This window comes from Sandaracinobacteroides saxicola (assembly GCF_014117445.1).
Classification (GTDB): domain Bacteria; phylum Pseudomonadota; class Alphaproteobacteria; order Sphingomonadales; family Sphingomonadaceae; genus Sandaracinobacteroides_A; species Sandaracinobacteroides_A saxicola.
On sequence record NZ_CP059851.1, the window covers coordinates 1,500,903 to 1,725,739 of the forward strand.

214 protein-coding genes, 4 tRNA genes, 1 other RNA gene, 3 pseudogenes and 1 riboswitch (2 of these 223 cut by a window edge) are annotated in these 224,837 nt (G+C 66.4%); of the genes and pseudogenes, 108 read left to right on the plus strand and 114 right to left on the minus strand.

Features of this window, described 5'->3' with window-relative positions:
- The 3 genes and pseudogenes from ntrX to hflX all read left to right on the plus strand — a co-directional run.
- A protein-coding gene (gene ntrX, locus H3309_RS07505) for a nitrogen assimilation response regulator NtrX (protein ID WP_182298137.1) crosses the window boundary here: on the plus strand, positions 1-868 show its 3' portion. The gene continues 530 nt to the left of window position 1, outside the view; only the last 868 of its 1,398 coding nucleotides appear in the window; its start codon lies beyond the left edge, outside the window; it ends in the stop codon at positions 866-868.
- Between the two features lie 131 nt (positions 869-999).
- Positions 1,000-1,230: pseudogene (gene hfq, locus H3309_RS07510) on the plus strand (RNA chaperone Hfq); the annotation flags it as partial.
- An 80-nt stretch (positions 1,231-1,310) separates the two neighbouring features.
- Positions 1,311-2,558, plus strand: a complete 1,248-nt coding sequence (hflX, locus tag H3309_RS07515) for a GTPase HflX (protein WP_243453877.1) — start codon at positions 1,311-1,313, stop codon at positions 2,556-2,558.
- Between the two features lie 8 nt (positions 2,559-2,566).
- Here the strand turns inward: hflX and H3309_RS07520 are convergent, their stop codons facing one another.
- Together H3309_RS07520 and H3309_RS07525 are read right to left on the minus strand one after the other, a co-directional pair.
- Positions 2,567-3,346 carry a S1/P1 nuclease gene (locus tag H3309_RS07520; RefSeq protein WP_207791574.1) on the minus strand — a complete coding sequence of 260 codons (780 nt, stop codon included), beginning with the start codon at positions 3,344-3,346 and terminating at the stop codon, positions 2,567-2,569.
- Positions 3,347-3,420: 74 nt separating this feature from the next.
- On the minus strand, positions 3,421-4,209 hold the full coding sequence (locus H3309_RS07525) for a LytR/AlgR family response regulator transcription factor (protein ID WP_182298140.1): 789 nt from the start codon (positions 4,207-4,209) through the stop codon (positions 3,421-3,423).
- 126 nt (positions 4,210-4,335) lie between these two features.
- Here H3309_RS07525 and H3309_RS07530 point away from each other — a divergent pair, with 126 nt between their 5' ends.
- Positions 4,336-5,208 carry an acyltransferase family protein gene (locus tag H3309_RS07530; RefSeq protein WP_182298141.1) on the plus strand — a complete coding sequence of 291 codons (873 nt, stop codon included), beginning with the start codon at positions 4,336-4,338 and terminating at the stop codon, positions 5,206-5,208.
- Positions 5,124-5,432, plus strand: a complete 309-nt coding sequence (locus tag H3309_RS07535) for a hypothetical protein (protein ID WP_182298142.1) — start codon at positions 5,124-5,126, stop codon at positions 5,430-5,432. The genes H3309_RS07530 and H3309_RS07535 overlap by 85 nt, the downstream gene beginning before the upstream one ends.
- Here the strand turns inward: H3309_RS07535 and mazG are convergent.
- From mazG to H3309_RS07555, 4 genes are read right to left on the minus strand one after another with little or no spacing between them, the layout of a single operon-like run.
- Positions 5,404-6,189, minus strand: coding sequence for a nucleoside triphosphate pyrophosphohydrolase (gene mazG / locus H3309_RS07540; protein ID WP_182298143.1), 786 nt, complete (start codon positions 6,187-6,189; stop codon positions 5,404-5,406). The two genes, H3309_RS07535 and mazG, sit on opposite strands and share 29 nt — an antisense overlap.
- Positions 6,190-6,235: 46 nt before the next feature.
- Positions 6,236-6,457 (minus strand): hypothetical protein, encoded by a 222-nt coding sequence (locus tag H3309_RS07545; protein ID WP_182298144.1) that lies wholly within the window; start codon positions 6,455-6,457, stop codon positions 6,236-6,238.
- Entirely contained in the window at positions 6,450-7,223 is a 774-nt protein-coding gene (locus tag H3309_RS07550; RefSeq protein ID WP_182298145.1) for an MBL fold metallo-hydrolase, read from the minus strand. The genes H3309_RS07545 and H3309_RS07550 overlap by 8 nt, the downstream gene beginning before the upstream one ends.
- Positions 7,220-7,996, minus strand: coding sequence for a TatD family hydrolase (locus tag H3309_RS07555; protein ID WP_182298146.1), 777 nt, complete (start codon positions 7,994-7,996; stop codon positions 7,220-7,222). Before H3309_RS07555 ends, H3309_RS07550 begins: the two co-directional genes overlap by 4 nt.
- Before the next feature lie 70 nt (positions 7,997-8,066).
- Between H3309_RS07555 and nhaA the strand changes: the two genes are divergently transcribed.
- Positions 8,067-9,296, plus strand: a complete 1,230-nt coding sequence (gene nhaA / locus H3309_RS07560; RefSeq protein ID WP_182298147.1) for a Na+/H+ antiporter NhaA — start codon at positions 8,067-8,069, stop codon at positions 9,294-9,296.
- Between the two features lie 10 nt (positions 9,297-9,306).
- Here nhaA and H3309_RS07565 read toward each other — a convergent pair whose 3' ends face one another.
- Positions 9,307-10,047, minus strand: a complete 741-nt coding sequence (locus H3309_RS07565) for a sporulation protein (RefSeq protein ID WP_182298148.1) — start codon at positions 10,045-10,047, stop codon at positions 9,307-9,309.
- 47 nt (positions 10,048-10,094) lie between these two features.
- A complete protein-coding gene (locus tag H3309_RS07570; RefSeq protein ID WP_182298149.1) occupies positions 10,095-11,363 on the minus strand; it encodes an APC family permease in 1,269 nt (422 codons plus the stop codon).
- Here H3309_RS07570 and H3309_RS07575 point away from each other — a divergent pair.
- Together H3309_RS07575 and H3309_RS07580 are read left to right on the plus strand one after the other, a co-directional pair.
- On the plus strand, positions 11,356-11,502 hold the full coding sequence (locus tag H3309_RS07575) for a hypothetical protein (RefSeq protein ID WP_182298150.1): 147 nt from the start codon (positions 11,356-11,358) through the stop codon (positions 11,500-11,502). The genes H3309_RS07570 and H3309_RS07575 overlap by 8 nt on opposite strands.
- 52 nt (positions 11,503-11,554) lie before the next feature.
- A complete protein-coding gene (locus H3309_RS07580) occupies positions 11,555-14,002 on the plus strand; it encodes a TonB-dependent receptor plug domain-containing protein (RefSeq protein ID WP_182298151.1) in 2,448 nt (815 codons plus the stop codon).
- A gap of 3 nt (positions 14,003-14,005) precedes the next feature.
- Here H3309_RS07580 and metG read toward each other — a convergent pair whose 3' ends face one another.
- Entirely contained in the window at positions 14,006-15,538 is a 1,533-nt protein-coding gene (metG, locus tag H3309_RS07585) for a methionine--tRNA ligase (RefSeq protein WP_182298152.1), read from the minus strand.
- Positions 15,539-15,543: 5 nt separating this feature from the next.
- The gene (locus tag H3309_RS07590; protein WP_182298153.1) at positions 15,544-16,482 is read right to left on the minus strand and encodes an AAA family ATPase; all 939 of its coding nucleotides are present in this window, start codon (positions 16,480-16,482) and stop codon (positions 15,544-15,546) included.
- A 40-nt stretch (positions 16,483-16,522) separates the two neighbouring features.
- A riboswitch (TPP riboswitch) is annotated at positions 16,523-16,633 on the plus strand.
- Between the two features lie 23 nt (positions 16,634-16,656).
- On the opposite strand from H3309_RS07590, the gene thiC reads away from it, so the two are divergent.
- From thiC to H3309_RS07605, 3 genes are all read left to right on the plus strand, one after another.
- On the plus strand, positions 16,657-18,534 hold the full coding sequence (thiC, locus tag H3309_RS07595) for a phosphomethylpyrimidine synthase ThiC (RefSeq protein WP_182298154.1): 1,878 nt from the start codon (positions 16,657-16,659) through the stop codon (positions 18,532-18,534).
- A gap of 7 nt (positions 18,535-18,541) precedes the next feature.
- Positions 18,542-19,690, plus strand: coding sequence for an alpha-L-fucosidase (locus H3309_RS07600; RefSeq protein ID WP_182298155.1), 1,149 nt, complete (start codon positions 18,542-18,544; stop codon positions 19,688-19,690).
- A 63-nt stretch (positions 19,691-19,753) separates the two neighbouring features.
- Entirely contained in the window at positions 19,754-20,086 is a 333-nt protein-coding gene (locus H3309_RS07605; RefSeq protein WP_207791575.1) for a TFIIB-type zinc ribbon-containing protein, read from the plus strand.
- 4 nt (positions 20,087-20,090) lie between these two features.
- Here the strand turns inward: H3309_RS07605 and H3309_RS07610 are convergent, their stop codons facing one another.
- Positions 20,091-20,855: a Coq4 family protein gene (locus H3309_RS07610; RefSeq protein ID WP_182298156.1), complete on the minus strand. Its 765-nt coding sequence runs from the start codon at positions 20,853-20,855 to the stop codon at positions 20,091-20,093.
- 166 nt (positions 20,856-21,021) lie between these two features.
- Between H3309_RS07610 and H3309_RS07615 the strand changes: the two genes are divergently transcribed.
- Positions 21,022-22,980 (plus strand): DUF4394 domain-containing protein, encoded by a 1,959-nt coding sequence (locus H3309_RS07615; protein WP_182298157.1) that lies wholly within the window; start codon positions 21,022-21,024, stop codon positions 22,978-22,980.
- 279 nt (positions 22,981-23,259) lie between these two features.
- Here H3309_RS07615 and H3309_RS07620 read toward each other — a convergent pair whose 3' ends face one another.
- Positions 23,260-24,159, minus strand: a complete 900-nt coding sequence (locus tag H3309_RS07620; RefSeq protein ID WP_182298158.1) for a phytanoyl-CoA dioxygenase family protein — start codon at positions 24,157-24,159, stop codon at positions 23,260-23,262.
- Positions 24,125-24,715 carry a TetR/AcrR family transcriptional regulator gene (locus H3309_RS07625; protein ID WP_182298159.1) on the minus strand — a complete coding sequence of 197 codons (591 nt, stop codon included), beginning with the start codon at positions 24,713-24,715 and terminating at the stop codon, positions 24,125-24,127. The genes H3309_RS07620 and H3309_RS07625 overlap by 35 nt, the downstream gene beginning before the upstream one ends.
- Before the next feature lie 114 nt (positions 24,716-24,829).
- Between H3309_RS07625 and H3309_RS07630 the strand changes: the two genes are divergently transcribed.
- Positions 24,830-25,234 (plus strand): MAPEG family protein, encoded by a 405-nt coding sequence (locus H3309_RS07630; RefSeq protein ID WP_182298160.1) that lies wholly within the window; start codon positions 24,830-24,832, stop codon positions 25,232-25,234.
- On the opposite strand, the gene H3309_RS07635 is transcribed toward H3309_RS07630, so the two are convergent.
- Positions 25,231-26,406, minus strand: coding sequence for a CaiB/BaiF CoA transferase family protein (locus tag H3309_RS07635; protein ID WP_182298161.1), 1,176 nt, complete (start codon positions 26,404-26,406; stop codon positions 25,231-25,233). The genes H3309_RS07630 and H3309_RS07635 overlap by 4 nt on opposite strands.
- Positions 26,407-26,471: 65 nt before the next feature.
- On the opposite strand from H3309_RS07635, the gene H3309_RS07640 reads away from it, so the two are divergent.
- Together H3309_RS07640 and H3309_RS07645 are read left to right on the plus strand one after the other, a co-directional pair.
- On the plus strand, positions 26,472-27,419 hold the full coding sequence (locus tag H3309_RS07640; RefSeq protein ID WP_243453878.1) for a hydroxymethylglutaryl-CoA lyase: 948 nt from the start codon (positions 26,472-26,474) through the stop codon (positions 27,417-27,419).
- A gap of 72 nt (positions 27,420-27,491) precedes the next feature.
- Positions 27,492-27,851: a DUF3597 domain-containing protein gene (locus tag H3309_RS07645; protein ID WP_182298162.1), complete on the plus strand. Its 360-nt coding sequence runs from the start codon at positions 27,492-27,494 to the stop codon at positions 27,849-27,851.
- Between the two features lie 226 nt (positions 27,852-28,077).
- Here H3309_RS07645 and metW read toward each other — a convergent pair whose 3' ends face one another.
- Both metW and metX read right to left on the minus strand, forming a co-directional pair.
- Positions 28,078-28,665, minus strand: coding sequence for a methionine biosynthesis protein MetW (gene metW / locus H3309_RS07650; RefSeq protein ID WP_182298163.1), 588 nt, complete (start codon positions 28,663-28,665; stop codon positions 28,078-28,080).
- On the minus strand, positions 28,659-29,771 hold the full coding sequence (gene metX, locus H3309_RS07655) for a homoserine O-acetyltransferase MetX (RefSeq protein WP_182298164.1): 1,113 nt from the start codon (positions 29,769-29,771) through the stop codon (positions 28,659-28,661). The genes metW and metX overlap by 7 nt, the downstream gene beginning before the upstream one ends.
- A gap of 163 nt (positions 29,772-29,934) precedes the next feature.
- On the opposite strand from metX, the gene hisC reads away from it, so the two are divergent.
- From hisC to H3309_RS07680, 5 genes are all read left to right on the plus strand, one after another.
- Positions 29,935-31,038, plus strand: coding sequence for a histidinol-phosphate transaminase (hisC, locus tag H3309_RS07660; RefSeq protein ID WP_182298165.1), 1,104 nt, complete (start codon positions 29,935-29,937; stop codon positions 31,036-31,038).
- A complete protein-coding gene (locus tag H3309_RS07665; protein ID WP_182298166.1) occupies positions 31,038-31,958 on the plus strand; it encodes a prephenate/arogenate dehydrogenase family protein in 921 nt (306 codons plus the stop codon). Before hisC ends, H3309_RS07665 begins: the two co-directional genes overlap by 1 nt.
- A 50-nt stretch (positions 31,959-32,008) precedes the next feature.
- Complete coding sequence (locus tag H3309_RS07670; RefSeq protein WP_182298167.1) at positions 32,009-32,380, plus strand: hypothetical protein; 372 nt, start codon at positions 32,009-32,011, stop codon at positions 32,378-32,380.
- Between the two features lie 86 nt (positions 32,381-32,466).
- On the plus strand, positions 32,467-34,533 hold the full coding sequence (locus tag H3309_RS07675; protein WP_182298168.1) for a TonB-dependent siderophore receptor: 2,067 nt from the start codon (positions 32,467-32,469) through the stop codon (positions 34,531-34,533).
- Positions 34,533-35,363 carry a DJ-1/PfpI family protein gene (locus H3309_RS07680; RefSeq protein ID WP_182298169.1) on the plus strand — a complete coding sequence of 277 codons (831 nt, stop codon included), beginning with the start codon at positions 34,533-34,535 and terminating at the stop codon, positions 35,361-35,363. Before H3309_RS07675 ends, H3309_RS07680 begins: the two co-directional genes overlap by 1 nt.
- A gap of 59 nt (positions 35,364-35,422) precedes the next feature.
- On the opposite strand, the gene H3309_RS07685 is transcribed toward H3309_RS07680, so the two are convergent.
- The 3 genes from H3309_RS07685 to H3309_RS07695 form a co-directional block, all read right to left on the minus strand.
- Entirely contained in the window at positions 35,423-36,211 is a 789-nt protein-coding gene (locus H3309_RS07685) for a choice-of-anchor W domain-containing protein (RefSeq protein ID WP_182298170.1), read from the minus strand.
- Between the two features lie 116 nt (positions 36,212-36,327).
- Entirely contained in the window at positions 36,328-36,870 is a 543-nt protein-coding gene (locus H3309_RS07690; RefSeq protein ID WP_182298171.1) for a RecX family transcriptional regulator, read from the minus strand.
- Between the two features lie 201 nt (positions 36,871-37,071).
- Positions 37,072-37,587, minus strand: coding sequence for a hypothetical protein (locus H3309_RS07695; protein ID WP_182298172.1), 516 nt, complete (start codon positions 37,585-37,587; stop codon positions 37,072-37,074).
- A 222-nt stretch (positions 37,588-37,809) separates the two neighbouring features.
- Between H3309_RS07695 and H3309_RS07700 the strand changes: the two genes are divergently transcribed.
- The 3 genes from H3309_RS07700 (at position 37,810) to H3309_RS07710 (ending at position 42,036) form a co-directional block, all read left to right on the plus strand.
- Positions 37,810-39,588 (plus strand): fatty acyl-AMP ligase, encoded by a 1,779-nt coding sequence (locus tag H3309_RS07700; RefSeq protein ID WP_182298173.1) that lies wholly within the window; start codon positions 37,810-37,812, stop codon positions 39,586-39,588.
- A gap of 201 nt (positions 39,589-39,789) precedes the next feature.
- The gene (ubiA, locus tag H3309_RS07705) at positions 39,790-40,680 is read left to right on the plus strand and encodes a 4-hydroxybenzoate octaprenyltransferase (RefSeq protein WP_182298174.1); all 891 of its coding nucleotides are present in this window, start codon (positions 39,790-39,792) and stop codon (positions 40,678-40,680) included.
- A 9-nt stretch (positions 40,681-40,689) separates the two neighbouring features.
- The gene (locus H3309_RS07710) at positions 40,690-42,036 is read left to right on the plus strand and encodes a TldD/PmbA family protein (protein ID WP_182298175.1); all 1,347 of its coding nucleotides are present in this window, start codon (positions 40,690-40,692) and stop codon (positions 42,034-42,036) included.
- A 145-nt stretch (positions 42,037-42,181) separates the two neighbouring features.
- On the opposite strand, the gene H3309_RS07715 is transcribed toward H3309_RS07710, so the two are convergent.
- Complete coding sequence (locus tag H3309_RS07715) at positions 42,182-46,591, minus strand: AAA family ATPase (protein WP_182298176.1); 4,410 nt, start codon at positions 46,589-46,591, stop codon at positions 42,182-42,184.
- Between the two features lie 139 nt (positions 46,592-46,730).
- Here H3309_RS07715 and H3309_RS07720 point away from each other — a divergent pair, with 139 nt between their 5' ends.
- Positions 46,731-47,546, plus strand: coding sequence for a 3'(2'),5'-bisphosphate nucleotidase CysQ (locus H3309_RS07720; RefSeq protein ID WP_182298177.1), 816 nt, complete (start codon positions 46,731-46,733; stop codon positions 47,544-47,546).
- Positions 47,547-47,728: 182 nt separating this feature from the next.
- Positions 47,729-48,457 carry an SDR family NAD(P)-dependent oxidoreductase gene (locus H3309_RS07725; protein WP_182298178.1) on the plus strand — a complete coding sequence of 243 codons (729 nt, stop codon included), beginning with the start codon at positions 47,729-47,731 and terminating at the stop codon, positions 48,455-48,457.
- On the opposite strand, the gene H3309_RS07730 is transcribed toward H3309_RS07725, so the two are convergent.
- From H3309_RS07730 to H3309_RS07740, 3 genes are read right to left on the minus strand one after another with little or no spacing between them, the layout of a single operon-like run.
- A complete protein-coding gene (locus tag H3309_RS07730) occupies positions 48,423-49,055 on the minus strand; it encodes a TMEM175 family protein (protein ID WP_182298179.1) in 633 nt (210 codons plus the stop codon). The genes H3309_RS07725 and H3309_RS07730 overlap by 35 nt on opposite strands.
- On the minus strand, positions 49,052-50,698 hold the full coding sequence (locus tag H3309_RS07735; RefSeq protein WP_182298180.1) for an amidohydrolase: 1,647 nt from the start codon (positions 50,696-50,698) through the stop codon (positions 49,052-49,054). The genes H3309_RS07730 and H3309_RS07735 overlap by 4 nt, the downstream gene beginning before the upstream one ends.
- Entirely contained in the window at positions 50,698-51,552 is an 855-nt protein-coding gene (locus tag H3309_RS07740; RefSeq protein WP_182298181.1) for an NAD(P)-dependent oxidoreductase, read from the minus strand. Before H3309_RS07740 ends, H3309_RS07735 begins: the two co-directional genes overlap by 1 nt.
- Before the next feature lie 95 nt (positions 51,553-51,647).
- On the opposite strand from H3309_RS07740, the gene H3309_RS07745 reads away from it, so the two are divergent.
- The 3 genes from H3309_RS07745 to ubiG all read left to right on the plus strand — a co-directional run bounded on the left by H3309_RS07745 (position 51,648) and on the right by ubiG (position 54,595).
- Entirely contained in the window at positions 51,648-52,892 is a 1,245-nt protein-coding gene (locus tag H3309_RS07745; protein ID WP_182298182.1) for a threonine ammonia-lyase, read from the plus strand.
- A 183-nt stretch (positions 52,893-53,075) separates the two neighbouring features.
- A complete protein-coding gene (locus H3309_RS07750; protein ID WP_182298183.1) occupies positions 53,076-53,867 on the plus strand; it encodes an arginyltransferase in 792 nt (263 codons plus the stop codon).
- Positions 53,864-54,595 (plus strand): bifunctional 2-polyprenyl-6-hydroxyphenol methylase/3-demethylubiquinol 3-O-methyltransferase UbiG, encoded by a 732-nt coding sequence (ubiG, locus tag H3309_RS07755; RefSeq protein ID WP_182298184.1) that lies wholly within the window; start codon positions 53,864-53,866, stop codon positions 54,593-54,595. Before H3309_RS07750 ends, ubiG begins: the two co-directional genes overlap by 4 nt.
- On the opposite strand, the gene chrA is transcribed toward ubiG, so the two are convergent.
- Positions 54,565-55,890 carry a chromate efflux transporter gene (gene chrA / locus H3309_RS07760; protein ID WP_182298185.1) on the minus strand — a complete coding sequence of 442 codons (1,326 nt, stop codon included), beginning with the start codon at positions 55,888-55,890 and terminating at the stop codon, positions 54,565-54,567. The two genes, ubiG and chrA, sit on opposite strands and share 31 nt — an antisense overlap.
- A gap of 38 nt (positions 55,891-55,928) precedes the next feature.
- Between chrA and H3309_RS07765 the strand changes: the two genes are divergently transcribed.
- Together H3309_RS07765 and H3309_RS07770 are read left to right on the plus strand one after the other, a co-directional pair.
- On the plus strand, positions 55,929-56,447 hold the full coding sequence (locus H3309_RS07765) for a VOC family protein (RefSeq protein WP_182298186.1): 519 nt from the start codon (positions 55,929-55,931) through the stop codon (positions 56,445-56,447).
- Positions 56,444-57,613 (plus strand): alpha/beta fold hydrolase, encoded by a 1,170-nt coding sequence (locus H3309_RS07770; protein WP_182298187.1) that lies wholly within the window; start codon positions 56,444-56,446, stop codon positions 57,611-57,613. Before H3309_RS07765 ends, H3309_RS07770 begins: the two co-directional genes overlap by 4 nt.
- On the opposite strand, the gene H3309_RS07775 is transcribed toward H3309_RS07770, so the two are convergent.
- From H3309_RS07775 to H3309_RS07790, 4 genes are read right to left on the minus strand one after another with little or no spacing between them, the layout of a single operon-like run.
- Positions 57,585-58,082: an LptA/OstA family protein gene (locus H3309_RS07775; RefSeq protein WP_182298188.1), complete on the minus strand. Its 498-nt coding sequence runs from the start codon at positions 58,080-58,082 to the stop codon at positions 57,585-57,587. The genes H3309_RS07770 and H3309_RS07775 overlap by 29 nt on opposite strands.
- Positions 58,079-58,726, minus strand: coding sequence for an LPS export ABC transporter periplasmic protein LptC (gene lptC / locus H3309_RS07780; protein ID WP_182298189.1), 648 nt, complete (start codon positions 58,724-58,726; stop codon positions 58,079-58,081). The genes H3309_RS07775 and lptC overlap by 4 nt, the downstream gene beginning before the upstream one ends.
- Positions 58,726-59,340 carry a ribonuclease D gene (locus tag H3309_RS07785; RefSeq protein ID WP_182298190.1) on the minus strand — a complete coding sequence of 205 codons (615 nt, stop codon included), beginning with the start codon at positions 59,338-59,340 and terminating at the stop codon, positions 58,726-58,728. The genes lptC and H3309_RS07785 overlap by 1 nt, the downstream gene beginning before the upstream one ends.
- Positions 59,341-59,372: 32 nt before the next feature.
- Positions 59,373-61,376 (minus strand): penicillin acylase family protein, encoded by a 2,004-nt coding sequence (locus tag H3309_RS07790; protein ID WP_243453879.1) that lies wholly within the window; start codon positions 61,374-61,376, stop codon positions 59,373-59,375.
- A gap of 221 nt (positions 61,377-61,597) precedes the next feature.
- Between H3309_RS07790 and H3309_RS07795 the strand changes: the two genes are divergently transcribed.
- Positions 61,598-62,269, plus strand: a complete 672-nt coding sequence (locus H3309_RS07795) for an NUDIX hydrolase (RefSeq protein WP_182298191.1) — start codon at positions 61,598-61,600, stop codon at positions 62,267-62,269.
- A gap of 139 nt (positions 62,270-62,408) precedes the next feature.
- A complete protein-coding gene (locus H3309_RS07800) occupies positions 62,409-62,681 on the plus strand; it encodes a hypothetical protein (protein WP_182298192.1) in 273 nt (90 codons plus the stop codon).
- Positions 62,682-62,740: 59 nt separating this feature from the next.
- Here H3309_RS07800 and metH read toward each other — a convergent pair whose 3' ends face one another.
- The 4 genes from metH to H3309_RS07820 are packed head-to-tail and all read right to left on the minus strand — an operon-like array spanning position 62,741 to position 68,242.
- Positions 62,741-65,344 (minus strand): methionine synthase, encoded by a 2,604-nt coding sequence (gene metH / locus H3309_RS07805; RefSeq protein WP_182298193.1) that lies wholly within the window; start codon positions 65,342-65,344, stop codon positions 62,741-62,743.
- Positions 65,341-66,384: a homocysteine S-methyltransferase family protein gene (locus tag H3309_RS07810; protein ID WP_182298194.1), complete on the minus strand. Its 1,044-nt coding sequence runs from the start codon at positions 66,382-66,384 to the stop codon at positions 65,341-65,343. Before H3309_RS07810 ends, metH begins: the two co-directional genes overlap by 4 nt.
- Complete coding sequence (gene metF, locus H3309_RS07815; RefSeq protein ID WP_182298195.1) at positions 66,381-67,322, minus strand: methylenetetrahydrofolate reductase [NAD(P)H]; 942 nt, start codon at positions 67,320-67,322, stop codon at positions 66,381-66,383. The genes H3309_RS07810 and metF overlap by 4 nt, the downstream gene beginning before the upstream one ends.
- A complete protein-coding gene (locus H3309_RS07820; RefSeq protein ID WP_182298196.1) occupies positions 67,319-68,242 on the minus strand; it encodes an ArsR/SmtB family transcription factor in 924 nt (307 codons plus the stop codon). Before H3309_RS07820 ends, metF begins: the two co-directional genes overlap by 4 nt.
- Positions 68,243-68,376: 134 nt before the next feature.
- Here H3309_RS07820 and H3309_RS17245 point away from each other — a divergent pair.
- Positions 68,377-68,985: pseudogene (locus H3309_RS17245) on the plus strand (MlaA family lipoprotein); the annotation flags it as partial.
- Between the two features lie 106 nt (positions 68,986-69,091).
- On the opposite strand, the gene H3309_RS07825 reads toward H3309_RS17245, so the two are convergent.
- Entirely contained in the window at positions 69,092-70,372 is a 1,281-nt protein-coding gene (locus H3309_RS07825; RefSeq protein ID WP_182298197.1) for an NADH:flavin oxidoreductase/NADH oxidase family protein, read from the minus strand.
- An 81-nt stretch (positions 70,373-70,453) separates the two neighbouring features.
- On the opposite strand from H3309_RS07825, the gene H3309_RS07830 reads away from it, so the two are divergent.
- Positions 70,454-70,609 carry a hypothetical protein gene (locus H3309_RS07830; protein WP_182298198.1) on the plus strand — a complete coding sequence of 52 codons (156 nt, stop codon included), beginning with the start codon at positions 70,454-70,456 and terminating at the stop codon, positions 70,607-70,609.
- Positions 70,610-70,633: 24 nt separating this feature from the next.
- On the opposite strand, the gene H3309_RS07835 is transcribed toward H3309_RS07830, so the two are convergent.
- On the minus strand, positions 70,634-71,347 hold the full coding sequence (locus tag H3309_RS07835) for an SDR family NAD(P)-dependent oxidoreductase (protein WP_182298199.1): 714 nt from the start codon (positions 71,345-71,347) through the stop codon (positions 70,634-70,636).
- Between the two features lie 106 nt (positions 71,348-71,453).
- Here H3309_RS07835 and H3309_RS07840 point away from each other — a divergent pair, with 106 nt between their 5' ends.
- Positions 71,454-71,945: a hypothetical protein gene (locus H3309_RS07840; RefSeq protein WP_182298200.1), complete on the plus strand. Its 492-nt coding sequence runs from the start codon at positions 71,454-71,456 to the stop codon at positions 71,943-71,945.
- Between the two features lie 57 nt (positions 71,946-72,002).
- Positions 72,003-73,184, plus strand: coding sequence for a vWA domain-containing protein (locus H3309_RS07845; protein WP_182298201.1), 1,182 nt, complete (start codon positions 72,003-72,005; stop codon positions 73,182-73,184).
- Positions 73,185-73,187: 3 nt separating this feature from the next.
- On the opposite strand, the gene ypfJ is transcribed toward H3309_RS07845, so the two are convergent.
- Positions 73,188-74,117 carry a KPN_02809 family neutral zinc metallopeptidase gene (gene ypfJ / locus H3309_RS07850; RefSeq protein WP_182298202.1) on the minus strand — a complete coding sequence of 310 codons (930 nt, stop codon included), beginning with the start codon at positions 74,115-74,117 and terminating at the stop codon, positions 73,188-73,190.
- 96 nt (positions 74,118-74,213) lie between these two features.
- Between ypfJ and H3309_RS07855 the strand changes: the two genes are divergently transcribed.
- Together H3309_RS07855 and H3309_RS07860 are read left to right on the plus strand one after the other, a co-directional pair.
- Positions 74,214-75,344: a PQQ-dependent sugar dehydrogenase gene (locus tag H3309_RS07855; protein ID WP_182298203.1), complete on the plus strand. Its 1,131-nt coding sequence runs from the start codon at positions 74,214-74,216 to the stop codon at positions 75,342-75,344.
- 43 nt (positions 75,345-75,387) lie between these two features.
- A tRNA-Val gene (locus tag H3309_RS07860) sits at positions 75,388-75,462 on the plus strand.
- Between the two features lie 25 nt (positions 75,463-75,487).
- On the opposite strand, the gene clpX is transcribed toward H3309_RS07860, so the two are convergent.
- Both clpX and H3309_RS07870 read right to left on the minus strand, forming a co-directional pair.
- Positions 75,488-76,738 carry an ATP-dependent Clp protease ATP-binding subunit ClpX gene (gene clpX / locus H3309_RS07865; RefSeq protein WP_182298204.1) on the minus strand — a complete coding sequence of 417 codons (1,251 nt, stop codon included), beginning with the start codon at positions 76,736-76,738 and terminating at the stop codon, positions 75,488-75,490.
- A 194-nt stretch (positions 76,739-76,932) separates the two neighbouring features.
- The gene (locus tag H3309_RS07870; RefSeq protein WP_182298205.1) at positions 76,933-77,481 is read right to left on the minus strand and encodes a hypothetical protein; all 549 of its coding nucleotides are present in this window, start codon (positions 77,479-77,481) and stop codon (positions 76,933-76,935) included.
- A gap of 277 nt (positions 77,482-77,758) precedes the next feature.
- Here H3309_RS07870 and H3309_RS07875 point away from each other — a divergent pair, with 277 nt between their 5' ends.
- Positions 77,759-79,495, plus strand: a complete 1,737-nt coding sequence (locus tag H3309_RS07875; RefSeq protein WP_182298206.1) for an AAA family ATPase — start codon at positions 77,759-77,761, stop codon at positions 79,493-79,495.
- Here H3309_RS07875 and H3309_RS07880 read toward each other — a convergent pair.
- Together H3309_RS07880 and H3309_RS07885 are read right to left on the minus strand one after the other, a co-directional pair.
- Complete coding sequence (locus tag H3309_RS07880) at positions 79,492-80,541, minus strand: hypothetical protein (RefSeq protein WP_182298207.1); 1,050 nt, start codon at positions 80,539-80,541, stop codon at positions 79,492-79,494. The genes H3309_RS07875 and H3309_RS07880 overlap by 4 nt on opposite strands.
- A 489-nt stretch (positions 80,542-81,030) precedes the next feature.
- Positions 81,031-81,714: an ATP-dependent Clp protease proteolytic subunit gene (locus H3309_RS07885; protein ID WP_182298208.1), complete on the minus strand. Its 684-nt coding sequence runs from the start codon at positions 81,712-81,714 to the stop codon at positions 81,031-81,033.
- A gap of 247 nt (positions 81,715-81,961) precedes the next feature.
- Between H3309_RS07885 and H3309_RS07890 the strand changes: the two genes are divergently transcribed.
- From H3309_RS07890 to H3309_RS07900, 3 genes are all read left to right on the plus strand, one after another.
- Positions 81,962-82,678, plus strand: a complete 717-nt coding sequence (locus H3309_RS07890; protein ID WP_243453881.1) for a sigma-70 family RNA polymerase sigma factor — start codon at positions 81,962-81,964, stop codon at positions 82,676-82,678.
- Positions 82,679-82,899: 221 nt separating this feature from the next.
- Positions 82,900-83,721, plus strand: coding sequence for an ATP-grasp domain-containing protein (locus H3309_RS07895; protein WP_182298210.1), 822 nt, complete (start codon positions 82,900-82,902; stop codon positions 83,719-83,721).
- Positions 83,721-84,383: an RluA family pseudouridine synthase gene (locus H3309_RS07900; RefSeq protein WP_182298211.1), complete on the plus strand. Its 663-nt coding sequence runs from the start codon at positions 83,721-83,723 to the stop codon at positions 84,381-84,383. Before H3309_RS07895 ends, H3309_RS07900 begins: the two co-directional genes overlap by 1 nt.
- Here H3309_RS07900 and flgM read toward each other — a convergent pair.
- Entirely contained in the window at positions 84,343-84,540 is a 198-nt protein-coding gene (gene flgM, locus H3309_RS07905; RefSeq protein WP_182298212.1) for a flagellar biosynthesis anti-sigma factor FlgM, read from the minus strand. The genes H3309_RS07900 and flgM overlap by 41 nt on opposite strands.
- Positions 84,541-84,611: 71 nt before the next feature.
- Here flgM and uvrC point away from each other — a divergent pair, with 71 nt between their 5' ends.
- The 5 genes from uvrC to H3309_RS07930 all read left to right on the plus strand — a co-directional run bounded on the left by uvrC (position 84,612) and on the right by H3309_RS07930 (position 92,066).
- A complete protein-coding gene (gene uvrC, locus H3309_RS07910; protein ID WP_182298214.1) occupies positions 84,612-86,543 on the plus strand; it encodes an excinuclease ABC subunit UvrC in 1,932 nt (643 codons plus the stop codon).
- Positions 86,544-86,662: 119 nt separating this feature from the next.
- Positions 86,663-87,763, plus strand: a complete 1,101-nt coding sequence (locus H3309_RS17250; RefSeq protein ID WP_182298216.1) for a PEPxxWA-CTERM sorting domain-containing protein — start codon at positions 86,663-86,665, stop codon at positions 87,761-87,763.
- Between the two features lie 100 nt (positions 87,764-87,863).
- Complete coding sequence (locus H3309_RS07920; protein ID WP_182298218.1) at positions 87,864-88,565, plus strand: glutathione S-transferase family protein; 702 nt, start codon at positions 87,864-87,866, stop codon at positions 88,563-88,565.
- Between the two features lie 142 nt (positions 88,566-88,707).
- Complete coding sequence (locus tag H3309_RS07925; protein WP_182298220.1) at positions 88,708-91,005, plus strand: TonB-dependent receptor; 2,298 nt, start codon at positions 88,708-88,710, stop codon at positions 91,003-91,005.
- Positions 91,005-92,066, plus strand: a complete 1,062-nt coding sequence (locus H3309_RS07930) for a glycerophosphodiester phosphodiesterase (RefSeq protein ID WP_182298222.1) — start codon at positions 91,005-91,007, stop codon at positions 92,064-92,066. The genes H3309_RS07925 and H3309_RS07930 overlap by 1 nt, the downstream gene beginning before the upstream one ends.
- Here the strand turns inward: H3309_RS07930 and H3309_RS07935 are convergent.
- From H3309_RS07935 to H3309_RS07945, 3 genes are read right to left on the minus strand one after another with little or no spacing between them, the layout of a single operon-like run.
- Entirely contained in the window at positions 92,005-92,406 is a 402-nt protein-coding gene (locus H3309_RS07935; protein WP_243453882.1) for a PaaI family thioesterase, read from the minus strand. The two genes, H3309_RS07930 and H3309_RS07935, sit on opposite strands and share 62 nt — an antisense overlap.
- Positions 92,403-92,825 carry a PaaI family thioesterase gene (locus tag H3309_RS07940; protein WP_182298224.1) on the minus strand — a complete coding sequence of 141 codons (423 nt, stop codon included), beginning with the start codon at positions 92,823-92,825 and terminating at the stop codon, positions 92,403-92,405. The genes H3309_RS07935 and H3309_RS07940 overlap by 4 nt, the downstream gene beginning before the upstream one ends.
- Positions 92,822-93,232 carry a SufE family protein gene (locus H3309_RS07945; protein ID WP_182298226.1) on the minus strand — a complete coding sequence of 137 codons (411 nt, stop codon included), beginning with the start codon at positions 93,230-93,232 and terminating at the stop codon, positions 92,822-92,824. The genes H3309_RS07940 and H3309_RS07945 overlap by 4 nt, the downstream gene beginning before the upstream one ends.
- Before the next feature lie 101 nt (positions 93,233-93,333).
- Between H3309_RS07945 and H3309_RS07950 the strand changes: the two genes are divergently transcribed.
- The 3 genes and pseudogenes from H3309_RS07950 to H3309_RS17790 form a co-directional block, all read left to right on the plus strand.
- A complete protein-coding gene (locus H3309_RS07950) occupies positions 93,334-93,696 on the plus strand; it encodes a hypothetical protein (RefSeq protein WP_182298228.1) in 363 nt (120 codons plus the stop codon).
- Between the two features lie 65 nt (positions 93,697-93,761).
- Positions 93,762-95,453, plus strand: coding sequence for a patatin-like phospholipase family protein (locus tag H3309_RS07955; protein ID WP_182298230.1), 1,692 nt, complete (start codon positions 93,762-93,764; stop codon positions 95,451-95,453).
- A 995-nt stretch (positions 95,454-96,448) separates the two neighbouring features.
- Positions 96,449-96,547: pseudogene (locus H3309_RS17790) on the plus strand (PEPxxWA-CTERM sorting domain-containing protein); the annotation flags it as partial.
- Between the two features lie 147 nt (positions 96,548-96,694).
- Here the strand turns inward: H3309_RS17790 and H3309_RS07965 are convergent.
- The 7 genes from H3309_RS07965 to H3309_RS07995 form a co-directional block, all read right to left on the minus strand.
- The gene (locus tag H3309_RS07965) at positions 96,695-96,961 is read right to left on the minus strand and encodes a hypothetical protein (protein ID WP_182298232.1); all 267 of its coding nucleotides are present in this window, start codon (positions 96,959-96,961) and stop codon (positions 96,695-96,697) included.
- Between the two features lie 30 nt (positions 96,962-96,991).
- Positions 96,992-97,297: a hypothetical protein gene (locus H3309_RS07970; RefSeq protein ID WP_182298234.1), complete on the minus strand. Its 306-nt coding sequence runs from the start codon at positions 97,295-97,297 to the stop codon at positions 96,992-96,994.
- Positions 97,294-97,545 carry a hypothetical protein gene (locus H3309_RS07975; RefSeq protein ID WP_182298236.1) on the minus strand — a complete coding sequence of 84 codons (252 nt, stop codon included), beginning with the start codon at positions 97,543-97,545 and terminating at the stop codon, positions 97,294-97,296. Before H3309_RS07975 ends, H3309_RS07970 begins: the two co-directional genes overlap by 4 nt.
- Positions 97,546-97,582: 37 nt before the next feature.
- On the minus strand, positions 97,583-97,981 hold the full coding sequence (gene pspC, locus H3309_RS07980; protein WP_182298238.1) for an envelope stress response membrane protein PspC: 399 nt from the start codon (positions 97,979-97,981) through the stop codon (positions 97,583-97,585).
- A gap of 1 nt (position 97,982) precedes the next feature.
- Positions 97,983-98,228, minus strand: coding sequence for an envelope stress response membrane protein PspB (gene pspB, locus H3309_RS07985; RefSeq protein WP_182298241.1), 246 nt, complete (start codon positions 98,226-98,228; stop codon positions 97,983-97,985).
- 1 nt (position 98,229) lies between these two features.
- Positions 98,230-98,901, minus strand: a complete 672-nt coding sequence (gene pspA / locus H3309_RS07990; protein ID WP_182298243.1) for a phage shock protein PspA — start codon at positions 98,899-98,901, stop codon at positions 98,230-98,232.
- 114 nt (positions 98,902-99,015) lie between these two features.
- The gene (locus tag H3309_RS07995; protein WP_243453884.1) at positions 99,016-99,381 is read right to left on the minus strand and encodes a UrcA family protein; all 366 of its coding nucleotides are present in this window, start codon (positions 99,379-99,381) and stop codon (positions 99,016-99,018) included.
- Between the two features lie 158 nt (positions 99,382-99,539).
- On the opposite strand from H3309_RS07995, the gene pspF reads away from it, so the two are divergent.
- Positions 99,540-100,562 carry a phage shock protein operon transcriptional activator gene (gene pspF, locus H3309_RS08000; protein WP_182298245.1) on the plus strand — a complete coding sequence of 341 codons (1,023 nt, stop codon included), beginning with the start codon at positions 99,540-99,542 and terminating at the stop codon, positions 100,560-100,562.
- Between the two features lie 125 nt (positions 100,563-100,687).
- Here the strand turns inward: pspF and H3309_RS08005 are convergent, their stop codons facing one another.
- The 16 genes from H3309_RS08005 to H3309_RS08080 form a co-directional block, all read right to left on the minus strand.
- Positions 100,688-101,044 carry a UrcA family protein gene (locus tag H3309_RS08005; RefSeq protein ID WP_182298247.1) on the minus strand — a complete coding sequence of 119 codons (357 nt, stop codon included), beginning with the start codon at positions 101,042-101,044 and terminating at the stop codon, positions 100,688-100,690.
- Positions 101,045-101,227: 183 nt separating this feature from the next.
- Positions 101,228-102,541: an amidohydrolase gene (locus H3309_RS08010; RefSeq protein WP_182298248.1), complete on the minus strand. Its 1,314-nt coding sequence runs from the start codon at positions 102,539-102,541 to the stop codon at positions 101,228-101,230.
- On the minus strand, positions 102,538-103,443 hold the full coding sequence (locus H3309_RS08015) for a hemolysin family protein (protein ID WP_182298250.1): 906 nt from the start codon (positions 103,441-103,443) through the stop codon (positions 102,538-102,540). The genes H3309_RS08010 and H3309_RS08015 overlap by 4 nt, the downstream gene beginning before the upstream one ends.
- Positions 103,436-103,951, minus strand: a complete 516-nt coding sequence (gene ybeY / locus H3309_RS08020; RefSeq protein WP_182298252.1) for an rRNA maturation RNase YbeY — start codon at positions 103,949-103,951, stop codon at positions 103,436-103,438. Before ybeY ends, H3309_RS08015 begins: the two co-directional genes overlap by 8 nt.
- Positions 103,944-104,939, minus strand: a complete 996-nt coding sequence (locus H3309_RS08025; RefSeq protein WP_182298254.1) for a PhoH family protein — start codon at positions 104,937-104,939, stop codon at positions 103,944-103,946. Before H3309_RS08025 ends, ybeY begins: the two co-directional genes overlap by 8 nt.
- Complete coding sequence (gene miaB / locus H3309_RS08030) at positions 104,933-106,234, minus strand: tRNA (N6-isopentenyl adenosine(37)-C2)-methylthiotransferase MiaB (protein WP_256402020.1); 1,302 nt, start codon at positions 106,232-106,234, stop codon at positions 104,933-104,935. The genes H3309_RS08025 and miaB overlap by 7 nt, the downstream gene beginning before the upstream one ends.
- 113 nt (positions 106,235-106,347) lie before the next feature.
- Positions 106,348-107,145, minus strand: a complete 798-nt coding sequence (locus H3309_RS08035; RefSeq protein ID WP_182298257.1) for a lysophospholipid acyltransferase family protein — start codon at positions 107,143-107,145, stop codon at positions 106,348-106,350.
- Between the two features lie 8 nt (positions 107,146-107,153).
- Positions 107,154-107,576 carry a Fur family transcriptional regulator gene (locus H3309_RS08040; RefSeq protein ID WP_182298259.1) on the minus strand — a complete coding sequence of 141 codons (423 nt, stop codon included), beginning with the start codon at positions 107,574-107,576 and terminating at the stop codon, positions 107,154-107,156.
- 104 nt (positions 107,577-107,680) lie between these two features.
- The gene (locus tag H3309_RS08045; RefSeq protein ID WP_182298261.1) at positions 107,681-108,100 is read right to left on the minus strand and encodes a MucR family transcriptional regulator; all 420 of its coding nucleotides are present in this window, start codon (positions 108,098-108,100) and stop codon (positions 107,681-107,683) included.
- 96 nt (positions 108,101-108,196) lie between these two features.
- On the minus strand, positions 108,197-108,679 hold the full coding sequence (locus H3309_RS08050; RefSeq protein ID WP_182298263.1) for a GNAT family N-acetyltransferase: 483 nt from the start codon (positions 108,677-108,679) through the stop codon (positions 108,197-108,199).
- Positions 108,666-109,274, minus strand: a complete 609-nt coding sequence (gene tsaB, locus H3309_RS08055; protein WP_182298265.1) for a tRNA (adenosine(37)-N6)-threonylcarbamoyltransferase complex dimerization subunit type 1 TsaB — start codon at positions 109,272-109,274, stop codon at positions 108,666-108,668. The genes H3309_RS08050 and tsaB overlap by 14 nt, the downstream gene beginning before the upstream one ends.
- Positions 109,259-109,846, minus strand: coding sequence for a malonic semialdehyde reductase (locus H3309_RS08060; RefSeq protein ID WP_182298266.1), 588 nt, complete (start codon positions 109,844-109,846; stop codon positions 109,259-109,261). The genes tsaB and H3309_RS08060 overlap by 16 nt, the downstream gene beginning before the upstream one ends.
- A gap of 21 nt (positions 109,847-109,867) precedes the next feature.
- Positions 109,868-110,422: a NifU family protein gene (locus H3309_RS08065; protein ID WP_182298268.1), complete on the minus strand. Its 555-nt coding sequence runs from the start codon at positions 110,420-110,422 to the stop codon at positions 109,868-109,870.
- A gap of 84 nt (positions 110,423-110,506) precedes the next feature.
- The gene (locus tag H3309_RS08070) at positions 110,507-110,971 is read right to left on the minus strand and encodes a universal stress protein (RefSeq protein ID WP_182298270.1); all 465 of its coding nucleotides are present in this window, start codon (positions 110,969-110,971) and stop codon (positions 110,507-110,509) included.
- Positions 110,968-111,861, minus strand: coding sequence for a hypothetical protein (locus H3309_RS08075; RefSeq protein ID WP_182298272.1), 894 nt, complete (start codon positions 111,859-111,861; stop codon positions 110,968-110,970). Before H3309_RS08075 ends, H3309_RS08070 begins: the two co-directional genes overlap by 4 nt.
- 92 nt (positions 111,862-111,953) lie before the next feature.
- Positions 111,954-112,595, minus strand: a complete 642-nt coding sequence (locus H3309_RS08080) for a DUF4136 domain-containing protein (protein WP_182298274.1) — start codon at positions 112,593-112,595, stop codon at positions 111,954-111,956.
- Between the two features lie 125 nt (positions 112,596-112,720).
- On the opposite strand from H3309_RS08080, the gene H3309_RS08085 reads away from it, so the two are divergent.
- From H3309_RS08085 to H3309_RS08100, 4 genes are all read left to right on the plus strand, one after another.
- Positions 112,721-112,797 (plus strand) — tRNA-Pro (locus tag H3309_RS08085).
- A gap of 42 nt (positions 112,798-112,839) precedes the next feature.
- Positions 112,840-113,274: a type II 3-dehydroquinate dehydratase gene (locus H3309_RS08090; RefSeq protein WP_182298277.1), complete on the plus strand. Its 435-nt coding sequence runs from the start codon at positions 112,840-112,842 to the stop codon at positions 113,272-113,274.
- Between the two features lie 54 nt (positions 113,275-113,328).
- Positions 113,329-113,405 (plus strand) — tRNA-Arg (locus H3309_RS08095).
- A 20-nt stretch (positions 113,406-113,425) separates the two neighbouring features.
- Complete coding sequence (locus H3309_RS08100) at positions 113,426-113,890, plus strand: hypothetical protein (protein ID WP_182298278.1); 465 nt, start codon at positions 113,426-113,428, stop codon at positions 113,888-113,890.
- Here H3309_RS08100 and H3309_RS08105 read toward each other — a convergent pair.
- From H3309_RS08105 to secB, 4 genes are all read right to left on the minus strand, one after another.
- Entirely contained in the window at positions 113,880-114,734 is an 855-nt protein-coding gene (locus H3309_RS08105; protein WP_182298279.1) for a P1 family peptidase, read from the minus strand. The genes H3309_RS08100 and H3309_RS08105 overlap by 11 nt on opposite strands.
- Positions 114,734-115,732, minus strand: a complete 999-nt coding sequence (gene trpS, locus H3309_RS08110; RefSeq protein WP_182298580.1) for a tryptophan--tRNA ligase — start codon at positions 115,730-115,732, stop codon at positions 114,734-114,736. Before trpS ends, H3309_RS08105 begins: the two co-directional genes overlap by 1 nt.
- Positions 115,732-117,288 carry a murein biosynthesis integral membrane protein MurJ gene (gene murJ / locus H3309_RS08115; RefSeq protein WP_182298280.1) on the minus strand — a complete coding sequence of 519 codons (1,557 nt, stop codon included), beginning with the start codon at positions 117,286-117,288 and terminating at the stop codon, positions 115,732-115,734. Before murJ ends, trpS begins: the two co-directional genes overlap by 1 nt.
- A gap of 169 nt (positions 117,289-117,457) precedes the next feature.
- A complete protein-coding gene (gene secB / locus H3309_RS08120) occupies positions 117,458-117,967 on the minus strand; it encodes a protein-export chaperone SecB (protein ID WP_182298281.1) in 510 nt (169 codons plus the stop codon).
- A 159-nt stretch (positions 117,968-118,126) separates the two neighbouring features.
- On the opposite strand from secB, the gene H3309_RS08125 reads away from it, so the two are divergent.
- From H3309_RS08125 to H3309_RS08135, 3 genes are all read left to right on the plus strand, one after another.
- The gene (locus tag H3309_RS08125; RefSeq protein WP_182298282.1) at positions 118,127-118,756 is read left to right on the plus strand and encodes a Tim44/TimA family putative adaptor protein; all 630 of its coding nucleotides are present in this window, start codon (positions 118,127-118,129) and stop codon (positions 118,754-118,756) included.
- A gap of 10 nt (positions 118,757-118,766) precedes the next feature.
- The gene (gene mltA, locus H3309_RS08130; RefSeq protein WP_182298283.1) at positions 118,767-119,969 is read left to right on the plus strand and encodes a murein transglycosylase A; all 1,203 of its coding nucleotides are present in this window, start codon (positions 118,767-118,769) and stop codon (positions 119,967-119,969) included.
- An 88-nt stretch (positions 119,970-120,057) separates the two neighbouring features.
- Positions 120,058-120,492, plus strand: a complete 435-nt coding sequence (locus H3309_RS08135) for a Smr/MutS family protein (protein WP_243453886.1) — start codon at positions 120,058-120,060, stop codon at positions 120,490-120,492.
- On the opposite strand, the gene H3309_RS08140 is transcribed toward H3309_RS08135, so the two are convergent.
- On the minus strand, positions 120,493-122,232 hold the full coding sequence (locus H3309_RS08140; protein ID WP_182298286.1) for an N-acyl-D-amino-acid deacylase family protein: 1,740 nt from the start codon (positions 122,230-122,232) through the stop codon (positions 120,493-120,495).
- 193 nt (positions 122,233-122,425) lie between these two features.
- On the opposite strand from H3309_RS08140, the gene H3309_RS17260 reads away from it, so the two are divergent.
- From H3309_RS17260 to H3309_RS08175, 7 genes are all read left to right on the plus strand, one after another.
- Positions 122,426-123,295: a DUF4394 domain-containing protein gene (locus H3309_RS17260; RefSeq protein ID WP_182298582.1), complete on the plus strand. Its 870-nt coding sequence runs from the start codon at positions 122,426-122,428 to the stop codon at positions 123,293-123,295.
- Between the two features lie 187 nt (positions 123,296-123,482).
- Complete coding sequence (locus H3309_RS08150) at positions 123,483-124,037, plus strand: F0F1 ATP synthase subunit delta (RefSeq protein WP_398400182.1); 555 nt, start codon at positions 123,483-123,485, stop codon at positions 124,035-124,037.
- A 2-nt stretch (positions 124,038-124,039) separates the two neighbouring features.
- Positions 124,040-125,569: a F0F1 ATP synthase subunit alpha gene (gene atpA / locus H3309_RS08155; RefSeq protein WP_182298290.1), complete on the plus strand. Its 1,530-nt coding sequence runs from the start codon at positions 124,040-124,042 to the stop codon at positions 125,567-125,569.
- 7 nt (positions 125,570-125,576) lie between these two features.
- Entirely contained in the window at positions 125,577-126,461 is an 885-nt protein-coding gene (locus H3309_RS08160) for a F0F1 ATP synthase subunit gamma (protein WP_182298292.1), read from the plus strand.
- 18 nt (positions 126,462-126,479) lie between these two features.
- A complete protein-coding gene (gene atpD / locus H3309_RS08165) occupies positions 126,480-127,928 on the plus strand; it encodes a F0F1 ATP synthase subunit beta (protein ID WP_182298294.1) in 1,449 nt (482 codons plus the stop codon).
- Entirely contained in the window at positions 127,928-128,203 is a 276-nt protein-coding gene (locus tag H3309_RS08170; protein WP_182298296.1) for an ATP synthase F1 subunit epsilon, read from the plus strand. Before atpD ends, H3309_RS08170 begins: the two co-directional genes overlap by 1 nt.
- Before the next feature lie 120 nt (positions 128,204-128,323).
- Positions 128,324-128,415: transfer RNA gene (locus tag H3309_RS08175), tRNA-Ser, on the plus strand.
- A gap of 121 nt (positions 128,416-128,536) precedes the next feature.
- Here H3309_RS08175 and H3309_RS08180 read toward each other — a convergent pair.
- On the minus strand, positions 128,537-129,115 hold the full coding sequence (locus tag H3309_RS08180) for a ferric reductase-like transmembrane domain-containing protein (protein WP_182298298.1): 579 nt from the start codon (positions 129,113-129,115) through the stop codon (positions 128,537-128,539).
- 116 nt (positions 129,116-129,231) lie between these two features.
- Between H3309_RS08180 and H3309_RS08185 the strand changes: the two genes are divergently transcribed.
- The 3 genes from H3309_RS08185 to H3309_RS08195 are packed head-to-tail and all read left to right on the plus strand — an operon-like array spanning position 129,232 to position 130,153.
- Entirely contained in the window at positions 129,232-129,570 is a 339-nt protein-coding gene (locus tag H3309_RS08185; protein WP_182298300.1) for a PadR family transcriptional regulator, read from the plus strand.
- Complete coding sequence (locus H3309_RS08190) at positions 129,558-129,947, plus strand: hypothetical protein (protein WP_182298302.1); 390 nt, start codon at positions 129,558-129,560, stop codon at positions 129,945-129,947. Before H3309_RS08185 ends, H3309_RS08190 begins: the two co-directional genes overlap by 13 nt.
- Entirely contained in the window at positions 129,944-130,153 is a 210-nt protein-coding gene (locus H3309_RS08195) for a hypothetical protein (RefSeq protein WP_182298304.1), read from the plus strand. Before H3309_RS08190 ends, H3309_RS08195 begins: the two co-directional genes overlap by 4 nt.
- 37 nt (positions 130,154-130,190) lie before the next feature.
- Here the strand turns inward: H3309_RS08195 and H3309_RS08200 are convergent, their stop codons facing one another.
- The 4 genes from H3309_RS08200 to H3309_RS08215 are packed head-to-tail and all read right to left on the minus strand — an operon-like array spanning position 130,191 to position 132,653.
- Positions 130,191-130,889, minus strand: a complete 699-nt coding sequence (locus H3309_RS08200) for a FadR/GntR family transcriptional regulator (protein ID WP_182298306.1) — start codon at positions 130,887-130,889, stop codon at positions 130,191-130,193.
- Entirely contained in the window at positions 130,886-131,062 is a 177-nt protein-coding gene (locus tag H3309_RS17555) for a 2-dehydro-3-deoxygalactonokinase (RefSeq protein ID WP_256402021.1), read from the minus strand. The genes H3309_RS08200 and H3309_RS17555 overlap by 4 nt, the downstream gene beginning before the upstream one ends.
- Positions 131,063-131,073: 11 nt before the next feature.
- Positions 131,074-131,772 (minus strand): 2-dehydro-3-deoxygalactonokinase, encoded by a 699-nt coding sequence (locus H3309_RS08210; RefSeq protein ID WP_182298310.1) that lies wholly within the window; start codon positions 131,770-131,772, stop codon positions 131,074-131,076.
- Between the two features lie 44 nt (positions 131,773-131,816).
- Positions 131,817-132,653, minus strand: coding sequence for a phytanoyl-CoA dioxygenase family protein (locus H3309_RS08215; protein WP_182298312.1), 837 nt, complete (start codon positions 132,651-132,653; stop codon positions 131,817-131,819).
- 124 nt (positions 132,654-132,777) lie between these two features.
- Here H3309_RS08215 and araD1 point away from each other — a divergent pair, with 124 nt between their 5' ends.
- From araD1 to H3309_RS08245, 6 genes are all read left to right on the plus strand, one after another.
- Positions 132,778-133,785 (plus strand): AraD1 family protein, encoded by a 1,008-nt coding sequence (gene araD1, locus H3309_RS08220; RefSeq protein WP_243453887.1) that lies wholly within the window; start codon positions 132,778-132,780, stop codon positions 133,783-133,785.
- The gene (gene dgoD, locus H3309_RS08225) at positions 133,782-134,921 is read left to right on the plus strand and encodes a galactonate dehydratase (RefSeq protein WP_182298314.1); all 1,140 of its coding nucleotides are present in this window, start codon (positions 133,782-133,784) and stop codon (positions 134,919-134,921) included. Before araD1 ends, dgoD begins: the two co-directional genes overlap by 4 nt.
- Before the next feature lie 94 nt (positions 134,922-135,015).
- A complete protein-coding gene (locus tag H3309_RS08230; RefSeq protein ID WP_182298316.1) occupies positions 135,016-136,488 on the plus strand; it encodes an MFS transporter in 1,473 nt (490 codons plus the stop codon).
- 63 nt (positions 136,489-136,551) lie between these two features.
- The gene (locus H3309_RS08235) at positions 136,552-137,244 is read left to right on the plus strand and encodes a Coq4 family protein (RefSeq protein ID WP_182298318.1); all 693 of its coding nucleotides are present in this window, start codon (positions 136,552-136,554) and stop codon (positions 137,242-137,244) included.
- A gap of 28 nt (positions 137,245-137,272) precedes the next feature.
- Positions 137,273-137,926: a TetR/AcrR family transcriptional regulator gene (locus H3309_RS08240; protein WP_182298320.1), complete on the plus strand. Its 654-nt coding sequence runs from the start codon at positions 137,273-137,275 to the stop codon at positions 137,924-137,926.
- A gap of 154 nt (positions 137,927-138,080) precedes the next feature.
- Complete coding sequence (locus tag H3309_RS08245; protein ID WP_182298322.1) at positions 138,081-140,405, plus strand: TonB-dependent receptor; 2,325 nt, start codon at positions 138,081-138,083, stop codon at positions 140,403-140,405.
- Between the two features lie 12 nt (positions 140,406-140,417).
- Here the strand turns inward: H3309_RS08245 and H3309_RS08250 are convergent, their stop codons facing one another.
- Genes H3309_RS08250 through H3309_RS08265 form a run of 4 tightly spaced genes read right to left on the minus strand, consistent with a single transcriptional unit; the run spans position 140,418 to position 145,356 of the window.
- The gene (locus H3309_RS08250; protein WP_182298586.1) at positions 140,418-142,205 is read right to left on the minus strand and encodes an IlvD/Edd family dehydratase; all 1,788 of its coding nucleotides are present in this window, start codon (positions 142,203-142,205) and stop codon (positions 140,418-140,420) included.
- 35 nt (positions 142,206-142,240) lie between these two features.
- The gene (locus tag H3309_RS08255; RefSeq protein WP_398400272.1) at positions 142,241-143,584 is read right to left on the minus strand and encodes a mannitol dehydrogenase family protein; all 1,344 of its coding nucleotides are present in this window, start codon (positions 143,582-143,584) and stop codon (positions 142,241-142,243) included.
- Entirely contained in the window at positions 143,584-144,585 is a 1,002-nt protein-coding gene (locus tag H3309_RS08260) for a sugar kinase (RefSeq protein ID WP_182298327.1), read from the minus strand. Before H3309_RS08260 ends, H3309_RS08255 begins: the two co-directional genes overlap by 1 nt.
- A gap of 18 nt (positions 144,586-144,603) precedes the next feature.
- Positions 144,604-145,356: a FadR/GntR family transcriptional regulator gene (locus H3309_RS08265; protein ID WP_182298329.1), complete on the minus strand. Its 753-nt coding sequence runs from the start codon at positions 145,354-145,356 to the stop codon at positions 144,604-144,606.
- 95 nt (positions 145,357-145,451) lie between these two features.
- Here H3309_RS08265 and manD point away from each other — a divergent pair, with 95 nt between their 5' ends.
- A complete protein-coding gene (manD, locus tag H3309_RS08270) occupies positions 145,452-146,702 on the plus strand; it encodes a D-mannonate dehydratase ManD (protein WP_450097794.1) in 1,251 nt (416 codons plus the stop codon).
- A gap of 85 nt (positions 146,703-146,787) precedes the next feature.
- Here manD and H3309_RS08275 read toward each other — a convergent pair whose 3' ends face one another.
- The gene (locus H3309_RS08275; RefSeq protein ID WP_182298331.1) at positions 146,788-149,826 is read right to left on the minus strand and encodes a TonB-dependent receptor; all 3,039 of its coding nucleotides are present in this window, start codon (positions 149,824-149,826) and stop codon (positions 146,788-146,790) included.
- A 145-nt stretch (positions 149,827-149,971) separates the two neighbouring features.
- On the opposite strand from H3309_RS08275, the gene H3309_RS08280 reads away from it, so the two are divergent.
- From H3309_RS08280 to H3309_RS17720, 7 genes are all read left to right on the plus strand, one after another.
- The gene (locus H3309_RS08280; protein WP_182298333.1) at positions 149,972-151,090 is read left to right on the plus strand and encodes a fumarylacetoacetate hydrolase family protein; all 1,119 of its coding nucleotides are present in this window, start codon (positions 149,972-149,974) and stop codon (positions 151,088-151,090) included.
- Entirely contained in the window at positions 151,087-152,517 is a 1,431-nt protein-coding gene (locus H3309_RS08285; RefSeq protein ID WP_182298335.1) for an aldehyde dehydrogenase family protein, read from the plus strand. Before H3309_RS08280 ends, H3309_RS08285 begins: the two co-directional genes overlap by 4 nt.
- 12 nt (positions 152,518-152,529) lie before the next feature.
- A complete protein-coding gene (locus H3309_RS08290) occupies positions 152,530-154,107 on the plus strand; it encodes a sodium/sugar symporter (protein WP_182298337.1) in 1,578 nt (525 codons plus the stop codon).
- Positions 154,108-154,308: 201 nt separating this feature from the next.
- The gene (locus H3309_RS08295; protein WP_182298339.1) at positions 154,309-155,607 is read left to right on the plus strand and encodes a family 4 glycosyl hydrolase; all 1,299 of its coding nucleotides are present in this window, start codon (positions 154,309-154,311) and stop codon (positions 155,605-155,607) included.
- A 9-nt stretch (positions 155,608-155,616) separates the two neighbouring features.
- Positions 155,617-156,354 carry a 6-phosphogluconolactonase gene (locus H3309_RS08300; protein WP_182298341.1) on the plus strand — a complete coding sequence of 246 codons (738 nt, stop codon included), beginning with the start codon at positions 155,617-155,619 and terminating at the stop codon, positions 156,352-156,354.
- Positions 156,347-157,342 carry an N-acetylglucosamine kinase gene (locus tag H3309_RS08305; protein ID WP_182298343.1) on the plus strand — a complete coding sequence of 332 codons (996 nt, stop codon included), beginning with the start codon at positions 156,347-156,349 and terminating at the stop codon, positions 157,340-157,342. Before H3309_RS08300 ends, H3309_RS08305 begins: the two co-directional genes overlap by 8 nt.
- Positions 157,343-157,366: 24 nt before the next feature.
- A complete protein-coding gene (locus tag H3309_RS17720) occupies positions 157,367-158,224 on the plus strand; it encodes a GntR family transcriptional regulator (protein ID WP_182298345.1) in 858 nt (285 codons plus the stop codon).
- Here the strand turns inward: H3309_RS17720 and H3309_RS08315 are convergent.
- A complete protein-coding gene (locus H3309_RS08315; protein ID WP_182298347.1) occupies positions 158,145-159,593 on the minus strand; it encodes a GH1 family beta-glucosidase in 1,449 nt (482 codons plus the stop codon). The two genes, H3309_RS17720 and H3309_RS08315, sit on opposite strands and share 80 nt — an antisense overlap.
- Positions 159,594-159,708: 115 nt before the next feature.
- Between H3309_RS08315 and H3309_RS08320 the strand changes: the two genes are divergently transcribed.
- From H3309_RS08320 to H3309_RS08375, 13 genes are read left to right on the plus strand one after another with little or no spacing between them, the layout of a single operon-like run.
- Complete coding sequence (locus H3309_RS08320) at positions 159,709-160,437, plus strand: SDR family NAD(P)-dependent oxidoreductase (protein ID WP_182298350.1); 729 nt, start codon at positions 159,709-159,711, stop codon at positions 160,435-160,437.
- Positions 160,415-161,728, plus strand: a complete 1,314-nt coding sequence (locus tag H3309_RS08325; protein WP_182298352.1) for an ABC transporter substrate-binding protein — start codon at positions 160,415-160,417, stop codon at positions 161,726-161,728. The genes H3309_RS08320 and H3309_RS08325 overlap by 23 nt, the downstream gene beginning before the upstream one ends.
- Complete coding sequence (locus H3309_RS08330) at positions 161,715-162,578, plus strand: carbohydrate ABC transporter permease (RefSeq protein ID WP_182298354.1); 864 nt, start codon at positions 161,715-161,717, stop codon at positions 162,576-162,578. The genes H3309_RS08325 and H3309_RS08330 overlap by 14 nt, the downstream gene beginning before the upstream one ends.
- Positions 162,578-163,411, plus strand: coding sequence for a carbohydrate ABC transporter permease (locus H3309_RS16960; RefSeq protein WP_207791577.1), 834 nt, complete (start codon positions 162,578-162,580; stop codon positions 163,409-163,411). Before H3309_RS08330 ends, H3309_RS16960 begins: the two co-directional genes overlap by 1 nt.
- On the plus strand, positions 163,408-165,414 hold the full coding sequence (locus H3309_RS08335) for a LamG domain-containing protein (RefSeq protein WP_207791578.1): 2,007 nt from the start codon (positions 163,408-163,410) through the stop codon (positions 165,412-165,414). Before H3309_RS16960 ends, H3309_RS08335 begins: the two co-directional genes overlap by 4 nt.
- Positions 165,411-166,406, plus strand: a complete 996-nt coding sequence (locus H3309_RS08340; RefSeq protein WP_182298356.1) for an ABC transporter ATP-binding protein — start codon at positions 165,411-165,413, stop codon at positions 166,404-166,406. The genes H3309_RS08335 and H3309_RS08340 overlap by 4 nt, the downstream gene beginning before the upstream one ends.
- Position 166,407: 1 nt before the next feature.
- Entirely contained in the window at positions 166,408-167,337 is a 930-nt protein-coding gene (locus H3309_RS08345; RefSeq protein WP_182298359.1) for an aldo/keto reductase, read from the plus strand.
- Positions 167,337-168,161: an amidohydrolase family protein gene (locus tag H3309_RS08350; RefSeq protein WP_182298361.1), complete on the plus strand. Its 825-nt coding sequence runs from the start codon at positions 167,337-167,339 to the stop codon at positions 168,159-168,161. Before H3309_RS08345 ends, H3309_RS08350 begins: the two co-directional genes overlap by 1 nt.
- Before the next feature lie 34 nt (positions 168,162-168,195).
- Positions 168,196-169,014 carry a glycoside hydrolase family 11 protein gene (locus tag H3309_RS08355; protein WP_182298363.1) on the plus strand — a complete coding sequence of 273 codons (819 nt, stop codon included), beginning with the start codon at positions 168,196-168,198 and terminating at the stop codon, positions 169,012-169,014.
- On the plus strand, positions 169,011-169,745 hold the full coding sequence (locus H3309_RS08360; RefSeq protein ID WP_182298364.1) for an SDR family NAD(P)-dependent oxidoreductase: 735 nt from the start codon (positions 169,011-169,013) through the stop codon (positions 169,743-169,745). Before H3309_RS08355 ends, H3309_RS08360 begins: the two co-directional genes overlap by 4 nt.
- Positions 169,745-170,593, plus strand: coding sequence for an SMP-30/gluconolactonase/LRE family protein (locus tag H3309_RS08365; RefSeq protein ID WP_182298366.1), 849 nt, complete (start codon positions 169,745-169,747; stop codon positions 170,591-170,593). Before H3309_RS08360 ends, H3309_RS08365 begins: the two co-directional genes overlap by 1 nt.
- On the plus strand, positions 170,590-172,104 hold the full coding sequence (locus tag H3309_RS08370) for a glycoside hydrolase family protein (RefSeq protein ID WP_207791579.1): 1,515 nt from the start codon (positions 170,590-170,592) through the stop codon (positions 172,102-172,104). The genes H3309_RS08365 and H3309_RS08370 overlap by 4 nt, the downstream gene beginning before the upstream one ends.
- Positions 172,101-173,537: an SLC13 family permease gene (locus H3309_RS08375; protein WP_182298368.1), complete on the plus strand. Its 1,437-nt coding sequence runs from the start codon at positions 172,101-172,103 to the stop codon at positions 173,535-173,537. The genes H3309_RS08370 and H3309_RS08375 overlap by 4 nt, the downstream gene beginning before the upstream one ends.
- Positions 173,538-173,619: 82 nt before the next feature.
- Here H3309_RS08375 and H3309_RS08380 read toward each other — a convergent pair whose 3' ends face one another.
- The 5 genes from H3309_RS08380 to H3309_RS08400 all read right to left on the minus strand — a co-directional run bounded on the left by H3309_RS08380 (position 173,620) and on the right by H3309_RS08400 (position 178,860).
- Positions 173,620-173,997, minus strand: coding sequence for a VOC family protein (locus H3309_RS08380; RefSeq protein ID WP_182298370.1), 378 nt, complete (start codon positions 173,995-173,997; stop codon positions 173,620-173,622).
- Positions 173,998-174,102: 105 nt separating this feature from the next.
- Positions 174,103-175,911, minus strand: a complete 1,809-nt coding sequence (locus tag H3309_RS08385; protein ID WP_182298372.1) for an endo-1,4-beta-xylanase — start codon at positions 175,909-175,911, stop codon at positions 174,103-174,105.
- Positions 175,908-176,738 (minus strand): NAD-dependent epimerase/dehydratase family protein, encoded by an 831-nt coding sequence (locus tag H3309_RS08390; RefSeq protein ID WP_182298373.1) that lies wholly within the window; start codon positions 176,736-176,738, stop codon positions 175,908-175,910. The genes H3309_RS08385 and H3309_RS08390 overlap by 4 nt, the downstream gene beginning before the upstream one ends.
- A gap of 2 nt (positions 176,739-176,740) precedes the next feature.
- Positions 176,741-177,484 (minus strand): ribonuclease activity regulator RraA, encoded by a 744-nt coding sequence (locus H3309_RS08395; RefSeq protein ID WP_207791580.1) that lies wholly within the window; start codon positions 177,482-177,484, stop codon positions 176,741-176,743.
- Positions 177,481-178,860 carry an FAD-binding oxidoreductase gene (locus H3309_RS08400; RefSeq protein ID WP_243453888.1) on the minus strand — a complete coding sequence of 460 codons (1,380 nt, stop codon included), beginning with the start codon at positions 178,858-178,860 and terminating at the stop codon, positions 177,481-177,483. The genes H3309_RS08395 and H3309_RS08400 overlap by 4 nt, the downstream gene beginning before the upstream one ends.
- A 153-nt stretch (positions 178,861-179,013) precedes the next feature.
- On the opposite strand from H3309_RS08400, the gene H3309_RS08405 reads away from it, so the two are divergent.
- Positions 179,014-180,690 carry a choice-of-anchor Q domain-containing protein gene (locus H3309_RS08405; RefSeq protein ID WP_182298377.1) on the plus strand — a complete coding sequence of 559 codons (1,677 nt, stop codon included), beginning with the start codon at positions 179,014-179,016 and terminating at the stop codon, positions 180,688-180,690.
- On the plus strand, positions 180,687-181,886 hold the full coding sequence (locus H3309_RS08410; RefSeq protein ID WP_182298378.1) for a mandelate racemase/muconate lactonizing enzyme family protein: 1,200 nt from the start codon (positions 180,687-180,689) through the stop codon (positions 181,884-181,886). The genes H3309_RS08405 and H3309_RS08410 overlap by 4 nt, the downstream gene beginning before the upstream one ends.
- On the opposite strand, the gene H3309_RS08415 is transcribed toward H3309_RS08410, so the two are convergent.
- The 3 genes from H3309_RS08415 to H3309_RS08425 form a co-directional block, all read right to left on the minus strand.
- Positions 181,873-182,739, minus strand: a complete 867-nt coding sequence (locus H3309_RS08415; RefSeq protein ID WP_182294307.1) for an SMP-30/gluconolactonase/LRE family protein — start codon at positions 182,737-182,739, stop codon at positions 181,873-181,875. The two genes, H3309_RS08410 and H3309_RS08415, sit on opposite strands and share 14 nt — an antisense overlap.
- A complete protein-coding gene (locus tag H3309_RS08420) occupies positions 182,736-184,631 on the minus strand; it encodes an NPCBM/NEW2 domain-containing protein (RefSeq protein ID WP_182294308.1) in 1,896 nt (631 codons plus the stop codon). Before H3309_RS08420 ends, H3309_RS08415 begins: the two co-directional genes overlap by 4 nt.
- Positions 184,632-184,738: 107 nt before the next feature.
- Positions 184,739-185,689, minus strand: coding sequence for a carbon-nitrogen hydrolase family protein (locus H3309_RS08425; protein WP_182294309.1), 951 nt, complete (start codon positions 185,687-185,689; stop codon positions 184,739-184,741).
- 209 nt (positions 185,690-185,898) lie between these two features.
- Here H3309_RS08425 and H3309_RS08430 point away from each other — a divergent pair, with 209 nt between their 5' ends.
- Positions 185,899-188,361 carry a TonB-dependent receptor gene (locus H3309_RS08430; RefSeq protein WP_182294310.1) on the plus strand — a complete coding sequence of 821 codons (2,463 nt, stop codon included), beginning with the start codon at positions 185,899-185,901 and terminating at the stop codon, positions 188,359-188,361.
- Here the strand turns inward: H3309_RS08430 and H3309_RS08435 are convergent.
- From H3309_RS08435 to phaR, 8 genes are all read right to left on the minus strand, one after another.
- Positions 188,351-188,986: a glutathione S-transferase family protein gene (locus H3309_RS08435; protein WP_182294311.1), complete on the minus strand. Its 636-nt coding sequence runs from the start codon at positions 188,984-188,986 to the stop codon at positions 188,351-188,353. The two genes, H3309_RS08430 and H3309_RS08435, sit on opposite strands and share 11 nt — an antisense overlap.
- Positions 188,983-190,629 carry a long-chain-fatty-acid--CoA ligase gene (locus H3309_RS08440; RefSeq protein WP_182294312.1) on the minus strand — a complete coding sequence of 549 codons (1,647 nt, stop codon included), beginning with the start codon at positions 190,627-190,629 and terminating at the stop codon, positions 188,983-188,985. The genes H3309_RS08435 and H3309_RS08440 overlap by 4 nt, the downstream gene beginning before the upstream one ends.
- A 10-nt stretch (positions 190,630-190,639) precedes the next feature.
- Positions 190,640-191,191 carry a YceI family protein gene (locus tag H3309_RS08445; RefSeq protein WP_182294313.1) on the minus strand — a complete coding sequence of 184 codons (552 nt, stop codon included), beginning with the start codon at positions 191,189-191,191 and terminating at the stop codon, positions 190,640-190,642.
- On the minus strand, positions 191,188-191,766 hold the full coding sequence (locus H3309_RS08450) for a cytochrome b (RefSeq protein WP_182294314.1): 579 nt from the start codon (positions 191,764-191,766) through the stop codon (positions 191,188-191,190). The genes H3309_RS08445 and H3309_RS08450 overlap by 4 nt, the downstream gene beginning before the upstream one ends.
- Positions 191,763-192,374 carry a YceI family protein gene (locus H3309_RS08455; protein WP_182294315.1) on the minus strand — a complete coding sequence of 204 codons (612 nt, stop codon included), beginning with the start codon at positions 192,372-192,374 and terminating at the stop codon, positions 191,763-191,765. Before H3309_RS08455 ends, H3309_RS08450 begins: the two co-directional genes overlap by 4 nt.
- Positions 192,375-192,450: 76 nt before the next feature.
- Positions 192,451-193,194, minus strand: a complete 744-nt coding sequence (locus tag H3309_RS08460; protein WP_182298596.1) for a SapC family protein — start codon at positions 193,192-193,194, stop codon at positions 192,451-192,453.
- A gap of 83 nt (positions 193,195-193,277) precedes the next feature.
- A complete protein-coding gene (locus H3309_RS17655) occupies positions 193,278-194,660 on the minus strand; it encodes an FAD-binding oxidoreductase (protein WP_182294316.1) in 1,383 nt (460 codons plus the stop codon).
- Positions 194,661-194,662: 2 nt separating this feature from the next.
- The gene (phaR, locus tag H3309_RS08470) at positions 194,663-195,229 is read right to left on the minus strand and encodes a polyhydroxyalkanoate synthesis repressor PhaR (protein WP_182294317.1); all 567 of its coding nucleotides are present in this window, start codon (positions 195,227-195,229) and stop codon (positions 194,663-194,665) included.
- Between the two features lie 129 nt (positions 195,230-195,358).
- Here phaR and H3309_RS08475 point away from each other — a divergent pair, with 129 nt between their 5' ends.
- Genes H3309_RS08475 through H3309_RS08485 form a run of 3 tightly spaced genes read left to right on the plus strand, consistent with a single transcriptional unit; the run spans position 195,359 to position 197,694 of the window.
- The gene (locus H3309_RS08475) at positions 195,359-196,531 is read left to right on the plus strand and encodes an acetyl-CoA C-acetyltransferase (RefSeq protein ID WP_182294318.1); all 1,173 of its coding nucleotides are present in this window, start codon (positions 195,359-195,361) and stop codon (positions 196,529-196,531) included.
- Positions 196,531-197,139 carry a hypothetical protein gene (locus H3309_RS08480; RefSeq protein WP_182294319.1) on the plus strand — a complete coding sequence of 203 codons (609 nt, stop codon included), beginning with the start codon at positions 196,531-196,533 and terminating at the stop codon, positions 197,137-197,139. Before H3309_RS08475 ends, H3309_RS08480 begins: the two co-directional genes overlap by 1 nt.
- A gap of 21 nt (positions 197,140-197,160) precedes the next feature.
- Positions 197,161-197,694, plus strand: a complete 534-nt coding sequence (locus H3309_RS08485; RefSeq protein ID WP_182294320.1) for a hypothetical protein — start codon at positions 197,161-197,163, stop codon at positions 197,692-197,694.
- Here H3309_RS08485 and H3309_RS08490 read toward each other — a convergent pair.
- The 5 genes from H3309_RS08490 to H3309_RS08510 form a co-directional block, all read right to left on the minus strand.
- Entirely contained in the window at positions 197,648-198,562 is a 915-nt protein-coding gene (locus H3309_RS08490) for a glycosyltransferase family 2 protein (RefSeq protein ID WP_182294321.1), read from the minus strand. The two genes, H3309_RS08485 and H3309_RS08490, sit on opposite strands and share 47 nt — an antisense overlap.
- The gene (locus H3309_RS08495) at positions 198,547-199,797 is read right to left on the minus strand and encodes a nitric oxide synthase oxygenase (protein ID WP_182294322.1); all 1,251 of its coding nucleotides are present in this window, start codon (positions 199,795-199,797) and stop codon (positions 198,547-198,549) included. Before H3309_RS08495 ends, H3309_RS08490 begins: the two co-directional genes overlap by 16 nt.
- Positions 199,798-199,800: 3 nt before the next feature.
- On the minus strand, positions 199,801-201,348 hold the full coding sequence (locus H3309_RS08500; protein WP_182294323.1) for a B12-binding domain-containing radical SAM protein: 1,548 nt from the start codon (positions 201,346-201,348) through the stop codon (positions 199,801-199,803).
- 72 nt (positions 201,349-201,420) lie between these two features.
- Positions 201,421-202,371: an NAD-dependent epimerase/dehydratase family protein gene (locus H3309_RS08505; protein WP_182298598.1), complete on the minus strand. Its 951-nt coding sequence runs from the start codon at positions 202,369-202,371 to the stop codon at positions 201,421-201,423.
- Between the two features lie 264 nt (positions 202,372-202,635).
- Entirely contained in the window at positions 202,636-203,268 is a 633-nt protein-coding gene (locus tag H3309_RS08510) for a glutathione S-transferase family protein (RefSeq protein ID WP_182294324.1), read from the minus strand.
- A gap of 254 nt (positions 203,269-203,522) precedes the next feature.
- Between H3309_RS08510 and H3309_RS08515 the strand changes: the two genes are divergently transcribed.
- Genes H3309_RS08515 through H3309_RS08530 form a run of 4 tightly spaced genes read left to right on the plus strand, consistent with a single transcriptional unit; the run spans position 203,523 to position 206,407 of the window.
- Positions 203,523-204,038 (plus strand): GNAT family N-acetyltransferase, encoded by a 516-nt coding sequence (locus tag H3309_RS08515; protein ID WP_182294325.1) that lies wholly within the window; start codon positions 203,523-203,525, stop codon positions 204,036-204,038.
- Positions 204,039-204,079: 41 nt separating this feature from the next.
- Positions 204,080-204,643, plus strand: coding sequence for a DUF1285 domain-containing protein (locus H3309_RS08520; RefSeq protein ID WP_182294326.1), 564 nt, complete (start codon positions 204,080-204,082; stop codon positions 204,641-204,643).
- On the plus strand, positions 204,627-205,229 hold the full coding sequence (locus H3309_RS08525) for a CoA pyrophosphatase (protein WP_182294327.1): 603 nt from the start codon (positions 204,627-204,629) through the stop codon (positions 205,227-205,229). Before H3309_RS08520 ends, H3309_RS08525 begins: the two co-directional genes overlap by 17 nt.
- Positions 205,226-206,407: a CCA tRNA nucleotidyltransferase gene (locus H3309_RS08530; protein WP_182294328.1), complete on the plus strand. Its 1,182-nt coding sequence runs from the start codon at positions 205,226-205,228 to the stop codon at positions 206,405-206,407. Before H3309_RS08525 ends, H3309_RS08530 begins: the two co-directional genes overlap by 4 nt.
- Here the strand turns inward: H3309_RS08530 and gmk are convergent.
- The 8 genes from gmk to rpoB form a co-directional block, all read right to left on the minus strand.
- Positions 206,386-207,054, minus strand: coding sequence for a guanylate kinase (gmk, locus tag H3309_RS08535; RefSeq protein WP_182294329.1), 669 nt, complete (start codon positions 207,052-207,054; stop codon positions 206,386-206,388). The two genes, H3309_RS08530 and gmk, sit on opposite strands and share 22 nt — an antisense overlap.
- Positions 207,051-208,406, minus strand: coding sequence for a class II fumarate hydratase (locus H3309_RS08540; RefSeq protein ID WP_182298600.1), 1,356 nt, complete (start codon positions 208,404-208,406; stop codon positions 207,051-207,053). The genes gmk and H3309_RS08540 overlap by 4 nt, the downstream gene beginning before the upstream one ends.
- A 29-nt stretch (positions 208,407-208,435) precedes the next feature.
- Positions 208,436-208,906, minus strand: a complete 471-nt coding sequence (locus tag H3309_RS08545; RefSeq protein WP_182294330.1) for an SspB family protein — start codon at positions 208,904-208,906, stop codon at positions 208,436-208,438.
- A 98-nt stretch (positions 208,907-209,004) separates the two neighbouring features.
- Positions 209,005-209,346: a transfer-messenger RNA gene (gene ssrA, locus H3309_RS08550) on the minus strand.
- The gene (locus H3309_RS08555) at positions 209,345-210,490 is read right to left on the minus strand and encodes a glycosyltransferase family 4 protein (RefSeq protein ID WP_182294331.1); all 1,146 of its coding nucleotides are present in this window, start codon (positions 210,488-210,490) and stop codon (positions 209,345-209,347) included. The genes ssrA and H3309_RS08555 overlap by 2 nt, the downstream gene beginning before the upstream one ends.
- Before the next feature lie 96 nt (positions 210,491-210,586).
- Positions 210,587-211,279, minus strand: coding sequence for a PEPxxWA-CTERM sorting domain-containing protein (locus H3309_RS08560; RefSeq protein ID WP_207791482.1), 693 nt, complete (start codon positions 211,277-211,279; stop codon positions 210,587-210,589).
- 180 nt (positions 211,280-211,459) lie between these two features.
- Positions 211,460-215,641, minus strand: coding sequence for a DNA-directed RNA polymerase subunit beta' (gene rpoC / locus H3309_RS08565; protein ID WP_182294332.1), 4,182 nt, complete (start codon positions 215,639-215,641; stop codon positions 211,460-211,462).
- A gap of 50 nt (positions 215,642-215,691) precedes the next feature.
- Complete coding sequence (rpoB, locus tag H3309_RS08570; RefSeq protein WP_398400276.1) at positions 215,692-219,771, minus strand: DNA-directed RNA polymerase subunit beta; 4,080 nt, start codon at positions 219,769-219,771, stop codon at positions 215,692-215,694.
- A gap of 335 nt (positions 219,772-220,106) precedes the next feature.
- Between rpoB and H3309_RS08575 the strand changes: the two genes are divergently transcribed.
- The 3 genes from H3309_RS08575 (at position 220,107) to H3309_RS08585 (ending at position 223,080) form a co-directional block, all read left to right on the plus strand.
- Positions 220,107-221,354 (plus strand): cystathionine gamma-synthase family protein, encoded by a 1,248-nt coding sequence (locus H3309_RS08575; protein WP_182294334.1) that lies wholly within the window; start codon positions 220,107-220,109, stop codon positions 221,352-221,354.
- Positions 221,355-221,452: 98 nt separating this feature from the next.
- Complete coding sequence (locus H3309_RS08580) at positions 221,453-222,190, plus strand: DUF5131 family protein (protein WP_182298604.1); 738 nt, start codon at positions 221,453-221,455, stop codon at positions 222,188-222,190.
- On the plus strand, positions 222,190-223,080 hold the full coding sequence (locus tag H3309_RS08585; RefSeq protein ID WP_182294335.1) for a three-Cys-motif partner protein TcmP: 891 nt from the start codon (positions 222,190-222,192) through the stop codon (positions 223,078-223,080). The genes H3309_RS08580 and H3309_RS08585 overlap by 1 nt, the downstream gene beginning before the upstream one ends.
- 68 nt (positions 223,081-223,148) lie before the next feature.
- Here the strand turns inward: H3309_RS08585 and H3309_RS08590 are convergent, their stop codons facing one another.
- The 3 genes from H3309_RS08590 to rplJ form a co-directional block, all read right to left on the minus strand.
- Positions 223,149-223,850 (minus strand): TonB-dependent receptor, encoded by a 702-nt coding sequence (locus tag H3309_RS08590; RefSeq protein WP_182294336.1) that lies wholly within the window; start codon positions 223,848-223,850, stop codon positions 223,149-223,151.
- Positions 223,851-224,275: 425 nt separating this feature from the next.
- A complete protein-coding gene (gene rplL / locus H3309_RS08595; protein ID WP_182294337.1) occupies positions 224,276-224,650 on the minus strand; it encodes a 50S ribosomal protein L7/L12 in 375 nt (124 codons plus the stop codon).
- 20 nt (positions 224,651-224,670) lie between these two features.
- A protein-coding gene (gene rplJ / locus H3309_RS08600; protein WP_182294338.1) for a 50S ribosomal protein L10 crosses the window boundary here: on the minus strand, positions 224,671-224,837 show its 3' end. Its footprint extends 349 nt past the window's final position; only the last 167 of its 516 coding nucleotides appear in the window; its start codon lies beyond the right edge, outside the window; its stop codon occupies positions 224,671-224,673.

Genomic DNA, 224,837 nt, shown 5'->3' on the forward strand with positions numbered 1-224,837 from the left:
GGTGGCGGCCAGACTGCTGCACCAATGGTCGTCGCGGGCGACGCGGCCGTTCGTGGTGGTGGCCGCCGCGCGGATGACGCCGGAGCGGGTGGAGGAGGAACTGTTCGGGCGGGAGGAGGGCAGTGCGCTGCTTCGCGCCGGCCTGTTCGAGCAGGCCGATGGCGGCACGCTGTTCATCGACGAAGTGGCCGACATGCCGCTGACCACCCAGGCGAAAATCCTGCGCGTGCTGACCGACCAGAGTTTCCAGCGGGTGGGCGGCACGCGCAACATCCGGGTGGATGTGCGCGTGGTCAGCGCCTCGGCGCGCGACCTAACGCGGGAGATCGCCGACGGGCGGTTCCGTGAGGACCTGTATTACCGGTTGAACGTGGTGCCGGTGCGTCTGCCGCCGCTGTCCGAACGGCGGGAGGATATCGGCCGGCTGGTGGAATATTTCGTGGCGCGGCTGTCGGCCGAGCGGCGTGTGGCGACTCCGGGGATCAGCGACGACGCGCTGGCGGCGTTGCAGGCCTATGGCTGGCCGGGCAATGTGCGGCAGTTGCGCAATGTGATCGAACGCACGCTGATCCTGGCGCCGACCGCGCGGGTGGAGCGCATCGAGCTGGACATGCTGCCCGCCGAGGTGACGGCGGAGCCGGCGGCGCTGCTGCCGGACAAGGCGGCGAAATCGATCATGGGCACGCCGCTCAGGGAGGCGCGCGAAGCGTTCGAGCGCGAATATCTGAAGGTGCAGATCCGGCGCTTTTCCGGCAACATCAGCCGCACGGCCGCCTTCATCGGCATGGAACGCTCGGCACTGCACCGCAAGCTGAAGGCGCTGGGGCTTTCGGAAGGCGACCGCGACGGCGATGAGTTGGACGCTTGAGAATCCGCCAGCAATCGCTACGTTGATGCCGCATTGCAGCGTGACCCCGGTTGCGTCTGCCATGTGCCGACGTCGGGCAACGGCGCGGGTGCCGGCCCAAGTCGCCGGCCAAGAATGAAAGGCTGACCGCCATGGCTGACAAGGCCAACAATCTTCAGGATGTGTTCCTGAATGCCGTCCGCAAGCAGAAGACGCCGGTGACGATGTTCCTGGTAAACGGCGTGAAGTTGCAGGGTGTGATTACCTGGTTCGACAATTTCTCGGTGCTGCTGCGCCGCGATGGACATTCGCAGTTGGTGTACAAGCACGCGATTTCCACCGTGATGCCGGCCGGACCGTTGCAGCTGTTCGATGCCGAGAAGGATGACGGCGAATAGTCGAGCTGGTTTCAGCGAAGGGGTTCGACCCGGAACGCGGGGTAAGCTTCGGCTCCCCCGCGCTGGTGGTGCATGTCGACCGCGGGGCGCCCGATGCGCGCGATGCGGAGGCGCGCCTGGCCGAGGCGGTGGGGCTGGCCGCAGCGATCCGGCTGGACGTGCGTGACGCCAGCGTCATCAAGCTGAGGAAACCGGTGCCGGCAACGTTGATCGGCCCCGGACAGGTGGAACGGGTGGCGGCGAGCGTGGCGGCGACCGAGGCCGAGGTGGTCGTGGTGGACGCCAGTGTCACGCCCGTGCAGCAGAAGAATCTGGAAAAGGCGCTGGGGGCCAAGGTCATCGACCGGACGGGGCTGATCCTGGAGATTTTCGGCAACCGCGCGGCGACCAACGAGGGCCGCCTTCAGGTGGAGCTTGCGCATCTGGAATATCAGGCCGGGCGGCTGGTGCGCGCCTGGACCCACCTGGAGCGGCAGCGCGGCGGTTTCGGCTTTCTGGGCGGACCGGGCGAATCGCAGATCGAGACCGACCGCCGCCTGCTGCGCGACCGCATTTCAGGATTGAAGCGCGAGCTGGCGGCAGTGACGCGCACCCGCACGCTGCACCGCAAGCGGCGGCAAAAGGCGCCCTGGCCGGTGGTGGCGCTGGTGGGGTACACCAACGCCGGAAAATCCACCCTGTTCAACCGGTTGACCGGCGCGGACGTGATGGCGGAGGACCTGTTGTTCGCGACGCTCGATCCGACGATGCGTGCGATCAGCCTGCCCGGCGTGGACAAGGTCATCCTGTCGGACACGGTGGGCTTTGTCAGCGACCTGCCGACGCAGCTGGTGGCGGCGTTCCGCGCCACGCTGGAGGAAGTGATCGAGGCCGACCTGATCGTGCATGTGCGCGACATCGCCCATCCCGACAGCGATGCGCAGGCGGCGGACGTGATGGGCGTATTGGCGGATTTGGGCGTGACTGGCGGGGCGGCGACGGCACCGCTGTTCGAGGTGCTGAACAAGATCGATCTGCTGGATGCGGAGGCGCGGGCGGCGCTGGACGCCCGGTTGGCGACGCGTGACGATGCGGCGGGCATCAGCGCGGTGACAGGGGAGGGCGTGGACGCGCTGCGGGCGACGCTGGCGCGGGCGCTGGGCGGGCTGGCGCGCATCCGCCACATCGAACTCCATCCCGCGGATGGCCTGCGCCGCGCCTGGCTGCACCGCCACGGCCAGGTGGTGGGGGAGGGTGAGGATGAGGGGATGCTGACGCTGGACGTGCGGTTGAGCGATGCGCTTTACGCCAAGTTCAAGACGATCGCGGCCTGAGGCTGCCTTCAGCGCGCGAAGAGCTGGTTGAGATAGGCGGCTATGCGCACACCGGCCTGGCTGAGACGCAGGTTGACCGTGCCCTGGTGCTGGAAGACATAGTCGAAGCGCAGGTTGGGCACGGTGCCCGGCGCGGCGTTCGGCATCGGCGGCGGGTAGGTGGCGTCGCGCAGTGCCTGGCTTTCGGCGATCCAGACCAGCGGGTCGGCGGTTTGCCATGCCTTCGCCTGCGCCGGCGTGATCTTCTCGCTGAGCCATTTCGCCTTTTCGCTGAAGCTCAGGCCCTCATTCTCCACCAGGTCATCGTCCCACACCGCGTGCAGGTTGGTGGGTTTGCGGAAGAATTCCACGCGCACGTCGTTGCCGCCGCGGTCGCGCCCGTTGCCGACATGCAGCGGCTGGTGCAGGTCTCCCACGATGTGGATGATGAATCGCAGCGCCAGTTGCCGGTCGGCGAGGGGGGCGTTGCGGTCGCGCACGGTGGCGCTGAACCGTTGCAGCGCAGTGACCGAATCGCCTTCGGGAGGGGCACCGACCTCGGCGTAGGTCTTGCCGTCCGGCACGGTGACATAATGCCAGGGGCTGGCGGTCTTCTGCCAGAATTCGGATGGGTCGGAACGCATGAAATCGGCCCAGGTCGAAGCCTCGGCGGCGCTTTCAACGCCCAGGATGGCCTTCACGCCCGCGCGGGCCCGCGAATCCAGATAGCGTTCGGCGATCATGCCCGAAACGCGGTGGCCCATGCCGCTCCAGGCGGCAGCGGGGGAACCGGTGAGCAGCGCGACCATGGCGGCAACCGGGGCGACGAAAGGTGCGGAGCGAAGCATGCAGCACTTTTGCATGCTCACTTTACCGGCATATGTCACCGCGGCAACGGATAGCGGCGGCTGATCAGCAGCATATCGCCATCGTCAAGCGTGGCACGGGTATCGCCGGAGGCCGTGGCGGCAAGCGCACGGATGCGCGACGGGTGGATCAGCACGCCGCGATGCACCCGCCGGAAACCGAACGGCGCAAGCCGGGCCAGCATGGCGCCCAGCGTTGAGCGTACCAGAAGCGTGCGCCCGTCCAGGATCAGCTCACAATAGTTACCGGCGGCCTTCACAAGGCGGATTTCATGCGGCCCGATCAGGTGGGTGACGCCGCCGACGGCAAAGGCCAGCCGCGCCGGCGCTTCCCGCACCGGGGCACGCGCGCGCAGCCAGCCGAGCAGCACGACCAGCGCGGCATAGACGAGTGCATCCTTGCGCCATTCATAGAAGAACACCAGCAGCGCACCGTCCTCAAGGAAGCGATAGTCGCTGTCCATCCAGCTGTGTACCGCCTTCCGGATCAGCACCATGCCGCCACTGTGCAGCAGGCTGAAAGCGATGCTGAGCACGACATGGGCGGCGATGCGGCGAGCCAGGGGCCAGGGCTCGATGCGGCACGCGATGCGCGCCGCCGGCAGCAGCAGCGGCAGCATTGCGATCAGGCTGCTGATCTCCCAGGTGGCATGCATCCAGAGGGGACCGGCCATCTCTCCCCGCGCGATTTCCGTCCACATCGAGCTGATCGAGACAGCGACGAACAGAATCAGCGCCACACCGATCGTCAGCACGGCCTTGTAAGGCCGGTCCCCGTTCGTCACCAGGTCGCCCCCGTTTGTCACGTCGAGTCCCCGCTTGTCCCACCATGGCCGCCTTCAGTGGAATATCATTGGCCACAAAAGTCAAACGCATGATCTGCTGCCTGCACGGAGGATGCCATGCGACACGACCGCCAGCGATATTATGCCATGGATTGGCTGCGAATCGGCGCCTTCGCGCTACTAATTCTTTACCATTGTGGCATGTATTATGTGACGTGGGATTGGCACATCAAAAGCCCTGCTGCCAGCACGGCCGCCGAGCCGCTCATGCTGCTGGTGAACCCTTGGCGTCTGGGCCTGCTGTTCGTCATTTCCGGCATTGCGACCCGGTTCATGGCCGATCGCCTGGCGCCGGCACAACTGATGGTGCGGCGCTTCCACCGCCTGTTCTGGCCCCTGTTCTTCGGCATGCTGGTCGTGGTGCCGCCGCAGACCTATTATCAACTGCTGGACCTCGCCGGCCCAGCGGCCACGCAGGATTTCTGGTGGCGCTATGTCACCGGCAGCGGCGATTGGTGCAGGGCAGGGCAATGCCTCGTCACCCCCACATGGAACCATCTCTGGTTCGTCGCCTATCTGCTGGTCTATACGCTGCTGCTTGCGGCCATGCTTCGGCTGATGCCGACATTTGCCGCCCGCCTTGCCTTTGTCACCCGCCCGGCCTTGTTCCTGTTGCTGCCCCTGCCATGGCTGGTGTTTACCCGTGTCGTACTGAAGCCCGCGTTCGGCGAAACCCATGCGCTGTTCGATGATGTCTATGGTCACGCGGCCTATGGCTGGGCTTTCTGGCCGCGCGCGACACCGCGCTGTTCGACCGGCTGTCACGGTTGTGGGCGTTTCTGCTTACCCTGTCAGTTGCGATCTGGGCGGCGATCTGGGCGTTGCCTGATGATATCGGCGGCGCTGCGCTCGCCATTGCCCGTGCCGGCCGTGCGGTGCAGGAATGGAGTGCGATCACCGGCCTGCTCGGTTTCGCCTGGCGCTTCTGGAACCATGACCATCCTTGGCGTGAACCCCTGACCCGCGCGGTCTTTCCCGCCTACATCGTCCACCAGACCCTGATCATCATCATCGCCTGGCAGCTCCGGCCGGCAGCACTGCCGGTGGCGGCCGAGTTTGCATTGCTGGTGCTGTTGACCGCTGTCGGCGCCGCACTGGCGTGGCGGATGGCGGAAAGGGTGCCGGGCCTCGGCCTCGTGCTCGGGGTGCCGCGGGTCAGCCGGACTTTGACCCACGCCCGCTGAGCCGTGCCTTTGCGGCCTGCCAAAGTGCTTCCTGTGCGTCGAGCGGCAGGGTTGCGAAGCCGGGCGTGGCCTCGATGGCGCGGAAGCGGCGTTCGAATTTCGCCGTGGCATCGCGCAGGGCGGTTTCGGCGTCGATATCCAGCTTGCGCAGATAGTTAACCGCGGCGAACAGCAGGTCGCCGGCTTCCTCGGCGCGCGCGCTGTTTGAAGTTGCAGTCTCAAGCTCTTCGATTTCCTCGTGAACCTTTGCCAATGCGCCTGCGGCATCCGGCCAATCGAAACCCGTTCGCGCGGCGCGGGCGGAAATTTTCTGGGCGCGCATCAGGGCGGGCAGGGCGCTTGCCACGCCATCCAGCACGCTGTCCCGGGGTTTTTCCGCGGCCTTGATGCTTTCCCAGGTTGCCCTGACGGTGTCGGCATCCGGATTGTTGCTGGCGGCGCCGACGATGTGCGGATGGCGGCGTTCCATCTTGGCGCAGATGGCGTCGGCGACGTCGGCGAGGGTGAAGGCGCCTGCCTCCTCGGCCATGCGGGCATGGAACACCACTTGCAGCAGCAAGTCGCCGAGTTCGTCGCACAGCTCGGCCATGTCACCGCGGGTGATGGCGTCGGCCACCTCATAGGCTTCCTCGATCGTATAGGGCGCGATCGAGGCGAAATCCTGTGCCCGATCCCATTCGCAGCCGCCAGGGGAACGCAGGCGTGCCATGATGGCAACCAGGCGTTCGACAGCGACAAGGGCGGAAGCTGTGGTCATCGCTCAGTCAATCTGATAATCTATATTATGTTAAGAGACGATATCGTCACGGCGACAGCCTTGCGCTCTGCGGCGCACGGTCACCCGGTTGCTGCCAGCGTTCCGGCACGCCGATCAATTGCACCAGCAGAACGCCGGCGACAAAGATGCAGCCCCAGATCAGCAGCAGCCGCAGCGTCCCGCCGGCACCCAGGCGCGCGAAGAGCCCCTTGTTCCACCAGAGCATGAGCGCCAGCGCCATCAACAGGAAGATCAGCGATTCAAGCATGCGAAACCTCCCACACGCGACCGTCATAGCCCGGCGTCACGCCGACAGGAAGTTCAGCCAGCAGCGTGTCGTGATCCATCGACTGGTCCATATGCGTCAGCCATGCAGCGTCCGGTTTGGCACGCTCGATCCAGCCGAGCGTTTGTCCGACATGCGCGTGGGTCGGATGCGGCTCGCGGCGCAACGCATCGACAATCCACAGGTCCAGACCTTCAAGCAATGCAAACACGGGCTCATCCAGGCCATTGGTATCCGTTGAATAAGCAACGGCGTGCCCGCGCCAGTCGAAGCGAAACCCGGTGCTGTGGATCGGCCCATGCCGCTGCGGAAACCAGCGGATGCCAAGGTCGCCCAGCATCAGTTCCCCTGGCAGTTCATGCGCCACGCAGGTCGCCGGATAACCCTCCCTCCCCTCGAACACATAGCGGAAGCGGCTGGTGATGCGGCGCGCGGTCGCCGGGTGCATCCAGCAATCGACCGGCCGGCGCATGGCATGGAAGATGGCGCGAAGGTCGTCGATCCCATGGCAATGGTCGGCATGGTCATGCGTGAACAACACGGCATCCAGATGGGTGACACCGGCATCGAGCAGCTGCTCGCGCAGGTCGGGACCGGTATCGACCAGCACGCGCACCCGCGGCGTTTCCACCAGGATCGACACGCGGCGGCGCCGGTTCCTGGGGTTCGCCGGGTCGCAGGCCCCCCAGTCCGGCCCCAGGCGGGGCACGCCGGATGACGTTCCGCTGCCCAGCATGGTGACCTTCACGCGGCCATTTTCCCGAACAGGCGCAGGGTGTTGGCACCGGTTGCCGCGACCAGTTCATCAATGGCCTGGCCGCGCAGATCGGCCAGGAAACGCGCGGTGTGCAGGACATGCGCGGGTTCGCAGACCTTCCCGCGCACGGGGACGGGCGCAAGGAAGGGCGCGTCGGTTTCCACCAGCAACCGGTCCTGCGGCAGGGTCTTCGCAATGCCTTGCAAATCCCTGGCATTCTTGAAAGTCAAGATCCCGGAAAGGGAAATGTAGAAGCCCAGTGCCAGCGCCTTGGCGGCAAAGTCGGCGCTGGCGGTAAAGCAGTGGATCACACCGGTGAAGGTCCCCTGCCCCATTTCGTCGGCCAGGATGGCAGCGGTGTCAGCCTCGGCGTCGCGGGTATGGACGATCAGCGGCAGGCCGGTCGCGCGCGCCGCGGCGATATGGGCGCGAAAGCTCGCCTGCTGCCGCGCCCGGTCGGACTTGTCATAATAATAGTCGAGGCCGGTCTCGCCGATGCCGATCACACGCGGATGTGCCGCCGCCTCCGTCAGGCGGGCGGCGTCGATGTCAGGGTGGCTGTCGGCCTCGTGCGGGTGGATGCCGACCGTGGCATAGACATCGGGGTTGGCATCGGCGCCGGCGATCACCGCCTCCCATTCATGACGCTTGGTCGCGATCGAGATCATCGCCTGCACGCCCGCCTCCCGTGCACGCGCCAGCACGCCGGGCGCGTCCTCGACCAGCCCGGGATAATTGAGGTGGCAATGGGAATCGATCAGCATCCCGCTGCTTTAGCCGCACGGACGGCCACGGGGATAGGCTTTCGCGGCATCGCCCGCTATCGATGGCATCATGCCGCAACGCTTCCTCCGCCTGCCTGCCGAGGCAATCCCCGGCATCGTGCTGCTGCTGTCGGCGGCGGCGGCGATGGTCATCGCCAATTCGCCTTGGGCGGAAGGCTATGCGGCGCTGTTGAAGACCGAGGCGTTTGTCGGTTTCGGCGCCGCCGCGATCCGCATGACGCTGGCGGAATGGGTGAAAAATGCGCTGATGGCCGTGTTTTTCCTGTTCGCGGGGCTGGAGCTGAAGCGGGAGCTGCTGGAAGGGGCGCTGGCGGACCGGCGCGCCGCCGCCCTGCCCTTCGCCGCCGCGGTCGGCGGCATGGCGGTGCCGGCGCTGATTTTCGTGGTTGTCGCCGGCGCGCCCTATGCCCATGGCTGGGCCATCCCGGCCGCCACCGACATCGCCTTCGCGCTCGGTGTGCTGGCGCTTCTCGGCAGCAGGGTGCCGGCGGCGCTGAAGGCCTTTCTTCTCGCGGTGGCGATCATCGATGATCTGGGGGCGATCCTGATCGTCGCCTTCGCCTACAGCGGCGCGCTGCACTGGGATTGGCTGACGGTTGCGGGGGGCGTTTTTGCCCTGATGCTCGGTCTCAACCGGATGCAATCGGGGCGGCTCGGCCTCTACCTGCTGCTCGCCCTGCCGCTGTGGGTGGCGGTGCAGAACAGCGGCGTGAACCCGACAATGGCGGGCGTGCTGACCGCGGTCGCGATTCCCCTGCGGGACCGGGATGGCGGCGCGCCGCTGCATGCCGCCGAGCACGGGTTGCGCGCCTATGTGCTGTTCCTGGTGATGCCGGTGTTCGCGCTGGCCTCGGCGGGCGCTTCGCTGACCGGCGGTTTCGGCGCGGCGCTCGGCCACCCCGTGGCACTGGGCATCGCGGCCGGGCTGGCATTGGGCAAGCCCATCGGCATCACCCTGGTGACCCTGCTGACCGCGCGACTGATCGGGGCGCCGCTGCCCGGAAAACCCATCCACATCATCGGCCTGGGCGCGATGGCGGGCATCGGCTTCACCATGAGCCTGTTCATCGGCAAGCTGGCGTTCGCCGATCCGGCGCTGGCGACGCCGGTGAAGCTCGGCGTCTATATGGGCTCGCTGGCCGCCGCGCTCGCCGGCCTGCTGATCCTGTCCCGTACCCTGCCCCGCCGCAGCGCCCGCCGCGTGGCGGCCGAGCATGACGAGACCCGGCCCTTCATCGCTGAAGAGCCGGGTCGGGAAACCGGCAGGACGCCGTTTTAGGATTTTTCGGTTAGGCGACCGGCACCAGCAGGCCGCGCAGGTCGGCCATCGCCCGGTCACGGCTTTCGGCATTCACGCGGATGCGGTGCCAGCTTTCGTCGGTGCCGCTCATCTCCCGCAGCATGCCACCAAGCCCGCGCGCCGCGCGGTCCAGCTGCACCAGCAGGTCGGCGCGGCCCGGCGCCAGGCCCTCGAACACCAGCTCGATCTCGTCGAAGCGGCCGCCCCATTGCACGGGCTTGAACTCGAATTCCTGCACGAACGGCCGGCCGAACCAGGCCGATCGCGCCTCGACATCGGTTTTCCACAGGCGGAAGCCCAGTGCCTCCATCGCGGCGATCACATTCGCCTGTTCGGGCGAAGGCGTCACTTCCAGCCGGTCGATGTCGCTGGGGTCGAGCGCCATCGGCACGTCCAGTTCGCTTGCCACCCACACGATGCTGCGGCCGCCATAGCTGGTGATCGGGGTATGCGCCGGCACGTCGATGGCGAACGGCAGGCTGTGGTTGCGGTCGAGCGCGATCGGGCCGGGGATGCGCACGCTGGCAATGGTTGCGTTCACCAGATGATCGTCTCGCTCCACCCGCGTCATCAGCTTCACTTCCGCGTGGCTGGCGGACTTGCCGCCCTCCCCTGCCGTGATGTTCAGGGTGCCGGTCAGGCGCTCGCCGGGGCGCACGCTGGCCTGGTTGAGCACGGCGTCCAGCTTGGCGCCGCCGATGCCGATACGGGTCAGGAGGGATTTGAGCATGGGGAAATTCCTTTCATGCCTGTCAAATTGTGTCATTCTCGCAATATTCAAGGCCGCGGTTGTGAAAGTTTCGCGACAGCCAGGAACAGCAGGCCCAGCGACAGCACCCCAAAGCTGATCGTCACGCCTCGGATGCCGACATAAAGCAGGCTGGACAACAGGATGCCTGCGCTGGAACCGGCGAAGAGCAGCGGCAACAGGGGGTAGAGCGGTGTGCGGAACGGCCGCGGCACATCGGGTTGCCGCACACGAAGCACGATATGGGCAACAGCGGACAGCGTCAGGAACAGCCAGAACACCGGCGACAGAAACTCCACCATCTGCGCGAAGCCGCGCCCGTTCAGGCTGCCCCAGCCGATCAGCAGCAGCGCCATTACCGTCTGCACATAGATGGCGGCACGCGGCACGCCCTTCGCCTCGTCCCAGGCGGCGAGCTTCGCCAGCAGCGGCTGGTCGCAGGCGGCGGCATAAAGCGTCCGCCCGCCAACGATGATCAGGGCGTTCATCACGGCCAGCGCCGTGGCGGACACCAGCCCCACCATCGCCAGTTCGCCAACCGGCCCGAAGAACCGTCCCGCGGTTTCCGCCGCCGGCGCGGCGCTGGCGGCGAGCCCTGACACGCCCAGCACCTTCAGATAGCCCCAGTTCGCGAGCAGATAGAGCCCGGTCACCATCGCCATGCCGCCCGCGAGCGCCGGCACCATGCGGCGCGGCCCGCCCTTCAACTCGCTGGACAGGGTAGCGGCGTCATTCCAGCCGCCATAGGCAAGCATGATGAACACCACCGCACCACCCAGCGCCGACAGGCCCGGGGGTGTCGCAATCCCCGGCACTACCGCCGGCGTGCCGGCGGCCACCGTCAGCACCGCCGCCAGGCCCAGCAGCAGCAGGGCCGCGATGTCCAGCACCACCAGTCCCAGCTGCGTGTTCGCCCCCACCCGCACGCCGCGCAGATTCAGGAAGGACAGCAGCAGCACCGCGCCGGCGGCAACAGCCGCCTTCCCCGCGTCCCCCAGCGGCAGCACCGAACCGACATAGTCGGCCAGCACGAACGCCAGCAGCGCGGTGGACGCCGTGAAGATCACGGCGAAGCGCGACCAGGCGAACAGGAAGGCGACGCTGCGGCCATAGGCCTGGCGCAGAAACCAATAGTCACCGCCCTTGTGCGCGAAGGCGGCGGACAGCTCCGCGTAACAGAGCGCCCCGGCAAGCGCCAACAGGCCGCCTACTCCCCACAGCGCGAGGATCCAGCGCTCGTCCGGCACCAGCCCGGCGACATTGGCGCTCGTCTTGAAGATGCCGGCACCGATGACCATCCCGACGGCAACCGCGGCCGCCTGCCAGACACTCAGCGTGCCGCGCGGTTCAGGACCGGACAAGCGAAACTTTGCCGGGCTGCAAAAAAAGCAGGTTCCCACGCCGGAGCGACGGCTTTATGCCGCGCTGCAACAATGACGGTTTTGTGAAGGGGTCTGCCATGTCGAGCGTTCGTGTAGCGGCAATGTTGGTGACTGTCAGCAGCCTTGGCGTGGCGGCGCCGGCGCTGGCGCAAGCCCCGCAGGCGGCGGTCGAGGAGGCCGACACCATCATCGTGACGGGCACCCGCGCCCGCGACCGCACCGTGCTAGACAGCCCTGTGCCGGTTGACGTGCTGAGCAGCGCCGCCCTCACGCAGGCCGGCAGCAGCGGCGAGGTGGCGCAGGCGCTGCAGAACCTGACGCCCAGCTTCAACTTTCCGCGCCAGTCGAACAGCGGCGCCGGCGATACGGTTCGCGCGGCGCAGCTGCGCGGCCTGTCGCCGGACCAGACGCTGGTGCTGGTGAACGGCAAACGCTATCACACCACCGCCACCCCCAACCTGGATACCAAGGTCGGCCGCGGCACCGCACCCGTCGATTTCAACACCCTGCCGCTGAATGCCATCGGACGCATCGAGATCCTGCGCGATGGCGCCGGCGCGCAATATGGCAGCGACGCGATCGCCGGCGTGATCAACATCCAGCTCGACCGGGTGAAGGACGGCGGCAGCATTGGCGTCACCTATGGCCTGAATGTCACCAAGCCCGGCGTCATCGGCGAGCAGATCGAGGACGGCCAGACCGCGCTGGTGGAGGGCAAGTTCGGCACCACGCTGGCCAACGGCGGCTTCATCAGCGTGGGCGGCGACTATCTGTTCCAGCAGGGCACCAACCGCGCCGGTTTCGACCAGGGCGGCAATTTCCTGACCAACGGCAGCTATTCCGATCCGCGCAACTTCCCCTTCTTCGGGCAGCGGCTGTTCAAGGTCGGCGACCCGCGTGTCGAGGGCGGGCACCTGTGGTTCAACAGCGAACTGCCGCTGGGCGACGCCACCTTCTACGCCTTCGGCATCGGCCATACCAGGAAAGCCATCGGCGCCAACTTCTTCCGCTGGCCGGTAATCGTGGATGGCAACGGCAATGACTATCTGCCACCCAACCTGCCGGACGGCCTCAATGGCTTCCGCCCCAAATCCAACATCCGCAACAGCGACCTGTCGCTGACCGCGGGCGTGAAGGGCGAGGCCGGCGGCTGGGCACTGGACGGCAGCCTCAGCTTCGGCAGCAACTGGCTGACCTATCGCCTGACCGACAGCATCAACTATTCGCTGGGGAGCCAAAGCCCCAACGCCTTCCTGCTGTCGAAGGCGCGCTCCAACCAGTTCCTGGTCAACCTGGACGCCAACCGCGAGTTCGATGTCGGCATGGCCGGGCCGATGACCGTGGCGTTCGGCGCGGAATATCGCCGCCACAGCTGGAAATCGACCGCCGGGGACCCGGCCTCCTACGCCGTCGGGCCGCTCGCCGATCCCGCTTCACTCGGCCTGCAACCAGGCGCCCAGGCCGGCCCCGGCCTGACACCCGACGACGCCCGCAGCCTGAACCGCGATGTCGTCGGCGGCTATGTGGACCTATCGCTGGAGCCGGTGCAGACGCTGTTCCTGAACGTCGCCGGCCGCGTCGAACATTACAACGATGCCGGCACCAGCGTCGCCGGCAAGGGCGCCGCGCGATGGGAATTCGCACCGGGCTTCGCGGTGCGTGGCTCCGTCTCGAACAGCTTCAAGGCACCGGCGCTGGCCCAGCTCGGCGCCTCCTCCACCAGCCTGACCTTCGGTGCCGGGGGACAGCTGCGGCGCGTCTCCACCCTGCCGGTGGACAGCGCGGCGGCGCGGGCGCTCGGCGCCAAACCGCTCGACCCGGAAAAAAGCTTCAACCTTTCGGGCGGCCTCACCGCCAACGCCGGCGGTTTCCGCCTGTCGGTCGATGCCTTCCGCATCCTGATCGACAACCGCATCACCCTTTCCGAACGCTTCGACCTCTCCGGTCTCACCCCGGCGCAGCGCACGGCGCTCGGCCTCGGCACCTTCGACGCGATCAACTTCTTTACCAACGCCGTCGACCTCAAGACCGAAGGTTATGAGATCGTCGCCGGCTACGCCTTCGAGTTCGAAGGCAAATGGGACCTGTCCGCCGCCTACAGCTATGCCAAGAACAGCATCCGCCGCGTCGCGCCGCCGCCGCCGCAGCTCGCCGCCAACGGCATCTCCGGCGGCCTGATCGGCCTGGAGGAGCGCAACACGCTGACCACCGCCGCCCCGCGCAACAAGCTGATCCTGGGTGTCAACTGGTCCAACGACCGCTGGAGCAGCAGCTGGCGCGGCACCCGCTACGGCGGCATCACCCGGCAGTTCGATTTCGGCGGCGGCTTCACCCCCCGCCAAGATTTCGGCGCCGAATGGCAGGTCGATGGCGAGGTCGCGGTGAAAATTCTCCCGGCATTGAGCCTGGCGGTCGGCGTCAACAACCTGTTCGACAATTACCCCGCCCCCAGCATCGACGACATCAATGGCGCCGGCAACCTCGCCTACGACATCCTCTCCCCCATCGGCATCAACGGCCGCTACCTCTACGCCAAGGCTCGGTTCGACTTCTGACCTTCAATCCGCCGACGCCACCCACCGCGGAAACACCCCCTCGGGCGGCGGCAGCGGATCGCCGGGGCGCAACGCGCTGTGCGCTGCATCGAACCCCCGCGCGTCCACCGCCACGCCCAACTGATCCAGCAGCTTCGCCGCGCTCGCCGGCATCGCCGGCTGCACGAACAAGGCAATCTGCCGCACCGCCTCCGCCGCGTGATAGAGCACCACATCTGCCCGCGCCGGATCGCTCTTGCGCAACGTCCACGGCACCATCTCGTTCAAATAGGCATTGGTCTCCGCCACCTTCGCCCACACCGCATCCAGCGCCGCATGAATCGCCACCCGCTCCACGGCCGCACGGGTTTCGGCGCGCAGCCCGGCCACACTCGTCAGCAGCGCCCGGTCGGCATCCGTCGCCGGGCCATCCGGCGGCACGCGGCCGTCGCAATTCTTTGCGATCATGCTGAGCGTCCGCTGCGCCAAATTGCCCAGGTCGTTCGCCAGATCGGCATTGATCCGCCGCGCAATGGCCTCATGGCTCCATTCGCCATCCTGCCCGAACGGGATCGCCCGCAGCAGGAAATAGCGCAGCGGATCCACCCCGAACAGCTCCGACAGGCTGAACGGCTCCACCACATTCCCCAATGATTTCGACATCTTCTCGCCGCGGTTGAGCACAAAGCCATGGCCGAAGATCGCCTTCGGCAATGGCAGGCCGGCGGACATCAGGAACGCCGGCCAATAGATGGCATGGAAGCGCACCACGTCCTTTCCCACCACATGCAGGTCGGCGGGCCAGCGCGTCTCCCAGCCCGCCGCCGGCCAGCCGCTCGCGGTCAGATAGTTCACCAGCGCATCCAACCACACATACATGACGTGGCCGGGCGAGTCGGGCACCGGCACGCCCCAGTCGAAGCTCGTCCGGCTGACGCTCAGATCCTGCAGGCCGCGCTCAACAAAGGCGCGCATCTCGTTCATCCGGCTCGCCGGCTGCACCCATTCCGGGTTCGCGGCATAGAGGTCGAGCAACGGCTGCTGATAGGCCGACAGGCGAAAGAACCAGCTTTCCTCCACCGTCCATTCGACCGCGGTGCCCGTCGGCGCCAGCTTGGTCCCGTCGTCGGCCTCGTTCAACTCCTCGGCGTCATAATAGGCTTCGTCGCGGACGCTGTACCAGCCTTCGTAACGACCCAGATAGACATCCCCCTTTGCCGCCATTCGTCGCCAGAATTCCCGCACGCAGGCCTTGTGATCGGCATCCGTGGTGCGGATGAAGCGGTCGGGGGACACGTCCAACCGGTCGATCATTGCCTGAAAATGCCCCACCATGCCATCGACATAGGTCTTGGGCTCCTGCCCGGCGGCGCGCGCCGCCTGCGCGATCTTCAGGCCATGTTCGTCGGTACCGGTCATGAAATAGACCCGCTCGCCGTCCAGCCGGCGAAACCGGGCCAGGAAATCGGTCGCGATCGCCTCATAGGCATGGCCGATGTGCGGCCGTCCATTGGGATAGCTGATCGCTGTGGTGATGAAATAATCTTTTTCACCCATGATGTTCAGGCCACTTTCGCATGTCGTGTCTCAATCTTCCCCAACAACGCCGCCAGCGCGAGCGCCACCTGGCCGCGCTCCATCTGCATCGCCACCGCGCTTCCCGCGAGCGCCGCTGCCTCCTCATACAGCCGCAGGTTGCGCGGGCTGGGCCAGTCGCGCACGGCCGCCGCGATCCGCGCCGGCACCAGCCGGCACAGGGCCTCGAACCGTGCCATCGCGGTCGCCGCCCCAAACCCTCGGGCGAAGGCAACGGCACCGCCCCCCTGCCCCGCCAGCCGTTCGATCGCGGCATTCAGCGCCGCCAGGTCCAATCCCGCCCAGGCCAGCGCCGCCCCCGGCGCGCCCCCCGCCACTGCCACGATCGCCGCGCGCGCGGCATCGTCCAGCGTCGGGTCATGGCGTGCCAGCACCCGCTCGACAGCTGCGTCCGGCAGGGGTGAAAAGCGCACCAGCCGACAGCGCGAGCGCACCGTCGGCAGCAACCGCGCCGGCGAATGGCTCACCAACAGAAACACGGTTGCCTTCGCCGGCTCCTCAAGCACCTTCAGCAAGGCATTGCAGGCATTGGGGTTCAAGTCATCGATGCTGTCGATGATGATGACACGCCAGTCCCCCAGCACCGGCGTCCCCTGCAACACCGGCCCCAGCTCCCGCACCTGATCGATGACGATGCCGGCTTTCCGCTTGCCCTTCTCATCCACCAATCGTTCCAGCACGCGGAAATCCATGTGCGACCCCGCCGCCAGCAGCCGTGCGGCCTGATGCTCGTCGTCCACGGCAAAATCATCGGGCATGCCCGCCAGCAGCCAGCGCGCCGCGGCATCGGCAAAAGTCCGCTTGCCCACCCCCACCGGCCCGGCCAGCAGCCAGGCATGGTGCAGCCGGCCGCCCCGGCCGCCCTCCACGAACGTCTCCACCGCATTTTCATGGCCCACCAGCATGGCGGTTGATTGACAGCGCCACCGCCCGCGCGCAAGGCTTGTGCTGTTCCAGCGGTGTCCCGTGCCTGATGCGGGACCGAGAGGGGTTCGCCCCAACGCTCAGACACCTGATCCGGTTAGAACCGGCGGAGGGAGGAACAGGCCGCTCCCTCCGGCATTTTTGGAGTGAAGCGCATGGCATACAGTCCCAGCCACATCGAACTGCCGGTCACCACCGGCCCGCTGCCTTCCAGCCGCAAGGTGCACCGGCCCGGCGTGCTGCACCCCGAAATCCGCGTCGCCATGCGCGAAATCGACCTGGAGCCGACCTCCGGCGAACCGCCACTTCCCGTCTATGACAGCAGCGGGCCGTACAGCGATCCCGCCGTGCACATCAATATTTCCAGTGGCTTGCAGCGCATCCGTCAAAGCTGGATCGAAGGCCGCGGCGACGTCGAAGCCTATGATGGCCGCCAGATCAAGCCTGAAGATAACGGGCTGACAAGGTTCAGCAAGCGCGAAACCACCCCCTTCCCCACCCCCAACATGCGACCGCTGCGGGCCAAGTCCGATGCCGTCACCCAGATCGCCTACGCCCGCCGCGGCATCATCACGCCCGAAATGGAATATGTCGCCATCCGCGAGAATCTCGGTCGCACGGCCATGCACGAGGCCGCACGTCGCGACGGCGAAAGTTTCGGCGCCAGCATCCCCGATTTCGTCACCCCCGAGTTCGTGCGGGATGAGGTTGCCCGCGGCCGCGCCATCATCCCCGCCAACATCAACCACCCCGAACTGGAACCCATGGCCATCGGCCGCAATTTCCTGGTGAAGATCAACGCCAATATCGGCAACAGCGCCGTCGCCTCTTCCATCGCGGAGGAAGTCGACAAGATGGTCTGGGCCACCCGCTGGGGCGCCGACACCGTCATGGACCTGTCCACCGGCAAGAACATCCACGACACCCGCGAATGGATCATCCGCAATTCGCCCGTTCCCATCGGCACCGTCCCCATTTACCAGGCGCTGGAAAAGGTCGGCGGCATCGCCGAGGATCTCAGCTGGGACATCTTCCGCGACACGCTCATCGAACAGGCCGAACAGGGCGTCGATTATTTCACCATCCACGCCGGCGTCCGCCTGCCCTATATCCCGATGACGGCGAAGCGCGTCACCGGCATCGTCAGCCGCGGCGGCTCCATCATGGCGAAATGGTGCCTCAGCCACCACCGCGAGAGTTTTCTCTACGAACATTTCGACGACATCTGCGACATCATGCGCGCCTATGACGTCAGCTTCTCGCTCGGCGACGGCCTCCGCCCCGGCTCGATCGCCGACGCCAACGACGAGGCACAGTTCGCCGAACTCTACACCTTGGGCGAGCTGACCAAGCGCGCCTGGGCCCGCGACTGCCAGGTGATGATCGAGGGGCCGGGCCATGTCCCCATGCACAAGATCCAGGTCAACATGACGAAGCAGCTGGAGGCCTGCGGCGAGGCGCCCTTCTACACGCTCGGGCCGCTCACCACCGACATCGCCCCCGGCTACGACCATATCACCAGCGGCATCGGCGCCGCCATGATCGGCTGGTTCGGCTGCGCCATGCTCTGCTACGTCACGCCAAAGGAGCACCTCGGCCTCCCCGACCGGGACGATGTGAAGGTCGGCGTCATCACCTACAAGCTCGCCGCCCACGCCGCGGACCTTGCGAAAGGCCACCCCGCCGCCCAACTGCGCGACGACGCCCTCAGCCGCGCCCGCTTCGAGTTCCGCTGGCGCGACCAGTTCCACCTCAGCCTGGACCCCGAAACCGCCCTCAAATACCACGACGCCACGCTGCCTGCGGAGGGCGCCAAGACCGCCCACTTCTGCAGCATGTGCGGCCCCAAATTCTGCAGCATGAAAATCACCCAGGAAGTGCGGAACTTCGCGTCCAAGCAGAATCAGGAGGCGACCGCCTTCATCGCCGCCGCGGTGCCCGATGCCGAAATCGGCATGGCCGACATGTCCGCCCGTTTCCGCGAAGCCGGTGGCGAACTCTACATCCCCGCCCCGCCAGCCAAATCCGGCTAGGCCGCCGATGCCCGCCCACCACGACCTCGCCGCCGGCCACCCGCGCTACCTGCCTGTCCCCGCCAGTCTCAATCATCACCCCCTCCCTGCCTGGTTCCAACAGGCCAAGCTCGGCATCTTCGTCCACTGGGGCCTCTACTCCGTTCCGGCCTTTGCCCCGCGCGGCCCCAATCCCAACCCAGCCGCGCCGGATGCCAACGCCTTCAACCCCTATGCCGAATGGTATGCCAACACGATGCAGTTTCCGGGGTCGGAAACCGCCGCCTACCATCGCACCCATTTTGGCGACGCGCCCTATGCCGACTTCACCCCGGCCTTCGAAACCGCTGCCGCCAATGCAGACTATACCGCCTGGGCGCGCACCTTCGCCGCATCCGGCGCGCGCTATGTCATCCTCGTCACCAAACATCATGACGGATATCCGCTGTGGCCCACGGCAGTGCCCAACCCGCATCGCCCAGGCTGGCACTGCCAGACCGACGTCGTCGGCAAACTCGCCGCCGCCGTCCGCGCCGAAAACATGCGTTTCGGAATCTATTATTCCGGCGGCCTCGATTGGACCTTCAACCCCGCCCGCGTGGACAATGCCCGCGACATGCTGCGATCCATGCCGCACAGCCACGCCTATGACAGTTACGTCGCCGCCCACTATCGCGAACTCATCGCCCATGTCCGCCCCGATTATCTGTGGAACGATGTCGGTTACCCGGTCGAACAATCGTCCTTTGCCCTTATGGCCGATTTCTACAACGGCAACCCCGATGGCCTTGTCAACGACCGCTGGCTGGGTGCGCGTGAGCTGCTGACTGCGCCGCCCGAACAACAGGCGATCCGAATGCGCGAATTCGGTCGCTATCTCGCCCAGCATCGCCCGCCGCCACCGCCCCATTATGACGTCATCACGCCCGAATATGCGGCAGACCTGCAACCCCTCGAAAAGCCATGGGAGGCCACGCGCGGCATCGGCTTTTCCTTCGGCTACAACGCCAACGAGCCGGAAACCGACCTGCTTGCCCCCAACTCCCTCGTCGCCCTTTACCGACGCATCGTCGCCAGCGGCGGCAACCTCCTCTTGAATGTCGGCCCCCGCGGCGACGGCAGCCTCTGCCCCATGCAGGTCGCCCGCCTGCACGCACTCGGCGAAAGCCGGCACTGACGCATCTTGCCAACGCCCGCCCCTGCCCCCATCTCCCATCCACATTTCAACGGAGACATATTCATGCCCGGCCCGATGACCTGCCCCGTCGATGGCGCGACGCTTACCATGAGCGAGCGTCAGGGTATCGAGATCGACTATTGCCCCACCTGCCGCGGCGTCTGGCTCGACCGTGGAGAGCTCGACAAGATCATCGAGCGCGCCAATCCGGGTGCACCATCGCCTGCCGCCCAACCGGCCCCGCAACCCGCGCCGCAAACGCCGCCGCCCGCCGCCCCCTGGGGCGCGCCAGCCTACCCGGCGCAGGGCTATGGCCAGCCCGGCTACAATCAGGGCTATGGCAAACCCTATTACGGCAAGCGCAAGAAGAGCTTCCTCGAAGAACTGTTCGACTGAGGCTTCAGGCCGCCCGCATCCGTTCCTGCACCACCAGTTCCTGCGCCACTAGCGCCGGCGCCTTCGGCATCAGCGGCACGAACGGCGCTTCGCGCTCCAGGCCATATTCGGCCCGCAGCGCCGCCAGCGGTTCATCGATGCGCCGCTCGAAATCGATGAACTGGATCGACCGCGCCCGCCGCCCGAACGCCCAACCATCGGTGATTGCGTCCATCGCCGGCTGGATCAGCGCCGGATCCACCAGCGTCGCATGCCCCATCACCACGGACAGCGTCATCGCCGCATAGGGATAGTCCATCTGCGCCAGCTGGAACGCCTGCAACGCCAGCTCGTGCAGCGGATGCGTGGTATAGCCGGTCAGCACATGGTGCAGGTCGTGCGTCTGATACCCGCGCAGCACCTTGTACCGGATCACCGCCGGCATCCGTGACAGCTTGCCACTGGCGGCAAACTCATCGGTCAGCGCCGCATAACCCACTGCCAGATGCTCGGCCAGGCCGTTCGCCACCATATGCTCCCGCCACGCCGCCCCCAGCGTGCCGACCGCGCAATCCGCCACCAGGCCCAGGCTGAACGGTTCCGCCATGAACCCCGCCCGCGCGAGCGGGCCATGGTCGGGATGGTCCTCGATCGCTGTTACATAGGCATCGATGGCGGCCTGCGGCGCCGTTTCCCACCACTCGTTGAACAGCAGGTGCACGCCATGCGCGTAGAAATCGCCCACGCTCCGCAGGAACTTCTCGCCGAACGCCGGGTCTATCGCCGCCATGCCGTCCTCCCTCGCCAGCCCAATTCTGCGCCCCTGCACCGCCACGGTCAACGTGGGCGTCCTGTGGCCGAATGGCAACAATCGCGGCACCAATCCACACCGTGCCGCGCAACCCCGCCCCGGCCGCCGCGTTCACCCGCCGTCCCAATCACGGATGGAGTGTTTCATGTTGCGTAAATCCCTTGCTTTCGCCGCCCTGCTCGCCGGCTCCGCCCTTCCCTCCAGCCTTCACGCCCAGGCCGTCGCCACCATCGGCGCGGGCAACACGCTGGTCACCGTCCAGGCCGGCACGCCCGGCACCGCGCTGCGCAGCCAGGCGATCACCGGCCTCGCCGCCGGCGACGTGCTGCTCGGCCTCGATGCCCGCCCGGCCGCGCCGCGCACCTTCTATTCCACCGGCGCCAGTGGTCAGCTGTACGCGATCAACGCCAACACCGGCACCGCCGTCCGCATCGGCGCGCCGATCACGCTGCCACCCGGCGCCACCGCCGCCGGCTATGATTTCAATCCTGTGGTGGACCGCCTCCGCGTCGTCACCAACAACGGCGCCAACCTGCGGCTCGATCCCAACACCGGCCTGGTCGCCGGCCTCGACACCAATGTCGCCTATGCGGTGGGTGATGTCGCCGCCGGCGTGCTTCCCCGCGTCACTGGCGCCGCCTACACCAACAATGTCGTGGGCGCGACACAGACCACGCTCTATGTCATCGACAGCGGCCGGGGCTCGCTGGCCATCCAGGGCAGCCTGCTCGGCGCGCCGGTCTCCCCCAACATCGGCACGCTGACCACCGTCGGCGCGCTCGGCGTCAACACCAGCGACCGCGTCGGCTTCGACATCTCCGCGCAGGGTCAGGCCCTAGCGACGCTCACCGATCCCACCACCGGCGTCACCTCGCTTTACAGCGTCAACCTGTCCACCGGGCAGGCAACCCTGGTCGGCGCGCTCGTCGGCAATACCGGCTATACCGGCCTGTCGTTCAGCGCGGCACCGACGGCCTCGTTCGCCGCCTCGGGCAACCAGGTGGCGGTCGCCAACGCCATCGATGGTTTCATCGGCGTGCCGTCCGTGGAAACGACCAATTTCTACAATGCCTTCGATGCCCTGCCCAATGACGCCGAACGCCAGGCCGCGCTCAACCAGTTCACGCCCGGCGGCTACTCCCTGCTGCCCGACCTCAGCATGCGCACGGCGGAGTTCCAGCAGTTCACCACGCTCCGCTACCTGCGGGACTATCGCGCCGGCGGCACCGGCGTCGAAGGCACGGCGGGTGTCGCGGCGCCCGGCGAGCGCAAGTTCGGCAGCTTCCTGGTGGCGCGCGGCGGCACCGGCAAATATCGCGCCGCCGGCGACCGTCCCGGTGTCAGCTATGGCGAAAGCAGCGTGATCGGCGGCATGGACCTGCGCTTCGGCGAAAAATCGCTGATCGGCGTCAGCGGCGGCTACAGCCGCATCGATGCCCGCCTGTCGCCCAATGCCGAAAACAGCCATTTCGACAATTGGTTCGCCGGCGGCTATGGCACCTTCGGCGTCGGGCCGGCCTATGTCGACCTCTACGGCAGCTATGGCGAAGGCACGATCAACCTGAAACGCCGCGTGGGCTTCGGCAATTTCGACACCGCCTACCAGGCGCGCACCCGCAGCCGCACCTGGGTGGCGGGCGGCGCCGTCGGCCTCAGCTTCAACTTCGCCGGCGTCGAAGTCGAACCCTCGGCCGGCCTGCGCTATACCGACACGAAGTTCCGCGGCTTCAGCGAAGGCCAGAATTTCGGCGCCTTCACCTTCGGCGAGGAACGCTACAAGTCGGTGCTGTCGAACGTCGGCCTGCGCCTGGGTGGCGCGTTCGAGGTCGGCACCGCCACCGTCCGCCCGGAAGTGCGCGGTGCCTGGCGGCGGGAATGGAAAGAGGATGGCGCGCGTACCATCAACTATGGTTTCGGCGGCGTCCCCAACGGCAACCTCGCCTATGTTACCACGCCGCTGGACCGCGACTATGGCACCTTCGGCGCCGGCTTCACGGTCAGCGGCCCGACCAGCCCGTTGTCCTTCGTGGTGGACTGGAACGCCGACCTGATCGGTGATCGCCAGCTCCACACGATCACCGGCGGTGCCCGCCTGACCTTCTGAAACGGCGTTTCACGGGTGAACGGGCGGTCGCTTGCGGCCGCCCGTTCTCACGTCGCGCGCTCAGCGGCGCGCAGCGTCACGTCGCGCGCTCAGCGGCGCGCAGCGTCACGTCGCGCGCTCAGCGGCGCGCAGCGTCACGTCGCGCGCTCAGCGGCGCGCAGCGTCACGTCGCGCGCTCAGCGGCGCGCAGCGTCACGTCGCGCGCTCAGCGGCGCGCAGCGTCACGTCGCGCGCTCAGCGGCGCGCAGCGTCACGTCGCGCGCTCAGCGGCGCGCAGCGTCACATCGCACCTTCGGCCGCCCGCGCCGCCACCCGGTCATACAGCCCATCACCCCAGGCCTCCGCGCGTCCGCTGAACAGCCATTCGGGCGGCACCACTTCCGGTCCCTCGCCTGGCGGCAGCGGGGGCGTGAAATAGCCCAGCGCATAGCTGCCCATGGCATAGCCCAGCAGGTCGCGCAGCTCCGGCGCGAAATCCTTGGCCACTTCGGGCGGGCAGGCGAGATACTGGTTCTCCTCCTGCCGCAACCAGCCCAGGCAATAGGTGATGTTCAACCCGCACCGATCCGCGCCGGAGACATTCGCCCCTCCGCCGTGGATCACCGACCCGGAATAGACCAGCACCGATCCCGCGCGCATCTCGGCAAAGCCGATCTCGGACTCATCCGGCACCCGCGTCTCCTCCCAGCGGTTCGACCCCGGCACCACCCGTGTCGCGCCATTGGCTTCGGTAAAGTCCGTCACCGCCCAAATCGTGTTCAGCTGCGGCTCGATATCCGGCCGCAGCCAGCCACCCCAGGCCAACCGATCCCGATGCAGCGGCTGCACCCCCTGCCCGTCCATGATCCTGATCAGCTGCGTCAGATGCAGCTGATAACGATCCGCGAACGGCAACAGGAAGGCCTCGCACGCCCCGGTCAGCCGCGGGTCCAGGATCAGCTCCCGGCAGGCGGCGGAGCGCGCCGCCAGCGCACCGGTGCGCGTCGTCCGCCGGCCGGTGAAATCATCCATCCCCACCGGCGTGGCGCGGACATAGGGCATGATCTCGTCGCGCAGCCGGTGCAGCATCCGCGGCGCCATCGCATCGTCGATGATCAGCGCGCCGTCCGCCCGCAGCACGGCGACGATGTCGGCCGGCGTCGCGTCAGGCGATAGATGTGTCAAACTCGGTCGGGTCATGGATAGCCTTTCCTTCCAGCAGGGGTTTCAGCATCAGCGTCAGCAGCGCCCGTTGGCGCGCCGGCGGCCAAAGCTCGGGCTCCAGCGTGGCGCGGCTGCCGATCCCATCCACCGCCGCCATGATCGCCGCCGCGATGTCCGCTGCATTCTCACCACCGATCTTCGCCGCCAGCGCCGCCTCGATCCGGCGGTAATAGTCCCGGTGCACCCGCGCCAATGCTGGCACGAACGCCGCCCGCCCCCAGAAGGCGATCCACACCCGCCATTCCTTGGCCGACTGTTCATCGACCGGCAGCGCGTCGGCCAGCTGCTCGATCGCCGGCCGTGCATCCACCTCCGCCGCTTTCGCCATCAAGCGCTCGCACACCGCCTCCAGCGCGGCCAGCAGCACGGCGTCCTTGTCCTCGAAATAATGCGTCAATGCGCCCGTGGTCACGCCTGCCCGCCGCGAAATGCGTGCGAGTTTCGTGCCGTCCAGACCATCGGCGGCAATGGATTCAATCGCCGCATCGGCAATGCGGGCACGGCGTTCATCCGGATCGACTCGTTTTGGCATAACCGTTATTATGTATAAATCGATGCGCCCGTCAACCCTCCTCGGTGCGACGGCGCTTGACCGCAGCCGCCTCCACCGTTCAAAGTCAGACTCAAATCACCGGGGGACTGCACAATGACCGATTTTCCGCACACCACGCTCGCCATCGTCTTCGTGCTGCTGGTCTATTTCTGGACCTCGATGCAGGTCGGCAAGGCACGCGCCCAACATGATGTGAAGGCCCCCGCCAGCAGCGGCCACCCCGAATTCGACAAGCGCTACCGCGTCCAGATGAATACGCTCGAAACCCTCGTGCTCCTCCTTCCCCTGCTGTTCCTCGCTGCCCCCGTCCTCGGCGACCTCATCACCGCCCTTCTCGCGCTCACCTACGGCGTCGGCCGCATCATCTACGCCCGCGCCTATTACCGCGACCCCGCCAGCCGCAGCGCCGGCTTCGGCATTTCGATGTTGCCTGTCGTCGTCGCCCTCGTCGCCGCGATCTGGAGCGGCATCAGCGGCATTCTCGCAATGATGGCCTAACCCACCGCCCCCGCCGCAAACAGCGCAGCCACCTCCGCTTCACCGCGCCCCAGCCCGGCCAGCAGCGCCCGTGTGTCCTGCCCCGGCATCGTCAGCGTCTGCGCGCCCGCCGCCCGCACGCCGTCCACTTCCACCGGGATCACCGGCAGCAGCGTCGGCGTGCCATCGGGCAGCTCCACCGCGCGCAACCCGCCGCTTGCCAGCAGGTGCGGGTCCTCGAACAACTCCTCCGGCCGGCCGATCGGCGCGAACGGCAGCCCGCTGCCGTCCAGACGCGCGATCAACTCGGCCTTGGTGAACATCTTCAACCGCGCCCGCACCACCGGCATGATCGCGTCGCGCGCCCGCACCCGCGCGTTGTTCGCCCGCCAGGCGTCGTTCGCCCACAGTTCGGGCAGATCGAACAGCGCGCAGAACTTCTCCCACAGCGCGTCCGTCACCACCCCCACGAACACCGCGTCGTCATCCGCGGTCTCGAACACGTCATAGATCGCCCAGGCGCTCACCCGCGCCGGCATCGGCGCCGCGGCCACCCCCGTCACCGCCTTCTGCGCCATATGCTGGCCCACCAGATAGACGGTGGTCTCGAACAGGCTGCTGGCCACCTTGCCGCCCTTCCCCGTCCGGTGCCGCCGTTCCAGCGCCGCCAGCACGCCGATCACCCCGAACATGCCGCCCGCCACGTCGATCACGCTCGCCCCGGCGCGCAGCGGCCGCCCCGGCGGCCCGGTCATATAGGCAAGGCCCCCCATCATCTGCGCCACCTCGTCCAGCGCGGTACGCTCCTCATAAGGCCCCGGCAAAAAGCCCTTCTCCGTGCAGTAAATCAGCCGCGGATTGAGCGCGGCGAGCGCCTCATACCCCAGCCCCAGCCGGTCCAGCGCCCCCGGCCGGAAATTCTCCACCAGCACATCGGCACCCGCCGCCAGGTCCCGCGCCACCCCCAACCCGTCCGCCGATTTCAGGTTCAGGCAGATGCTCTTCTTCCCCCGGTTGTACATCGGGAAATAGCCGGCGCCGCTCCCCAGCAGCCGCCGTGTCGCGTCGCCGCCCATCGGCTCCACCTTCACCACCTCGGCACCCAGGTCCGCCAGCACCGCCCCCACCGCCGGCCCCATCACCATATGGGTGAACTCCACCACCTTCAGTCCCCTCAGCGGCGCGTCATCCATCGCTTGTCCCTTTCATCGTTCGTCGCCATATGTCCGGACAACTTGTCCCCTGCAAGGCGCGCCCGATGACCGACCGGCTGATGGATGGAATCGATGTCCTGGTGAGCGAGGTCGGCCCGCGCGACGGCCTGCAATCCATCGCCCCCACCCTGCCGCTGGCCGCCAAGAAGGCCTGGATCGACGCCGCCGTCGCCGCCGGCATCCGCGAGATCGAGGTCGGCAGCTTCGTCCCCGCCCACATCCTGCCGCAACTCGCCGACACGGCCGACGTCGTTGCCCACGCCCGCACCCACCCGGCGCTCCATGTCGCCGTCCTCGTCCCCAATGCCAAGGGCGCCGAGGCCGCGCTGGCCGCCGGCGCGCACAAGATCACCCTGCCGCTGTCCGCCAGCGAAACCCACAGCCTGAAGAACCTGCGCCGCACCCACGCCCAGGTGTTCGACGAAGTCGCCCGGATCGTCGACCTGATCCGCGCGCTGCCCGCCGACCGGCGCCCGACCTTCGAGGGCGCCGTCAGCACCGCCTTCGGTTGCACCCTCGAAGGTGAAGTCCCCGAATCGACCGTCGTCGCGCTCGCCGAAAAACTCATGGCCCTCGGCTGCGACGAGGTCGGGCTTTCCGACACGACCGGCTATGCCAATCCCGCGCAGGTGAAACGCCTGGTCCGTGCCGTGCACGCTGCCATCGGTGCCGACCACATGACCGGCCTCCACCTCCACAACACCCGCGGTCTCGGCCTCGCCAACGTCCTCGCCGGGCTGGACGTCGGCATCACCACCTTCGATGCCTCGCTCGGCGGCCTCGGCGGCTGCCCCTTTGCGCCGGGCGCCAGCGGCAACATCGTCACCGAGGATCTGGTGTTCATGCTGGAGGCGATGGGCCTCAGGACCGGCATCGACCTCAACCGGCTGATCGCCTGCCGCGCCATCCTCAGCGCCGCCCTTCCCGGCGAATCCCTCTACGGCTTCACCCCCGACGCCGGCCTGCCGCTGGGCTTCCGCGCCGCCGCCTGAACGCTTGCCGTCACGCGCCTGTCGTGCAAGGCTGTCATGCGCTCGGCGTTCTAACGAGAAAGGAATGGCATCATGGGCCTGTTCACCACGCTCAAAGACAAGATTTTCGGCCACCCCGACGCGAAGCGGGCCCCCGCTCCCGCCGCGCCGCCCGCCGCCCCCGCGGCGCCCATCGTGGCCTCCGCGCCGCAACCGCAACCCGTCGATGTCGAGGCGACGCTCGCCTATCTCGCCGAAAAATCCGGCCAGCCCTCCAACTGGCGCGAATCCATCGTCGACCTGATGAAGCTCGTCGACATGGACAGCTCGCTCGCCGCGCGCAAAGAGCTCGCCGACGACCTCGGCTACACCGGGGACAAGAATGACAGCGCCAGCATGAACATCTGGCTGCACAAACAAGTCATGGCCAAACTCGCCACCGCCAAAGCCTGACCCGAACACACCCCTCCCGCCCCGCGCAGCGGAGAGCGGGGAGTCGAAGACGGCGCAAAGCGCCAGCGGCGACTTGCGCGACAGCGCGGTGGGGGTGGGTATCCACCACCCTCCCCGCCGTCACCCTAACACCGCCGCCCCACCCCACTAAGTCCCTCCCCCGCTTGCGGGGGAGGCGACTCGCGTCAGCGAGCGGGAGGGGGTCTTGCCCCCAACACCCCACCCCCTATCCCCGCCGCAATACGAACAACGCCGTATCCGCCCGCCAGTTGGCCGATGCCGCCGGCACCCGCCGGCCATCCGACAGATGCGCCTCGGCCTCCACGGCCAGGCCCATCGTCCGCACCAGGTCGCGGAAATCATCCACCGTGCAGAAATGGATATTGTCGGTCTCATACCAGCTCACCGGCAGGCTCTTCGTCACCGGCATCCGGCCCTTCAGCAACAGGTGCAACCGCGCCCGCCAATGGCCGAAGTTCGGAAACGCCACCACCGCGCGGGCACCGATCCGCAGCAGCTGTTCCAGCACCCGATGCGGCGCCTGCATCGCCTGCAAGGTTTCCGACAGGATGGCATAGTCGACCGATCCCGCCGGCCAATCCGCCAGCTCCGCCTCGGCATCGGCCTGGATCACGCTCAGCCCGCGCGCCACCGCGCTTGCCACCCGCACGGGATCGATCTCCACCCCCCGCCCATCGACGCCCTTATGGTCACGCAGCCAGGCGAGCAGCGCCCCGTCGCCACAGCCCACGTCCAGCACGCTCGCTCCGTGTGGAATCACCGCAGCAATCGCAGCAAGCCCGGGCTTCAGCATTCGCCCGCCCGCAGGAAGCCGTCGACCACGCGGTTCAGTTCCGGCGCCTCCAGCAGGAAGGCATCATGCCCGAACGGGCTCGACAGCTCCACGAAACTGGCATGGCAACCCGCCGCCACCAGTGCCTGCGCGATCCGCCGGCTCTCGCTGGTCGGATACAGCCAGTCACTGTCGAAACTCACCACGCAGAAGCGCGTGGCGACGCCCCGGAACGCATCCGCCAGCGGCATGCCCAGATCGAAATAATCCATCGCCCGCGTGATGTAGAGATAGCTGTTGGCATCGAACCGTTCGACGAAGCTCATCCCCTGGTGCCGCAGATAGCTTTCCACCTGGAAATCCGCGTCGAAGCCGAAACTCACCGCCTCGCGCGCCTGCAGGCGCCGGCCGAACTTCGCCTGCAACCCCGGCTCCGACAGATAGGTGATGTGCGCCGCCATCCGCGCCACCGCCAGCCCCGCCGCCGGCGTCACGCCCGCCTCGGCATAGCGCCCGCCCCGCCACCGGGGGTCCGCCATGATCGCCTGCCGCCCCACCTCATGGAAGGCGATGTTCTGCGCCGAATGCCGCGCCGCGCTCGCGATCACCACCGCGCTCCGCACCCGCTTTGGGTGCGCCGTCGCCCACACCAGCGCCTGCATCCCCCCCATCGATCCGCCCACCACCGCGCGCAGCACCTCGATCCCCAGCACATCCAGCAGCGCCGCCTGCGTCCGCACCATGTCCGCGATGGTGATCACCGGGAACTCCAGCCCCCACACCCGCCCGGTCGCGGGGTTCAGGCTCGATGGCCCCGTCGTCCCCATGCAGCCGCCCAGGATATTGGCGCAGATCACGAAATGCCGCGCCGGATCGATCGGCTTTCCCGCGCCCACCATCCGCGTCCACCACCCCGGCTTGCCGGTCAGCGGATGCGGGCTCGCCACATGCTGGTCGCCGGTCAGCGCATGGCACACCAGCACCGCATTGTCCCGCGCCGCATTCAGCGTCCCCAGCGCGGTATAGGCGATCTCCACCCCCTCCAGCACCACGCCGCAGTCCAGCCGCAGCGGCCCCGGCAGGGTCACCCGCAGATCGCCCTCCACCCTGATCGCCACGCTCGCCATGCCGCCCGCGTTAACCCCCCCCTCCCCCCCACGCAAGCATTCCCCTCCCCCCACGTGAGCACAGCGAACGGAGAGTGGGGAGGGCCAGGGTGGGGGCGTTGCCACACAGCACCATTCCCCCAACCCTTGCCCCCCCCGCCCGCCCCCTCTATGCCCCCCGGCCATGAACAGCCTCCCCACCGTCAACCCCTGGATCGACCAGCTCGCCCCCTATGTCGCCGGCTCCGCCAAGGCCCCCGGCCACGCCCACCCGGTCAAGCTCTCCAGCAACGAAAACCCCTGGGGGGCCTCGCCCCGCGCGCTCGACGCCATGCGAGAGGCCGCAGCCGCCGCCCACCGCTACCCCGAAGGCAGCGCCACCATTCTGCGCGAAGCCCTCGCCACCCTCCACAACCTCGATCCCGACCGCATCGTCTGCGGCACCGGCTCGGACGAGATCCTGCAACTCATCCCCTCGCTCTACTGCGCGCCGGGTGACAGCGTCGTCTATGTCCGCCACGGCTTCATGGTCTATCCCATCGCCGCCCGTCGCGCCGGCGCCGAGCCCATCGCCGCGCCGGACACGAACTACACCGCGGACGTCGATGCGCTGCTCGCCACCATCCGGCCGGATACGCGCGTCGTTTTCCTCGCCAACCCCAACAACCCCACCGGCACCATGATCCCCGCGTCCGACGTCGCGCGCCTGCACGCGGGGCTGCGTCCTGACATCGTGCTGGTGCTCGACCAGGCCTATGCCGAATATCTCGACGCGCCTGACCCGGACGGCGCGCTGGCGCTCGCCACCACCGCAGCGAACGTCGTCGCCACCCGCACCTTCTCGAAAATCTACGGCCTTGGCGGTGCCCGCGTCGGCTGGGCCACCGGCCCCAAGGCCATCATCGACAATATCGCCAAGGTGCGCGCCCCCTTCAGCGTCAGCAACAGCGCCATTGCCGCCGCCACCGCCGCGCTCGCCGACCAGGCGTTCGTCGCCACCTGCCGCGCCGAGAACAACCGCCTCCGCGCCGAACTGGTCTCCGCCATCGAAGGCCTCGGCAACCATGGCCTCACCGCCATCCCATCGGTCGCCAACTTCGTCCTGATGGCCTGCCCCACACAGGGCCCGCTCGCCGCCCCTGCCATCCACGCCGGGCTGATGGCGCGCGGCTTCATCACCCGCCACCTCCCCGGCCAGGGCCTGCCCCATGCCGTGCGCATCAGCATCGGCACCGAACCCGAAACCCGCGGCGTCATCGCGGCGCTGCGCGACCTCGCGGCCGCCTGATGCTCGCCTTCTCGCGCGTCGCCATCATCGGCATGGGCCTCATCGGCTCCTCGCTTGCCCGCGCCATCCGCGCCCAGCTCCCGACCGTCCGCCTGACGGTCACGGATGCCGACCCCGCCGTCCGCTCGCGCGTCCTCGATCTCGACCTCGCCGACGACGTCGCCGACAACGCTGCCACCGCCGTGATCGACGCCGACCTCGTCATCCTCGCCGTGCCGCTCGGCGCCTTCGCCGCCGTGGGCGTGACAATCGCCGCCGACCTCGCCCCCGGCGCGGTGGTCAGCGACGTCGGCAGCGCCAAGGCCGCCGTTACCGAGGCCCTCGCCTCCCTGATGCCGCCGGGCGTCCACCTCATCCCCGCCCACCCCGTCGCCGGCACCGAAAAATCCGGGCCTGACGCCGGTTTCGCCAGCCTGTTCCACAACCGCTGGTGCATCCTCACCCCGCCCGAGGGTACGGACCCCACCGCGCTCGCCCGGCTCACCGATTTCTGGACCCGCCTCGGCGCCCGCGTCGAGATCATGGACGCGAAACATCATGACCTGGTGCTCGCCGTCACCAGCCACCTCCCCCACCTCATCGCCTATTCGATCGTCGGCACCGCGAGCGACCTCGAGGGCGTGACCCAGTCCGAAGTCATCAAATACAGCGCCGGCGGCTTCCGCGACTTCACCCGCATCGCCGCGTCGGACCCCACCATGTGGCGCGACGTCTTCCTGACCAACAAGGACGCCGTGCTGGAGATCCTGCAACGCTTCACCGAGGACCTCACCGCCCTGCAACGCGCCATCCGCTGGGGCGACGCCGACACGCTGCATCACCGCTTCGCCGCCAGCCGCGCCATCCGCAAGGCGATCATCGACGCCGGGCAGGACGCCGACACCGTCAACTTCGGCCGCGACATCGCGCCTCCCCGCTGACAACCCTGCCTCACATGACAGCGCGCCCGGCGCCCGCTATTGCCCCCCGCATGACCGCCCACCCCCGGCACCAGGCCCTTGCCGCGTTCATCGCCGCCCTGGCGCTGATGGTGGCGGCTTTGGTGCCACAGGGCTGGATGCCCGCCCGCGCCGCCGGCCTCCCCGGCCTCGTCATCTGCACCGCCGACGGCTTCAAGCCGCTGCCCGACGGCGCCGACCACCCCACCCCGGCGAAACCGGCAAACAGCGCCCCCTGCACCTTCGCGCTCACCGCCCACGCCGCCCCGCCGCCCCTGCCGTCGCTCCCGGTCCCCGTCCGCATCGACGCGCCGGCCGATCCCGTCGCCATCGCGACGCCCTCAGCCACGCCAAGCCCCGCCACCCGGCAACCCCCGGCAACAGGCCCTCCCGCGCACGCCTGACCCGGCCTCCCGCCGGTCATGCGCTACCGCCAAATCCCCGGCCCGGCCTCGCCCGGTCGCCGACCCCTGTTGCATCGAGAAAAGCCATGTCCCGTCTTTCCCGTCCCGCCATCGCGGGCCTCTCCGCCCTGCTCATGTCCCCCGCGCACGCCACCGAACCCGACAGCTGGACGCCCGAGATCATCGTCACCGCCCGTCCCGCCCCCGGTTACACCGCCACCGACGCCGCCGTGCTGCGCAGTCCCGTCCCGCTCCTCGACACGCCGCAATCGGTCCAGGTCCTCACCGACCGGCTGCTGCGAGAGCAGGACCGTTCGACCCTCGCGGACGCGCTGCGCAACATCTCCGGCGCCATCCCGGCGCTCCCCTCCGAAGCCGTGCTGGCCAACCCCCTCATCCGCGGGTTCGAGGCGGAGATCTTCACCGACGGCCTCATCGGCTATGGCGACACCGCCGTCATCGACCCCTCCTCGCTCTGGGCGGTCGAGCGCATCGAGGTCGCCAAGGGCCCCACCTCCGTCCTGTTCGGTGGCGGCACCGGCGCGCCCTTGGGCGGCCTCATCAACCTCGTCTCGCGCACGCCAGAGGCCGGCCTGAAGGCCCGCGCCGAGCTGCGCGGCGGCAGCTTCGGCCTGTGGCAGGGCCGCGGCGACCTCAACTGGGGCACGCCCGACGCGGGCTTCCGCCTGCTCGGCGAATACACCCGCAACGGCGACCCCATCGACGCCGTCACCATCGACCGCTACAGCCTCAACCCCTCCGCCCGCGTGGCGATCGGCGACCGCACCGACCTGATCCTCCGCGGCGCCTTCAGCCGCGTCGCGCAGCTCGAATATGCCGGCCTCCCCGCCGAAATCGCCCGCCTGCCCCAGGTCGCCGATTTCCGCTTCTCCGGCGCCACCGATGCCCCCCGCACCACCATCCGCAACATGACGCTCGATGCCGTGCTGAGCCACCGCTTCACCGACGCGCTCAGCGCCACCGTGCAGGCGCGCCGCTACGAAAGCCGCTTCGATGAACAGGCGACCTTCCCCTTCCTCGCCGTCTTCCCCCTCACCGGCACCCGGGCCTTCCTGTTCAAGGGGCGGCTGCCCGTCGCCGTCGACGAAAGCACCGTCGATGCCAGCCTGACCGCGCGCTTCACCACCGGCACCCTCACCCACACCCTGCTCGCCGGCGTCACCCATGACAGCACCCACTATCGCGGCGCCATCGGCTTCGCGCCGCTCGGCAGCATCGATTATGCCGACCCCCGGTCGGACATCGCCTATGGCGCCCCGCCGGCCACACGGCCCGTCACCAACCGCTACCTGACCGACGCGCTCTACCTGCAGAACCAGATCGCGGTCGGCCCGCTGAACCTGCTCGCCGCGCTGCGCACCTCGTCCCTCGGCCTGCGTGAAATCACCGGCGGCGCCGGCACCAACCGCCGCTGGAACCGCTGGGATCCGCGGCTCGGCGCCACCCTCGCGCTCACGCCGGGCGTCAACCTGTTCGCCGGCTGGGCCCAGGGCTCCCGCCTCACCCTCTTCTATGCCGGCAGCACGCCGCCGGTGCCCGAAACCAGCGACAGCGTGGAGGCTGGCGTCAAGCTCGCCCGCCCCGACCTCGGCCTGTCGGGCACTCTCGCCGGATTCCGCATCACCCGCCGCAACGTCCCCACGGCCGACCCGCTCAACCCCTTCACCCAGGTGCAGTCGGGCGAACAGCGCAGCCGCGGGGTCGAGGCCGACCTGATCTGGGAACCCACCCCCGCCGTCTCGCTGCTCGCCAGCTACGCCTTCACCCGCGCCACGGTCAGCCGCGATACCAGCATCCCCGTCGGCAATCGCCTGCCGCGCGTCCCCGAACACAGCGGACGGATCGCCGCGCGCTACCGCCTCCTCGACGGCCCGCTCCAGGGCCTCGGTATCGGCGCCGGCCTCACCGCCGCCTCCGCCGCCGAGATCACGCTGCCCAACCGCCTGCGCGGCGACAGTTGGGCGGTCGTCGATGCCCAGGCCAGCTACCAGGTCGGCCGGGTCCGCCTCGCCGCCTCGGTCGAGAACCTCTTCGACCACCGTTATTTCATCCCCTATCAATATCTCGGCCAGGCGGTGCTCCGCCCCGGCGACCCCCGCACCGCCACCCTCACGATCGGAGTGACCTACTGATGCACAGTCTCGACCGCCGTGCTTTCGCCGGCCTCGCCGCCCTGCTGCCGCTGCTCGCGTCGGCCCGCGCCAGCGCCGCCAACCCGCCCGTCAACCCCACCGAGCATATGGGCGCCGATGCCCACGCCCGGCTGATGGCCATCCCCGGCCTGAAGATGCATGGCAAGGAACAGCTGGCGATGCTGCTCTACCCCGGCTTCACCGCGCTCGACCTCGTCGGCCCGCATTATTTCTTCGCCTGCATGATGGGCGCAAAGGTGCATCTCGTCACCACCGAGCCGACGCTGGCCCCGGTCGTGTCGGACCTCGGCCTCGCCATCCAGCCCACGGTGACGCTCGCGGACGCCCCCGAAGCGCTCGACCTCGCCTTCGTCCCCGGCGGCACCATCGGCACGCTCGCCACCATGAAGAATCCGGCCGCGCTCGCCTGGCTGCAGAAGCTCGCCGCGCGCGGCACGCGGATGACCAGCGTCTGCACCGGCTCGCTGGTGCTGGCGAAGGCCGGCCTGCTGAAGGGGCGCCGCGCCACCTGCCACTGGGCCGGCTTGTCCGAACTCGCCCGCTTCGGCGCCATCCCCGTCGCCGAGCGCGTCGTCCACGATGGCCCGGTCACCACCGGCGCCGGCGTCTCCGCCGGCCTCGATTTCGCCCTGGCCATCGTCGGCGAGCTGCGCGGGCAGGCCTATGCCCAGGCGCTGATGCTGCAAGCCGAATATGCGCCGCAACCGCCCTTCCCCGGCGGCACGCTCGCCACCACCGACCCGGCGCTGCGCGAGGCGATGCAGGCCATGCTGCAACCCTTCGCCACCCAGGTCAGGGCCCTGGCATAGGAAAAGGGCGGCGAGGTCACCCCCGCCGCCCTACAGGCCAACCGGCCCTCCAATCAGGATCACGCCGTCGCGCGCGCGCCCTTGCGCCGCAGCGACACGCCCACCGCGCCAAAGCCGATGATCATCATCGCCCAGGTCGCCGGCTCGGGAATCGCGCTTACCGGCATCTCGATCAGCTTGATCTGCGCCGCGATGTTCGACCCGTTCGGCCGCTGCCCGGTCCAGCTCAGCGTCGCCTTGCCGGCCAGCCGGAAATCGCCGACCACGCCCTCATACAGGTTGATCGCGGTCGCATTGGTGGCGCTCAGGCTCGCCAGCGCCTGGTTGGTCGTCATCAGGTCGCTGTAGCTCAGGTCGCTCAGCGCGATTCCGCCATTCGTCCCGCTGCGCGCCCGCAGCACGAAGGCATTGATGTCGCCATAATAGCCCTTCGTCGAGCTCCAGGTCGTCGCGCCCGGGCCGACGCCCAGCGAGTAGGTCACCGTCGTCCCGGTGCGCACGATGCTGAACTCCACCGGGCTGCCGTTGACCCAGGGCAGGGTCGATCCGCCGCCCAGCGGCGCATAGTTGGTCAGCGCGTTCACCACGCCCGTTCCCACCGGCACCGGCTCGCCGCTGCTGGCGTTCGGCACATGCAGCCCGCGGGTGTAGCTGTTGCCGCCGATCCGCACCTGGCCCACCGCGCGCTCGGTCGGCACCAGCGCATTGTTGTTCACCGTCGGCAACCCGCGCGTCACCGCCAGATAGCCGCCACCCAGCTCGAACGCGGCATCATTGTTGCCGCTATAGCTCAACGTCACCGCCGCCTGCGCCGGCATTGCCGCCACGACCATTGCAACCGGCGCCATCAGAACCGCAAAAGCCCGAATCATCATCGAACAACCCCTGTAGGATTTGTTTACAGTTTTCCCTGTATCGCGCCTGACGTTGGCGTCAACCGATCGGTGCAGGCTTTTTACACTGGTTAACTATCTTCCACTGCCTCCGCCGCCTCGATCGTCTCCGCCCGCAGGATTGCCCGCGACAGCGCCATGCCGTGCCCCGCCCGCAGCATCGCCGCCAGTTGCTTCTCCTGGCCCTTGCGCTCCTGCGGCGCCCCCCACGGCCCCAGCCGCTTGCGCGCCGCAAACCGCATCGCCGCCGCCACCCCGTCCACCTCCGCCAGCGCCTCCTGCGTCGCCTCCTCGCCGATGCCGTCCGCCCGCAACCCCGCGCCCACCCGCCGCGCCCCCAGCCCGCGCGCCGCCATGCCCCGCGCCCGCGCCCCGGCAAAACTCCTGTCACTGACATAGCCCAAATCCGCCAGGCGCGCCGCCAGCGCCGCCAGGTCAGGCTCGCCGTCCCCCGCCCAGCCCCGCAGCCGCAGCTTCGTCCGCAGAAACCGCACCAGCTTCGCCTCACTGGTCGCGTATCGCTCGACATAGCGCAGCGCCAACGCCCGCACCCCCGCCTCGTCCAGCGGCGGCAAGTCCCTGGGGCGGCGATGAGACCGATCGTCAGCAGCCATGCCCCGTCCTAAAACCCTTCCCCCCACGCCGCAACCACCCCGCGCCGGCCGCGCCCAGCCCGAAAAACATCAAGTGGCAGACCACCCGACAGTCAGCGCCCGATTTGTCGGGGGGAGCTCACTGCACACCATCAGTCGTCAGTCGCGTGAAACTGACGAGAATGTCCCAGCTTAGGCTCATGCCACGCCTGGCAACTTAGATTACAATCCACGATTGGTGTTAATCAACTCTGCGTCGTTCCATTTTGCGGCGCGACAGCCGATATCCGAGCATGAAAAATGGGGATCGTCAGTCTGAACCAAAGCAATTAGCAGCTTTGATTCCAGCAGATGGTCGCGAGCAGAACACTCGATGATATCCAGAATGACGCGAGCCAGATTTGGATCGCTGCCGACTAAGTGGTGAAACCCAGTAAACACTAGCGCGGCCCGGCGGGAAGGACCAAAAGGATAATGCTGCAAAGCATCGTTCAAGGCGTTAAGATTGCCACTCCAAGGCTCATACCCAAACTGCTCTAGCCACTTCAAAGCCCGCGAAATTTGTACCTCAAAAGATGGCGGTTGAGAGCCGCATGAAACCTCCGCGACCTCATAACCTAGTGCTACTAAAGCCTGCTGGGCACGAGCGAGGACGACGGGGCTCCAAAATAGGTTTATGGCTCCACCACATAAAAGTGGCCAGTCGGCCCGGATAAAGTCAGCTTCGCTTTCGAACATATTTCGCTATCTTCGTTGAGTATACGTCGGTTTTCAAGCAGATTGGTGGCTCTGTCTAACGTCCGAAACCTCGTTGAAACCCGTCAGCCCCAGATTTCAGCCACCCACCCACCCTCCCCCCTCAACCGTTGCCCTTTTGTTGCCATAGTCGGGCCGTCTTTTGAACGCGGCGCCGGCTCATGCCAAGGGTCCGCCAAACAGAGTCAACCGTTCAGGGACCCCATGGTGTCGCAACCCGATCAACAGCCCACCCCGCTCCTTCCCGGCATCCCGGTGCCCGCCAACCGGTTCGATACGTTGACCGACGCGCTGGACTATGCCGCCACCGCGGCCACCGGCTTCAACTTCTACAATGCCCGCGCCGACTTGGTCCGCGCCTATCCCTTCGCCGAGCTGGTTGCCGACGCCCGCGCCCACGCCCGCCGGCTGCTGCTGCGCGGCATTCCCGTCGATGCCGACGGCAGCCCGATGCGCGTCGCCCTCATCGCCGAGACCGGCCCCGATTTCGTCGCCGCCTTCTTCGGCGCGATCTACGCCGGCGCGCTCCCCGTGCCGCTGCCGCTGCCCACCAGCTTCGGCGGCCGCGACGCCTATGTCGGCCAGCTCCGCATCCAGCTCGAAAGCTCCGGCGCCGCCCTGGTGCTCTGTCCCGAGGGGCTGTTCGACATGGTGGCCGATGCCGCGCCCGCAGGCTGCGAACCCCTCGGCTGGCAGGCCTTCGCCGCCCTCCCCGCGCCCGACATCGCGCTTCCCACCGCCAACGCCGATGCCATCGCCTATCTGCAATACAGCAGCGGCAGCACGCGCTTCCCGCACGGCGTCGCCGTCACCCACCGCGCGCTGATGGCCAACCTCTACGGTCATGCCGTCGGCGTCCGCATCCGTCCCGGCGACCGCGTCATCAGCTGGCTGCCCTGGTATCATGACATGGGCCTCGTCGGCGGTGTCATGTCCCCCATCGCCTCGATCATGTCCGCCGACTATATGGCGACCGACGATTTCGCCCGCCGGCCGCTGTCCTGGCTCACTCTCATCAGCCGCAACCCCGGCACCACGCTCAGCTACTCCCCCACCTTCGGCTACGACATCTGCGCGCGCCGCATCAGCACGCAGACCCAGCCCGCCGGCCGCTTCGACCTCAGCCGCTGGCGCGTCGCCGGCAACGGCGCGGACATGATCCGCCCCGATGTCTGCCAGGCCTTCGTCGATGCCTTCGCCCCCGCCGGCTTCCAGGCCAGTGCCTTCGTCCCAAGCTATGGCCTTGCCGAGGCAACGCTCGCCGTCTCCATGGTCCCGCCCGGCGAGGGCATCGTCTGCGACCTGGTCGACGAACGCCGCCTCGCCGGAACGGGGGTCGCCACCGGCATCGCGGAGGCGCCCACCGATCCCTCCCGCCCCGTCCGCTACCGCGCCATCGTCGATTGCGGCGTCGCGCTCCCCGGCCTCACCATGCAGATCCGCGGCGACAATGGCGAACCCCTGCCCGACCGCGCCATCGGCCGCGTCTTCGTCCACGGCCTCGGCGTCATGGCCGGCTACTTCAGGGACCCCGCCGCCACCGCCGCCTGCCTCTCGCCCGATGGCTGGCTCGACACCGGTGACATGGGCTATCTGGTGAACGGCCGCATCCACATCGTCGGCCGCGCCAAGGACATGATCATCCTCAATGGCAAGAACCACTGGCCGCAGGACATCGAATGGGCGATCGAGCAGCTGGAGGGCTTCAAGGCCGGCGACATCGCCGCCTTCAGCCTCACCACCAGCAGCGGCGAGGAAGCGCCCGCCGTCCTCGTCCAGTGCCGCACCACCGACGACGCCGAGCGCGCCCGCCTCAGGGATTCGATCCGCGCCAAGGTCCGCAGCCTCACTGGCATGAACTGCGTGGTGGAACTTGTGCCGCCCCGCACCCTGCCCCGCACCTCGTCCGGCAAGCTCAGCCGCACCAAGGCCCGCCAACTCTACCTCAGCGGCGAAATCATCCCCCTCAACGTCGCCGCCTGACCCCTCTCCCGCTTGCGGGAGAGGGCGACTCGCGCGACAGCGCGAGCGGGGTGAGGGCCGTCACGCCAGCGCCCCCACGCCCCCGTCACAAACCGCGCCAGTCCCTCCCTCGCCTGCGGGGGAGGTCGCACGAGCGCAGCGAGTGACGGAGGGAGCGCCCCCCCCTTCACAAACCCCCCATCCCCCGCCAAACCCTCCCCCATGACCCCCGACGCCCGCCCCGGCTGGATCGACCACCTTCCCCGCACGGCCCAGAATTACGCCCGCCTCGCCCGCCTCGACCGCCCCGTCGGCATCGCCCTCCTGTTCTGGCCCTGCGCCATGGGCTGGACCCTCGGCGGCAACCCCGCGCTCTGGCTCCTCCTCCCCTGGTTCCTCCTCGGCGCCGCCGCCATGCGCGCCGCCGGCTGCGTCTATAACGACATCATCGACCGACGCCTCGACGCCCGGGTCGCCCGCACTGCCGCCCGCCCCCTCGCCAGCGGCGCCATCTCCGTCACCAGCGCCTGGGCCTTCCTCATCGCGCTCAGCCTGATCGGCCTCCTCGTCCTGCTCCAACTCCCTCGCCCCGCGCAGATCATCGCGCTGGGCAGCCTCGCCCTTGTCGCCGCCTACCCCTTCATGAAGCGCCTTACCTGGTGGCCGCAGGCCTGGCTCGGCCTCACCTTCAACTGGGGCGTCCCCGTCGCCTGGGCCGCCACCAACCCCACCCTCGCCGACCCCCTCCCCATGCTCATGCTCTACGCCGCCACCCTCTTTTGGACCCTGGGGTATGACAGCCTCTACGCCGTGCAGGACCTCGAGGACGACGCGCTCGCCGGCATCAAATCCTCCGCCCGGGCGCTGGGCCCCAACCTCCAGCGCGGCATCGTCCTCTTCTACACCGCCACCATCCTGCTGATGGCCGCCACCCTATACCACCTCCGCCCCGACCCCCTCGTCCTCGCCGCCCTCCTCCCCGCGGCACTCCACCTCGCCTGGCAGGCCCACAAAGCCCGCGCACCGGACAGCCGCACCGCCCTCACCCTCTTCAAATCCAACGCCCGCGCCGGCCTGCTGCTTTTTCTGGCGTTGGCGGTCGCCAGCTTCTAAGCCCACCCCATGCTCTCCCCCGAAAACGCGCAGGACCGCCTCGCCCTCGCCCTCGCCCACGCCCGCCGCCTCGGCGCGGACGCGGCAGATGCCCTCTACGTCGCCGACGCCTCCACCGGCATCGGCGTGCGCATGGGCGCGCTCGAGGACATCGGCCGCTCCGAAGGCGAAGAAGTCGGCCTCAGAATCTTCGTCGGCAACCGCTCCGCCCAGGTCTCCACCTCCGATCTCTCCCCTCGCGCCCTCGAAACCGCCGCCGAACGCGCCCTCGCCACGGCCCGCGAGGCGCCAGAGGACGCCTTCGCCGGCCTCGCCCCCGTCGACCGCCTGGCGCAACCGCCCTTCCCCGACCTCGACACCTTCGACCCCACCCTAATCTCCGCCGACCGCCTGAAGACCCTGGCGCTGGCGTGCGAGGACGCCGCCCGCGCCATCCCCGGCGTCACCAACTCCGAAGGCGCCAGCGCCGCTGCCGGAGAGGCGGTGATGGCGCTGGCCACCAGCCACGGCTTCACCGGCGGCCGGCGCGGCAGCAGCTTCTCGCTCTCCGCCAGCGTCATCGCCGGCGAGGGCGCGGGCATGCAACGCGATTATGACTGGCACAGCACGCGGCATTTCGCGGACCTCGAATCCCCCGAAACCATCGGCACCCGCGCCGGCACCAGGGCCATCGCCCGCCTGGCGCCGATCAAGCTCGACAGCGCCGCCATGCCCGTGGTCTTCGATCCCCGCGTCGCCGGCTCGCTGCTCGGCCACCTGATCGGCGCCATCACCGGCAGCGCCATCGCCCGCAAGACCAGCTTCCTGCTCGATGCGGAGGGCACCCAGGTCTTCGCCACGAACGTTCGCATCCTCGATGACCCGCACTGGCGCCGCGGCCTCGCCAGCCGCGCCTTCGATGGGGAGGGCCTGCCCACCGCCCCCACCACCATCATCGAAAACGGCATCCTCACCAGCTACCTGATCGACAGCGCGTCCGCCCGCCAGCTTGGCCGCGCCCCCACCGGCCACGCCAGCCGCGGCATCAGCGGGCCCCCGTCGGCCGGTGTCACCAACCTCTTCCTGGGCGCCGGCAGCGAAACCCCCGCCAGCCTCATGGCGGACATCAAGCTCGGCCTCTATGTCACGGAACTCATTGGCATGGGCGTCAACGGCCTCACCGGAGACTACAGCCGCGGCGCCGGCGGCTTCCTCATCGAAAACGGCGAACTCACCCGCCCCGTGAACGAGGTCACCATCGCCGGCAACCTCCGCGCCATGTTCCGCGCCCTCACCCCCGCCAACGACCTCACCATCCGCCACGCCATCAACGCCCCCACAACCCGCATCGACGGCATGACCCTGGCGGGCAACTGACGCCCCGTTTGCGCTTTCCAACCACTACTGAACTTCGCAGTTCGAAAATTAGTAAATCATGATTAATGACCTTCAAATTATTAGTCAAAATAGCATGTATATATCTTCATCACATGAAATTATTATAGCTCAGACAATGATAGATTTAATTTCGAATTACTTCCTTTGCAGCTTCTTCTGCTCCATATGCGCCTGCATCCAAGAGCTTTTCATATACGTCCATAGCTCTTGCTCTAAGCGGCCCGTCGTTGCGTTGGAGGGCGATGGAAACCTGCACAAAATCCTTGTCGATAAAGCCGCGATGCTGACCACCCTTTTTGTCGACGATCAGTTCGGCCATCCGCTCCGTAACGTGCATCACCGGCTCATCGAAGCCGGGATACAGCAATAGAGATTGCAGCCCATCGGCGAACCTGCCGGTCAATGATGCTGCCAGTAGCTCTTGGTTTTCAGCTACGGCGTTCACCAACTCACGCGTTAAATCATCAGCGGAAAGCGTGTCTCGTTTGTCTACAGCAGATGAAAGCGCATGGGCCTGCTCACCTGTCGCATTGGGTGCGAATTTCATTAAGACTTGGTGTGCTAATGGCCTAAGCACAGTGTCCCCATCCCGCCAAGCTGACGCGGCGGTGAAGAGCTGACCGGTCAATTTCCAAGATGCTTCTTCGGTCAAATGTGCTCTTAGTTTCAATGCTATCGGGTTATCTGGATGAACTAATACCATCGCCTGCGTATATTCCGCAGCCGCTTGTACGAACGGCTCCTCTCCCGTTTCAAACCACGCCGTGATGATTTCGATCAAAACATGATCAGGGAAAATCGGGCGATTTTTCCAAAGCACTCCTACAAGTTCCACGCTTTGGAAAATGCGTCTGTCCTTGTCCCACAAAGCGCGGATAAGCGCCTGCACGCGGTCACGATCAGCCCAGTAAAGCCAGTCGGATTGCCAACATAACAGGAATGACCAAATGTGGGGGTCTTCATCCTTTTTCGCCTGCTCCTCAAGGATCGAAATCCACTGCTCATAATCTCGTTCTTCGCGCGCGATCAGGCCTTTGAATATGGCATCTAGGATCGAAAAGTTGTCTTGCGGCACGATCCGCATTCCATGCAATCCATGGGCGTGAAACAGGAAGGGCTGAGGCATTTCCCGCTCGCGCTTGTTCCGCTCCTCATTTCGGGCTTCAAGGTCCAGCCGATCCTCTATATCTTTTGCAATTTTTGCCGGATCGTTTTCCAGCCACCCCTTCATCATCGCAATCGAATTGTCGGGTAGACCGGAGATCTTTCCTGCAATTCGTGCGAGTGACCATGAGGCAAATGTCTTCCATGTATCAGACGAAAAGCCACGATCCGAAAGTTCATGGATCAACGCCAGAAGCTCATCAGCGGCGTAATCCTCACCTTCGGTCAGCTTATGAACCAGTTCGGCGGCGGCGTGCTCATGCCGACCCGCAACGAATTTCGTCCTGGCCATAACAATCGCCCGCTGTGGTTGCTCTTTTCCAAACTCGGCAAAAGCGCGTGATAGCTCTACCACACCGCCATCCATCGAGATTGGCCGACGTCGGGAACGGCCTTCGCTGGTATCGTTGATTTCATCCAACATCTTGAAGATGTCGTCATCGCGGGCTTTCAGCATCGCGGTATGTGCCATCGGCGACCCCACAAACGAGGCCATCATTCCACCTCGCTTTCGAGAAACTGGCCATTTACGCGAAGCGCGACGTTCGGCAACTTGCCGCTTCCGTTGTGACGACAGAAACCTGTCCGGCAACCTTTTCAAGAGCTCGATGCGGTTTTCATCAGCCCATTTTAGCCGCTTAAGGCGAAGGGAAGGTTCGTCGCCTTCGTTAAATTCGGGACCGTATAGGCTCCATTGTTCGATCCTATCTCGAATTTTCTCGACATCCCGATCCGGCAGATGAGGTGCAATTACCTCTATTAGCTCTTGTGACGTCAACCCGCTTTCTATTGATGACATCCCCGGCTCCAACTGGACATGTGCATCTCCAAGACAGAGCCTGCGCTCATCGGCCAAAAGGAATTTAGCGGCATCCGCTGCCAGCGCTTCGGCACTAGCGATATAGGCATGGGCAACAATTTCTTGCGCTTGTTCAATCTCAATTTTAGCTAAAGCAGAGAGATAAGGTCGCGCTACATCAGGCTGAATTTGTGCGAAGCCATTGACCGCATCCCGAAACGCCTCAAGAACGTTGTCTCTCTCTCGATCAAAATCCCAATCCCAAGAAAGCGATTGAGATTTCGGATACCGCTTATAACCTTCGTTGAAAGCACCGACATCTTTAGCGGCGTAAACAATAAAAGCGTCCAGTAACTCTTCTGCAAACTCCCTGGGAGCTGCGTCAGCTAGCTTCTGCACGTTATGCAGTGAGGGATTTTGGCGGCGGTCAGTTTCAAGAGCGCTGAACCATAGGGACACAATTCTAGCGGCTTCACGAAATCGGCCATCTCCTCGGAGAGCCGACACAAAGTGCGATATTGCATACTCTTCAATTTTCGTTCGGCCCAATATGGTTTTGACCAAGTTTTCGACCGCATCACTTATGATGCCAGATTGCTCGACAACACGAAAAACTAGACCGTCCTTTTCTGGCTGATCCCAATGCTGTCCGATGAGCTTAACGACGCTATCTGCATCTAGCCGTGCCTCGCCTGCCAGCAGCCGTATCGCGGTCCAATGAAACTCATCGCTTGTCATCAAAATGCCAAGGCACTTGCCAAGCAGGGATCGCCATTCAAGCCAATGATCCGCTAGTTTTCCTAGGGCACGATTAGCAAGGATCGGATCGCTCTGTATCAATGCTTCCACCCACGCGCCTTCTTGCAAGGTCGGGAGACGAACGGTCGCAATGACGTCTACGATCAGATGCTTCACGTGACGCCGAGTTTTGGTTTGCCAAAGAAGGGCAGAAACGGCCCGTCCATAAGATATTTCATCGACGTGCCGGAGGCGCTGCAAAGCCCGAAGCAAAGTGCCGCGAACAAAGAGGCTATCCTGGTTCTGCCATGCATATTTGGCAAGATCGGTCCCTGTTTTGAAACTTTTGGCCTGAAAATCGTCAAGCCATGATTGATGACTGAACCCCACCTTTAGACCGTTGCGGACAAGTAACCCCGCCGCTTCTGCAATTGCGAGTGCATCTTTGTGTTCTGCAACGAAGGCATCCAGCGGTCGCCACAATGTCTCTGTTTGCATCATCTCATTGACGAGCTTTTCCATCAATCGAAGCACGGCTTGGCGGCTCTGGTCATTCCCCAGATCAGCAGTTGCCAGCCACATATTCAGCAACTCACCGCTTGCCACGTCATCTACGCCGATGCCCCGCGACACCAAGTCCACAAACAGCTTGAGAGCAAACGGGCGGCGTAGGGTTTCCCGGAGTTGCACCGTGATTTTGTCGCCGTCGATCCCAAGGAGGGTCAAGAATGTCAGAACATTCTCCACCGATGGAAGACTGAGAATGATTTCTTCAGCCCGTAGTTGCTGAAAACGTGCGTCATGTGACGCTTCAAATGGCCGTGACGAAACAATTACGTGAACCGGAAGGGACCGATCCCGGACATTCCGGACAAGTCGCAGCAGCACCTTCATGCGATCAGACGAGCGATCCATCACATCGCTTACCGCATCGAGCTGGTCGATAATTAACACCACCGGCTGCACGCGGGCCAACGCATGAAGTTCATCCGCCAACGGTCCGACCATTCCCAATGCACGGCCTACGTCGTCGAATGTGGCAACGGTTGGCGGCAACGTGTCAGCCTTGATGCCAAAAACGATGAAGTCGCCAGCTTCCAGCTCGTCGGTAAGTTTCGACAGCAAAGCGGACTTTCCTGATCCAGCTTCGCCAATGAGCAGCGTCGAACCGCTGCGTTCGCTGGCAATCCGGTTTTTCAAACGCTCCAATTCAGGTCTCAGAAGCTCGCGCCCCTTAATGTCTCTCGGCCAACTGCGCAGCTCATCTGACCCGGCTTTCGCGTCTTTTCGTGCATCCTCAACATCGACAGCATCAGCATCGCTTGCCCTTTGTTGCCGGTGCAAAATTTCGATAATTGTGTCCGTGTTTTTGAGCGTATTTTCGATTGCCGAAAAATGACCCACTTCCCGCCAGTGCTTCGATTGGTAGAATTGAGATCGAAGCTCGCGAATCATTGCGGCAAATGCATCTTTAAGCTCGGCCGGCTCCGTTTGAAAAATCTGCTTAAGCGTGTCGTCAGCACTGTCTCCACCGGCAAAGCGCTCAACGAACATTGCAACAAATTCGCTTGCCAATCCATCTGGGTCAGGTAGCTTTGATGGATCAATAATCATGGTTTGCAGAATTGGAACAAATACACCGTTTACAAAACTCACTGACCGCAAATCAGCAGCTAATGCCGGTGCCCTTAAAACACCTGCTTCAATTGATCTTGATCCAATTTCCGCAATTTCTTTTTTGGCACTACCCGATTTGAAAAGATCGACACTCTTTTGGCCGGCGTAGCCCAGCGCAGACTCGCCAATCGCCCCAATAATGATTTCAACCAGCATGGCGCCTTGTATCTCAAAATTTCGTCTTTGGGCAAGGTAATCGCGCCTAGCATCCCGCCCCCTTGACATGCCACCTCACCCACTTCGTGCCACCCACCCCACTTGCCCCCACCCCCCAAATCTGCCTTCTACCCCCGCAATGCCCACCCCCCACAACCTCTTCACCACCGCCCTCCACGCCGTCACCACCGCCGGCGACCTCGCCCTCCGCATGGCAAGCGACGGCTTCGACTCCTGGGACAAATCGCCCGGCAACCCTTGCACCAGCGCCGACCTCGCCGTCGATCACCTTCTCCGCGCCCGCCTCCCCCAACAGGACATCGGCTGGCTCTCCGAGGAATCCGCCGCCTCCCCGAACCGCCTCGCCGCCACCCGCCTCTGGGTCGTCGATCCCATCGACGGCACCCGCGATTACGCCCGCCGCCGCCCCGGATGGGCCATCAGCCTCGCCCTCGTGGAACACGGCGCCCCCACCATGGCCTTCCTCTACGCCCCCGCCCAGCAACGCCTCTACACCGCCCGGGCCGGCCACGGCGCCACGCTGAACGACCAGCCCATCACCGTCTCCGGCCGCAGGAACCCCGCCGCCATGCGCCTCCCCGTCGATCCGCAGCTCATCACCAGCCGCCTCTGGCCCGAACCCTGGGATGCCGTCGCCGTCGCCAAACCCAACAGCATCGCGCTGCGCATCGCCCTCGTCGCCGGCGGAGACGCCGATGCCCTGTTCGACGGCCGCACCACCAACGAATGGGACGTCGCCGCCGCCAGCCTGATATTGCAGGAGGCCGGCGGCACCATCACCGACCGGACGGGTGCGCCCTTCGCCTTCAACCAGGCAACGCCCACCCTCCCCGGCCTCGTCGCCGCCACTCCCGCCCTCCACGCCGAGGCCCTCGACCGGCTGGCCTTCGCCCGCGCCGCCCTGGACCGCGCCGGCATCCGCACCGACCGGTGAAAGATTGTCCTTGCGATCCAACCCGTTTTGTGATAACCATATCGGTATCATTGTTCGATCATGCTGCTTGCGCGCGCCCAACCATCGCCCTAGATGATGGAAAAACGAACGAAAATTGAAAATCTGTCAAGATTTCAATGGTGAAACACGGCCGCAAGCCCATCAAAACAAAGCATAATCCAATGACCTCCCCCGAACAGATGCTCTCCCTCGTCACCGGCGCCTCCCGCGGCATCGGCGCCGCCCTCGCCCAGGCGCTGGCGACTCGGGGCGACCATGTCGTCCTCACCGCCCGTACCGAAGCCGGCCTCATCGAAACCGATGATGCCATCCACGCCGCCGGCGGTCAGGCCACCATCGCGCCCCTTGACCTCACCGACTTCGACGGCATCGACCGTCTCGCCACCGCCGTCGCCGCCCGCTGGCCCAAACTCGACCGTCTCGTCATCAACGCCGCCACGCTCGGCACCCTCACCCCGCTGGCCCACGCCGACCCCAAGGAGTTCGAGCGCGTCTTCGCCCTCAACGTCACCGCCAGCTTCCGCCTGATCCGCGCCTTCGATCCCCTGCTCCGCCGCGCCGCTCCCGCGGGCGGCCACGCCCAGCTCGTCATGGTCAGCAGCAGCGTCGCCACCCGCGCCGCCCCCTATTGGGGCGCCTATGCCGCCTCGAAGGCCGCGCTGGAAAACATGGCCGGGGTCTATGCCGAGGAGATGAAGGCGCTGGGCGTCCACGTCCTTCTGGTCGATCCCGGCGGCACCCGCACCAGCATGCGCGCCCGCGCCTACCCCGGCGAAGACCCGGCCACGCTCAAGACCCCCGAAACCGTCGCCACCGCCATCCTGGACCGTCTGACCCCCGGCCTCCCCCCCGGCCTCAGCCGGCTGGCGTTGCAGACCCGGCCCGGTTGAACAGCCGGCGCAACCCCCACTGGATCAACGGGCTGCCGAGCAGCGGGATCAGGGCATAGAGCGGCCGCCACATCCCCAGCCCCAGCGCCAGTACGCCGATCAGCAGCGGCAGCCACCGCCCCCGCAGCAGGGCCGCGGTCACCGCCGGGTCCGCCTCCGGATCCAGCAACGCTGCCGACTTCAACCCATGTCCGATCAGCAGCACATTCGCCAAACCCGCCAGCATCAGCCAGCCGCAATAGAGCGCCACCGCCGCCCGCGTGATGGTATAGTCGCTGAACACCGCGGTCGGAAACGGCATGAAAGCGATGGTGAACAGCAGCAGCAGGTTCAGCCAGACCAGCCGGCTGTCCAGCGCCACCAGCTGCCCCATCGCCCGATGATGCCCGATCCAGAAGCGGCCGATGACAAAGAAGCTGACGATGAAGCCGACATAGTTCGGCACCAGCCCCAGCAACGCCCGCGCCAGTCCATCAGAAGTCTCGACATGCGGCACCTTGATCTCGATCACCAGCAGCGTGATGGCGATAGCGAACACCGCGTCGCTGAAGAAGGTCATGCGTTCCAGCTGCATGAAGGCCCGATTCCGACCGCTCATTTCACGAACACCCGCCTGCCCGCCACCCAGGTCTCCAGCACCTGCACCCGCCACAGTTCAGCCGGCGGGATCGTCATGGGATCGCGGTCCAGCAGGATGAAATCCGCCCATTTCCCCGCCTCCAGGCTCCCCACCTTGCCCTCCGCCAACCCGGCCCAGGCGGCCCCCAGCGTGAACCCGTGCAGCGCCTGCACCAGCGTCAGCGCCTCCGCCTTGCGCCATCCCTCCGGCGGCTGGCCATCCCGGTCCTGCCGCGTCACCGCGGCGTGCAGTCCGAAGAAGGGGTTCGGCGGCTCCACCGGAAAGTCACTCCCCAGCGCCAGCCTCGCCCCGCTCCGCAGCAGCGATGCCCAGGCATAGGCCCCCGCCAGCCGCCCCTCCCCCACCCGGTCGCCGGCCATCGCCTTGTCGCTGGTGGCATGCGTCGGTTGCACGCTGGCAACCACGCCCAGTTCGGCAAAACGCCGCAGGTCGGCCACATCGACCACCTGCGCATGTTCGATCCGGTTGCGGAACCGCTCGCCATAGACCGGCTTCAACTCGGCATAGGCGTCCAACACCTGGGCATTGGCCGCGTCGCCGATGGCGTGCGTCGCATCCTGATACCCCAGGAAATTGCCCCGGCTCAGCATGTTCTTCAGCCGGGTGTCCGTCAGGAACTGCAACCCCCGGTTCTTCGGATCGTCGCTGTAGGGCGCCTTCAGCCAGGCCCCCCGCGACCCCAGCGCGCCATCGGCATAGAATTTGATCCCCTGCAACCGCAGCCGCTCGTCATAGAGCCAGGGCGTCGGCCGCAGCGGCGCGATCGCCTCCACCGCTTGCAGGCCCGCCGCATAGGCCGTGATCCGCGCCGTCAGCCGACCCTCATCGCCGAAGTTGCGATAGAGGTTCCAGCTCCCCGCATCCACGCCCATGTCATGCACGCCGGTCAGCCCCACCGAGGCGATGATCTTCAGCGCCGCCGCCAGCGCCGCCTCCGCCTCACCGGCCCCCGGCGGCGGCAACTGCTTCTCCACCAGCCCCATCGCCGCATCCACCAGCACACCCGCCGGCACGCCCTTCACACCGCGCTCGATCCGGCCTCCCGGCGGCGCTTTCGTCGCCGCGGTCACGCCCCCCAACCGCAGCGCCGCGCTGTTCGCCCAGCCGGCATGCCCGTCGACCCGCTCCAGCCATACCGGCCGGTCGGCCACCATGGCGTCGGCGTCCGCTGCCGTCGGAAACCGCCCCAGGCCCCAGCTGACCTGGTTCCAGCCGCGCCCGCGAATGACCTTCAACGCCGGATTGGCGGCGGCATAGGCTTTCAGCTTCGCCTGCGCCTCCGCCAGCGATCGCGTGTCCGACAGGTCCAGCTGCAACGCCCCGAACCCCAGCGACATGACATGCCCGTGCGCATCGATCAGCCCCGGCCACAGCGTCCGGCCCTTCGCGTCCAGCCGGAAATCGCCGCGCTCCAGCTTCGGCTCGGACGCACCCTCGGGCAGCGTCGCCAGCACCCTGCCGTCATCCCCCACCAGCATCATGGCAAAGCGCTGCACCCTGCCCTCACCGGTCAGCGTCATGCCGTTGGCATTGACGATCAGCGTCTTCGCCTCCGCTGCGCCCGCCAACAGCGCCACCGCCGCCATCACCATCGCCCGCATCAGAGCCTCCGTATCAGGCTGGAGGTATCATCCCGCCCGCCCCCCATCGCCTGCACATCGGCATAGAATTGATCGACCAGCGCGGTCAGCGGCAGCCTGGCACCGTTGCGCCGTGCCTCCGCCAGCACCAGCCCCAGATCCTTGCGCATCCAGTCCACCGCAAAGCCGAAATCGAACCGCCCCTCGATCATCGTCGCCGCGCGATTGTCCATCTGCCAGCTCTGCGCCGCCCCCTTGCTGATGACATCCACAACGGCTGTCGCATCCAGCCCGGCACGGTCGGCAAAGTGCAGCGCCTCCGCCAGCCCCTGCACCACGCCGGCGATGGCAATCTGGTTCACCATCTTCGCCAGCTGCCCGCTGCCCGCCGGCCCCATATGCCCGATCCGGCGCGCATAGGCCGCCATCACCGGCTCCGCCGCGGCGAAAGCCTCTTGGCTGCCACCGCACATGATGGTCAGCGTCCCGCCCTCGGCCCCCGCCTGCCCGCCCGATACCGGCGCGTCGACCACCAGCAGATCGTTCCGCACCGCCGCCAGTTCGCGCGCCATCTCGGCGCTGACGGTGCTGTGGTCGATGAACAGCGCGCCCGGCTTCATCACGCCAAGGGCACCATCCGCCCCCAGCGTCACCGCCCGTACATCGGAATCATTGCCCACGCAGCACAGCACGACGTCGGCATCCCGCGCCGCTTCCGCCGGCGATGCCGCCACCGCCCCGCCATGCGCCGCTACCCAGGCCTCCGCCTTGCCCCGCGTCCGGTTGAACACCGCCACGCCATGCCCTGCCGTTGCCAGATGCCGCGCCATCGGCGCCCCCATCACCCCCAGCCCGATAAACCCCAGCTTCGCCATGCCGCACGATAGGCATGCCCGCGCCACCGTGCCAAGCATTTGCAGCGACAGGCTGCCTGCGTTATGCACCCTCCCGCAATCGACAGGGAACAGCCATGGCCACCGCACCCGCCGCCAACGATCCGGCGCTTCCGATCAGCTTCGCCGATGTGGAGGCCGCGGCCGCCGCCATCGCCGGCCATGTCATCCGCACCCCCACGCTCGAATCGCGGACGCTCGGCGAGCTGCTGGGCACGCGGGTGTTCCTGAAGTTCGAAAATCTCCAGTTCACCGCCGCCTACAAGGAACGCGGTGCGCTCAACCGCCTGCTGGCCTTGTCGCCGGAGGAGCGCAAGCGCGGCGTTATCGCCATGTCCGCCGGCAACCATGCCCAGGGCCTTGCCTATCACGCCAAACGCCTCGGCATTCCCGCCACCATCGTGATGCCCAGGCACACGCCCACCATCAAGGTGCAGCAGACCGAAGGGCATGACGCCAATGTCGTCCTGCATGGCGAGAAGCTGGAGGAATCACAGGCGCATGCCCATGAGATTGCCGAGAAGCGCAAGCTGGTGTTCGTGCACCCCTATGACGATGCGCTGGTCATGGCCGGCCAGGGCACGGTCGCGCTGGAAATGCTGGCCGATGCGCCAGAGATCGACACCTTGCTGGTGCCGCTGGGCGGCGGCGGGCTGATTTCCGGCTGCGCGACGGTTGCCCATCACCTCAATCCCGAGATCGAGGTGTTCGGCGTGCAGGCCGAACTCTACCCTTCGATGCGCAACACGCTGCGCGGCGAGCCGTTGGTCGCCGACGGCGACACGCTGGCCGAAGGCATCGCCGTCAAATATCCCGGGGTGCTGACCACGCAGGTGGTGCGCGCCCGGGTGAAGGACATACTGCTTGCCAGCGAGCGTGACCTGGAACGCGCGGTCTCGATGCTGCTCCAGATCGAGAAAACGGTGGTGGAGGGTGCGGGGGCCGCCGGTCTTGCCGCCATGCTCGCGGAGCCGCGCCGCTTCCGCAACCGCACCATCGGGTTGGTGTTGTGCGGCGGCAATATCGATACCCGCCTGCTGGCCAATGTGCTGCTGCGCGATCTCGCCCGCTCGGGCCGCCTCGCCCGCCTGCGCATCCGGCTGAAGGACCGCCCCGGCCAGCTGTTCGCGGTTGCCCGCATCTTCGACCAGCAGCAGGTCAACATCCTGGAGGTCTGGCACCAGCGCGTCTTCACCAGCCTGCCGGCGAAGGGCCTGATCACCGACATCGAGTGCGAAACCCGCGGGCCCGATCATCTGGAGCGCCTGATCGAGGCGTTGCGTGGCGCCGGCTATGAAGTCGGGCGCGTCGAGCTGGCGTAAAGGGCGTCGCCATCGAAGCACGCCATCCGGGAAAGCTGCGCCGGAATGACGCCATCAGCATAAATCACCCATTTTCGCCCTAGCCTTTTTTTGCGCATGGCCGATAATCAGGGGCAAGAGGGCGGGAGGTCGCGTGCAACCGGCAGGGAATGAACGGTCGCGGATTGGCGGGGGGGCACGGTTGTGACCATCCAGAACCGCGCGCCGCGCTTTTTCGTCACTTCCGAATCACCCTGCAGCTACTTGCCGGGCCGCACGGAACGGAAGGTGTTCGCCGAACTGCGCGGCCCGGAGGCCAACGGCACCAACGAAGTGCTGGCACGCATCGGCTTCCGTCGCAGCCAGACCGTTGCCTACCGCCCCAGCTGCCTGGGATGCCAGGCGTGCGTTGCGGTGCGGGTGGTGACAGCGGCCTTCAACCCCAGCCGCAGCCAGCAGCGGGTCATGCGCCGCTACGCCTCGCTCAGCGTCAGCGGCTGCGAGCCCTGGGCGACCCAGGAGCAATATGAGCTGATGCAGCGCTATCTGGGGGCGCGTCACCCGGAAGGCGGCATGGCGCGGATGGATGCGCATGATTTCGCCGACATGGTCGAGGCCACGACGGTCGATACGCTGATCGTCGAATATCGGCGCGGCACCGATTCGGATGACCCCGGCGAGCTGGTGGGTGTCAGCCTCACCGACCGGCAGAGCGACGGCCTGTCGATGGTTTACAGCTTCTTCGATCCGGACATGCCGGGCCTGGGCAGCTTCATGATCCTCGACCACATCAGTCGCGCCGCTGCGGCGCGCCTGCCCTATGTCTATCTGGGCTATTGGGTGAAGAACAGCCCGCGGATGGCCTACAAGGCCCGTTTCGCGCCGCTCGAAGCGCTGACGCCAGAGGGCTGGTTTCCGCTCGCGCCCGGCCTGAAAGCCGGCTTTCCCCCCTCGCCTCCCGCCGACAGCGCCATCCGTATCCGCCGCTTCCTATGAGTACGGCTGATAGCTCGAACGTCGCCCTGTTCGGGTCGCTGGCGGCCGACTGGTGGAATCCGCACGGGTCCAGCCGCCTGCTTCACCGGATCAACCCGGTCCGCCTCAGCTATGTGCGCGAAGCGGCCATCCGTCATTTCGGCGGCGGCGCCCGCGCCCGCCGGCCGCTTGCCGGCCTGGCGGCGCTCGATGTCGGCTGCGGCGCCGGGCTGCTCAGCGAGCCGTTGGCGCGCATGGGCGCCGATGTCGTCGGCATCGATGCCGCCCCCGAAAACATCGATGCTGCCCGCGCGCATGCGCAGGACCAGGGGCTCAGCATCGACTATCGCGCGATGGACATCGCCGATCTGGCGGACTCCGTCCCGGCGAGCATGGACCTCATCACCGCGCTCGAAGTCGTCGAGCATGTGACTGATCTTGACCATTTCCTCGGCTCGCTCGGCCGCCTGCTGAAACCGGGCGGGCTGCTGGTCTTCTCGACCCCGAACCGCACGGCCGCCAGCTTTGCCGTGCTGATCGCCGGCGCCGAATATATCACCCGGCTGATCCCGCGTGGCGGCCACAGCTGGCGGCAGTTCCAGACCCCGCCGGAGCTGACCGCGAAACTGGCGACCGCGGGTCTCGTCGTGCGTGAAACCCGCGGCCTGAGCTGGACGCCCGCGCGCGGTTTTGTCCTCAGCGATGATGTCAGCGTCAACTATATCGGCGTTGCCACCCCAAGCGCGTAAAGCCCCCATCCCGCCCCCGCGCCCAGCAGGATGACCACGCCCATCGGTCGTTTGGCGGCACCCAGCAACGCCCAGGCGATGAGTGCGATGCCTGCGGCAGACGGATCGAATTCGCCGGTCGGACGCCATAGCCGCAGCAGCCCCCACTGCTCTGCCTCCACCGTGTGAAACAGCAGGTGCAGCGCGAACCAGAGCGCCAGATTGGCCATCACCCCCACCACCGCCGCGCTGATCCCCGACAGTGCACGCGCCAGCCCGGGCCGTGCCGCCAGACCGTCCAGATGCGGCGCCAGGGCGAAAATCCACAGGAAGCTGGGGACGAACGTGACCCACAGCACCAGCACCATGCCCAGCAGCACGCCCACCCACGCGGCATCCCATGGCCCCGCGATCCGCGCCCCCGCCAATCCGCCGACGAACTGGAACACCAGCACCAGCGGTCCCGGCGTGCTCTCCGCAAGACCCAGGCCGATCAGCATCTCGCGCGCATTCAACCAGCCGTGCGTCTCCACTGCGGCCTGCGTCACCCAGGCCATGGCGGCATAGGCGCCGCCAAAGGTGACCGTCGCCATCTTGGCGAAGAACAGGCCTAGCGTGGTCATGCCATGGGCAGGGCCCAGCCACAGCGCGAGTCCGGCAAGCGGGGCTGCCCACAGGCCCGCCCAGAACAGCGCGGAGCGCGCGGACCGCCCCCAATTGCCGCGGTCCGGAACGGGTTCCGCCGGCAGCCGCGGCCCGAACAGCCAGCCCGCCACGCCTGCCGCCAACACCACGAGAGGAAAGGGAACGGCAAAAAAGAACAGCAACACGAAGGCCATGATCGCCAGCGCCCAAGCCAGCCGGTCGCGGAGCGCCTTGGCCGCCACCCGCGACAGCGCCAGCGCCACCAGCGCCAGCACCACCGCCTGCACCCCGAACAGCGCGGCCCGCACGCCCGCGACATTGCCGACCGAAAGATACAAACCCGTCAACAGCGCAAGGACCAGTGCACCCGGCAGCACGAACAGCAGGCCGGCCGCCAGACCGCCCCGCGTTCCTTTCAACCGCCAGCCACACCAGGTCGCCAGCTGCTGCGCCTCCGGTCCGGGCAGCAACATGCAGAAGTTGAGCGCACGCAGGAAACGCGCGTCGTCCAGCCAGCCGCGCTGCTCCACCAGCTCGCGGTGCATCAGCGCGATCTGGCCGGCCGGACCGCCAAAGCCAAGCGCGCCGATCTTCAGCCACAGCAACAGAAATGGCCGCCACGCCAGACTGGCACTATCGGCGGCTGGCGGCAGCACTGGTGGCGTTGGCATAAGTCTCCTGTCGATGGCGCAGGTTACGGAGAGAAGACATGGGCGACAATCTGAAAGGCATCCACCACAGCGCCTATCGCTGCCGCGATGCCGAGGAAACGCGCGCCTTCTACGAGGACAGGCTGGGCCTGCCGCTCGCCGCGGTGGTGCAGGAGGATCATGAACCGGGAACCGGAACCTACAACCCCTTCGTCCACCTGTTCTTTCGCATGGCGGACGGCAATTTCATCGCTTTCTTCGATGCGCCCAAAAGCGCCGGGGAGTTCAAGCCCGTGCATGGCTTCGACCGCCATGTCGCGTTCGAAGCGGAAGACGAGGCGACGCTGCTCGCCTGGCGCGACCGGCTGAACGCGGAAGGCGTGCCCTGCTTCGGCCCGATCGACCATGGTTTCGTGCAGTCTGTTTATTTCTATGATCCGAACGGCCTGCCCCTGGAAATCACCACGCGCGTGGCGGCGCACGACGCGATCCTCGAGGAGGATGCCAGAAAGGCGCGCGCCATGATCAACGCCTGGACCGCGCGCAAGGCGCGTGAGGCGCTCGGGATTGCTGCATGAGTTTTGCCCGCATCCCGCTGCTCACCGTCTTCCAGGAACCCGTGACCGTCCGCGATACCTATGGCGGCATCGCCGGCCTTGTCGGGCTGCAAGCCCACCATCTCAAGCCCGACTCGCCGTCCGATACCCTCGTCATCTTCATGCACCCGATGGGCATCATGCACTATCTGCCGCTGCCGGGCGCGCTTGCCGCCGCCGGGGTGCATTGCCTGACCGCGGTCTCGCGCTATCCGAACAATGACAATGCCCTGATCATGGAAAAGGTGCTGGTCGATCTGGGACACTGGGTGAGTTATGCCCGCGAGACGCTTGGTTACAGGCGCATCATACTGGGCGGCTGGAGCGGCGGCGGCAGCCTTGCGCTCTTCTATCAGCAGCAGGCAACGGCAGTCGTCCGTCTCACCGGCACGCCGGCGGGTGACCCCGTCGATCTCTCCACGCTGACCCCCGTCGATGGCATGATGCTGCTGGCCGCCCACATCAGCCGCGCGGGCACGCTGACCGAATGGCTGGATCCGTCGATCATCGACGAGGCGAACCCGCTCGTCCGCGATCCGGCCTGGAACCTTTACGCCAGCCCGCCGCCGGCAAGCGCGCCCTACCCTGCCCAATGGGTGACCGAGTTCCGGCAGCGGCAGGTCGCCCGCAACCGGCGCATCACCGCCTGGGCGCAGGCGCAGCTGGCGACGGTGAAGGCCGCCCACGGCGACCATGCCGAGCAGGCCTTCATCGTCCACGGCACGATGGCAGACCCGCGCTGGCTGGACCCCACCATCGACCCGAACGACCGGGTGCCCGGCCAATGCTATCTGGGCGACCCGCGGCTGATCAACGATTCGCCGGGGGGCCTTGGCCGGTACGCCACGCTGCGCTCCTGGCTCAGCCAATGGGGCTATGACACGTCGCGCGCCGACGGGCTGAGCTGTGGTGCCGCCTGCCATATCCCAACACTGGTCGTGGGCAACAGCGCCGACGACGCCTGCACCCCCAGCCACACCCACCGGCTGTTCGACGCGGTTGCCGCCACCGACAAGGTGATGCATGAGATCAAAGGCGCGACGCATTATTATGCCTTCCAGCCGGACAAGCTGGCGGAGGCCGTTACGATCGTGAAAGCCTGGCTGCTGGAAAGGGGCTTCAGTTCGTCTTGCGCGGCGCCACGGTAAAGCGACCGGTCACGCGGCCACCCTGCCCGTCCATCGTCGAACGTCCGGACCGCAGGTCGATCGACAGACGGTTGCCGCGCAGGTTCGACGCCCCCTGCGCCAGCGTGACGTCCCCCACAAGTGTGACCAGCCGATTTTCCACGTCGTAAATCCCAAACCTGCCGGTCGCCTGTTCGCTGGGCGTCACCAGCCGCACCGCACCATCGGCATCGAGCCGGCGGATGACCGGATCGCCGTTCGCGGGCCGGGTATAGCTGACCTTGATGCGGTTGGCGTCCAGCGTCATCTTTGCCTGCCGCACGCGTACCTTGCCGGTGAAGATCGCCTGGTTGGCGGCATCCAGCACCTCGATCCGCTGCGCATCGACATCGATCGGCGCGCTGCTGTCATGACCACGCAACGCCGATGTCCCCTGCGCGGACAGCGGCATCGCCGCCATGGCACACAGCATCATCACCAGTCTCATCATGCCGCTCCCCTGCCGCGCGCCGGGATGATCCGCAAGCGGGCATTGCCCTCCAGCACGACTCGTTTGCCCTGGATGTCGGCGTACAGGCTGTTCGCCGCGAAAGTGCCCATCGGCAGGCGACCGGTGACGGGCTTTTTCGTGGTGACCGTCCGCCCACGCAGATTGACCTGTACCGTGTCGCTGTCGAGCGCGAAACCGCTTGCACTGTCCAGCTTCACCGGGCCGCTGACCTCCACGACATCGCTGTCCATGTCATAGAGCCCCGCCGGCGCCGTCACCGTCGCCGGCCCTTCGTTGTCCTGCACCCGCGCACGCAACGTCTTCAGCATCACCACCGGCGTATCGCTGGTCTTTTGCACCGCGTCGGCCGCGCTGATCTCGAACGGTTTGCCGTCGCTGGTTTCGCCGCGATACATCGCCTGTTCGATCCGCATGCGTTCGTTCGCCTGCCCCGCGCTGTCCTTCGACAGCAGGAAACTGAACTCCTGCGCGTTGAACAGCGGCAGCGCCAGCAGCAGGCCCAAGACGAAGATGGCCGCCAGCGGGAAGCCCAGCTTGGCGACGGCAACCATCCGGTCGCGCGTGCCGCCGGGCATCGCCGCGACGCGGCGCCGGTTCCGTTGCGCGGCCGCAAGCTCCGTCATCAGGCGTGCGCGAACAGGTCGGTATCCGGCCAGCCCATCAGGTCGAGCCTGGCGCGCCAGGGCAGGAAATCGAACATTGCCTGTGCCACCTCGGTACGGCCGTCGCGCGCCAGCCGCTCAACCAGAATGGCGTGCATGCGGTGCAGGTAGCGGACATCGGAGGCGGCGTAGTCCTTCTGCGCTTCGCTCAGCGTTTCTGCTGCCCAATCAGAGCTTTGTTGTGCCTTGCTGATATCAACCGCCAGCAGTTCGCGGACAAGATCCTTCAATCCGTGGCGGTCGGTATAGGTGCGCACCAGCCTGCTCGCCACCTTGGTGCAGAACAGCGGTGCCGCGGTCACATGCAGATAATGGGCGATCACCGCCACATCGAAACGCGCGAAATGATATAGCTTCAACCGCGCTGGATCGGCCAGCACCGCCTGCAGGTTGGGGGCGTCATAGCCTGCCGGAAAGCGCACCAGATGCTCATCCCCGCGCCCATCGGCAATCTGCAACAGGCACAGGCGGTCGCGCAGCGGGTTCAACCCCAATGTTTCGGTATCGACAGCCAGCGCGGCGCCCGGGGCGAAGATATCGGCGGGCAGATCACCCTCATGCAGATGGATCGTCATCCCGTCCTCATAGGCATGGCATGCGTGCGATGCTACCCCGGCCGATAGGGCGTTCCGCCCTGTGCCGCCAGGTCGCGCGCGTCGAACAGCACCGGCTTCCACTTCTCGGCGGCGAAAAGCCGGCTCTGGTCGGCATAATGTACGCTTTTCGGCCGCTCGATGGCGCTGCCGAACGGCTGGACGCTTTGCGACCGCACCCGCCCATCCGGATCCCATTCCACCAGCATGATGAAACTGTCACCATTGAACCCCGCCAGTCGGCCATCGGGCGTGCGCCGCCAGTAATAGGCCCGCAGGGCGTCCGGGCCACCGCTGATCGAAACATCGCTTTTCCCGCGGCGCACGCGCGCCAACTCGGCATAGGGCGGGTCGAGTCGCTGCCAGTTGCTTCTTAGAAAGGCGACAACATCCACCAGGGCGGCCCGCGGTTCGGGCAGGGGATCGCCACGATAGACCTTGCGCACGCCTTCGCCGATCAGCAGCGCCGCCAGCGAATCCGCTGATCCGATGCCGTCCAATGTCCAGTCCCAGGTCCGCAACAGGGCCTGGGCCGCGGCGATGTCGCCATCTCTCGCAGCGTCCACACCCAGCAACTTCGCCATCCAAACGCCAGCCCACCCGCTGCGACTGTAGCCCTTGTCGAACTTGGTGCGAAGCAGCCGATCCCGGTCGATCGGGCCGGGGTCTGCCAGCAATTCGCCGAAGCGCCACGCCCGATTGGTCATATAGGTTTCGATGCCCAGTTCCGGCGCAAAGTCCGCCCGCCGCAGATTGCTGCCGGCGGCGGTCGCCACAAAAGGCGTATTGTTGCTGTTCGCCACCCAGCCCGGCACCGGATCGATCAGGGCCGGCACGGCGGTGAACGGCCGATAGCGCGTCCACAGCGTCTTCGACGTGTCGCCCGGCACGATGCCCCGCCAATCATAGCCAGGCGCACGGTCGGGGAATTTGGCATTGTAAAAAAACGCGATATGCCCGGCGGCATCGGCATAGACGAAATTCGTGGCGACCACCCCCTGCTTCGCCATCGCCGCGCGCCATTCGGCGAAATCGCGGGCCCGGTTGAGCCGGTAATATTGTTCGACATTGCCGCTTTCGCCCTGGCCCGCATAGCGTATCGCAAACTGCCCCTGTGGTGTTTCGAAGGCCGGGCCGTGGATGCTTCGTTTCACGCGGTGCGGCACCGGCAGAACGAACGGTCCGAACCGCACCTTAAGCCAAAGCATTTTCGATTCGAACGCCACCCAACGCCCGTCGAGGCGATAGGCGCTGCCAGCGCCGTTCACCGTCAGGCGATAGACATCGATCAGATCGGGCCGGTTGACGGTATTGGCCCAACCCAGCGTGCGATTATGCCCCAGCAGCGGATAGGGCGCGCCGGGAAACAACGCGCCGGCGAAATCCCAGCCCTCCCCCGAATGCACCACCACCTCCCACCAGGCGACGGGGCCGGTCCAGGGCTGGTGCGAATTGACGATCAGTCGCGTCACGCCATCGCCGCTGCGGCGGCCCGTGACGGCAAAGGCATTGCTGCCTTTCATCTCGACAGGCCGGGTATCGGTGCTGCTCTCGCCCGGCTTCACCGGCTCGGCATCGCGCGGCGGCAATCTTCCTTCGCTGAGGGGCGCCAGCACCCGGTCCAACCCAAAGAAAAAGGGCGACCGCAGCACGAACCCCGCCACCACATCCTCGCCGGTCACGGGAAACAGCTGCCGCAGGCGAACCTCGGCCGGATGCTGCGCTGCATAGTCATTCAGGCCCTGCGCATAGGCCAGGATCAGCGCACGCAGGTCAGCCGGAAGCTTTGGCCAATCACGCGTCGCCACCGCCCGCGCCCGGGTAAGCTCCAGCGCGACATCCAGCTTCGCCCCCTCCGGCCCGAGCAGCGCGCCACTGCGCCCCCGCACGCTGGCAAACACCTCCTGCAGGGTGGTGAAATCATCCTCTGCATGCGCCCAGGCCAGTCCATAGCCGACATCGGCATCGCGACGCCCGACGATGTGCGGTACGCCATAACGATCGCGTGTGATGGTCACATCATAGGATTGGCGCGGCGCGGCCTCCGGTTGGGCAACGCTCAGCGGTTCCCACAGCATTGCCGCCAGCAACAGCCCCGCTACCGCTCCGCCCGCCCATCTCCAGCCCCGCCTGGCCACATCGATCTCCCTTGTGCGGCAGCCTAGCATCACGGCAACAGCGGTCTGCATCGCCATTTCACCAGCTACCGCGCCCGCCCCGCCCTGCGCAGAAGCAGCGCATGATCGACACTGCCCCCATGGCCGGCAACGCCAGCCGCGCCGTTCGCCCGAAAAATGCCGCCACGCTGATCCTCGTGCGCCGCGATGGTGAAAAGCATCGCATCCTGCTGGGCCGCCGCTCCGGCGGGCATGATTTCATGCCGAACAAATGGGTTTTCCCCGGCGGGCGCATCCATCCGTCCGACTATCGCGTTCCATTGGTTGACGATCTTTCGCCACGGACCATCGCCGATCTCGGCGAAACGCCACATTTTGCGCGTGCCCTGGCGCTTACCGCCATCCGCGAGTTGTTCGAGGAAACCGGTCTCGTTCTGGGCACGCCATCGCCGCCATTTCACTCACGCGGCGAATGGCGTCATTTTCTCATGGGGCACCGGCCGCGGCTGGCCGACCTGCGTTTTATCGCCCGAGCGATCACGCCGCCCGCGCGTCACAAACGCTTCGATGCGCGCTTCTTCCTCGCCGATGCCGCGAACCTGACCAGCCTGTCCCCTGTCGGCAACGGTGAATTGGATCAGCTCGCCTGGTTCACACTTTCGGAATGTCGTGCCCTTGACCTGCCTACCGTCACCCGGGCAGTACTCGACACCGTGCAACAGCATCTCCTCGGCACGCCAACGACCATCCCCTTCTGGCGCTGGACTCGCAATAACCCTCTGAGTGCACTATAGTTTTTGTCCATGATCATGCCGTGATCCGGTTGTTTGGACCATCCGCCCCCGCAACAGCACCGTCCATCGCGGAACACTTGCATCCCTGTCATGGCCGGGCGACCACACCGAAGAGCAGGGGGCGTGCAAGGAGTATCTGATGCCTGTTCGCAAAACTTTCACGGTCGTCGGCGCCATGGCTGCCGTCTTCATCGTCGCTTCGCCAGCTTTGGCGGACCCCGGCAAAAAGAAGGACGGCACGTCACCGCCGGCAGAGGCGGCGCAAACCACCGCACCAGCGCCGCCGGCCGATCCGGCCGTGGTTCCGGCGACACCGACGCCGCCGGGCCAGCCGATGGTGACCCCGGCGCCCGACGCGACCGCGCCGACCCCGCCGGCCACCACGACGCCCCCGACCACCCCGCCGCAATAACGCGGCCGATCTTTCGGGAAAGGAACCGGGGCTGCCGCGCAAGCGGCAGCCCCGATTGTTCAGTCCAGATTTGGCCGCAGCCAGGCACGCGCCTGGTCCAGCTCAACCCCGCGGCGTGGGGCATAATCAAGCAATTGGTCTTCACCCACCCGCGCCACGCCGAAATAGGCCGCTTGCGGGTGGGCGAAATAGAAGCCGCTGACCGCCGCGGTGGGCCACATGGCAAAGCTTTCCGTCAGCGAAATGCCCGTCGCCGCTTCGGCCGCCAACAAGTCGAACAGGAGCGGTTTCAAGCTGTGGTCTGGGCATGCCGGATAGCCTGGTGCCGGGCGGATGCCCTGATATTGTTCCCGGATCAGGCCCGCATGGTCGGGCGTTGCGTCCGGCTCATACCCCCATAGCTCGGTCCGCACCCGAAAATGCAATGCCTCGGCAAAGGCCTCTGCCAACCGATCAGCCAGCGCCTTCAACAGGATATCGCTGTAATCGTCGTGATTTGCGGAGAATTCCTGCAACTTGGCGTCAATCCCATGGCCGGTCGTGACCGCGAAACCCCCCAGCCAGTCCGCTTCGGGCGAAAGAAAGTCCGCCAGGCAAAGGTTCGCCCGGCCTTCCCGCTTCGCGACCTGTTGCCGAAGCATCGGCAACCGCGCGACCGGGTCGGCCCGCTTCGCGTCCGCATAGACCAATATGTCATCGCCGTCGCGACGCGCCGGCCAGATCGCCGCGACGCCCTTTGCCACCAGCCACTTTTCCGACACCAGCTTTTCCAGCATCGTCTGCGCATCCGCCCAGAGCGCCCGCGCGGATTCGCCGACAACCGCATCGTCCAGGATCGCCGGATAGGTGCCGTGCAACTCCCACGCCCGGAAAAATGGCGTCCAGTCGATGAACGGCACCAATGCCTGCAGCGGATAGTCCTCGAAAGTGAACCGCCCCGTTTGCAGCGGAGGCACCGGCGGTTGCGCCGCCCAATCGATGCGAAAACCATTCTCCCGGGCGACGGACAGGGGCTGCAGGGCGCTCTCCCCGCCTTTGCGCTTCAAGCGAATGGTTTCATATTCCGCCTTGGTGTCACTCACATAATCGTCACATAACGTATCCGACGTCAGGGTCGACGCCACGCCGACCGCGCGGCTGGCATCAAGCACATGCACCACGGGACCGTCATAGGCGGTATCAATGCGCAGTGCGGTATGGACCTTGCTGGTCGTCGCCCCACCAATCAACAGCGGCATCGTCATGCCCGCCCGCTGCATCTCGCTTGCGACAGTCACCATTTCGTCGAGTGATGGCGTGATCAGGCCCGAAAGGCCGATCATGTCGGCGTTTTCCCGACGCGCCGTGTCCAGGATCGTCGCCCACGGTACCATCACGCCCAGGTCAATGACGTCGAAGTTGTTGCACTGGAGCACGACGCCGACGATATTCTTGCCGATATCGTGCACATCGCCCTTCACGGTGGCCATCACGATGCGCCCCTTGGCCTTGGCCCCCTCCTCCTTCTCCGCTTCGATATAGGGCACCAGATGGGCCACGGCCTTTTTCATCACCCGCGCCGACTTCACCACCTGCGGCAGGAACATCTTGCCCGTCGCGAACAGGTCGCCCACCACATTCATGCCCGCCATCAGCGGGCCTTCGATGACCTCGATCGGCCGGGCGAACATCTGTCGCGCCTCCTCGGCATCCTCGACGGCGAAGGCATCGATTCCCTTGACAAGCGCATGCTCCAGCCTCTTGTCGACGGACCATGACCGCCAGGCATCGGCTTCCTTTTCAATCACCTGTCCTTGGTTGCTGAAACGCCCGGACAAGGCGATCAGCCGGTCCGTAGCATCCGGCCGGCGCGCCAGCACGACATCCTCGCAGGCATCGCGCAGGTCCGGGTCGAGCAGGTCATAGACATCCAGTTGGCCGGCATTCACGATCGCCATGTCCAGTCCCGCAGGGATCGCATGGTACAAAAACACGCTGTGCATGGCGCGCCGCACGGCCTCATTGCCGCGGAACGCAAAGCTCAGGTTCGACAGGCCGCCGGAGATGCGCGCGTGCGGACAGCGCGCCTTGATCGCACGGCACGCCTCGATGAAATCCAGCGCATAGCGGTCATGCTCCTCGATCCCCGTCGCCACCGCGAAGATGTTCGGATCGAAGATGATGTCCGCGGGATTGGTGCCGTCCGCCACCAGCAGGTCATAGGCACGGGCGCAGATTTCCAGTTTCCGCGCGGCCGTATCGGCCTGGCCGGCCTCGTCAAAGGCCATCACCACCATGGCCGCGCCATAGCGCCGACAGGTGCGGGCCTGCACCAGGAAGGCCGCTTCGCCTTCCTTCATGCTGATGCTGTTCACCACCGCCTTGCCGGCCACGCATTTCAGCCCGGCTTCGATGATGGGGAATTTCGAGCTGTCGATCATCAGCGGTACGCGGGCGATGTCAGGCTCGGCAGCCAGCAGCTTCAGAAAGGTGACCATCGCCGCCTCGCTGTCCAGAAGCCCTTCGTCCATGTTGACGTCGATGATCTGCGCGCCGGCCTCCACCTGCTCCCGCGCGACCTCCAGCGCGGTGGTGAAATCGCCGGCCATGATCAGCTTCTTGAACCGGGCCGAACCGGTCACATTGGTCCGTTCGCCGATGTTGATGAACCGTGCAGTGCTCATGCGAATGCAAACGCCTCCAGGCCGGACAGGCGCAACAGCGGCGCCGCCTCGGGTATCTTGCGCGGCGGCAGGTCGCGGACCGCGTGTGCCATGGCGGCGATGTGCGCGGGCGTCGTGCCGCAACATCCGCCGATGGCATTGATCAACCCCTGCTCCGCCCAGTCACGGATCAATGCCGCCGTGGTTTCCGGAAGTTCATCATAGTCGCCGAACGCGTTGGGCAGCCCGGCGTTGGGATAGACCATCAAGGGCGCATCGGCGAGCGCGCTCAAGGCCTGCACATGCGGTCGCAATTCGGTCGCGCCGAACGAGCAGTTCAAGCCGACCGTCACCGGTTTTGCGTGCATGACACTGGTCCAGAATGCTTCCACCGTCTGCCCGCTGAGATTGCGGCCGGCCAGATCGGTCAGTGTCATCGACAGCATCACCGGCACATCCACGCCGCGCGCCTCGCCGGCTTCCGCGGCGGCAAAAGCCGCGGCCTTGGCATTCAGCGTGTCGAACACGGTTTCGATCAGGATGAAATCCACGCCGCCGTCCAGCAGCGCATCGATCTGCTCGCGATAGACGGCCTTGACTCCGTCGAAGTCCACCTCGCGAAAGCCGGGATCCTCCACCTTCGGCGAGAGCGACAACGTCTTGTTCGTTGGCCCCAAGGAACCAGCAACGAAACGATCAACCCCGTCGCGGGCGCGTGCCGCATCCACTTCGCCGCGGATGATGCGCGCCGCCGCCAGATTGATGTCCCGCACCCGGTTTTCCAGGCCATAGTCCGCCTGGCTGATGGCATTGGCGTTGAACGTGTTGGTGGCCAACAGCACCGCGCCCGCCTCAATATAGGCCCGGCAGACCCCGGCCACGTCATCGGGCCGCGTCAGGTTCAGGATGTCGTTGTTGCCCTTCTGGTCATGATTGACCGACAGGTTGCCACGGTAATCGGCCTCTCCCAGCCCCAACCCCTGAATGGCGGTACCATAAGGACCATCCTTTATGACGATGCCGGCCGCCAGCGCAGCCGCGAAACGTGCCCGGACGCTCATGCCGCCACCTGATTTTCAATGCTGTCGGCACGGACGCCCAACAGGTGACAGATCGCGAAAGCCAGCTCCGCCCGATTCAAAGTGTAGAAATGAAAATGCCGCACCCCCCCGGCATAAAGCCGCCGCACCATTTCGGCAGCGATCGTCGCCGCCACCAGTTGGCGCGCTTCGGGATGCGCATCCAGCCCGTCGAACAACCGCCCCAGCCAGGCGGGAATCGAGGTGCCCACCATGCCCGCCATCCGCACCAGAGAGGCATAGTTGACCACCGGCATGATCCCGGGCGTCAGCTCCGCGGTGATGCCGGCCGCGGCCGCGCGGTCACGAAAACGGAAAAATGTCTCGGGTTCAAAAAAGAACTGGGTGATGGCGCGGGTGGCACCGGCATCCAGCTTGCGCTTCAGATGCGCCAGATCGCTTGTCGCGTTGGCGGCTTCGGGATGCACCTCGGGATAGGCGCCGACCGACACCTCGAAGGGATGCCGCGCCACCAGTCCGGCGGTCAGCTCGGCGGCGTCGCGATAACCGTCCTCGGTCGGCGAAAAGCGCGCCTGCCCCCCCGGTGGGTCACCGCGCAGCGCCACCACATGACGCACACCGGCCTCCCAATATTGATCGGCCACCGCATCAATCTCCCCGCGGGTGGCGTTCACGCAGGTCAGGTGCGCCGCAACGGGAATGGCGGTGGTGCGGGCAATCCGCTCCACCGTCCCGTGCGTGCGTTCGCGGGTTGATCCGCCGGCCCCATAGGTCACCGAAACAAAGCGGGGCCGCAGCGGCGCCAATGTTTCCACGCTGGCCCACAGCGTCGCCGCCATGGCCTCCGTCTTGGGCGGGAAGAACTCGAAACTCACGGCGATATCGCCCGGAACATCGGCAAACAGCGGCGCGTTGACCGCGCGCGCCGCCTCTCCCATCGCCGCCAGCGACAAGGTCATGATCTTGTTCCTTCCCACAGTTTCACGGTGAGCGACGGGCCGGCAAAGCTGCCCACCTCCCGGCCCGACAAGCCGGCCGCGGACATCCAGCGCAATATGGACTCGCTTTCGAATCCCAGGCGTATGTGCCGAAAGCGCGTCCGCAGTTCCTCCTGCTCGTGGGAGGCGAAGTCCACCACCAGCAATCGTCCGCCCGCCGCCACGACGCGGGCGGCCTCGGCAATAATGGCCGCGGGATCGTCGGCAAAATGCAGCACGTGGTTCATCAGCAATGTATCAAAGGTGCCGGACTCGAACGGCAGCGCACCCATATCCGCCTGCCGCACGCCCGCCGACGGGCTGCCGGCGGCATCCAGCGTTGCACGCGCCATGCGCAGCATGTCGGGGGAACGGTCGATTCCGATCGAACTGTCCGCCAGCGGCGCGATGCGCTCCAACATGCGGCCGGTGCCGGTGCCGACGTCCAGGAAGCGCCCAACCCTGCCCGCCTTGACCGCCGCCAGGATCGCCGCATCAACCTCGGTATCGGCACCCTGAAGCTGCCGCATATGATCCCATTCAGCGGCATTGTCGGCAAACCACTGGTCCGCCGCCTTCTGGCGCAGCTGGCGCACGGCGCTCAGCCGCTGCAATTCGACCGTGATGGTCTCTTTTCCCACAAGCAGCGCATCGATCAGCGCGTAAAGCGGCTCGAAGGCGACATTGGCGCCCAGGGAAACAAATACCCAGGCCCCTTCCTTCTGCCGCCGCACCAGCCCGGCCTCCGCCAGGATGCGCACATGGCGGGACACGCGCGGCTGCGATTGCCCCAGGATATCCGCCAGCTCGCCCATCGCCAGCTCGATGTCACGAAGCAACAGCATAATCTTCAGGCGCGTGGGATCCGCCAATGCCGACAGGATATCCAGTGCGCGCTGCATGTTTCAAGACTTAAACAAGTCTTTATATCAAGTCAATGCAAGCGGCATGCCTGTCCTTGGCTTGCATCGTCCGGCGCATCGGCTTAGCGGGAGGGAAGAGGTTCGCGATGCGTCTGTTTCTGTTTGTTCCGCTGATGTTGCTGACCGCCTGTGCCAGTACCCCGTCCCAAAGCCCCCGCTTCACCAAAGCCGCCGATCTCACCTATGCCGCTACGGATCCGTGGGAGAACACCAACCGCTCGATCTATCGCTTCAACAGCGAATTCGATCGCATTCTCGGTCGCCCGGTCGTCAAAGTCTATCGCGCCGTCATTCCCGGCGCGGCCCGCCGCGGCATCAGCGGATTCTACAGCAACGCCGGCGAGCCCACCAATGCCGCCAATTCCATCGCACAGGGCAAGATCAAGAGCGCGTTTCGCGCCCTTGACCGGCTGCTGATCAACACTGTCCTTGGCGTTGGCGGTTTGGCGGATCATGCCACCGACATGGGTCTGCCGGAAGAAAAACATGATTTCGGCCAGACGCTCACGGTGTGGGGCGTGGGTTCCGGACCCTATCTGGTCATTCCCTTCCTGGGACCAAGCACCGTGCGTGACGGCTTCGGCTTTGGAGTCGATTTCTTCGCCGATCCGTCTGACCTGGCTGCCAACGCCTTGCTCAGCCGGCAGGAACGCTGGTTCAAACTGGGAATCCGCATCGTCAACATCCGTAACCGGCTGGAGGACAGTGGCGGCGGGAGCCTGCTGCGGGGCAGTGCCGACGAATATGCGACCGTCCGCTCCGCCTGGCTGCAACTGCGGACACGCGAACTCTACGACGGAAGCCCGCCCCAGATCGACGATGAGGAACTCAGCGAACCAGCGCCGTCGCCATCGCCGTCTCCCGTGCCTGATAACGGCCCAGCGCCCGCCACACCGGCAACGAGTGATCCGGCGCCTCCCCCGCCGCCAGCCGCAGCAGCTGCAGACAAAACCACGCCTGCACCCCAAAACCATTGAGCATCTTGATAAGCGGGAATGGCGAACGCGCGGACAGCCAGCCCGGGCCAAGCCGCAGCGTCGACTCCGGGGACGGCAGCATTGCCTGCGGATCGGCCAAAAGGCGGTTGGGGCCGGAAGGATCGACACACAGCGGCCTTGCAACACCCACCAGGTCGCAAGCCTGGTCAGCGAGCGCCGCCGTCATGCCGGCAGCACTGCGGAAACCGCCGGTCACCATCAGAGGGGTGGCAACCGCCGCCCTCAGTCGCGTTGCTTCCTGCAGAAAATATGCCTCCCGTCGCGCCGAACGTGCCTCGCCCGGCGTCAGGCCATCGGAATCCATCATTCGGGGCTGCTCGTAATTCCCACCGCTGACTTCCAGGAAATCGATGCCTTCCACTTCCAGCCAACGGGCGACCTGAGTGGATTCCTCGATGCCGAAACCACCGCGTTGGAAATCCGCGCTGTTCAGCTTCACCGCGACCCCGAAATCCCGTCCGGTCGCGGAGCGTACGGCGCGAACGACCTCCAGCAGGAAACGCGCGCGGTTCTCCAGCGACCCGCCCCACTCGTCGGTGCGGACATTGGCGAGGGGCGACAGAAAACCGGACAGCAGATAGCCATGCGCCGCATGGAGCTGCACGCCGGCAAAGCCCGCTTCGCGCGCCTCGGCTGCCGCGGTTGCGAAGCGCCCGACCAGTTCGGCGATCTCCGCCCCGGTCAGCGCTTCCGGCGTGCCGAACTGCTTGCCCGGCAATGCCACGGGGACCGCACTTGCCGCCTTCGGGCGGGGATTCACCGTGATCGGCGTTTGCCGACCGGCATGGCTGAGCTGCATCCACAAACTGCATCCATTCACGCTGCCGGCTGCCGCCCAGTCCCGCAGCCGTCCGCGTGCCTCCCGATCCTGCGCGCCGGCGATGGCGACATTGCCCGGCCGTTCCAGATGGGCACGGTCGACCTGCACATTCCCGGTGATCGCCAGGCCAAGACCCCCCTCGGCCCAGCGACGATAGAGTCTGGCGTGGTCCGCCGTCGCCCGGTTGGACGCATCGGCCAGGCCCTCTGTCATGGCCGATTTTGCAATGCGATTGGTCAGCACGGTTCCGCAGGCCAGCGACAAGCTGCTCGACAAGACCGTCACCGCCACATCCCCTTTTCGTCGGCTGCGCCGGCATGTAACACCGGCGTCGGGCAACAGGGCAATCGCGACTTGTGAGAGGCATGACAGATGAAGCCGTGGATCATCATGCTGCTGCTGTTGACCGCTTGCGGCGACAGAGAGCGCGGACCGAATGCCGACACGGCCACAACCGAGGCGGGCAACAAGGCCGCCGTGGATGATGTGGAGGCCGCGACGCGCGATGCCTTGGTCAGCACCCGCTGATGAGGAAAATGGTCTCGTTGCGTCTTATCGCAACATCAACCCCCCATCGATGCTGATGCTCTGGCCCGTAATGTAGCTTGCCGCGCTCGAGGCGAGGAACATGACCGGCCCGGCGATTTCTGCGGGCTCGCCCCAGCGCCGCATGGGAACCGCCTTCAGCAGTCGTCCTTCATAACCGGCGTCGACCCGCATGCCGCTGGTCATCCGGGTGCGGATGAAGCCTGGCGCCACCAGATTGACCCGAATGCCGTCCGGCGCCCATTTGTCGGCAAGCGCGCGGGTCAGCCCCAAAAGACCGGCCTTCGACGCGGTGTAGGCCGGCGTTTCCCGCAACGCCAGAAAGCTCGACAGCGACCCCATGTTGACGATGCACCCCCGCTTCGCCTTCAATCCAGGGTGGCAGGCAAGGCTGAGCGCCATCACGGCGTTGAGGTTGACGTCGATGACCGCCCGGAAGCCTGCATCCGAATATTCATCCGCCCGCCCGGTGCCGGCATTGTTCACCAGCACGTCGAGCGGACCGGCGGCCTGGGCCACCCTGTCTCCCGTGCCGCCCTCTGAAAAATCAGCACGGACATAATCAAAGCCGGACAGATCCTCCTCATAATCACCGGCGGAGGCGCGCGTGCCGGTCATGGTGACGCGGGCTCCGGCCGCTGCGAAGGCGCGCGCACAGGCCAGCCCGATGCCCTGGCTGCCGCCGGTCACGAGCACCGACTTGCCTTCAAATTCGCCCATGCCCTGATCCCTTCAACAGACTTGCCGTCCCGGTGCTGACGCGGCATGCTCTTCAAAGCCCTCTGAGGGGATGGGCCGCCACTCCTATCAATGACAGGAACCGTCGATGAAACTGCTCTTCCCCCTCGCTGCCCTCCTGCTGTTTGCCGGTTGCGAAAAGTCGGACACCGGCCATTCCAGCGTCACCGTCGACGCCAAGGACGGACTGCGCATCAATGCCAGCGAGAATGGCAAGACGGTCGCGGTGGCGATCGCGGGCGACACTGCGGAATCAAGCATGAAGGTTGCTGTCGACCTGCCGGCAGTGGCGCCTGCCTATCCTGGCGCCACGGTCACCAAGACGGAGACCGAAGCCAAGGACGGCAAGATGAAGACCGAACTGACGATGATCACCTCCGACCCGCCGGCAAAGGTCGCTGCTTTCTATGACGGTCGTTTCAAGGCGGCCGGCATCACGCCGATGGTCAGTGCGACGACGGATGACGAGATCGCCCGCGTCGTCATCGCCAACAAAGGCAGGACGAGTGTGGCGCTGGGGATCGAAGCCAGGGACGGCAGCACCCGGATCAAGCTGGCACATACGACGAAAGCAGGCTGAGCGCCCTCCCCGCCTTGCCAGTTTTCCCCATGGCCGCTTCAGCCTAGGGTCTGCCTCATGTTTCTTGATTTCTTCGATGCGCTGCGCAGCGCCCGGCTTCCTGTCTCGCTGAAAGAGCATCTGATGCTGCTGGAGGCGTTGAAGGCCGACATCATCGAGCGGCGCATCGATGACTTCTACTACCTCTCACGCAGCGTCTATGTGAAGGACGAAGCGCATCTCGACCGCTTCGATCAGGTGTTCGCCAAGACCTTCAAGGGCATCGAAACCACCCTGGAAACCGGCGCGGCCGAGATTCCGGAAGAGTGGCTGCGGAAGGTCGCCGAACTCTATCTTTCCCAAGAGGAAATGGAAAAGATCAAATCCCTCGGCAGTTGGGAAGAGATCATGGAGACGCTGAAGAAGCGCCTGGAAGAGCAGGAAAAGCGGCATCAGGGCGGCAACAAGTGGATCGGCACCGGCGGCACCAGTCCGTTTGGCGCGCATGGGTACAATCCCGAAGGCATCCGCATTGGCCAGGACGAAGGCCGGCATGGCCGGGCGATCAAGGTGTGGGACAAGCGCGATTTCAAGAATCTGGATTCGGAACGCGAACTGGGCACGCGCAACATCAAGGTCGCGCTGCGGCGGCTGCGGCGCTTCGCCCGCGAAGGCGCGGCGGAAGAGCTGGACCTGGACGCGACGATCAAGGGCACCGCGAAAAAGGCCTATCTCGACATCGTCATGCGCCCGGAACGGCACAACGCCGTGAAGCTGCTGCTGCTGTTCGACGTCGGCGGCAGCATGGACCCCTATATCAAGCTGTGCGAGGAGCTGTTTTCAGCGGCGCGCACCGAATTCAAGCATATGGAGTTCTTTTACTTTCACAATTGCGTTTATGAGGCGATGTGGAAAGACAACAAGCGGCGCTGGTCCGAACGCACCCCGACCAGCGAGATCATGCACAAATTTCCCCACGACTATAAGATCATCTTCGTCGGCGATGCCTCGATGAGCCCCTATGAGATCAACTATCCGGGCGGCAGCGTCGAGCATTGGAATGAGGAATCGGGCGAGGTGTGGATGCGGCGCATCCTGGATGTCTATCACAGCGCCGTCTGGCTGAACCCGATACCGGAACAGCATTGGACGCACGGGCAATCACTGCAGATGATGCGCGGCATCATGAACAACCGCATGTATCCGCTGACACTCGACGGTCTCGACAAGGCGATGCGGGAACTGACCCGCACGCACTGAGCGTTACAGCCTGGCGGCGCTGAAGGTGTCGCAGCTATCCATATTGCCCGACTGGAAGCCGCGCGTCAGCCAGGCGACACGCTGTTCGCTGCTGCCGTGGGTGAAGCTGTCGGGCCGTACGGTGCCGGTCGCCTGGCGTTGCAGCGTGTCGTCACCGATGGCTTCTGCGGCGCGCACGCCTTCGGCGAAATCGCCTTCGTCCAGCAGGCTGCGGTTGCGGCTGGCCCAGACGCCGGCGAGGCAATCCGCCTGCAGCTCCATCTTGACCTGGAGCGCGTTGCCGGCCGTCTCGCTGGCCCGCGCCTGCGCCTTTCGCACCTGCTCGTTGATGCCCAGCACCGTCTGGATATGGTGGCCGACCTCATGCGCAATCACGTAAGCGGCGGCGAAATCGCCGGGCGCGCCGAAGCGCTGGCCCAGCTCATCGAAGAAGCTGGTGTCGAGATAGACCTTGCGGTCACCGGGGCAATAGAAGGGGCCGGTGGCGCTGCTGGCGGAGCCGCAGGCCGAACTGATCCGCCCGGAGAACAGCACCAGTTTCGGCGCGGGATAGCGCTGGCCGCGCTCCTGAAAGATGGTGCTCCAGGTGTCCTCGGTGCTGCCCAGCACCTGCGCCACGAACCGGTCCGTGCCGCTGGTCAGGGACGCCGCCGCCGGTGCCCCCGGCGGCGGCGTGGACTGGACGGGCGATGGCACGCCCTGCCCGCCGCCACCGCCAAGACCGCCCATCACCAGGTAGAGGATGCCGAGCACCACCACCCCGCCGATGCCGAATTTTGACAGGATGAGCGGCAGCAGCATGCCGATCAGTCCGCCACCACCCCCGCGACCGCCGAAACCGCCGAGTTGCTGGTCGCCGCTGCCCAGACCAAACCCCCCCTCGCCGCGGCGGTCTTCGATGTTGCTGCTTTCGCGTTGTCCGTCGAGGCGCATGGCTGATCTCCTGTCCCTACCCTACTGCAACACGCCAGCCGTGCAAATGTGCCGCCCTGGGGTTGACCGGTGCCCCGGCGCAACCACATTGCGGCAATGAAACATCTTATTGCAGCCCTCGCCCTTGTCGTTGCCGCGCCCGCGGCGTGCCGCGATTTCGATCCTGATGACCCGCATGCCGAGGCCGGCGTCCAGCGCAGTGTCTGGGTGCAGGGGCTGGAGCATCCCTGGGCACTGGCCTTCCTGCCCGATGGCCGGGCGCTGGTGACGGAGCGGCCCGGGCGGCTGCGGCTGATCCGTGCCGACGGAACGCTCGATCCGACGCCCATTGCCGGCCTGCCACCCGTTCTGGCGCATGGCCAGGGCGGGCTGATGGATGTGAGCCTGCATCCCGATTTCGCCCGCAACGGGCTCGTTTACCTGACGCTGAGCGCCGGGACGCCGGATGCCAACCAGACGCAACTGGTGCGGGGACGGCTGGATGGCACGCAGTTGCGTAATGTGACGGTGCTGCTGTCCAATGCCGCCAAGCGCGGCGGGCAGCATTTCGGCAGCCGGTTGAGCTGGATGGCGGATGGCACCTTGCTGATGAGCGTGGGCGATGGCGGCAATCCGCCGGTGCGGCTGGGCGATGACTTCATCCGCAAGCAGGCGCAGAATCCCGCGGCCCTGTTCGGGAAGGTGTTGCGCCTGACCGCCGATGGCAAGGCGACGGGCGGCAGCAAGGCCGGCGATGCCCGCGTCTGGACCCTGGGTCACCGCAACATCCAGGGGCTGGTTCGGGACGACAGGACCGGCTTCATCTGGGCCACGGAGCATGGGGCGCGGGGCGGCGATGAGCTGAACCTGCTGAAGGCCGGCAGCAACTATGGCTGGCCGCTGGTGACGCACAGCAAGGAATATTGGGGACCGGAGATCAGCAAGGAACGCAGCCGGCCGGGCATGGCCGACCCGGCGCTGGTGTGGCAGCGGGCGATCGCGCCGTCGGGACTGGCGGTGTATCGGGGTCAGGCGTTCAAGGGGTGGGACGGCAATATCCTTGCCGGCGGCCTGCTGAGCCAGGACGTGCGGCGAATAGTGGTGAATGGCCAGGGCGTTGTCACCGGCCAGACGCGGATCGGGATCAATGCCCGGGTGCGGGATGTGCGGGTCGGGCCGGACGGGTTGATCTATGTGCTGACCGACGAGGCGGCCGGGCGGATCATTCGACTGTCGCCCGCCGGCTGAGGCTTGCATCGCCCGGCATGCTTCGCTAGGGGACGGCTCCCGTGGACGCGTAGCTCAGTGGTAGAGCACTGTGTTGACATCGCAGGGGTCGCAAGTTCAATCCTTGCCGCGTCCACCACTTTCCCAATTCCAGTGTCGTCCCGTCAGGCTGCCTTGTCGATCGGCGCGATGCGGACGGGGGGTTTCTTGCCGTGGACGACGTCGCCGTCGACGATGACGGACTGGATGTCGTCCGTGCCCGGCAGTTCGAACATGGTGTCGAGCAGGATCGCCTCCATGATGGAACGAAGCCCGCGGGCGCCGGTCTTGCGTTCGATGGCGCGCTTGGCGATGGCGGAGAGGGCGTCGCCCTCGAAGGTCAGTTTCACGCCCTCGAGCTGGAACAGGCTGGCATATTGCTTGGCCAGCGCATTCTTCGGCTCGGTAAGGATCTTGATCAGCGCCGGCTCGTCGAGGTCCTCCAGCGTGGCGATGACGGGGAGGCGGCCGATGAATTCGGGGATCAGGCCGAACTTCAGCAGGTCCTCGGGCTCGCACTGGCGCAGCAGGTCACCGACGCGGCGTTCATCGGGCGCGGCGACATGGGCGCCGAAGCCGATGGACTTGCCCTGCAGCCGGTCGCCGATGATGCGGTCGAGGCCGCTGAAGGCGCCGCCGCAGATGAAGAGGATGTTGGTGGTATCGACCTGCAGGAACTCCTGCTGCGGATGCTTGCGGCCACCCTGGGGCGGGACGCTGGCGGTGGTGCCTTCCATGATCTTCAGGAGCGCCTGCTGGACGCCCTCCCCCGAGACATCGCGGGTGATCGAGGGGTTGTCCGCCTTGCGGCTGATCTTGTCGATCTCGTCGATGTAGACGATGCCGCGCTGGGCGCGTTCGACATTGTAGTCGCTGGCCTGCAGCAGTTTCAGGATGATGTTCTCGACGTCTTCGCCGACATAGCCGGCCTCGGTCAGGGTCGTCGCGTCGGCGACGGTGAAGGGGACGTCGAAGGTCTTGGCCAGCGTCTGGGCGAGCAGGGTCTTGCCGCAGCCGGTGGGGCCGACGAGCAGGATGTTGGACTTGGCGAGCTCGACCTCGGCACCCTTGCCGCCGTGGGCGAGGCGCTTGTAATGGTTGTGGACCGCCACCGAGAGCACGCGCTTGGCATGCGACTGGCCGATGACGTAATCGTCGAGCACCTTGCAGATTTCGCGGGGGGTGGGGACGCCGTCCTTGGTCTTGACCAGGGCGCCCTTGGTTTCCTCCCGGATGATGTCGTTGCAGAGGTCGACGCATTCATCGCAGATGAAGACGGTGGGGCCGGCGATGAGCTTTTTGACCTCGTGCTGGCTCTTGCCGCAGAAGCTGCAATACAGGATGTTCTTGCCGTCGGTGCTGCTGACTTTGGTCATTCCGGTCCTCTTGTCCGGTATAACCTAGCGATGCGGCCGGGCAAATGAAAGCCGGGAGGGCGCGTCTTTTCGTCATCGGAGCGTCATGAGCGGAAAATATGGCGTTTTGCCAGTAGGTTATGTGAATGTATCAAGATTGAAATCTTGACGAATTTGCGATTTTTGTTCTTTTTTCCAACAGGCGGGCGGCCTGTTCAGTCGATTGCCGAGGATGGCGGACGCGGGGTGGCGCCGGGACCGGCGGGGTCGTTGGTGTGCCGGATGAGTTTCATGAGCAGGGTGTTGTCGGGTTTGCGCCAGTGGCCGATGATGGTGCCGTTGCGCATGATGGGGCGGTCGGTGCCGTGGACCGCGCGGGTCAGGGCAAGGTCGACCAAGTGGCAATGTTGGAGGGCAACGGCAGCGTCCCACCCTTGCGCGAACCCTTTGGCGCGGGGATCGGCGCGGAGCAGGAAGGCGCTGGCGCGGGACCGGCCGACGGTGGCGCAGGCCTCTGCGACGCTGCCGCAGCCGGCGAGTTTGTGCAGGAAGCGGGCCTGGGTTTTGCGGTCCCAGCCGTTCCGGCGATGGCGCGGCGCCCAATCGATGGCGCGTTCCCATTCGGCGAGGTCGGGATAGATGTCGGTTGCGGCCTCGGGGAGGCCGGGGTCGATTTTTGGGCGGGCCTTTTCCTTTGCGGCGTTGCAGCGGCGCTGTTTGGCGGCGTCCGGGGGGCAGACGGAAGGGCGGTGGTTTGTAGGCATGGTCAGTACATACCATAATGGTTCTGATTTGTCAAGATGGAGAGGATGAGAGATTCGCGCAAAAGTGATAGCCTAGCCGCAAGTTCAAGAGAAAAAAAGAGATACTTTACAATATCTTAGGAATGCGATAGGACGTTGCGAACAGTCGAAGTTTGTTGTCCGCGAAGACCGATCGCTACGCTTGTAGGCCTGCCGGCGGATTACACGAAGCCCATCGTTGAGTTACAATTATAAGCTAGGCGTTTGTTCTTGACCGCCGCGCCGTTAAGATTGCAACATGCTATTCTCGCCAACTACTTCTTACGAACTGCGACCATCTGTGGAATATAATTGTGTAGTTAGAAAAACGCCAAGCGACCCGCAGGCTCTGACCCTAGGCCCACCGCGCCAGCAGGTCAAGGCTCAGATCGGCTCGTCTGTTTTCGCCTTAGAGATCGAGATCGAAAACATAAGCCTCAGACTTCGAGAGACAATGGTTATTGCTGGCCCAAACGGCGTCGGAAAGTCCGCGCTTTTAAGCGAGATTGCCCGCGGCATAGGCAATGGCCAGTCAGAGATAGTGGAGACGTTTTTCGGTAGCCGGCAGATTCAATTCCAAAATGAAGAAGTAGATCAGGTAGGCCAGAATCTGAAGCATTTCCAATTGCAGCTTAACTCGAATGTCACTCGTTACCGCCACCCCTGGGGTGAGCAGCACCTGAAATCGGTCGTCAGGCGCGTGCTGAACCAGGACAGTCAGACGAACAGCGATATGATTGATCAGATGGAGAAGGGCGCCACTCCCCAATCCGTACTCGGAAACAAAATGCGGACGATCAAAGCGATCAACGCAGCTTTTGCGTCGGCGCGCCTACCCGTGCAATTTTGTTTGGAAGATGGAGGTTTACGCGCACGCCGCGGGCAGGCTACTTATAACATCGACCGCTTGTCCGACGGCGAGCGCGCCGCACTGCTGGTGGCAGGCGCTGTCCTCATCCGGCCCAAGGACAGCTTCATCGTCATCGACGAGCCGGAGCGTCACCTTAATCCCGCAATTTCTGGTCCGCTTTTGTCAGCGCTGGTTCGCGTGCGACCCGATCTCGGCTTCATCTTTTCGACGCATGACCTCAATCTGTTGAGCTGGCTTCAGCCTCAAACGATCATCCATCTTCGCAACTCCGACCTGATCACAGAAAATCCTGAGCAACGACGATACGATTATAGCGTTCTTACCCATACAGACGATGTGCCCGACGCACTCAAATTTGCTATATTAGGCACTCGGAAATCGCTATTGCTTGTAGAAGGTACGGCGACCTCCGAAGACCAAGCACTGTACGGCCATCTCTACCCAGATTGGAGTATTGTCGCCAACGGAAGTTGTGAAGCGGTAGTTTCACATGTGAAAGCGATTAGTAAGCATAGGGATTACCATTGGTTGCGGGTCGCCGGGCTTATAGACGGGGACGGCCGCAGCTCTGATGAGACGCAAATGCTAGCGGCGGAAAACATCTACACTCTACCCGTCCCCACAATTGAAAACCTATTCCTACACCCCATCGTGCTCGCCCAGATGACGGATGGAGCGCATGAATGGTTCGGCGGCCCGACCGGTCCTGAGCGGATCGCGGCCATCGAAGCCGCGCTATTCAACATCATAGACCGGGCAAAAGACGACATCATTGCGCGACGAGTAGTTTGGATGGCACAGCATGTTGCTGCTAAAAATATGGTTTCGGTCAGAGATGTGAGAAAAGGCTTGGCGACCCAAGTTCCAGCTGTTGATCTTATAACACTTCGCAAACAAGCTGAAACCGAATTTGGCCACGCAGTTAGCGCGGGACCAATGATTTCTACACTTCAGGTATTGCCTATCAAGGCTACAGCAGTTCCCAGCCATGTCGTCACTAGTCTAGGTTTTAAAAGCTTCAACGACTACAAAACGGCTGTTCTTAGACAAATAGAGACTGAATCACCAAGGGGCAAGGTGATTAAGGCCGCGCTTCAGTCGATTGCCCCTCAAGTCCATTCCTAGTTGGACCGAAAAATGACCAGGTGCTTTGAATTTATTTGAACTGTCCAGGTTCGTCCTGCCTGACTGGCGGTTACGGCAATACCTACGGGGCATGGGCACCAGCCTGTCTGTTGCAGAATGATCGTTGTGCCGGTTTCAACGACATGGCTCATCAATTCAGTCCGGCTGAATTGCTCTCGCGTTCGCGTCAACCCGAATAGCAGGTGTTGAGGTGTCAATTCTGAAACGCTGGCGCTCGTGACATGTTCTGAAAGATCAGAGCGTACCACAGTAACAACCGACCCTTCCGGTTGGCAAGCTTGATCAAATCGCTGAAACTGAATTTGGTTGCCGCGTCGGTGTGCGTCCAACGTCCAAGCGACCAGAAATCCCAAGTCCGTAGTCGGTCTAACTATCAGTTGGTGCGGACGAACGTGCGTGTTGTCGAGGATCGTTGACGGAAGCAGCAACGAGAAGTCTTTGATCGGCGTTAGGTCAGAGGCGAAGCGACGCCCTTCGATGCGGTAGCGCGGTATATGCATGTACCGGTCTGCTTCTCCAGTTGTGACGCGTACGATGTCGCCGTTATCGAGAACCCCTACTCCGGCATCCCAAGCCTCGGCGGTCACGGCTGTGATGTAAGTGCGCGCAACCTTTGGTAGGTGAACAATCAGCTTTTTGGTTAAAGACACGCCTAGCGCACCATCTGCCAGCGGGAATGCCGACACTCCGATGCCCTCGCTGCGCTCAATTGGCCGAAAAGGCGAAAGAGTGCGGTCGTGGTTTAAGACACACGCTTCCACCAACCGTCGACGTGTCCGCACCACTCCGAAATCGCCATTACCGAGTGGCGTAATTGCGATACCGCTTGTACTCATCCCCAAATTCCAGATATCAAACTCCTGATTAGGTCCGAGCATTGCAATCATAAGATCTTGACTACGAGGGCGACTTTCCAACCAGCCAATCACCAGAGTGTCATTGGCATCGCATGCAAGGACAAGGCTTTCGTGACAATACTCGCCTTGGAGGAAAATACTTGCAGTATTTGAAAATAATAGAGACACCTTTTCTCTCCGTAAGGCGTAGCATCATTGGCTAGCGGTTGGCAGCTCTAAAGTGTCCTTATTTTTGTCCGATTGCATCGGAAAAAATATTCGTACAGGGCGGGGTGGTGGGGGCGTTGGCGCGGCGGGTGTCACCCCTCCGGCGCTTCGCGCCACCTCCCCTTGCAGGGGAGGATCGGGTGGGGCCGGACAGATCGTGTCGCTTATTGCGGAAGATGCGTCGCGTGCACATGGGAAGGGGGAGCCGGGCAGCTGGCTTCGCGGTTTGCGCACAGTTGCGCACCCACCCCCGCTCCGCTTTTGCGGAGTCGCCCCTCCCGCTGTCTGCTTCGCAGCGCGGGAGGGGTGTTTTTGAATGTTCCCTCGTCATCCTTGGCTCGGCGATGGGCGGCCCTTACCCCGCTCGAGTCCGCTTTGCGGCTCGAGTCGCCCTGTCCCAAACAACCCCATGAACAAGGTCATGGGGACTCCGGACAGGCGGGAGAGGGGTTAGGCGGCGCGGAGTTCGCTTTCCGTGGGGAAGGGGCGTTTTTCGTAGATTTCGTCGATGAGGCCGAAATCCTTGGCTTCGTCGGGCGACATGAACTTGTCGCGTTCCATGGCGTTTTCGATCACTTCCAGCGGCTTGCCGGTGTATTTGGCGTAAAGGCTGTTCATGTGGGCGCGGATGCGGATGATCTCGCGGGCCTGAATCTCGATGTCGGTGGCCTGGCCCTGGGCGCCGCCGCTGGGCTGGTGCACCATGATGCGGGCGTTGGCGAGGCTGGCGCGCATGCCGGGCTCGCCGGCGGCGAGCAGGAAGCTGCCCATCGAGGCGGCCTGGCCGACGCAGACGGTGCCGACCTTCGGGCGGATGAACTTCATGGTATCATGGATCGCCATGCCGGCGGTGATCACGCCGCCGGGCGAGTTGATGTACATGAAGATGTCCTTCTTGGGGTTCTCGGCCTCCAGGAAGAGCAGCTGGGCGACGATGAGGGAGGCCATGCCGTCCTCCACCTGGCCCGTCACGAAGATCAGGCGTTCGCGCAGCAGGCGGGAGAAGATGTCGAAGCTGCGTTCGCCGCGGGAGCTTTGTTCGATGACGATGGGCACCAGACCGGCGGACGGATCGGTACCGAGGGTGGCGTGGAGGGCGGCGGCCGGGTCGGCGAGGAAATGATCGCGGTTCATGAGAGGAAGGTCGGCCTTTCGTGCGGGTTCGTCAAGAGGTCAGGGTTGCTGACGAAATCGATTGCAGCAACGCAGTAACGTGTGAAGGTTCCGAAACTTTAATACAATATTGAAACCGAAACGGAGCCAGTTTCGCTGGCGCCGTCCAGTAACCTTTTGGCAAGGGGGCGGCGCGCACCGGAAGGGGGTGTGCAGGCCGGGGTCTTGCGACGATCACAGGGGCTATGTGATGGATGCTCGTTTGGGAATGGATCTGGCGCTGTACGGGCCGAAGCGGCTGGCGGTCGTGGAGCCGGAGCGGCTCGTGCGCAACCATATGGGGCTGGTGCGGAAGATCGCCTGGCATGTGCACGGGCGGGTTTCGACCGCGATCGAGGTTGAGGAGCTGGTGCAGATCGGCATGATCGCGCTGATCGAATCCGCGCGGAATTTCGAGGACCGGGGGCATGCGGCCTTCGCCACCTATGCCACCGTGCGGATCCGGGGCGCGATGGTGGACGCTCTGCGCAAGCAGGCGACGCTGAACCGCGGGGCGATGCGCAAGCGGCGCGCGCTGGTGGCGGCACGGGAATCGCTGATGGCGCGGCTGGGGCGGGCGCCGGGCGAGGCGGAGCTGGCGGCGGAGATGGGGCTGGGCGTGGACGCGCTGCGGGCGGTGGAGAGCGCGACCGTGGCGCCGCAGGGGGCGAGCCTGGACGAGGTCTATTCCGACAGCAGCATGCATTTCGCGAGTGACGACCCGGACGCCTTCGCGATGCTGGCGGATGGCGCGATGCGGCGCGACCTGGCGGCGGCGATCGCCGAGCTGCCGGAGCGGGAGGCGATGGTGCTGCAGCTGTATTTCGTGGAGGAAATGAACCTGGAGGAGATCGGCGCGGTGCTGGACGTGGGCGCGGCGCGGGTGTGCCAGATCAAGAAGGCGGCGCTGGACAAGGTGCGCCGGACGCTGGCGGCCTGGGCCTGAGAAACCGTGCGATAAATCGTCCAGGCCGGGCTGCGAACGTCGATTCTCTGTGCTCCGGTGCTCACGTGCCTTGAGCACGCTGTGCTCCGGTGCTCGACAATCAACGTTCTGTCCTTCGTTCGCCTTCGGCCCCGCCACAGCCTGAACAATTTCTCACACGGTTTCTCCGGCCGGACGGCGTTGGGCTTTTGCCGGGGCGGCTACGGCGCTATCGCCGTTGCATGACGGTGATTTTGGTGACGGCGCGGGTGTTGCCGCATGATGATGACGAGGCGGGGCTGTTGCTGGCGGCGCTGCGGGCGCGGGGGGTGGCGTGCCGGGTGGCGGCGTGGGACGATGGCGCCGCGCGGTGGGACGATGCGGCGCTGATCCTGCTGAAATCGCCGTGGAACTATGCCGATGCCCTGACGGACTTCATGGCCTGGGGGCGGGGGTTGCAGGCGCCGGTGCTGAACCCCTGGGCGCTGGTCGAGTGGAATGTGCACAAGCGCTATCTGGCGGGGATGGCGGGCGCGGTGCCGACGCGGGTGGTGGCTCGGGGCGAGGCGGCGGCGCTGCGCGCGGCGGATGGGGATGCCGCGGGGCGGGTGGTGGTGAAGCCGGCGGTGGGCGCGGGGGCGCGCGGGGCGATGCTGGGGCGCTGGGACGACCCCGCGGTGGTGGCGCATCTGGCGGCGCTGTTGCAGCGCGGCGATGCGCTGGTGCAGCCCTTCGTGGCCGACGTGGCGGCGGGCGAGGTGTCGCTCCTCTATTTCGACGGGGTGTTTTCACATGCGGTGCGCAAGGTGCCCGCGGATGGGGATTATCGCGTGCAGGTGCAATATGGCGGGGTGGTGGAGCGGCATGCGCCCTCCCCCGCCGAGCTGGCGCTGGGCGCGGCGGCGCTGGCGGCCTGCCCGCTGGCACCGCTCTATGCGCGGGTGGACATGGTGGGCGCGACGCCGCTGCTGATGGAGCTGGAGGTGATCGAGCCGGAGCTGTTCCTGTTCGAGGATGAGGGGGCGGCGGAGCGGCTGGCGGATGCGATCGTGCGGCGGCTTTGATGCTGCACGTGCTGCATCGCGATGCCAACTGCCTGGTGATCGACAAGCCGGCGGGGCGGGCGGTGCATCCGGGGCCGCGGACGCCGGACAGCCTGGAGGATGATCTGCCCGACCTGGCGGAAGGCGGGCGGTTCGTGCCGGCGCCGGTGCATCGGCTGGACCGCGATACCAGCGGCTGCCTGTTGCTGGCACGGCGGCGGGCGGCGCTGATCGCGTTCAATGCGCTGTGGGCGGCGCGGGGGGTGGAAAAAACCTATTGGGCGGTGGTGACGGGCAAGGTGGGGGGCGAGGCCGGGGTGGTGGATGCGGCGCTGGCGAAGATCTCCAGCGCGGCGCGCGGCTGGCGGATGGTGGTGCGCGGCGACGGCAAGGCGGCGCGCACGGGCTGGCGGGTGCTGGCGCGGGGCGACGGTGCCGCGCTGGTGGAATTCCGGCCGGAGACGGGCCGGACGCACCAGATCCGGGTGCACGCCGGGCTGTTGGGCGAAGGCTGCGCGGTGGCGGGCGATCCCGTCTATGGCGACGGCGTGGGCGGGATGGCGCTGCACGCGCGCGGGTTGGGGGTGCCGGCGCTGCTGGGGGAAGCGGCGTTCATGGTGACGGCGGAACCGCCCGAGGGGTTCAGGGCGCAGATGGCGCGGTTTGCCCTGACCAGCGGATGAGCGCGTCGGCGATGGCATCGGGATCGATGCGGTACTGGCCACTGGCGATGGCGGCCTTGACGCGGGCAACCTTGGCCTCGTCGATGGGCGGGGTGATGGCGAGTTCGCGGGCGAGCTGGGCGATTTCGTCGTTCAATGGTGGTTCTCGTTCGGTCATCCTGCCCCCCTTTGACGGCAGCGCCGCCCCCGCCTTGCCCCGCGACCCGCGCCTGCATAGATGATCTACAAATGGCGAGCCGTCCTGACAACCCGCATGGCCATGACCGTTTCATGGAGGAAGGCGCCACCTTCGCGGTGCGGGGCAAGGAGGTGCCCGACCTGGAGCGCGGGGTGGAGGCGATCCGCAACACGCTGAAGACGCTGGGGCGCGGACCGGGCGTTTATCGCATGGTCGATGCCGGCGACCATGTGCTGTATGTGGGCAAGGCGAAATCGCTGCGGGCGCGGGTGACCAATTACACGCAGGTGAGCCGGCTGCCGCGCCGGTTGCAGCGGATGGTGGCGCAGACGCGCGGCATGACGATCGTGACCACCAACAGCGAGGCGGAGGCGCTGCTGCTGGAGGCGCAGCTGATCAAGCGCTTCCGGCCGCCGTACAATGTGCTGCTGCGCGACGACAAGAGCTTCCCCTTCATCGTGCTGCGGGAGGATCATGACTTCGCCCGGATCGGCAAGCATCGCGGCGCGCGCGCGGCCAAGGCGCTGTATTACGGGCCGTTCGCCAGCGCCGGCAGCGTCAACATGACGCTGAACGCGTTGCAGAAGATTTTCCTGCTGCGGAGTTGCAGCGACAGTTATTTCGCCAACCGCGACCGGCCCTGCCTGCTATACCAGATTAAGCGCTGCTCGGCGCCGTGCGTCGGGCGGGTCACGCCGGAGGGTTATGGCGAGCTGGTGGCCGATGCGAAGGCCTTCCTGAGCGGCCGCAGCGTGGGGGTACAGAAGAAGCTGGGCGCGGCGATGCAGGCGGCGGCGGAGGCGCGGGATTATGAGCTGGCCGCGGTCTACCGTGACCGGCTGAAGGCGCTGACCTTCATCCAGGGCACGCAGGGCATCAATGCCGAGGATGAGCGGCTGGATGCCGACGTGTTCGCGCTGGCGGCCAAGGAAGGCTGCCTGTGCATCCAGGCCTTCTTCATTCGGGGCGGGCAGAATTGGGGGCACCGCGCCTTCTTCCCGGCGCATGTCAGCGACGTGCCGGAGGAGGAGGTGCTGATGAGCTTCCTCGCCCAGCTGTATGAGGAGATGGCGCCGCCGGCGCAGCTGCTGCTCGACCGCGCGCTTCCCGAAGCGGCGCTGCTGGAGGAGGCATTGTCCGCCCGCGCCGGGCATCGGGTGGCGGTGAAGCATCCGCAGCGCGGCAGCCTGACGCGGCTGACGGCGCAGGCCGCGCGCAACGCGGTGGAGGCGCTCGACCGGCGGCTGATGGAGGGCAACACGCAGGCGAAGCATCTGCGCGGGCTGGCCGAGCTGTTCGGGCTGGAGGAGGCGCCGGGCCGGATCGAAATCTATGACAACAGCCATATCATGGGGACCAACGCGCTGGGGGCGATGGTGGTCGCCGGACCGGAGGGCTTCCGCAAGGGCCAGTATCGCAAGTTCAACATGAAGGCGGCGGATGTGACGCCCGGTGATGATTTCGGCATGATGAAGGCGATGCTGCGGCGGCGCTTCGCGCGGCTGGAGGCGGAGGACCCGGGGCGCGAGGCCGGGGAGTGGCCCGACCTGCTGCTGATCGACGGCGGCAAGGGCCAGGTGAGCGCGGTGGTGGCGGCGCTGGCGGAAGCAGGCATCGAGGATGTGCCGATCGTCGGCGTGGCGAAAGGGCCGGACCGCAACGCCGGGCGGGAGACATTCCACCTGCCGGACGGGCGGGAGATCAGCCTGCCCCCCAATGATCCGCTGCTGTTCTTCATCCAGCGGCTGCGCGACGAGGCGCATCGCTTTGCCATCGGGGCGCATCGCGACAAGCGATCGAAGGCGCTGGGGGTGAGCACGCTGGACGAGGTGCCCGGCATCGGGCCTGCAAGGAAGAAGGCGCTGCTGATGCATTTCGGCACGGCGCGGGCGGTGAAGGCGGCGGCGCTGGAGGATCTGTTGAAGGCGCCGGGGATCAACCGGGCGACGGCGGAGGCGGTGTGGGGGCATTTTCACCCCTGAAAAGCGGGGGGCGTGCGACGAAATGTGAACGATGCTTCATGAAACCCCTTGCGGAAAACGCAGCGTTTGAGGCAGGTTGCCGGCGGGCAAAATCCCAAGGGTCACAGGGAGCATTGTGCATGACATATCAGATTTCGAAGGGCCTGGTCGGGGCCGTGCTGTTGGCGGGTGCGTCGACGGCGTCTGCCGGCATTGCCAGCGGTGGCCATTGGCAGGCGGTGAACGACATCGTCGGCCAGACCTCCACGGCGACGGTCGCCGGTGGTGGCAACCCGCTCTACATCCCGCCGAAACCGCAATACAGCGGCTCGGTCGGCATCCTGATGGATTATGGCGCCGATGGCGCGTTCGTCTGCTCCGGCAGCCTGGTGAACAACAATGCCGTGGTGACGGCGGCGCATTGCGTCAGCGACGGCACGGCGGCGCGCCCCCTGTCCACGACGGTGTTCTTCTACGGCGGGCAGGATGATCCGGCGCTCTATGCCAACGGTTCGCCGGCGACCCGTATCGCGGTGAGCAGCATCCGGGTGAACAGCGCCTACACCGGCGAGGTGATCGATGAGAATGACATCGCCATCCTGCGGCTGGCGACCGACGCGCCGGGCTTCGCGCCGCGCATCGGCCTGTCGTCGCTGACCGACCTGACCGGCGTGGAGCATATCATCGCCGGCTATGGCGTCCGTTCGGACACCGGCGGCTCGATCGGCTCCAACCTGGGTACCGGCCGGCTGCGCTATGCCGGCAACCGCTGGGACTTCCGCTTCGGCGATGCCGATTTCAACGGCTACTGGAATGGGGCCTTCGGTTCGGCCTCGGTGGACAATGTCTGGATCTCCGACTTCGACAATGGCACGGCGTTCCGCGACGGCTCGTGCAATGTCGGCATCTTCGAGGGCTTCAGCGATCCGGTGTTCAGCAGCGCCAAATATTGCAACACCGGCATCGGCGCCTTCGAAGGCATCGGCGGCGGCGGTGATTCGGGCGCCGGCTATTTCGTGGACGGCAAGCTGGCGGCGGTTCACAGCTTCGCGCTGTGGTATCGCAGCGACGAATCGCAGAACCGTTTCGGCCAGCTGAAGGGTGCGGTGTCCATCTATAACCATCTGGATTTCATCACCAGCAACATTCCCGAGCCGGCCACCTGGGCGATGATGATCATCGGCTTTGGCATGGTGGGCGGCGCGGCCCGCCGCTCGGCAAGGATGGCGAAGGCGGCCTGAAGCCTTTCGTCAGGACGATGCGAAGGCCGCCCGGTTTCCGATGGGAACCGGGCGGTTTTCCGTTTATGGGCAGGCCGATGGTGCTGGAGGATGCGTGGGAATGATCAGGCTGTACACGGCGGCGACGCCCAACGGGTACAAGGTGTCGGTGGCGCTGGAGGAAATGGCGCTGCCCTATGAGGTGCATCGCATCGACCTTTCCAAAGGCGAGCAGAAGCAGGACTGGTTCCTGAAAATCTGCCCCAACGGGCGCATCCCGGCGATCGAGGATGATGGCTTCGCGGTGTTCGAGAGCGGCGCGATCCTGGTTTACCTGGCGGAGAAGACGGGCCTGTTCCTGCCGACCGATGCAAAGGGGCGCAGCCGGGTGATGCAGTGGCTGATGTTCCAGATGGGCGGCGTGGGGCCGATGATGGGACAGGCGAACGTGTTCTTCCGCTATTTCCCGGAGAAGATCCAGCCGGCGATCGACCGCTATCAGGGCGAGGTGAAGCGGCTGTTCGGCGTGCTCGACCGGCAGCTGGCGGACCATGAGTATCTGGCCGGCGATTATTCCATCGCCGACATGGCGACCTGGTGCTGGACTCGCACGGCGAGCTGGTCGGGCGTGGAATCGGCGCCGTTCGTGCACCTGTCGCGCTGGCATGCGGCGATCGCGGCGCGGCCGGCGGCGCAGCGGGGCATCGAGGTGCCGGATGATGCCGGTGCGATGCGCAAGGCCTTGAGCAACACCGACGAGGAGGCCAACCGGAAATTCGCCGAGGAAGCGCGGAAGATCGTGGAGATGGGCAAGCGGGACTGACCTGCGCTGACAGTGCATATGTCATAAGTTATTGTTATGGCTTGAAAATGTAACATTTCTGGCATCTGATGGTCATCGCGATGTCGCCGATCTTTCATGCTGCATCGCCACAAGACCGCATCAACTTTGATGGGGTGTGGTCATGGTGGCAGGTTTTCGCGCAGCGTTGCTGTTGTCCTCGATGCTGGCGGCGCCGGTGCTGGCGCAGGGGGCGCCCTCCCCCGCGGTGACGGCGGCGGCGGATGCCGAGGAAATCGTGGTCTATGGCCGCGGCGAGGTGCGGCAGCAGGCGGTGGTGACGGCGGCCGACATCGCCGTGCTGACGCCGGGATCGAGCGCGTTCAAGGCGATCGAGAAGCTGCCGGGGGTGAATTTCCAGTCGGCCGACCCGTTCGGCGTTTATGAATGGTCGACACGGATCTCGCTGCGCGGGTTCAACCAGAACCAGCTGGGGTTCACGCTGGACGGCGTGCCGCTGGGCGACATGTCCTATGGCAACACCAACGGGCTGCATATCAGCCGGGCGATCATCAGCGACAATATCGCGACGACGAAGGTGAGCCAGGGGGCCGGTGCGCTGGGGACGGCGAGCACGAGCAACCTGGGCGGCACGATCGAGTTCATCAGCCGCGAACCCGGCGCCGATTTCGGCATGGCGGCGAACGCCACCTATGGCTCGGAAAACACGTTCCGCGGTTTCCTGCGGCTGGACAGCGGCGACCTGGGCGGGTTCCGCGCGTCGCTTTCCTATGCCTATCTGGACGCCGGCAAGTGGAAGGGCAGCGGGCAGCAGCGCAGCCACCAGGTGAACGCCAAGGCGACCTATGGTTTCGGTGACAGCGGCAAGGTAACGGCCTTCGTGAACTTCACCGACCGGAAGGAGAATGACTATCAGGACCTGTCGCTCGATATGATCCGGCGGCTGGGCTATGACTGGGACAATGTCTCCAGCAACTGGCCGCTGGCGGTGCGGGTGGCCTATGTCGGGGCGAACACCGGCTATACCGGGGTGAGCGTGGCGCCGAACGGGTTCGGAACGGTGTATCCGGCGCCGTTCGCCAATGCCGACGATGCCTATTATGACGCCGGCGGGCTGCGGCGGGACTGGCTGACCGGGCTGAAGGTGGAATCGAAGCTGGGCGAGGCGGTGACGGCGAGCGTCCAGGGCTATTATCACAGCAACAAGGGCCAGGGGTCCTGGTTCACGCCCTATGCGGTGTCACCGAGCGGCGGGATTCCGATCGCGTTCCGGACGACCGAATATGACATCTCGCGCTGGGGGGTGATCGGCACGCTGGCGGGCGAGTTCGGGGCGCACCGGCCGGCGCTGACGCTGTGGTACGAGAACAACGACTTCAACCAGGCGCGGCGCTTCTATGACATCGGATCGAGCCTGACGGCGCCGAACACGACGGCGCTGACCTATCAGTCGAACCCGTTCTTCACGCAGTGGTACAATGCCTATACCACCCGCACCTTGCAGTTTTCGGTGCAGGACCAGTGGGATGTGACCGACGACTTCACCCTGTCGGCGGGGTTCAAGGGGCAGTCGGTGAAACTGCGCGCGGACGCGATCGCGCCGTCGCCCGGCCCGCTGGCGCTGGGGCGGATCAAGAATGAGGACCTGTTCCTGCCGCAGGTGGGGGCGCTGTACCGGCTGGGGGGCGGCACCGAGCTGTTCGCCAACTTCACGGCGAACCAGCGGGCGTTCACGGCGGCGGCGACGTCCGGGCCGTTCGCGACGACGCAGCTGCGTTTCGACGCGATCCGCAACCGGCTGCGGCCGGAGAAGTCCAACACGGTGGAAGGCGGCGTGCGCTTTGGCGAGGGCGCGGTGCGTGGCGTGGTCGCGGTCTATTATGTCAATTTCAAGGACCGGCTGCTGATCGCGCCGGTGGGCGCAGGGATCGAAGGCCGGCCGCCGGTGCTGGCGAATGTCGGCAACGTGCGCTCGCTGGGGGTGGAGACCGGGGTGACGTGGCGCATCATGCCGCCGCTGACGCTGACGCTGAGCTATGCCTATAATGAATCGACCTATCGCAACAATGTGGTGGATGATGCCGGCGCGGTGTTGCAGGCGATCCGGGGCAAGCGGGTGGTGGACAGCCCGGACAGCATCGGCAACCTGGACATCGCCTATGACGACGGCGCGTTCCAGGCGCGGGCCGGCGCCAACTGGATGTCGCGGCGTTACTTCACCTATTCCAACGACCAGTCGGTGCCGGGGCGCGTGCTGGTGGATGCCAGCATCGGCTATCGCATCAACGGCACGGGCAGTTTCGCCGACGGCTTCGCGATCCAGGCGAGCGTGACCAATCTGTTCGACAAACGCTATGTGTCCACCATCGGTTCGAACGGCTATGGCTTCAGTGGCGACAACCAGACGCTGATGGCGGGAGCACCGCGGCAGGCGTTCGTGACGGTCAAGAAGGAGTTCTGATGGCACGATGGCTGGTCTTCGCGCTGCTGATGCTGTCAGGTGTCGCCATGGCCGCCCCCCCTGCCCCGCCGATCGTGATCGCGCATCGCGGCGCCTCTGCGGAGCGGCCGGAGCATACGCTGGAGGCCTATGCCGAGGCGATCCGGGAGGGGGCGGATTTCATCGAGCCCGATCTGGTGCCGACGAAGGATGGCGTGCTGGTGGCGCGGCACGAGAATGAGATTTCCGGCACGACCGATGTGGCGGAGCGGCCGGAATTCGCCGGGCGGAAGGCAACGAAGACCATCGACGGCGAGTTGGTGACGGGCTGGTTCACCGAGGATTTCACGCTGGCCGAGCTGAAGACGCTGCGGGCAAAGGAACGGCTGCCGCAGCTGCGGCCGGCGAACCGCGTCTGGGACGGGAAGCTGGAGGTGCCGACCCTGCAGGAGATCATCGATCTGGTGCGGGCCGAGGCGAAACGCAGCGGGCGGGTGGTCGGCATTTATCCGGAGACGAAACACCCGAGCTATTTCCGGAGCATCGGCCTGCCGCTGGAGGCGCGGCTGGTGGAGCAGCTGCACCGCAATGGCTATAAGGGACGCAAGGCCCCGGTGTTCATCCAGAGTTTCGAGGTGGACAATCTGAAGCTGTTGCGGTCGCTGACCGACCTGCCGCTCATCCAACTGGTGGGTGACAGGGGCGCGCCGGCGGACGGGGCGGTGGCGAGCTATGACGCGATGATGGAGCCGGCCGAGCTGAAGGCCATCGCACGCTATGCCGACGGCATCGGGCCGTTCAAGGACCGGGTGATTCCGCGCAAGGCCGATGGGTCGCTGGGCGAGCCGAGCTGCCTGGTGCCGATGGCGCATGCGGAAGGGCTGAAGGTGCATCCCTGGACGATGCGGCCGGAGAATTATTTCCTGCCTTTGCCGTATCGGCGTGGCGACGACCCGACGGCGCGGGGCGATGCGGCGGGCGAGATCGCGGCGTTTCTGAAGGCCGGCGTGGACGGGGTGTTCAGCGATTCGCCGGCGGCGGCGGTGACGGCGGTTCGGCAGGCCGTTCCAGCAGCGCGTTGATGGTGGCGGTGGCGATGGGGCGGTCGCGGCCGTCCTGCCAGGCAGTGGCGCGCAGGTTGGCAACACGGCGGCCGGCGCGGGTGATCTCCACCGCGGCGAAGGTGTCGCGCATCAGCCCGACGCGGAGATAATCGACGGTGACATTGACCGGCTTGATCGCGACGCCGGCGCCGAGGCGTTCACGCAGCGCGACGATGGCGGCGACCTCCAGGAAGCCGGCGATGGAACCGCCATGCAGCCGTTCGGGGGCGCCGATCAGGCCGGGATCGAAGGGCATGACGAAAGTCTCGCCGTCGCGGCGCAGGCCGAGGGTGGCGGCATAGGGCGGCAGCGGGATCACGCGTCGGTCATCATGAAGGTGCCGGTGACATGCGCGACCGGACGCGCGGGATCGCCATCATGCGCGATGCCGCGGACGAAGGCGACGCTGCGGGTGAGTTTGTAGGTTTCGGCGCGACCCACGACCGTCGCGCCGGGGGTGGCCGGGCGGAGATAATCGGCACGCAGGTCCAGCGTGGCGTGCTGCACCCAGCGTTTCAGCGCCATGATGACGCTGATGCCGGAGGCCGAATCCATCAGGCTGAAGATCGCGCCCGAGGCGATGACGCCAGTGTCGGGATAGGCGACCAGGTGGGGGGCATAGGGCAGTTCGAGTTCCGCCCAGCCGTCGCCGGCGGCGAGGAAGCGCAGGCCGAGCGTGCGGTGGTGCGGCACGTAGCGCACGAAACGGTCGACGATGGTGGCGGGATCGAAGCTCATGCGGCGAGGCGGGTCGCGGCTTCGCGCACGCGCGCGATCATGTTGGGCAGGCCCTGCGTGCGGTTGCTGGACAGGTGCTGGCGCAGGCCCAGCCGATCGATGGTGGCGGCGAAATCGGTGGCGAGGACTTCCGCCGGGGTCTTGCCGTCGGCCATGGCGACCACCAGCGCGACGATCCCCTTGGTGATGGCGGCGTCGCTGTCGGCGGCGAAGCGCAGCCGCTCACCCTCCGCCAGCGGATAGACCCAGACATTGGCGGAGCAGCCGGGGACGCGGGTGGCATCGGTCTTGAGCGCGGGGTCCATCGGCGGCAGCGCGCGACCGAGCGCGATGAGCTGGGCGTAACGGTCATCCCAGTCGAGCGCGGCGTCCCATTCGTCCAGGATGTGCGGGAAAGTGGGAAGCATGGGGCAGCGATGGCGGGTGACATGCCGGGGGTCAAGCGGGCTTGATCTGGCCGACGCGGCGCGGCTGTGTTAATTCTTCTCCGTGTTTCAGGGAGGCTGCCATGCGGATGTGGGTGCGGGGTGCCATTGCCATGACGATGATTGCCGGCTCGCCGGGGTGGGCGCAGGAGGCACCGATCGCCACCAGCGGCGGCCCGATGCTGAACTTCAGCGGTTGCCGATACTATGAGCATGCGGGCTTCAAAGGCTGGTCACGCGACCTGCGGCAGGGAGTCAGGCGTGCCTATGTCAGCGATCGTTACAATGATGCGATTTCATCGATCGCGTGCAGCGATGACTGTTCGATCATCGTTTACGAACATCGCGATTTCCAGGGCGCGAACCGCGAATTTGCCGGCAACTACAATTATGTCGGCGATCGCTGGAACGACCGGATCAGTTCCGCCCGCCTGAGCTGTCGCTGAGCGCCTGCTCCTACGCCATTTGTTGTCGCCGTGAATGGCGATAGACTGGTGGCGGGAGGCGCGCGGTGGAGATTCGGGGGGTGCTGGCTGACGTGGGTCTGTTCGCCGGGCTGTCGGCTGACGCGCTGGATGCGCTCGCCGCGGTGGCGGTGCCCATGGGGCTGCCCGGTGGCGCGCGGCTGATCGAGCAGGGCGGGGTCAGCGCCGGCGTCTGGGTGTTGCTGTCGGGCCGGTTGAAGGTGGTGCGGGCAGGCGAGAGCGGGCCGCTGGGGTTCGTCAATCCGGGCGAGAGCGTCGGCGAACTGTCGATGATTTCCGGCGCGCCGCACATGGCGCATGTCAGCGCGGTGCGCGACAGCCTGTTGCTGCACGTGCCGAAGGAGGCGCTGCGGCAGGTGCTGCGCGATTCACCGGAATCGATGTGGCGGATGATGCAGCTGCTGGTGACGCGCACGACCCGGCAGGAGGGGCTGGCGGCGCCGCGGACGCTGGCGGTGATCGCGCTGACGCCGGGGCTGGACGCGTTGGACTTCGCCCGCCGGCTGGTGGCGCCGTTGCAGGCGTTGGGGTTGAAGGTGGCGCTGCTCAGCGATGGTGACGCCCGCGCCGGTCCCGATGCGCTGGCGGCGGTGGAGGCAGCGCATGACGTGACGCTCTATGCCGCCGGCGGGGAGGCCGAGACCTGGCGGGCACGGGCGTTGCGGCAGGCCGACCGGGTGTTGTTGCTGGCGGGGCGGGCGCGGCCGCTGCACCCCGAATTGCGGGCGTTGCTGGCGGCCTCCGCGGCGGCGCCGTTCGACCTGGCACTGCTGGAGGGGGAGGATGCCGCGGGATGGCGGGCCCTGCTGCCGCTGTCCGTGACGCTGCCGGTGGCGGCGGGTGACGGCGCGGCGCTCGGCCGGCTGGCGCGGCTGCTGGTGAATCGCGCGGTGGGCATCGTGCTGTCCGGCGGTGGCGCGCGCGGGCTGGCGCATCTGGGTGTGGTGAAGGCGCTGCGGGCGGCGGGCGTGGTGATCGACCGCTTCGCCGGTGTGTCGATGGGGTCGATCGTGGCCGCGGGCTATGCCGCCGGCTGGAGCCAGGAGGAGGCGGAGGCGCGCTTCCATGCCAGTTTCGTGGTGGCGAACCCGGTCAGCGATTACACGCTGCCGCTGCTGGCGCTGACGGGCGGGCGCAAGGTGAGCGCGCTGCTGCGGGCGGCGTTCGGCGAGCGCCGGATCGAGGCCCTGCCCCACCCCTATTTTTGCGTGTCCACCAACCTTTCGAACGCGAGCGAGCGGCTGCACCGCGAGGGCCTGTTGTGGCAGGCGGTGCGGGCCAGCCTGGCGATCCCCGGGCTGTTGCCGCCGGTGGCGATGGCGGGCGAGGTGCTGGTGGACGGCGCCGTGCTGAACAATTTCCCGGTGCTGCATGCGCGGGGCGAGGGGCGCGGGCCGGTGATCGGGGTGGATGTGGGCAGCCAGCTGGCGCTGGAATGCCGCGCGGAGGAGCTGGATGGCAGCGGTTTTCGCTGGCTGGGGCGGCGGGGCGAGGCGCCGGGCATCGCCTCGGTGCTGGCGCGCTCCGGCACGCTGACCAGCCGGGAAACGCGGGCCAATGCGGCGCGGGCGTGCGACCTGCTGCTGACACCACCAGTGGGCGGATTGCCGATCCTGGACTGGCGGCAGTTCGGCCGCGCGCTGGAGATTGGTTACGCCCATGCCAGCGAGCGGATTGCGGCGGCGCCCGCGGAGGTGCTGGGGCGGCTGGGGTTGTAGGTTTGTATTGAGCGTGACGGTCGTCACGCCGACACCCACACGAATCATGCCAGGTTTCCCCCCAACGGGCGATGCGCCGCGCGTCGGAGGCAAACCAAAGTGCCACGGCACATCACCCGACTACATAGGAGGGACAGATGCACTTCAAGATGACGTCGATGATCGCGGCGCTTGGGCTGGCCGCCACCTTGCCACAGCCGGCGATCGCAATCACCACCGCCGATTTTTACCATGGCACTTCGTCGATCTATCCATTGGACAATAGAAGTCGTTTGGGTGTCCCGGTTGGCGGCGGCGTCGAGTCCATCTACGACTACAGATCGACGCTGCACGATCCTTGGTTGAACGGTGAGCAATTCTATCGCGGTTCGGCGTGGACCTATGCCGGCCCCAATTTCATCAAATCGCTATCGGACACACGGGGCTATACCACTCGGTGGACAGCATCGGGCTTCCGCTTCATCCACGCCGTCGGCACACAATTGAACTATGACGTCGTAGCCCGCTCGGACACGCTTGCAGAAGGCACGCGTATCACCGCAAACGCTGTTGTTATTCTCGGTGTGCCAAAGGTCCTCGCCATCAGTCCGACTCCGCTCGGCATGCCGATCCCGCCGCGCGACGTGCCGCAGAAAATGGACATGTATCCAGAGATTTTCTTTGGCGCACCTGGCGTGAGCTGGTGCCATTCAAATCTTAACCCCTTATGTCGACTTGCTATAACACCAGGATATAGCACGTTTTCGGTGGGAAATGAACAATATCTCAAGTGGAATGTACCAATAGAATTTAATATCGGCGAGCAGCGTGGCTTTTCGCAATATCTTGGTCTTTCCTCAACTCTCACGAACAGCGCCTGGCTCGCAGACGCCAGCGCGTCCCTGCAGATATTCGCCAACAACTCCGCCTATAACTTCTTCACATCAGACGACCCGTCGATCCACTTCGAAAGCTCCACCGGCTTCAATTACGCCCCGCGTCCGATCGGCGCCGTTGTCCCAGAACCTACTGCTTGGGCGATGATGATCGTGGGCTTCGGGCTGGTGGGCGGCGCGATGCGGCGCCGGGTCGGGGTGAGGCGGGTGATGGCCTGACGGGGCGGCTCCTCTCGCTCGCGGGAGGAGCCGTTTGGCCATGCGGACCGTCTCATATTTGACTGCCCCACCCCCGGCCCCTCCCCTGAAGGGGAGGGGAGACGAACGTGTCCACCGCCCTGCCCTTTCCCGCCTGCGGGAGAGGGGTTAGCGGCGCAGCTGGTCGATTTCGTCGGACAGGCGGCGGGCGGGGTCGGTGACCAGTTTTTCGAGCGTCGCCAGCCGCTCGTTGATGCGGGCGAGGTCGGCCTTGGTCACCGCGTCGGGGTTGGAGACGACGCCCTGGCGGACATAGGGGTTGTGTTCCGAGTAGCGTTCCCAGCGCCGGGTCTGGCGGTTCCAGCGGCCGCCGGACATGACCTTGCCGATGGTGACCAGGGCCACGATGATGACGGCTGCTTCCCAGAAACCCATGATGACCTTCTCCTGTTTCGGGCTTGCCGCTCAGTGGCGGAGCGAATCGATTTCGTAGCTGAGGCTGAAGCCGCGATCGGTGACAATGCGCTCGACGACCTGGAGCCGTTCCTTCACCGCGGCAAGTTCGGCGGAGATCCGCGCATTTTCGCCTGTGAGCAGTTTGATGCGTTCGAGCGCCTCGCTGCTCCGGTCGGGCTTGAGCTTCTGGCCCCAGCTGCCTTCGAGCGGATAGCCATGCTTGACGCGGAGCCAGGTGGTGACGACCCAGCCGATGGTGCCGGCGATGGCGATGAGGGCGATGGCGGGACCACCGATGACTTCGAGGAAGTTCATGCCGACCTCCGCAGGTTTTCGATTTCGGACGCCAGATGGACCGATTTGTCGGTCGCGATGCGCTCCAGCACTTCGACGCGGGCCTCGAGGCGGGCGACCTTCGAGGCGAGCTCGCTGTTCATGCTGCCGTAGCCGGCGGCTTCATGCTCGTAGCGCATCAGTTCGGAGCGGCGTTTGTTGCCCATGTAGATGGCATAGAAGGGGATCGCCAATGCCATGATCGGGATCAGAAGTGCCAGTTCGCCCATGTTCGTCTTCCCTATTGATGGTGCCGGGCGGCTGCGCTCACTTGGAGCGCAGCGCCTCGATCTCGTTCGACAGGCGGCTGCTGCCGCTGGTGTAGCCGATCTCGATGTCGCGCAGGCGGCGGTCGATGTCGCGGAAGCTGCTGCGCACCTCGCGGATGCCGCGGCCGGCGGACGCGCGGGTCTTCTGCCAGAACTGCCGGTCCTCGGGATCGATGTCGTCGTTGACATAGGCGCCGTGTGGCTTGTCGCTGGCCATCCAGCCGATCACCAGATAGGCGATGATGGTGAACGGCCCGCCCCCCATGATGGTAACGAGGACAAGGCCGACGCGCACCCACAGGGCGTCGAAACCGGTGTAGTCGGCAATCCCCGAGCAGACGCCCATGAACTTGGCGTTGCGTTTGTCGAGGTAGAAACCAGTGCGGCGGTAGGCCATCTTACTGTCCTTTGCGAATGGGGGTGATCTTGTCTTCGCGGTCGGCGGCGATGATGCGTTCGATGCTGGTCAAACGGTCATCGAGCCGGCGCGCGAGATCGTGGAGTTCGTCGAGCAGATCCTCGTCCTGCACGGTCAACCCTTTGGCCTGCTTCCATTTCGTGATGTAGTGGAAGATCAGCCAGGGCAGGCCGATGAAGAGCAGCAGGATCGCGCTGAGCGGGATGAGCGCCTCGGGGATGCTCATCTCAGGCGTCCGTCTTGCCCATGCGGGCCTTCAGGGCGGCGAGTTCGGCGGCGACGCTGTCGTTTGCCTTCAGCTCGTTGATCTGCTCGTCCAGCGTCTTGGCGCGCGGGGCGAGGTCATAGGCTTCGGCGCGGCCCTCGGCCATGTCGACGCGGCGCTCCATCAGCTCGAAGCGGGCAAAGGCTTCGTCGATGCGCGGGCCCTTGGTCATGGCCCGCATGCGGGCGCGGTTCTGCGCGGTTTCCAGGCGGGCGAGCAGGCCGTTCTGGCGGGCGCGTGCCTCGCGCAGCTTCGCCTCCAGCTTGCCGATGTCCTCCTCGTGCGCGGCCAGCTGCTCGTCGAGCGCGTCGATCTCGGCGACCATCTGCGCGGCGGCGTCGGCGAGCTTCTGCTTTTCCATCAGCGCGGCGGTGGCCAGATCCTCGCGGTCCTTCGACAGCGCCAGTTCGGCCTTCTCGCCCCAGCTCGCCTGCGCCTGGCCGAGTTTGGCGATGGTGCGGCGCATTTCCTTCTGGTCGGCGATGGTGCGGGCGGCGGACGCGCGGACTTCGACCAGCGTCTCCTCCATCTCCATGATGACGAGGCGGATGGTCTTGGCCGGGTCTTCGGCCTTGTCCAACAGGTCGTTGACGTTGGCGTGGATGATGTCTCGCGTGCGGGAGAAGATACCCATTTTTTTGCTCCTTGGTGGGGGATGTTAGACCCCGTTTTGCGACCGGGAAAGGTCAAGATGTCGTCCGGGCGGGCCGAGAGGGGGATGGACCCGCCCGGACGAGGTGCCGACCGCCTAGGACTGGGGTTGGGCGGCGGTCGGGAACTGGTTCGCGAGCTGCGGAAGAGTGGCCCTGGCAGCAAGCGTGATATTGGCGTGGCCGATGGCCTGCGCCATGCAGGCGCGCTGGCGGGAGAGATCGGCGAGATTGCGCGGATCGACACCGCAGACGTTGCGGGCGGCGCCGCGGATGCGGGCATCGAGCGTGGCGCGACCCGCCGACGTGGCCAGGTCGAGATCGGCATAGCGCACCGTCGCCCGAGGCGCTTCGGCCGCCTGCACCGGACCGGCGGCCGCCATCATGCAGGCGCCGCTGGCAACGAGGGCAAGGGTGCCGAGGGTGAGAGTGCGAAGGATCGGCGTGTCGGTCATGTTGGTCATCGGTGCCTCCTGTTGGCTTGATGCCAGAGGTAATGCAGGGGGCGTGCCAAGTCGGTGATAAAGGAATTATTATTGTTTTTCAGTTGCTTATAACTTTCGCCCGGAGGATTAACATATGATGAATTGCCAAGAGTTGGGAAAATGTGCCAGTTTGCGGCATGGCCAGCAAAGCGACCCAGTTGATCGGGCAGTCCGAAGCCTTTCTCGATGCGATCGAGCGGGCGAGCCTGGCGGCGCCGCTGACCCGACCGGTGCTGGTGATCGGTGAACGCGGCACCGGCAAGGAGCTGATCGCCGAGCGGCTGCACCGGCTGTCGAAGCGGTGGGAGGAACCGCTGGTGACGATGAACTGCGCCGCGCTGCCCGAGAGCCTGATCGATGCCGAGCTGTTCGGCTATGAGACGGGTGCCTTCACCGGCGCCACCAAGGCACGTGCCGGCCGGTTCGAGGAAGCCGACGGCGGCACGCTGTTCCTGGACGAGATCGGCACGCTGACCCAGGCCGGGCAGGAGCGGCTGCTGCGGGTGATCGAATATGGCGAGCTGACGCGGCTCGGCAGCACGCGGGTCACCAATGTCGATGTGCGGGTGGTGGCGGCGACCAACGAGGACCTGCCGCGGCTGGCGGAGGCGGGAAAGTTTCGCGCCGACCTGCTCGACCGGCTGAGCTTCGAGGTGATCACCCTGCCCCCACTGCGGGCGCGGCCGGAGGATATCCTGGTGCTGGCGGATCATTTCGGCCGGCGGATGGCCGCCGAGCTGGGCTGGCGGGTGTTTCCGGGCTTCAGTGCCGGTGTAAAGGCCCGGCTGGAAGCCCATGAATGGCCGGGCAATGTACGCGAGCTGAAAAATGTGGCGGAACGGTCGGTCTATCGCTGGGGCGACGAGGACCGGCCGATCGCCGCGGTCGAGCTGGATCCGTTCGACAGCCCCTGGCGGCCGAAGGGCGCCTTCGCCGCGCCCGCGCGGGCGGAGGCGCCACTGGCGGACGCGGCGCTGCCGGTGGCGGCGGCGCCGGCGTTCGCGGTGGATGACATGCGCGCCGCGGTGACGGCGTTCGAGAAGGGCATTGTCGAGGATGCGCTGGCGCGGGCGAAGCATAACCAGCGGCGGGCGGCGCAGCTGCTGAACCTCAGCTATGACCAGTTGCGGCATGCGATGAAGCGGTTGGGGGTGGAGTAGCAGGGACGCGGCGACCGGATGGACGTCCCCACCCCCGGCCCCTCCCCTGAAGGGGAGGGGAGACGAAAAAATCCCGCCGGGCGGAGGGGGCGCCCGGCGGGACCTTTGGGGTGGCGTTGCGTCGGTCAGTTGACCGAGGCGACGGCCACCGGTGCCTTGGCGGCGACGACCGCGGTGACGGCTGCGCGGCTGCCTTCGAGGGCGGCGACCATGCATTCGCGCGCCTTTTCCTTGGCCAGCAGGTCGCGGCTGTCGGCGGACACGCCGCAGACGCTCTTCGCGGCCTGGCGGATGCGGTTTTCCAGGGTGGTGCGGCCGGCAACAGTGCCGAGGTCGAGGTCGGCGTGGCTGACGCGGACGCTATGCACCTCGGCGGCCTGCGCCGGGCCGGCGACGCCGACCAGGGTGGCGGCGCTGACCGCGATGGCGGCGATGCCGAACACCAGATTGTTGATGATGCTGTTTTGGACTTGGGTGGTCATGAGAGCCTCCTGCTTGCTGAGTTGATGCCAAGGGCAATGCAGAGGGCGTGCCAAGTCGATCGGGAAATTTTTGCTGTTTGGTATCAGATATTTAAGATGGAAGCGTCGATCCCCATACTGAATGAGCGCTGAACCGGAAGCCAAGCATTGGGAAACATTCCCAACTGTGGGCGTAAACAACCGTTAAGGCTGTTTGCCCACGACCGTCAGCGCGGCGGTGGTCAGCGCGTCCACCCCGGTCGCCAGTGTCGGCTCGGGATCGGGCGCCCAATAGGCGCTGTGCAGGCCGGGCAGTTTGCGGATGTCGCCGCCGGCGTCGGCCCAGGCTTTGGCGCCGACCCCGCCCACCCAGAAGATGCTGCTCTCGATGCTTTTGTCGGCGTCGTGGAAGCGGCCGAAATCCTCCGCCGCCATCGAGGGCGGCACGGCATAGGCACGCGCGGGGCCGAATCGCGCCACCAGTGCCGCGGCCACCTGCGCCGTCAGCTTCGGTGTGTTGAAGGTCGCATCGCTCGATTCGGCGCGGGCGAAAACCGGCATGCGGTCGGCCGGCACGCCGGCGGCCATCGCCTCCCCATTGGCGATGCGTTCGATGGCGGCGAGCACCCGCGCGCGGACCTCCGGCGCATAGCTGCGCACGGTGAGTTCGAGCTTGACGCTGTCGGAAATGATGTTGCGCTTGGTGCCACCGTGGATGGTGCCGACCGTCACCACCGCCGGGGTCAGCGGATCGGTTTCGCGGGCGACGATGGATTGCAACGTCACCACCGTCCGCGCCGCGATCAGCACCGGATCGATGCCGAAATGCGGCTGCGAGCCGTGGCTGCCGATGCCGCGGACGGTGATGTCCACCGAATCGACGTTGGCCAGCGCGAAGCCATCGGTCCAGCCGACATGACCGGCGGGCAGGCTGGCGCTGTCATGGATGGCAAGGGCATGCGTCGGTTTGGGAAAGCGGCTGAACAATCCGTCCTTCAGCATCGCCTGCGCCCCGACGACGATCTCCTCTGCCGGCTGCGCGACCATCACCAGCGTGCCGGACCAGCGCGAACGGTCGGCCGCCAGTCGGCGCGCGGTGCCGATCCACACCGCCATGTGCACATCGTGGCCACAGGCGTGCATCACCGGCACGGGCGTGCCGTCGGCGCCCTTCCCCGTCGCCTTGCTGGCATAGGGCAGGCCGGTCGCCTCCCTGACCGGCAGGCCGTCGATGTCGGTACGGATCAGCAGCACGGGGCCGGCGCCGTTGCGCAGCACCGCGACCACGCCATGTCCGCCGACCTTCTCCGTCACCTCGAAGCCCGTCTCGCGCATCAGGCCGGCGAGACGCGCCGCAGTCTTTTCTTCCTGCAGCGAGAGTTCGGGCACGGCGTGCAGCGCCTTGTAGAGCGCGACCAGCATCGGCAGGTCGGCCTTCACGCCATTCCCCAGCGCATCGGCGCTGAGCGGCGCGGCGGCCAACAGCAGCGCGGCGAGAAAGGCAGGGCGCGCGGTCATTGGTCATCCTCCTGAAACGGCGGGTGCAGCCGGAAGCGTTCGACGCGCAGGCCGTTGGCCGCGGTCACCTCGAACCGCCAGCCATTGGGATGCTCGATGATCTCGCCCATCGCCGGCACCCGGCCCGCCATCACGAACACCAGCCCGCCCAGCGTGTCGACATCCTCGTCCGGGTCGTCGAACGGCACGCCCAGTGCCGCCTCCAGCTCGGGAATCGGCAGGCGCGCGTCGGCGTTCCAGCAGCCCTCGACACAGGGGCTGAGCAGGGTCTCCAACTCGTCGTCATGCTCGTCCTCGATCTCGCCGACGATTTCCTCGACGATGTCCTCGATGGTCACCAGCCCGTCGGTGCCGCCATATTCATCGACGATCACCGCCATGTGGGTGCGCGACTGGCGCATCTCGGCCAGCAGGTCGAGCACCGGTTTCGAGGGCGGTACATAGAGCACCGGGCGTACCAGCCGGCGGCTGTCGAAATCCAGGAACGGCGCACTGGAGACGGCATCGTCGAAGGTCTCCGCGATGGTCGCGTAAACGTCCTTCACATGGATCATGCCCTTGATGTCGTCCAGGCTCTCCTCGAACACCGGCATGCGGCTGTGGCCGGCGTCGCGGAAGCGCCGCACCAGTGCCGGGAAGGGCTCGCGCAGGTCGAAGGCGATGATGGCGCCGCGCTGCACCGCGATGTCGCCGGCCTTGCGCTCCCCCAGGTGCAGCAGGTTGCGCAGCATCAGCCGCTCGCTGGCGTCCAGGTCGTCGGCATGCGCATCGGCTTCCTGATGCTCCTCGATCGCCTCCTCCAGACTCTCGCGCAGCGAGGCGCCTTCGTTGCGGCCGGTGAGGAACCCGCGCACGGCCTGCCACAACGAAGGGCCGTCGGTGGTGGTGGCGGGATCAGACATCGGGGCTTTCCAGGGCATAGGGGTTGGCGATGTGAAGCGTGGCGAGGATCGCGGTTTCCAGCGCCTCCATCGCCTCTGCCTCGGCGTCGGTCAGATGGTCGTGGCCGAGCAGGTGCAGCGTGCCATGCACCAGCAGGTGGCTGACATGATCGGTCAGCGGGATCGCCTTTGCCACCGCTTCGGCGACGCAGGTCTCGTGCGCCAGCACCAGATCGCCGAGCATGATGGGCGCACCGGGGGCGGCGGCTTCGGCCTCCATGGGGAAGCTGAGGATGTTGGTCGGCCGGTCCTTGCCGCGCCAGGCGGCGTTCAGCGCGCGCAGCTCGGCATCGTCGCTCAGGCGGACGGCGATCTCGGTCGGCCCGCGGACGGCATGGCCGGCGCCCGCCAGGGCGGCACGGATGGCGCGCCGGGCAAGGCCATCCCAATCCTCCGCGCCCCAGTCACCGGCCCCGACGCCGGTGTCGATCTGGAGGGGGTCCGGGTCGGGCGAATCGCGATCAGGCATCCTGCGGGGGCCCTTCATAGGCTTCGACGATGCGGCCGACGATGGGATGGCGGACGACTTCGCGCGCCGAGAAGCGCAGCGTCGCCATGCCGGGAATGCCATCGAGCTTGCGCACCGCATCGGCGAGGCCGGACTTGCTGGCGTCGGGCAGGTCGACCTGGTTCGGGTCACCGCAGATCACCATGCGGCTGCCCTCGCCGAAACGGGTCAGGAACATCTTCATCTGCAGGGGCGTGGTATTCTGCGCCTCATCCAGAATGATGAAGGCGTTGGCGAGCGTGCGACCGCGCATGAAGGCCAAGGGAGCGATCTCGATCTCGCCCGAGGCCAGCCGCCGCTCGACCTGCTCGGCCGGCAGCATGTCGTAGAGCGCGTCGTAAAGCGGACGGAGATAGGGATCGACCTTGTCCTTCATGTCGCCGGGCAGGAAGCCGAGCCGCTCGCCGGCCTCTACCGCCGGGCGGGACAGGATGAGGCGGTCGACCGAGCCCGCGACCAGCTGACTGACCGCCTGCGCGACGGCGAGATAGGTCTTGCCGGTGCCGGCCGGGCCGAGCGCGAAGATGATGTCCGCCTTCGCCAGCGCCTCGACATAGCGGATCTGGGTGGGGCTGCGCGGCACGATGGTCTTGCGGCGCGTGCGGATCATCAGCGCGGGTGCCCTGCCCTCCTCGGCGCGCACCAGCCCCTCCATCGAGGGGGTGCCGGCCATGGCGACGGCGGCCTCGACATCGCCGCTGTCCAGCCGCTGGCCCTGGGCCAGCCGGTTGTAGAGCGAGGTGAGGATATCGCGCGCCTGGGCGATGGCGTGGGCGTCGCCCTCGATGGCGACGCGATTGCCGCGCGCGGCGATATAGACGCCGAGCCGGTTTTCCACCGTTATCAGGTTCTGGTCATATTGGCCGAACAGCGGCCCCAGCAGCTGCGGCTTGTCGAACTCGACTTCCAGCCGGGCACGGTCGGCCTCCGCGGTGGCTTTCTTCACCATGCCTCTGCCATCTGCTGCACCGGCTGTCCCTCCAGGCTCGATTGGGTTGCGTTGACGAGGTCGACCGTCACCAGGTCGCCGATGGCAAGACCGGGTGCCCGCACATGCACCGATTGCAGCCAGGGCGACTTGCCGATGAACTGGCCGGGCAATTTGCCTTCCCGTTCCAGCAGGATGGTGGTGCGCCGGCCGATGCTGGCGCGGTTGAAGGCGGTCTGGTCGGCGGCCAGCTGCGCCTGGAGCGCGGCGAGGCGGGCGTCCTTCACCTCTTCGGGAATCTGGTCGGCGCTGTCCGCGGCAGGCGTGCCGAGGCGCGGCGAATATTTGAAGCTGTAGGCCTGGGCGTAGCCCATTTCGGCTGCGAGCTTCAGCGTGGCCTCGAAATCGGCGTCGGTTTCACCGGGGAAGCCGACGATGAAGTCCGAGGAGAGCGCGATGTCGGGCCGTGCGGCACGCACGCGGTCGATGATGGCGCGGTAGAAATCGGCGCCGTGGCGGCGGTTCATCGCCTTCAGGATGCGGTCGCTGCCGCTCTGCACCGGCAGGTGAAGGTAGGGCATCAGCGCCGGCAGGTCGCGGTGGGCGGCAATCAGCGTCTTGTCCATGTCGCGCGGGTGGCTGGTGGTATAGCGCAGGCGGCGGATGCCGAGGTCGGCGACGGCATGCAGCAGGTCGGCGAAGGTCCGGCCGTCATGGCCCCAGGCATTCACATTCTGGCCCAGCAGCGTGAGTTCCCGGGCACCGCCGTCGATGAGGGCGCGTGCCTCGTCCAGGATGGCGGGCAATGCGCGCGAGGCCTCCGCGCCACGGGTATAGGGGACGACGCAGAAGGCGCAGAATTTGTCGCAGCCTTCCTGCACGGTCAGGAAGGCGGAGGGCGGCACGCGCCGGGCACGCGGCGGCAGCGCGGCGAACTTGGCGAGGCCGGGCATGCCGGTTTCGACGATGGCGCCGTTGCCGGCGCGCGCCACCAGCGACGGCAGGCTGTGATAGGCCTGCGGACCGACGACGATATCGATCGCCGGCATCCGGCGCGCCATTTCGCCGCCTTCCGCCTGGGCAACACAGCCGGCGACCGCGATCACCGGCTTGGCGCGGCCGGCGCGTTCGGCGCGGTGGCGGATGCGGCCGACTTCCGAATAGATTTTCTCGGCGGCCTTTTCCCGGATGTGGCAGCTGTTGAGCACGATGATATCGGCGTCGGCATCTGCCGCCTCGACATGACCGGCAGCGCGCAGCGATTCGGCCATGCGCTCGCTGTCATACACGTTCATCTGGCAGCCGAAGCTTCGCACAGCAAAGCTTCTGCTTTTCTGCTCGCCGCCTGCGACGGAGAAAGGCGGCGCACTGGCGCCGGCGGCCGGTCGGCCTTGCGGCTGCGCCGGGGGCGGTGAACCGTCGGTCGCGGTCATGCGTGCCCCCGGGTCAGCGTGCGATAGCCCTCGGCAACTTTGGCCTGACAATATTTCGCCAGTTCCTTGCGGTTGGCGAAATCGGCGCGGCGGATGGGTTCGTGACAGAGGATTTCGGCACGGAACCGCCCCATGCGCATGAAATCAAGCGCGTGCGGCCCCAGGTCGGTGTCGCCGATCCAGCTGATCTCGATGCGACGGTTGCGCGTCATCGGCAGGCCATTCAGTTCGGTGTAGGCGACGCTGAGGGGCTGGATGCGGAAATCCTCGCTTCCCGGGCCTTCGACCACCGAGAACAGCGTCGATTTGAACGGCAGCAGGTGGACGCCATCGTTGGTGGTGCCTTCGGGAAACAGGAACACATTCTCGCCCGCGCGCAGCCGGTCGGCGATGGCGTTGGACTGCTCACCCGATGCCTGACGGCGCGCCCGTTCGATATAGATGGTGCGTTGCAAGTCCGCCATGAAGCCGACGAAGCCCATCGCGCCGACTTCCGACTTGGCCACGAAACTGCCGTGAAGTTGCGAGCCGAGGACGGGGATGTCCATCCAGCTGAGATGGTTGGAAACGTAAAGCACCGAACCATTTGCAGGCGTACCCTGCAAGCGCACATGAACCCCCAGCGAGGCGTTGAACATGCGGTGGAACAGCAGGGGCAGGCGTTGCGATTTCGGCAGCGAGACCGCGCGGGTGGCGACGATGGCGGGCACGATCACGCCCGTCGCCGCGAGCACGCCCGACACCGACTTCACATGGCCCATGCGCTGGAAGGGGCGCTCGGCGGCGAGGGGCATGGCGTGCGTCAGTTGGCGGCTTTCAGCGGCACGGCGTACAGCTCCATGCGGTGATCGACCAGCCGATAACCCAGCCGTTCGGCGATACGCGCCTGCAACGCTTCCAGTTCGTCGTCATGAAACTCGATCACACGGCCGCTTTCCACATCGATCAGATGGTCATGATGTTCGTCGGACGTGGTTTCATAGCGGCTGCGCCCGTTGCGGAAATCATGCCGCTCCAGGATGCCGGCTTCTTCGAACAGGCGCACGGTGCGATAGACGGTGGCAATCGAGATGCCGCGGTCGATGGCCGCGGCGCGCCGGTGCAGCTCCTCGACATCGGGATGATCGACGGCGTCGGACAGCACGCGGGCGATGACGCGCCGCTGCTCGGTGATCCGCAGCCCCTTCTTTGCGCAAAGCGCCTCGATGTCGATCGAGCCTGGCATTCAACACCTGCGAAACACGGCCCTGCGCCGCGCCAGCACAATAAGCGGTGCGCCGCGCGACGGCAAGGTCGCACGGCGCATTTTGCCGCCTGGGGCGTGCCGCCCTATTTGCGCTTGCGCCCGGCGCGGCCGGTGCCCAGCCCGATTTCCTTCGCCAGCCGGCGCCGCGCCTCGGCATAGTTGGGCGCCACCATCGGATAGTCCGCCGGCAGATTCCACTTTGCCCGATATTGTTCCGGCGTCATGCCGAACGCCGTCATCAGGTGGCGCTTGAGCATTTTCAGCTTCTTGCCGTCTTCCAGGCAGACGATGTAGTCGGGCTTGATCGACGTGCGCACCGGAACCGCCGGTTCCTGCTTCACTTCGACCGGTGCCGCGGTGCCGCCCAGGCCCGCCAGCGTCGCAAAGACATTCTGGATCAGCTGCGGCAGGTCGTTGACCGCCACGCTGTTGTTGGACACATGGCTGGAAACGATGTCCGCTGTCAGCGACAGCAGTTCATTATGCTCCGGATTATCGCTCATTCTCTTGATCCCTTTGTTTGCTCTCGGCTGCGACCCGGGTTTTCCGCCATCTGTTTTGGTGGTTTTTTGGCCGGGTATTTGGACGCTAAATAATCATCAGTCCTTTTGCAACGGGCAATTCAAGGTGATCGCATCCCACAATTCGCCGTCAGAGCCACGATAATAGCCCTTTCGCTGACCGATTTTTACAAAGCCGGCGCCTTGATACAGCCGTTGTGCCGCGTGATTGTTGGCACGCACTTCCAGAAACAGCCGTTGCGCCTGGCGCAGCCGCGCCTGCGCCTTGACATGCGCCATCATCTGTCGCCCCAACCCCTGCCGCTGGCAGTCTCGGGAACAGGCGCACAGCAGCAGCTCGACCTCATCGAGCAGCTGGCGGGAGAGCGCGAACAGCACCAGCCGGTCGCCGACATGCCCCAGATCGAGCCAGGTGCCGGGAAATGCCAGCGAATCGCGAAGCTGCGCCTCGTTCCAGGCTTCGCCAAAGGCCGGATCGAACGCCTGCCGCACCAGGGCGGCCACAGGAGCCACATCGGCGGCGGTTCCGCCGCGCCAGCGCAGCGGTTCAGGCGCCGACATGATCCGCCGGACGGACATAGCGTGCAATCGGATCACCAAGGCAGCCGGTCAGAAAACGCGCGTTCGAGGCGCATGGCGGGTCGCCGGCAAGGCGCGTGGCAACGCCGGGCAGAAGGCCCGTGCCGACCAGCGCGGCATCCGCGGCCACCGCGTGGGGCATGCCGGGGCGAAGCGCGACGGGATCGGCGAGGGACCGGCCGTCGGGCCTGCCGATCGGCTCCAGCCAGACCTGCCCTCGCGGGGCGGCAAGCGCCACCCAGAGCGGCGTATCGGCATCGCGCAGAAAAGGCGCTGCGGTCAGCAGGCTGCTTGACACGCCCGCCACCGGCACACCCCAGGCGAGACCAAGCGCGCGCGCCGCCGCGATCCCGATGCGCAGGCCCGTGAAGCTGCCGGGGCCGGTCTCCACCACGATGCGCGCCGGGCGCTGGCCGCCCAGCATCGCACGCACCGCCGGCAGCAGTGCATCGGCCTGGCCGCGGGGCGCCGGATCGTCGTGCGCCGCGAGCAATTCTGCCCCCGCGATCAACGCGAGCGACAGCGTATGACCGGTGGCGACAACCAAGACAGGCTGCGACGTCAGACGATCCGGCATATCTCGTCGAAATCGAAGCGCGGGCTGCGCGGAAAGACTTTCTCACCGGTGCCGTGGCCGATCGAGCAGATGAAATTGGTTTCCACACGGGTCCCTGACCAGAAAGCGGCATCGACCGCCGCCTTGTCAAACCCCGACATCGGGCCGGCATCCAGGCCCAGCGCACGGGCGGCGAGGATCAGATAGCCGCCCTGAAGCGTGCCGTTGCGGAACGCCGTCTCGCGCGTCAGCTCGGGGGTGGCGGTGAACCAGTTGCTGGCGTCGGTATGCGGGAACAGACGCCGCATGTGGCGGTGAAATTCCAGGTCCATGCCGATGATGACGGTGCAGGGCGCCGCCAGGATCTTCGCCCGGTTCCCCTCCGACGCGCAGGCTGACAGCTTCGCCCGTTCCGCCTCGCTGGTCACGAAGATGAAGCGCGCCGGCGAGCAGTTGGCCGACGTCGGCCCCAGCTTCACCAGGTCATAGAGCCCACGCAGCTGCGCCTCCGGCAGCGGCTCGGGCTGCCAGTCATATTGGGTGCGGGCGGTGACAAACAGCTGGTCGAGGGCATCGGCAGGCAGGGCGGACATGACAACCTTTCATTGGCAACATCAAACGGCGCGGACTTCGGTCACTTCGGGAACATAATATTTCAGCAGGTTTTCGATGCCGCCTTTCAGCGTTGCTGTCGAGGAGGGACAGCCGGCGCAACTGCCCTGCATGTGCAGATAGACGATGCCGCGCTGGAAGCCGCGGTAGACGATGTCGCCGCCGTCATTCGCCACCGCCGGCCGGATGCGCGTGTCGAGCAGGTCGCGGATCTGGTCGACGATGTCGGCGTCGGCGGGGTCGTCGAAGGTTTCGGCCTCGACCGCATCACTGTTCAACAGCGGCGCGCCGCTGGCGAAATGATCGGCGATGATGCCGAGGATGTCCGGACGCAGCGTGGCCCATTCGGCACTGCCCGGCGCCTTTGTGACGGTGATGAAGTCCTGGCCGAAAAACACCCGTTCGACATCGCCCAGCGAGAACAGGGCCCGGGCGAGCGGTGAGCGGTCGGCGGCATCGGCATCGGCGAAATCATGGGTGGCGTCGGGCGACACGCTCCGCCCCGGCAGGAACTTCAGCGTGGCGGGGTTGGGGGTGCGTTCGGTCTCGATCAGCATGGCACATCCTTCGCGCCATCAGGGCGCGTTGATCTTGGTCATCCCCATGTGGCGAGCATTGCCCGCCGCTTCAACAGCCAATTGTCACGCCAGCCGGTCCAGCGCCTCCCGCCCGATGCCGCCGGGCACGATCATCACCAGGCAGGGCATGCTGCCGGCGGCCTCGCCGCTGAAGAAATCGATGAGCGGCCCGGGGCTTCCCTTTGCCGCTGCCGCCAGCACCAGCGCGCGGATGCTATCGTCTTCCTTCACCACCGCTAGCACCGTTTCCGCCGCCTTGCCGCGCCGGATGATCGCCTCGGGCCGCTTGCCGGTCAGCGTGGTGACCTCGTTCTGGATTTCGCCCAGCAGCAGCTCGGCCGCTTCCTCCGCCTCCGCCTCCATCGCGGCCTGCACCCCGCCCCACTGGATGAAGCGCGCCGGTTCGATGACATGCAGCAGCTTGACCTGCGCGCCGACATGGCTGGCGCGCAACGCCGCATAGCGCAGCGCCAACCGGCTTTCGGGGGTCGAATCGATCACCACCAGATAGGTTTCCGCTTCGCTCATGCCGCCGCTTCCCGCAGCGCGCGCGCCGCCTGCAACAGCTGATAGCCGGACTGCACAAGGTCGGCGCGACCGGGAAACAGCGGATCGAGTGCCGCCGCCTCGTCCAGCGCGTCCAGCGCGAGATTCCACCGTGCCGCCCGGCCGGAGCCGCGGATGAGGAGTGCATTGTCGTCCCGCAGGCCGCGCAGCAGCATCGCCGCGGCGAAGGCGGTGCCGCGTGCCCCGGCCAGTTGCGCGCTGATGCTTCCGCCACCGCCACGGATCAGGGCGTCGCCACGGGCGGCTTCCGCCTCCACCAGCGCCGCCAGCGTCGCCGTGGCCGAGGCCAGGTCCGCCGCGCGGCGCGGGGCCGGCGGGCTGGCGGAAAGGCGCGCGTTCAACCGCTCCAGGGCGGCCTGCGCATCGGCATAATGATGCGCCGAGGGGCGGCCGAACGGCGGCCAGCGCAGTTGCAACCACCATTGGTCGGGCACAACGGCGAGTGATTGCGCCGCCGCGGCCAGATCGGGATCACTGCTCGCCGTGCTGGCCACGGTAACCCAGGCGGCAACCACGGCGACGACGGATTTCTGGAACCGCGGCGTCGCACGCAGCAGGGCGGACGGGAAGAACCAGGGATCGTCGGGCGTGAAGGCGCGGTCTTCCGTTTGCGACTGCAACAGCCGCGCCGCCATCGCCACCGTGGCGGAGCCGCCGGCGGGCAGCTGCGCCGTGCCGGGGCGAAGGGCGATGTCGCCGCGACTGTCATGCAGCAACAGGCCGCCGACACCGAACCACAGCAGCAGCGCCGCGACCAACGCCGCGCCCGCCAGCAGCCATCGCGGCAGCGGTTTGCGCGGCGCGTCGGGGTTGCGCGCGCGCCAGAAAACGATCCGGTGATGCCATGCCATCACCGCAGCCTAGAGCATCGCGCCAAGAAGTGGGAACCGGTTTTTGCCGAACGGCGACGAGTCAACCCAAAGGACCGTGGCCCGGATGGCGATCAGCTGCGCTTGGGCGCCTGCGGAATGCTCACCTTCACCACTTCGCCCGAACGACCGGGGAAGTTGGTGAACATGGCATCGACCAGGTTGGGCACCAGCCGGGTCAGGTCATTGCTGCGCGCGGCGGATTCGGCGCGGCCTTCGAACAGGCTCTGGCTGTCGCTGGCGCGATTGATGCGCATCGAGACGTGGCTGGGATAGAGGGTGTAGCTGTACACCTCGTTGTTCCAGCCCGGACCGCCCCAGAAGGGATCATAATAGCCGCCCCAGTAGGGCCGGTAGTAACCGCGGTGCCAGCCGCCGTAGAAGCCGCCGAAGGCCGGGCCGGGACGGGTTTCCACCTTCTCCCGCCCGTCACCCACGCCATAATCGAACTTGACGATCAGCGTGGCGGCCGCAGGATTTTCCGCCGGTGCGAAGCCGGCGGCCTGCAACCGCTGGCTGACCAGCGCTGCGTAGGTGGCGAACTCCAGGCTGCCGGCCTTGGATTTGTCCGCCGCCTCAATGGCGAAGCTCTGGCCGGAGGGCGCCGGCAGCGCCTGGAAGCGCGACACGCGGGCGTCGAACGTGGTGGTGCAGGCCGCCAGCATCGACAGCGCGACCAGCGGCAGGGCAATTTTGACGAGGGGTGAACGCAGCATGATGACCGATCCTTCTGGCGTGAGCATAGGTCATTCTGGCTGAATGGAAAATGACTTTGCGTGAATTGCATGCCATGTGCCCGCATTGACCCGCCGCACGCCAAGGCGCTATGGCCACCCATGTTCGGGGAGTGGCGCAGCCTGGTAGCGCATCTGCTTTGGGAGCAGAGGGTCGCAGGTTCGAATCCTGTCTCCCCGACCATCGCCGGGGCAATCCGACCGCCGGTTGCACCGGATGAGCATCATGGCAAAAACCATTCATGTCCTGAACGGTCCGAACCTGAACCTGCTGGGGGAGCGGGAGCCGGCCGTCTATGGCAGTGCGACGCTCGCCGATGTCGAGGCACTGTGCCGGTTGGAGACTGACCGTGCCGGGTTCGGCCTGCTGTTCGCGCAGACCAATGCCGAGCATCAGATGGTCGACTGGATCCAGGCGGCGCGCAAATCCGCCGGCATCGTCATCAATCCCGCCGCCTTCAGCTATGCCGGCTATGCCGTGCTGGACGCATTGAAGACCTGCGAATGCCCGGTGGTGGAGGTGCACATCAGCAATATCCACCGGCGGGAGGCGGAATGGCGTTCGCGCTCGATCATCACGCAAGTTGCAACGGGCATCATCTCGGGCCTGGGGATCGACGGCTATGTGCTGGCGGTGCGGCACATCACGGGGTTGCGCTGACCGCTTTTCCGGCCTTGCCAAATGCGCCTGCCAGGGTTATGCGCCGTCCTCCACGCACCCGTAGCTCAGCTGGATAGAGCACCAGACTACGAATCTGGGGGTCGGACGTTCGAATCGTTCCGGGTGCGCCACCTCTCTTGCCGCGGGTGCGATGCGCGCTGTTTATCCTGCCCTGCTGCTGACCGCTTTCCTGGGTGGCTGTGCGATTCCCGGCCCCTGGCCCTCGCTGGCCCCCCGCCCCGCCGAGAGCGAACGCACCATCGTGGCCCCGGCCCAACCCGTGAAGGCGGCCCTGGCCCCGGCCGAGGAGGCACGGTTGACTGCCCTGTGGCGCACCGCCGAAGGCCAGTTGCTGACGCGCGACGCGGCGCTGTCGGCGGCACTGCTGTCGGCCAAGGGATCAGCCGCGGGCAGCGAGCGCTGGATCGCGGCGCAACAGGCGCTCAGCGGCTATGAAGGCGCGGTCGCCGGCCTGTCCGAAGTCCGCGAGGCGCTGGAAGCGGCGCTGGACGCCGCCACCAGCCCGGCCATCGAGGCGCTGAAGACGCAACTGGTCGAAAAACAGGACGCCGCGCAGCTGACCGCCGCCAACGCGGCCGCGGAGCTCAGCCGATAGCGTTGAAGACGGCGTTCGCGACACAATCCGCGGCGCGCGTTCCCAGCTCCGTCAGCAGCACCGGATCAACCATCCCGGGCGTGCCGGGCGCGGTCGAGAGCGCGAACAGCGTGTCGCCGTCGAAGGGCGTGTGGATCGGCCGGATCACGCGCGCCAGCCCGTCCTGCGCCATCACCGCCACCCGCCGCGCGGCGCCGCGCGTCAGCGGCACATCGGTTGCGACGAAACCGATGCAGGTGTTCTGCCGCGCCAGCCCGCGCGCCCGCGCCAGTTTCGGCATCGGCACCGGGCCGTCGAGCGCGGGTGATGCGCTGACCTCGCCGAAACTGTTCACCGCCACCGCCGCCATCACCCGGCCGCCATTGTCCAGCAGGGTGTCCGCGAAACCGATCCCCCCTGCCCTGCTGCCCGCCGTCGCGCCGAAGCCTGCCCCCACGCGCCCCCAGACGGGCGTATCCGTCAGCGCTGCGAAAGCCTCGCGCGCCAGCCGGCGATAGGGCGGCTCATCCCAACCCTTGTCACCACCATTGCCCAGGTCGAACAGGATCGCCGCCGGCACCACCGGCACGCGGCAGACCCCCACGTCCAGGCCGATGCCGGCCCGCGAAAGCAACAGCGCCAGTTCGTCCGCCGCCGCCAGCCCGAACACGCTGCCGCCGGCCAGCACCAGGCCGTGCACCCGCTCCACCAGCGTGTCGGGGCTGAGCGCATCGGTCTCCCGCGTCCCCGGCCCGCCGCCGCGCACATCCACCGCCATCACCACCGGCGCATCGGGTACCAGCAGCGTGACGCCGGTCCGGACAGTCGCGCAATGGGCGTGGCCGATGCGCAAGGCCCGCAGCATCAACGCAGGAACCCGACTGCCGCCTGCACCTCCGCCAGCACGGGCGCTGCGATCGCCCGCGCCGCTTCCCCGCCGGCGGCCAGCGCCGCGTCGACAACCTCCGGCTGCGCCAGCAGGGCGCGGAACTTCGCACCGATCGGTGCGATCGTCTCGACCGTCAGTTCGGCGAGCGCCGGCTTGAATGCCCCGAAACCCTGACCGGCGAAGCGCGCGAGCACGGCGTCGGGCGTCTCGCCCGACAGGCTGGCGTAAATGTCCACCAGATTGCGCGCCTCGGGCCGCTCCGCCAGTTCCGCCAGCGTGTCGGGCAAGGGCGCGGGATCGGTCTTGGCCTTGCGGATTTTCGCGGCAATGCTGTCAGCGTCGTCGTTCAGATTGATGCGGCTCATGTCGCTGGGATCCGACTTGGACATTTTCGCGCTGCCGTCCCGCAGCGACCTGATGCGTGGCGCCGCCGCCGGGATGATCGGTTCCGGCAGCGGAAACAGCTCGACCGCGAAATCATTGTTGAACTTGGTCGCGATGTCCCGTGCCAGCTCCAGATGCTGTTTCTGGTCGTCGCCCACCGGCACGTGCGTCGCCTTGTACAGCAGCACGTCGGCCGCCTGCAGCACCGGATAGGTGTAAAGCCCGATGCTCGCGCCTTCGCGATCCTTGCCGGACTTCTCCTTGAACTGCGTCATCCGGTTGAGCCAGCCGATACGCGCCGTGCAAGAGAGTATCCACGCCAGCTGTGCATGTTCGGGCACCCGCGCCTGATTGAACAGGATGGATTTCGCCGGATCGATGCCGCTCGCCATCAATGCCGCGGCCATCTCCCGCGTGCTGGCGGTAAGACTCGCCGGGTCCTGAAACAGGGTGATCGCATGCAGGTCGGCCAGAAAGAACAGGCACTGGCCTGGATGCGCATCCTGCATCGTCACCCAGTTGCGGATGGCGCCCAGATAATTGCCCAGATGCAGATTGCCGGTGGGCTGGATGCCCGATACCACACGCATCATCGTCTCCTGAAAGCCGCGCGCAGATCGGCGGGGCGCGCCGCCCCGGTCAGCGCCGCGACACCGAAATAGACCGCGGCGCCCGCCGCCATCAAGACGGCGAGTGCCAGCCCGCGCTCCAGCCAGGATCCCTGCGTGTGCGTCATCATCACATCGCCGGCGAACCACAGCCCGACCGCCATCGCCACCGCCGCCAGCAACAGTCGCGGCGCCACCCGGGCCAATCGCGCATCGATGCTGAACTGCCTGCGCCGCCGCAGCACCCACCAGAGCGCGCCCGCGTTCACCCAGGCCGCCGCCGCCGTGGACAGCGCGATGCCGACATGCGCCAGCGGCCAGATCAGCGTGAGATTGCCGACCAGATTGACCAACATCGACGCGACCGCGATCCGCACCGGCATTTTCGTGTCACCCCGGGCATGGAAGCCCGGCGTCAGCACCTTGATCAGCACATAGGCCGGCAGGCCCAGCGAAAAGGCCGCCAGTGCCGCCGCGCATTTGACCGTGTCCGCCCGTGTGAATTCGCCATGCTGCAACAGCGCGCTGATGATCGGCTCCGCGCTGACCACCAGCGCTGCCGCCGCCGGCAGCGTCAGCAGCAGCACCAGCTCGATGGCGCGGTTCTGCTGGTGCATCGCGGCGGGCGCGTCGTCCGACGCCAGCAGCCGCGCCATCGCCGGCAGCAGCGCCGTGCCCACACCGATCCCCACCAGCCCGAGCGGCAGCTGGTTCAGCCGGTCGGCATAATAAAGATAGCTGACCGATCCTTCATCCAGGAAGCGCGCGGCGAGCAGTGTGGACACCAGCAGGTTGATCTGCACCGCGCCCGCGCCCAGGGCCGCCGGGCCGATGCGCGCCAGCATGGTGCGGACATCGGGGGTCAGCCGCGGCAGCCGCAGTCGCGGTGCGACGCCGGCACGGTGGCAGGCGTGCAGCAGCCACAGGAACTGCAACAGGCCGGCGACCGCCACTGCCACCGATTGCGTCCGCGCCGTCTCGATGTCGCTGTCGCCGCGAAAAAAGACCAGACCGACGATCAGCGCGATGTTCAGCAGGATCGGCGCCGCCGCGTTCACCCAGAACCGCCCGAGCGCGTTCAGCACCCCGCCCAGAAGCGAGACCAGGCTGATCAGCAGCAGATAAGGGAAGGTCAGCCGCGTGAACTCGACCGTCAGCGCCAGCTTTTCCGGTGTACCATCCTTGAAGCCGCCGGTCATTGCCCAGACGACGGGCGCGGCGAACAGCAACATGATCCCGGTGAAGAGCAGCAGCGCGGGCAATAGCACCGCCAGCGCCTCCTCGGCGAAACGCTGGGCTGCCCCCCTGTCATCCCCCTTGCCCAGCTTGCCGCTGACCATCGGCACGAAGGCCGCGCTGAACGCCCCTTCAGCGAACAGGGCGCGAAACAGGTTGGGCAGACGAAAGGCGATCAGGAAGGCGTCAGAAGCAAAGCCGGCGCCCATGTAGCGCGCCATCAGCATGTCCCGGGCGAACCCGGCGATCCGGCTGACCAGGGTGAGGCCACCGATGGTGGCGGTGGCCTTCAAGAGATTCATCGCAAAGCGGGGCTAGCGGCTTGAGGAAAAATTGCGAAGCGATTTTTCAGAAAGACACAGACTCCCGCGCATGCCGGCCGGCGGCTTTTCGGCAGGCCCGCAGCGCGGGCTTTGCCCGTGACCGGGTCTGTCGAAAAGCCCGTCCGACGTCATGGCAGAGTCACGCAAATCAGGCGTTGCCCGCAACCTCGCCGCTGCCCAGTCCCTCACCGCGGGCTTCCAGCTGGTTCAGATACAGGCTGCCGAAATCGATCGGCTCCAGCATCAGCGGCGGGAAGCCGCCGTCACGGGTGCAATCCGAAATCACCCGGCGCGCGAACGGGAAAAGCACACGCGGCGCTTCCACGATCAGGAACGGCTCCAGCGCCTCCTGCGGAATATCCTTCAACCGGAACAGGCCGGCATAGAGCAACTCGACCGCGAACGCCGTCTTGTCGTCCGGCATCTTGGCGGTCGCGTCGATTTTCAGCTCCACCTCGAACATGTCGTCGCCGCCCGAACGCGCGTTGACATTCACATTGATGTCGATGCGCGGCTGCCCCTGCATCTGCAGCGAACCCGGCGCATTCGGGTTTTCGAAGGACAGGTCCTTCACATATTGCGCCAGGATGGCGACCTGCGGCGCCGCATCGGCTCCGTTGGCAAGCGCTTCGGCGGCTTCGGGGGTAAGCTGGTTCATCGTTGTGCCCTGTCCTGTTTCGGTTATTGTGGCCAGATATGGCGTCGCAGGGTCCGCTACCAGTGGCATCCGCGCTTGTCATCCGCTTTTGCTGCCTTATGTGGCAGGAACGCGTCGTGGCGCTTTGCCATTGCGCCCGTATCTGTGTAAGGCCCGGTGATGGACAATAGCGGTTGGATCGAGATCATTTTCCTGGCGATGCTGGCCGGGTTCATCGGTCTGCGCCTCTATAATGTGCTCGGTCGCCGCACCGGCAATGAAAAGCCCGCGGCCGATGCCTTCCGCCCGACCGGCCCGGAACTCGCCCGGCCCGGTGCCCGCCCGGAACCCGAGGCACCATTGGCGCTGGAGGTGCCCGCAGGCACTGCCGACGACGTTCGCAGCGGACTGGAAGCCATCGCCCGCGCCGACCGCAACTTCAATCCCGATGGTTTCCTGGTGGGCGCGCGCGGCGCCTATTCGCTGATCCTGGAGGCATTCTGGCGCGGCGACATGGACGCGATGGATGGGCTGGTGGCGGACGACGTCGCCGCACAGTTCCGCGCCGCGATCGCAACGCGCGATGATCCGGTCGACAACAAGTTGCTCGCCATCGACAATGCCCGCATCGTCGAAGCGCGGATGAACGGCACCATGGCCGAGGTGACAGTGCAGTTCGATGCCGACATCAGCATGGGCAGCGAGCGCACGAGCGTGCAGGCGCATGACCTGTGGACGTTCAGCCGGCTGACCTCCTCGTCTGACCCCGCCTGGCTGCTGATCGCGACCGACGATACCGTGGGTGAATGAAGGCGGCCGAATGAGGGCCGGCGCCGTTGCGTTGCTGGCAGCGACGCTGACCCTGGCCGGCTGCGCCACCAGGCCACAGCAACCGATCAACCCCGCAGCCACGCCGCCAATCTCCACCGCCGCCCCACCAGCTGCGTTCAGCCGTGCCGGCGCGGTCGCCGACCTTCCCGGTTGGCGGCAGGCGGACCTGGCCGCCGCGCTGGCCGCCTTCAAACGCGGCTGTGCACCACTTGGCAAACGCAAGGACCCCAGCGGGCTGACCGTGCCCGAGGATTGGGCCGCGCCCTGCGCCGCCGCCGCGATCGCCACCGATGCCCGCGGCTTTTTCGAAAGCCAGTTCACCGTCACCCGGCTGGGTGACGGCAAGGGCTTCACCACCGGCTATTTTGAACCGGAAATTGCCGGCTGCCGCGCGCCGACCGCCCGCTGTTCAACGCCGCTCTACCGCAAGCCAGACGATCTGCTCGAAGTCGACCTGACCCCCTTCGCCTCCGACCTGAAAGGTCGCAAGATCCGCGGTCGCTGGGACGGCAAGAGCTTCGGCCCCTATCCTGACCGCGCCGCCATTTACGACGGCGCGCTGAAGGGCCGCGGGCTGGAGCTTGCCTATGCCGAGGACCCCATCGAGCTGTTCATGCTGGAGGTGCAGGGCAGCGGGCGCCTGCGCCTGCCCGACGGCAGCGTGATGCGCGTGGGCTATGCCAGCCAGAACGGCCGGCCCTATGTGGCCATCGGCCGGCTGCTGCGGCAGCGCAACATCCTGCCCGCCGGCGGCGCCGGGCTGGAGGCGATCATCGCCTGGGTGCATGCCAACCCCGGCCCCGGCGACGCGCTGATGCGGGAAAATCCCTCCTATGTCTTTTTCCGGGAGATGACCGGGCCGGATGAAGGCCCGCACGGTGCGTTGGGCGTGTCACTGATCGCCGAGGCGACCGCCGCTGCCGATGCCACCGTGATGCCACTGGGCGCCCCGGTCTGGCTGCGCACCAGGATCGCCGAGCCGGGCGCGGCCGTCACGGACTGGAGCCGCCTGTTGATCGCGCAGGACATCGGCGGTGCCATCCGCGGGCCGAACCGCTTCGACATCTTCTGGGGTGCCGGCCCGCGCGCCCGCGCCATCGCCAGCAATCTCGCCACCTCGGTCGAGGCGCTGATCCTGCTGCCCCACGCCGCCGCCGCCCGATTGCCAGATGGCGCGCAAGCTCGCCGCTGAGGAGCGTGCGCTGTGGGCGCGTGTCGTCCAGAGCGTGCAGCCGCTTCCCGGTCGCAAGCGCCCTGCCCCGCTCGTGGGGGCCGTCATCATGTCCCCCGTCGCTCGCGACGCCGCCGCATCCCCGAAAAAAGCGGCGCCGCGCCGGGTCGTCACCAACAGCGAAACCCTCGACGGCAGCTGGGACCGCAAGCTGTCCTCCGGCCGCGTGGTGCCCGACCTGACCCTCGACCTGCATGGCCTCAGCCGGGAGACCGCCCGCGCGCTGCTGCTGCGCCGCGTCGACAGCGCCGCGCGTAACGGAGCGCGCGTTATCCTGGTGATCACCGGCAAGGGCCAGACGCCCGGCGCCCAACCGGCCGACCTGATGCCGGGCGTCAAACCACCGAAAGGCGCGATCCGCGCCAGCCTGCCCCGCTGGCTGGGGGAGGCTGGCATCAGCGAACGCGTCGCTGCCGTCCGCCGCGCCCACCCTCGCCACGGCGGCGCGGGCGCGGTCTATCTCATCCTGCGCCGCGCTCGATAGCTACTCCGCCGCCATTGCCAGCGGTGCCCGCTGCGGGCCGCGGATCACACCGCCGGGGCGTGCGTCCTGCAACACGCCCTGCTCGAATGTCACCTGGCCCGACTTGATGGTGTAATCATAACCGTCCGCCTTCTGCAGCAGCCGCTTGCCGCCTGCCGGCAGGTCGAACGCCAGCCAGGGCTTGCCCAGCTTCAGCCGGTCAAGATCGATGACATTGATGTCCGCGAGCAGCCCCGGCGCCAGCAGGCCGCGATCCGCCAGGCCATAGAGCAGCGCGGTATCCCGGCACTGGCGCTTGATCGCCGCCTCCAGCGGCTGCCGCATGCCCACCCGGTCCCGCACCCAATGCTGCAACATGAAGGTGGGCGACGCCGCATCGCAGATGGTGCCGCAATGCGCGCCGCCATCGGACAGCGAGTTAACCGTATCGTCCCGACCGATCAGCGGCTCCAGGAATTTCAGGTCGCCATCGGCATAGTTGAGCAGCGGGAAATAGATGAATCCGTCGCCGTCGCCCGCCATCAGCAGGTCATAGGCGACCTCGACCGGATTGCGCCCCTCGGCGGTCGCGATCGCCGCGATCGTCTCCTCCCGCGGCGGTTCGTAATTGAAATCGTCCCCCATGCGATATTGCAGGAACCAGCCGCCGGCCACCAGCATCAGCAGGCCGGCGACATCCGATTCCGGGAAGACGCTCTCCTCGGCGATCATCCGGGCCTTGAAGTCGGGATCGCGCAACCGTTCCAGCTTCGCCTCCCAGGAAAGCGCCGCGATCTCCGCCCACGCCGGTTTGAACAGGAAGGGATGGACCGTTCCCCGCCACGCCATCAGGATGCCGTTGCCGCGCAGCGCGATCTGCGCCACGATGTTGGCGCCCTTCTCATTCTCCGCCGTCATCATGGCAATCTGCTCGGTCAGCGGCAGCTCCTTCGCCGGCGATTCCAGTGCGGCGAAGGTCACGGGCAGGCCGGTCTCGCGGCTCAGTTGTCCCATCCAGGCGAACTCGTTCCATTCGCGCTTCAGGTCGCTTGCCATCTCGAACACGCCGTGCCCCACCCGGCCCATGGCGCGGCCGATGCCCAGCAACTCCTCGACGGTCGCCGTCGTGCCCGGCACCAGCTCGCCATCGACCGACTTGTGCAGGATGGTCCGGCTGGTGCTGAACCCCAGCGCGCCGGCGCGCAGCCCCTCCTCGACAATGCGGGACATGGCGGCGATGTCGGTCTCGGTCGGCGCCTCATTCTTCGCGCCGCGTTCGCCCATCACATAGGCGCGCACCGCGCCGTGCGGCACATGCGTCCCCACATCGATGGTGCGCGGCAGCTTCTCTAGCGCATCCAGATATTCCGGGAAACTCTCCCAGTCCCAGGTCATGCCCTCGGCCAGCGCGGTGCCGGGGATATCCTCCACCCCCTCCATCAATCCGATCAGCCACTGGTGCCGGTCGGGCTTGGCCGGCGCGAACCCCACGCCGCAATTGCCCATCACCACCGTCGTCACCCCATGCCAGGATGATGGCCCCATTTCCGCATCCCAGGTCGCCTGGCCATCATAATGGGTGTGGATGTCCACGAACCCGGGCGTCACGATCCGGCCCGTCGCGTCGATCTCCCGACGGCCGACACCATCGACCACGCCCACCGCCGCGATGCGGTCGCCGCTGATCGCCACATCGCCCACGAACGGCGCGCCGCCGCTGCCGTCCACGATCATGCCGCCGCGAATGATGATGTCGTACATGGCCTTCTCCTCCATCGCCACGCTATCCCATCGACATGTCCATGCAACCGTCGCTTTGCGCAGGGCGTGCGCAACCGGACGGGATCGCAGGGAATGATGGGTAACGGCTGTTAACCAGTGCGTCCGCCGATCATGAACGTCCGTACCCTGGCGCGGGGGCGGATGTGCTGCCCCTGTCCAACAGGAGGTTGCCATGCGTCTTCTTTCGTTCGTCCTGCTTGCTGCCGCCATCGCCACCCCGGCGTCGGCGGAACGCCTTTACGGCCTCACCCTCGACAACCGCATCGTCAATTTCGACAGCGCCGACCCCGAAACCATCACCGGTTCGCGCACCATTACCGGCATCAGCGACACCATCATCGGCCTGGATGTCCGCCCCGCCACCGGCACGCTGCACGCGCTGACCGGTACGGGCAAACTCTACGAGCTGAAGCTGAACGGCATGACCTATCAGGCGACGCTGAAGGGCACGGTTTCGCCGACGCCGTCGGGCGGTGCCTTCGGCGTCGATTTCAACCCCGTGCCGGACCGGCTTCGCGTCGTCGGCAGCACCGGCCAGAATTTGCGCATCAATCCGAACAATGGCGTCACCGTCGTCGACACGCCGGTCACCATCGGCGGCATGACGCCGCAACTTGTCGCCGCCGGCTATACCAACAGCGTCGCCGGCGCCGCATCCACCACGCTATACGCGCTCGACGCTGCCGGTGACCGGCTGCTGCGCTCCACCAATCCGAACGGCGGCATTTACGTCGATACCAACCTGACGGGGCAGACATTCGGCCCGCTCGGCTTTGCCTTCACCACCGACAACAATGTCGGGTTCGACATCAGCCCGAACAGCGGCATCGCCTATGCGAACATCGACAGCCTGTTGTGGCGCGTCGACCTGATGACCGGCGCCGGCACCGCACTGGGCATCGTCGGCGCCGGGCCGCTGCGCTCCATCGCCACGCCGGCCTTCGGCGCCGCGGTGCCCGAACCCGCCACCTGGGCCATGCTGATCCTGGGCTTCGGCCTGGTGGGCACCAGCCTGCGGCAACGGCGCCGCATCGCCGCCTGACCCGGCACGCGGGGTGCGCCAGCGCGGCGCACCCCGCCTCCCCCGCGCCGTCACAAAGCCGCGCTGCCACCTTGCATCATGCTGCACCCGCTGCTAATGCCGCGCCACCGATAGGGCGGGGGGCGTTTCTGCCCCCCTTTTCCTATGACAATCTGCTGTTTTTTGGCGCAACCTGACGAGGCCGAGCGTGGAGCAAGGAAGCATGATTTCGAACAGCCTTTCCGGGCGTTATGCCGGTGCGCTGTTCGACCTTGCGAAAGAGGCGAAGGCCGTGGACGCGGTCGGCGCCTCGCTCGACACGCTGGAAACCGCCACCGCCGAATCGAGCGATCTCAAGGCCTTGATGACCTCGCCGCTGGTCAGTCGGGCGGACGCCGCCAGGGCCGTTGCCGCGCTGGCCGCTGCCATGGGCCTGCACCCCCTGGTCGCGCAGACGCTGGGTGTGCTCGCCCGCAACGGACGTCTGTCGCAGACCCCGGCGATGATCCGCGCCTTCCGTGCCGCGGTCGCCGCCAGCAAGGGCGAGGTGACCGCCGAGGTGACGGCGGCGCACGCCCTCTCGCCGAAGCAGACCGAGGCGCTGAAAGCCAAGCTCACGGCCCGCACCGGGCGCGACATCGCGCTCGACATCCGTGTCGTCCCCGAGATTCTCGGCGGCCTGATCGTCAAGATCGGCTCCGAACAGATCGACTCCAGTTTGAAGACCCGGCTCGAAAAGCTCGGGCAAGCGATGAAAGGCTGACCATGGACATCCGCGCCGCGGAAATTTCCCGCGTAATCCGCGACCAGATCGCGAATTTCGGCACCGAGGCCGAAGTCAGCGAAGTCGGCCAGGTGCTGAGCGTCGGCGACGGTATCGCCCGCGTCCATGGCCTCGACAATGTCCAAGCCGGCGAAATGGTCGAATTCCCCGGCGGCATCAAGGGCATGGCGCTCAACCTGGAGGCCGACAATGTCGGCGTCGTGGTGTTCGGCAGCGACACCGCGATCAAGGAAGGCGACACCGTCAAGCGCACCGGCACCATCGTCGACGTGCCGGTCGGCAAGGGCCTGTTGGGTCGCGTGGTCGATGGCCTGGGCAACCCGATCGACGGCAAAGGCCCGCTGGTGGACGTCAAGCGCACCCGCGTCGAAGTGAAGGCGCCCGGCATCATCCCGCGCAAGAGCGTCAACGAGCCGATGCAGACCGGCCTGAAGGCACTCGACGCCCTGGTCCCTGTCGGCCGCGGCCAGCGCGAGCTGATCATCGGCGACCGGCAAACGGGGAAAACCGCCGTGGCGCTGGACACCTTCATCAACCAGAAGGGCGTCAACGCCGGCACCGATGAGAGCAAGAAGCTCTATTGCATCTATGTCGCCGTCGGGCAGAAGCGTTCGACCGTCGCCCAGATCGTCCGCGCGCTGGAGGAAAATGGCGCGATGGAATATTCGATCGTTGTCGCGGCGACGGCGTCCGAACCCGCCCCGCTGCAATATCTGGCGCCCTACACCGGCGTCGCCATGGGCGAGTTCTTCCGCGACAATGGCATGCACGCCGTCATCGTCTATGATGACCTGTCGAAGCAGGCGGTCGCCTATCGCCAGATGTCGCTGCTGCTGCGTCGCCCGCCGGGCCGCGAAGCTTACCCTGGCGACGTCTTCTATCTGCATAGCCGCCTGCTGGAGCGCGCCGCCAAGATGAACGACGCCAACGGCGGCGGCTCGCTGACCGCGCTGCCGATCATCGAAACCCAGGGCGGCGACGTTTCGGCCTACATCCCGACCAACGTGATCTCGATTACCGACGGCCAGATCTTCCTGGAAAGCGAACTCTTCTATCAGGGCATCCGCCCGGCCATCAACGTCGGTCTCTCGGTCAGCCGCGTCGGCTCTGCCGCGCAGACGAAGGCGATGAAGAAGGTCGCCGGGTCGATCAAGCTCGAGCTGGCGCAATATCGCGAAATGGCGGCTTTTGCGCAGTTCGGTTCGGATCTGGACGCCAGCACCCAGCGCCTGCTGAACCGCGGCGCGCGCCTCACCGAGCTGCTGAAGCAACCGCAATATGCGCCGATGCCGTTCGAGGAGCAGGTGGTCAGCATCTTCGCCGGCGTCAACGGCTTCCTGGACACCGTGCCGGTCAACGCCGTCAACCGCTTCGAAAGCGCGCTGCTCGCCGACATCCGCGCCAACCATGGCGCGCTGCTCGCCGACATCCGCAGCACGCGCGACCTGTCGAACGAGACGCGGGACGCGCTGAAGGACGTGATTGGCGGTTTCGCCAAGACGTTCGCGTGAGGGGCTGATGCCCAGCCTCAAATCCCTCAAGATGCGGATCAACTCGGTCAAATCGACCCAGAAGATCACCAAGGCGATGAAGATGGTCGCCGCCGCGAAACTGCGCCGCGCGCAGGAACGCGCCGAGGCCGCGCGTCCCTATGCCAGCCGCATGGAGTCCGTCCTCGCCAGCCTCGGCGGCAAGGTCACTGTCGGGCCGCAGACCTCGAAACTGCTCGCCGGCACCGGGCAGGACCGTGTGCATCTGCTCGTCGTTGTCACCTCCGAACGCGGCCTCGCCGGCGGTTTCAACACCAATATCAGCCGGCTGGCGCGCAAGACCATCGAGGAGCTGGAAGCGCAGGGCAAAACGGTCAAGCTGCTGCTGGTCGGCAAGAAGAGCCGCGCCGTGCTCAGCCGCACGCATAAGTCCGCCATCCTCGACGTGGTCGATCTCTCGGCAGTCAAAATCCCCGGCTTCCCCGAAGCGCAGGCGATCGCCGCCGACATCATCGCCCGCTACGACCGCGGCGAGTTCGATGTCGCCCACCTGCTCTACAGCAATTTCCGCTCGGTGCTGCTGCAGGAACCCGTCGCCACGCAGCTGATCCCGGTGAAACTGCCCGACCCCGGCTCGGGGGCCGGGGCAGGCATCAGCGCCGCGGTTGAATATGAGCCCGACGAGGAAGCCATCCTCAACGAGCTGCTGCCGCGCAACCTCTCGGTGCAGCTGCTGCGCGCCATCCTGGAAAACGCCGCCGGCTTCTATGGCGCGCAGATGACCGCGATGGACAATGCCACCCGCAACGCCGGCGACATGATCAAACGCCTCAGCCTGGTCTACAACCGCACGCGCCAGGCCGCGATCACCAAGGAACTCATCGAAATCATTTCGGGCGCCGAAGCGCTCTGAACCTGCGAGGAATAGACCATGGCAACCACAGGCAACAACACCGGCCGCATCACCCAGGTCATCGGCGCCGTCGTCGACGTGGCCTTCGATCAGGCGCTGCCCGAAATCCTCACCGCGCTGGAAACGCAGATCGAGGACCGCCGCCTCGTGCTCGAAGTGGCGCAGCACCTCGGCGAAAACACCGTCCGCACCATCGCCATGGACTCGACGGACGGTTTGGTGCGCGGCCAATCGGTCACCGACACCGGCCGCCAGATCAGCGTCCCCGTCGGCCCTGCCACGCTCGGCCGCATTCTCAACGTCATCGGCGAACCCATCGACGACCGCGGGCCGGTGAACGCCGAAATCCGCATGCCGATCCACGCCGAGGCACCGCTGTTCACCGACCAGTCCACCGACAGCGCTATCCTGGTTACCGGCATCAAGGTCATCGACCTGATCGCCCCCTACGCCAAGGGCGGCAAGATCGGCCTGTTTGGCGGCGCCGGCGTCGGCAAAACCGTGCTCATCCAGGAGCTGATCAACAACATCGCCAAGGGCCACGGCGGCACATCCGTGTTCGCCGGCGTCGGCGAACGCACCCGCGAGGGCAACGACCTCTATCACGAGTTCCTCGAAGCCGGCGTCATCGCCACCGACGCGGATGGCAACCCGACGAGCGAAGGCTCCAAGGTGTCGCTGGTGTTCGGCCAGATGAACGAACCGCCGGGGGCCCGCGCCCGCGTCGCGCTTTCGGGCCTCACCAACGCCGAATATTTCCGCGATGTCGAGGGCCAGGACGTGCTGTTCTTCGTCGACAACATCTTCCGCTTCACCCAGGCCGGCTCCGAAGTGTCGGCGCTGCTGGGCCGCATCCCGTCGGCGGTCGGCTATCAGCCCACCCTCGCCACGGACATGGGCGCGTTGCAGGAACGCATCACGTCGACCACCAAAGGCTCGATTACCTCGGTGCAGGCCATCTACGTCCCCGCGGACGACTTGACCGACCCGGCGCCGGCAACATCATTTGCCCACCTGGACGCCACCACCACCCTCAGCCGCTCGATCGCCGAACTCGGCATCTACCCGGCGGTCGATCCGCTCGATTCCACCAGTCGCGTGCTGGAACCGCGCACCGTGGGGCAGGAGCATTATGAAGTCGCCCGCAGCGTGCAATCGGTGCTGCAGAAATACAAATCGCTTCAGGACATCATCGCCATCCTGGGGATGGATGAACTGTCCGAAGAGGACAAGCTGGTCGTCGCGCGTGCTCGAAAGATCCAGCGTTTCCTCAGCCAGCCCTTCCATGTCGCTGAAATCTTTACCGGAACGCCCGGCGTCTTCGTGCAGCTCGAAGACACGATCAAGGGCTTCAAGGGCATCGTCGCCGGCGATTACGACCATCTGCCCGAAGCCGCCTTTCACATGGTCGGCACCATCGAGCAGGCTGTGGAAAAAGGCCGCAAGATGGCCGCGGAAGCGGCGTGATGGCAGCCAAGCTGAACTTCGACCTGGTCAGCCCGGAGCGTCTCATTCGCTCCGGCGCGGTGCACATGGTCGTGGTACCGGGTACGGAGGGGGACTTCGGCGTCCTTGCCGGCCACGCCCCCTTCATGAGCACGATCCGGCCGGGCGAACTGGCGGTCTATGCCGAAGCCAACGGCCCCGCTGAACGCATTGCGATCAGCGGCGGCTTCGCCGAGGTGAATGAAAAAGGCCTCACCATCCTCGCCGAATCCGCCACGCCGGTGACCGCGCACTGACCGGGTTGCACAGCGCAAACCGCCCTGCTAACCCGAAATCGCCATTCGGAGTCGCGGGTGAGTGGCTGAGACGAAGGTGCCAAGCGCCGGAGACCAGCCAGGATCGCGGGATTTTCCTTCGGAGTCGTGGGTGAGTGGCTGAAACCAGCAGTTTGCTAAACTGCCGTACTGGGTAACCGGTACCGAGGGTTCGAATCCCTCCGACTCCGCCAGGCAGCCTCTCTTGCGCTGATATCTTTCAGCCGCTTCCCCATCGACCGCGCCAAGGATCCGGCCCCACCATCGCGCCCTGCATCATCTGCGGGCGACTCTAGGACAGCCGGGCATCCGGCATCACCCCGCCGGCTGCGACCGCGGCGAAAGCCGGCGTTGCAAGCGGCGTGACAGGATCCGCAGCAGCAGGGCGAAGACCAGCAGCAGCACCGGCACCAGATACCAGGGGCTGACGGCAATGCGCTTGGCATTGGTGAAAACGAAGCTGACCCAGATCACCCAAAGGCCGGCACTGTGCAGCCATTTCCACGTTCGCGCACCCAGCCAGCGCACCGCGCCGTCCAGTGAGGTCGCCGCCATCAAGGCGATGAAGCCGTAGGCTATCGCCCCGGTCACCACGGAGCGCGGATTGGTCAACGACCAGAACAGCCCGGGGTCGATCGTCAGCAAGGCCTTCAGCAGCACGGCGTGCACCAGGTGCGAAAAGGCAAAGGCAAGGCCGGTCCAGCGCCGGTTTTGCAGCAACCACTCTCCAAGGGAACCGGGGAAAAGCCGCTGCACAGCAGACGCGCTGAAGGCGATCAGAAAAAGCGCGAGCGACGTACGCGCCGTGGCGCGAATCGCCAGGCGGATGCCATCGGTTCCGCCCCCCTCGGCCGCGATCATCAGCAGGGCCATCAGCAGCACCGCCGCCGCCAAAATCAGAAACAGCCTCGGGCCGGCCAATGGCTTCGCAAGCATGAGCATCGCCTTTCTATGCCTAGTGTTACTTTGCTTAAAGCTTGACCCCTAGCGACGCAAGGGTAAAACGGCGCATGACCGCGGAAATGCTCAAGGGCCATCTCGACAATGTCATCCTGGCAACGCTCGAGCGCGAACCGCTGCACGGCTATGCCGTCATCGAGACCATCCGCCACCGCAGCGCCGGCAGTTTCGACCTGCCGGAGGGAACGATCTACCCGGCGCTGCACCGGCTTGAACTGGCCGGCCTGCTCGCCAGCGACTGGGTGGAACCGGCCGGAGGCCGCCGGCGCCGGGTCTATCGCCTGACAGCAAAGGGACAGTCGGCCCTCGCCGCCCGGCGGGCGCACTGGACCCGCTTCGCCCGCGCGGTCGACAGCCTGCTCGGCGGCGAAGCCCCGTGGCCGGCCTGATCGATCATTATCTGCTCGATGTCGAACGGCGGCTGTCGTTCGACCCCATCCTCGCCCGCCGCGCGCACGACGACCTGACCGAACATTTCGCCGATGGTGACAATGGCAGCAGCGTCGCCCTCGCCCGCTTCGGCACGCCCGACCAGATCGCCGCTGCCTATGCGCACGCCGCCTTTCCCGACCGGATGCGGCAGATGCTCACGGCGCTCGGCTGGATGACGCTTGCCACCTTCGCGTTCATGCGGCTGCGCTCGCTTCGCCTCGATCTCGGCGGCGAACCATGGCTGCGGCTGCTCGATGGCGCGGCGCTGTCGCTGGGGCTGCTCGCCGGCATCGCCGCCTTTGTCCTGCTTCGGCGGCAACCCCGCCCGCGGTGATCCGGCGCCTGCTGCGCATCGCCGTGATCGCGCTCGCGGTCTCCACCTGTGCCAGCCTGTGGCGCGTGCTGTCCGCTCCGATGGCGGCCTGGACGCCGGTCGATCTCGCCATCGTCGCGCTGACGGCGCTCATCCAGTCGGCGCTGTTCCTGCTCGCGCTGCGGCAATTGCGGATGGTCGTGCGCTACATCGCCGCCATCGGATAACCCGCCCGCGCCCCCCCCGATCAAAATCTCCCCCGGTTCAGCCCGCCGAATCCGGCCGGATCAATCCGATGGTGCGGTCGATCATGGCCCGGGTCGCAGTGCGCGCCCCTGCCGCGTCCCCGGCGCGCACCGCGACCAGAATGGCTTCATGCTCGGCCAGATCCCCCACCCGCACCCCGGCCGCCCTGTTGGTCTCGTGGATCGCCGAACCCAGCGCCGTCCGCACCAGATTGCCCAGCTGCGCGAACAACCGGTTGCCGCTGGCGTTCAGCAGGGCGCAGTGGAATGCCACATCACTTTCCAGCGGATCATCGCCGCCATCCGCCGCCGCCGCCATCCGCCGATAAGCCGCCCCGATGGCATCGATCAACCGCGCATCCCGCAATCCCGCGGCCAGCGCGGCAGCCTCCGGCTCCACCGCGCGGCGCATCTGCAACAACTCCAGCAGAAAGGTCGGATCGCGCGACGCCGCGATCCAGTCCAGCACGTCGGGATCCAGCAGGTTCCACTCGGTTCGCGGCCGCACCCGGATGCCGATACGCGGCCGCGACGTCACCAGACCCTTGGCCGCCAGGATCTTCACCGCCTCGCGGATCACGCTGCGGCTCAGCGCATGCCTTTCCGACAAGGCCTGCTCGATGGGAAAGGGCCGGTCCGGCGGATGGACGCCGCGGACGATGTCGTGCCCCAGCGTCCGCATCAGGCGCCAGGTTGCCGATTCGCGCTGCTGGGTCATGGCGCCTGCACGGCCTGCCACAGCCGCACGATCCCCGCCAGAAAGGCCGTTTCCCCGTCCACAACCGTCGTCGTCCCGCCCTGCATCGCGATCGCCCGCGCATACAGCCCCGTCAGCCCGGGATCCCCCACCAGGGTCACGGCAATGGCCGGGTCGCCTAGATGACAGCGCACATCTTCGCCGATCAGCAACCCGCTGACATAATCGGGCGCCGCCCGGGCGCCGCCCGGGCGCCGCCCACGCCGGCGGCATGCGCGGCCCGCGCCTGGAACAGCATCGCCAGCAGGCTGCCCCTTCCGGCGTCGTCCACCCCGGCGACGAAGCCTTCGCCCTGCCCCGGCCCGATCAAGCCCGACAGGGTGCCATGGTCGCGCAGCAGCGCATGAATCTCGCCCGTCATCGCCGTCCGGCTCGCCGTGATGCGGCCATCCGCCACGGTCGCCCACTTGCAGTGCGTGCCCGGCAGGCAGACGCGCTGCGGGCGGCCATCGGCATGCATCACCCCCAGCAGCTGCACCTCCTCCCCCCGCATCACGTCCACCAGACCCCCGGCCTGGTGACACACGCCGGGCACGATGCCGACTTCGCCCGGCACGATCCAGCGGACGGCCCGCGCCAACCCGGTCAGGTCCGCCGGCGTGGCGACATAACCCGCGTCCACCCAGCCACGGTTGGATCCGACCATCCCTGCACACAGCACGGGCAGCCTGCCATGCGCGGCGCGGATCGCCTCGACATCGCGGGCATAGTCGTCTCGGTCCATCGCGAGAATGCCGCGGCCGTCTCGCAACCGCGAGAGCAGGGTGCCATCCGCATGGACGACCATGATCCGGCGATGCGTCGTGCCCCAGTCGATGGTGATAAACGGTTGTCCTGTCGCCATACGGCCGGTCTAGCGCCAAAAGGTGGCGACGGCGCAACCCCTGTTCATGATCGGAGGGCCTGATACACAAGCGGATTGAGCGGGCTGTCCGCAATCGCGCCGGGTTCGCGGCCGCCAAGGAACTTGATCCGGTCATGCTCCTGATGCGGGTTGCTCGGCTGGGCGACGCGCATGCCATCGGCGAAATATGTCACGATCATCGCCTCGCGCAGCGTGTTGGAAAAGTTCGCGCCCGCGGCATGCAATGTCCAGCCGTAATGGAAGCTGATGTCACCGGCACGCATCGGCACGCTGGCAACGACCGGGATATTCTCGGCTTCGATCATCGCGCCATAGACGCGCTGCGATTCGTCCGAAATCTCGTGCTGCCCCAGAAAGCCCAGCCGGTGCGTGCCCGACGCATGCAGCATGCCACCCATATCGGCTTCGATGTTCATCAGCGGCATCCACAGCCCCAACGTCGTCGATTCGGCAAGCGGCCAATAATATTGGTCCTGATGCCATGGCGTCGGGTTGATGCCGCCGCCCGGCTCCTTGAACAGCGACTGATCGTGAAAGATGCGGACGCCTTCAACGCCCATCAGCTCGGCGGCAATCCGACCCAGGCGGGGAGACAGCACCAGCCGTTCGACGATCGGATCGCGCAGTCGCAGATTCTGCGTCTGCAGGAACGCCTTGCCGAACGCGTCGCGATCGGCGAGCGGCCGCTTCTCGGTATTGGCGGCGAAGGATGCTTCACGGATCGCGGTGCGGAAGGTCTCGACATCCTCCGCAGTGAACACTTGGGGCAATAGGACATGTCCGTCGCGGCGGAAACACGCGATCGCATCGGCTGGAAGGTCGTAAAACGCCTCGGTCCGTTCCCGCAATTCGGTCGCCATTGCACATCCTCTCGACTTCCGGGATTTGTATGATAAATGACGGACACCCGTCAACGCGACCGGAGGAATCAGTCATTCAAATCGCCGGCATCACAACGCGCCTGGTCCTGGCCGGCGGTCCATCATGATTGACATGAAGGAAAGGGCGATGCTGCTGGTGCAGTTCCGTGACGCAAACGGCGCGGCGGTATGCGGGCTGCTCGATGGTGATATCGTCCGGGCGCATGCGGCGTCGCGCTCGACCTACGACCATGTCCGCGACTGCCTGGCCGCCGGACAGGGGTTGATCGACAGCGCGGATGCGTTCGGTGGCGCAGCCATGGGCTTTGCTGATCTTGCGGCGGGCGAACGCCTGCTTCCCCCGCTGACGCATCCCGATCCGCGCCGCTGCCTCGTCAGCGGTACGGGGCTCACGCATCGCGGCAGCGCCGACACCCGCGCGTTGATGCACATGCCCGACGATGCCGCCGCGTCCGATACCATGCGGCTGTTCACGGCGGGCGTGAAGGGCGGACGGCCCGCGGGCGACGCGCCCGGCGTCCTGCCCGAATGGTTCTACAAGGGCGATGGCGACAGCATCGTTGCGCCGGGGGCGGCGATGCCCTCACCCGGTTTCGCCCTGGCGGACGGCGAAGAGCCCGAACTGGCGATGCTCTATGTCATCGACAACAACGGTATCCCACGCCGCATCGGCAGCGCGATCGGCAATGAATTTTCGGATCACGAGACCGAGCGGTTGAACTATCTCTATCTCGCGCATTCGAAGCTGCGCGACTGTTCGTTCGGGCCGGCGCTCAGGGTCGGCGCCCCACCCGCCGACATTCATGGCGAAACCCGCATCCTGCGCGCCGGTCGCGAAGTCTGGCGCAAGCGGTTTGCGACAGGTGAGGCGAACATGACGCACAACCTCGCCAATCTCGAGCATCATCATTTCCGCTACGCCCGTCATTGCCGCCCGGGCGACGTCCATGTCCACTTCCTCGGAACCGCCGTGCTGAGCTTTGCCGACGGGTTCATGGTCGACGATGGCGACGTCATCGAGATCGGCGCCGACAGCTATGGCCCGCCGCTGCGCAACGTCGTGCGACGCGCACCGGACGGGACCGTGATGACGAAAGTGCAGCCCGCATGAAGATCCGCAGCATCAAGGCCTGGGCCGTCGCGGGCCCCTTGAGCGACCTGTGCTTCGCCAAGGTCGAAACCGACAACGGCCTGTTCGGCTGGGGCGAGGGATCGCTGCCCGGCAAGTGCGAGGGCGTGGCGGCTTCGGTGCGCGAGATGGCCCATCTGATTGCGGGCATGGACGCGCGGCGGATCGAGCATGTCTGGCAGCGGATGGTGCGCCACAGCTATTGGAAGGCCGGGCCGATCCTCAGTTCCGCCGTCTCGGCGATCGACATGGCGTTGTGGGACATTCGCGGGAAATATCATGACGCGCCGGTTCATGAATTGCTCGGCGGCGCGCTGCGCGACCGCATCTGGCTTTACGCCAACCTAGGGCTGTCCAGCGAGCCGGAGGTGCTGCGCGAGCGTGCCCGCGGCGCCCTGGCGGTGGGCTACACCGCGGTCAAATTCTATCCCCTCCCCCCGGTGATGAGCCTGGAAGGCCCCGCCGCCTACCGCACGGTGGTCGCCTGCTGCGAGGCGGTGCGCGACGAGATCGGCCCCGACGGCGTTTTCTGCCTCGACTTCCATGGCCGCTGCACCCCCAATGTCGCGGTCCAGATGGAGGCGGCCGTCCGGCACACCCGTCCGCACTGGATCGAGGAGCCGACCGCGCCCGAGGATGTCGGTGCCCTGCAACGCTGCCAGGAGAAGTTCCTCACGCCGCTGGCGGTCGGCGAACGCTACAACAGCCGCTGGCAGTTCCGCGAGATTTTCGAGCGGCGGCTGGCGGACGTCGTGCAGCCCGACGTCGCCAACTGCTATGGCATTTCCGAGATGCACCGGATCGCGGCGATGGCCGAAACCTATGGCGTTGGCTACGCACCGCACAACCCCAATGGTCCGGTGCAGGCTCAGGCCAGCCTGCACCTGGCGGCGGCGGCGCAGAACTTCTCGATTCTGGAGCATCGCCACGATCTGATCGATGACATGGCGAAATTCGCCTCCGTGTCGCCGCGCAGCACCGGTGACGGCTGGGCGGCGATCCCGGAAGGCCCCGGCCTTGGCATCGAACTCGACGAAACGGCGCTCGACGCCATGCCGATCGGTGACCGCTGGGTGGCCGAAAGTCATCGCCGCGACGGTTCGATCGGCGACTGGTGACGGCCGTCGCGCAGACATAAAAAGAACGCGTTCACAAAACCGTCGCGATGGTCTAGGTTGCGTCCGCGCCGGGGATGGCGCGAGGGACCGGCCGTTGACGCAACCAGAAATCATTTTTGCCCGGGCACGCGAACGGGTCGGTCGGCTGCCGGTCAGCAGCAAATTCTACCAGGCGTTGGGCGGCCTGCCGGACGCCTTCAAGACCTGGGCATTCAACACCTTCCTGCTGCTCTATTACAACCAGATCCTGGGCCTGCCGGCATCCTGGGTATCGCTGGTGCTGATGCTGGCGCTGGCGGTCGATGCCGTCACCGATCCGATGGTCGGCGCCTGGTCCGACGGGCTGCGCAGCCGTTTCGGGCGACGGCACGGCATGATGTACGCCTCGATCCTGCCGCTCGGCCTGTCGCTGTTTGCCATCTTCAACCCGCCGTCCGGCCTGTCTCACCCCGGGCTGGTGGCATGGCTGGCGCTGTTCGCCATCGGTGCTCGGGTGGCGATGACCTTCTTCCTGATTCCCTGGTCGGCGCTGTTCCCCGAACTGACCGACGACTATGCCGAACGCAGCGAGGTGCTGACCTGGCGCTATCTGGTGAGTGGCGCCGGAACGGTGCTGTTCACCGTCGCCGTCTGGTCCTATATCTTCCCCAGCAGCGCCCGCTTCACGCCGGGGCAGCTGAACCCGCAGGGCTATCCGATCTTCGCGCTGGTGCTATCGCTCAGCGTCATGGCGGCGGCGTTGCTGACGACCGCATTGACCCAGCGCGAAATCCCCTATCTGCGCCAGCCGGCGGTCGGCACCCGCTTCAGCCTGCGGCTGACGCTGCGTGATACGCTGGGCACGCTGCGCAACCCGGATTTCCGCATCCTCTTCATCGGCCTGCTGCTCTCCTCCACGATCAGCGGCACGCTGGGAGCGCTGGACATCTACATGATGACCTATTTCTGGGGGCTGACGCCCGAGCAGCTGCGCTGGTTCGCCATCGGCGGGATCGGCGGGATCATCGCCTTCGCCCTGATCCCGGCATTGCAGAAACGGTTGGACAAGAAGCACCTGTTGATCGCCGCGATGATGATCAGTCTCGTGAACGGGCTGGCCTTCATCGGCATGCGCTTCGCCGGCGTACTGCCGCCGGCGGACGATCCGTGGCTGCTGCGCATCCTGCTTGCCAATGAAGTGTTCCGCATCGCGCTCGCCTTCGTCATCGGCGTGATGTTCGTGTCGATGATCGCCGACACCATCGATGCCCAGGAACTGCACAGCGGCCGTCGCCAGGAAGGCGTGTTCTCGGCCGCCATCTCCTTCGCCAACAAGGCGATCTCCGGGCTGGGAATCCTCGCTGCCGGCATCCTCCTCGACCTGATGGTCAGGCTGCCGCCCGGCGTCACCCCGGCCACCCTGCCCCCGGGCGCCGCGGGCCGGCTGGGACTGACCGTCATGGCCGTGTCCCTGCTCTACCTGCTGCCCTTCTGGATCGCCTCACGCTACAGCATCTCCCGCGCGCGCCACCGCGAAATCCTGTACGCCTTGGCGGAACGGCGGACCGCGGGCCTTGCGCCGAATTAAATGAACGCGTACAATAAATTCAATGACGCCATGCGCGCGTCATGCTCCAACGGGATTTCAACGATGACCCCTGCCCTTGACCGCGACTTCGCACAGCATCTGCTGAATACCTACGACGATCCCGGCGCGCACGGCGTCCACCTGCTGTTCAACCAGTGGTGGCGCTATGCGCCCGAGCCGGCGATTGCCGCCTATGCCGCCGATTTCGCGCGCCTGCCCGACCAGCGCGAGTTCGTCGAGCGTCACTATTTCGCCGAGCCGCTCGACCTGGACGGGCTGGCCGCCTATCCCGCCGGCACGCTTGGGCGGGACTATCATGATTTCATCGTGGACAACCGCCTCGAGAAGAATATCGCCATCAATTACAGGCAGTTCCACGAGATGTTGCAGGCGTCGGGGCAACTCGACCGCATGCCTGCCGAGCTGCGCTACGCCATCATCCGCGGCTTTCAGGTGCATGACCTGCTGCACGTCCTGACCGGCTATCCCGCGACCGGGCCGGGGGAGATCGCCTTGCAGGCTTTCTGCCTGGCGCAAATCCGCTTCCCCTATTTCGCGATGTGGATGTCGGTGGTGACGACGCGGATGACGTTTCTCGATCCGCAGCAGATCGTGCCGATGATGGACGCCATCAGCGATGGCTGGCGACGGGGCCGGCAGGCGCGCAACATCCAGTTTGCGGAATGGGAGCGGATGCTGGACCAGCCGACCGCGGAGCTGCGCGCACGGCATGACCTGCAAGCTGCGATGCACTAACCGTTCCCAAATCCCCCCATGTCGCACTATGACAAAGGCCGGTGACATCAGGGACAAGGAACGGGCCATGGGCCGGCCGGCATTGAGCGAATTGCAGCGGACCGAAGCGCGGCGGCGCATTCGTGACGCGGCGCTGGACATCTATCGCGAAGGCGGGGTCGAGGCGGTGTCGATCCGGTCGGTGGCGCAGCGCGTGGGGGTGGCCGCCTCCGGCATCTATTCCTATTTCGACAGCCGGCAGGCGCTGATCGAATCGCTGTGGCTCGACCCCGTGCTGGCCACCGTGCAGCAGATGATCGATGTTGCCGCGCAGACCCCCGATCCCATCGCGCGGATCGAGCGGGTGCTGCGCATCTATATCGACTTCGCGCGCGACAATCCGGACGTCTATCGCGGTGCCTTCCTGTATGTGCGGCCCGACTCGGCCGCCGCCGTGCCGGGGCGCAACCTCTCTGAACTGCCCTTCCACACGATCATGCGTGATGCCATCGACGAGGCGCAGCGCGACAACCGCGCCGGTGAGGGCGATCCCGCGCTGATGGCACAATTGCTGTGGGCCGGGCTGCACGGCGCGCTGGCGCTGCCGGTCAATGTCGAGCATTGGGCGTTCGCGCCGCAGCCGGCGCTTGCCGAGGCCATGATCGATCTGCTGCTGCGCGGGATCCGCTGCGTGGCTTTCTGAGAACGCGTTCAATTTAATCCTTGACCCACCCTCGTCGCTTCGGCACATAAATAAAGAACGCGTTCAAAAAAACACGGGCGCGCCTCGGGGGAGGATGGTCATGGGCGGAATGGGCAGATCCGGGAGCACTGTTCTACTGCTTGCGCTGGGCGGCATGGCATCGACACAGACGGCGGCACAGACAGCGACGCGCGTGGAGGCCGCGCCACCCACCATCATCGTCACCGCGGAGAAGCGCGATGCGCCGCTGCTGACCACGCCGGCCTCGGTCGGGGTGATCGGCGACGCCGCGATCGGCAACGCTTTTCTGGTCGATACCATCGACCTGACATTGCTCGACCCGTCGCTGACCATCGGCGGCGGGCGCATCCGCATCCGCGGCGTGGGCACCGACGCCTTCGACGTGGCGGCGGAACCCAGCGTGTCGTTCGCGGTCGATGGCGTGGTGCTCGGTCGCACCGGCCAGGCATTCCTGGACCTGGTCGATGTCGAACGGGTGGAGGTGCTGCGCGGACCGCAAGGCACGCTCTATGGCAAGAATGTGTCGGCCGGGCTGGTCAATGTCATCACCAAGGCGCCGTCGCGTCGGCTGGAGGCGGAGGCCGAGTTGATCGCGGTGGAACAGGGCGAGTATCAGGTGAAGGCCGCCGTATCGGGGCCGGTCAGCGAACGGCTGCGGCTGCGCCTGTCGGGCAGCTACAAGCGGATCGGCGATTTCCTGGAAAACCCGGTGATCGGGCGCAAGACCAACGGCGACGAAAGCTGGACGGTGCGCGGCAAGGCGACGCTCGACCTGTCCGACAGCGTCGAGGCGACGCTGAGCGTCTGGACGCGCCGTGGCGACCGAACGGGGCCGGACGAGACCTTCCGCATCGTCAGCGATCCTACGATCGCCGCCGCCATCCGCCCGGTGGTGGCGGGCATCGGCAACCGGCAGGTGGCGACCGACGGCACCAGCTTCACGCGGCTCGACGAGACCGGTGCCATCCTCGACCTCGCCTGGCGGCCCGACGATGGCGCCACGCTGCGTTCCATCAGCGCCTTCATCGCCACGAAAACGCGCGGCAGCGACGATGTCGACGGCCGTCCCGACCTGACACCGCTGTACAGCGGCGGCATCACACCGCTGGGCACCGCCGGGCCGATCATCCTGACACAGGCGAACCGGCAGAAGATCACGCAATATTCGCAGGAATTCCGCCTCACGTCGCCCGATGGCCCGGTGCAATATGTCGCCGGGCTCTATGGCTTCAAGCTGAGACTGGAGGACAGCCTGACACGCGCCTTCGATGTCTGCATCCCCACCGGCCTCAACCTGCTGCCGGCGCTGCCGCCGGGATCGCCCTGCTTCGATCCGGCGCTGCTGCGGGGTCAGCCGCCGGGCATCCTGCCGTTGACCACCGCCTTCGGCGCGGCGGCGGGCCGGGCGGCGGTGGACCGGGTGGTGGACACCGAAACCGCCGCGGCGTTCGGCCAGGTGGACGTGCGGGTCGCGCCGCGGCTGACGCTGACCGGGGGTCTGCAGCTGCAATATGACCGCACCGCCTTCACCGTCAGCCAGCCCTTCCCTTCGCAGCCGCCGCTGGGGTTCGGCGCCGACCTGGGGCCGACACGGGGAGCGACCGATTCGACCGCGCTGTCGGGCCGGGTCGCCGCCCGTTTCGACATCCGGCCGGACCTCAGCAGCTATGCTTCCTACACCCGCGGCTACAAGTCGCCGACCGCGAGCCTGCAGGGGGCGACGGTGGGACGGGTGGACGCGGAAACGTCGAACGCGTTCGAAATAGGGCTGAAGGCCAATCTGGCCGACGGCCGGTTGTTCATCCAGGCGGCCGCCTTCTGGACCGACTATCGCAATTTCCAGACCGAGGCGTTCAGCCCCGCTTCCGCCAGCTTCGTGCTGACCAACGCCGGCAACACCCGCACGCGCGGCATCGAGTTGAGCCTGACCGCGCGGCCGACCCGGCACCTGAGCCTGAGCGGCGGCCTGTCCTATACCGACGCCACCATCCGGCGTTTCCCGCAGGGCCAATGTTTCGCGCCGACCGCGCTCGACCCGCGCTGCGTCACGCGCATCGTCAACGGCGCGGTGGTGCAGTCGGCCGACCTGGCTGGTGGCGACCTGCCCAATTCGCCCGACCTGAAGGTCAACCTGACGGTGCGGTACGAGGCGCCGGTGAGCGAGACGGTGACACTGTTCGGACAAGCCGCCTTCGTGTGGCAGGACAAGGTGCAATATGACCTGTCGCAGAACCCCAACACCATCCAGGGCGCCTATGGCCTGCTGGATGTCAGCGCCGGCATCGGCAGCCGTGACGAGCGCGTGCAGTTGACGCTGTTCGCGAAGAACCTGCTCGACCAGCGCTGGAGCAGCTTCATCTTCCAGGACTTTGTCCAGCGCGACAGCGTCAACATCCTGCAATTCTTCGACAAGCGATCGTCCCGCCTGTTCGGTGCCTCGTTGCGCTTCCGCTATTGACGACCGCCCCGCTCAGTGGCTGTCGCGCGGCAGCACCGCGGCGACGCGCTGGAAGCTCTCGGTGCCCTCCAGGATGGCACCGGTGTGGAGCTGGCCGACCTTTTCGCGGTAGAGCGCCTGCCAGGGGGTCTGCGCGGGCGGGATGCGATAGCCGCCTTCCGCTGCCAGCGCCGCGCGCCGCGCCGCCAGTTCCGCATCGCTGATGAGCACATCGACGCGGCGACGGCGCAGGTCCATACGCACCCGGTCGCCGCTTTTCAGGATCGCCAGCCCGCCACCGGCCGCCGCCTCCGGCGCGGCGTTCAGGATCGACGGGCTGCCCGAGGTGCCGGATTGGCGCCCGTCGCCGATGCAGGGGAGCGAGGCGATGCCCTCCCGGATCAGGTAGCCAGGCGCGCGCATGTTCACCACCTCGGCCGAGCCGGGGTAGCCGACGGGGCCGGTGCCGCGCATGAAGAGGAGCGTGCCGGCGTCGATGCCGAGCGCCGGGTCGTCGATTCGGGCGTGGTAGTCCTCCGGTCCGTCGAAAACGATGGCGGGGCCTTCGAAGGCGTCGGGATCGGCGGGGTTGGACAGATAGCGGGCGCGGAAGTCGGCGGAGATGACGCTGGTTTTCATCACCGCGGCATCGAACAGGTTGCCGCCGAGCACGATGAAGCCGGCATCCTTCAGCAGCGGCGTTTCGAACCGTCGGATGACGCGCTCGTCCTCGATCACGGCGTCGCGGCAATTGTCGCCGATCGTGCGGCCATTGGCGGTCATCGCGTCCTGATGAATGAGGCCGTGGCGCATCAGTTCGGCGACCACGGCGGGAACGCCGCCGGCACGGTAATAATCCTCACCCAGATATTCGCCGGCGGGTTGCAGGTTGACGAGCAGCGGCACGGCATGGCCATGGGTCTCGAAATCCGACAGCGGCAGGTCGATGCCGGCGTGGCGGGCGATGGCCGTCAGGTGGATCGGCGCGTTGGTGGAGCCGCCGATCGCCGAATTGACGACGATGGCGTTGAGAAAGGCCTCCCGCGTCAGGATATCGGAAGGTTTCAGCTGCTCGCGCACCATGTCGACGATGCGTTTCCCCGTGCGCCAGGCGATTTCCTGCCGGTCTCGATAGGGGGCGGGGATCGCGGCGCTGCCGGGGAGCTGCATGCCGAGCGCTTCCGCCAGCGAGTTCATGGTGGTCGCCGTGCCCATGGTGTTGCAATAGCCGGTCGACGGCGCCGACGAGGCGACCAGCGCGACGAAGCCGGCGGCGTCGATCGCGCCATTCGCCAGCATCTCGCGCGCCTTCCACACGATGGTGCCGGAGCCGGTGCGCTCGCCCTTGTGCCAGCCGTTCAGCATCGGCCCGACCGACAGCGCGATTGCCGGGATGTCGACGGTGGCGGCCGCCATCAGGCAGGCGGGCGTGGTCTTGTCGCAGCCGATGGTGAGGACGACGCCGTCGAGCGGATAGCCGTGCAGCACCTCGACCAGGCCGAGATAGGCGAGGTTGCGGTCGAGCGCGGCGGTGGGCCGCTTGCCGGTTTCCTGGATCGGGTGGACCGGGAATTCGATGGCGATGCCGCCGGCGTCGCGGATGCCCTCGCGCACCCGCTCGGCAAGGACGAGGTGGTGGCGGTTGCAGGGTGACAGGTCGCTGCCGGTCTGCGCGATGCCGATGATCGGCCGGCCGGATTGCAGCTCCTGCTGGCTGAGGCCGAAGTTGAGGTAGCGCTCGATATAGAGCGCGGTCATGTCGATATTGTCGGGATTGTCGAACCAGGCGCGGGAGCGCAGCGGTGGCGGTGTGGTGGGCATCATCGGTCCTGATCAGCGGTGGGAGGGGGTATAAATCATATAATTTCGAGCGTCACCTGCCGTGATCCGGTCGGAGGCGGCGCCAGGGCATCGACGATTTCGGCTTCGGCGCTTGGCGGCAGCGGCAGGGGGTCGATCAACGCCAGCATGGCCCGGACGCGATCGGCGGCGTCGCCAAGCGCGGCGGCGCGGCGGAGTTGTGCGGCGAGCGGATCGTCGAGAAGGGTTCCTACCTCCACGCAGCGGATCCAGGCGGCGACGGCGCGGGCAAGCGCCGGGGACCGCTGCCCGGCGGCGGCGCGATGGCGCAGCGGCGCGAGCAGGCGCTGCGGCAGCTTCTGCGACCCGTCGATGGCGATCTGCGCGGTGCGGTGTGGGAGCGACGGGTTGGCGAAACGCGCCATCAACGCACGGCAATAGCCATCGAGGTCGAAGCCGGCGGACAGGCGCAGCGTGGACGCGCTTTCGTGCCACAGCGTTTCGATGAAGCGGCGGCGGGCGGCATCGGCGACGAATTCGTGCACGAACGCGATGCCGGCAAGGCCGCCGATATAGGCGATGGCGGAATGGGCGCCGTTCAGCAGGCGGAGTTTCGCCTGCTCCCAAGGGCGGACATCGCTGGTGAGGTGCACGCCGAGCGCCGGGAAATCCGGGCGTTCGCCGGCGAAACGATCCTGGATCACCCACTGCCAGAAGGGTTCGGTGCGGACGGTCGCCTGGTCCTCCACCCCCAGCGCGTGGGCGACGGCGGCGACGTCCCGGGGCGTCGTGGCGGGTACGATGCGGTCGACCATGGTCTCGGGAAAGGCGCCGCGCCGCACGATCCAGTCGGCCAGCGCCGGGTCGCTGACCTGGGCAAGAACGGCGGCCGCCAGGCGACCGCCGTTGCCGGGAAGATTGTCGCAGCTGATCGCGGTGAAAGGGGCGAGGCCGGCCGCGCGGCGCGCCGCCAGCCCCCGGGCGAGAAAGTCGGCGGCGTTGCCCTGCCCTGGCTGGTAGCCCTTTTCGGTGACCGTCAGCGTGACGAGGTGCGTGGCGGGATCGGCGAGCGCGGCCACGACCGCCGCCGGCTGTTCCGGCGCGACCAGCAGCCGCGTGAGGGCGCCGATGACGCGGGGGTCGCACCGCGGGCCGCCGGCCTCCACGAGGGTGTAGAGCCCGTCCTGCGGGTGCAGGCTGTCGCGGACGGCGGGGGAGCGCAGCGATACGCCGGTGATGCCCCAGCGTGCGTCCCCGCCGTTCAGCGCGGCTTCGAAGACGGGCGCCTGGTGAGCACGGTGGAAGGCGCCGACGCCGATGTGGACGACACCGCGGTGGATGGCGCGGCGGTCATAGCGGGGTGGCGGGCCCGGGCGGGTGCCGGGATGCAGGCGGGGGATCACCGGCGGACGTCGCGGTCGCCGCGGCGGAAGGCGGCGAGCTCGGCGGCGGTGGTCAGGCTGGCGTCACCCGACAGCCCATGTTTCAGGATGGAGAGCGCAAGGCCGGTCTCCGCCGCATGGGCAAGATCGGCCGGCCGTTCGGCAAGGGCGTGCAGCACGCCGGCGGCAAAGGCGTCGCCGCCACCGATGCGTTCCACCACCGGAAACTCGACCGCCGCCGTTTCGGCATGGCCGGCGCGGCTGTCGAGCCGGGCGGACAGGCGGTGCCGGTCGCTACCCAGGACGGTGCGGCGGGTGCCCGCGACGACGGCGAGGTTGGGGAAGGCGGCGAAGGCGGCCGCGACGGCGCGGTCATGATCGGCGACGGCGGTTTCGAGCAGCAGGGCGATGTCGCGCGCGTCGCCGAACAGGATGTCGGCGGCGGCGGCGAGCGGGCGCAGCAAGGCGGGTGCCAGATGCTCGCGGCCGGTCCACAGGCTGGCACGGTAGTTGCCGTCGAACGCGACCGGGATGCCGGCGTTGCGGGCGGCGGCGACGGCAGCCGATGCGGCGGCGGCGGGACCGGCGCCGAGCGCTGCGGTGATGCCGGAGAGATGCAGCCGCGACGCGCCGGCGAGCAGGGGCGGCCAACTGAAACTGTCGGCGTCGATGCCGGCGAAGGCGCTGCCGGCGCGGTCATAGACGATGTGGGCGGCGCGCAGCGAGGCGCCGGGAGTGAGGAAATAGAGGCCGAGGCGGCCATCGGCGAAGCGGCATCCCGTGGTATCGACGCCGTATCGGCGCAGGTGCTGGATCGCGGCATCACCCAGCGGGTTGGCCGGCAGGCGGGTGACATGGCGCGCCGGATGGCCGAGGCGGGCGAGCGCGATGGCGACATTGGCCTCTGCACCTGCGAAATGCGCGTTCACATATGAATCCTGCAGCAGCATGCTGCCGGCAGGGGCGGTCAGGCGCAGCAGCAGTTCGCCGAAACAGACGACGGGACCGGTTGTGGTCATCGCCCGACCGGGCGCGGTTCAGAGCGCGGCATAGCGCTGTCGTTCGGCGGCGACGCGGGCGCGGGCCTGTTCGACTTCGTGCACCTCGGTGGCGGCGAGCAGCGAATCGACGGCGCGCGAGAGGTGGGTGTGCATGGCGCGGCGGGCGGCCTCGGGATCGCGGCGGCGCAGCGCGTCGACGATGGCGCTGTGCTCGTCCTCCCGCGGGATGATGCCGGCCTGCTGCGCCTTCAGCGTCAGCAGTTTCGTTTGTGGCGAGCGGGCGCGGGCGGCCCACAGCGCCTCGACGGTATCGACCATCACGCTGTTGCAGGTGGCGGCGGCGATCTGGACATGGAAGCGCCGGTCGGCATCTTCGGACATGACGACGTCGCGCTCGTTCTCGCGGCGCATCTCGTCCACCAGAAGTTCGAGCGCGATGATCTGTTCGGGGGTGATGCGCGCGGCGGCGAGCGCGCAGACCTCGCTTTCGAAGGCGCGGCGGGCTTCCAGCAGCTCGAACGGGCCGACGTCGGTGGCGCCCGCGGTGCCGCCGACGGGCTGGTTGGCGGTGACATACACCCCGGAGCCGACCCGCACCTCGATCAGGCCGTCGAGTTCGAGGGCGATCAGCGCCTCCCTGACCGTGGGGCGGGAGACGGCATAGGTCTGGGCGAGGTCGCGTTCCGACGGCAGGCGTTTGCCCACCGCGAACTCGCCGCGAAGAATGCGCGCGGACAGGTCCTGCGCAACCCGTTCATAGAGCCGACCGGAGGGTGCCTTTTCGTTCATATGTCTTCCTATCTGGTCAGACCAATGTGGACAAGCCTGTTTTCGGCGGCTATCACGGGGTGAAGCGGGAGAGCAGCATGCACGCGATGTCCGGGATGCAGGTGGCGGACGAGGTCAAGCCACGGTCGCTGCCGTGCCTGACCATCCGGTCGGCCAAGGTGATCGTCTGTTCGCCCGGACGCAATTTCGTTACCCTCAAGATCGAGACGGATGCCGGAATATACGGCATCGGCGATGCCACACTCAATGGCCGCGAGAAAGCGGTTGTGGCCTATCTGGAAGAGCATGTCATCCCGACGCTGATCGGGCGCGATGCCCGGTCGATCGAGGATATCTGGCAGTTCCTGTACCGGGGCGCCTATTGGCGGCGCGGGCCGGTGACGATGCGCGCCATCGCCGCGGTGGATGTGGCATTGTGGGACATCAAGGGCAAGGCGCTGGGAACGCCGCTGTATGACCTGCTGGGCGGCAGGAGCCGTGACCGCATCATGGTCTATGGTCATGCCAATGGCTCGACCATTGAGGAGACGGTGGCGGCGGTGGGTCGCTACGTCGACGCCGGCTATCAGGCGGTGCGGGCGCAATGTGGTGTGCCGGGCGTGAAGCTGGCCTATGGCGTAGGGCGCGGCGATCTTTATTATGAGCCGGCCGACAGCCAGTTGCCGACGGAAACCAGCTGGTCGACGGCCCGCTATCTGGGCTTCATCCCCAAGCTGTTCGACCGGCTTCGCGAGGTCCATGGCTTCGACGTGCACCTGCTGCACGATGGCCATCACCGGATGACCCCGCTGGAGGCGGCACAGCTGGGCCGGTCGCTGGAGCCGCACCGGCTGTTCTGGCTGGAGGATGTGACCCCGGCCGAAAACCAGGAGGCCTTCCGGCTGATCCGGCAGCATACGGTAACGCCGCTGGCTGTGGGGGAGATTTTCAACACCATCTGGGACGCCAAGGACCTGATCCAGCACCAGCTGATCGACTATATCCGGATGACCGTGGTGGGGTCGGGCGGGATCACCCACCTGCGCCGGGTGGCCGATTTCGCCGCGCTGTGGGGCGTGCGCACCGGGGCGCACGGGGCGACCGACCTGTCCCCGGTGACGATGGGCGCGGCGCTGCATTTCGACAGCTGGGTGCCGAACTTCGGCATCCAGGAGTATATGCGCCACAGCCCGGAAACGGACGCCGTGTTCCCGCACGCCTATGGCTTCGAGCGGGGCTTCATGACGCCTGGCGAGGCGCCGGGACATGGCGTGGACATCGATGAGGCGCTGGCGGCGAACTATCCCTATCGGCCGATGCAGCTGCCCGTGGCGCGGCTGGAGGACGGGACGATGTGGAACTGGTGAGGCGCGTGTCGGGATCGTGAAAACGGCGGCTTTCCGAGGGGAAGGCCGCCGTTTCCTTTTTTGGCTGCCGCGGCCGGGCGGCGGGTCAGAAATTCGCCCGCACCCCGAAGGTCAGGTTGATGCCGTTCTTGAAGGCATTGTCGACGCGCGATTTCTCGTCGCCATATTTGCCGTCCTTCTGGCGGGCGAACTGGAAGGTCCGCGTGTTCGTCAGGTTCTGCGCGTCGATCCTGAATTCGATGTTTTTGGTGACCTTGTAGCCGGCGGAGGCATCGAGGTAGCCGCGACCGTTCGACCAGATCTGCGTATCGATGCCGTTGTTCTGCGTCAGGAAGGAGGTGACATTGCCGCCTTCGAACTGTTCGGCGCGATAGGTGTAGGAGGCGCGCAGCGACAGCGGGCCCTTTTCGTAATAGACCGTGCCGCTGAGCGTGTATTTCGGCAGGATCCGCAACCGCTGCTTGGTGCCATCGGTCGCCGTCCAGGGCAGATCGGCGGTGCTGATCAGCGTGAGGCTGCCGATCAGGCCGAGGCCGTCGAACGGCTGCGGCAGGAAGCGGAGCTGTTGCTGATAGGCGAATTCGAAGCCCTTGACGGTGTAGCGGTCGAGGTTGACCGGACGGTTGACGGTGAAGGGCTCGTTCGGATTGACGCCATTTCCCGTGTTGATCGGGGAGGAAAAGAGCGAATCGGGAATGCCGAGCGTGCTGAAGGGAATGTTGGTCTCGGTCTGCTGGACCGGGCGGTTGGTGATGACCTTGGTGAAATAGCCGGCGCTGAGCACGCCGCCGCGGTCGAAATACCATTCACCGATGAAATCCCAGTTGCTGGCATATTGCGGTGCCAGGTCCGGATTGCCGATGGTGATCGAGGCGATGCCCGGGTTGGGAATGCTGACCGGGCTGGAGATCAGGCGCAGCGAGCTGCGCGTCAGCGTGCGGCCGTACAGCACCCGCGCGAGGATGGTATCCGTGACATTGTACACGGCCGAGGCCGAGGGCAGCCAGTTCTTGTAGCCGCCGCGGATGTTCACCGGTGTGGCGACGCCGGCGCGCAGGGCGAAGTTGTTGATGTCGGTGGTGGTGTCGACATAGCGCAGGCCGACATTGCCGCGCAGCGTGTTGCCGAACAGCTCGGTGCGGAAATCGGTCTGCACGAACAGGGCCTTGATGCGCTCGACCGTCTTGAAGGAGGTGCTGGCATCGAACGGCGCGGAGGCGTTGGCGCTGTCGATGTTGAGCGTGTTTTCCAGATAGTCGCGGCTGACGAACAGCCACGACGTGGGCGCATTGGCCGAGCCCTGGTTGCTGAACCCGCTGAGGTTGAGCGGGGTCAGGATCGTCTGGAAATAGGCTGCTTTCTGCGCCGGCGTGAGGGCGCCGAAGCGGCCGACGCCCGGCACGACGAACTGGCTGAGCGGATTGGCGGGGTCATTGGCGCCGTTGCCGAACGAGCTGCGCTGAAGCTCCTTCGTCGATTCGGTATAGGCGCCACCGATCTTCAGCTTGCCGTCGAACGCGCCCCAGCCCCAATCATATTCGACGACCAGGCGGGCATTGCGCTGGAGATCCTTTTCCTGGGTGCGGAAACCGGTCAGCAACAGCTCGCGATAGCTGGTGGCGTCCAGCAGGCTGCGGTTGGTCGACAGGGTGGGAAAGAAGGGGTCGGTCGCGGAATCGAAGGTGATCGTGTGCAGCGCATCGAGGCCGTTGATGATCGCCGTGTTGTCCGACCGTTCCGCCTTGCTGCGGGACTGGCCGGCCTGCGCCACCAGGGTGAGGTCCTCCGTCAGCTTGAAGCGGCCGTTCAAGGTGATGTTGAAGAATTCCGTGCGCGACTTGGTATAGACATCGGCATTCTGCAGCGTGACGTTGCCGAAGCTGCCCTGAAGCTTGCCATTGGCATCGACGGAGGGCTTCAGCGGAACCCAGGCCGGGATGTTCGTGCTGGAGATCGCGCCGTTGCTGACCAGGAAATTGGGATTGAAGGCCGGTCCCTGCGCGATCCGGATGGAGCCGCGGGTGGGGAAGCCGAGGATGTGGCGCTGAAACTCGTCGTCGAGCTTTGAATAGAGCATGTCGAGGCTGACATCGACGCGGTCGGTCTTCCACTGCAACGAGGCGTTGCCGCCCCAGCGTTCGCGCTCGTTCTGCGTCGCCACGGAACGGAACAGCCGCGGGACGAGCGCTTCGGACAGGTCCGCGCGGGACACGCCGTTCAGGTTGGCGGCGGGGTTGGTGTAATCCAGGCGGAAGGTATCGAGGCCATTCGTGCCGCCGGGCGGCGGGGTGACGCTGGCACCGCCGCGCAGGTCGTTGAATGCAGAGTTGGGGTTGAAGCGGACGTTGGCCGCCTCGCTGTAATACATGCCGGTCGATTCGAAGCCGCCGCGACGGTTGCGGTTGCCCGACTTCGCGACGCCGATCAGGATGCCGAAATCGCCGAAGTTGCCGCTGACCAGCAGGTTGCCGCGCGGGTTCCAATATTTGGACAGCGTGTTGTACTGCCCCGACACACCACCGGAAATCTTCAGGCCGGGGCGGTCGAAGGGTTTGGGCAGGCGCAGGTTGACGACGCCGGCGACGCCGCCCTCCTCCAATTCCGCCAGCGGCGTCTTGATGACGTCGGCCCGTGCGAACAGTTCGGAAGGGAAAACGTCATAGTTGAAGTCCCGGGTGGAACCGCCGATGTTCGTCGAGGAGGTGGTCTTGATCTGCGCGCCGTTCAGCGTGGTCAGCGTGAATTCGGCGCCAAGGCCGCGCAGCTGGATGCGGTTGCCTTCGTTGCTTTCGGAATTGCGCACCATCTCGATGCCGGGAATGCGCTGCAACGCTTCGGCGATGTTCTGCGTGGGGAATTTGCCGATATCCTCGGCGACGATCGAATCGACGACGGCGATGGCCTGGCGCTTGATGTCGAGGCCGGCCTCGAGACTGGCGCGGAAGCTGGTGACGACGATGTCGTCAGGCTCGGGCGCCGGCGGTGTGGCAGGGACCGGCGCGGTCGTTGCCGGCGGTTTGGACGCGGCGGGGGCGGGTTTGGCCGGTGCCGCCTGCGCGTGCAGTGGTGACACGATCATCATGGACATGGTCAGCGCGGTTGCGCCCATCAGGTGCCGTTTCACCACATTCTCCCCTTATTTGATATTTTGGTATGACCAGTTTAATGACATATTGAGTATGTGGTCAAGCCTCTATCACAGATATTCGCTGGACATGGGCAATTCACCAGCGCATCTGGTCTGACCATTGCCGGGATGCGGAGCGGACATGCGTGAAATGAAAAGCGAAGACCTGCCGGTCGATGCCGACCGTGCCACCTTGCTGGGGCGGGTGTTGCTGCCGGCCGGGCCATCGCCCGTTGCGGTGCGGGACGGGCGGGTGATCGACCTTTCCGGGCAGGCGCCGACGCTGCGTGACCTGGTGGAAACCACCGCCTGGCACGGGCGCGGCGTCGATGCCGGGCCGATGGACGGGGCGCCGCTGCTCAGCCCCATCGACCTGCAATGCGTGAAGGCGGCGGGCGTGACCTTTGCCCTGTCCGCCATCGAGCGCGTGATCGAGGAGCGGGCGCGCGGCGACGCTGCGGCGGCGGACGCCATCCGGGGGGGACTGGAGACGCGCATCGGCAACGACATCCGCAGCGTGCGGCCGGGATCGGAGGCGGCGGCGGCGCTGAAGGCGGCACTGATTGCGGACGGCCTGTGGTCGCAATATCTGGAGGTGGCGATCGGGCCGGACGCGGAGGTGTTCACCAAGGCACCGGTGCTGTCCACGGTGGGGCATGGCGCGGACATCGGCATCCGGTCCGATTCGCACTGGAACAATCCGGAGCCGGAGGTGGTGCTGATCGTCAACCGCGCCGGCGTGCCGGTGGGGGCGACGCTGGGCAACGACGTGAACCTGCGCGATTTCGAGGGGCGGTCGGCGCTGCTGCTTGGCAAGGCGAAGGACAATAATGCCTCTTGCGCGCTGGGGCCGTTCATCCGCCTGTTCGATGCGCATTTCACGCTGGACGATGTCCGCGATGCCGAGCTGACGCTGACGATCGAGGGCAGCGACGGCTATGTGCTGCGCGGTGCCAGCTCGATGAAGCAGATCAGCCGCGATCCGCTGGAACTGGTGCGGCAGGTGATGAGCGAACATGACTATCCGGACGGCTTCGTGCTGTTTCTAGGCACGCTGTTCGCGCCGACGCAGGATCGCGACGATGCGGGCCGGGGGTTCACCCACAAGGAGGGCGATATCGTGACCATTTCATCGCCGCGGCTGGGCACGTTGCGCAATCGGGTCACCAGCTGTGGCGCGGCGGCGCCCTGGGCGTTCGGCATCTCGGATCTGATGCACAACCTTGGCGCCCGCGGGCTGCTGACGGAGGGCCGTTCGTGAACCTGACCCACTATATCGGCGGCCACTTCGTCGCCGCGGACCCGGTGTTCGAAAGCCTCAACCCGTCGGACACGGATGATGTCGTCGCGCGCTATCCGGCGGGCGGGGCGGGCGAGGTGGATGCCGCCGTCGGGGCCGCGCGGGCCGCCTTTCCCGCCTGGTCGATGGCATCGCCGGAGGTGCGCGCCGACCTGCTGGACAAGGTCGGCGCCACGCTGATGGCGCGGGCGGCCGAGCTGGGCACCCTGCTGGCGCGGGAGGAAGGCAAGACCCGCGCCGAGGGGACGGGCGAGGTGATGCGGGCGGCGCGCATCTTTCGCTATTTCGCCAGCGAAGCGCTGCGGCGGCATGGGCAGACGCTTGAATCGACGCGGCCGGGCCTGGATGTCGCCACCTATCGCGAGGCGGTGGGGGTGATCGGGCTGATCACGCCATGGAATTTCCCCATCGCGATCCCGGCGTGGAAGGCGGCGCCGGCGCTGGCGTTCGGCAACACGGTGGTGCTGAAGCCGGCGAACCCGACTCCGGCGATCGCGCATGCGCTGGCGACGATCATCCATGAATGCGGCGCTCCGGCGGGCGTGTTCAACATGGTGCTGGGCCAGGGGGGGGTCGGGTCGGCACTGGTCGATCATGCCGGGGTGGACGCGGTTTCCTTCACGGGCTCCCAGGCGGTGGGCGGCAGGGTGGCGGCGGCCGCGGTGGCGCGGCAGGCGCGCGTGCAGCTGGAGATGGGGGGCAAGAACCCACTGGTGGTGCTGGCCGATGCCGACCTGGAGCGGGCGGTAACAATCGCGCTGGATGGCGGGTTCTTCCAGACCGGGCAGCGCTGCACGGCATCGTCGCGCGTGATCGTGGAGGATGCGCTCCACGACCGTTTCGTGGCGGCGCTGGCGGAGCGGGCAGCGGCGTTGCGGGTGGGCCATGCGCTGGAGGCGGACACGCAGGTGGGGCCGGCGGCGAGCGAGGCGCAATTCGAGCGGAACCTGCGCTATGTGGCGATCGCCACCGGCGAGGGCGGACGACTGGTGACCGGTGGCACGGCGCTGCGCCTGGCGACGCCGGGTTATTTCATGGCGCCGACGCTGATCGCCGATACCGCGCCGGACATGCGGATCAATCGCGAGGAGGTGTTCGGGCCGCTGGTGTCGACGGTCAGGGTGCGGGATTATGAGGAGGCGCTGGCGATGGCCAACGCCGGCAACTTCGGGCTGTCGGCCGGAATCGTCACGACGAGCCACGCCCGCGCGCGCCATTTCCGCCGGCACGTGCGCGCCGGCATGGTGATGGTCAACCTGCCGACGGCGGGGGTGGATTATCATGTGCCATTTGGCGGAACGCGCGGTTCCAGCTATGGTGCGCGTGAGCAGGGGTTCGCCGCGGTCGAATTCTATACGCAAATGAAAACGGTGTATTCCGGGGACTGACGAGGGGCGAACATGGGGTTGTCAACGCTCGATCTGGCGATTGTCATCACCTATGGCCTGTTCATCTTCGGGCTGGCGCAATATATTTCGCGCGAGAAGGCGGGCGCCGGGCCGAAGGATACGACCGATTATTTCCTGGCGTCGCGCAACCTGCCCTGGTGGGCGATCGGCGCGTCGCTGATCGCCTCGAACATCTCGGCCGAACAGATCGTCGGCATGTCGGGGTCCGGGTTCGCGATCGGGCTGGCCATCGCTTCCTATGAATGGATGGCGGCGCTGACGCTGTTGATCGTGGGCAAATATTTCCTGCCGATCTTCCTGAAGAACGACATCTTCACCATGCCGCAGTTCCTGGAACGGCGGTACGGCACCAACATCCGCACGCTGATGGCGCTGTTCTGGCTGGTGCTCTACGTGTTCGTGAACCTCACCTCGATCATCTGGCTCGGTTCGATCGCGGTGACGAAAGTGGCGGGCGTGGACCAGGATATCGCGCTGGCGGGGCTCGGGCTGTTCGCGCTGGTCTATCAGCTGCGCGGCGGGCTGAAGGCGGTGGCGCTGACCGATATCGTTCAGGTGACGCTGCTGGTGCTGGGCGGGCTGACGATCACCGGCCTGGCGCTGCACCAGTTGGGTGGCAGCGGCGGCATCGTGGCGGGGTTCGACCGGCTTGTGACCGAGGTGCCGGGGCATTTCCACATGATCCTGACCCCCGATAACCCCTTCTACAAGGACCTGCCGGGGATTTCGGTGCTGATCGGCGGCATGTGGATCGCCAACCTCAGCTATTGGGGGTTCAACCAATATATCATCCAGCGCGCGCTGGCGGCGAAGTCTCTGGCGGAGGCGCAGAAGGGCGTGCTGTTCGCGGCCTTCCTGAAGCTGCTGATGCCGGTGATCATCGTGCTGCCGGGCATCGCCGCGGTGCTGCTGGCGCCCGACATCGCGCGGCCGGACGAAGCCTATCCCACCTTGATGCGGCTGCTGCCGACAGGGCTGCTGGGGCTGGTGTTCGCGGCGCTGGTGGCGGCCATCGTTGCCTCCACCGCATCGAAGATCAATTCGGTGGCGACGATCTTCACGCTGGATGTCTATGCCAAGATCGGCAAGGCGGAGGCCGGCCCGGCGCGCGAGAAGCATCTGATCATGGTGGGCCGTATCGCCGCCGCCGTGTCGATCCTGATCGCCATCGCCACGGCACGGCCGCTGCTGGGCAGTTCGGACCAGGCCTTCCAGTTCATCCAGGAGTTTTCCGGCTTCTTCACGCCGGGCATCACGGTGATCTTCCTGCTGGGCCTGTTCTGGAAGCGCGCCAATGAAGCCGGCGCGATCAGCGCGGCGGTGGCGTCGGTGGCGCTCTCCTATGCCTTCAAGACGGGGCTGCCCGCCCTGCCCTTCATGGACCGGATGGGTCTCGTCTTCCTGGCCTCGCTGGCGCTGGCGGTCGTCGTCTCGCTGCTGACGCGTCCGTCCAAGGGCGGCGACACGATCGACACGGCAAGCGTGAGCTATGCCACGCGGACGAGTTTCAACATCGGCTCGGGCGTGGTGATCGCGATCCTGATCGCGCTCTATGCCACCTGGTGGTGAGATCGCCTCCACCATGCCTTGACCGGGGTGCAGTTGAGCGCTGAATCCTGCCTTTATGCAGCGAGAAACTGCCCTTGACTCGCGATCTTCTGGTAGGTACCGGTAACTACCAGAAGCACAGAGATGGATGGTCGGTTTCGACAGGTCGACGCGCACCTGGTTGGTTGCCGCACATATCCATCGTTCAACGGGATCGTCGTCATGGCACGATTGAAAATCGCATATGTCGGCGGCGGGAGCACACGTGCCCCCGGCACCAACCTTGCGTGGATCAAGCAGCATGCGAATTTCAGCGGGTCTGAAATCGTGCTGGTTGACCTTCATCGGGAGCATCTCGGCATCGTCACGACACTTGCGAACCGGATGGCGCGGGCCGCTGGCGCCGACCTGAGGTTCACATCGACGACCAGTCTGGAGGAAGGGCTGCGGGATTGCGATGTCGTCCTCACCAGCTATCGCCCCGGCGGGTTCGAGGCACGTCACCTGGATGAGAGCATCCCGTTGAAGCATGGCGTCATTGGCCAGGAGACTCAGGGACCCGGCGGTTTCTTCATGGCGCTGCGATCCATTGAGGTGATGAAACGGATTACCGAGGTCATGGCGCGGGTATGCCCGCAGGCGTGGCTGTTCAACTACACCAATCCGGTGAACATCGTGGCGCAGGCCGTGACGCTGCATAGCGACCGCAAGATCGTGTCGCTGTGCGAAGGGCCGATCGTCTTTCCCGAATGGATCTGCATGTGCGCGGGCCTGCCCACCGACAGGCTCGACGTGGCGATGATCGGGCTCAATCACGGATCATGGGGTGTGCGCCAGCTTCATGATGGCGTCGACCTTATCGAGAAGGTGCGGCCGCTGGCGCCCGAAATCATGGCGAATGACAGGGTGCCGCTGGCGGTGAAGCGCATGATCGACATCAGCCTGCGCACGGGTCATGTCGCGGCCCAATATTACATGTATTATTATTTCCGCGACGAGATCCTGGCAGAACTGAAGGCCGCGCCGATGACACGGTCGCAGGCCATCATGGCGAAGACCGACGAAAACTGGCGGCACTATGCCGAGCAGGCCATGTCCGACGCGCCCGTCCTTGACCCGGACAGGTCGCGCAGCAGCGTCGACGAGATGGAAATCGCCATCGACATCATGGATGCGATGTACAACGACCGCGGCGAGACATGGCATGTCAACGTGCCCAATCACGGTGCCATCCCGAACCTGGCCGACGACATGGTCGTGGAGGTGCCCGGCGTCGTCGATCGCCAGGGCATCCGGCCGATCGCATCCGGGCCTATCCCGCCGCCCGTGGCCGGGATCACCCACATGCTGGCCGAATATCAGTATCTGACCGCCAAGGCGGCGTGGGAGGGCAACCGCCACCAGGCGTTGCAGGCGCTGATGAGCAACCCGCTGGTGATGTCGGCCAACAAGGCCGAGGCCATCTATGACGAAATGGCGAAGGCGCATCGCGCCCATCTGCCCGCCCGGCTGCTCGCTTAGGGGCATGTCGTGAAAACCCGTGTTTACGACGATCATGCCGCGTTGAGCAGGGGGGCGGCCCTTGCGCTGGCGCAGGCCATTGGCGAAAAACCGGATCTTAACATCGTTGTCGCGACCGGCAGCACGCCGATGGACAGCTATGCGGAACTGGCGGCGATGCAGCGCAGGGGCGAGGTCAACTGCCGGCGACTGCACGTGTTTCAGCTCGATGCCTATCTGGACGTTGCCGATGATGACCCGCGGTCGCTCTATGGCTGGATGAAGCGTTCGTTTCTCGATCCGCTGGAGATCCCGGATGAAAGAGTATTCCGGATGGATCGCGGAAACGCCGATCCTCAGCGGAACTGCGACGCCCATGCCGCCCTGGTGCGCGCGCGCGGCGGTTATGATATCGCCGTGCTCGGCCTGGGGCCCAACGGCCATCTGGCGTTCAACGAACCGCCCTCGATGCGCGATGCGCCCACCCGTGTCGTGCCGCTCAGCGAGGAGTCCATCGTCAGCAACGCGCGCTATTGGGGCGGGCGCGACCGCGTGCCGCCGCTTTCGGTGACGGCAGGCATGGACCTGCTGTTGGCAGCGAAGACGCTGATGCTGCTGGTCAGCGGCGAGGGCAAGCGCGAGATCCTGCGCAGGACAATGGCCGGCCCGGTCACGCCGATGGTGCCGTCGTCGTATATCCGGGAGACTGCGCGAAGCCTTGTCCTTGCGGACAAGGCGGCACTTGGGGAAAGCCTTGTCCATGCCTGATCCGAGAAGCCTTGTGCTTGGGTTGGACGGGGGTGGCAGCAAGACGGTTGCCTTCGTCTGCGACGACACGGGGCATGTTCTGGGATATGCACGGGGGGGCGCCAGCGAAATCTACACCAGAGGCGAGGCCGCCTTTTCGACGATCTCGCGGACCGTCCAGGACGCGCTCGATCAGGCCGGACTTTCGCCGGACGACCTTCGCGCGGCGACCTATTCGCTGGCGGGTGTCGACTGGCCCGAAGATGCTGTTTTCGTGCGGGAACGGCTTTCCCGATCCCCTCGCTGCGCGATCGAGGTGCGCAATGACGCGGTCGGCGCGCTTGATGGCGCCATCCCGCAGGGCCCGGCGGTCGTCGTCGCCTGCGGCACAAGCTGCGGCATCGCCAGCCGCAACGCGGCGGGCGGAAACTGGCATTCGGGCTTCTGGCAACATCCATTGGGATCCTATGAGCTGGGGCTGAAGGCGCTGCAGGCGATCTGCCTTGGGCACCAAGGGATTGCACAGCCGACCGCGCTTGCCCCCCTGGCGCTCGACACGCTGCGGCTGCCGCATGTCGAGGCGCTGCTGCACCGCGTGACGCGCCGCGAAAATCCCGAAATCCTGCTGCTGGCGCGATTGACCCCGCTGCTGTTCGATGCCGCCGAAGCAGGCGATCCTGTCAGCCGGGCAATCGTGACCGAGCATGGCGCGGGGCTGGGCCGGATGGCGGCGGCGGCGGCGCGGCAGGTGGGCATTTCCGGCCAGGCGATGAAGGTGGCGCTGACCGGCGGGGTCTTTCGCCACGCATCATCGCTGTTGCCGACCGTGGTGCTCGATTCGATGCGTCAGGCTGAAGCGCAGATCGAGCCCGTTACCCCGTTCGGCGAGCCCGTGCTGGGCAGCGTGATCGACGCGCTGCGGCGGATCGGCGTGCCGATCACGGCGCCGGTCCTGAAAAATCTGTGCCGTTCGATGCCAACTGCCGCCTATTTCGATACGGTGGCCTGATCAGGTCCGGCATGGAGAATTGACATGAACAGCGCGACGCACCCGATGGCGATCGGCGAACCGGCGCTTGCCGGCGGCGACGGCCTTCCGCTGCACGTCCGGCTGAAGGACGAGATCATCCGCGGTGTGCGCAGCGGACGGTTCCAGGCCGGGTCACCCATCCTGTCGGAACGTGAGCTTTGCGAGCATTATGCCGTGAGCCGGACCACGGTGCGCAAGGCGATCGCAGACCTTGTCCACGCCGGCTGGCTCTATTCGGTATCGGGCAAGGGCACTTTTGTCGCGAGCCCGCCGCTCAAGCAGGAGATCGAGCCGTTGGTCGGCTTCAGCGCGGACCTCCGCCGCCAGGGGCTGTCGGTCGAGACGCGTGTGCTGACATTCCAGCGGATCGACGCCGACGATGACCTGGCGCGGTTGCTGGATGTCCGCGCCGGCTCCGCCATCGTGCAACTGTCGCGCTTGCGGCGGGTCGCCGGCAGCCCGATGGCGGTGCAGACGGTGTTCATTCCCGAGCACCGCTGCCCCGGCATCCTTGGCTTCGATCTCGCGGCGCGGTCGCTCTATGATATCCTGAGGCAGGACTATGACCTGCGGCTGACATCGGGAACGACATCCATCGAGGCGGGATTGGCCGATGGCTGCGAGCGGGATCATCTTGAGCTTCCCGACCCATCGCCGGTCCTGCGGACACAACAGGTGACGCTGCTCGACGATGGCAGCACGATCGAACTGTGTCGATCAAGCTTCCACGGGCGCCATTTTTCGCTGCATATGTCGGGCGCGCAGGCAAGGGTTGCCGCGATCAGCCAGGATATGCCGCTCGGACATATTTCGCATACCACAGCCCCGAATCCTTTATGCGCCGCTTCTGCCCGTCCTTGAAATCGACGTGGACGAGGCCGAAGCGTTGCGAGTAGCCCTCGGCCCATTCGAAATTGTCGAGCAGGCTCCAGGCATGATAGCCGCGCACGGGAACGCCGTCGGCAATGGCATCGGCGACGGCGGCGAGGTGATCGCGATAATAGGCCACGCGGCGGGCGTCGCGGATGCGACCGCTGGCGTCGGGGCCGTCGTTGAAGGCGGCGCCATTCTCGGTGATCTCGATCGGGGTGCCGCCGAAGACTTGGTTCATGCGGTTGAGGATCATGCGGATGCCCCGCGGATAGACGATCCAGTCCATGTCCGTGCGCTGGTAACGGTCGTTGTCCGGCACGAAGGACCAGCGCGCCTTGGTCTCCAGGCCGGGGATGTCGGTCTCGGTCTTGTCTTCAGTCGCCGTCATCGGCGAATAGTAATTGATGCCCGCGAAATCGAGCGGTTCGCGCAGCAGTTTCTCGTCGCCCGCCTGCCAGCCGAGCAGCGCCTCTTGCCGGTCGGCGGGGAACAGGCCCCGCGGATATTGACCGGTCATCGTTGTGCCCGCGAAGATCAGGTTGGTGAACTTGTCGAAGCGCTGCGCCGCCGCCTGGTCCGCCGCGCTGTCGCTGCCCGGGATGATCGGCGAGACATTGAAGGCGCCGCCGAATTTCAGCCCGGCGTTGCCGCTGCGCATGGCGCGCACGGCGGCGCTGTGTGCCAGGTTGACGACATGCACCGCGCGCAGGAAGGAGGCCGGATCCTTGCGCCCCGGTGCGTGCACGCCGTCCCAATAGCCGAGCGACAGGAAGGCCATCGGCTCGTTGAACATCGCCCAGTTCCGGATGCGGTCGCCGAGCGAGCGACCCATGATCGCGGCATAGTCAGCAAACCGCCCGACCATGTCGCGGCTGGGCCAGCCGCCGGCGTCCTCCAGCGCCTGCGGCAGGTCCCAGTGATAGAGCGTCGGCAGCGGCCGGATGCCCGCCTTCAGCAGCGCGTCGGTGAAGCGGCTGTAGTGATCGAGGCCCTTCTGGTTGGGTGCGCCGCTGCCGGTCGGCTGGATGCGCGGCCAGGCGATGGAGAAGCGATAGGATTTGAGGCCGAGCCGCTGCATCAGCGCGATGTCCTCGGCCGTGCGGTTGTAGCTGTCGCAGGCGACATCGCCGGTATCGCCATTCTTCACCTTGCCCGGCGTATGGGAAAAACGGTCCCAGATCGATGGCCCGCGACCGTCCTGCCCGACCGCGCCCTCGACCTGATAGGCGGCGGTGGCGGCGCCCCACAGGAAGCCCGCGGGAAAGCGCCGGCGGGGCGCGGCGACGACGCCCGCCTGCGGCAGCAGCAGCGCGCCGCCCAGCCAGGCCCCGGTTTTCAGCAGATCACGCCGTTCCATGCCATTTTCCTTTGCCGATTTCACCAATTTGCTTGTAATCGGTCTGACCAATTTATAAAGCCTGTCAAGACCCCGGGCCACGGAACGGCATCGGGGCGGGGATGGGACAAGGATCATGGCCGGCGGTCTGCACGGAAAACGCGCCCTGGTGACCGGTTCGGCCGGCGCCATCGGTTCCGCCGTGGCCCGCGCGCTGCGGGCGGCTGGGTGCGAGCTGCTGCTGCTGGACCGCGATGCCGTGGCGAACAATGCGCTGGCGGCGGCGCTGGGTGGCGAGGCCATGGCGGTCGACCTGGGCGACGCGGCGGCGGTGGCGGCGGTGGCCGGAACGGTGGGCACGGTCGACATCCTGGTGAACAACGCCGGCATCCTATCCAACAGCAAGATTGCCGCGACCGAGCTCGAGGACTGGCGACAGGTGCAGGCGGTGAATGTGGAGGCGGCGCTGATCCTGTCGAAGGCGGTGCTGCCGCACATGCGCGCGCGACGCTGGGGGCGGATCATCAACCTGTCCTCCTATGCCGCCAAGTCCGGCGGGCTGACGGCGGGGACGGCCTATTCGGTGTCGAAGGCGGCACTGATCGGCCTGACCTTTTCGATCGCGCGCGAAACCGCGGGCGAGGGCGTGACCGCCAATGCGGTCGCGCCGGCCTATGTCATGTCTCGCATGATTTCGGAGCAGCTGACACCGGCCCAACGCGCGGCGCAGCTGGCGGCGATCCCAGTGGGGCGTTTCTGCGATCCGGAGGAGGTGGCGCATGCGGTGCTGTTCCTCGCCTCGCCGCTGGCGGGGTTCATTACCGGCGAAGTGATCGACATGAATGGCGGGCTGCACTTTGACTAAGGCGCTCGCCCTGCTGCTCGCGCTGCTCACCCTGTCGGCGTGCGACCGGGCGGAGACGAACGGCAAGGTGGTGGTGACCGTCTGGACGGAATATTCCGCGGCGCCGCAGAAGCCGGTGTTCGAGGCCATCGTCGCCGAGTTCAACCGCACGCACCCGGGCATCGAGGTGCGCCACACCGGTTTCGAGAACACGCCCTATGAAACGACACTGAAGACCGCCTTCGCCGGCGGCAAGCCGCCCGACATCGTCGAGATGAACGGCGGCGCGAACGCGTTCCAATATGCCCGCGCCGGGCTGCTGGCCGACCTGACGGATTTCGTCGCACCGATCCGGCCCCGCATCGCCGCCGGGATGGAACCGGCGTTTGACTATCGCGGCCGTGCCTATGGCATTCCGTGGCAGCTCTCGATCGGCAATCTGCTGTGGTACAATCCGGCGATGCTTCGCGCGCGCGGCATCGATCCGAACAGGCTGGCGACATGGAACGGCTTCCTGAGCGCCGCCGAGCGCTTCAAGGCGCAAGGCCTGGCCCCCATCGCGTTCGGCAATCGCGAGGGGTGGCCGGGCAATCACCTGTTCACCCATTTCTCGCGCCGGCTGATGACGACCGCGCAATATACCGCGATTGCCACCCGCACCTTCGACCCGACGGTCACGTCCGATTTCGGCTGGGACGATCCGGTGCCGGTGCGCGCCTGGGCGCTGTATCGCGACCTGCGCGACCGCGGATTGTTCACCGCGGGCTATCTGTCAGACGATACGCCGGCCGCCAGCAGCCTGTTTTTGAACGGCAAGGTACCCTTTTATTTCATGGGGTCCTGGTTCATCGGCGATGTGGAGGTGCAGGGCGGCACGACGCCGATCGATGTGACGATGTTTCCCACGGTCGATGGCGCGCCGGGCAAGTCGGGCGATCTCGTCACCAACACCCTCGTCTTCACGCTGACCAAGGCGTCGAAACAGCCCGAGGCGGCGAAGCTGTTCCTCGCCTATCTGACCACGGAGCCGGTGCAGCGCAAATGGGCCGAAGGCGTGCAGGGCCTGGTGCCCTATCGCTATGACACGCGCGGCTGGAGTTTAAAGCCGCTGCTCAGGAAGGTCGCGGCGCTTTATGCCAGCGCGACCTCGGCCGCGCCATTCCTCGACATGCTGGAGGACCAGTCGTGCAACGTACCGGGCATCTGGGACGGCAGCGTTGCGGTGCTGACCGGGCAGCTGAGCCCGCAGGAAGCGGGCGCGATGCACGAGAAGTGCGTCAAGCAACTGGAGCGCGCCAATGGCTGGCGCTAGGCGGCGCAAACGCCAGATCGGTCCGTTCGCGATGTTCATCGCACCGGCATTCCTGTTCTACACGCTCTTCTGGATCGTGCCGATGCTGGGCGCCGTGGGCATCAGCCTGACCCATTGGGACGGCATCGCCTGGTCGACGCTGCGCTTCGCCGGGTTCGACAATTATGTGCAGCTGACGGGCGATCCGATCTTCTGGGGGTCACTGGGGAACAACCTCGCCTTTGTCGCCGCCGCGCTCGGCATCATCGTGCTGCTCGCGCTTGTCGTCGCCCTGATCCTTGATGCAAAACCCCGGGGGCATGGCGCGTTCGCGACGGTCCTGTTCATGCCGATCGTGCTGTCGAACGTCGTCATCGGCCTGTTGTTCACGCTGCTCTTGAGCCCGACCTCAGGCCTGGTCGGCACGCAGGTGCAGTGGCTCGGCGATCCCGACACCGCGATCTGGAGCGTGCTGGGCGTCTATGTCTGGCGCGATCTCGGCTTTTCGGTGCTGCTGTTCCTCGCCGGGCTCCAGGCCGTGCCGCGCGACCTGATCGAGGCGGCGCGCGTGGACGGCGCGGGGCCGTTCCGGACGATCCGCCACATCTCGCTGCCCTCGATCCGCGAGGTCGCGGTCGTCGTAAGCGTGCTCGCTGTCACCAACGCCTTCCTGCTGTTCGACCTGGTGATCGTGATGACCGGCGGCGGACCCTATCATGCCAGCCAGGTGCTCGCGACATACATGTACAACCAGGGCTTCACGCGCGGCGTGCTCGGCTATGGCTCGGCGATCGCGGTGGTGCTGTTCGGAATCGTGCTCGCGGTCACCTCGGTGCAGCTGCGGCTGACGCGCGGGCGGGCCGCGGCCTGATGCCGTTCCGTGCCTATCCGCTGCCGGCGCGCGTCGCGGCGATGCTGCTGATCCTTGTGCTCACCGCCTCGGTCCTGCTGCCGTTCGCGTGGATGGTGGTGACGTCGTTCAAGTCGACCACCGAATTCGCGCGCAACCCGTTCGGCCTGCCAGCGGTGTGGCAGCTCGGCAATTTCGCCGATGCCTGGGCGACGGGGCATTTTGTGAGGCTCTACACCAATTCGCTGGTCATCACGCTGACCTCGGTCTCAGGGCTGGTCGTCACCTGCGCGGCGGCGGGCTATGCCTTCGCGCATTTCGGCGGACGCGGCGCGAAACTGCTGTTCCTCTATTTCCTGGCAGGCATGATGATCCCACCGCAGGTCATCCTGATCCCTGCGTTCAAGCTGATGACGCAGTTCGGCCTGGTAAATACGCCGTTCGCGGTGATCCTGACCTATCTCGCCTGGGTGCCGTTCGCGATCTTCTTCTTCCGCGCCTATTTCGCCGGTATCCCGCGTGATCTGATCGAGGCGGCGCGGATCGATGGCGCGGGCGAGCTGGCGATCTTCTTCCGCGTCATGCTGCCGTTGGCACGACCCGCGATCGTGACCGTCGGGATCATCTATTTCGTGTGGATCTTCAATGATTTCATGTGGCCGCTGGTCTATCTCAACGACGACAGCCTGCGCACCGTCACGCTGGGCATGATGAATTTCGAGGGGAAATATTCGTCGCTGATGACGCTGAAGACCGCCGCATTGACGCTGGCGACGCTGCCGCCGATCATCATTTTCATATTGTTCCGCCGGCAGATCCAGGGCGGGCTGGTCGAGGGAGCGCTCAAGAGTTGAGCCAAGCCCCGATCTTGCGCGCCCATTGGGGTTTCGACGCCGGGCTGGTCGGCCAGTCGCTCGATTCGGCGACGAACACCTGCGACGTCTTCCATGGGCATTGGGAGTTCCTGCCCGGCGTCAACGGCGGGCGGGGTCTGCGTTTCGACGGGTTCACGACCTTCATCGACCGCCCTGCCGGGACGCCGCTCAAGCTCGGCAGGGCGGCGACGGTCGAGGCGTGGGTCACGCTCGGGGCCTTCCCGTGGAACGAAGCGCCCATTCTGGATGCCGAGGCGTTGACCCTGGGCATCGACGATCATGGCCGCGCCTTCGCCCGCGCACGATTCGGTGATGTTTTCGTCGAAGCGCGCTCAGAAACCTCGCTTGGCTTGCGTTCCTGGCACCATGTCGCCGTCACCGCCGACGACGGCCTGGCGCTCTATCTGGACGGAAAAGCCGTTGCGCATGCCGCCGCGCCTGCAGCCTTCGTCGAAGCCGATGCCCCGCACCTTTATATCGGGCGCAGTCGGGGCAAGGCGCAGGCGACCGGCGGCATCCGCCTCGCATCGCACGCCGCGACCGACATCTACCTCGACGGCATCCTTGACGAGATCAAGCTGTACGCGGGCGCCCTGCCCGCCGGCCAGATCGCGGCGCAGGTCGCGGCCACCACCCTGCCCGACAATGTCGCGCTGCCCGAACGCCGCTTTCCGACTGAGGGCACCGGTCCGGGCCGCTTCGGCGCCTTCTACACCTACCTCAGATATTACGACGCCTGGGACCGGCGCTGGCGCGTCGGCGATCATCCGGATGTCGTCGTGCGCTTCGAGCATGAGGCCTATCGTCTCGTCTTCTGGCGCGGCACCAACTATGTGCCGTGCTGGGCAACCGCCGAAGGCATCTGGTACACCAACGAGTTCAACGAGACCTGGGGCAACGGTATTATCGGTTGCGGCGAGCCGATGTCGGACAAGCATTGCGCCTACAGCCATGTCCGCATCATCGAATCGAGCGCGGCGCGCGTCGTCGTCCACTGGCGCTATGCGCTGGTCGACGTTTACGGCAACCGGCCGCGCCGCGATCCGGTGAGCGGCTGGACCGATTTTTCCGACGAGGTCTATACCATCTACCCAGACGGCACGGGCACGCGGAAGATCACGCTGCATTCGACGCAGCCGCTGGAGGCGCATGAATTCCAGGAAACGATGGTCGTGCTCCAGCCCGGCCAGACGCCTGAGGATGTGTGGGATGCGCGGGCGATCACCATGGCGAACATGGCAGGCGAAGAGGTGACCTACGACTGGTCGCACGGCGCGCCGACGGCGATCGTCAAGCCCGATTTTGCCAACATCGAGCTGGTCAACCTGAAGACCACGACGAAGCCGTTCCTGATCGTCTCGCCGGGCAAGTGCCTCACGCGGCGGCAGACGCTGTCCGACCGGCCGGTTTTCCCCGTCTACGCCCACGAGATCCAGCCGCCGCGCCTCTTCCCCTGGTGGAACCATTGGCCGACCGCGGAAATCCCCTCCGATGGCCGCCACGCCGTCGCCGCCGACCGCGCCAGCCATGCCTCGGTCTCGTCGGGCATGGAGTGGGCGGATCACGAGGTCACCGCGACGTCGCGAACGCGCGTGATGCTGCATGGGCTGACGCGGCGCGGGGCAACTGAGCTGGTGCCGCTCGCCAAGAGCTGGCTGCAACCGCCGCCGCTCACCGTCACGGGCGGTGTCGCACGCAATGCCGGCTATGACGTGACCGAGCGCGCCTATCGGCTGACGATGCGCGATCCGTCGCAGCCGTTGTTACTGCGCATCGACGCGAGCGAAGGCGCGCCGCTGGTCAACCTGTGCCTCGTCATCGAGAATTGGGGAGATGGTGGCGCTCGGGTGAGTATCGATGGCGCGGCGCACCCTGCCCGCATCGGCGTGCGGGACCGGATCGAGGGGCGGGATCTGATCGTCTGGCTGGAACTCGGCCGCGATGCGCCCGTCGCCATCACCCTGTCAAAGGACATCGCGTGAAAGGTTTGACGATCAGCGGTGCCAGGAAAGGCTTCGGCGCCACGCAGGTGCTGCAGGGAATCGACCTGGAGATCGCGAAGGGCGAATTCATCGTCTTCGTCGGCCCCTCGGGCTGCGGCAAGTCCACGCTGCTGCGGACGCTCGCGGGGCTCGAGACCCTCGATGGCGGGCATATCGCGATCGAGGGTCAGGATGTGACCGACCTGCCACCGGCCGAACGTGGCATCGCGATGGTGTTCCAGTCCTATGCGCTCTACCCGCACATGACGGTGCGCCAGAACATGGCGTTCGGGATGAGGATGGCGAAAGCCGGGAAAGCCGAGATCGAGGCGCGCGTCGCCAGGGCTTCGGCCATGCTCCACCTCGACGCGCTGCTCGACCGGCTGCCGAAGCAGTTGTCGGGCGGGCAGCGCCAGCGCGTGGCCATCGGCCGCGCCATCACCCGCGATCCGAAACTGTTCCTGTTCGACGAGCCGCTGTCGAATCTCGACGCGGCCCTGCGCGTCGCGACGCGGATCGAGATCGCGCGGTTGAAGGCGTCGATGCCCGGGACGACGATGGTCTATGTGACGCATGACCAGGTCGAGGCGATGACGCTCGCCGACCGCATCGTCGTGCTCCAGGCGGGACGCATCGAGCAGGTCGGCACGCCGCTGGAGCTTTATCGCAACCCCGCCAACCTCTTCGTCGCGCAGTTCATTGGCAGCCCGGCGATGAACATCGTCGCGGCGCGCGGCGGCCCCGTGGGTGCGACGCACATGGGCATCCGGCCCGAGCATCTGGCGCTGGCGGGGGATGGCGAATTTGCTGGGACCGCGACCCTGGTCGAGCATCTCGGCGAACAGACGCTGGCCTATGTCGACATCGGCGCCGGTGAGACGCTGATCGTCAAGCTGGACGGGGACGCCAGCGTGCGGGTGGGCGACGCGGTGAGCCTGTCGCCGCGCGAACGCAATCGCCACTGGTTCGACGCCAGCGGCAAGGCGATCTGAGATGGAACGGCGTCCGCTCGGCCGTTCCGGGATCTGGGTTTCAGCGCTGTCGTTCGGCGCGTCGGCGCTTGGCGGGGTATTTCATGCCGTCGATGAAGACGAGGCGATCCGCGCGGTCCATGCCGCACTCGATGCAGGGATCAGCTATTTCGATGTCGCCCCGGCCTATGGAGGGACCCGTGCCGAAACGTTGCTCGGCAAGGCGCTGAAGGGCGTTCCGCGCGAGCGCTATATACTGTCGACCAAGGTCGGCAAATACAGCGGCGCGGACGGTCGCGATAGGCTCGACTTTACCGAGGCGCGGATCCGCGCCGAGTTCGAGGCGAGCCTTGCCCGGCTCGGCGTCGAACATGTCGATATCCTGCACATCCACGACATCGAATATGAAGGGCGCGACAGGCTTGAGAACGCGCTCGGCGAAGGCGTGGCGACGGTGCAGGCGCTCAAACGCGAAGGGCGCACACGCGCGGTCGGCTTCGGCTTTTATCCGGTCGACCTGTGGGAACGCGTGCTGCGCGAGGTCGATTGCGATGCGGCGCTGGTCCACAATCATTACGGGTTGCACGACACGCGGCTGGAAATGCTGCTTCCGCACGCGGCGGCAAAGGGCGTCGGGGTGATCAGCGCCTCGCCCTTTGCCAGCGGCATGCTCACGGAATGCGGCGCGCCGGCCTGGCACCCCGCCTCGGCCGCGGACCGGGCGGTTGCGGCCGAAGCCGCGACGCTTTGCCGGGCACGGGGCAGCAGCATCGAAAAGCTCGCCTTCCAGTTCGCGGCGAGCAACGGGGAGGTTGCGACGATGATGTTTTCGAGCGCCAATGCTGCATCCGTGCTGCGCAACATCGGCTGGTTGGCGGAGCCTCTGGACATGGATCTTGTTTCCGATGTCCGCGCTGTGCTTGGCCCCTTGATCGACAGGGACTGGTACTGATGCGGATCGACGCGCACCAGCATTTCTGGGACTATGCCACGAACGCCGCCGACTATGTCTGGATGGGCGAGGCCGAAGCGGCGCTGCGCCGTGACTATCTGCCTGCCGACCTTGAACCGCTGCTCGCCGCCAGCGGCTATGACGGCACGGTCGTGGTGCAGGCGCGCGAAATCGAGGCCGAGACGCGCTGGCTTACGGCGCTCGCCGATGCGACGCCGTTCGTGCATGGTGTCGTCGGTTGGGCCGATCTCTGCGCGCCCGACGCCGCCGCCCGGATCGACGCGCTGGCGCATCCGAAGCTCAAGGGCTTCCGGATGCTGATCCACGACCGGCCCGATCCCGATTTCGCGGCGTCCCCCGATCACCTCCGCGGGGTCGCGCTGCTCGAGCCGCGCGGGCTGACCTATGATCTGCTGCTGAAGCCGCCGCACATTGCCGCCGCCATCCGCCTGGTCGATGCCCTGCCGTACACGCGCTTCGTCGTTGATCACATTGCCAAACCGGCGCTCGATGAGAGCGACTGGGGGCCGTGGTCGAACGGGATGCGTGAACTGGCGGCGCGGGCGAATGTCTGGTGCAAATTGTCGGGCCTTGCAACGCTCGGCAATTCCGCCGCGCTGCCACCGCGCATTGACCATGTTCTCGACGCCTTTGGCGCGGCGCGCTGCATGATCGGGTCGGACTGGCCGGTGGCAACCCTCGGCGCCGACTATGTCGCGACGATGGCGCTGGTCGAGGATTGGGCGGTCAAACTGTCCGCCGACGAGCAGGCGGCGATTCTCGGCGGCAGCGCCACCGCATTCTACGGGCTGGAGGGCAAGTGAAGGACGGGAATCCGAAATGGCGATGAGGGCGTCAATGCTCGTCACGGCAAGCGTGCTGCTGCTGCCGATGGGCGCGTCGGCCGAGCAGGCGACAGTGGCACCCGTGGCCGACGAAAGCTCGACCCCGACCGATCTGATCGAGCGCACCCGCCCCGCAAATGACGGGAAGGCCACGGTCAGATATTGCGAAACGCCCGACATGCAGCGCGGCAACAGCTATATCTATCTGTGGCCGGTCGGGAAGAAATATACCGCCGAAATGTGGTTCAGCCGCAATTTCGACGGCACGGCCTGCCTCACCAATTTCGGAGATCGGGGATTTCGGATCGACTGGGATCTGAAAACATACGGTTTTCTGCACGAGGTCGGCCTCTACAACCTTTCGATCCCCGTCGACAGCATCAGCGGCAATCCCAAGGCACGGCACCGGCACCGGTTGAGCAACATCACCGGCGGCGGCGGCTATACGGGACTTTACGGCTGGTTCGGCAAGGCCGGGACGCCTGATTCGATCGAGCTCTACATCAACGAGAATTGGGCAGGCGGCGATTTCGGCATGGGCGATACGATCAAGATGGGGTCGATCGAAGTCGATGGCGGCGTCTACGACATCTACACCCGCCCGCGTCGTGGCAACCGCTTCGTGCAATGGTGGAGCAACCGCCGAACCCCGCGCGAGAGCGGCACAATTTCATACAAGAAGCATTTCGACGCGTGGCGAAAACTCGGCATGCCCAACGCGGCCCTGACCCGGCTGACCTTCGCGCTGGAGGCGCGCTGGGGGGTCAAGACCGGCGGGTCGGTCCACTACAAGAGCTTCCACATTGACACGCCCGGAGGGTCCACGCGATGACCCGCGCGACCTACCCCAGCCTTGCCGGGCGCCATGTCGTCGTCACCGGCGGCGGGTCGGGCATCGGCGCGGTGATTACCGAAGCGTTCGTGGCGCAGGGATCGAGGGTCACCTTCCTCGACGTCGCCGAAGACGAGTCGCGTGCGTTGTCAGCGACGACCGGCGCCACCTTCATCCGCTGCGACCTGACCGATCCCGATGCCATCGCCGCGGCCTTCGCCGCCGTCAGCCCCGTCGACATTCTGGTCAACAACGCCGCCAACGATGACCGCCACGACATCGCCACCGTTACCCCGGCCTATTTCGACCAGCGAATCGCGGTCAACCTGAAGCATCATTTCTTCTGCGCGCAGGCCGTCGCCCCGGCGATGAAAGCGGCGGGGCGCGGCGTCATCATCAACATGGGGTCGATCTCGTGGCGGCTCGCGCTGCCCGGCCTGGCGATCTACGAAACGGCGAAAGCGGGGATCGAGGGCCTGACCCGCGCGCTGGCCCGCGAGCTGGGCGGCGACGGCATCCGCGTCACCTGCGTCGTCCCCGGCGGCGTCCGCACGCCGCGCCAGTTGGCGCTGTGGCATGATCCGGCGGGTGAAGCGGCGCTGCTGGAGAAGCAATGCCTGAAATTCCGGCTCGATCCGCCCGACATCGCCGCCATGGTGCTGTTCCTGGCAAGCGATGACGCCCGCGGCTGCACCGGGCAAAGCTATGTCGTCGATGCGGGGTGGAGCTGATGACCGTCACCTGTGTCTGGCCGCTCGGGGCGCTGCTGGGCGAGGGACCGGTATGGCACGACGGTGCCCTGTGGTTCGTCGATATCAAAAGCGACCGCATCCACCGTTTCGATCCCGCCAATGGTGACCGGCGGAGCTGGACCACCCCGCCCCGCCCCGGCTTTCTCGCCCCCCGGCGCAGCGGCGGTTTCATCGTCGGGCTGAAGCGCGGGCTGCATGATTTCGATCCCGCCAGCGGCACCTTCCTGCTGCGACAGGAGGTCGATGCCGATCACCCCGGCAACCGGCTGAATGATGGTTTCGTCGATGCGGCGGGGCGGCTGTGGTTCGGCACCATGGACGATGCCGGCAGGGCACCGACCGGGTCGCTCTGGCGCTATGACGCCCGCGGGCTGGCGATGATGGACCCGGGCTATCGCATCACCAACGGACCGGCGATGTCGCCCGACGGGCGCACGCTCTATCACGTTGATACGCTCGGACGGACGATCTACGCCTTCGATGTCGATGCGGGCGGCGCGCTGTCCAACCGGCGCCTGTTCGCCACCGTCGCGCGCGGCTACCCCGACGGCCCCGCCGTCGATGCCGAGGGGACGCTCTGGTGCGCGCTCTACGGCGGCTGGGGGATCGACCGCTTCGCCCCCGATGGCCGGCTGATCGGTCATGTCGCCCTGCCCTGCGCCGCTGTCACCAAGGCCGCGTTCGGCGGGCCCGACCGTCGCACCCTCTATGTCACCACCGCGCGGCAGGAGCTGTCTCCCGCCGCGCTCGCCGAACAGCCGCTCGCCGGCGGCCTGTTCGCCCTGCCAGTGGCCGTTCCCGGCCTTCCCCAAGGAGTTTTCGGATGATTGCCAACCGACGCCATATCCTGTCCGGCGGCACGCTGCTGGGCGCCGCCGCGCTGTTGCCGCTGCCCCTGCGCGCCCAGATCATCGAAACCGGCCGCTATCGCGTCTGGACCGGCATGGAGGTGCCGCTGCCCTATGTCGGCCAGGTGCGGCCGCGCGGGACGGCCGAGATTTCCGGGTCCAACTGGCTGCTCGGCTGCGAGACGCTCGACCGCGATTTCGCCGATTACGACCAGTATAAGGAGTTCATCGCGCCGCTTGGCATCAAGCGGCTGCGCATGCAGGCCGGCTGGGCAAAGACCGAAAAAGTCAAGGGAGTCCTGGACTTCGGCTGGCTTGATCATATCGTCAACGATGCCACGTCGCGCGGCTTCATGCCCTGGCTGCAGACCTCCTATGGCAACGGCATCTATCCCGGCGGTGGCGGCACCAATCTCAGCGCGGGCCTGCCGACGTCGGAAGAGGCGCTCGCCGCCTATGACCGCTGGGTGGCGGCGATGGTCACGCGCTACAGGGACAAGGTGTGGGACTGGGAGGTGTGGAACGAGCCCAATTTCGGTGACAACATCCTGAACACGCCCGAGATGACCGCAGACTTCAACGTGCGGACGGCAACCATCATCAAGCGTATCCAGCCGGGCGCGCGCATTTCCGGGCTGGCGCTCGGCCATTACAACCGCCCCTGGGTCGATCGCTTCTTCAAACGGCTGAACGACCGGCGGGGCTTTCCGCTGTTCGACAACATGACCTATCACGACTATGTCTATAATCCCGACGGCAATGTGCACGAGGTGGCGCAGCTGCGGGCGCAGCTCGACCGTTATGCGCCCGGTATGCGACTGCGCCAGGGCGAGAATGGCGCGCCATCGGGTGCCGGCGGCGGGCGCGGCGCGCTGTGGGACTATCCCTGGAGCGAACTGACCCAGGCCAAATGGAACACGCGGCGGATGCTCCGCGACCTGGGCCAAGACATCGAATCGAGCATCTTCGGCCTGGTCGAGATGAATTACACCAGCGGACCGATCAACCGGCTGAACTTCAAGGGCATCCTGAAATCCGACGCGACTAAGCGCGTCATCCGCCCCAAGACCGCCTATTATTCGATCCAGCACGTCACCTCGATCTTCGACGACAGCCTGGAACGCATCACGGCGCTGGAGGAACTGCACACGCTGGAAGCCGCCGGACCGAAGGCCAATGCGTTCAGGCACAGCACCGACCGCAATGTCGCGGTCTTCGGCTATCGCAACAGGAAAAGCGGCCGACACGCCTATACCCTTTGGCTCGCCGAGAATATTCCGTCGGAGAACAACAGCCCGAACATCAACGAGGTCGGCCTGGTGAACGCCGAGATCGACACGCCGGTCTGGGTCGACATCATCACCGGTGCCGTGCACGACATCCCGGCATCGCAGGTCACGCGCAAGGGCAACATCACCACCATCAGGGGGGTGCCGCTGTACGACGCCCCGGTCGTGCTGGCCCACAAGAGCCTGATCGCGATCGCATGACGCCGCCGGCAACCCGCCCGCTGTCGCAGACCGTCGGCCTGGTCGGCGGGCTGATCGTTTTCGCGGTGATGCTGTCCGTGGCACCACCCGAGGGGTTGAGCGTGGCGGGATGGCGCGTGCTGTGCGTCGGCGTGCTGATGACGGTCTTCTGGTTCACCGAGGCGATCCCGGTGACGCTGACCGGGGTTGTCCCCTTCATGGCGCTGCCGCTGCTCGGCGTCAGCCCGGCGGACAAGGTCGCGGCAAGCTACTTCACGCCGGTGCTGTTCCTGATCCTGGGTGGCTTCTTCATGGCCACCGCGATGGAGAAATGGGGCATGCACAAACGCATCGCGCTTGCCGCGCTGGCCCGCGCGGGTGGCAGCGCGCGCTCGATCCTGCTGGCGGTGATGGCGACCACCGCCTTCATCTCGATGTTCGTGTCCAACTCGGCGGCGACGCTGGCGATGCTGCCGGTCGCGCTCGCCATCGTCGCGGCGACGCTGAGCCCCGGCACCGATGAGGGCGAGCACCGGCGCTTCGGCCAGGCGATGGTGCTGGGCATCGCCTATGGCGCGACACTGGGCGGCTTCGGGCTGATCATCGGCAGCCCCGGCAACGCCGCCGCCGTCGCCATTTTCCAGAAAGTCTATGACCAGGAGATCGGCTTCGCACTGTGGGCGGCGTTCGGCCTGCCCCTCGTCATCCTCAGCGTGCCGCTGGCGTGGCTGCTGCTCAGCCGCCTCATCTTCCCGTTCCGACTGGCCGGCATGGACCGCGACGCCGTTCGTGGCGCGGTCGGCGATCCCGGCCACTGGTCGGCCACCGACATCCGGCTGGTGACGATCCTTTGCATCGCGCTGGCGGCCTGGATCGGCATGCCGTTCGTGCGGATGGCCATTCCCGCCATGTCCGACCCGCATGTGGCCATGCTGGCGGCGGTCGCGCTGTTCCTGGTTCCGGCCGGGCCGGGCAAGGGGCCGCTGCTGACCTGGAACGACACCAGGGTGATGCCATGGCATCTCCTGGTGCTGCTGGGTGGCGGTTTGGCGCTGGCCGAGGCGATCAAAGCCACCGACCTGTCGCAATGGCTGCAACTGCAATTCGCCGGCGCGACCGCGCTGTCGCCTTTCGTGCAGCTTGCCGTGCTGGCGCTGGCGACGCTGTTCGTCACGGAGTTCGTGACCAACACGGCGACGGTCTCGGCGTTCCTGCCCGCCACCGTCGCGCTCGCGGGGTCGGGCCATATTGATCCGGTGACGCTGGGCATGGTCACCGCCTTTGCCGCCAACTGGGGCTTCATGATGCCCGCGGGCACGCCCTCGCTCGCGCTCGCCTATGGCACCGGCCGACTGACCGTGCCGCAGATGGCCTGGTCCGGCTTCTTCATGGACGCGGGCGGCGTGCTGCTGATCCTGGCGGTGGTGCTGGGGGTGGGGGCGGTGGTGTTGTGACGCGGGGTAAGGACAGCCAGCGTGGTGGCGTGTGCCCGTCCAACGACTTTTGAGGCATTCGGGGAAACCGTGACAGAGGGCGCTAAGCGGCGGCGAATGTGAGCGCCTCAATCTTGTTGCCGTCTGGATCTCGAACAAAAGCGGCATAGTAATGCCGGTCATACTCTGGTCGAATCCCTGGCGTCCCCTCGGCTTTGCCGCCGTTCGCCACTGCCACTTCGAAGAAGGCATCCACCGTTGAGCGCCTCTCGACTTCAAATGCGACATGAACGCCATTGCCCACCGTCGCAGGCAGTCCGTTGGCGGGCATGTTCAGGCTGAAGACCGTGATGCCGGCACCGTAGCCGACCGCTTCATCAACTTCGAGCGTGCAGCGCAAACCAAGCTCTTGCATCACCGGCGTGTAAAAAGCCTTCGCCCGCTTCAAGTTGGTCGTGCCAAGCGAAACATGATGCAGCATCCCCGTTCAACACCCATCGCCAAGACGCGTTCCAACCGGCCTCCGCTCAACTGACATTCCGAGCAAAGCAGGACGCCCCGAAGTCCCTGACCAACCCGCCACCATCTATGGCAACACCACCATCACCCCCGCGGCGGTCAGGCCCAGCGGGATGTCGACCGTCCGCACCACCCGCTTGCCGCCCTTTGCCACGGCGATCTCATATCGCCCCTGAAAGGCAGGCGTCGCGTACGTCCCGCGCGCACCGGTCATGCCCTCGGTGTTGGTCCACCATTTGCCGAACACCAGCTTCCTGTATTCGGCCAGCGCGGGACGTTCCGACCAGTCCTCGCGGAAGAAGGCGCCGCGCGGGCGCCAATGCTGCTTCGCCCAGAAGCCCCAGCTCTGATAGCCCACGACATTGGGGTGGCTGTACAACACGATCAGATAGTCGCGCGTGAAATCGGCCTGGAGCTTTTCGTCGGCGGTATCCATGTCGAACTCGGTGGCGCGGATCTTCACCCCCAGCTTCGCATAGAGGTCGAAGGTCTTGAGGATGCGCGCCGGCGGGCTGGGTAGGTTCGACATGTGCGACTGGATGCCGACACCATCGACGTCGGCGCCCGCCGCCCGCAGCTCCTTCACCGTTTCGATCGCGCTCTGCACGAACACCGGCCGGTTGACATAATCATGCCCCGCCGCCTCGTTCAGGTAGAGCGGCGCATGCGGCAGCACGCGGCGCGCCTCCTTGAACCAGTCGGCCATGATGCCCCGTCCGAACAGCTTCATCAGGTCGTTGTTGAGATAGGGCTCGTTCAGCACGTCCCATTCGTCGATCAGCCCCGCCGTCGTGGCGGTGATGTCGGCGATATGCGCGGTGACGCGACCTGGGATCGTGTCCTGCTGCGGCGTGTCCCTCAGCCCCTTGATGCCTGCGGGCAGGTTCTTCCACCCCGGCCAGACGAGGACATGGCCGCGGACGTAGAGATCGTTGCGCTTCAGCCAGCGCAGCCCCTCGAGCGTCTTGTCGCGCCCGGTCACCCAGTCCCAGTCGCCTTCCCAGCCGGGCCATTTGGTCTCATTCTCGGTCGAGACCGCGTTGTAGAGTTCAAGGATCTTCGCGCGATATCTTTCGCTGTCGGCATCGGTGCCGGTAATCATCTTCATCGCCACCGAGGAGCCGAACTGGAAGGCGTGGCGTTTCATCCGCACCTGCACCGTCGCGTCCGGCACCGGCCTGCCGTCCGACCCCACCACGGACACGGTGAGCGCGGCGCGACGCAGCGCCAGGATGCGCGCCTCGGCGTCCTTGCGCCACGCCGCCCCGGCTTCGCGCCCTTCATAGGTGAACTCGGTTTTCGGCAGTGCATCGGCGCTGACCCCGTCGGCGAAGGTCAACACCTCGACGCCGCCGATTTCGATCGTCTGCGCGCGGTTGCCGGTCATGAAGATCACTTCGGCATTGCCCAGCGGCAGCTCGCCGCCCGCGACAAAGGGAAAGCTGAACTGCTGCCAGCCGGCATTGGCGCCCGCTTCCAGCTCCAGCGACTTCGCCCGGTCTCCGTCGGTGCGCGCGATCGCAAGCCGGATCAGCCCGACGCCGGTCTCGTCGGCGGTCTCGGTGCAGCGCGCCCAGAAGCGCACCAGCCCCGCCTGCCCCGCCTTCATCGGCGCCGCCAGGGTCATCCGCGTCTCGACCCCCCAAGAACCGACGACATGAACATCGGTCCTGATGTGCAGCGCTCTCGAGAACGCGGCATGTTTGGCCGGCACGATGGTCAGCGTGCCCTTGCCGCCCCGCTGCTCGGTCTTGCGCGCGCCCAGAAACAGTTCGGGTGTCATCGCGGTCGCCGCCACCGGCGGCAGCGGACGGTCGGCCTGCGCCAGCGCGGGGCTGGCGAGACACAGCGTAAAGGCGACCAGAAATGCCCTCATGCCGATGCTCCCGTCACCCATTCGAGCGCCTTGTCGCCGCCCAGATAGGGCCATTCGGACACGAGGCTGGTGTCCACGCCCGCGGCCTTCAGCGCCTCCAGATGATCCTCGGCATCATCCTGCGGTGCATAGCCGATCAGACGCGCCACCGGGTCATCGATGCGCGTGCGGGTATTGCCGGAAACCCCCCAGATCATGCGATAGCCGCTTTCGCTCCAGCGCAGGCAACGATCCACCAGCCGCGCGGCATCGTCGGGGCTGAGCCACAACCGCAGGTCGCGCGCGTTGACCGGCGCCGGCTTGTAGCAGGCGATCCGCCAGGAAAAGGCGATCCACCTGTTCGCCTCGGCCTCGGCACGCAGCAGCGCCTCGCCGAACGCCTTCGACACGCCGTAAAGCCCCGCCGGGCGCGGATCGAGATCCGGCGACAACAGCGTATCCGCCGGATGCAGCGCGCACATCTGGTTCGAACTGGCATAGATCACGGTCGACACACCGGCCCGTTTCGCCGCCTGGAACACATTGTAGGTGCCGGAGAAGTTGCGTCGTTCGATGGTCGGCCAGTCGATATCGCGCGGATGGCCGCCGCAATGCACCAGCGCGCGACAGCCCGCCATCGCCGCGGCCATGCGGTCCTGGTCATTGAGGTCGCATTGGGTGAAGCGCGCGATGTCGGCATCGGTGGGCACGGCAATGTCGCTGTGGCGGATGGCATAGCCCGCGGCCCCCAGCCGTTCCCGCAACGCCCCACCGATGCGGCCGGCGCTGCCGGTGATGAACACGTCGCCGGGCGGAACGCCGCCCGCGCCCAGGCCCAGCCGGTCCATGCTCATTCCTCCCCGAACGGCATCGGATTCTGCGCCTTGTACGCGGCGTAGAGCCGCAGCGCCTCCTCCTTCGCGGGATAGAAATCGGTCACCTTCGCCCCCGCCAGGATATGGGCCTGGGCAAAGGATTCATAATGCTCCATCCGCAGCGCCTCCGGCAGGATGTCATCGACATATTCCAGCGGGATGACCATCACGCCGTCGCCGTCGCCCAGCATCACATCGCCCGGATAGACCGGCACGCCGCCGCAGCCGATCGGCACGTTCAGCTCCACGCCATGCTGCCGGGTCAGGTTGGTCGGCGCCGAACGCGATGCGACATAGATCGGCAGGTCGAGCGTCGCGGCATAATCCGAATCGCGGATGCCCGCGTCCGATACGAACCCTTCGCAGCCACGTGACTGAAGGCGCGAGGCAAGGATGCCGCCAAGCGACGCCGAGGTCGGATCGCGGTGGCAATCCATCACGAACACATCCCCCGGTCCGACGCTCTCGACCCCCACACGCTGGGGATGTTTGGGATCGCGGAAGATTTCGCGCTGGTCGATATCCTCGCGCGCCGGAATGTGGCGCAGCGTGAACGCCTGCCCCACCATCGGCCGGCGATGCTCGGTCAGGCGGAAGACACCCTGGATGAACTGGTTGCGCAGCCCCCGCGCGTGCAGGATCGTCGCGACCGTGGCGGTCGAGATCGTCTTCAGCTTCGCGCGGGTGAGTTCGTCGATGCGGCGGTAGGGGATGGTCACTGCGATGTCTCCTGATCGAAGCGGAAGATCTTGCCGGGATTGAGGATGTTGTGGGGATCGAGCGCCTGCTTGATCCGCCGCATCAGCGCGACGGCCTCGCTGCCCAGCTCGTCGACCAGCTTGTCCTGCTTGCCCAGACCGATGCCATGCTCGCCGGTACAGGTGCCATCCATCGCCAGCGCGCGCGCCACCAGCCGGTCGTTCAGCTCGCGCGCCTGGGCGATCTCCGCTTCATTATCGGGGTCGACGGTCAGGAAGACATGGAAATTGCCATCGCCGACATGGCCGACGATCGGCGCAACGATCCCCGCCGCCGCGATATCGGCATGCGTTTCAACCAGGCATTCGGTCAGCCGCGCGATCGGCACACAGACATCGGTAACGATCAGCCGGGAGCCCGGCCGCAGCCCCTGCGCGGCATGATAGGCATGATGCCGCGCCGCCCACAGCCGGTTGCGATCCTCGGTCCGCAGCGCCCATTCGAAGCCCCATCCGCCATTGGCTTCGGTCAGCATGGCGACGGTTTCGGCCTGTTCCCTCACGCCCGCCTCGCTGCCGTGAAACTCGAACAACAGGCTGGGACGCTCCGCGAAGCCGGTTTTGCTGTAGGCGTTGACCGCGCCGACCATCGCCGCGTCCAGGATCTCGACCCGCGCCACCGGCACACCGATCTGCAGGATTTCCACCACCGAACGCACCGCGCCGTCGAGGCTGTCGAACGCCACGCTGGCGGCGGCGATCTTTTCCGGTTGACCGTGCAGGCGCAGGCCGATTTCGGTGACGATGCCCAGCGTCCCCTCTGAACCGACGAACAGCCGCGTCAGGTCATAACCGGCCGAGGATTTGCGGGCACGGCGCGCGGTGCGGACCACGCTGCCGTCGGCGGTGACCACCGTCAGCCACAGCACATTGTCGCGCATCGTGCCATAGCGCACGGCGTTGGTCCCCGAAGCGCGGGTTGCGACCATGCCGCCGATGGTGGCGTTGGCGCCCGGATCGATGGGGAAGAACAGCCCGGCGTCGCGCAGGTGCGCGTTCAGCGCCTCGCGCGTGACCCCCGGCTGCACCGCGCAATCCATGTCGGCATCGTTGACGGCAAGGATCGCATCCATCGCCGTCAGGTCCAGCGTCACCCCACCGGCGACCGCCGCGACATTGCCTTCCAGCGAGCTGCCCGCGCCAAAGGCAATCAACGGCACGCGCTGCATGGCGCAAAGCCGGACGACCGCCTGCACCTCCGCCGTCGAACGGGGGAAGACCACCGCATCGGGCGGCATGTCGGCATGGAACGCCTCACCGCGCCCATGCGCCAGCCGGACCGCGGATGATCGCGTGAAGCGCTCACCCAGGAGCGATTCGAGGGCATCGAGCGCCACCCCATGGCGATCTCCGTCGTGAACCCCTTCCCCAAGCACGTGATTTGCCCTTACCAATTTACGGATTGGTTTTACCAATTGACATATCCGTCCGGGATTGGGAAGCTGCTTTTCGACAATCGGCAAAGGGAGGTGGGGGTGCGGGAGGTCTGGATGCCACGCGGATCAAGGCACATCGTCCGTGCGCTGGCAATGGCGGCGGTGCCGGTGCTCGCGCCGGCTTTCGCCGCGGCGCCCCCCGCGCCACCCGCGGTCGCCCAGGATGGGCCGACGTCGCTGAACGGCAATGTCTTCGACGTTCGGATCGACGAGGTGGTGACCGGCAGCATCGGGGCAAAAAGCCGGACCGGTGCACCGCTGCGCTACGCCATCGGTGTCAGGCCGATCCATGGCACCGTCACCATTCCCGACCCCGGCGCGGACCGCTTCATCTATACCCCCGCCCGTGGCCGCGTCGGCTCGGACCGTTTCGGCATCACCGCAACCGACGGCCGGGGGACCACCCAGACGAAGGTCATCGTCAACACCAACTACGCCGCCACCCATCGCACCTGGTATGTCGATGCCGCGACCGGCAACGACGGCAACGACGGCGCCAGCGAGACGCGCGCCTTCGCCACCATCGCCGCCGCCCATGCGGTGACCCGGCCGGGCGACACCGTGCTGATCAAGAACGGCACCTACACGGAACGCGGCAACGAAGGTGTCGTCCACATCACCCGGTCAGGTGCGCCGGGGGCGATGATCACCTACAAGGCCTTCCCCGGACACCGGCCGGTGCTGACGGCGAAAACCGCGTGGAACCATGTCCTCATCACCGCCTCCTACATCCGCGTCGAGGGGCTGGAGATCGCCGGCAATGCGGCGAATGTCGACATCGCCGATTCGAACAGGGTCTATGAACGCTTCCTCAAGCCCGAGACCCGTACCTGGGGTCCTGAAACCAGCTTCGTCAACACCAATGGCATCGGCATCCGCCCGCCCAACCAGAATGACCCCTTGTTCGACCGGATCACGCCGCGCTTCATCGAGATCGTGGACAATCACATCCATCATGTGCCCGGCGGCGGCATCGCCACGGATCAGGCCGACCATATCCTGATCGCCAACAACCGCGTGCACGATACCGCCTATCGCAGCATTTTCGCGAACAGCGGCATCTCGATCTTCCATCCGCAGGATACCGGCGCCGACACGGGGACATACAAGAACATCGTCATCGGCAACATCGCCTGGCGCAATCGCGTGGAGGTGAAGTGGTTCCAGTTCCAGCGTCTGTCCGATGGCAATGGCATCATCGTCGACGACACGATGAACAGGCAGATCAAGGGCAGCCCCTACAACGGCCGCACGCTGGTGGCGAACAACATCGTCTTCGAAAACGGTGGCGCCGGCATCCAGGCGTTCAGCAGCACCAACGTCGACATCTTCCACAACACCGCCTGGCACAACACGACAACGCCCGAGCTGGACTGGGGCCAGATCCTCGCGCGCACCTCGATAAACATCCGCATCCTCAACAACATCATCGTCGCTGCCGACGGCGAGCGTGTGAACGAGGACGACCGCAACCAGGCGGTGACCTATGACCACAACATCTATTTCGGCGGGCGCAAGCCCGACGCGATGGGGCCGAACGACTGCATCATCGATCCGATGCTGGTGGCGCCCGGGCGAAAGGACTTCGCGCTGCAGCCGGGATCGCCGGCCATCGACAGTGGCTATCCGCTGAAATCCGTTACCACCGACATTCTCGGACGGACGCGGCCGCTGGGCGCCGGGCCGGATATTGGCGCCTTCGAGACAAAGCCGCGGCAGGCCACCCCATGAAAATCACCGCCATTACCCCTTATCTGATGCAGGCCGGCGCGCCAGGCGAGACCGCGTGGAGCGCCGCCGGCATGAGTTCGGCGGGCAGCCGGCACTGGTGTTTCGTGAAGGTCGAGACCGACACCGGTGTTCACGGCATCGGTGAAGGCAGCGGCTGGCCCAAAGTCGTCGCAACCGCCATCGCCGACCTCGCCACCCTGCTGATCGGCCAGGATGCGCGCGACATCGATCGGCTGTGGCATCGCATGTTCGTGGCGCAGATGGGCCATGGCCGGACCGGCGTGGTCGGCGCCGGCGCCATCGGCGCGATCGACATGGCATTGTGGGACCTGAACGCCAAGGCGCTGGGCGTGCCGCTGCACCGCCTGCTGGGCGGCAGGTTCCGCGACCGCGTCCGGGCCTATGTGCATGCCAGCTCGGTCGAAACCGCGCGAGACGCCGTGGCACAAGGCTTCACCGCGGTGAAGGCCGGCAACCCGCGCGACGCGCAGGCCAAGGTCGCGGCGCTGCGCACGGCGCTCGGCCCCGGCATCGACATCGCGGTCGACCTGCACGGCCCGCCGTGGCTGACCGCGCCCGACGCCATCCGGCTCGCCCGCGCACTGGAACCCCATGACCTGCTGTTCCTGGAGGAACCGGTCGCACCCGAGGATCTCGACGGGTTGCGCCGCGTCCGCGCCGCGACCGGGCTGCCGCTGGCGGCCGGGGAGCGCCTGTCGCTGCTCTGGGGCTTCCGCACGCTGATCGGCGAAGGGCTGGTCGACATCGTCCAGCCCGACACCGGTCGCGTCGGCGGCCTCACCCAGTTGCGCAAGATCGCCGCGCTCGCCGAAGCGCATTTCATCCAGGTCGCCCCGCATTCGGGCACCTTGGGGCCGGTTGCCGAATTCGCGGCGATCCACTTCCTTGCCTCCATTCCCAACGCGCTGATCCATGAGCGCTTCCTGACCGACTGGCCGGGGCGGCAGGCGATCCTGACCCACAGCCTGGAAACGGTGGACGGCCACATGCTCGTCCCCGACCGGCCGGGTCTCGGCACGGACCTCCTGCTGGACGAGATCGCCCGGCATCCACCCGGCACCAACATCGCCGCCGACAGCGCGAAACATCGCGGCAGCTACGAAGCCGGCACCGCCGACGAAGGCCTCTACACCCAGCCACGGCGCGCTCGGGCGGCCTTCTTCACTCCAGAATAGCGCGGTGCGTCGGCCAGCCGGCCACACCCGCATCGAAGGCGAAGGTCGCACCCGCCAGATTGTCCGGATCGGGCCGCGTCAGCCGTACCCGCATCGAGGTGACGACCATCGTCTTCAGCTCCTCCCCGGCAAAGGCCACGCGCGTCGGATTTTCCACCGGCACCGCAATCTCGCGGATCAGCCGCCCGTCCGGCGCGAAGCCATAGACGACACCGCCATTGATTCCGGCGATCCAGTAATTGCCCTCGGCGTCGGTCGAGGCGCTGTCGGGGCGGCCGGCCATGCCCGCGGTATCGACGAAGACGCGCCGTTCGCCCAGCGCGCCGCTTTCCGCATCATAGTCCCGCGCCCAGATGGTACGCACATCGGGATGCGAGTCCGAATAATAGAGCGTCCGGCCGTCGGGCGACATCGCCGTGCCGTTCAGGATCCACAGCCCCTCGTCGATCACCTCCCAACCCCCGCGATCGAGGCGATACAGCGTCCCGCTCGGCTCGGCGCCGAGCGCGCTCAGCTTCATCGTGCCGATGATCAGCCGGCCCCGGGGATCGACCACCGCGTCATTGAACCGGTGCGTTGCCGGATGCCCCGGCGGCGCCTCGATCCGCCGCCAGGCGCCGGGGGCGGCGGCAAGCAGGTGCGTCTCGCAACCGATCAACACGCCGGGCTCGGCAAGCACCACGCACGCCGCCATCTCGGGCACGAGCAATGGCTTCGCCGCACCGCTTGCCAGGTCATGCCGCCACAGCGCCCTGCCCCAGACATCGACGGTGTAGAGACAGCCCGCGCGCGGGTCCCAAAGGGCGCTTTCGCCCACCTCGGCGCGGACATCATTGATCGGGCGCGGTGTCACTTGAGCAGCCGCGCCGCGCCCCAGGCTGCGCTTGCGGGCACATCGCGCCCGTTCGCCTGCCGGACGATCAGCTCCACAATCCTGATCCCTGTGACGTTCGCTTCGAGCGCGGCCGCCGGATCACCGAACCTCATCGGTTTCGACCGCGCCAGCAGCCGCCCGTCGCCATAGACTTCGAACAGGACGGGCGCCGCGATATTGGGCGTATTGTCATCCACCCCCACCTGCGCCGCGAAACGCCGAAACTCGCCGTCGTTCTTCACCTCCAGCCGCGAATTGGCGAGAATGCCGATACCCGTTGCCAAGGGCGTTCCCGCCACCGCCAGCGTCTGGCCATAGGGTGTCTGGTCCGCCATTGCCCCGCCCCAGCCGCCATAGAGGGGCCGCGTGCCGGCGGACGCCGTCCCCTCCCACGGGTTGACCATGCGGTGCACGGTCGGATCGGTCTGGGGCCGCACCACGCCATCATGGGCGACATTCACCCGGCCCGGTATCTCCGACAGATACATGCCATCGGCCAGCGCGCGCCTGCCGCTCGCCTCGAACACCAATGTCTCGCGCGCCGCCACCTTGAAAACGCGCTTGCCGGTGAACGGATCGAGCCTCGCCTTGCTCCACAGGTCGCGCAGGGCAACCGGCGCGTCGGGCGCGAACTTCAGATGCTCGGCCATCAGCGTCACATCGGCGGGCGCAATGCCGCGATTGAACAGCGCCACCACCTTGCGATCGCTGCCCGCCAGGGTTTTCACGATGATCTGCACATCCTCGCTGTCATAGGCGATCACGCCCTGGTGCCCGCCGCGGTCCTGGTTCGCGGCCACCAGATCGGCATTGCCCCAGATATCGAGCAAGGCCTTGGGCGCCTTGCGCATGTCATAGCCGATCAGCAGCGGCGCGTTGATGATCGCCCACAGGCTGAAATGCGATTTCGCCTCGGTCAGATGGGTCTCGTCGAAATCGCCATGGCCCACGAACAGCATATCGGGGTCGTTCCAGCTGCCCGGCTGCGCATAGAGCGGGCGCTGCGCGGCACTGTCGAACACGTGCAGCATGCGCGCCCAGGTCGGCCGGATGTCGTCGCTGGTGCGGATGACATTGCCATAATCCTTGCCCCAGGCGCGGACGTTGGCCGAACCCCAGGCGCAGATCGAATAGACGAAATCACCGTCGGGATTGGCGCGCACCAGCGCATCGCGCACGGCGGCATAGCGCGCCTTCACCTCGGGAATGTTGGTCCGGTTCAGCGAATCGCGATAGATCAGCGGCGGATATTTCGCGAACGTGCCGCCGCGCGTCGCGCGCGCCCGCTCGCTGTTGTCGTCGATCCCGCAGGCATCGACCTTCACATAGTCGAAACCCCATTCGCCGAAGAACAGCCGGATATCCTTCTCGACATGGTCGCCCAGCCCGATCTCGCGCTCCGCAACGCTCCCCTCCGGCGTGTTCGGCGATTCAATATCATAGGACTGGCCACAGCTGTTGCGGCCGATATCGGTGTAGATGCCCGCCTTCAGCCCCATTGCGTGGAGGCGGCTGGTGAGCGGCCGGAAGCTGGTATCGGGACCGGTCGCGGCACTGGGAAAAATCCTGGTGCGGATGATCAGGCGCCCGTCGGACTGTCGCCGGGTCAGCCACCAGCCATCGTCGATGTTGACATAGCGGTAACCCAGTCTGGCCAGACCAGTGTCCACCAGCGCCTGCGCCGTTCCCATCACCTTTTCTTCGTCCACCAGCGTCGCGAACGCGTTCCAGCTGTTCCACCCCATCGGCGGCGTCATCGCATTTCCGGTCATGTTTGCCGTCCAGCGGCCGGCGGGCAGCAGCGGGTCGGTCGCCCCCGCCACCGCTGGAGCGGCCAACGCGATTGCCGCCAGCACCAATGATACCCGCATCTTCGCCCATTCCTGCTGAATTGGTCATACCAATTTCACAGCGGTTCGGCAAAGTCAATCGGGATGTCGCGGCCGTCCTTCCAGCGTGCCGGGCGTCGACGCGGCGCTCAACTCAGCTCGACCTGCTGCATCGTCTGCCGCGGCCGGGAATCGAAATGCAGGCGCAGCACATCCGGGCGGCCATAGTGGCCGCTGCCGTCCACCCACATCTTCACCTCGGCCACCGCGGCCGCCACGTCCAGCTCGGCGACCAGCATCTGCTCCCCGCCCCCCGTCACCGGTCCGGCGAGCGTGGCCGCGAACGGGTGGATGATCGCGCTCCAGCCGCCGCCCTCCCGCAGCATCGCCTGCTCGCCCAGCTCGCGGTGCAGGAAGGCGATCAGGTCAGCTCCCACCGGGCCGGCGGCGCACACCACGACACATTGGCCGGTCAGGGCATGATTGCGCATCATCGCTTCGATCTGGACATCGGCGATGCTGTCGAAACCGGCCAGCGTGGACAGGCCGGGCCAGTGCGCCGCATGGATGACGGCGCCCTGCTCGGCCACGACCTGGCGCGCCAGGTTCATCGTATGCTCCCAGCAGATCAGGCTGGAGACGCGGCCGATGCCGGAGAGGTGCGGCACGACCAGTCCAGCGCCGTCGCCCTCCCCCCAGACGGTGCGCTCGGCATAGGTGGGTTTCAGCTTGCGGTGGATCGCGGCGATCCGCCCGTCCCGGTCGATGGTGGCGCTGCTGTTGAAGCAGGTGCCGCTGCGGCCGCGCTCGCTGAAGCCGATGACGACGGCAAGCTTGGCCTGCCGCGCTGCCTCCGCGATCGCCGCCAGTTCGGGGCCGTCGGCGGCGATCGAGGCCGCGTGGTAGCGGGCGTTCAACCCCGCCTGCACCAGCGGCGGATAAAGGTTGATCCAGTGCGGAAAGCCGGGAAGGAAAACCTCCGGAAACACCAGCAGGTCGACACCTTGTTCCCCCGCCCGGCCGATCCACTCGACAGCCTTGGCAATGCTGGCGGCGGTATCCATGAAAACAGAGGCGATATGGGCGGCGGCCAGGCGCATCGGTCTCTCCTGCCCCGATCGGAAAGGCAATGGCGGATCGGGCAACAGCCGCAGGGTGCGACGGTGACCGGCGAAAGTCCAGACACCCCGCAAAAGGACAGGTCCGCCGATGTTGCATCGCAGCGGGTATTTGACAAAGGGCGGACAGGTCGGCCAGCATGTATACAGAACGGCGCGTTCGACGCCGCACAACAAAAGGGGGTCTTTCGATGCGCCATCCGTTCCTGATTGCCGGCCTTCTCGCCACCACGGCGATGCCGGCCCCGCTGTTCGCGCAGGCGGCGGCCGTCGCCGTCGACGAAGGCGACATCATCGTCACGGCGCGCCGCCAGTCCGAACGACTGCAGGATGTGCCGGCGTCGGTATCGGTCCTGACGGAAGCGACACTCAGCCGCGCCGGCGTGGTGAACGCGGCCGGCATCGCGCAGCTGACACCGGGCGTCACCATCGTGACCAATACCGCCGAGATCGGCGACACGCAGATCAACATCCGCGGCATCAACGGCGCGCGGGACGCCGAAAGCTCGGTGGCGCTGGTGGTCGATGGCATCCTGAAGACCAACACCTCGGTGCTGAACCAGATGCAGGGCGACCTGACCCAGGTGGAAGTGTTGAAGGGGCCGCAGGGCGCCTATTACGGCCGCAACGCGGCGGCGGGCGCGCTGGCGGTGACAACGCGCAAGCCGGGCGACATGTTCGAGGCGCGCGGGCGCGTGTCCGGCGGCAACAATGCCACCTGGTCGGGCTTCGTCTCGCTGTCGGGGCCGCTGTCCGACACCGTCAGCCTACTGGTGTCGGGCGACTACCGCCGCACGGACGGCTTTTTCCGCAACACCGGCCCGATCGCCGTGGCGCAGGGCGCCACCGTGGACCAATATGAAGGCTATGGCTTCAACGCCCGCCTGATCGCCGACCTGTCCGACCGCAGCACGCTGGACGTAAAGGCGCGCTATTCAAAGGTGAAATCCGGTTCGATCAATTTCAATGTCGCCTTCGCGCTGCCCAACACCGCAGCGGCCTTCGGCAGCCCCGCCTTCTTCGAGAATGTCAACGACCACCCCTTCCTCTACCAGTCGAACATTCCCTCCGCCGGCAACCAAAAGACGTTCGAGGCCTCCGCCAAGTTCGACCATGACCTAGGCGCGGCCAAGCTCACCGCCTGGGCGCTCTATTCCGACGTCAAGCAGGACCTGATCGCCGACGCCGCGGTGGCGGCGTTCGGCTTCTTCAACAGCGCCCCCGAATGCCGCGCCAGCGTGGCGGCGCTGACCGCGGCGGGGTTCCAGCTGGCGCCGCCGGCCTTCCTGGCGGGCACGCCGGAAGCCTCGATCCTGGGCGCCTTCGGCCCGACCACCTGCGACGGCACGCAATACCAGCTGCGCAACCAGCGCGATTTCAGTGCCGAGGTGCGGCTGGCCTCCACCGCGGGCGGGCCGCTCGACTGGTCGGTCGGCGCCTATTACCTCAACATCAACCGCGAGGTCGGCGTGTCGCTGGGCTATGACAAGGGTCAGGGCATCCTGCCGAACCTGTTCAACGGGCGCACCTCCTCGAACCCGACCGAGCAGCTGGCGCATGACCGCTTCCGCACCGATGTGTTCGCGCTGTTCGGGTCGGGCGATTACAAGCTGGCCGAGCCGCTGACCCTGTCGGTGGCGCTGCGCTATGACCGGGAACTGCGGCGGGTGACCAACCTGGTCGATCCCACGGCCCGCAACCAATATGCCCGCGGGGGCAACAAGCCGCTGAACGTCGGGCTGGATTTCGGCCCCCTGCTGCCGCAGCGCGCAGTCTATGAACAGTTGCAGCCACGGGTCAGCCTGTCATGGAAAGCCTCGGACGAAGTCAATCTCTACGCCAGCTGGGGCGTCGGCTTCAAATCGGGCGGCTTCAACAACCAGGGCAGCAAGGCGACGATCGAAAGCGCCTTCAACGCGGCGCCGATCAACGCCGGCCTGAACATCGACGACCGCTTCCGCAAGGAACGGTCGAGCGCCTTCGAGGCGGGGTTCAAGGCGACCGCCTTCGACGGCCGGTTGCGGTTGGACGGTGCTGTCTATCACAGCGAGATCAAGGACCTGCAATTCTTCGAATTCTACGCCGGGCCGTTCGGCATCCTGCGCGTTGTATCCAATATCGACAAGGCGCGGGTGACGGGTGGCGAGCTGGAAGCGACCGTTCAGGTGATGCCAGGCTGGAGCCTGTTCGCCTCGGGCAACGTCAACGACGGCAAGATCGTCCGCAACACCGCGCGACCGGGCACCAACGGCGGCAAGCTGCCCTACACGTCCGACTACACCATCAACCTGGGCACCGACGTGTCGCTGCCGCTGTCCGACACGCTGAAGGCGAATTTCCGTGCCGATTACCGCATCGTCGGGCCGACCTGGTTCTCGACCGCGCAGACCGGGCAGCGGCCCACGCTGTTCAAGCTGTTCCTGCCGGGCAATCTTGGCACCGGCGACTATGGCCTGACCCGGCGCGAGGCCTATGGCACGCTCGACCTGCGGGCCGGCGTGTCCGGCGCCAACTGGTCGCTGACCGCCTACGCCGCCAATGTGGCCAACCGCAAATATCTGGCGGAGGTGATTCCGGCGCCGGAGTTCGGTGGCTCCTTCATCTCGCCCGGCGGGCGCCGGTCGTTCGGGCTGGAGGCCGGGTTCAACTTCTGAGGATCGCCGCCTCCACCGCCGCCAGCCGCGTGAAACTCGCCCGCCCGCGCACCCGGCCCAGCCAGGCGCTCAGCCGCGGCCAACGCGTGGCGTCGGGCACGCAGCCCGCCATCTCGATGTTCACGAAGGGCGCGGCCATGGCGATATCCGCCAGTCCGAACGCCTTGCCGACCAGCCAGCCGTCCGTGCACACCGTCTCCACCCAGTCGAACAGCGGCGGCAGCTCCTCGGCCTCGGCCTTGTCGGCGGCCGCCAGATCGCCCTCCCGCTTCAAAAAACGCGGCGCCACGATCCGGTTGAAGAACAGCTTGGCGAACGCCGGCACCAGCACGGTGTCGGCGATCTCGTCATATTGCACCGCCCGCGCCCGCCCTTCGGCATCGGCCGGCAGCATCGGCACCGCCGGATATTTCGCCTCAAGATAATGCGCGATGGCACTGGAATCGCTCAGCAGAAACCCATCGTCATCGATCGCGGGGATTTTGCGGAACGGGCTCGCAGCCAGAAATCCGGGATCCTTCGATCCCATGCCTACCGGCACGGATTCCACGCTCAGGCCCTTCTCCGCACAGATCACATGCACCTTGCGCACGAACGGTGACAGCATCACGCCATAGATTTTCATGTCCGCTTCGCTTTCTCTTCCGCCACCAGTTCCTTGCGCGAAAGCTTGCCGATCATCGTCTTGGGCAGGCTGTCGCGCACCTCGCATGCCACCAGCCGCTCATGCTTGCCGATGTTGGCGTTCACGAATGCCAGCAGCGACTCCGCGCTCGCCTCCGCCCCCGCGTGCAGCGTCACGAACGCCTTCGGCCGTTCGCCCAGATACTCGTCATGCACCCCGATCACCAGCGCCTCGTTCACCGCCGGATGCCGGTACAGCACCTCCTCCACCACGCTCGGGAACACCTTGAACCCGCCCACGATGATCATGTCCTTCAACCGGTCGACGATGGTGTAGAAGCCATCGGCATCCACCGTCGCCAGGTCGCCGGTCCGCAGCCGTCCATCGACGAACACGCCGGCATTGTCGCGCTTCCAATATCCGCTCATCATCGGCGGGCCGCGGAAGGTCAGTTCGCCCGCCTCGCCTTCCCGCGCCGGCTTCGTCGGATCATCCTTGTCCACCAGCACCACGACGGTGCCTGGCAGCGGCTGGCCGATCGTCCCCGCCTTGCCGCCGCTGGCATAGGGGTTGGTCGAGACCACGCCGGCGCTCTCGGTCAGGCCATAGCCCTCCACCAGCGTCGCGCCCGTCCGCGCCACGAATGCCGTCTTCACCGGCTCGGGCATCGGCGCCCCGCCGCTGATGCACACCCGCAAGGACGACAGGTCGAACTTCGCCGCCTCCGGATAATCCAGCAGCGCGCGATACATGGTCGGCACGCCGGGCAATGCGGTCACCTTCGTCCGCGCGATGGCGGACAGCGCCGCCTTCACCTCGAACTTGGGCAGCAGCACCATCATGCCGCCGCGCACGATGGTGCGGTTCATGATGCAGGTGTTGGCAAAGATGTGGAACAGCGGCAGCGCCCCCAGGATGCGGTCCTCGGCCTGCGGCTCCGGATCGATCGAATCGACCTGCTGCGCGTTGATGCTCAGGTTGGCATGGCTCAGCATCGCGCCCTTCGGCGCGCCGGTCGTTCCCCCGGTATATTGCAGCAACGCGAGCGCCTGCGGATCGGGCAGTGGTGAGGGCATCATCATCCGCGGATGCGTCAACAGGCTGCGCCAGGTCACATGCCGCGCGTCCCAGCTCACCTTCGACCGTTCGCGCCGCCTGAACATCCGATAGAGCAGCGCCTTCGCCGGCGGCAAGGCCTCGGCGACCGAACCGACGATCAGCGTCTTCAGCCGGCTCGTCTCCAGCACCTTCGCTATCGTGGGATACAGCGCCGCCGCGTCCAGCGTCACCATCACGTCGCAGTCGCTGTCCTCCACCTGCGCCCGCAGTTCCGCCACGGTGTACAGCGGCGAGAAATTGGCCAGCCGCGCGCCGGCCATCAGCGCGCCGAAATAGGCGATGACATAGTGCGGGCAGTTGGGCAGGAACAGGCCGACTGTGCTCCCCGGCCCCACCCCCATCGCCGCGAACCCGGTGGCCGCGCGCCGCACCGCATCCCAGATCTCGCCATAGCGGCTGACGCGCCCCAGGAAATCGATGCAGGGTTTCGTCGGCTGGCGCTCGGCGGTCCGCCGCAGCATCTCGGGCAGCCACAATGGCTCGAAGACCCGGTCGAACGCCACCGGATGCTGATACACGCTCATCGCACTCCCCTTATTTGATCCGGCGCGCGACAATCCGCACCGTCACCGGCACCGGAAACGCCACCCATGTCCCCGCGGCATCGCTTTCCATGCCGATCCTGAAACTGCGGCGGTCCAGCCGCGCCGTTCCCGCCATCGTCGCCACATCGCCCGCGATGCTCAATGTAAAGGGCAGTTCCACCGGCACCGCCACACCGCGCAGGGTCAGCGTGCCCCGCGCCACATAGGCACCCGGCCGCGCCCCTGCCACGATCGCCGTGCCGACGAACCGCGCCTCCCGGGCCTTCGCCACCGCGAACCAGTCCTCGCCCGGCAGGGAGCCATTGACCGTCTTGTCCCCGGTGCTCGCCGACGTCAGGTCGATGACCGCGCTGACCCTCGCCGCCGACAGTTTCGCCGGATCGAAGCTGATGGTGGTGGAGAAGCGCGCGAACCGTCCCTGCACCACGGCGCCGTTCCACTCGCTGCTGAACCCCAGGCTGCTCTGCGCCGGCACCATCGCCCAGCCGCTCGCCAGCGCCGGCGACGCCAGCAGCAGCAGCGAGAGCAACGCCGCCTTCATGCGCGCCGCCGCACGAAGGGCAGCATCCGTGCCAGCACATCGTCGCGGTCCATGAAATGATGCTTCAGCGCGCCGGCGACATGCAGCAGCAGCAGCACGATCGCGCCATAGGCCAGCCACTGATGCGCCGCGCCCGCGCGCTCCGCCAGCACCTTGCTCGTCCCCGTCGGCAGGTGCGGCCATTCGAACAGCCCGAACCAGATCGTCGGAAAATTCAGCGGGCTCGCCGACACCATCATCCAGCCCGACAGCGGAATGCCGATCATCAGCGCATAAAATCCATAATGCGTCACCCGCGCCAGAAAGCGTTCGGTAGCGGTCATGTGCCCCGGCAGTTGCGGAAAACCCTCCCGCAGCCGCATCGCCAGCCGCACCAGGCTCAGCACCAGCACAGTCAGGCCCATGCTCTTGTGCACCTGCACCACCGTGAATCCCAGCTGCCGCGTCGCAGGGTCCCTGGCGTTGAACAGGCTCTCCAGCAACAGGCCACCCGCCAGATTGCCGATGATGATCAGCGCGATCAGCCAGTGGAGCGTGATGCTCCACCGGCTGTAGCGGTCATGCGACGCGCTCATTTCTTCAGGAATTCCGCTTCGATCACCAGCTCGACCGTATCCCCCACCGCCGGCAGGTACATTTTCTGGCCGAAATCGCTGCGCTTGATGCTGCCCTTCGCGCTGAAGCCCAGCACCGGCACCTTCATCATCGGATGATCCATCGCGCCGTTCAGCGTCACGTCCAGCGTCACCGGCTTCGTCACGCCCAGGAAGGTCAGGTCACCCGTCATCTTCCCGGTGTTCGGTCCCGTCGACACCAGCTTCGTCGATGCGAAGGTGATGGTCGGAAACTTGGCGGCGTTCATCACCTGCTCGCCTGTCAGCTTCTTGTCGAAATCGGTCTGGTCGGGAAACGGAAACTCAGTCTTCACGCTTGCCGCGTCGATGGTCACATTCACCTTGCTGTTCAGCGGGTTGGCCGCATCCAGCGTGACCGAGCCGTCCATCTTCGCAAAGCGCGCCGTGTACCAGCTCAGCCCCAGATGCTTCACCCGCCACACCAAGCTGGAATGAGCGGCGTCCATGCCATAGACGCCCGACGGCACCGTCAATTTCATCGGCGCGGCCGACACCGCCCCGCCCATCAACGCCAGGCCCAGCACCGCACCCGCCACCAGCTTCAGCATCCGCTCTCTCCCATCCGCGCCCCGTCCCAGCGATAGGCCAGCGCGCGGTTGGCAGCAAGAGGCCGCGGCAGCAGCGTTATAGCTGGCCGGCCTGCGCTTCGAACAGGCTGCGCATCTCCGCCAGGCTGAACAGATGGGCATAGAGCAGCCCCATCATCCCGTTCTGCACCATCTTGCGCGCCTGGTCGCCGCGGATGTTCTGCAACTTGGTCTCGTCCACCATGCGGAAGCCGCGGAACACCGCCGGCTGCTCCATCCCCGGATTCTGGATCTGCGCCTCGCCCTCCATCAGCAGCCCCAGCTTCTCCAGCTCGTCCATGAAGCTCTTGGTGCGCGCGATCGCCTGTTCGAACTGCTCGCAGAAGTTCAGCACATTCTTCGTCACCTCGCTCGGCTCGGCGCCGTCGAACAGCTTCTGCTCCTCGTCCGGCCCCAGCATGCCGCTGGCATCGTCGAACACCAGGCTCAACTGCGTCGCGTCCGGCGTCAGCTTGGCCAGCATGAACGGATGGCGCCGCACATAGGCGGGGATATAGGTGCCGGCCTTCCACTGCCCCTCGGCATCGACGAACTGGTTCACCCCTTCCTGCAGGCCCACCAGCGCCAGCGGCACCGCGCCATCACCCGTGCCGAACACGATCGGATAATGTTTCTGCGCCATGGCGAACTCGTCCACCGTCAGCGGGATGGCGTGCGTGCCGCGCGTGAACCCCAGGTCCAGCCGGTTCTTCAATCCCCAGCCCGCATGCGCCTGCGTGTCGAGCGGCGCCAGGCTGCCATAGAAGAGCGGCAATTGCTGTGCGGGCGGTTGGCTGGCCATCATGTTCCCCATAGAAAAAAGGCGCCTGAATGGCGCATCGCCGCCGCTTTAGCGACCGCCCAAGCCAGTGACAAGCAGCAGCCTCACACCAAAATCTTTCCGGGGTTCATGATGCCCTTCGGGTCCAGCGCCGCCTTCACCGCCCGCATCGCCGCCAGCTTGCCGGGATCGCCCAGCCGCGCAAGCTCCGCCGCCTTCAGCGTGCCGATGCCATGCTCGGCGCTGATCGACCCGCCCCAATCGGCGATCAGGTCGTGCAGCACCCGCCGCACGGGGACCCTGTTCGCCTCCACCCAGGCCCGATCATCCACCCCTTCCGGCGCGCGGAAGTTCAGGTGCAGGTTGCCGTCGCCCAGATGGCCGAACGCCATCACCCGAAGCGTCGGGAACGCCCCGGCCATCACCGCCACCACAGCCTCGTAAAAGGCCGGCAGGTCGGCGACCGCGATGCTCACATCATTCTTGATCGCGCCCCCGTCCCGCCGCTCCGCCTCCGGCAGTTCCTCACGCAGCCGCCACAGCGCCGCCGCCTGGGCGTCGCTTGCCGCCACCACCGCATCCTCTACCTCCGGTGCCGCCATCAGCACCTCGCCGAGCATGGCCTCCGGCGCCCCCCGCCCCGTCACCTCGATCAGCGCATGCCAGGCATGCGCACCCGCCAGCGGCGCCCGCACCCCCTCGATATGCCGCAACACCAGCGCCAGCCCCGCCGCCGGCATGATCTCGAAACTTTCCACCGCCTCCCCCAGCGCGCCGCGCACCCGCCTCAGCAGCGCCAGCGCCTCCGCAGGGCTGTGCAGCCCCACCCAGGCCACCGCCCGCGCCGCCGGTGCCGGCACCAGCCGCAGCGTCGCCGCGGTCACGATGCCCAGCGTGCCCTCCCCGCCGATCAGCAACTGCTTGATGTCATAACCGCTGTTGTCCTTGCGCAGCCCGCCCAGCTGGTTCAGCACCGATCCGTCCGGCAGCACCGCCTCCAGCCCGAGCACCAGCGCCCGCATCGTGCCATGCCGCAGCACCTGCACCCCGCCGGCATTGGTCGAGATCAGCCCGCCGATCGTCGCCGACCCCTTTGCCCCCAGCGACAGCGGAAACACGCAGCCCTCCTTTGCCGCCGCGTCATGCAGCGCCTGCAACACCACGCCCGCTTCCACCGTGGCGCTCAGGCCCGCCGCATCCACCTGCCGTATGGCCCGCATCCGCTCCAGGCTGACGATCCACGCGCCGCCCTCCGCGCCCGGCAGGCCACCCCCCACCAGCCCCGTTCGCCCGCCCTGCGGCACCAGCGGCACGCCATGCTCTCCCGCCGCCCGCACGACCGCCACCACCTCGGCAATGCTCGCCGGTTTCAGCAGCGCCGCCGCCGGGCCGCCCGTCGCCCCGCGCCAGTCGGTCAGGCGCGGCGCGATATCCTCCGCCGTGGTCGAAACCCACACCCCCGCCGCCCGCAGAGCCTCCAGCGTCATCGTCACCCCTTGGTCAGCTTCTCCAGCTGCGCCTGCAACGCCGCCATCTGAGCCTTCAGCGCCGCCAGCTCTTCCGCCTTGGCATCCGCCGCAACGGGCACAACCTCCGGCTCCACGCGCCCGCCGCGCATCCACATGTCGGCGGCCGCCTTCATCATCGCCATGTTCTGCCGCGCCAGCGCCTCGAACGGGTTCACCGCTCCCCCCATCGCCCCCGCCACCGCCTTGCGGAACTGTTCCTGGTTGCGCGCGAACGCCTCCATCGAGGCTTCCAGATAATGCGGCACCATCGCCTGCATCTGGTCGCCATACATGGTGATCAGCTGCCGCAGGAAGTTCACCGGCAGCATCGTCGAGCCGCGGTTCTCCTCTTCCATGATGATCTGCGTCAGCACGCTGTGCGTGATGTCCTCGCCCGATTTCGCGTCGACGACCTTGAACTCCTTGCCCTCGCGCGTCATCACCGACAGATGCTCCAGCGTGATGTAACTGCTGCTGTGGGTGTCATACAGTCGCCGGTTGGCGTATTTCTTGATGATGATCGGCGTCTTGGCGGCGGTTTCGGGCATCGATGATCCTGTCCATGGCGGCAAAACCCCACTTAGCATGTGCAGCATGACCCCGCAATTGACGCCGTAACCACTGGCAGTCGGCCGCTCGACCCGCTACATCGCCGGCAACCAGCACAGGAGTACCCCATGACCGACGTCGTCATCACCGCCGCGCGCCGCACCGCGGTCGGCAGTTTCCTCGGCGCCTTCGCCGGCACGCCCGCCCACGAACTCGGTTGCGCCGCCATCACCGCCGCGCTTGCCGACAGCGGCGTTACCGGCGGCGATATCGGCGAAGTCATCCTCGGCCAGGTGCTCACCGCCGGCCAGGGCCAGAACCCGGCGCGCCAGGCAAGCATCGCCGCCGGCATCCGCCAGGAAACCCCGGCCTGGGGCGTCAACCAGGTCTGCGGCTCGGGCCTGCGCGCCGTCGCGCTTGCCGCCAATGCCATCCGCCAAGGTGACCATTCCATCATGCTCGCCGGCGGGCAGGAAAGCATGTCGCTCTCGATGCACGCGCAATCGCTCCGTCCCGGCACCAAGATGGGCGCGCTGGAACTGGTCGACACCATGATCAAGGATGGCCTGTGGGATGCCTTCAACGGCTATCACATGGGCATCACCGCCGAAAACCTTGCCGAGCGCTACCAGATTTCCCGCGAGGCACAGGATGCCTTCGCCGCCCACAGCCAGAACAAGGCCGAAGCCGCCCGCCGCGACGGCCGCTTCAAGCCTGAAATCGCCCCGGTCACCCTCAAGACCCGCAAGGGCGAGAGCATCATCGACACCGACGAATATATCCGCGATGGCGTCACGCCCGAAAGCCTCGCCGGCCTGAAACCCGCCTTCAAGAAAGACGGCACCGTCACCGCCGCCAACGCCAGCGGCCTCAATGACGGCGCCGCTGCCCTCGTCCTGATGTCGGCGGCGGAGGCCGCGCGGCGCAACGCGCCCATCCTTGCCCGCGTCGTCAGCGCCGCCTCCACCGGCGTCGATCCCGCCGTCATGGGTATCGGGCCGGTCACCGCCTCGCAGGCGGCGCTCAAAAAGGCCGGCTGGAGCGTCGCCGACCTCGACCTTGTCGAGGCGAACGAAGCCTTCGCCGCCCAGGCGCTCGCCGTCGGCCAGGAACTGGGTCTCGATCCGGCGAAGCTCAACGTCAATGGCGGCGCCATCGCCATCGGCCATCCCATCGGTGCCTCGGGTGCGCGCATCCTCGTCACGCTGCTCCATGAAATGGCCCGCCGCGACGCGAAAAAGGGGCTCGCGACGCTCTGCATCGGCGGCGGCATGGGTATAGCCCTGACCGTCGAACGCTGATGCCACCCGCCACCGCACCCGCCGCGGCCATGGGCAGCGGCGAAGCGACCGCCGACACGACCATCCCCGTCGCCGTGAAGGCGCGCCCGCAGGCGCCCGGCGAGGGCGAACTGATCCTCTGGCAGGGCCGCGCCGGCGGCAGCCGCGTGCTCCTCGAAACGCTGGGCCTCTTCCTCCTCCTCGGCCTGTTGATCTGGTTCGCGGTCAGCCTCATCCTGCCGCATTTCGCCGGCTCCGAATTCGCCGGCACGCCGAACGCCAGCGCCACGCCGCTGATCCTTGCCATGCTGATCGGCATGGCGCTGATCATCGGCCTGCCGGTCTGGCTGCGCTCCAGCGCGCGCGGCCGCGCCCACTACATGCTCACCAACCGCCGCGCGCTCGTCTGGCTCGGCGACCGCATCATCGGCGAAGCGGTGCTGTTCGGCAGCGAGGTCCGCCTCATCGAACGCAGCGTCGAGTTCAGCGGCGCGCTGCAATGGCTCGACTGGCGGCTCAAGGACGAGGGGATGGACCGCCTGCGGTTCGAGCAACTGCCCGACGCCGCCACCGTCGCCGAGCTCGCCGAACGCCACGGCGCCCGCCGCACCGAATGGCCCAGTTCCTGACAGCGGCGGCGGGGGATCGACATGCAGCCAACCGACGCCACGGCGCCCCCGTTCGACCTGCTCGAACTGCAATCACTGCGCGCCGAACTGCTGCTGCGCATGGCGGTGCAGAACCTCATCCTGGTCCTCCTGCTGCCGCTCCTGCTCGCCACCTTCATCGTCCAGCTGATCCTCCCTGCAACCGCCCCGCTCGCCGCGCTGGGCTTTACCGTCACCGCCGGGGCCGGGGCGCTCATCTGGTGCCACCAGGGCGCCCGCCAGGTGCAGCTGAAGGCCTATCTCATGCTGCTGGCGGCGCGCCACACGCCCGATGGCGGCTGGGAAAGCTGGCTCCCCGATCATCCCATCGGCGGGCGTCTCGGCAGCCGCTGGTTCATCTCGACCAAGGGCGTGCTGCTCGGCAGCCAGGCCGCGGCGCTGGTCGCCGCCATCATCCAGGCCGGCCTCCAGCCGCTGCCGATGCTCGCCACCGTCGCCGCCATCGCCGTGACCGCTTTCTTCCTGCTGCTCAACCCAAAGGAATCGACCGCCCCGATCCCCGGCCGACCAGGCTGAACACCGCCGCCACCCGCGCCCAGCGCACCCGCCACAGCAACGCCCCCACCGCCAGCCGGAACCGCCCCCCCGTCCCCGCCAGTGCCGGATGCCACAACACGCGGAACTGGTGCACCAGCGGCGAAAGCGCCACCTTCGCCTGATACCACAGCGACGCCACCACGGGCCGGCCCGCGTCCCGATCGGTCAACCACATCTCCCGCGCCACCCGCCGCCAGCGCGCCAGCAACCGCGCCTCGTCGTCGATGGCGCGATGCCGGACCGCCAGCCCGGCCTCCAGCCGCGGCGCAAAGCCCATGGCGGCCGCCCGCCGGCACCAGTCCAGATCCTCCGAAACACCCGTCCGGAACGGCCCGACCGCCGCGAACACCGCCGCCTCCACCATCAGGTTCCCGGTCAGCAGCAACCCGTCGCGGCGGAAACTCCGCTCGCTATCGAACCCGAACAATAGGTCGAACCCGGCCGCCGCCGTCGGCGGCCGCACCCCCTGATCCAGCAACCCCACCCGCACCGGCCCCCCCACCACGGGGGCTTCCGGCGCCGCCCGCAGCCAGTCGGCCGCCGGCTCGCAATCGCAGTCCAGAAACGCCAGCCGCCGCCCTCGCGCCACCGCCACCCCGGCATTGCGCGCCGGGCCGGCCCCGATCTGCGCGCAGTGAACCAGCCGCGCCGGCCCCGCCACCGCGCGCACGGCCGCCGCATCGCGCGACCCATTGTCGACCACGATCACCTCGAATGCCGGCGATTCCGGCGCCAGCCTCGCCAGCGCCGCCAATGTCCGTGCCAGCCCCGCCACATCATCCCGATGCGGAATGATCACACTGACGCACGGCTCCTCCGTGACAGCGAAGCTCAGCTCCGATGCCATATCGCGTCCCGACGCCGCCGCCAGTCGCGCCAGCGCGCTTGCCAGCGCCGGAACCGCCGCAGCCACCGCCCCTGCCGCTCCAGGCTTCGGTCCAGCCGCAGCGCGCCGCCGTCCAGCTGCCGGCTGACATAGAAATTCGGCACCGCATGCATGTCCGTCATCGGCAGGTGGAACACAGGGCAGGCGGCGCTTGCCTGCGGCGGCACGATCCAGGTCCAGTCGCCCGACGGCACCCGCCCCGCCCGCTGCTCCAGCCGCGCGAACTCCATATATTCGGCGCTCGCCACATGATGGTCGACGATTGCCGCCCCCGCCTCGCCAAAGCTCCACAACACCGCGCGGTTCAACTCGGTCAGCGCCATGTCGCGCCACAGCTGATCGCCCCGGTCCATCCCCAATGCGTCCGCCACCTGCGGCAGCAGGTCGAACCGCCGCTGGTCCGCCAGGTTGCGCGAGGCGATCTCGGTCGCCATGTAATAGCCGTTGAACGGCGCGCACGGATAATCGATGCCGCCGATGGTCAGCACCATGTTGGTCACGCACGGCACGCTGTACCAGCGCAGCCCCAGCGCCTCCAGGCCCGCCAGGGTCGGATGCCGGATCGGCACTTCCTTCGCCAAGCCCGGCGGCAGCGGAAACAGGTGCCGGTGCCCGCGGCTGTCGCGCACGATCAGCGGCAGCAGGTCGAACGCCGTACGCCGCGCGGGCGGCCGCCACCCCAGCGCGATGGCGATCCGCGCCAGCTCCACGTTGCGCCGGTCGCCCAGCACCGCGCCATCCTCGCCGATCCAGCCGGCATATTGGAACATCTGCGCATTCTCGATGGTCGCCGGCACGCCGCCCGCCGCCGCCGCGAAGATGCTGATCGCCGCGCCCGATCGTCCGGCCGCCTCGGCGACATGCGCGAACATCCGCTCGGCAATCGCCGCCGGCTCGGTCACATCGCGGCAATCGCGCACCGCCAGCGATTTCCAGCGCAGCCGGCCGATGCAGCGCGCATGGTTGCGCCACGCCACCCGCGCCCCGAACGCCAGCTCATCGATGCTGTGCGCATAATGGCCGTGCCGCCGCAACGCCGCCCGCACCTCGGCCTCCCGCGCCGCCAGCGTCTCGGGCGCCATGCCGGTCTCGCGCGCGAACTGCCGCAGGAACGCGACCGCCTCCTCCCGCCGCTCGCCACGCCCCAGGCGCCGCAGCCGCCGCTGCACCGGGTCGGCGGACACGAAACTGTCCATCGCCTACATCAACCCGTCGAACATCTGCGCCTCGGGCCGCAACCGCCGCCGGTTGATGGCATAGACCGCCGCCAGCAGCCGCCGCTTCGCCCGCCGGTATTCCGCCGTCCCGGTCTCCAGGTTGACGAAGCGCGCCCGCGCGTGCGGCGAATCCTTGCCGGTCACCCGGATCCCCGGATAGCGCCCGCCGCCACCGAACACATCGTTCCAGATCGGCGTGTCCTCCAGGATCGAGAAAATGTTGCACCGCACCCGGTCGAGCCACGGCGCATGCGCCTCCAGGAAGGCCGCGCTCGCCGCCACATCCTCGGCCGTCTCGCCGGGAAACCCCGCGAACATGGTGCAGCGTACCGACAGTCCGGCCTCGTTCGCCTCGCGGATGAAGGCCGAATTCGCCTCCACGCTCGCGCCCTTGTCCATCCGGTCGAGCATCGCCTGGCTACCGGATTCCAGCCCGAAGCTGATCCGCCGCATGCCGGACCGCGCCGCCGCCCGCAGGTCCCGCCGCGACAGGCCATTGTCGCGGCGCTGGTCCACATGCACCGTGCCGATCCACTGCGCACCCGGCGCCGCATCCTGGATCTGCTCGGCGATGCCCCGCCACAGCGCCGGATTGCTGTTCAGCTTCAGGTCCAGGAACAGGATGTTGGAGGTGCCGCACCGCACCGCCTGCTCGCGGATCTCGTGCATCACCGATGGCAGGCTGCGCGTGCGATAGCTGCGGCCATTGGCCGACACCACATCCGAACAGAACACGCAGCGCCCCCACTGGCAGCCGCGCCCGGTCATCACCGGCACGATCCGCACCGGATAACGGTCCCAGGGAAAATCCGAGAAATCCGGCACCGGCGAACGGTCGAGCTTGGCGAACGGCGGCGCCACCCCGCCCGTCCGCCCGTCCGGCAGCACCATGCCGGGAAAGCGCTGCAGGTCCGTGCCCGAGACCACCGCCTCCATCAGCTCGGGCGCCAGCGTATCCGCCTCGCCGCCATAGATCGCCGTCACCCCGTCGATCCCGCGCCAGGCCTCGGCGGTCTCCGGCAGGTTGAACGCCGGACCGCCCAGCAGCAGCGGCACGCCCGCCTCCTTCGCGATCCGCCCCAGCGCGATCACCGTCTCATGATGCTGAAGATAGGCCGAGATCAGCAGCGCGTCCGGCCGCTCCGCCAGCGCCCGCCGCACCGCCGCCAGCACCGCGCCGTGCGGCCGCCGCTGCCAGCCATACCAGGCCGCCCGCGCGCCATCACGCAGCCAGGCGATTCCCGGCGCGGTCGACAGGTGCAGCCGCCGCATCCAGTGATGGTGCGGCCGCTCCGCCCGCTCCCGCTCCGACGCCGGCACATCATGCGCCAGCGGCACCAGCAGCTTCACATGATGCCCCGCGTTGCGCAGCGCCGCCACCAGGATGCCGACCGCCAGCGTCGGAAAGGACGCGAAATTGTTGAGATCGACGATCAGCACCGTCCGCCGCGGGAATGCCCCCGCGTCAGCGTCCCCCGATTCTTCCGCCAGCAGCTGCCCGCCGGAAATTCCGCCCCGCACCGCGTCCATGCCCGCCCCGCATACGCCACCAAGATGCCGACTTAACCTTCGCGCACCCCGGATGACAAGCCGGACCCGCGATCAAATCGCATGCGGCCCGACATAATCCGCGTCATGCGCCACCGGCGGCGCCTCCCCGCGCCGCAGCGCGGCAAGGACGCTCGCGAAATCATCCACCGCCCGGAACCCCAGCACCGCCTCCGCCCGGCTGGCGTCATAGACCCGGCCGATGCTCGCCGGCAGGGTCCAGCCCCGCGTCGCATAGAGCGCGGCGGCATCCGGAAAATGGCGCGCGATCACGGCGGCGGCGTCGCGTTTCAGCGCCATCGCCTCCTGCCGCGCGAACGGCGTCGGCGCCGACACGATCAGCACGTCGAACCCCACCGCCGGTGCCCGCTCCAGCGCCAGCAGATGCGCGCGTGCCGCATCCCCGACGCTCAGCCGCCGGTACAGCAGCTCGTTCGCCTTCATGTTCTCGCCACTCAGCGCCCGATGCGTGTCATCCTCCTCCGGAAAAAAGCGCGACGTCCGCAGCACTACGCACGGCAGACGGTGCGTCAGCCAGGCATCGCGGCACAGCCCCTCCGCCGCCAGCTTGGTGACGCCATAGATGTTGCGCGGCTCCAATGGCCCACTGCCCTCGTCAAGCCAGACCGCCGCTTCGGCATCCTCCCGTCGGATCGCATCGGAAATCATCAGCGAGGTGGTCGAGGTGAACACGAACCGGCCGCACCCCGCCGCCACCGCCGCCTGCAACAGGTTGAGCGTGCCGGTGACATTGACATCCACGAACGCCTGCGGCGGCTGCCGCGCGATGTCCGGCTTGTGCAGCCCGCCGGCATGGATCACCGCGTCGATTCGCCCGTCCGCGAACACCCCCGCCACCGCGCCGCCGTCCGCCACCGAGGCGACCACATCCGTGTCCACCCCCGGCGCCACATCGAACCCCACCACCCGGTGCCCCGCCGCCCGCAGCACCGGCGCCAGAAACCGCCCCAACCACCCCGAAGACCCCGTCAACAACACCCGCATCGACTTATCCATCGCAAAATCAGAGTTATACTGGACTTGGTCAACATCTGTAGTGGCTTTGCGTGCAAGCAGCTATCGCGGCGACTGCAACACCCGAACTTGCACTGCTGCTGCGACACACAGACTGCTTGAGAAATCGTCCAGGCCGCTGGCGAAAATGGTGATTTTCGAGCACCGAAGCGCAGCGCACTTGACGGTGCGTGAGCATCGGAGCGCAGAAAATCGACATTTGCAGCCCCGGCATGGGCGATTTATCAAGCGGTCTCACGCCCGCGCCCCCGGCCGCGCCTTCACCTCCGCCTGCCACCTCAGCAGCGCCTCCTGCTCCGGCGCCGGCCGCAACCCCACCCATTTGGCGAAATCCACGCTGATCGCCGCGGTGATGTCGGCGATGCTGAACCGCTCGCCTGCCACGAACGGCACGTCGCGCAGCCGCGCGTCCAGCTCCGCCAGCCAGTGCGCCGCCAGCATCAGCCCCCGCTCCGCCAGCGCGGGGATCGCCGGTGTCGGCGGAATCCGCCCCGGCATCCCCCGCTCGGCATAGGCCGGCTGCGTGTTGCGGAACGCCGCCGCCACGTTGAACATGCCCTCGAACTCCATCCGCCGCTGCCAGCTCTCGATCCGCGCCATTTCCAGCGCATCGCGCCCCAGCAGGTTCGGTTCCGGATGCAGCCCCTCCAGATAGCGGCAGATGGCCACCGATTCGTCCAGGATGCCGCCGTCGTCCAACAGCAGCGTTGGCACCACCCCGCGCGGGTTCACCGCCAGAAACGCCGGCGCCAGATTCTCGCCGGCCATGATGTCCACCTGCACCATCGGCAGGCTCACGCCCTTCTCGGCCAGGAACCAGCGCACCCGGCGCGGGTTGGGCGCCTTCGCCATGTCATACAGCAGCATCGTCAACCTCCATGATGCCCACCCTGTCAGCCGGCCACGCGGATGCAAAGCCCCCTTGCGCGCCTGCGCAAATCCGCTAGAGGCGCCGCATGACAATGGTGCTCCACAAGGCTTTGCGACGCGGCTGACCGTCGCGCGGGTGCATCCCCGGCGCGGCGGGTGGGTGGCGAACAGGCCATCCAGCGGGGGGCTTCCCCACCTTCACCACGCTCCACCTTCACCACAGCGTCACAGCTTTCTGTCAGGCCGCACCCATGATCATCACGCCCTTCGCTGCGTCGCACGATTCCGCCGTCGACACCCTGCTCGACACATGCTTCGGCCCTGCCCGCGGCCGTCGCACCGCCGCGCTGCTCCGCCACGGCGCGAAACGCCGCGATGACCTCAGCTTCGTCGCGCACGTCGATGGCGCGCTTGCCGGCGCCATCCAGCTCTGGCCGCTTAACCTGGTGGGCGAAGGCCGCCACCACCGCATCCTGCTGCTCGGCCCCCTCGTCAGCGCCCCCGCCCACCGCAACCGCGGCATCGGTGGCGCGCTGATGGACACCGCGCTGGCGGCCGCCGACGCCACCGGCGAGCGCGCCATCCTGCTGATCGGCGACGCGCCCTACTACGCCCGCTGGGGTTTCAGCGCCGCCCGCACCGCCCACTGGTCGCTCCCCGGCCCGGTCGACCGCGCGCGGCTCCTGCTGCGCGCACCGGACCTGCCACCGCTTCCCCGCATCGCCGCCCTTGCTCCCGCCGTCTCACCCCGCGCCCGCGCGGCCTGAGACGGCTTGAAGCGCGCCCCGGCGCGTGCCAAGCGCAGCGCATGGACCCGATCCGCCCCGACCTTCCCGACCTGTCGCAAAGCTCGCTGGCGGACATCGCCCGGCTGCTTGCCGACCGCAAACTGCCGCCGGTGGAAAAATGGAACCCCGCCCACTGCGGCGACAGCGACATGCGCATCGCCGCCGACGGCACCTGGTTCTACCGCGGCACACCCCTTGGCCGCCCCGCCATGATGAAGCTGTTCGCCACCGTCCTGCGCCGCGAGCCCGACGGCAGCTTCGTCCTCGTCACGCCCGCCGAAAAACTCAGCATCACGGTCGAGGACGCCCCCTTCATCGCGGTCGAAGTGACCAGCGAAGGCGAAGGCGAGCAACGCACCCTCGCCTTCCGCACCAATGTCGATGATCTCGTGATCGCCGGCCCCGACAATCCCCTGCGCCTCACCCGCGCGCCGGACGGCAGCCCGCGTCCCTATCTCCACGTCCGCGCCGGGCTGGAGGCGCTCGTCAATCGCCCCACCTTCTACCAGCTCGCCGACTGGGCGCTGGACTGCGACCCGCCCGGCCTCTGGAGCAAAGGCGCCTGGTTTGCCTTCGCTGATTGACCGCCTCACCGCCCGCCTCTCCGCCACCGATGGCCCGGCGCCTTTGTTGGGGGACGGGGATGGCGATTTCGGCACCTTGGGCACCGCCACCACCACGCGCCTCACGCCCGCCGCCGTGCTTGTGCCCATCGTGCAACGCTCCGACCCCGGCCTGCTGCTCACCCGCCGCACCGCCGCGCTGCGCCAGCATGCCGGCCAGGTCGCCTTCCCCGGTGGCCGCATCGATGCCGAAGACCCCACGCCCGAAGCCGCCGCGCTCCGCGAGGCGCAGGAGGAAATCGGCCTCCCGCCCCACGCCGTCACCCTCCTCGGCCGCTCCGACCCGTACGAGACCGGCACCGGCTACGCCATCACCCCCATCGTCGGCCTGATCCCGCCCGACCTCGCCTTCGTCCCCAGCGCCAGCGAAGTGGACTCGGTATTCGAAATTCCCCTCGCCTTCGCGCTCGACCCCGCCAACCATCAGCTGCGGGAGGCCGAATGGAAGGGCCGCCTGCGCCGCTTCTACGTCATCGAGCACGGCGTCTGGCACATCTGGGGCGCCACCGCCGGCATGATCGTCAACCTCGCCCGGCGCCTGGCATGATCCTCGATCCCGCCCGCTGGGCCGCCATCCCCGGCCTCCCCGCGGTCCTGGCGGCGCTGCCCGATGCCCGCATCGTCGGCGGCGCGGTACGCGATGCGCTCATGGACCTGCCGCTGTCGGACGTCGATCTCGCCACCGCCCTGCCGCCCAAAGAGGTCATCGCCCACCTCGAATCCGCCGGCCTGAAAGCCGTCCCCACCGGCCTGAAGCACGGCACCATCACCGCCGTCAGCGCCGGCCACCCCTTCGAGGTCACCACGCTGCGCCACGACCTCCGCACCGACGGCCGCCATGCCGAGGTCGCCTTCACCAACGACTGGCAGGCCGACGCCGCGCGCCGCGACTTCACCATCAACGCACTCTACGCCGATCCCGTCACAGGCGACATTACGGACTGGTTCGGCGGCCTCGAAGACATTTCACTGGCGCGCGTCCGTTTCATTGGTGAACCGTTGCGGCGCATCGCCGAGGATCATCTGCGCATCCTGCGCTTCTTCCGCTTCACCGCCCGCTTCGCCCGACGCGTTGATCCCGCCGGCCTCGCCGCCTGTTCCGCCCGCGCCAACGACCTGATGGCATTGAGCCGCGAACGCATCCGCGACGAGCTGCTGAAAATCCTTGCCCTCCCCGCCCCCGTCGCCACCCTCGCCACCATGCTCGACCACGGCATCCTGCGCCCCGTGCTCCCCGAAATCCGCGCCGAAACCCTGCCGGCGCTCACCGCGCTGATCGCGGCCGAGGCCACCGTCGGCCTCCCCGCCGACCCCCTGCGCCGCCTCGCCGCGCTGCTTCCCGCCGATGCCACCATCGTCGATGACATCTCCGCCCGCCTCAAACTTTCCAATACCGACCGCGTGCGGATGGGTCATGCCGCCAGCCGCGCGCCCGTCGCCGCCGATCCGCGTGCCACCGCCTATGCGCTCGGCACCACCAGCACCCTCGACCGCCTGCTCCTCACCGCCGACCCCCGCGCTGCCGCCTGGGCGCCCCGTCTCGCCAGCTGGCGCAAACCCCGCCTGCCGCTCAGCGGCAAGGATCTGATCGCCATGGGCCTCTCCCCCGGCCCCATCGTCAGCGCGAAACTCGCCGACGTCGAACGCCGCTGGATCGCCGCCGGCTTCCCCTCCGACCGCGAAACCACCGCCGCGATCGCCCGTCAGGTGCTGGGGCTGGCCTGATCCTTCATCAGTTCCCGCACGAAATCCACCAGCCCTTCCTGACGCCGCCGCCGCAGCCGTGCCGCGGTCAGGATCGCGCGGATGTCCGCCAGGCACACGGCGGCGTCATCATTGATCAGCACATGGTCATATTCCGCCCAGTGGCTGATCTCGTCCTTCGCCCGCGCCATCCGGCTCGCGACCACCTCGGCGCTGTCGGTCGCCCGTCCCGCCAGCCGTCGCGCCAGCTCCGTCATGGAGGGCGGCAGCAGGAAGATGCTCACCAGGTCATTCTTGGCATCCGCCTGCCGCAGCTGCTGCGTTCCCTGCCAGTCGATGTCGAACAACACGTCCCGCCCGGCCTTCAGCGCTGCCATCACGGGCGCCCGCGGCGTGCCGTAAAGATGCCCGAACACCAGCGCCCACTCCAGCAGCTCGCCGCCCTTCGCCATGGCATCGAACCGCGCGGGATCGACGAAATGATAGTCGCGCCCATCCACCTCGCCCGGTCGCGGCGGGCGCGTCGTCACGCTCACCGACAGGGTGATGGCCTCATCCTCCGCCAGCAACGCGCGGGAGAGCGTGGTCTTCCCCGCGCCGGACGGGCTGGAGAGCACCAGCAGCAACCCCCGCCGCTTCAGCGTCTGCGCGCTCCTTGGCGTTGTCATGTCATCGTCTCCGGCCGCACCAGCCGGCGGAACTGCGCCTCATCCACCAGCCCCAGCGCCAACCCGGCTTCCAGCAGGCTCTCGCCCTGATGATGCGCCCGCTTGGCGATCGCGGCCGCCGCGTCATAGCCGATCTCCGGCGCCAGCGCGGTCACCAGCATCAGGCTGCGCTCCACCAGCTCCGCCAGCCGCGTCCTGTTCGGCGTCATGCCCTCTACGCACCGCGCGCGGAAGCTCTCCACCCCATCGCTCAACAGCGCGATGCCGCGCAAAATATTATGTGCGATCAGTGGCTTGAACACGTTCAGCTGCAAATGCCCCTGCAACCCGCCGATCGTCACCGCAACATGATTGCCCATCACCTGCGCGCACACCATGGTCAGCATCTCGCACTGGGTCGGGTTCACCTTGCCCGGCATGATGCTGCTGCCCGGCTCATTCTCCGGCAGGTTCAGCTCCCCCAGCCCGGATCGCGGCCCGCTGCCCAGCAGCCGCAGGTCGTTGGCGATCTTGCTGAGCCCCACCGCGATGGTGTTCAGCACCCCCGACACCTCGACCATCGCGTCATGCGTCGCCAGCGCCTCGAACTTGTTCGGCGCGCTCACCCAGGGCACCCCGCCGGTCAGCTCGCCCAGTGCCGCCACGAACGCCTCGCCGAACCCCGGCGGCGCATTCAGCCCCGTGCCCACTGCCGTGCCGCCCTGCGCCAGCCGGCTCAGCCGCGGCCACAGCGCCACCACCCGCGCCGCGCCATCCTCGCAGGTCTGCGCGAACGCCGACATCTCCTGCCCCAGCGTCACCGGCGTCGCATCCTGCAAATGCGTGCGCCCGATCTTCACCAGGTCCGCCCAGGCCGCTTCATGCGCGCGAAACGCCGCCGCCAGCCCGCGCAGCGCCGCCAGCAACCGGTTGCGCAGTTCCAGCGCCACCGCGATGTGCATCGCCGTCGGAAAGCTGTCGTTGGAGGACTGGCTGCGGTTGACATGATCGTTCGGATGCACCGGCGCCTTGCCGCCGCGAACGCCCGTCAGCATCTCGTTCGCCCGCCCGGCGATGACCTCGTTGACATTCATGTTGGTCTGCGTGCCGCTGCCCGTCTGCCAGATCACCAGCGGAAACTGGTCATCGTGCCTGCCTTCCGCGACCTCGGTTGCCGCCGCCACGATCGCCTCCGCCAGCGCGCCATCCAGCCCGTGCGCGCGATTCACCGTTGCAGCCGCTGCCTTCAACCAGCCGAAGGCATGGATCAGCGGCAGCGGCATCCGCTCCCCGGCGCCACCCGCCAGGTGGATCGGAAAGTTGCCGATGCTGCGCTGCGTCTGGGCACCCCAATAGGCGTCATCCGGCACCATGATGGTGCCGAAACTGTCGCTTTCCGCCCTCACTTCTTCCGCTTGAAGTCGAACGACACCACGTTCGATCCCGCCTCCGCCACCGGCTCGGGCTTCGCCGGCTCGGGGGCCGGTTCATTCACCTGGAACTGCAAGGCGAAATTCACCGCCGGATCAACGAACCCGCTGACCGCCGCGAACGGCACGTGCAGCTTCGCCGGCACCTGGTTGAAGGTCAGCCCCACCTCGAACCAGTCATCGGTCACCGCCAGGTCCCAATAGCGGTGCTGCAACACGATGGTCATCTCCTCGGGGTAGCGCTCCAGCAGATGCTTCGGCATCTCCACCCCGGGAAAACGGGTGCGGAAGGCGATGAAGAAATGATGTGCCCCCGGCAGGCCGCCGCCCGCCTCGACATCACGCAGCACGCGACGCACCACCCCGCGCAGCGAATCCTGCACGATCTCATCATAGGCGATGAGGCTGTCGGGCGTGTCGGGCGTCTCCGGCGGTTCGGCCATGGCGGTTCCTGTTCGTCGCCCAAGTGGCGCGGCGACCGATGAAGGTCAAGATGAGATGATGGAGGAGTTTCTGTTGCCCGGCACTCCTCCAGGCCGCTGGTTTCCGATTCTGTTACCGGGTTCGGTCCGAACCCTGCTCATGCGTCATAACGTCAGCCTTGGGGGCCTTCGTTACGCGGCAATCGCAAATGCCTCGTTGTCGTTGGCATTTGTGGATTTTGAACCGTTTTACGGGAGTGTCTGCCCGGGCAAAAAATGCGTCTTTCGAAACACGTCGATCCTGGTTCGGCCCCGTCAATCCCCGCCGCAACAGCGGGGTCTGGTGGAGCCGCCGGGTACTGCCCCCGGGTCCGCTATCCCTATTCCACGCACTCGTTCATCACCATCTCCGCCGAAGCGGCATCGCTGATATAGGCGACATCAGCGGCATTGCAAAGCTCAGGCGGCAAGATGGAAGCAATAGCGGTCGATCACCGCGTCATTGATCCGGTCCCAGTCGAACGCGCGCGACGCCGCCTGCCCCGCCCGCCCCGCCGCCGCGCGCATCGCCGGATTCGCGATCAGCATCGCGATCGCGTCGGCGAATCCGTCCACGTCATGCGGTGCCACCAGCCGACCGGTCACGCCGTCCTTCACCAGGCTGCTGCTGCCTGTCGCCCGCGCCGCCACCACGGGCAGGCCGCTCGCCATCGCCTCCAGGGTCACATTGCCGAACGTTTCGGTCACGCTGGGATTGAACATCAAATCCATCGAGGCATAGGCCCGCCCCAGATCGTCGCCACCCAGGAAACCGGTGAAGATGGCGTCAGGCAACCGCTCCTCGATCCAGTCCCGCGCAGGCCCCTCCCCCACCACCAGCAGACGGTGGGCCACACCGCGCCGGCGCAGCAACGCGGCTGCGTCCGCCACCACATCCAGGCCTTTTTCCTTCACCAGTCGCCCGACGAATCCCACCACGATATCGGCATCGGCGATCCCCAGTTCGCGCCGCCATGCCAGGTCACGACGCGCCGGATCGAACCGGGTGCCATCGACGCCCCGGCTCCAGATACCCACATGGCGGGACCAGCCCTGAGCGCGCAGCAGTTCCGCCATTCCGTCCGAAGGCGCGAAGATTTCCGGCAGATCGCCATAGAAACGGCGCAGGATGCGCTCCACCCGCCGCCGGATGAACCCCAGCCCGTAATAATCGAAATAGGTTTCGAACCGTGTGTGCACGCTCGCCACCGTCAGGATATTCCGGTTCGCCGCCCAATCCTTGGCGGCATGCCCCAGCCAGTCCGGCGCCGACAGGTGAACGACATTGGGCGCGAAGGCGTCCAGATCGCCACGTGGTCCGGCCGGCAGTCCCATGGCCACCCGATACTCTCCCCGTCCGGGAAAAGGGAAACTGGGCACGCTGACCAACGTGCCGGTCGGCGGAAAGGCGGGCGTGCTGCTGGTCGGCGAATAGACCCTGACGGTGCCGCCCCGCGCCTCGATCCGCCCGACCAGCCGGTTCAGCGCCTGATTGGCCCCATCCCTTACATAATTGTAATTGCCCGAAAAAAGCGCAACGCGCAGCCGCTCGACAGGAAAGCTCATGGAGCGGAGACCTAGGCCCCGACTGTGGCAGGCGTGCGGCATGAAAAAGGCCCGGTCGCACGATGGCGACCGGGCCCTTTTTTCGAAAACGGATGCTTAAGCAGCAACCGCCGTGCGACGACGCAGCGCGCTGCCCACCATGCCGAAGCCGATGATCATCATCGCCCAGGTCGCCGGCTCGGGGATACCCGGGGTCGCCGAACCGAAGGTGATGTTGTCATAACCGACGAAGTTGGCGCCACCGGCGAAATCGATCGACTTCGCGATGCCGGCGAACGACACGCCGATCGGATCCCAAGCGCAATAGCCGCAGCCGCTCTGGAAGTTGTTCACCAGGTTCAGCGTGGCCAGCACGTTGCCCGTGGCGCCCAGGCCGTCATAGACGGTGATCGAGGCTTGCGAGTTCGACGAATAGTTGAACGAGAAGCCGGTGGTGAAGCCCGCCGCATAGTCGATGGTCACCGCGCCGCCCGACAGGAAGAACAGGATGCCCGGGTTCGGTTCACCGCTGCCGTTGTAGCTGTTGATCGCCAGCGCGTTGCTCGAAAAAGCCACGCCATAGTTGGTGCCACTGTTGCCGTCGGCGCTGACGCCGCCGTTATAGAAGCCGCCAACCGCGGCCACATTGTTCGTGGTTGCAACACCGTCGAAATCGAGCACGACAACCGCCGCCGATGCGGCGGTCGACATCGTGAATGCCGCGAATGCCGCAGCCGCCAGGGTGAAATTACGCATGATGCCTCCTGTAGTGAACTGGAAAAAACCAGCTGCTTCATGATCAGCAAGCATCGTGCCATCTGTGACATATATTTTTACGGTTCTATATCAATGTCTTAAAGAATATTCGGTTAACCCTGCCGACATAAATTGTAAAGTTCTCCGACAGATCAAAATCGCGTTCGCCCTTGCAGCAAAAAAAGAAGCCCGGCCGCGTGCTCGCGACCGGGCTTCTCCATCCACTGCAACGGCTCAGGCGTCGACGGTCGCCGGCGCCGCCAAGGCCGCCTGCTGCGCCCGCAGTGCCGCGTCCCGGCTGTTCGCCGTCACCCGCACCCGGCCCAGCGCCGCCCCCGTCCCCGCCGGGATCAGGCGGCCGACGATGACATTCTCCTTCAGGCCCACCAGATTGTCGACCTTGCCCTGCACCGCCGCCTCGGTCAGCACCCGCGTCGTTTCCTGGAACGACGCCGCGCTGAAGAAGCTGCGCGTTTGCAGGCTCGCCTTGGTGATCCCCAGCAGGATCGGCTTGCCTTCCGCCGGCCGCTTGCCTTCGGCGATCAGCTTGGCGTTGGTCTCGTCCATCTCCTCGCGGTCGATCTGCTCGCCCTTCAGCAGGATCGAATCCCCCTCGTCGGTGATCTCCACCTTCTGCAGCATCTGCCGAACGATGGTCTCGATATGCTTGTCGTTGATCTTCACGCCCTGCAGGCGATAGACCTCCTGGATTTCCGAACACAGGAATTCCGCCAGCTTCTCCACGCCCAGCACATCCAGGATGTCGTGCGGGTTCGCCGGCCCGTCGATCAGGAAGTCGCCCTTGCGGACAAGGTCGCCCTCCTGCACCGCCAGGTGCCGGCCCTTGGGCAGCAGATATTCGACCGGCTCCGAACCATCCTCGGGCCGCAGGATCACACGCTTCTTCGCCTTGTAATCCTTGCCCAGCTCGATCCGGCCATCCACGCGGGCGATCACCCCATTGTCCTTCGGGATGCGCGCCTCGAACAGCTCCGCCACCCGCGGCAGACCGCCGGTGATGTCACGGTTCTTCGCCGCCGCCCGCGGGATGCGCGCCAGCACATCGCCGGCCTCCACCCGCTGTCCCTCGTTCACCGAGAGCACGGCGCCCACCGGCAGCAGGAAGCGCCCCGCCTCGCCGGTCGCATCGTCCAGCAGGGTGATGCGCGGCCGCAGCTCGTCCTTCGCCTTCGATGCCTTCCACTCGCTCACCACCTTGTTGGCGATGCCGGTGGCGTCGTCGGTCTCCTCGCGCAGGGTCTGGCCTTCCACCAGGTCCTGATACTTCACCACGCCCGCCTTGTCGGCGATCACGGGGCGGGTATAGGGATCCCACTCCGCCAGCCGGTCGCCCTTCTTCACCGCCGAACCTTCCGGGAAGGCCAGCACGGCGCCGAACACGATCTTGTGGCTCGACCGCTCGCGGCCCTCGCCGTCCAGCAGCACCAGTTCGCCGCCGGTCGGCGCCAGGCCGATGATCCGGCCGCGGCTGTCCTTCAGGCTCGGCAGGTTCCTGTAGGCAACGGTGCCATCGATCGCCGCATCCAGCGTCGATTGCTCGCTCACCTGCGCCGCACCGCCGATGTGGAAGGTCCGCATCGTCAGCTGCGTGCCCGGCTCGCCGATCGATTGCGCCGCGATCACGCCCACCGCCTCGCCGATGTTCACCGGCGTCCCGCGGGCCAGGTCGCGGCCATAGCAGGCCGCGCACACGCCCATCCGCGTCTCGCACACCAGCGGCGACCGGATCTTCACCTCCTGGATGCCGGCGTCCTCGATGGCCTTCACCTCCACCTCGGACAGCAGCGTGTCGCGCCCGAACAGCACCTCGCCGGTCTTCGGGTCGACGATGTCGTCGCACACGGTCCGCCCCAGGATGCGCTCGCTCAGGGTGGCGATCGTGCTGCCGCCCTCGACGATCGGCTTCATCAGCAGGCCGCGCTCGGTGCCGCAGTCATTCTCCATCACCACGCAATCCTGGCTGACGTCCACCAGGCGCCGGGTCAGATAGCCCGAGTTGGCGGTCTTCAGCGCGGTATCGGCCAGCCCCTTGCGGGCGCCGTGCGTCGAGTTGAAATATTCAAGGACGGTCAGCCCCTCCTTGAAGTTGGAGATGATCGGCGTCTCGATGATCTCGCCCGAAGGCTTGGCCATCAGCCCGCGCATGCCGGCCAGCTGCTTCATCTGCGTCTGGCTGCCGCGCGCGCCCGAATGCGCCATCATGTAGATCGAATTGACCTGCCGCTCCACGCCGCTCGGCAGGATCGACTTGTCGCTGATCTCCTTCATCATCGCATTGGCCACCGCGTCACCGCACTTGGCCCAGGCATCGACGACCTTGTTGTACTTCTCGCCCTGCGTGATCAGGCCATCCTGATACTGCTGCTCGAAGTCCTTCGCCAGCGTGCGGGTTTCCTCCACCAGCGTCGCCTTCGCCGCCGGGATCACCATGTCATCCTTGCCGAACGAAATGCCCGCCTTGAAGGCGTGCCGGAAGCCCAGCGCCATGATGGCGTCGGCGAACAGCACCGTGTCCTTCTGCCCGCAATGGCGATAGACGGTGTCGATCACATCGCCGACCTCCTTCTTGGTCAGCAGGCGGTTCACCGTGGCGAACGGCACGCGATGGTTGGCCGGCAGCGTCTCGCCGATCAGCATCCGCCCCGGCGTGGTGACGAACCGCACCATGCGGGTCTTGCCGGCCTCGTCGGTCTGCGGCACCCGCGCCTCGATGCGCGTATGCAGCGTCACCACCTTGGCGTTCAGTGCCTGGTGCACCTCGGACATGTCGGCGAACACCGGCAGCCGCTCGCGCTTCGTGCCATCGGCCAGCTCGACATATTCCGGCGTCTTCTCCTGCCGCTCCATCGACAGGTAATACAGCCCCAGCACCATGTCCTGGCTCGGCACGATGATCGGCTTGCCGTTCGACGGGCTCAGGATGTTGTTGGTGGACATCATCAGCACGCGGCATTCCAGCTGCGCCTCCAGGCTCAGCGGCACGTGCACCGCCATCTGGTCGCCGTCGAAATCGGCGTTGAACGCCGAACAGACCAGCGGATGCAGCTGGATCGCCTTGCCCTCGATCAGCACGGGCTCGAACGCCTGGATGCCCAGCCGGTGCAGCGTCGGCGCCCGGTTCAGCATCACCGGATGCTCGCGGATCACCTCGTCCAGGATGTCCCAGACTTCCTTGCGCTCCTTCTCGACATATTTCTTCGCCTGCTTCAGCGTCATGCTGAGCCCCTTGGCGTCCAGCCGCGCGTAGATGAACGGCTTGAACAGCTCCAGCGCCATCTTCTTGGGCAGGCCGCACTGGTGCAGCTTCAGTTCCGGACCGGTCACGATCACCGAGCGGCCGGAATAATCCACCCGCTTGCCCAGCAGGTTCTGCCGGAACCGGCCATGCTTGCCTTTCAGCATGTCCGACAGGCTCTTCAGCGGCCGCTTGTTGGCGCCCGTGATCGTCCGCCCGCGGCGGCCGTTGTCGAACAGCGCGTCCACCGCCTCCTGCAGCATCCGCTTCTCGTTGCGCACGATGATGTCCGGCGCGCGCAGCTCAATGAGGCGCTTCAACCGGTTGTTGCGGTTGATGACGCGGCGATACAGGTCATTGAGGTCGGAGGTCGCGAAACGGCCGCCGTCCAGCGGCACCAGCGGCCGCAGCTCCGGCGGGATCACCGGCACCACCGTCAGGATCATCCACTCCGGCCGGTTGCCCGACTCCAGGAAACTGTCGACGATCTTCAGCCGCTTGATGATCTTCTTAGGCTTCAGCTCGGACTTGGTGGTCGCCAGCTCCTCCAGCAGCGCCTCCTTCTCCGCCGCCAGGTCCAGCTCTTCCAGCATCCGCCGCACGGCCTCGGCACCGATCCCCGCGGTGAAATTCTCCTCACCATGCAGGTCCTGCGCTTCCAGCATCTCGTCTTCGGTCAGCAGCTGGAACTTTTTCAGCGGCGTCATGCCCGGTTCGATGACGATATACTGTTCGAAATAGAGCACCCGCTCCAGATCCTTCAGCGGCATGTCGAGCAGCATGCCGATGCGGCTCGGCAGCGACTTCAGGAACCAGATGTGCGCAACGGGCGCCGCCAGCTCGATATGCCCCATGCGCTCCCGGCGAACCTTGGAAACGGTCACCTCCACGCCGCATTTCTCGCAGGTGATGCCCTTGTATTTCATGCGCTTGTACTTGCCGCACAGGCACTCATAATCCTTGATCGGGCCAAAGATGCGGGCACAGAACAACCCGTCCCGCTCCGGCTTGAAGGTGCGGTAGTTGATCGTCTCCGGCTTCTTGATCTCGCCATAGGACCAGCTGCGGATCTGGTCGGGCGACGCGATCGAAATCTTGATCTGGTCGAAAATCTCCGGCTTCGCGACGGGCGAGAAAATGTTGGGCGTCAGTTCGTTCATAAGGCCTCCTCGGCAGGGGCACGCACCCCTGCCTGCTGGATCAAACAGGATTATTCGGCGGCAACCGTATTGTTCAGCTCGATGTTCAGGCTCAGGCTCTTCATTTCCTTCACCAGCACATTGAAGCTTTCCGGGATGTTCGATTCGAACGTGTCATCCCCCTTGACGATCGCTTCATACACCTTGGTGCGGCCCACCACATCGTCGGACTTCACCGTCAGCATCTCCTGCAATGTGTAGGCGGCGCCATAGGCCTGCAAGGCCCACACCTCCATCTCGCCGAACCGCTGGCCGCCGAACTGCGCCTTGCCGCCCAGCGGCTGCTGCGTCACCAGGCTGTAGGGCCCGATCGAACGCGCGTGGATCTTGTCGTCCACCAGATGGTGCAGCTTCAGCATGTAGATGTAGCCGACGGTCACCTTGCGGTCGAACGCCTCGCCGCTGCGCCCGTCGAACAGCTCGACCTGCCCGGAGCTGTCCAGCCCCGCCAGTTCCAGCATGTCGGACACATCCGCCTCGCGCGCGCCATCGAACACCGGCGTGCCCATGGGAACCCCCACCGCCAGGTCGGTCGCCATGCCGATGACCGCGTCATCGTCCATCGCATCCACATCGGTCTGCGCGCCATAGATGCTCTTCAGCTTGCCGCGCACGCCGGCGATGTCGTCCGCCGCGAGCCGCTGCCCCTTGGCATGGATATCCTCCAGCATCATCGAGATCTGCCGTCCCAGGCCGCGCGCGGCCCAGCCCAGGTGGGTCTCGAAAATCTGCCCCACGTTCATCCGGCTTGGCACCCCCAGCGGGTTCAGCACCAGGTCAACGGGCGTGCCATCCTCCAGGAAAGGCATGTCTTCCGACGGCAGGATGCGGCTGATGACCCCCTTGTTGCCATGGCGGCCGGCCATCTTGTCGCCCGGTTGCAGCTTGCGCTTCACCGCCACGAACACCTTCACCATCTTCAGCACACCCGGCGGCAGCTCGTCACCGCGCTGCAGCTTGTCCTTGCGGTCGTCCAGCCGCGCCTGGATGCTTGCCTGTGCGGCATCCCACTGCGCCTTGGAGGCCTCCAGACCGGCCTGCACGCCGTCATCGACCACGCCCAGCTTCCACCACTCCCGCCGCGGAAACTCCTCCAGCAGCGCCTCGTCGATGATCGCGCCCTTCTTCACGCCCTTCGGCCCGGTCACCACCGCCTGCCCCAGCAGCATCGCCTTCAGGCCGGCATAGGTCGCGCGGTCCAGGATCGCGCGCTCGTCCGCGGCGTCCTTTTCCAGCCGGTCGATCTCCTCGCGCTCGTTCGCCAGCGCGCGCTCATCCTTGTCGATGCCGTGCCGGTTGAACACCCGCACCTCCACCACCGTGCCGGCGACGCCGGGCGGCAGCTTCAGGCTGGTATCGCGCACATCACTCGCCTTCTCACCGAAAATGGCGCGCAGCAGCTTTTCCTCCGGCGTCATCGGGCTCTCGCCCTTCGGCGTGATCTTGCCCACCAGGATGTCGCCCGGCTCCACCTCGGCACCGATATAGACGATGCCCGCCTCGTCCAGGTTGCGCAGCGCCTCCTCACCCACGTTCGGGATGTCGCGCGTGATGTCCTCCGGCCCCAGCTTGGTGTCGCGGGCCATCACCTCGAACTCCTCGATATGGATCGAGGTGAACACATCCTCCTTCACGATGCGTTCGTTGATCAGGATGCTGTCTTCGAAATTATAGCCATTCCACGGCATGAACGCGACCAGCGCGTTCCGCCCCAGCGCCAGCTCGCCATATTGCGTGCTCGGCCCGTCGCAGATGATGTCGCCCTTCGCCACCACATCGCCCACCGTCACCAGCGGCCGCTGGTTGATGCAGGTGTTCTGGTTGGAGCGCTGGAACTTCATCAGCGTGTAGATGTCCACCATCGACTGGCCCGGCTGCACATCCTCGGTTGCCCGGATGACGATCCGCCCGGCATCCACCTGGTCCACGATCCCGCCGCGCCGCGCCGCGATCGCCGCGCCCGAATCCCGCGCCACCGTCGCTTCCATGCCGGTGCCCACAAACGGCGCCTCGGCCTTCACCAGCGGCACCGCCTGGCGCTGCATGTTCGATCCCATCAACGCCCGGTTGGCGTCGTCATTTTCCAGGAACGGGATCAGGGACGCCGCCACCGACACCAGCTGCTTCGGGCTCACGTCCATCAGCGTGATGTCCTCGCGCCGCGCGATCAGGAACTCGCCCGCCGCCCGCGCGCTCACCAGCTCGTCGGCAAAGCTGCCGTCCGCGTTGGTCGCCACATTCGCCTGCGCGATCGTGTGCTTGGCTTCCTCCATCGCCGACAGATACACCACCTCATCGGTCAGCTTGCCGTCGATGACCTTGCGATAGGGCGTCTCGATGAAGCCATATTTGTTCACCCGGCTGAACGTCGCCAGCGAATTGATGAGGCCGATGTTCGGCCCTTCCGGCGTCTCGATAGGGCAGATGCGCCCATAATGCGTCGGGTGCACGTCGCGCACCTCGAACCCTGCCCGCTCCCGCGTCAACCCGCCCGGCCCCAGCGCCGAGACGCGCCGCTTGTGCGTCACTTCAGACAGCGGATTGGTCTGGTCCATGAATTGTGACAGCTGCGAGGAGCCGAAGAACTCCCGCACCGCCGCCACCGCCGGCTTGGCGTTGATCAGGTCGTTCGGCATCACGGTCGAAATGTCCACGCTGGACATCCGCTCCTTCACCGCCCGCTCCATCCGCAACAGGCCCACGCGATAGCTGTTCTCCAGCAGCTCGCCCACCGATCGCACGCGCCGGTTGCCCAGGTTATCGATGTCGTCGATCTCGCCCTTGCCGTCCTTCAGGTCCACCAGCGTCTTCACCACCGCCAGGATATCCTCCCGCCGCAGCGTCCGCAGGTCGTCGGGCGCATCCAGCCCCAGCCGCATGTTCATCTTCACCCGGCCGACATCGCTCAGGTCATAGCGCTCCGCGTCGAAGAACAGCCCGCCGAACAGCGCCTCCGCCGTCTCCCGCGTCGGCGGTTCCCCGGGGCGCATCACGCGATAGATGTCGGAAAGCGCCTGGTCGCGCGGCACGTCGGCGTTGCGCGCCTTGTCCACCATCAGCGTCGTGCGCATCCACGGCCCGACATTGACATGGTCGATGTCCAGCAGCTCCAGATGGCTGAACCCCGCGGCGTCCAGCTTGTCGAGCGCCTCCTGGGACACCTCCTCGCCGGATTCGATATAGATTTCACCCGTCTTCTCGTTGATCAGGTCGAACGCGGCATAGCGGCCCAGGATCTCGTCGTTCGGCACCATCAGCGTCCTGACGCCGTCGGTCTGCGCCTTCTTCGCCGCGCGCGGCGTGATCTTCTGCCCCTCGGCGAACAGCAGCTCGCCGGTCTCGGCATTCACCACGTCGAACGCCGGCTTCACCCCGCGCCACTGCTCGGCCACGAACGGCATCTGCCAGCCGCCCTTCGGCGCCCGGTCGAACCGAACCGTCTTGTAGAAGGCGTTCAGGATTTCCTCGCTGTTCAGCCCCAGCGCATAGAGCAGCGCCGTCACCGGCAGCTTGCGCTTCCGGTCGATGCGGACGTTCACGATGTCCTTCGCGTCGAACTCGAAATCCAGCCAGCTGCCGCGATAGGGGATCACCCGCGCCGCGAACAGGAACTTGCCACTGCTGTGCGTCTTGCCGCGGTCATGGTCGAAGAACACGCCGGGCGAGCGGTGCATCTGGCTCACGATCACCCGCTCTGTGCCGTTGATCACGAAGGTGCCGTTCGCCGTCATCAACGGCATGTCGCCCATGTAGACGTCCTGCTCCTTGATATCCACGACCGAGCGGTTCTGCGTGTCGGCATCCACCTCGAACACGATGAGGCGCAGCGTCACCCGCATCGGCGCCGCATAGGTCATGCCGCGCTGCCGGCACTCCTCGATGTCGAACTTCGGGTCCTCCAGCTCATAATCCACGAAATCCAGCTCCGCCGTCCCGGCGAAATCGCGGATCGGAAACACGCTGCGCAGCGTCTTCTCCAGGCCCGACACATAGCCATCCGCCGGCCGCGAGCGCAGGAACTGCTCATAGCTCTCGCGCTGCACCTCGATCAGGTTCGGCATCTGCACCACTTCGCCGATCTTCCCGAACATCTTGCGCACCCGCCGCGTCGAGCGGAACCGGGGGGCGGGCTGCAACTTGCTCACGGGATTTACGGGCTGGGTCGCCATCGGGAATATTTCCTTCGTCAGAACCGAATCAAAATGTCACGCACTGGTCATCACAACGCCAAAAACCGCGCAGGTCCCCTCATGGCCCCGGCGGTCAAGCGTCCGATTATCCAAATCCCTTCAATACGTTGGGCACACCCGCGCAAAAGCGCGCCCTATCCCGAATGGCTGGATGACACCGCATGTAGGAAATCGCCGGCCCGCTGTCAAACGCCCCCGCACTGGCGGCGCGCCCGCACTGCGGCTAAACCACGCGCATGCAAAAGCCCCGCAAACATAATCTCCGCCCCGCCACCCTCATGATGGGCCATGGCTACGACCCCGCGCTCAGCGAAGGCGCCCTGAAACCCCCCATCTTCCTCACCTCCACCTTCGTCTTCCCCAACGCCGCAGCCGGCAAGCGCCATTTCGAGGGCGTCACCGGCAAACGCCCCGGCGGCGCCGAGGGCCTCGTCTATTCCCGCTTCAACGGCCCCAACCAGGAAATCCTCGAAGACCGCCTCTCCGTCTGGGAGGATGCGGAGGACGCGCTCAGCTTCTCCTCCGGCATGTCGGCGATCGCCACCCTGTTCCTGGCCACCGTCCGCCCCGGCGACGTCATCGTCCACTCCGGGCCGCTCTACGCCGCCACCGAGACCCTCATCGCCCGCGTGCTCGGGCGCTTCGGCGTCCACTTCCTCGATTTCCCCGCCGGCGCCACCCGCGCCGAGATCGACGCCGTCCTTGCCAAGGCCCAGACCGGCCGCGTCGCGCTCATCTATCTCGAATCGCCGGCCAATCCCACCAACGCCCTCGTCGACATCGAAGCCGTCCGCGCGTCGCGCGACGCCATCTTCGGGTCCGGCCCCGATGCGCCCCCCATCGCCATCGACAACACCTTCCTCGGCCCCATCTGGCAGACGCCGCTGGCACATGGCGCGGACCTGGTCGTCTACAGCCTCACCAAATATGCCGGCGGCCACAGCGACCTCGTCGCCGGCGCCGTCCTCGGCGCCAAGCGGCTGATCGACCCGATCCGCGCCATGCGCAACACCATCGGCACCATCACCGATCCGAACACCGCCTGGATGCTGCTGCGCTCCCTCGAAACGCTCGAACTCCGCATGAACCGCGCCGGCGAAAACGCGGCGAAGGTCTGCGCCTACCTCCGCGACCACCCCAGGGTCGAGCATGTCGGCTATCTCGGCTTCCTCGAGGGCGACCGCCAGGCCGACATCTACGCCCGCCACTGCCTCGGCGCCGGCTCCACCTTCTCGCTCTTCCTGAAGGGCGGGGAGGCCGAAGCCTTCCGCTTCCTCGATTCGCTGCGCATCGCCAAGCTCGCCGTCAGCCTCGGCGGCACCGAAACGCTGGCCAGCCACCCCGCGGCGATGACCCACCTCAGCGTCCCCGACGCCCGCAAGGCCGCGCTCGGCATCACCGACAACCTGGTCCGCATCTCCATCGGCGTCGAAGACCCCGACGACCTGATCGCCGACTTCGCCCAAGCGCTTGACGCCTGCTGAAAGTAGTTTGATCGTGGAGACAATCCTAAGTGGCCTTTGAAACAGACTTGTGTTCCACTTTTGTTCCGCTATACAAAGCTAGGTAGGTGAGCTTCACAATGGCAGATGGCAGTGCGATAGAGTGGACGGATGCAACCTGGAACCCTGTTACCGGGTGCACCAAAATCACACGCGGCTGCGAAAATTGTTATGCAGCGCGGTTTGCAGAACGATTTCGCGGCGTGCCTGGACATCCCTTTTCGCGCGGTTTCGATCTGACTCTAAGACCTGACCGGATCAAACAGCCTCTCCAATGGAAGAGGCCGCGTATGATCTTTGTCAATTCAATGAGTGACTTGTTTCACAAGCTTGTGCCAAACGAATTTATTGACCAAGTCTTCGATGCTATGGAAGAGGCTGACTGGCATGTTTATCAACTGTTGACTAAGCGCAGCTCGTTGATGCGAAACTATCTCAATCGTCGCTACGGTGCCCAATCTATGCCTGCGCACATTTGGGTCGGAACCTCGGTCGAAGATGCCCGCGCAAAGGGCCGGATTGACCACCTCCGCGCTGCGCCGCGAGGAGTTCGGTTCTTGTCGATTGAACCTCTGATTGGAGCGCTTGGAACGATCAACCTCAACGGCATTGACTGGGTTATCGTTGGTGGCGAGTCTGGCCCAGGCGCGCGACCAATGCAGCTCGCTTGGGCTCGAGAAGTGCGCGATCAATGCACTGAACAGCAAGTTCCGTTTTTCTTCAAGCAGTGGGGAGGGTTACGTCCCAAGTCTGGCGGGCGTATCCTCGATGGCCGCGAATGGAATGATTTTCCTAAGCAACAGGCGAATGCTGTATAATGGGCACGCCTGCCGAGGTAGGTCCTTGGGCGAGAGAAAAGCTCGACGCCTTGGCGCGATATCTCGACTATTACACAAAAGTGCTTAAAAACCAACCTTGGCGAACAATCTATTTCGACGCCTATGCCGGCGGCGGACAAGCTATAGTTCGCTCTGAACTTACATCAGGAGCATCACTACTATTCCCTGAAGAAGAGACGGACGCAGAAGCACGGCAGCTTATCGATGGCTCTCCACGAGTAGCACTTGGATTGGCCAATCCGTTCGATCGTTACATCTTTGTCGACAATGATGTCAATCGTCATCAGGAACTCGAAGTGTTGCGCAGAGAATGGGGCGACCGCAGGACGATTACCGCCCGCCGCGGCACAGCAACTGATGCCATTGACTGGCTACTTGCCCAAGGCATCGGCCGACAATCGCATCGTGGCGTTGCCTTTCTTGATCCATTCGGAGCAAACTTAGCTTGGTCTGATGTAGCAGCGCTCGCAAGCACCCGGCTGTTTGAAGTCGTTATTAATTTCCCACTCGGTATGGCGATTCAGCGAATGTTGCCGAATACCGGCACCATGCCGCCCAGCTGGGCTGCGCGACTCGATGGCCTCTTCGGCAACCGTGAATGGTATGATGCCGTTTATCAGCCAGAGGGCGGTCTTTTCAGCTCCAAAGAGCCAGCCAAGCGAACGGACTATCATACTCGGCTATTGGGGCTTTACCTTAGCCAACTTGCCGATGCATTCGGCCACGTCTCGCAACCGCGCCTTATCCGAAACAGCCGTGGCGCGCCACTCTACTACCTGATTTGGGCGGGGCCGCACAAAAAGGGGCTGGAAGGCGCAAACTATGTCCTTACGATGGGAGAACGCCTGCCAAAACGGAAAGACGGGTAGCAAGCGCCGAGTATAGATCACGGTAACAATTTACCGTATGGACAACCTATCACCCGGCCTACAACCCCCTACCGCCGGCTCGGCACCACCCGATAGCCATAGCGCACGAACAGCATTACCTCGGTCAGCCCCACCCGCTCGAACTCCACCCGCCGGTCCAGCCCCTCCAGCTCCACGGCATAGCCCTCCCCCATCCGCGCCGCCTGTGCCTTCGCGTCCGCCACCACCCGCTCCAGGATCGCCCCGCGATACTGCCCCGGCTCCACCACCGTCAGCGCCAGGTCATCGTCCGCCACCATCTCGGCCCGTCCCACCAGCGGCACCGATTTCACGAACGCCTCCAGCCGCTCCACCGCCGATTTCGCGTCGGTCGCCCCCGCCAGCCGCGTCTTCAACAGAAATCCCACCCGGCTGGTATCCGCCCGTCCCGCGCCCGACACCGGCAGGTCGCGGTAATTCGCCAGGGTCAGCGGCTCCACCTTCAGCTCGCCGGTGGACAGCTCCACGCCCCGCTTGCCCGCCAGCTCGATCGCCTTCCGCACCATCCCGAAAATCTCGTCATAACGCAGTTTCGAATCGCGCGAATCCGATGTCACCGTCACCGCCAGCACCGCGAAATCCGCCACCCGCCGCACCCCCACCAGCGGCGGCGGCGCCGCCTCCTCCCGTCGCGACGCGGTCACGATGATCTCCTCCGCCTGCTGCGCCGCCACCGGTTCCCCGGTGAACAAACAGGCCACGGCGACGAACAGCAGGATCGAATGTCTCACAATGCGGTGCTCCCCTGGTTGCGGCACAACGCACCACGAAGCCGCCACAACGTCAACGGTCAACGCCAGGTGAAAGAAAGCCCTTGCCAAAAAAGGCGCGTCATGATAACCATATTGGCATCATTGAGTCAGCAGCCACCCCGCGCGACCCGCCCAAAAACCCCGAAATCGCTAAGCCCTTGATTCAGGCTGTCACTTTTTTCGAGCAACCTTCCAAAATCCTACAGCCCCTGCGCGGCCAAGCCGCGCAAACTCGGGCGGTGGGCGAGGCGGAGAGGACGAAAGAAGAAAGACAAGAAAGAACAAAAAAGCGGGCAAAGCCCGCTTGTCGGACGTGTCGGTTGGCCACCGGCCAACCGCACGCCGGCCAGGCACTGCGGCGAGTCCGGGAATAGCGCTGCACGCTATTCCCGGCCGCCTTGGCCTTACTTCAGCTCCACCGTCGCGCCGGCTTCTTCCAGTTGCTTCTTGATCTTCTCGGCATCGGCCTTGTTGATGCCTTCCTTCACCGCCTTCGGCGCCGATTCCACCAGCGTCTTGGCTTCCGTCAGCCCCAGGCCGGTGATGGCGCGGACTTCCTTGATGACGTTGATCTTCTTGCCACCGTCGCCGGTCAGGATCACGTCGAACTCGGTCTTCTCTTCCGCCGCCGGCGCTGCAGCGGCAGCCGGACCAGCAGCCACGGCCACGGCCGCGGCGGCCGAAACGCCCCACTTCTCTTCCAGCATCTTCGACAGTTCCGCCGCTTCCAGCACGGTCAGCGCGGACAGATCTTCCACAATCTTGTTCAGGTCAGCCATTTCAAATCTCCAATTGGTTGTTAAGCGGCTTCTTTTTCGGAATAGGCCGCAATCACTCGGGCAAGCTGGGCAGCCGGCGCATTCGCCAGCTGGGCCAGCTTCGTGGCAGGTGCATTCAACAGGCCGATCAGCTTCGCGCGCAGCTCATCCAGCGACGGCAGTTCGGCAAGCGCCTTCACTCCGTTCA

Excerpts from the sequence above, each read along its gene's own strand:
- H3309_RS08500 (WP_182294323.1), bottom strand. The coding sequence starts at position 201,348 with ATGGACGCGGTGCGGGGCGGAATTTCCGGCGGGCAGCTGCTGGCGGAA.
- H3309_RS07605 (WP_207791575.1), top strand. The coding sequence starts at position 19,754 with ATGCCCGGCCCGATGACCTGCCCCGTCGATGGCGCGACGCTTACCATG.
- H3309_RS08160 (WP_182298292.1), top strand. The coding sequence starts at position 125,577 with ATGCCCAGCCTCAAATCCCTCAAGATGCGGATCAACTCGGTCAAATCG.
- H3309_RS08455 (WP_182294315.1), bottom strand. The coding sequence starts at position 192,374 with ATGCTGAAGCTGGTGGCGGGTGCGGTGCTGGGCCTGGCGTTGATGGGC.
- H3309_RS07890 (WP_243453881.1), top strand. The coding sequence starts at position 81,962 with ATGGATCTGGCGCTGTACGGGCCGAAGCGGCTGGCGGTCGTGGAGCCG.
- H3309_RS07600 (WP_182298155.1), top strand. The coding sequence starts at position 18,542 with ATGCCCGCCCACCACGACCTCGCCGCCGGCCACCCGCGCTACCTGCCT.
- H3309_RS07740 (WP_182298181.1), bottom strand. The coding sequence starts at position 51,552 with ATGGCGAAGCTGGGGTTTATCGGGCTGGGGGTGATGGGGGCGCCGATG.
- H3309_RS08315 (WP_182298347.1), bottom strand. The coding sequence starts at position 159,593 with ATGGAACGGCGTGATCTGCTGAAAACCGGGGCCTGGCTGGGCGGCGCG.
- H3309_RS07520 (WP_207791574.1), bottom strand. The coding sequence starts at position 3,346 with ATGGTCGCGCTGCTCACCGGTTCCCCCGCTGCCGCCTGGAGCGGCATG.
- H3309_RS08185 (WP_182298300.1), top strand. The coding sequence starts at position 129,232 with ATGACCGCGGAAATGCTCAAGGGCCATCTCGACAATGTCATCCTGGCA.
- H3309_RS07940 (WP_182298224.1), bottom strand. The coding sequence starts at position 92,825 with ATGAGCTTCGATCCCGCCACCATCGTCGACCGTTTCGTGCGCTACGTG.
- chrA (WP_182298185.1), bottom strand. The coding sequence starts at position 55,890 with ATGCCAACGCCACCAGTGCTGCCGCCAGCCGCCGATAGTGCCAGTCTG.
- H3309_RS07645 (WP_182298162.1), top strand. The coding sequence starts at position 27,492 with ATGGGCCTGTTCACCACGCTCAAAGACAAGATTTTCGGCCACCCCGAC.
- thiC (WP_182298154.1), top strand. The coding sequence starts at position 16,657 with ATGGCATACAGTCCCAGCCACATCGAACTGCCGGTCACCACCGGCCCG.
- H3309_RS08200 (WP_182298306.1), bottom strand. The coding sequence starts at position 130,889 with ATGACCCAGCAGCGCGAATCGGCAACCTGGCGCCTGATGCGGACGCTG.
- H3309_RS07590 (WP_182298153.1), bottom strand. The coding sequence starts at position 16,482 with ATGCTGGTGGGCCATGAAAATGCGGTGGAGACGTTCGTGGAGGGCGGC.
- H3309_RS08355 (WP_182298363.1), top strand. The coding sequence starts at position 168,196 with ATGCTCGTCACGGCAAGCGTGCTGCTGCTGCCGATGGGCGCGTCGGCC.
- H3309_RS08405 (WP_182298377.1), top strand. The coding sequence starts at position 179,014 with ATGCCACGCGGATCAAGGCACATCGTCCGTGCGCTGGCAATGGCGGCG.
- H3309_RS07685 (WP_182298170.1), bottom strand. The coding sequence starts at position 36,211 with ATGGCGCCGGTTGCAATGGTCGTGGCGGCAATGCCGGCGCAGGCGGCG.
- dgoD (WP_182298314.1), top strand. The coding sequence starts at position 133,782 with ATGAAGATCCGCAGCATCAAGGCCTGGGCCGTCGCGGGCCCCTTGAGC.
- H3309_RS07530 (WP_182298141.1), top strand. The coding sequence starts at position 4,336 with ATGGATTGGCTGCGAATCGGCGCCTTCGCGCTACTAATTCTTTACCAT.
- H3309_RS17655 (WP_182294316.1), bottom strand. The coding sequence starts at position 194,660 with ATGACGCTGGAGGCTCTGCGGGCGGCGGGGGTGTGGGTTTCGACCACG.
- H3309_RS08135 (WP_243453886.1), top strand. The coding sequence starts at position 120,058 with ATGTCCCCCGTCGCTCGCGACGCCGCCGCATCCCCGAAAAAAGCGGCG.
- H3309_RS08045 (WP_182298261.1), bottom strand. The coding sequence starts at position 108,100 with ATGAGCGATAATCCGGAGCATAATGAACTGCTGTCGCTGACAGCGGAC.
- H3309_RS08245 (WP_182298322.1), top strand. The coding sequence starts at position 138,081 with ATGGCATCGACACAGACGGCGGCACAGACAGCGACGCGCGTGGAGGCC.
- clpX (WP_182298204.1), bottom strand. The coding sequence starts at position 76,738 with ATGACCAAAGTCAGCAGCACCGACGGCAAGAACATCCTGTATTGCAGC.
- H3309_RS08295 (WP_182298339.1), top strand. The coding sequence starts at position 154,309 with ATGGCACGATTGAAAATCGCATATGTCGGCGGCGGGAGCACACGTGCC.
- H3309_RS08330 (WP_182298354.1), top strand. The coding sequence starts at position 161,715 with ATGGCTGGCGCTAGGCGGCGCAAACGCCAGATCGGTCCGTTCGCGATG.
- H3309_RS07970 (WP_182298234.1), bottom strand. The coding sequence starts at position 97,297 with ATGAACTTCCTCGAAGTCATCGGTGGTCCCGCCATCGCCCTCATCGCC.
- H3309_RS07775 (WP_182298188.1), bottom strand. The coding sequence starts at position 58,082 with ATGATGAGACTGGTGATGATGCTGTGTGCCATGGCGGCGATGCCGCTG.
- ybeY (WP_182298252.1), bottom strand. The coding sequence starts at position 103,951 with ATGCCTGATCGCGATTCGCCCGACCCGGACCCCCTCCAGATCGACACC.
- H3309_RS08375 (WP_182298368.1), top strand. The coding sequence starts at position 172,101 with ATGACGCCGCCGGCAACCCGCCCGCTGTCGCAGACCGTCGGCCTGGTC.
- H3309_RS07700 (WP_182298173.1), top strand. The coding sequence starts at position 37,810 with ATGGTGTCGCAACCCGATCAACAGCCCACCCCGCTCCTTCCCGGCATC.
- H3309_RS07810 (WP_182298194.1), bottom strand. The coding sequence starts at position 66,384 with ATGAGCGTCCGGGCACGTTTCGCGGCTGCGCTGGCGGCCGGCATCGTC.
- H3309_RS08140 (WP_182298286.1), bottom strand. The coding sequence starts at position 122,232 with ATGTACGACATCATCATTCGCGGCGGCATGATCGTGGACGGCAGCGGC.
- H3309_RS08390 (WP_182298373.1), bottom strand. The coding sequence starts at position 176,738 with ATGGACCGGCTGGGCCTGGGCGCGGGCGGCGTTCCGCCCGGCGACGTG.
- H3309_RS08490 (WP_182294321.1), bottom strand. The coding sequence starts at position 198,562 with ATGGCATCGGAGCTGAGCTTCGCTGTCACGGAGGAGCCGTGCGTCAGT.
- H3309_RS07720 (WP_182298177.1), top strand. The coding sequence starts at position 46,731 with ATGCCCACCCCCCACAACCTCTTCACCACCGCCCTCCACGCCGTCACC.
- H3309_RS07630 (WP_182298160.1), top strand. The coding sequence starts at position 24,830 with ATGACCGATTTTCCGCACACCACGCTCGCCATCGTCTTCGTGCTGCTG.
- H3309_RS07620 (WP_182298158.1), bottom strand. The coding sequence starts at position 24,159 with ATGACCCGACCGAGTTTGACACATCTATCGCCTGACGCGACGCCGGCC.
- H3309_RS08005 (WP_182298247.1), bottom strand. The coding sequence starts at position 101,044 with ATGACCACCCAAGTCCAAAACAGCATCATCAACAATCTGGTGTTCGGC.
- flgM (WP_182298212.1), bottom strand. The coding sequence starts at position 84,540 with ATGACCGAACGAGAACCACCATTGAACGACGAAATCGCCCAGCTCGCC.
- H3309_RS08420 (WP_182294308.1), bottom strand. The coding sequence starts at position 184,631 with ATGCGGGTATCATTGGTGCTGGCGGCAATCGCGTTGGCCGCTCCAGCG.
- H3309_RS08425 (WP_182294309.1), bottom strand. The coding sequence starts at position 185,689 with ATGCGCCTGGCCGCCGCCCATATCGCCTCTGTTTTCATGGATACCGCC.
- H3309_RS17250 (WP_182298216.1), top strand. The coding sequence starts at position 86,663 with ATGACATATCAGATTTCGAAGGGCCTGGTCGGGGCCGTGCTGTTGGCG.
- H3309_RS17720 (WP_182298345.1), top strand. The coding sequence starts at position 157,367 with ATGAACAGCGCGACGCACCCGATGGCGATCGGCGAACCGGCGCTTGCC.
- atpD (WP_182298294.1), top strand. The coding sequence starts at position 126,480 with ATGGCAACCACAGGCAACAACACCGGCCGCATCACCCAGGTCATCGGC.
- H3309_RS08445 (WP_182294313.1), bottom strand. The coding sequence starts at position 191,191 with ATGAAGGCGGCGTTGCTCTCGCTGCTGCTGCTGGCGTCGCCGGCGCTG.
- H3309_RS07835 (WP_182298199.1), bottom strand. The coding sequence starts at position 71,347 with ATGGGCGAATTTGAAGGCAAGTCGGTGCTCGTGACCGGCGGCAGCCAG.
- H3309_RS07680 (WP_182298169.1), top strand. The coding sequence starts at position 34,533 with ATGCACAGTCTCGACCGCCGTGCTTTCGCCGGCCTCGCCGCCCTGCTG.
- H3309_RS07575 (WP_182298150.1), top strand. The coding sequence starts at position 11,356 with ATGACCATCCCGACGGCAACCGCGGCCGCCTGCCAGACACTCAGCGTG.
- H3309_RS08495 (WP_182294322.1), bottom strand. The coding sequence starts at position 199,797 with ATGGACAGTTTCGTGTCCGCCGACCCGGTGCAGCGGCGGCTGCGGCGC.
- H3309_RS07885 (WP_182298208.1), bottom strand. The coding sequence starts at position 81,714 with ATGAACCGCGATCATTTCCTCGCCGACCCGGCCGCCGCCCTCCACGCC.
- H3309_RS08090 (WP_182298277.1), top strand. The coding sequence starts at position 112,840 with ATGGCAAAAACCATTCATGTCCTGAACGGTCCGAACCTGAACCTGCTG.
- H3309_RS08350 (WP_182298361.1), top strand. The coding sequence starts at position 167,337 with ATGCGGATCGACGCGCACCAGCATTTCTGGGACTATGCCACGAACGCC.
- H3309_RS08460 (WP_182298596.1), bottom strand. The coding sequence starts at position 193,194 with ATGGCCAGCCAACCGCCCGCACAGCAATTGCCGCTCTTCTATGGCAGC.
- metH (WP_182298193.1), bottom strand. The coding sequence starts at position 65,344 with ATGAGCACTGCACGGTTCATCAACATCGGCGAACGGACCAATGTGACC.
- H3309_RS08250 (WP_182298586.1), bottom strand. The coding sequence starts at position 142,205 with ATGCCCACCACACCGCCACCGCTGCGCTCCCGCGCCTGGTTCGACAAT.
- H3309_RS08575 (WP_182294334.1), top strand. The coding sequence starts at position 220,107 with ATGCAAAAGCCCCGCAAACATAATCTCCGCCCCGCCACCCTCATGATG.
- H3309_RS07715 (WP_182298176.1), bottom strand. The coding sequence starts at position 46,591 with ATGCTGGTTGAAATCATTATTGGGGCGATTGGCGAGTCTGCGCTGGGC.
- H3309_RS08265 (WP_182298329.1), bottom strand. The coding sequence starts at position 145,356 with ATGAACGAAAAGGCACCCTCCGGTCGGCTCTATGAACGGGTTGCGCAG.
- H3309_RS08370 (WP_207791579.1), top strand. The coding sequence starts at position 170,590 with ATGATTGCCAACCGACGCCATATCCTGTCCGGCGGCACGCTGCTGGGC.
- gmk (WP_182294329.1), bottom strand. The coding sequence starts at position 207,054 with ATGACAACGCCAAGGAGCGCGCAGACGCTGAAGCGGCGGGGGTTGCTG.
- ubiA (WP_182298174.1), top strand. The coding sequence starts at position 39,790 with ATGACCCCCGACGCCCGCCCCGGCTGGATCGACCACCTTCCCCGCACG.
- H3309_RS08320 (WP_182298350.1), top strand. The coding sequence starts at position 159,709 with ATGGCCGGCGGTCTGCACGGAAAACGCGCCCTGGTGACCGGTTCGGCC.
- ubiG (WP_182298184.1), top strand. The coding sequence starts at position 53,864 with ATGAGTACGGCTGATAGCTCGAACGTCGCCCTGTTCGGGTCGCTGGCG.
- H3309_RS07625 (WP_182298159.1), bottom strand. The coding sequence starts at position 24,715 with ATGCCAAAACGAGTCGATCCGGATGAACGCCGTGCCCGCATTGCCGAT.
- nhaA (WP_182298147.1), top strand. The coding sequence starts at position 8,067 with ATGCCGCAACGCTTCCTCCGCCTGCCTGCCGAGGCAATCCCCGGCATC.
- H3309_RS07745 (WP_182298182.1), top strand. The coding sequence starts at position 51,648 with ATGGCCACCGCACCCGCCGCCAACGATCCGGCGCTTCCGATCAGCTTC.
- pspF (WP_182298245.1), top strand. The coding sequence starts at position 99,540 with ATGGCCAGCAAAGCGACCCAGTTGATCGGGCAGTCCGAAGCCTTTCTC.
- H3309_RS07855 (WP_182298203.1), top strand. The coding sequence starts at position 74,214 with ATGAAACATCTTATTGCAGCCCTCGCCCTTGTCGTTGCCGCGCCCGCG.
- atpA (WP_182298290.1), top strand. The coding sequence starts at position 124,040 with ATGGACATCCGCGCCGCGGAAATTTCCCGCGTAATCCGCGACCAGATC.
- H3309_RS08540 (WP_182298600.1), bottom strand. The coding sequence starts at position 208,406 with ATGGTGCCGGATGACGCCTATTGGGGTGCCCAGACGCAGCGCAGCATC.
- H3309_RS07635 (WP_182298161.1), bottom strand. The coding sequence starts at position 26,406 with ATGGATGACGCGCCGCTGAGGGGACTGAAGGTGGTGGAGTTCACCCAT.
- H3309_RS07725 (WP_182298178.1), top strand. The coding sequence starts at position 47,729 with ATGACCTCCCCCGAACAGATGCTCTCCCTCGTCACCGGCGCCTCCCGC.
- H3309_RS08100 (WP_182298278.1), top strand. The coding sequence starts at position 113,426 with ATGCGCGCTGTTTATCCTGCCCTGCTGCTGACCGCTTTCCTGGGTGGC.
- H3309_RS07665 (WP_182298166.1), top strand. The coding sequence starts at position 31,038 with ATGCTCGCCTTCTCGCGCGTCGCCATCATCGGCATGGGCCTCATCGGC.
- tsaB (WP_182298265.1), bottom strand. The coding sequence starts at position 109,274 with ATGCCGGATCGTCTGACGTCGCAGCCTGTCTTGGTTGTCGCCACCGGT.
- H3309_RS07920 (WP_182298218.1), top strand. The coding sequence starts at position 87,864 with ATGATCAGGCTGTACACGGCGGCGACGCCCAACGGGTACAAGGTGTCG.
- H3309_RS08025 (WP_182298254.1), bottom strand. The coding sequence starts at position 104,939 with ATGGTGAAGAAAGCCACCGCGGAGGCCGACCGTGCCCGGCTGGAAGTC.
- H3309_RS08235 (WP_182298318.1), top strand. The coding sequence starts at position 136,552 with ATGACCCCTGCCCTTGACCGCGACTTCGCACAGCATCTGCTGAATACC.
- H3309_RS08210 (WP_182298310.1), bottom strand. The coding sequence starts at position 131,772 with ATGGCGACAGGACAACCGTTTATCACCATCGACTGGGGCACGACGCAT.
- H3309_RS07545 (WP_182298144.1), bottom strand. The coding sequence starts at position 6,457 with ATGCTTGAATCGCTGATCTTCCTGTTGATGGCGCTGGCGCTCATGCTC.
- hisC (WP_182298165.1), top strand. The coding sequence starts at position 29,935 with ATGAACAGCCTCCCCACCGTCAACCCCTGGATCGACCAGCTCGCCCCC.
- H3309_RS07875 (WP_182298206.1), top strand. The coding sequence starts at position 77,759 with ATGCTATTCTCGCCAACTACTTCTTACGAACTGCGACCATCTGTGGAA.
- H3309_RS07800 (WP_182298192.1), top strand. The coding sequence starts at position 62,409 with ATGCCTGTTCGCAAAACTTTCACGGTCGTCGGCGCCATGGCTGCCGTC.
- H3309_RS07555 (WP_182298146.1), bottom strand. The coding sequence starts at position 7,996 with ATGCTGATCGATTCCCATTGCCACCTCAATTATCCCGGGCTGGTCGAG.
- H3309_RS08510 (WP_182294324.1), bottom strand. The coding sequence starts at position 203,268 with ATGCTGCTGTATGACATGGCGAAGGCGCCCAACCCGCGCCGGGTGCGC.
- H3309_RS07735 (WP_182298180.1), bottom strand. The coding sequence starts at position 50,698 with ATGCGGGCGATGGTGATGGCGGCGGTGGCGCTGTTGGCGGGCGCAGCG.
- H3309_RS08105 (WP_182298279.1), bottom strand. The coding sequence starts at position 114,734 with ATGCTGCGGGCCTTGCGCATCGGCCACGCCCATTGCGCGACTGTCCGG.
- H3309_RS08170 (WP_182298296.1), top strand. The coding sequence starts at position 127,928 with ATGGCAGCCAAGCTGAACTTCGACCTGGTCAGCCCGGAGCGTCTCATT.
- H3309_RS08345 (WP_182298359.1), top strand. The coding sequence starts at position 166,408 with ATGGAACGGCGTCCGCTCGGCCGTTCCGGGATCTGGGTTTCAGCGCTG.
- H3309_RS07845 (WP_182298201.1), top strand. The coding sequence starts at position 72,003 with ATGTTTCTTGATTTCTTCGATGCGCTGCGCAGCGCCCGGCTTCCTGTC.
- H3309_RS07870 (WP_182298205.1), bottom strand. The coding sequence starts at position 77,481 with ATGCCTACAAACCACCGCCCTTCCGTCTGCCCCCCGGACGCCGCCAAA.
- H3309_RS07675 (WP_182298168.1), top strand. The coding sequence starts at position 32,467 with ATGTCCCGTCTTTCCCGTCCCGCCATCGCGGGCCTCTCCGCCCTGCTC.
- H3309_RS08530 (WP_182294328.1), top strand. The coding sequence starts at position 205,226 with ATGATCCTCGATCCCGCCCGCTGGGCCGCCATCCCCGGCCTCCCCGCG.
- H3309_RS07995 (WP_243453884.1), bottom strand. The coding sequence starts at position 99,381 with ATGACCAACATGACCGACACGCCGATCCTTCGCACTCTCACCCTCGGC.
- H3309_RS08040 (WP_182298259.1), bottom strand. The coding sequence starts at position 107,576 with ATGCCAGGCTCGATCGACATCGAGGCGCTTTGCGCAAAGAAGGGGCTG.
- H3309_RS08305 (WP_182298343.1), top strand. The coding sequence starts at position 156,347 with ATGCCTGATCCGAGAAGCCTTGTGCTTGGGTTGGACGGGGGTGGCAGC.
- H3309_RS08545 (WP_182294330.1), bottom strand. The coding sequence starts at position 208,906 with ATGGCCGAACCGCCGGAGACGCCCGACACGCCCGACAGCCTCATCGCC.
- H3309_RS08260 (WP_182298327.1), bottom strand. The coding sequence starts at position 144,585 with ATGACCACAACCGGTCCCGTCGTCTGTTTCGGCGAACTGCTGCTGCGC.
- H3309_RS08010 (WP_182298248.1), bottom strand. The coding sequence starts at position 102,541 with ATGACCGCGCGCCCTGCCTTTCTCGCCGCGCTGCTGTTGGCCGCCGCG.
- metW (WP_182298163.1), bottom strand. The coding sequence starts at position 28,665 with ATGCTGAAGCCCGGGCTTGCTGCGATTGCTGCGGTGATTCCACACGGA.
- H3309_RS08240 (WP_182298320.1), top strand. The coding sequence starts at position 137,273 with ATGACAAAGGCCGGTGACATCAGGGACAAGGAACGGGCCATGGGCCGG.
- H3309_RS08070 (WP_182298270.1), bottom strand. The coding sequence starts at position 110,971 with ATGAGCGAAGCGGAAACCTATCTGGTGGTGATCGATTCGACCCCCGAA.
- rpoC (WP_182294332.1), bottom strand. The coding sequence starts at position 215,641 with ATGAACGAACTGACGCCCAACATTTTCTCGCCCGTCGCGAAGCCGGAG.
- H3309_RS17260 (WP_182298582.1), top strand. The coding sequence starts at position 122,426 with ATGCGTCTTCTTTCGTTCGTCCTGCTTGCTGCCGCCATCGCCACCCCG.
- H3309_RS07965 (WP_182298232.1), bottom strand. The coding sequence starts at position 96,961 with ATGGGTTTCTGGGAAGCAGCCGTCATCATCGTGGCCCTGGTCACCATC.
- H3309_RS07770 (WP_182298187.1), top strand. The coding sequence starts at position 56,444 with ATGAGTTTTGCCCGCATCCCGCTGCTCACCGTCTTCCAGGAACCCGTG.
- H3309_RS08485 (WP_182294320.1), top strand. The coding sequence starts at position 197,161 with ATGCAGCCAACCGACGCCACGGCGCCCCCGTTCGACCTGCTCGAACTG.
- rplL (WP_182294337.1), bottom strand. The coding sequence starts at position 224,650 with ATGGCTGACCTGAACAAGATTGTGGAAGATCTGTCCGCGCTGACCGTG.
- H3309_RS08050 (WP_182298263.1), bottom strand. The coding sequence starts at position 108,679 with ATGTCGGCGCCTGAACCGCTGCGCTGGCGCGGCGGAACCGCCGCCGAT.
- H3309_RS08520 (WP_182294326.1), top strand. The coding sequence starts at position 204,080 with ATGGACCCGATCCGCCCCGACCTTCCCGACCTGTCGCAAAGCTCGCTG.
- lptC (WP_182298189.1), bottom strand. The coding sequence starts at position 58,726 with ATGACGGAGCTTGCGGCCGCGCAACGGAACCGGCGCCGCGTCGCGGCG.
- rpoB (WP_398400276.1), bottom strand. The coding sequence starts at position 219,771 with ATGTTCGGGAAGATCGGCGAAGTGGTGCAGATGCCGAACCTGATCGAG.
- H3309_RS07670 (WP_182298167.1), top strand. The coding sequence starts at position 32,009 with ATGACCGCCCACCCCCGGCACCAGGCCCTTGCCGCGTTCATCGCCGCC.
- H3309_RS08215 (WP_182298312.1), bottom strand. The coding sequence starts at position 132,653 with ATGGCGACCGAATTGCGGGAACGGACCGAGGCGTTTTACGACCTTCCA.
- H3309_RS08440 (WP_182294312.1), bottom strand. The coding sequence starts at position 190,629 with ATGAGCGTGTATCAGCATCCGGTGGCGTTCGACCGGGTCTTCGAGCCA.
- H3309_RS08290 (WP_182298337.1), top strand. The coding sequence starts at position 152,530 with ATGGGGTTGTCAACGCTCGATCTGGCGATTGTCATCACCTATGGCCTG.
- H3309_RS07710 (WP_182298175.1), top strand. The coding sequence starts at position 40,690 with ATGCTCTCCCCCGAAAACGCGCAGGACCGCCTCGCCCTCGCCCTCGCC.
- H3309_RS08015 (WP_182298250.1), bottom strand. The coding sequence starts at position 103,443 with ATGTCTGATCCCGCCACCACCACCGACGGCCCTTCGTTGTGGCAGGCC.
- araD1 (WP_243453887.1), top strand. The coding sequence starts at position 132,778 with ATGATTGACATGAAGGAAAGGGCGATGCTGCTGGTGCAGTTCCGTGAC.
- H3309_RS08475 (WP_182294318.1), top strand. The coding sequence starts at position 195,359 with ATGACCGACGTCGTCATCACCGCCGCGCGCCGCACCGCGGTCGGCAGT.
- H3309_RS07895 (WP_182298210.1), top strand. The coding sequence starts at position 82,900 with ATGACGGTGATTTTGGTGACGGCGCGGGTGTTGCCGCATGATGATGAC.
- H3309_RS07785 (WP_182298190.1), bottom strand. The coding sequence starts at position 59,340 with ATGACGATCCATCTGCATGAGGGTGATCTGCCCGCCGATATCTTCGCC.
- H3309_RS08365 (WP_182298366.1), top strand. The coding sequence starts at position 169,745 with ATGACCGTCACCTGTGTCTGGCCGCTCGGGGCGCTGCTGGGCGAGGGA.
- H3309_RS07925 (WP_182298220.1), top strand. The coding sequence starts at position 88,708 with ATGGTGGCAGGTTTTCGCGCAGCGTTGCTGTTGTCCTCGATGCTGGCG.
- H3309_RS08125 (WP_182298282.1), top strand. The coding sequence starts at position 118,127 with ATGGACAATAGCGGTTGGATCGAGATCATTTTCCTGGCGATGCTGGCC.
- pspA (WP_182298243.1), bottom strand. The coding sequence starts at position 98,901 with ATGGGTATCTTCTCCCGCACGCGAGACATCATCCACGCCAACGTCAAC.
- H3309_RS07565 (WP_182298148.1), bottom strand. The coding sequence starts at position 10,047 with ATGCTCAAATCCCTCCTGACCCGTATCGGCATCGGCGGCGCCAAGCTG.
- metX (WP_182298164.1), bottom strand. The coding sequence starts at position 29,771 with ATGGCGAGCGTGGCGATCAGGGTGGAGGGCGATCTGCGGGTGACCCTG.
- H3309_RS08435 (WP_182294311.1), bottom strand. The coding sequence starts at position 188,986 with ATGAAAATCTATGGCGTGATGCTGTCACCGTTCGTGCGCAAGGTGCAT.
- H3309_RS08060 (WP_182298266.1), bottom strand. The coding sequence starts at position 109,846 with ATGTCCGCCCTGCCTGCCGATGCCCTCGACCAGCTGTTTGTCACCGCC.
- H3309_RS07570 (WP_182298149.1), bottom strand. The coding sequence starts at position 11,363 with ATGGTCATCGGTGCCGGCATCTTCAAGACGAGCGCCAATGTCGCCGGG.
- H3309_RS07695 (WP_182298172.1), bottom strand. The coding sequence starts at position 37,587 with ATGTTCGAAAGCGAAGCTGACTTTATCCGGGCCGACTGGCCACTTTTA.
- H3309_RS07945 (WP_182298226.1), bottom strand. The coding sequence starts at position 93,232 with ATGCTTCCCACTTTCCCGCACATCCTGGACGAATGGGACGCCGCGCTC.
- H3309_RS07930 (WP_182298222.1), top strand. The coding sequence starts at position 91,005 with ATGGCACGATGGCTGGTCTTCGCGCTGCTGATGCTGTCAGGTGTCGCC.
- H3309_RS07900 (WP_182298211.1), top strand. The coding sequence starts at position 83,721 with ATGCTGCACGTGCTGCATCGCGATGCCAACTGCCTGGTGATCGACAAG.
- H3309_RS07615 (WP_182298157.1), top strand. The coding sequence starts at position 21,022 with ATGTTGCGTAAATCCCTTGCTTTCGCCGCCCTGCTCGCCGGCTCCGCC.
- H3309_RS07730 (WP_182298179.1), bottom strand. The coding sequence starts at position 49,055 with ATGAGCGGTCGGAATCGGGCCTTCATGCAGCTGGAACGCATGACCTTC.
- H3309_RS08515 (WP_182294325.1), top strand. The coding sequence starts at position 203,523 with ATGATCATCACGCCCTTCGCTGCGTCGCACGATTCCGCCGTCGACACC.
- pspB (WP_182298241.1), bottom strand. The coding sequence starts at position 98,228 with ATGAGCATCCCCGAGGCGCTCATCCCGCTCAGCGCGATCCTGCTGCTC.
- trpS (WP_182298580.1), bottom strand. The coding sequence starts at position 115,732 with ATGCGTGTGGTATCGGGCATCCAGCCCACCGGCAATCTGCATCTGGGC.
- H3309_RS07950 (WP_182298228.1), top strand. The coding sequence starts at position 93,334 with ATGCGGATGTGGGTGCGGGGTGCCATTGCCATGACGATGATTGCCGGC.
- metG (WP_182298152.1), bottom strand. The coding sequence starts at position 15,538 with ATGGGTGAAAAAGATTATTTCATCACCACAGCGATCAGCTATCCCAAT.
- phaR (WP_182294317.1), bottom strand. The coding sequence starts at position 195,229 with ATGCCCGAAACCGCCGCCAAGACGCCGATCATCATCAAGAAATACGCC.
- H3309_RS07830 (WP_182298198.1), top strand. The coding sequence starts at position 70,454 with ATGAAGCCGTGGATCATCATGCTGCTGCTGTTGACCGCTTGCGGCGAC.
- H3309_RS07840 (WP_182298200.1), top strand. The coding sequence starts at position 71,454 with ATGAAACTGCTCTTCCCCCTCGCTGCCCTCCTGCTGTTTGCCGGTTGC.
- H3309_RS07795 (WP_182298191.1), top strand. The coding sequence starts at position 61,598 with ATGATCGACACTGCCCCCATGGCCGGCAACGCCAGCCGCGCCGTTCGC.
- H3309_RS07610 (WP_182298156.1), bottom strand. The coding sequence starts at position 20,855 with ATGGCGGCGATAGACCCGGCGTTCGGCGAGAAGTTCCTGCGGAGCGTG.
- H3309_RS08555 (WP_182294331.1), bottom strand. The coding sequence starts at position 210,490 with ATGAGCTTTCCTGTCGAGCGGCTGCGCGTTGCGCTTTTTTCGGGCAAT.
- H3309_RS08580 (WP_182298604.1), top strand. The coding sequence starts at position 221,453 with ATGGCAGATGGCAGTGCGATAGAGTGGACGGATGCAACCTGGAACCCT.
- H3309_RS08385 (WP_182298372.1), bottom strand. The coding sequence starts at position 175,911 with ATGAGGGCATTTCTGGTCGCCTTTACGCTGTGTCTCGCCAGCCCCGCG.
- H3309_RS08585 (WP_182294335.1), top strand. The coding sequence starts at position 222,190 with ATGGGCACGCCTGCCGAGGTAGGTCCTTGGGCGAGAGAAAAGCTCGAC.
- H3309_RS07640 (WP_243453878.1), top strand. The coding sequence starts at position 26,472 with ATGACCGACCGGCTGATGGATGGAATCGATGTCCTGGTGAGCGAGGTC.
- H3309_RS08430 (WP_182294310.1), top strand. The coding sequence starts at position 185,899 with ATGCGCCATCCGTTCCTGATTGCCGGCCTTCTCGCCACCACGGCGATG.
- H3309_RS08560 (WP_207791482.1), bottom strand. The coding sequence starts at position 211,279 with ATGCTTGCTGATCATGAAGCAGCTGGTTTTTTCCAGTTCACTACAGGA.
- mazG (WP_182298143.1), bottom strand. The coding sequence starts at position 6,189 with ATGACCACAGCTTCCGCCCTTGTCGCTGTCGAACGCCTGGTTGCCATC.
- H3309_RS08505 (WP_182298598.1), bottom strand. The coding sequence starts at position 202,371 with ATGCGGGTGTTGTTGACGGGGTCTTCGGGGTGGTTGGGGCGGTTTCTG.
- H3309_RS08075 (WP_182298272.1), bottom strand. The coding sequence starts at position 111,861 with ATGGCATGGCATCACCGGATCGTTTTCTGGCGCGCGCGCAACCCCGAC.
- secB (WP_182298281.1), bottom strand. The coding sequence starts at position 117,967 with ATGAACCAGCTTACCCCCGAAGCCGCCGAAGCGCTTGCCAACGGAGCC.
- H3309_RS08065 (WP_182298268.1), bottom strand. The coding sequence starts at position 110,422 with ATGCTGATCGAGACCGAACGCACCCCCAACCCCGCCACGCTGAAGTTC.
- H3309_RS08480 (WP_182294319.1), top strand. The coding sequence starts at position 196,531 with ATGCCACCCGCCACCGCACCCGCCGCGGCCATGGGCAGCGGCGAAGCG.
- H3309_RS08410 (WP_182298378.1), top strand. The coding sequence starts at position 180,687 with ATGAAAATCACCGCCATTACCCCTTATCTGATGCAGGCCGGCGCGCCA.
- H3309_RS07820 (WP_182298196.1), bottom strand. The coding sequence starts at position 68,242 with ATGCAGCGCGCACTGGATATCCTGTCGGCATTGGCGGATCCCACGCGC.
- H3309_RS08080 (WP_182298274.1), bottom strand. The coding sequence starts at position 112,595 with ATGCTGCGTTCACCCCTCGTCAAAATTGCCCTGCCGCTGGTCGCGCTG.
- uvrC (WP_182298214.1), top strand. The coding sequence starts at position 84,612 with ATGGCGAGCCGTCCTGACAACCCGCATGGCCATGACCGTTTCATGGAG.
- manD (WP_450097794.1), top strand. The coding sequence starts at position 145,452 with ATGCAGGTGGCGGACGAGGTCAAGCCACGGTCGCTGCCGTGCCTGACC.
- H3309_RS07765 (WP_182298186.1), top strand. The coding sequence starts at position 55,929 with ATGGGCGACAATCTGAAAGGCATCCACCACAGCGCCTATCGCTGCCGC.
- metF (WP_182298195.1), bottom strand. The coding sequence starts at position 67,322 with ATGACCTTGTCGCTGGCGGCGATGGGAGAGGCGGCGCGCGCGGTCAAC.
- H3309_RS07690 (WP_182298171.1), bottom strand. The coding sequence starts at position 36,870 with ATGGCTGCTGACGATCGGTCTCATCGCCGCCCCAGGGACTTGCCGCCG.
- H3309_RS08450 (WP_182294314.1), bottom strand. The coding sequence starts at position 191,766 with ATGAGCGCGTCGCATGACCGCTACAGCCGGTGGAGCATCACGCTCCAC.
- pspC (WP_182298238.1), bottom strand. The coding sequence starts at position 97,981 with ATGGCCTACCGCCGCACTGGTTTCTACCTCGACAAACGCAACGCCAAG.
- H3309_RS07975 (WP_182298236.1), bottom strand. The coding sequence starts at position 97,545 with ATGGGCGAACTGGCACTTCTGATCCCGATCATGGCATTGGCGATCCCC.
- murJ (WP_182298280.1), bottom strand. The coding sequence starts at position 117,288 with ATGAATCTCTTGAAGGCCACCGCCACCATCGGTGGCCTCACCCTGGTC.
- H3309_RS16960 (WP_207791577.1), top strand. The coding sequence starts at position 162,578 with ATGCCGTTCCGTGCCTATCCGCTGCCGGCGCGCGTCGCGGCGATGCTG.
- H3309_RS08035 (WP_182298257.1), bottom strand. The coding sequence starts at position 107,145 with ATGCCCCTCGCCGCCGAGCGCCCCTTCCAGCGCATGGGCCATGTGAAG.
- mltA (WP_182298283.1), top strand. The coding sequence starts at position 118,767 with ATGAGGGCCGGCGCCGTTGCGTTGCTGGCAGCGACGCTGACCCTGGCC.
- ypfJ (WP_182298202.1), bottom strand. The coding sequence starts at position 74,117 with ATGCGCCTCGACGGACAACGCGAAAGCAGCAACATCGAAGACCGCCGC.
- H3309_RS08360 (WP_182298364.1), top strand. The coding sequence starts at position 169,011 with ATGACCCGCGCGACCTACCCCAGCCTTGCCGGGCGCCATGTCGTCGTC.
- H3309_RS08380 (WP_182298370.1), bottom strand. The coding sequence starts at position 173,997 with ATGCTGCATCATGTTTCGCTTGGCACGACCAACTTGAAGCGGGCGAAG.
- H3309_RS08280 (WP_182298333.1), top strand. The coding sequence starts at position 149,972 with ATGCGTGAAATGAAAAGCGAAGACCTGCCGGTCGATGCCGACCGTGCC.
- H3309_RS08325 (WP_182298352.1), top strand. The coding sequence starts at position 160,415 with ATGGCGGGCTGCACTTTGACTAAGGCGCTCGCCCTGCTGCTCGCGCTG.